At 73.2% G+C, this 225081-nt stretch carries 199 protein-coding genes and 8 pseudogenes (2 of these 207 only partly in view); 101 read left to right on the top strand and 106 right to left on the bottom strand.

Annotated features, from left to right (window positions below; translation table 11 throughout):
* On the top strand, positions 1 to 21 hold the 3' portion of the coding sequence (locus Srubr_RS03160) for an FUSC family protein (protein WP_189993448.1). Its footprint begins 1473 nt before the window's first position; only the last 21 of its 1494 coding nucleotides appear in the window; its start codon lies beyond the left edge, outside the window; the stop codon is at positions 19 to 21.
* 149 nt (positions 22 to 170) lie between these two features.
* The gene (locus Srubr_RS03155) at positions 171 to 1208 is read left to right on the top strand and encodes a lactonase family protein (protein WP_189993446.1); all 1038 of its coding nucleotides are present in this window, start codon (positions 171 to 173) and stop codon (positions 1206 to 1208) included.
* Positions 1209 to 1332: 124 nt separating this feature from the next.
* On the opposite strand, the gene Srubr_RS03150 is transcribed toward Srubr_RS03155, so the two are convergent.
* The 4 genes from Srubr_RS03150 to Srubr_RS03135 form a co-directional block, all read right to left on the bottom strand.
* Positions 1333 to 2259, bottom strand: coding sequence for a sirohydrochlorin chelatase (locus tag Srubr_RS03150; RefSeq protein ID WP_189993444.1), 927 nt, complete (start codon positions 2257 to 2259; stop codon positions 1333 to 1335).
* A gap of 165 nt (positions 2260 to 2424) precedes the next feature.
* Positions 2425 to 3399 (bottom strand): N-acetylglucosamine kinase, encoded by a 975-nt coding sequence (locus Srubr_RS03145; RefSeq protein WP_189993443.1) that lies wholly within the window; start codon positions 3397 to 3399, stop codon positions 2425 to 2427.
* Positions 3396 to 4073, bottom strand: coding sequence for a uracil-DNA glycosylase (locus tag Srubr_RS03140; RefSeq protein ID WP_189993441.1), 678 nt, complete (start codon positions 4071 to 4073; stop codon positions 3396 to 3398). The genes Srubr_RS03145 and Srubr_RS03140 overlap by 4 nt, the downstream gene beginning before the upstream one ends.
* Before the next feature lie 144 nt (positions 4074 to 4217).
* Positions 4218 to 5306 carry a WD40/YVTN/BNR-like repeat-containing protein gene (locus Srubr_RS03135; protein ID WP_189993439.1) on the bottom strand — a complete coding sequence of 363 codons (1089 nt, stop codon included), beginning with the start codon at positions 5304 to 5306 and terminating at the stop codon, positions 4218 to 4220.
* Between the two features lie 279 nt (positions 5307 to 5585).
* Here Srubr_RS03135 and Srubr_RS03130 point away from each other — a divergent pair, with 279 nt between their 5' ends.
* Positions 5586 to 6179 (top strand): Rv1733c family protein, encoded by a 594-nt coding sequence (locus Srubr_RS03130; RefSeq protein ID WP_189993437.1) that lies wholly within the window; start codon positions 5586 to 5588, stop codon positions 6177 to 6179.
* A 336-nt stretch (positions 6180 to 6515) separates the two neighbouring features.
* Here Srubr_RS03130 and Srubr_RS03125 read toward each other — a convergent pair whose 3' ends face one another.
* On the bottom strand, positions 6516 to 8183 hold the full coding sequence (locus tag Srubr_RS03125; RefSeq protein WP_189993435.1) for a DNA alkylation response protein: 1668 nt from the start codon (positions 8181 to 8183) through the stop codon (positions 6516 to 6518).
* Between the two features lie 71 nt (positions 8184 to 8254).
* Between Srubr_RS03125 and Srubr_RS03120 the strand changes: the two genes are divergently transcribed.
* Complete coding sequence (locus tag Srubr_RS03120; protein WP_189993433.1) at positions 8255 to 9022, top strand: PaaX family transcriptional regulator C-terminal domain-containing protein; 768 nt, start codon at positions 8255 to 8257, stop codon at positions 9020 to 9022.
* Between the two features lie 252 nt (positions 9023 to 9274).
* Positions 9275 to 10072 carry an SAM-dependent methyltransferase gene (locus Srubr_RS03115; RefSeq protein ID WP_189993431.1) on the top strand — a complete coding sequence of 266 codons (798 nt, stop codon included), beginning with the start codon at positions 9275 to 9277 and terminating at the stop codon, positions 10070 to 10072.
* A gap of 239 nt (positions 10073 to 10311) precedes the next feature.
* On the opposite strand, the gene Srubr_RS03110 is transcribed toward Srubr_RS03115, so the two are convergent.
* On the bottom strand, positions 10312 to 11100 hold the full coding sequence (locus Srubr_RS03110) for a pectate lyase (protein ID WP_189993429.1): 789 nt from the start codon (positions 11098 to 11100) through the stop codon (positions 10312 to 10314).
* 868 nt (positions 11101 to 11968) lie between these two features.
* Here Srubr_RS03110 and Srubr_RS03105 point away from each other — a divergent pair.
* Complete coding sequence (locus Srubr_RS03105) at positions 11969 to 12508, top strand: hypothetical protein (protein WP_189993427.1); 540 nt, start codon at positions 11969 to 11971, stop codon at positions 12506 to 12508.
* A gap of 6 nt (positions 12509 to 12514) precedes the next feature.
* The gene (locus Srubr_RS03100; protein ID WP_189993425.1) at positions 12515 to 16822 is read left to right on the top strand and encodes a cation-translocating P-type ATPase; all 4308 of its coding nucleotides are present in this window, start codon (positions 12515 to 12517) and stop codon (positions 16820 to 16822) included.
* A 53-nt stretch (positions 16823 to 16875) separates the two neighbouring features.
* Here Srubr_RS03100 and Srubr_RS03095 read toward each other — a convergent pair whose 3' ends face one another.
* On the bottom strand, positions 16876 to 17637 hold the full coding sequence (locus Srubr_RS03095) for a metallophosphoesterase family protein (RefSeq protein WP_189993424.1): 762 nt from the start codon (positions 17635 to 17637) through the stop codon (positions 16876 to 16878).
* A 209-nt stretch (positions 17638 to 17846) separates the two neighbouring features.
* Positions 17847 to 18926: an NADH:flavin oxidoreductase/NADH oxidase gene (locus tag Srubr_RS03090; RefSeq protein WP_189993422.1), complete on the bottom strand. Its 1080-nt coding sequence runs from the start codon at positions 18924 to 18926 to the stop codon at positions 17847 to 17849.
* 147 nt (positions 18927 to 19073) lie between these two features.
* On the opposite strand from Srubr_RS03090, the gene Srubr_RS03085 reads away from it, so the two are divergent.
* Positions 19074 to 19448 (top strand): ArsR/SmtB family transcription factor, encoded by a 375-nt coding sequence (locus tag Srubr_RS03085; RefSeq protein WP_189993420.1) that lies wholly within the window; start codon positions 19074 to 19076, stop codon positions 19446 to 19448.
* Here the strand turns inward: Srubr_RS03085 and Srubr_RS03080 are convergent.
* The 5 genes from Srubr_RS03080 to Srubr_RS03060 all read right to left on the bottom strand — a co-directional run bounded on the left by Srubr_RS03080 (position 19347) and on the right by Srubr_RS03060 (position 25195).
* Positions 19347 to 20756 carry a nucleobase:cation symporter-2 family protein gene (locus tag Srubr_RS03080; RefSeq protein ID WP_189993418.1) on the bottom strand — a complete coding sequence of 470 codons (1410 nt, stop codon included), beginning with the start codon at positions 20754 to 20756 and terminating at the stop codon, positions 19347 to 19349. The genes Srubr_RS03085 and Srubr_RS03080 overlap by 102 nt on opposite strands.
* A 225-nt stretch (positions 20757 to 20981) precedes the next feature.
* Positions 20982 to 22316, bottom strand: a complete 1335-nt coding sequence (locus Srubr_RS03075; RefSeq protein ID WP_189993416.1) for an FAD-dependent oxidoreductase — start codon at positions 22314 to 22316, stop codon at positions 20982 to 20984.
* Positions 22317 to 22621: 305 nt separating this feature from the next.
* The gene (locus Srubr_RS03070; protein ID WP_189993414.1) at positions 22622 to 23299 is read right to left on the bottom strand and encodes a TetR/AcrR family transcriptional regulator; all 678 of its coding nucleotides are present in this window, start codon (positions 23297 to 23299) and stop codon (positions 22622 to 22624) included.
* 286 nt (positions 23300 to 23585) lie between these two features.
* The gene (locus tag Srubr_RS03065; protein WP_189993412.1) at positions 23586 to 24338 is read right to left on the bottom strand and encodes a phosphatase PAP2 family protein; all 753 of its coding nucleotides are present in this window, start codon (positions 24336 to 24338) and stop codon (positions 23586 to 23588) included.
* A gap of 305 nt (positions 24339 to 24643) precedes the next feature.
* The gene (locus tag Srubr_RS03060) at positions 24644 to 25195 is read right to left on the bottom strand and encodes a DUF5134 domain-containing protein (protein WP_189993411.1); all 552 of its coding nucleotides are present in this window, start codon (positions 25193 to 25195) and stop codon (positions 24644 to 24646) included.
* Positions 25196 to 25381: 186 nt separating this feature from the next.
* On the opposite strand from Srubr_RS03060, the gene Srubr_RS03055 reads away from it, so the two are divergent.
* Positions 25382 to 27082 (top strand): FUSC family protein, encoded by a 1701-nt coding sequence (locus Srubr_RS03055; RefSeq protein WP_189993409.1) that lies wholly within the window; start codon positions 25382 to 25384, stop codon positions 27080 to 27082.
* Positions 27079 to 27666, top strand: a complete 588-nt coding sequence (locus Srubr_RS03050) for a MarR family winged helix-turn-helix transcriptional regulator (RefSeq protein WP_189993407.1) — start codon at positions 27079 to 27081, stop codon at positions 27664 to 27666. Before Srubr_RS03055 ends, Srubr_RS03050 begins: the two co-directional genes overlap by 4 nt.
* 12 nt (positions 27667 to 27678) lie before the next feature.
* Here Srubr_RS03050 and Srubr_RS03045 read toward each other — a convergent pair whose 3' ends face one another.
* Positions 27679 to 28731: an aldo/keto reductase gene (locus Srubr_RS03045; protein WP_189993405.1), complete on the bottom strand. Its 1053-nt coding sequence runs from the start codon at positions 28729 to 28731 to the stop codon at positions 27679 to 27681.
* A 222-nt stretch (positions 28732 to 28953) separates the two neighbouring features.
* Positions 28954 to 29346 (bottom strand): VOC family protein, encoded by a 393-nt coding sequence (locus tag Srubr_RS03040; protein ID WP_030775439.1) that lies wholly within the window; start codon positions 29344 to 29346, stop codon positions 28954 to 28956.
* A gap of 57 nt (positions 29347 to 29403) precedes the next feature.
* Here Srubr_RS03040 and Srubr_RS03035 point away from each other — a divergent pair, with 57 nt between their 5' ends.
* On the top strand, positions 29404 to 29943 hold the full coding sequence (locus Srubr_RS03035) for a GNAT family N-acetyltransferase (protein WP_189993403.1): 540 nt from the start codon (positions 29404 to 29406) through the stop codon (positions 29941 to 29943).
* A 36-nt stretch (positions 29944 to 29979) separates the two neighbouring features.
* Here Srubr_RS03035 and Srubr_RS03030 read toward each other — a convergent pair whose 3' ends face one another.
* Positions 29980 to 30663 (bottom strand): glycerophosphodiester phosphodiesterase, encoded by a 684-nt coding sequence (locus Srubr_RS03030; RefSeq protein WP_030604187.1) that lies wholly within the window; start codon positions 30661 to 30663, stop codon positions 29980 to 29982.
* 405 nt (positions 30664 to 31068) lie between these two features.
* On the opposite strand from Srubr_RS03030, the gene Srubr_RS03025 reads away from it, so the two are divergent.
* The 4 genes from Srubr_RS03025 (at position 31069) to Srubr_RS03010 (ending at position 34991) form a co-directional block, all read left to right on the top strand.
* Positions 31069 to 32466 (top strand): DUF6421 family protein, encoded by a 1398-nt coding sequence (locus tag Srubr_RS03025; RefSeq protein WP_189993401.1) that lies wholly within the window; start codon positions 31069 to 31071, stop codon positions 32464 to 32466.
* Positions 32463 to 33254 carry an SDR family NAD(P)-dependent oxidoreductase gene (locus Srubr_RS03020; protein ID WP_189993399.1) on the top strand — a complete coding sequence of 264 codons (792 nt, stop codon included), beginning with the start codon at positions 32463 to 32465 and terminating at the stop codon, positions 33252 to 33254. Before Srubr_RS03025 ends, Srubr_RS03020 begins: the two co-directional genes overlap by 4 nt.
* Entirely contained in the window at positions 33251 to 34321 is a 1071-nt protein-coding gene (locus Srubr_RS03015; protein ID WP_189993397.1) for a threonine aldolase family protein, read from the top strand. Before Srubr_RS03020 ends, Srubr_RS03015 begins: the two co-directional genes overlap by 4 nt.
* Before the next feature lie 79 nt (positions 34322 to 34400).
* Positions 34401 to 34991, top strand: a complete 591-nt coding sequence (locus Srubr_RS03010) for a transglutaminase-like domain-containing protein (protein ID WP_189993395.1) — start codon at positions 34401 to 34403, stop codon at positions 34989 to 34991.
* Positions 34992 to 35142: 151 nt separating this feature from the next.
* Here Srubr_RS03010 and Srubr_RS03005 read toward each other — a convergent pair whose 3' ends face one another.
* On the bottom strand, positions 35143 to 35868 hold the full coding sequence (locus Srubr_RS03005; protein WP_189993393.1) for a lysophospholipid acyltransferase family protein: 726 nt from the start codon (positions 35866 to 35868) through the stop codon (positions 35143 to 35145).
* Positions 35869 to 36185: 317 nt separating this feature from the next.
* On the opposite strand from Srubr_RS03005, the gene Srubr_RS03000 reads away from it, so the two are divergent.
* The 4 genes from Srubr_RS03000 to Srubr_RS02985 all read left to right on the top strand — a co-directional run bounded on the left by Srubr_RS03000 (position 36186) and on the right by Srubr_RS02985 (position 39252).
* Positions 36186 to 36518: a thioredoxin family protein gene (locus Srubr_RS03000; RefSeq protein WP_189993391.1), complete on the top strand. Its 333-nt coding sequence runs from the start codon at positions 36186 to 36188 to the stop codon at positions 36516 to 36518.
* 208 nt (positions 36519 to 36726) lie between these two features.
* A complete protein-coding gene (locus Srubr_RS02995) occupies positions 36727 to 37236 on the top strand; it encodes a flavin reductase family protein (RefSeq protein WP_189993390.1) in 510 nt (169 codons plus the stop codon).
* Between the two features lie 216 nt (positions 37237 to 37452).
* The gene (locus Srubr_RS02990) at positions 37453 to 38238 is read left to right on the top strand and encodes an electron transfer flavoprotein subunit beta/FixA family protein (RefSeq protein WP_189993388.1); all 786 of its coding nucleotides are present in this window, start codon (positions 37453 to 37455) and stop codon (positions 38236 to 38238) included.
* A gap of 51 nt (positions 38239 to 38289) precedes the next feature.
* A complete protein-coding gene (locus Srubr_RS02985; protein ID WP_189993386.1) occupies positions 38290 to 39252 on the top strand; it encodes an electron transfer flavoprotein subunit alpha/FixB family protein in 963 nt (320 codons plus the stop codon).
* A 59-nt stretch (positions 39253 to 39311) separates the two neighbouring features.
* Here Srubr_RS02985 and Srubr_RS02980 read toward each other — a convergent pair whose 3' ends face one another.
* Positions 39312 to 40217: an endonuclease/exonuclease/phosphatase family protein gene (locus tag Srubr_RS02980; protein WP_189993385.1), complete on the bottom strand. Its 906-nt coding sequence runs from the start codon at positions 40215 to 40217 to the stop codon at positions 39312 to 39314.
* A gap of 215 nt (positions 40218 to 40432) precedes the next feature.
* Here Srubr_RS02980 and Srubr_RS02975 point away from each other — a divergent pair, with 215 nt between their 5' ends.
* A complete protein-coding gene (locus Srubr_RS02975) occupies positions 40433 to 41731 on the top strand; it encodes a DUF6986 family protein (RefSeq protein WP_189993383.1) in 1299 nt (432 codons plus the stop codon).
* A gap of 507 nt (positions 41732 to 42238) precedes the next feature.
* On the opposite strand, the gene Srubr_RS02970 is transcribed toward Srubr_RS02975, so the two are convergent.
* Positions 42239 to 43288, bottom strand: coding sequence for a LacI family DNA-binding transcriptional regulator (locus Srubr_RS02970; RefSeq protein WP_189993381.1), 1050 nt, complete (start codon positions 43286 to 43288; stop codon positions 42239 to 42241).
* Positions 43289 to 43505: 217 nt separating this feature from the next.
* Here Srubr_RS02970 and Srubr_RS02965 point away from each other — a divergent pair, with 217 nt between their 5' ends.
* A complete protein-coding gene (locus Srubr_RS02965; RefSeq protein ID WP_189993379.1) occupies positions 43506 to 44459 on the top strand; it encodes an ROK family protein in 954 nt (317 codons plus the stop codon).
* A gap of 186 nt (positions 44460 to 44645) precedes the next feature.
* Here the strand turns inward: Srubr_RS02965 and Srubr_RS40190 are convergent.
* Positions 44646 to 44795, bottom strand: a pseudogene (locus Srubr_RS40190) (ABC transporter permease); the annotation flags it as partial.
* A 5-nt stretch (positions 44796 to 44800) separates the two neighbouring features.
* On the opposite strand from Srubr_RS40190, the pseudogene Srubr_RS02960 reads away from it, so the two are divergent.
* The 3 genes and pseudogenes from Srubr_RS02960 to Srubr_RS02950 all read left to right on the top strand — a co-directional run.
* A pseudogene (locus tag Srubr_RS02960) lies at positions 44801 to 46319 on the top strand (RHS repeat-associated core domain-containing protein); the annotation flags it as partial.
* A gap of 49 nt (positions 46320 to 46368) precedes the next feature.
* The gene (locus Srubr_RS02955; RefSeq protein ID WP_189993377.1) at positions 46369 to 46605 is read left to right on the top strand and encodes a hypothetical protein; all 237 of its coding nucleotides are present in this window, start codon (positions 46369 to 46371) and stop codon (positions 46603 to 46605) included.
* A 312-nt stretch (positions 46606 to 46917) separates the two neighbouring features.
* Entirely contained in the window at positions 46918 to 47487 is a 570-nt protein-coding gene (locus Srubr_RS02950; protein WP_373313449.1) for an alpha/beta hydrolase, read from the top strand.
* Positions 47488 to 47507: 20 nt separating this feature from the next.
* Here Srubr_RS02950 and Srubr_RS02945 read toward each other — a convergent pair whose 3' ends face one another.
* From Srubr_RS02945 to Srubr_RS02930, 4 genes are all read right to left on the bottom strand, one after another.
* Positions 47508 to 48155, bottom strand: coding sequence for a LuxR C-terminal-related transcriptional regulator (locus Srubr_RS02945; RefSeq protein WP_189993375.1), 648 nt, complete (start codon positions 48153 to 48155; stop codon positions 47508 to 47510).
* A complete protein-coding gene (locus tag Srubr_RS02940) occupies positions 48143 to 49381 on the bottom strand; it encodes a sensor histidine kinase (protein ID WP_189993373.1) in 1239 nt (412 codons plus the stop codon). The genes Srubr_RS02945 and Srubr_RS02940 overlap by 13 nt, the downstream gene beginning before the upstream one ends.
* Positions 49382 to 49450: 69 nt before the next feature.
* Complete coding sequence (locus Srubr_RS02935) at positions 49451 to 51967, bottom strand: FtsX-like permease family protein (RefSeq protein ID WP_189993371.1); 2517 nt, start codon at positions 51965 to 51967, stop codon at positions 49451 to 49453.
* Complete coding sequence (locus Srubr_RS02930) at positions 51964 to 52710, bottom strand: ABC transporter ATP-binding protein (RefSeq protein ID WP_189993369.1); 747 nt, start codon at positions 52708 to 52710, stop codon at positions 51964 to 51966. The genes Srubr_RS02935 and Srubr_RS02930 overlap by 4 nt, the downstream gene beginning before the upstream one ends.
* Positions 52711 to 52824: 114 nt before the next feature.
* Between Srubr_RS02930 and Srubr_RS02925 the strand changes: the two genes are divergently transcribed.
* Together Srubr_RS02925 and Srubr_RS40185 are read left to right on the top strand one after the other, a co-directional pair.
* Complete coding sequence (locus Srubr_RS02925; RefSeq protein WP_229926600.1) at positions 52825 to 53151, top strand: Ku family protein; 327 nt, start codon at positions 52825 to 52827, stop codon at positions 53149 to 53151.
* 116 nt (positions 53152 to 53267) lie between these two features.
* Positions 53268 to 53783 (top strand): hypothetical protein, encoded by a 516-nt coding sequence (locus Srubr_RS40185; protein WP_229926599.1) that lies wholly within the window; start codon positions 53268 to 53270, stop codon positions 53781 to 53783.
* 208 nt (positions 53784 to 53991) lie between these two features.
* On the opposite strand, the gene Srubr_RS02915 is transcribed toward Srubr_RS40185, so the two are convergent.
* From Srubr_RS02915 to Srubr_RS02895, 5 genes and pseudogenes are all read right to left on the bottom strand, one after another.
* A complete protein-coding gene (locus Srubr_RS02915; protein WP_189993367.1) occupies positions 53992 to 55281 on the bottom strand; it encodes an MFS transporter in 1290 nt (429 codons plus the stop codon).
* 16 nt (positions 55282 to 55297) lie between these two features.
* Positions 55298 to 55915 (bottom strand): GNAT family N-acetyltransferase, encoded by a 618-nt coding sequence (locus Srubr_RS02910; RefSeq protein WP_189993365.1) that lies wholly within the window; start codon positions 55913 to 55915, stop codon positions 55298 to 55300.
* A gap of 42 nt (positions 55916 to 55957) precedes the next feature.
* Positions 55958 to 56209 carry a hypothetical protein gene (locus Srubr_RS02905; RefSeq protein ID WP_189993363.1) on the bottom strand — a complete coding sequence of 84 codons (252 nt, stop codon included), beginning with the start codon at positions 56207 to 56209 and terminating at the stop codon, positions 55958 to 55960.
* Between the two features lie 205 nt (positions 56210 to 56414).
* Positions 56415 to 56751 (bottom strand): annotated as a pseudogene (locus Srubr_RS41565) (ATP-binding cassette domain-containing protein); the annotation flags it as partial.
* Between the two features lie 173 nt (positions 56752 to 56924).
* On the bottom strand, positions 56925 to 58958 hold the full coding sequence (locus Srubr_RS02895; RefSeq protein ID WP_189993361.1) for an NPCBM/NEW2 domain-containing protein: 2034 nt from the start codon (positions 58956 to 58958) through the stop codon (positions 56925 to 56927).
* A gap of 219 nt (positions 58959 to 59177) precedes the next feature.
* Here Srubr_RS02895 and Srubr_RS02890 point away from each other — a divergent pair, with 219 nt between their 5' ends.
* On the top strand, positions 59178 to 59360 hold the full coding sequence (locus tag Srubr_RS02890; RefSeq protein ID WP_189993359.1) for a hypothetical protein: 183 nt from the start codon (positions 59178 to 59180) through the stop codon (positions 59358 to 59360).
* A 153-nt stretch (positions 59361 to 59513) separates the two neighbouring features.
* Positions 59514 to 60557, top strand: a complete 1044-nt coding sequence (locus Srubr_RS02885; protein WP_189993357.1) for an NUDIX hydrolase — start codon at positions 59514 to 59516, stop codon at positions 60555 to 60557.
* 13 nt (positions 60558 to 60570) lie between these two features.
* Here the strand turns inward: Srubr_RS02885 and Srubr_RS02880 are convergent, their stop codons facing one another.
* Entirely contained in the window at positions 60571 to 61266 is a 696-nt protein-coding gene (locus Srubr_RS02880; protein ID WP_189993355.1) for an MBL fold metallo-hydrolase, read from the bottom strand.
* Positions 61267 to 61327: 61 nt separating this feature from the next.
* Positions 61328 to 62683 carry a dipeptidase gene (locus Srubr_RS02875; RefSeq protein ID WP_189993353.1) on the bottom strand — a complete coding sequence of 452 codons (1356 nt, stop codon included), beginning with the start codon at positions 62681 to 62683 and terminating at the stop codon, positions 61328 to 61330.
* A gap of 131 nt (positions 62684 to 62814) precedes the next feature.
* On the opposite strand from Srubr_RS02875, the gene Srubr_RS02870 reads away from it, so the two are divergent.
* The gene (locus Srubr_RS02870) at positions 62815 to 64068 is read left to right on the top strand and encodes a geranylgeranyl reductase family protein (protein ID WP_189993351.1); all 1254 of its coding nucleotides are present in this window, start codon (positions 62815 to 62817) and stop codon (positions 64066 to 64068) included.
* Positions 64069 to 64325: 257 nt separating this feature from the next.
* Here the strand turns inward: Srubr_RS02870 and Srubr_RS02865 are convergent, their stop codons facing one another.
* On the bottom strand, positions 64326 to 64601 hold the full coding sequence (locus Srubr_RS02865; RefSeq protein ID WP_189993349.1) for a DUF6332 family protein: 276 nt from the start codon (positions 64599 to 64601) through the stop codon (positions 64326 to 64328).
* A 72-nt stretch (positions 64602 to 64673) separates the two neighbouring features.
* On the bottom strand, positions 64674 to 66164 hold the full coding sequence (locus Srubr_RS02860) for an MFS transporter (protein WP_189993347.1): 1491 nt from the start codon (positions 66162 to 66164) through the stop codon (positions 64674 to 64676).
* Between the two features lie 85 nt (positions 66165 to 66249).
* On the opposite strand from Srubr_RS02860, the gene Srubr_RS02855 reads away from it, so the two are divergent.
* The gene (locus Srubr_RS02855) at positions 66250 to 66648 is read left to right on the top strand and encodes a MarR family winged helix-turn-helix transcriptional regulator (RefSeq protein ID WP_189993345.1); all 399 of its coding nucleotides are present in this window, start codon (positions 66250 to 66252) and stop codon (positions 66646 to 66648) included.
* 36 nt (positions 66649 to 66684) lie between these two features.
* Here the strand turns inward: Srubr_RS02855 and Srubr_RS02850 are convergent.
* Together Srubr_RS02850 and Srubr_RS02845 are read right to left on the bottom strand one after the other, a co-directional pair.
* Positions 66685 to 67420 (bottom strand): annotated as a pseudogene (locus tag Srubr_RS02850) (maleylpyruvate isomerase family mycothiol-dependent enzyme).
* Positions 67421 to 67436: 16 nt separating this feature from the next.
* A complete protein-coding gene (locus tag Srubr_RS02845; protein WP_189993344.1) occupies positions 67437 to 67829 on the bottom strand; it encodes a hypothetical protein in 393 nt (130 codons plus the stop codon).
* Between the two features lie 154 nt (positions 67830 to 67983).
* Between Srubr_RS02845 and Srubr_RS02840 the strand changes: the two genes are divergently transcribed.
* Positions 67984 to 68448: a hypothetical protein gene (locus Srubr_RS02840; protein WP_189993342.1), complete on the top strand. Its 465-nt coding sequence runs from the start codon at positions 67984 to 67986 to the stop codon at positions 68446 to 68448.
* Here the strand turns inward: Srubr_RS02840 and Srubr_RS02835 are convergent.
* Positions 68411 to 69595, bottom strand: coding sequence for an MFS transporter (locus Srubr_RS02835; protein ID WP_373313455.1), 1185 nt, complete (start codon positions 69593 to 69595; stop codon positions 68411 to 68413). The genes Srubr_RS02840 and Srubr_RS02835 overlap by 38 nt on opposite strands.
* A 433-nt stretch (positions 69596 to 70028) precedes the next feature.
* Here Srubr_RS02835 and Srubr_RS02830 point away from each other — a divergent pair, with 433 nt between their 5' ends.
* Positions 70029 to 70424, top strand: a complete 396-nt coding sequence (locus Srubr_RS02830; protein WP_189993338.1) for a luciferase domain-containing protein — start codon at positions 70029 to 70031, stop codon at positions 70422 to 70424.
* A gap of 285 nt (positions 70425 to 70709) precedes the next feature.
* Here Srubr_RS02830 and Srubr_RS02825 read toward each other — a convergent pair whose 3' ends face one another.
* On the bottom strand, positions 70710 to 71489 hold the full coding sequence (locus Srubr_RS02825; protein ID WP_189993336.1) for a DeoR/GlpR family DNA-binding transcription regulator: 780 nt from the start codon (positions 71487 to 71489) through the stop codon (positions 70710 to 70712).
* 135 nt (positions 71490 to 71624) lie between these two features.
* Between Srubr_RS02825 and Srubr_RS02820 the strand changes: the two genes are divergently transcribed.
* Together Srubr_RS02820 and Srubr_RS02815 are read left to right on the top strand one after the other, a co-directional pair.
* A complete protein-coding gene (locus Srubr_RS02820; protein ID WP_189993334.1) occupies positions 71625 to 72506 on the top strand; it encodes an SIS domain-containing protein in 882 nt (293 codons plus the stop codon).
* 33 nt (positions 72507 to 72539) lie between these two features.
* Positions 72540 to 73403, top strand: coding sequence for a class II fructose-bisphosphate aldolase (locus Srubr_RS02815; protein ID WP_189993332.1), 864 nt, complete (start codon positions 72540 to 72542; stop codon positions 73401 to 73403).
* A gap of 63 nt (positions 73404 to 73466) precedes the next feature.
* Here the strand turns inward: Srubr_RS02815 and Srubr_RS02810 are convergent, their stop codons facing one another.
* On the bottom strand, positions 73467 to 74600 hold the full coding sequence (locus tag Srubr_RS02810) for a methyltransferase (RefSeq protein WP_189993330.1): 1134 nt from the start codon (positions 74598 to 74600) through the stop codon (positions 73467 to 73469).
* Positions 74601 to 74667: 67 nt separating this feature from the next.
* On the opposite strand from Srubr_RS02810, the gene Srubr_RS02805 reads away from it, so the two are divergent.
* Entirely contained in the window at positions 74668 to 75318 is a 651-nt protein-coding gene (locus tag Srubr_RS02805; protein WP_189993329.1) for an alpha-ketoglutarate-dependent dioxygenase AlkB family protein, read from the top strand.
* Positions 75319 to 75366: 48 nt separating this feature from the next.
* Positions 75367 to 76617, top strand: coding sequence for an ROK family protein (locus Srubr_RS02800; RefSeq protein ID WP_189993327.1), 1251 nt, complete (start codon positions 75367 to 75369; stop codon positions 76615 to 76617).
* Between the two features lie 56 nt (positions 76618 to 76673).
* Here Srubr_RS02800 and Srubr_RS02795 read toward each other — a convergent pair whose 3' ends face one another.
* The 7 genes from Srubr_RS02795 to Srubr_RS02765 form a co-directional block, all read right to left on the bottom strand.
* Positions 76674 to 77720, bottom strand: coding sequence for a S66 family peptidase (locus Srubr_RS02795; RefSeq protein WP_189993325.1), 1047 nt, complete (start codon positions 77718 to 77720; stop codon positions 76674 to 76676).
* A 61-nt stretch (positions 77721 to 77781) separates the two neighbouring features.
* Complete coding sequence (locus tag Srubr_RS02790; protein WP_189993323.1) at positions 77782 to 78693, bottom strand: phosphotriesterase family protein; 912 nt, start codon at positions 78691 to 78693, stop codon at positions 77782 to 77784.
* Positions 78690 to 79274: a DUF4865 family protein gene (locus tag Srubr_RS02785; RefSeq protein WP_189993321.1), complete on the bottom strand. Its 585-nt coding sequence runs from the start codon at positions 79272 to 79274 to the stop codon at positions 78690 to 78692. The genes Srubr_RS02790 and Srubr_RS02785 overlap by 4 nt, the downstream gene beginning before the upstream one ends.
* Before the next feature lie 15 nt (positions 79275 to 79289).
* Complete coding sequence (locus Srubr_RS02780; RefSeq protein WP_189993319.1) at positions 79290 to 79679, bottom strand: (R)-mandelonitrile lyase; 390 nt, start codon at positions 79677 to 79679, stop codon at positions 79290 to 79292.
* A 149-nt stretch (positions 79680 to 79828) separates the two neighbouring features.
* A complete protein-coding gene (locus tag Srubr_RS02775; protein ID WP_189993317.1) occupies positions 79829 to 80401 on the bottom strand; it encodes a TetR/AcrR family transcriptional regulator in 573 nt (190 codons plus the stop codon).
* Between the two features lie 148 nt (positions 80402 to 80549).
* Entirely contained in the window at positions 80550 to 81218 is a 669-nt protein-coding gene (locus tag Srubr_RS02770) for an ATP-binding protein (protein ID WP_229926598.1), read from the bottom strand.
* Positions 81219 to 81469: 251 nt separating this feature from the next.
* Positions 81470 to 81793, bottom strand: coding sequence for a hypothetical protein (locus tag Srubr_RS02765; RefSeq protein ID WP_189993315.1), 324 nt, complete (start codon positions 81791 to 81793; stop codon positions 81470 to 81472).
* 327 nt (positions 81794 to 82120) lie between these two features.
* On the opposite strand from Srubr_RS02765, the gene cds1 reads away from it, so the two are divergent.
* Positions 82121 to 83245: an L-cysteine desulfhydrase Cds1 gene (gene cds1, locus Srubr_RS02760; RefSeq protein ID WP_189993313.1), complete on the top strand. Its 1125-nt coding sequence runs from the start codon at positions 82121 to 82123 to the stop codon at positions 83243 to 83245.
* 27 nt (positions 83246 to 83272) lie between these two features.
* Here the strand turns inward: cds1 and Srubr_RS02755 are convergent, their stop codons facing one another.
* Positions 83273 to 83746 carry an SRPBCC family protein gene (locus Srubr_RS02755; RefSeq protein WP_189993311.1) on the bottom strand — a complete coding sequence of 158 codons (474 nt, stop codon included), beginning with the start codon at positions 83744 to 83746 and terminating at the stop codon, positions 83273 to 83275.
* 173 nt (positions 83747 to 83919) lie between these two features.
* A complete protein-coding gene (locus Srubr_RS02750) occupies positions 83920 to 84750 on the bottom strand; it encodes a DeoR/GlpR family DNA-binding transcription regulator (protein WP_189993309.1) in 831 nt (276 codons plus the stop codon).
* A 258-nt stretch (positions 84751 to 85008) separates the two neighbouring features.
* On the opposite strand from Srubr_RS02750, the gene Srubr_RS02745 reads away from it, so the two are divergent.
* Both Srubr_RS02745 and Srubr_RS02740 read left to right on the top strand, forming a co-directional pair.
* Positions 85009 to 87522: a hypothetical protein gene (locus Srubr_RS02745; RefSeq protein WP_189993307.1), complete on the top strand. Its 2514-nt coding sequence runs from the start codon at positions 85009 to 85011 to the stop codon at positions 87520 to 87522.
* A gap of 110 nt (positions 87523 to 87632) precedes the next feature.
* A complete protein-coding gene (locus Srubr_RS02740) occupies positions 87633 to 88061 on the top strand; it encodes a nuclear transport factor 2 family protein (RefSeq protein WP_189993305.1) in 429 nt (142 codons plus the stop codon).
* 26 nt (positions 88062 to 88087) lie between these two features.
* Here the strand turns inward: Srubr_RS02740 and Srubr_RS02735 are convergent, their stop codons facing one another.
* From Srubr_RS02735 to Srubr_RS02720, 4 genes are all read right to left on the bottom strand, one after another.
* The gene (locus Srubr_RS02735; RefSeq protein ID WP_189993303.1) at positions 88088 to 90526 is read right to left on the bottom strand and encodes a right-handed parallel beta-helix repeat-containing protein; all 2439 of its coding nucleotides are present in this window, start codon (positions 90524 to 90526) and stop codon (positions 88088 to 88090) included.
* A 221-nt stretch (positions 90527 to 90747) separates the two neighbouring features.
* On the bottom strand, positions 90748 to 91353 hold the full coding sequence (locus Srubr_RS02730) for an Rv1733c family protein (RefSeq protein ID WP_189993301.1): 606 nt from the start codon (positions 91351 to 91353) through the stop codon (positions 90748 to 90750).
* Between the two features lie 161 nt (positions 91354 to 91514).
* A complete protein-coding gene (locus Srubr_RS02725; protein WP_189993299.1) occupies positions 91515 to 92375 on the bottom strand; it encodes an MOSC domain-containing protein in 861 nt (286 codons plus the stop codon).
* A gap of 41 nt (positions 92376 to 92416) precedes the next feature.
* Positions 92417 to 92860, bottom strand: coding sequence for a DUF6643 family protein (locus tag Srubr_RS02720; protein ID WP_189993297.1), 444 nt, complete (start codon positions 92858 to 92860; stop codon positions 92417 to 92419).
* Between the two features lie 313 nt (positions 92861 to 93173).
* Between Srubr_RS02720 and Srubr_RS02715 the strand changes: the two genes are divergently transcribed.
* Positions 93174 to 94448 (top strand): TerD family protein, encoded by a 1275-nt coding sequence (locus Srubr_RS02715; RefSeq protein WP_189993688.1) that lies wholly within the window; start codon positions 93174 to 93176, stop codon positions 94446 to 94448.
* Positions 94449 to 94515: 67 nt separating this feature from the next.
* Here the strand turns inward: Srubr_RS02715 and Srubr_RS02710 are convergent, their stop codons facing one another.
* Complete coding sequence (locus Srubr_RS02710) at positions 94516 to 95709, bottom strand: glycosyltransferase (RefSeq protein WP_229926597.1); 1194 nt, start codon at positions 95707 to 95709, stop codon at positions 94516 to 94518.
* A gap of 40 nt (positions 95710 to 95749) precedes the next feature.
* On the opposite strand from Srubr_RS02710, the gene Srubr_RS02705 reads away from it, so the two are divergent.
* A complete protein-coding gene (locus tag Srubr_RS02705; protein ID WP_189993293.1) occupies positions 95750 to 96535 on the top strand; it encodes a glutamate racemase in 786 nt (261 codons plus the stop codon).
* Positions 96536 to 96639: 104 nt separating this feature from the next.
* Positions 96640 to 97182 (top strand): phage holin family protein, encoded by a 543-nt coding sequence (locus Srubr_RS02700; RefSeq protein WP_189993291.1) that lies wholly within the window; start codon positions 96640 to 96642, stop codon positions 97180 to 97182.
* Positions 97183 to 97419: 237 nt separating this feature from the next.
* Here the strand turns inward: Srubr_RS02700 and Srubr_RS02695 are convergent, their stop codons facing one another.
* Positions 97420 to 98397, bottom strand: coding sequence for an O-antigen ligase family protein (locus tag Srubr_RS02695; protein ID WP_189993289.1), 978 nt, complete (start codon positions 98395 to 98397; stop codon positions 97420 to 97422).
* 404 nt (positions 98398 to 98801) lie between these two features.
* On the opposite strand from Srubr_RS02695, the gene lnt reads away from it, so the two are divergent.
* From lnt to Srubr_RS02675, 4 genes are all read left to right on the top strand, one after another.
* The gene (lnt, locus tag Srubr_RS02690) at positions 98802 to 100421 is read left to right on the top strand and encodes an apolipoprotein N-acyltransferase (RefSeq protein ID WP_189993287.1); all 1620 of its coding nucleotides are present in this window, start codon (positions 98802 to 98804) and stop codon (positions 100419 to 100421) included.
* Between the two features lie 92 nt (positions 100422 to 100513).
* Positions 100514 to 100993 carry an NUDIX hydrolase gene (locus tag Srubr_RS02685; protein ID WP_189993285.1) on the top strand — a complete coding sequence of 160 codons (480 nt, stop codon included), beginning with the start codon at positions 100514 to 100516 and terminating at the stop codon, positions 100991 to 100993.
* A 54-nt stretch (positions 100994 to 101047) separates the two neighbouring features.
* Positions 101048 to 101869, top strand: coding sequence for a 3-hydroxybutyrate dehydrogenase (locus tag Srubr_RS02680; protein ID WP_189993282.1), 822 nt, complete (start codon positions 101048 to 101050; stop codon positions 101867 to 101869).
* 75 nt (positions 101870 to 101944) lie between these two features.
* Entirely contained in the window at positions 101945 to 103864 is a 1920-nt protein-coding gene (locus Srubr_RS02675) for a helix-turn-helix domain-containing protein (protein WP_189993280.1), read from the top strand.
* 50 nt (positions 103865 to 103914) lie between these two features.
* Here Srubr_RS02675 and Srubr_RS02670 read toward each other — a convergent pair whose 3' ends face one another.
* Entirely contained in the window at positions 103915 to 105291 is a 1377-nt protein-coding gene (locus Srubr_RS02670) for an MFS transporter (protein ID WP_189993278.1), read from the bottom strand.
* A 502-nt stretch (positions 105292 to 105793) separates the two neighbouring features.
* Between Srubr_RS02670 and Srubr_RS02665 the strand changes: the two genes are divergently transcribed.
* Positions 105794 to 110299, top strand: a complete 4506-nt coding sequence (locus Srubr_RS02665; RefSeq protein WP_189993276.1) for a hypothetical protein — start codon at positions 105794 to 105796, stop codon at positions 110297 to 110299.
* A gap of 399 nt (positions 110300 to 110698) precedes the next feature.
* Here Srubr_RS02665 and Srubr_RS02660 read toward each other — a convergent pair whose 3' ends face one another.
* The 6 genes from Srubr_RS02660 to Srubr_RS41295 all read right to left on the bottom strand — a co-directional run bounded on the left by Srubr_RS02660 (position 110699) and on the right by Srubr_RS41295 (position 113468).
* The gene (locus Srubr_RS02660) at positions 110699 to 110992 is read right to left on the bottom strand and encodes a hypothetical protein (RefSeq protein ID WP_189993274.1); all 294 of its coding nucleotides are present in this window, start codon (positions 110990 to 110992) and stop codon (positions 110699 to 110701) included.
* Between the two features lie 46 nt (positions 110993 to 111038).
* The gene (locus Srubr_RS02655) at positions 111039 to 111197 is read right to left on the bottom strand and encodes a hypothetical protein (protein ID WP_189993272.1); all 159 of its coding nucleotides are present in this window, start codon (positions 111195 to 111197) and stop codon (positions 111039 to 111041) included.
* Positions 111198 to 111487: 290 nt separating this feature from the next.
* Positions 111488 to 111724, bottom strand: a complete 237-nt coding sequence (locus Srubr_RS02650) for a helix-turn-helix domain-containing protein (RefSeq protein ID WP_078992515.1) — start codon at positions 111722 to 111724, stop codon at positions 111488 to 111490.
* A gap of 35 nt (positions 111725 to 111759) precedes the next feature.
* Positions 111760 to 112527, bottom strand: a complete 768-nt coding sequence (locus Srubr_RS02645; protein WP_189993270.1) for a hypothetical protein — start codon at positions 112525 to 112527, stop codon at positions 111760 to 111762.
* A gap of 304 nt (positions 112528 to 112831) precedes the next feature.
* Positions 112832 to 112990 (bottom strand): hypothetical protein, encoded by a 159-nt coding sequence (locus Srubr_RS02640; protein WP_189993268.1) that lies wholly within the window; start codon positions 112988 to 112990, stop codon positions 112832 to 112834.
* Between the two features lie 346 nt (positions 112991 to 113336).
* A complete protein-coding gene (locus tag Srubr_RS41295) occupies positions 113337 to 113468 on the bottom strand; it encodes a hypothetical protein (RefSeq protein WP_268257574.1) in 132 nt (43 codons plus the stop codon).
* A 72-nt stretch (positions 113469 to 113540) separates the two neighbouring features.
* Here Srubr_RS41295 and Srubr_RS02635 point away from each other — a divergent pair, with 72 nt between their 5' ends.
* Entirely contained in the window at positions 113541 to 115994 is a 2454-nt protein-coding gene (locus Srubr_RS02635; RefSeq protein ID WP_189993266.1) for a tetratricopeptide repeat protein, read from the top strand.
* 30 nt (positions 115995 to 116024) lie between these two features.
* On the opposite strand, the gene Srubr_RS02630 is transcribed toward Srubr_RS02635, so the two are convergent.
* On the bottom strand, positions 116025 to 116927 hold the full coding sequence (locus tag Srubr_RS02630) for a serine/threonine protein kinase (RefSeq protein ID WP_189993264.1): 903 nt from the start codon (positions 116925 to 116927) through the stop codon (positions 116025 to 116027).
* Positions 116928 to 117257: 330 nt separating this feature from the next.
* Here Srubr_RS02630 and Srubr_RS02625 point away from each other — a divergent pair, with 330 nt between their 5' ends.
* The 5 genes and pseudogenes from Srubr_RS02625 to Srubr_RS02605 all read left to right on the top strand — a co-directional run.
* Positions 117258 to 118529, top strand: a complete 1272-nt coding sequence (locus Srubr_RS02625; protein WP_229926595.1) for a PD-(D/E)XK nuclease family protein — start codon at positions 117258 to 117260, stop codon at positions 118527 to 118529.
* Entirely contained in the window at positions 118526 to 119671 is a 1146-nt protein-coding gene (locus tag Srubr_RS02620) for a pPIWI_RE_Y domain-containing protein (RefSeq protein WP_189993261.1), read from the top strand. Before Srubr_RS02625 ends, Srubr_RS02620 begins: the two co-directional genes overlap by 4 nt.
* Positions 119664 to 123173: a pPIWI_RE_Z domain-containing protein gene (locus Srubr_RS02615; protein WP_189993259.1), complete on the top strand. Its 3510-nt coding sequence runs from the start codon at positions 119664 to 119666 to the stop codon at positions 123171 to 123173. Before Srubr_RS02620 ends, Srubr_RS02615 begins: the two co-directional genes overlap by 8 nt.
* A 31-nt stretch (positions 123174 to 123204) precedes the next feature.
* Positions 123205 to 125946, top strand: coding sequence for a pPIWI_RE module domain-containing protein (locus tag Srubr_RS02610; RefSeq protein ID WP_189993257.1), 2742 nt, complete (start codon positions 123205 to 123207; stop codon positions 125944 to 125946).
* Positions 125947 to 126288: 342 nt separating this feature from the next.
* Positions 126289 to 126613, top strand: a pseudogene (locus Srubr_RS02605) (transposase); the annotation flags it as partial.
* 60 nt (positions 126614 to 126673) lie between these two features.
* On the opposite strand, the gene Srubr_RS02600 reads toward Srubr_RS02605, so the two are convergent.
* The 4 genes and pseudogenes from Srubr_RS02600 to Srubr_RS02585 all read right to left on the bottom strand — a co-directional run bounded on the left by Srubr_RS02600 (position 126674) and on the right by Srubr_RS02585 (position 131138).
* On the bottom strand, positions 126674 to 127216 hold the full coding sequence (locus Srubr_RS02600) for a hypothetical protein (RefSeq protein ID WP_189993255.1): 543 nt from the start codon (positions 127214 to 127216) through the stop codon (positions 126674 to 126676).
* Positions 127217 to 127492: 276 nt separating this feature from the next.
* Positions 127493 to 129139 (bottom strand): hypothetical protein, encoded by a 1647-nt coding sequence (locus tag Srubr_RS02595; protein WP_189993253.1) that lies wholly within the window; start codon positions 129137 to 129139, stop codon positions 127493 to 127495.
* 536 nt (positions 129140 to 129675) lie between these two features.
* Positions 129676 to 130572 (bottom strand): SCO6745 family protein, encoded by an 897-nt coding sequence (locus Srubr_RS02590; RefSeq protein WP_189993251.1) that lies wholly within the window; start codon positions 130570 to 130572, stop codon positions 129676 to 129678.
* A 33-nt stretch (positions 130573 to 130605) separates the two neighbouring features.
* Positions 130606 to 131138, bottom strand: a pseudogene (locus tag Srubr_RS02585) (YbhB/YbcL family Raf kinase inhibitor-like protein).
* Positions 131139 to 131236: 98 nt separating this feature from the next.
* On the opposite strand from Srubr_RS02585, the gene Srubr_RS02580 reads away from it, so the two are divergent.
* Entirely contained in the window at positions 131237 to 131929 is a 693-nt protein-coding gene (locus Srubr_RS02580) for a GntR family transcriptional regulator (RefSeq protein ID WP_189993250.1), read from the top strand.
* A 2-nt stretch (positions 131930 to 131931) separates the two neighbouring features.
* Here Srubr_RS02580 and Srubr_RS02575 read toward each other — a convergent pair whose 3' ends face one another.
* Positions 131932 to 132369, bottom strand: a complete 438-nt coding sequence (locus Srubr_RS02575) for a Tn3 family transposase (RefSeq protein ID WP_268257576.1) — start codon at positions 132367 to 132369, stop codon at positions 131932 to 131934.
* Positions 132323 to 132562, bottom strand: a pseudogene (locus tag Srubr_RS02570) (inositol monophosphatase family protein); the annotation flags it as partial. The gene Srubr_RS02575 and the pseudogene Srubr_RS02570, both read right to left, overlap by 47 nt.
* Before the next feature lie 615 nt (positions 132563 to 133177).
* Here Srubr_RS02570 and Srubr_RS02565 point away from each other — a divergent pair.
* Positions 133178 to 135283 (top strand): eCIS core domain-containing protein, encoded by a 2106-nt coding sequence (locus Srubr_RS02565; RefSeq protein WP_189993248.1) that lies wholly within the window; start codon positions 133178 to 133180, stop codon positions 135281 to 135283.
* Between the two features lie 300 nt (positions 135284 to 135583).
* Here the strand turns inward: Srubr_RS02565 and Srubr_RS02560 are convergent, their stop codons facing one another.
* From Srubr_RS02560 to Srubr_RS02550, 3 genes are all read right to left on the bottom strand, one after another.
* The gene (locus Srubr_RS02560; RefSeq protein WP_189993246.1) at positions 135584 to 135778 is read right to left on the bottom strand and encodes a VOC family protein; all 195 of its coding nucleotides are present in this window, start codon (positions 135776 to 135778) and stop codon (positions 135584 to 135586) included.
* Positions 135779 to 136229: 451 nt separating this feature from the next.
* Positions 136230 to 137822: an MFS transporter gene (locus tag Srubr_RS02555; RefSeq protein WP_229926593.1), complete on the bottom strand. Its 1593-nt coding sequence runs from the start codon at positions 137820 to 137822 to the stop codon at positions 136230 to 136232.
* Between the two features lie 206 nt (positions 137823 to 138028).
* A complete protein-coding gene (locus Srubr_RS02550; RefSeq protein WP_189993244.1) occupies positions 138029 to 138502 on the bottom strand; it encodes a MarR family winged helix-turn-helix transcriptional regulator in 474 nt (157 codons plus the stop codon).
* A gap of 344 nt (positions 138503 to 138846) precedes the next feature.
* On the opposite strand from Srubr_RS02550, the gene Srubr_RS02545 reads away from it, so the two are divergent.
* Complete coding sequence (locus tag Srubr_RS02545) at positions 138847 to 139032, top strand: hypothetical protein (protein ID WP_189993242.1); 186 nt, start codon at positions 138847 to 138849, stop codon at positions 139030 to 139032.
* A gap of 168 nt (positions 139033 to 139200) precedes the next feature.
* On the opposite strand, the gene Srubr_RS02540 is transcribed toward Srubr_RS02545, so the two are convergent.
* Positions 139201 to 139917, bottom strand: coding sequence for an MIP family channel protein (locus Srubr_RS02540; RefSeq protein WP_189993683.1), 717 nt, complete (start codon positions 139915 to 139917; stop codon positions 139201 to 139203).
* A 635-nt stretch (positions 139918 to 140552) separates the two neighbouring features.
* Positions 140553 to 141050 (bottom strand): carboxymuconolactone decarboxylase family protein, encoded by a 498-nt coding sequence (locus tag Srubr_RS02535; protein WP_189993240.1) that lies wholly within the window; start codon positions 141048 to 141050, stop codon positions 140553 to 140555.
* A gap of 95 nt (positions 141051 to 141145) precedes the next feature.
* Between Srubr_RS02535 and Srubr_RS02530 the strand changes: the two genes are divergently transcribed.
* The 7 genes from Srubr_RS02530 (at position 141146) to Srubr_RS02500 (ending at position 150752) form a co-directional block, all read left to right on the top strand.
* Positions 141146 to 142141, top strand: a complete 996-nt coding sequence (locus tag Srubr_RS02530) for a pirin family protein (protein ID WP_189993238.1) — start codon at positions 141146 to 141148, stop codon at positions 142139 to 142141.
* Positions 142138 to 142485 carry a GNAT family N-acetyltransferase gene (locus Srubr_RS02525; RefSeq protein ID WP_189993236.1) on the top strand — a complete coding sequence of 116 codons (348 nt, stop codon included), beginning with the start codon at positions 142138 to 142140 and terminating at the stop codon, positions 142483 to 142485. Before Srubr_RS02530 ends, Srubr_RS02525 begins: the two co-directional genes overlap by 4 nt.
* A 271-nt stretch (positions 142486 to 142756) precedes the next feature.
* Positions 142757 to 143947: a carboxylate-amine ligase gene (locus tag Srubr_RS02520; protein WP_189993234.1), complete on the top strand. Its 1191-nt coding sequence runs from the start codon at positions 142757 to 142759 to the stop codon at positions 143945 to 143947.
* Positions 143948 to 144122: 175 nt separating this feature from the next.
* Positions 144123 to 145904, top strand: a complete 1782-nt coding sequence (locus tag Srubr_RS02515; protein ID WP_189993232.1) for an N-acetylglutaminylglutamine amidotransferase — start codon at positions 144123 to 144125, stop codon at positions 145902 to 145904.
* Entirely contained in the window at positions 145880 to 148276 is a 2397-nt protein-coding gene (locus Srubr_RS02510; RefSeq protein ID WP_229926592.1) for a prolyl oligopeptidase family serine peptidase, read from the top strand. Before Srubr_RS02515 ends, Srubr_RS02510 begins: the two co-directional genes overlap by 25 nt.
* Before the next feature lie 77 nt (positions 148277 to 148353).
* Complete coding sequence (locus Srubr_RS02505) at positions 148354 to 150114, top strand: RecQ family ATP-dependent DNA helicase (protein ID WP_189993230.1); 1761 nt, start codon at positions 148354 to 148356, stop codon at positions 150112 to 150114.
* Positions 150115 to 150206: 92 nt separating this feature from the next.
* Entirely contained in the window at positions 150207 to 150752 is a 546-nt protein-coding gene (locus Srubr_RS02500; RefSeq protein ID WP_189993228.1) for a hypothetical protein, read from the top strand.
* 127 nt (positions 150753 to 150879) lie between these two features.
* On the opposite strand, the gene Srubr_RS40175 is transcribed toward Srubr_RS02500, so the two are convergent.
* The 4 genes and pseudogenes from Srubr_RS40175 to Srubr_RS41290 all read right to left on the bottom strand — a co-directional run bounded on the left by Srubr_RS40175 (position 150880) and on the right by Srubr_RS41290 (position 152912).
* Complete coding sequence (locus tag Srubr_RS40175; protein ID WP_229926591.1) at positions 150880 to 151338, bottom strand: COX15/CtaA family protein; 459 nt, start codon at positions 151336 to 151338, stop codon at positions 150880 to 150882.
* Positions 151339 to 151429: 91 nt separating this feature from the next.
* A pseudogene (locus Srubr_RS40170) lies at positions 151430 to 151762 on the bottom strand (COX15/CtaA family protein); the annotation flags it as partial.
* Positions 151763 to 152043: 281 nt separating this feature from the next.
* A complete protein-coding gene (locus Srubr_RS02490) occupies positions 152044 to 152781 on the bottom strand; it encodes a restriction endonuclease (protein WP_189993226.1) in 738 nt (245 codons plus the stop codon).
* Complete coding sequence (locus Srubr_RS41290) at positions 152778 to 152912, bottom strand: hypothetical protein (protein WP_268257573.1); 135 nt, start codon at positions 152910 to 152912, stop codon at positions 152778 to 152780. The genes Srubr_RS02490 and Srubr_RS41290 overlap by 4 nt, the downstream gene beginning before the upstream one ends.
* A gap of 330 nt (positions 152913 to 153242) precedes the next feature.
* On the opposite strand from Srubr_RS41290, the gene Srubr_RS02485 reads away from it, so the two are divergent.
* The 4 genes from Srubr_RS02485 to Srubr_RS02470 all read left to right on the top strand — a co-directional run bounded on the left by Srubr_RS02485 (position 153243) and on the right by Srubr_RS02470 (position 156498).
* A complete protein-coding gene (locus Srubr_RS02485) occupies positions 153243 to 154313 on the top strand; it encodes an aromatic ring-hydroxylating dioxygenase subunit alpha (RefSeq protein ID WP_189993224.1) in 1071 nt (356 codons plus the stop codon).
* The gene (locus Srubr_RS02480; RefSeq protein ID WP_189993222.1) at positions 154310 to 154543 is read left to right on the top strand and encodes a hypothetical protein; all 234 of its coding nucleotides are present in this window, start codon (positions 154310 to 154312) and stop codon (positions 154541 to 154543) included. The genes Srubr_RS02485 and Srubr_RS02480 overlap by 4 nt, the downstream gene beginning before the upstream one ends.
* A 75-nt stretch (positions 154544 to 154618) precedes the next feature.
* Positions 154619 to 155590, top strand: coding sequence for a PDR/VanB family oxidoreductase (locus Srubr_RS02475; protein WP_189993220.1), 972 nt, complete (start codon positions 154619 to 154621; stop codon positions 155588 to 155590).
* Positions 155591 to 155721: 131 nt separating this feature from the next.
* Positions 155722 to 156498, top strand: coding sequence for an IclR family transcriptional regulator (locus Srubr_RS02470; RefSeq protein ID WP_189993218.1), 777 nt, complete (start codon positions 155722 to 155724; stop codon positions 156496 to 156498).
* A 139-nt stretch (positions 156499 to 156637) separates the two neighbouring features.
* Here Srubr_RS02470 and Srubr_RS02465 read toward each other — a convergent pair whose 3' ends face one another.
* On the bottom strand, positions 156638 to 157324 hold the full coding sequence (locus Srubr_RS02465; protein ID WP_189993216.1) for an adenosylcobinamide amidohydrolase: 687 nt from the start codon (positions 157322 to 157324) through the stop codon (positions 156638 to 156640).
* A 246-nt stretch (positions 157325 to 157570) separates the two neighbouring features.
* Here Srubr_RS02465 and Srubr_RS02460 point away from each other — a divergent pair, with 246 nt between their 5' ends.
* From Srubr_RS02460 to Srubr_RS02450, 3 genes are read left to right on the top strand one after another with little or no spacing between them, the layout of a single operon-like run.
* Positions 157571 to 158995 (top strand): glutamate decarboxylase, encoded by a 1425-nt coding sequence (locus Srubr_RS02460; protein ID WP_189993213.1) that lies wholly within the window; start codon positions 157571 to 157573, stop codon positions 158993 to 158995.
* Between the two features lie 57 nt (positions 158996 to 159052).
* Positions 159053 to 159922: a class II glutamine amidotransferase gene (locus tag Srubr_RS02455; protein ID WP_189993211.1), complete on the top strand. Its 870-nt coding sequence runs from the start codon at positions 159053 to 159055 to the stop codon at positions 159920 to 159922.
* Positions 159923 to 159969: 47 nt separating this feature from the next.
* Positions 159970 to 160878 (top strand): NAD-dependent protein deacetylase, encoded by a 909-nt coding sequence (locus tag Srubr_RS02450; RefSeq protein ID WP_189993210.1) that lies wholly within the window; start codon positions 159970 to 159972, stop codon positions 160876 to 160878.
* A gap of 33 nt (positions 160879 to 160911) precedes the next feature.
* Here Srubr_RS02450 and Srubr_RS02445 read toward each other — a convergent pair whose 3' ends face one another.
* The 4 genes from Srubr_RS02445 to Srubr_RS02430 all read right to left on the bottom strand — a co-directional run bounded on the left by Srubr_RS02445 (position 160912) and on the right by Srubr_RS02430 (position 164638).
* A complete protein-coding gene (locus Srubr_RS02445; RefSeq protein ID WP_189993207.1) occupies positions 160912 to 161196 on the bottom strand; it encodes a GlsB/YeaQ/YmgE family stress response membrane protein in 285 nt (94 codons plus the stop codon).
* 125 nt (positions 161197 to 161321) lie between these two features.
* Entirely contained in the window at positions 161322 to 161858 is a 537-nt protein-coding gene (locus Srubr_RS02440) for a hypothetical protein (protein ID WP_189993205.1), read from the bottom strand.
* Between the two features lie 360 nt (positions 161859 to 162218).
* Positions 162219 to 163433 (bottom strand): MalY/PatB family protein, encoded by a 1215-nt coding sequence (locus tag Srubr_RS02435; protein ID WP_203854908.1) that lies wholly within the window; start codon positions 163431 to 163433, stop codon positions 162219 to 162221.
* Positions 163434 to 163447: 14 nt separating this feature from the next.
* Positions 163448 to 164638, bottom strand: a complete 1191-nt coding sequence (locus Srubr_RS02430) for a phosphoribosylaminoimidazolecarboxamide formyltransferase (protein WP_189993203.1) — start codon at positions 164636 to 164638, stop codon at positions 163448 to 163450.
* A 464-nt stretch (positions 164639 to 165102) separates the two neighbouring features.
* Here Srubr_RS02430 and Srubr_RS02425 point away from each other — a divergent pair, with 464 nt between their 5' ends.
* The 13 genes from Srubr_RS02425 (at position 165103) to Srubr_RS02365 (ending at position 180702) form a co-directional block, all read left to right on the top strand.
* A complete protein-coding gene (locus Srubr_RS02425; protein ID WP_189993201.1) occupies positions 165103 to 166347 on the top strand; it encodes an MFS transporter in 1245 nt (414 codons plus the stop codon).
* 350 nt (positions 166348 to 166697) lie between these two features.
* Positions 166698 to 167978, top strand: coding sequence for an acyl-CoA dehydrogenase family protein (locus tag Srubr_RS02420; RefSeq protein WP_189993199.1), 1281 nt, complete (start codon positions 166698 to 166700; stop codon positions 167976 to 167978).
* 273 nt (positions 167979 to 168251) lie between these two features.
* Positions 168252 to 170456 carry an acetolactate synthase gene (locus tag Srubr_RS02415; RefSeq protein WP_308439895.1) on the top strand — a complete coding sequence of 735 codons (2205 nt, stop codon included), beginning with the start codon at positions 168252 to 168254 and terminating at the stop codon, positions 170454 to 170456.
* Between the two features lie 5 nt (positions 170457 to 170461).
* Positions 170462 to 171502 (top strand): LLM class flavin-dependent oxidoreductase, encoded by a 1041-nt coding sequence (locus tag Srubr_RS02410; protein WP_189993197.1) that lies wholly within the window; start codon positions 170462 to 170464, stop codon positions 171500 to 171502.
* A gap of 45 nt (positions 171503 to 171547) precedes the next feature.
* Entirely contained in the window at positions 171548 to 171736 is a 189-nt protein-coding gene (locus Srubr_RS02405) for a hypothetical protein (RefSeq protein ID WP_189993196.1), read from the top strand.
* Complete coding sequence (locus Srubr_RS02400; RefSeq protein WP_189993194.1) at positions 171736 to 172731, top strand: carbohydrate kinase family protein; 996 nt, start codon at positions 171736 to 171738, stop codon at positions 172729 to 172731. The genes Srubr_RS02405 and Srubr_RS02400 overlap by 1 nt, the downstream gene beginning before the upstream one ends.
* A 171-nt stretch (positions 172732 to 172902) precedes the next feature.
* Complete coding sequence (locus Srubr_RS02395; protein WP_189993192.1) at positions 172903 to 173814, top strand: ABC transporter substrate-binding protein; 912 nt, start codon at positions 172903 to 172905, stop codon at positions 173812 to 173814.
* Between the two features lie 19 nt (positions 173815 to 173833).
* Entirely contained in the window at positions 173834 to 174889 is a 1056-nt protein-coding gene (locus Srubr_RS02390; RefSeq protein WP_189993190.1) for a beta-ribofuranosylaminobenzene 5'-phosphate synthase family protein, read from the top strand.
* Between the two features lie 34 nt (positions 174890 to 174923).
* A complete protein-coding gene (locus Srubr_RS02385) occupies positions 174924 to 175928 on the top strand; it encodes a phosphoribosylaminoimidazolesuccinocarboxamide synthase (protein WP_189993188.1) in 1005 nt (334 codons plus the stop codon).
* 367 nt (positions 175929 to 176295) lie between these two features.
* On the top strand, positions 176296 to 177549 hold the full coding sequence (locus tag Srubr_RS02380; RefSeq protein ID WP_189993185.1) for an amidohydrolase family protein: 1254 nt from the start codon (positions 176296 to 176298) through the stop codon (positions 177547 to 177549).
* A gap of 57 nt (positions 177550 to 177606) precedes the next feature.
* Positions 177607 to 178701 carry an LLM class flavin-dependent oxidoreductase gene (locus Srubr_RS02375; RefSeq protein ID WP_189993183.1) on the top strand — a complete coding sequence of 365 codons (1095 nt, stop codon included), beginning with the start codon at positions 177607 to 177609 and terminating at the stop codon, positions 178699 to 178701.
* Complete coding sequence (locus Srubr_RS02370; RefSeq protein WP_189993181.1) at positions 178701 to 179444, top strand: acetoacetate decarboxylase family protein; 744 nt, start codon at positions 178701 to 178703, stop codon at positions 179442 to 179444. The genes Srubr_RS02375 and Srubr_RS02370 overlap by 1 nt, the downstream gene beginning before the upstream one ends.
* On the top strand, positions 179431 to 180702 hold the full coding sequence (locus Srubr_RS02365; protein WP_203854906.1) for a CaiB/BaiF CoA transferase family protein: 1272 nt from the start codon (positions 179431 to 179433) through the stop codon (positions 180700 to 180702). Before Srubr_RS02370 ends, Srubr_RS02365 begins: the two co-directional genes overlap by 14 nt.
* Before the next feature lie 29 nt (positions 180703 to 180731).
* Here Srubr_RS02365 and Srubr_RS02360 read toward each other — a convergent pair whose 3' ends face one another.
* From Srubr_RS02360 to Srubr_RS02340, 5 genes are read right to left on the bottom strand one after another with little or no spacing between them, the layout of a single operon-like run.
* Positions 180732 to 181289 (bottom strand): TIGR03086 family metal-binding protein, encoded by a 558-nt coding sequence (locus tag Srubr_RS02360; RefSeq protein ID WP_189993179.1) that lies wholly within the window; start codon positions 181287 to 181289, stop codon positions 180732 to 180734.
* A gap of 49 nt (positions 181290 to 181338) precedes the next feature.
* Entirely contained in the window at positions 181339 to 181923 is a 585-nt protein-coding gene (locus Srubr_RS02355) for a hypothetical protein (protein ID WP_189993177.1), read from the bottom strand.
* A gap of 36 nt (positions 181924 to 181959) precedes the next feature.
* Positions 181960 to 182514, bottom strand: a complete 555-nt coding sequence (locus Srubr_RS02350; RefSeq protein WP_189993175.1) for an NUDIX hydrolase — start codon at positions 182512 to 182514, stop codon at positions 181960 to 181962.
* A 55-nt stretch (positions 182515 to 182569) separates the two neighbouring features.
* Complete coding sequence (locus tag Srubr_RS02345; RefSeq protein WP_189993173.1) at positions 182570 to 183847, bottom strand: acyl-CoA dehydrogenase family protein; 1278 nt, start codon at positions 183845 to 183847, stop codon at positions 182570 to 182572.
* Between the two features lie 19 nt (positions 183848 to 183866).
* On the bottom strand, positions 183867 to 184985 hold the full coding sequence (locus tag Srubr_RS02340; RefSeq protein WP_189993171.1) for an acyl-CoA dehydrogenase family protein: 1119 nt from the start codon (positions 184983 to 184985) through the stop codon (positions 183867 to 183869).
* 321 nt (positions 184986 to 185306) lie between these two features.
* Here Srubr_RS02340 and Srubr_RS02335 point away from each other — a divergent pair, with 321 nt between their 5' ends.
* From Srubr_RS02335 to Srubr_RS02310, 6 genes are all read left to right on the top strand, one after another.
* Positions 185307 to 186179: an isopenicillin N synthase family oxygenase gene (locus tag Srubr_RS02335; RefSeq protein WP_189993169.1), complete on the top strand. Its 873-nt coding sequence runs from the start codon at positions 185307 to 185309 to the stop codon at positions 186177 to 186179.
* A 67-nt stretch (positions 186180 to 186246) separates the two neighbouring features.
* Positions 186247 to 186984, top strand: a complete 738-nt coding sequence (locus tag Srubr_RS02330) for a phosphoribosylaminoimidazolesuccinocarboxamide synthase (RefSeq protein ID WP_189993167.1) — start codon at positions 186247 to 186249, stop codon at positions 186982 to 186984.
* Positions 186974 to 187681 (top strand): SDR family oxidoreductase, encoded by a 708-nt coding sequence (locus Srubr_RS02325; RefSeq protein ID WP_189993165.1) that lies wholly within the window; start codon positions 186974 to 186976, stop codon positions 187679 to 187681. The genes Srubr_RS02330 and Srubr_RS02325 overlap by 11 nt, the downstream gene beginning before the upstream one ends.
* Before the next feature lie 110 nt (positions 187682 to 187791).
* Positions 187792 to 188679: an ATP phosphoribosyltransferase gene (gene hisG, locus Srubr_RS02320; RefSeq protein WP_189993164.1), complete on the top strand. Its 888-nt coding sequence runs from the start codon at positions 187792 to 187794 to the stop codon at positions 188677 to 188679.
* 132 nt (positions 188680 to 188811) lie between these two features.
* Positions 188812 to 190323: a glycoside hydrolase family 43 protein gene (locus Srubr_RS02315; RefSeq protein WP_189993162.1), complete on the top strand. Its 1512-nt coding sequence runs from the start codon at positions 188812 to 188814 to the stop codon at positions 190321 to 190323.
* Between the two features lie 138 nt (positions 190324 to 190461).
* On the top strand, positions 190462 to 190893 hold the full coding sequence (locus Srubr_RS02310; protein WP_189993160.1) for a tetratricopeptide repeat protein: 432 nt from the start codon (positions 190462 to 190464) through the stop codon (positions 190891 to 190893).
* A gap of 64 nt (positions 190894 to 190957) precedes the next feature.
* Here Srubr_RS02310 and Srubr_RS02305 read toward each other — a convergent pair whose 3' ends face one another.
* Both Srubr_RS02305 and Srubr_RS02300 read right to left on the bottom strand, forming a co-directional pair.
* Positions 190958 to 192013, bottom strand: a complete 1056-nt coding sequence (locus Srubr_RS02305) for a class I mannose-6-phosphate isomerase (RefSeq protein ID WP_189993158.1) — start codon at positions 192011 to 192013, stop codon at positions 190958 to 190960.
* A gap of 274 nt (positions 192014 to 192287) precedes the next feature.
* Positions 192288 to 192857, bottom strand: coding sequence for a TetR family transcriptional regulator (locus tag Srubr_RS02300; protein ID WP_189993157.1), 570 nt, complete (start codon positions 192855 to 192857; stop codon positions 192288 to 192290).
* Positions 192858 to 193453: 596 nt separating this feature from the next.
* On the opposite strand from Srubr_RS02300, the gene Srubr_RS02295 reads away from it, so the two are divergent.
* On the top strand, positions 193454 to 195535 hold the full coding sequence (locus Srubr_RS02295) for a SpoIIE family protein phosphatase (protein ID WP_189993154.1): 2082 nt from the start codon (positions 193454 to 193456) through the stop codon (positions 195533 to 195535).
* A 30-nt stretch (positions 195536 to 195565) separates the two neighbouring features.
* Here Srubr_RS02295 and Srubr_RS02290 read toward each other — a convergent pair whose 3' ends face one another.
* From Srubr_RS02290 to Srubr_RS02265, 6 genes are all read right to left on the bottom strand, one after another.
* Positions 195566 to 196828, bottom strand: coding sequence for an MFS transporter (locus Srubr_RS02290; protein WP_189993152.1), 1263 nt, complete (start codon positions 196826 to 196828; stop codon positions 195566 to 195568).
* 131 nt (positions 196829 to 196959) lie between these two features.
* Positions 196960 to 198558: a benzoylformate decarboxylase gene (gene mdlC / locus Srubr_RS02285; protein WP_189993150.1), complete on the bottom strand. Its 1599-nt coding sequence runs from the start codon at positions 198556 to 198558 to the stop codon at positions 196960 to 196962.
* Positions 198559 to 198723: 165 nt separating this feature from the next.
* The gene (locus tag Srubr_RS02280) at positions 198724 to 199968 is read right to left on the bottom strand and encodes a cytochrome P450 family protein (RefSeq protein ID WP_189993148.1); all 1245 of its coding nucleotides are present in this window, start codon (positions 199966 to 199968) and stop codon (positions 198724 to 198726) included.
* Positions 199965 to 201062 carry an amidohydrolase family protein gene (locus Srubr_RS02275; protein ID WP_189993146.1) on the bottom strand — a complete coding sequence of 366 codons (1098 nt, stop codon included), beginning with the start codon at positions 201060 to 201062 and terminating at the stop codon, positions 199965 to 199967. Before Srubr_RS02275 ends, Srubr_RS02280 begins: the two co-directional genes overlap by 4 nt.
* Positions 201059 to 201946: an NAD(P)-dependent oxidoreductase gene (locus Srubr_RS02270; protein ID WP_189993145.1), complete on the bottom strand. Its 888-nt coding sequence runs from the start codon at positions 201944 to 201946 to the stop codon at positions 201059 to 201061. Before Srubr_RS02270 ends, Srubr_RS02275 begins: the two co-directional genes overlap by 4 nt.
* Complete coding sequence (locus Srubr_RS02265) at positions 201943 to 202281, bottom strand: antibiotic biosynthesis monooxygenase family protein (protein ID WP_189993143.1); 339 nt, start codon at positions 202279 to 202281, stop codon at positions 201943 to 201945. The genes Srubr_RS02270 and Srubr_RS02265 overlap by 4 nt, the downstream gene beginning before the upstream one ends.
* A gap of 297 nt (positions 202282 to 202578) precedes the next feature.
* On the opposite strand from Srubr_RS02265, the gene Srubr_RS02260 reads away from it, so the two are divergent.
* Together Srubr_RS02260 and Srubr_RS02255 are read left to right on the top strand one after the other, a co-directional pair.
* On the top strand, positions 202579 to 203316 hold the full coding sequence (locus tag Srubr_RS02260; RefSeq protein ID WP_189993142.1) for an SAM-dependent methyltransferase: 738 nt from the start codon (positions 202579 to 202581) through the stop codon (positions 203314 to 203316).
* A 200-nt stretch (positions 203317 to 203516) separates the two neighbouring features.
* On the top strand, positions 203517 to 204614 hold the full coding sequence (locus tag Srubr_RS02255; protein ID WP_189993139.1) for an enoyl-CoA hydratase/isomerase family protein: 1098 nt from the start codon (positions 203517 to 203519) through the stop codon (positions 204612 to 204614).
* A gap of 224 nt (positions 204615 to 204838) precedes the next feature.
* Here the strand turns inward: Srubr_RS02255 and Srubr_RS02250 are convergent, their stop codons facing one another.
* From Srubr_RS02250 to Srubr_RS02240, 3 genes are read right to left on the bottom strand one after another with little or no spacing between them, the layout of a single operon-like run.
* Positions 204839 to 205807 (bottom strand): threo-3-hydroxy-L-aspartate ammonia-lyase, encoded by a 969-nt coding sequence (locus Srubr_RS02250; protein WP_189993138.1) that lies wholly within the window; start codon positions 205805 to 205807, stop codon positions 204839 to 204841.
* A gap of 47 nt (positions 205808 to 205854) precedes the next feature.
* Positions 205855 to 207024 carry a DSD1 family PLP-dependent enzyme gene (locus Srubr_RS02245; protein ID WP_189993136.1) on the bottom strand — a complete coding sequence of 390 codons (1170 nt, stop codon included), beginning with the start codon at positions 207022 to 207024 and terminating at the stop codon, positions 205855 to 205857.
* Complete coding sequence (locus Srubr_RS02240; RefSeq protein WP_189993134.1) at positions 207021 to 207692, bottom strand: helix-turn-helix transcriptional regulator; 672 nt, start codon at positions 207690 to 207692, stop codon at positions 207021 to 207023. Before Srubr_RS02240 ends, Srubr_RS02245 begins: the two co-directional genes overlap by 4 nt.
* Before the next feature lie 163 nt (positions 207693 to 207855).
* Here Srubr_RS02240 and Srubr_RS02235 point away from each other — a divergent pair, with 163 nt between their 5' ends.
* Complete coding sequence (locus tag Srubr_RS02235) at positions 207856 to 208635, top strand: thioesterase II family protein (RefSeq protein WP_189993132.1); 780 nt, start codon at positions 207856 to 207858, stop codon at positions 208633 to 208635.
* Between the two features lie 60 nt (positions 208636 to 208695).
* Here Srubr_RS02235 and Srubr_RS02230 read toward each other — a convergent pair whose 3' ends face one another.
* The 3 genes from Srubr_RS02230 to Srubr_RS02220 form a co-directional block, all read right to left on the bottom strand.
* Entirely contained in the window at positions 208696 to 209196 is a 501-nt protein-coding gene (locus Srubr_RS02230; protein ID WP_189993130.1) for a peptidylprolyl isomerase, read from the bottom strand.
* A 206-nt stretch (positions 209197 to 209402) separates the two neighbouring features.
* The gene (locus Srubr_RS02225; RefSeq protein WP_189993128.1) at positions 209403 to 210476 is read right to left on the bottom strand and encodes an NAD(+)/NADH kinase; all 1074 of its coding nucleotides are present in this window, start codon (positions 210474 to 210476) and stop codon (positions 209403 to 209405) included.
* Between the two features lie 165 nt (positions 210477 to 210641).
* A complete protein-coding gene (locus Srubr_RS02220) occupies positions 210642 to 211508 on the bottom strand; it encodes an alpha/beta fold hydrolase (protein ID WP_189993125.1) in 867 nt (288 codons plus the stop codon).
* Between the two features lie 106 nt (positions 211509 to 211614).
* On the opposite strand from Srubr_RS02220, the gene Srubr_RS02215 reads away from it, so the two are divergent.
* Both Srubr_RS02215 and Srubr_RS02210 read left to right on the top strand, forming a co-directional pair.
* Positions 211615 to 212022, top strand: a complete 408-nt coding sequence (locus tag Srubr_RS02215; protein WP_189993123.1) for a winged helix-turn-helix transcriptional regulator — start codon at positions 211615 to 211617, stop codon at positions 212020 to 212022.
* 197 nt (positions 212023 to 212219) lie between these two features.
* Positions 212220 to 214043: a sigma-70 family RNA polymerase sigma factor gene (locus tag Srubr_RS02210; protein WP_189993121.1), complete on the top strand. Its 1824-nt coding sequence runs from the start codon at positions 212220 to 212222 to the stop codon at positions 214041 to 214043.
* Positions 214044 to 214107: 64 nt separating this feature from the next.
* On the opposite strand, the gene Srubr_RS02205 is transcribed toward Srubr_RS02210, so the two are convergent.
* Positions 214108 to 215034, bottom strand: a complete 927-nt coding sequence (locus tag Srubr_RS02205) for a CAP domain-containing protein (RefSeq protein ID WP_189993119.1) — start codon at positions 215032 to 215034, stop codon at positions 214108 to 214110.
* Positions 215035 to 215488: 454 nt separating this feature from the next.
* Here Srubr_RS02205 and Srubr_RS02200 point away from each other — a divergent pair, with 454 nt between their 5' ends.
* Positions 215489 to 217210 carry a purine-cytosine permease family protein gene (locus Srubr_RS02200; protein ID WP_189993116.1) on the top strand — a complete coding sequence of 574 codons (1722 nt, stop codon included), beginning with the start codon at positions 215489 to 215491 and terminating at the stop codon, positions 217208 to 217210.
* Positions 217211 to 217324: 114 nt separating this feature from the next.
* Here Srubr_RS02200 and Srubr_RS02195 read toward each other — a convergent pair whose 3' ends face one another.
* Positions 217325 to 217519, bottom strand: coding sequence for a DUF2795 domain-containing protein (locus Srubr_RS02195; RefSeq protein ID WP_189993114.1), 195 nt, complete (start codon positions 217517 to 217519; stop codon positions 217325 to 217327).
* Positions 217520 to 217694: 175 nt separating this feature from the next.
* Here Srubr_RS02195 and Srubr_RS02190 point away from each other — a divergent pair, with 175 nt between their 5' ends.
* A complete protein-coding gene (locus Srubr_RS02190) occupies positions 217695 to 217838 on the top strand; it encodes a hypothetical protein (protein ID WP_189993113.1) in 144 nt (47 codons plus the stop codon).
* 9 nt (positions 217839 to 217847) lie between these two features.
* Positions 217848 to 218171 carry a DUF2795 domain-containing protein gene (locus tag Srubr_RS02185; protein ID WP_189993111.1) on the top strand — a complete coding sequence of 108 codons (324 nt, stop codon included), beginning with the start codon at positions 217848 to 217850 and terminating at the stop codon, positions 218169 to 218171.
* Between the two features lie 103 nt (positions 218172 to 218274).
* Here Srubr_RS02185 and Srubr_RS02180 read toward each other — a convergent pair whose 3' ends face one another.
* Positions 218275 to 219033: an alpha/beta fold hydrolase gene (locus tag Srubr_RS02180; RefSeq protein WP_189993109.1), complete on the bottom strand. Its 759-nt coding sequence runs from the start codon at positions 219031 to 219033 to the stop codon at positions 218275 to 218277.
* A gap of 204 nt (positions 219034 to 219237) precedes the next feature.
* Between Srubr_RS02180 and Srubr_RS02175 the strand changes: the two genes are divergently transcribed.
* The 3 genes from Srubr_RS02175 to Srubr_RS02165 all read left to right on the top strand — a co-directional run bounded on the left by Srubr_RS02175 (position 219238) and on the right by Srubr_RS02165 (position 222281).
* Positions 219238 to 220095 (top strand): helix-turn-helix domain-containing protein, encoded by an 858-nt coding sequence (locus tag Srubr_RS02175; protein ID WP_308445499.1) that lies wholly within the window; start codon positions 219238 to 219240, stop codon positions 220093 to 220095.
* A 61-nt stretch (positions 220096 to 220156) separates the two neighbouring features.
* Positions 220157 to 221662 (top strand): purine-cytosine permease family protein, encoded by a 1506-nt coding sequence (locus tag Srubr_RS02170; RefSeq protein ID WP_229926589.1) that lies wholly within the window; start codon positions 220157 to 220159, stop codon positions 221660 to 221662.
* A gap of 220 nt (positions 221663 to 221882) precedes the next feature.
* A complete protein-coding gene (locus tag Srubr_RS02165; RefSeq protein ID WP_189993104.1) occupies positions 221883 to 222281 on the top strand; it encodes an SseB family protein in 399 nt (132 codons plus the stop codon).
* A gap of 80 nt (positions 222282 to 222361) precedes the next feature.
* Here the strand turns inward: Srubr_RS02165 and Srubr_RS02160 are convergent, their stop codons facing one another.
* The 3 genes from Srubr_RS02160 to Srubr_RS02150 form a co-directional block, all read right to left on the bottom strand.
* Positions 222362 to 222760 carry a MarR family winged helix-turn-helix transcriptional regulator gene (locus Srubr_RS02160; RefSeq protein WP_189993102.1) on the bottom strand — a complete coding sequence of 133 codons (399 nt, stop codon included), beginning with the start codon at positions 222758 to 222760 and terminating at the stop codon, positions 222362 to 222364.
* Positions 222761 to 222833: 73 nt separating this feature from the next.
* Positions 222834 to 223184: a VOC family protein gene (locus tag Srubr_RS02155; protein WP_189993100.1), complete on the bottom strand. Its 351-nt coding sequence runs from the start codon at positions 223182 to 223184 to the stop codon at positions 222834 to 222836.
* Between the two features lie 183 nt (positions 223185 to 223367).
* On the bottom strand, positions 223368 to 225081 hold the 3' portion of the coding sequence (locus Srubr_RS02150; RefSeq protein WP_189993098.1) for an ABC transporter permease. The gene runs 596 nt beyond the window's last position; only the last 1714 of its 2310 coding nucleotides appear in the window; the start codon falls outside the window, past its right edge; it ends in the stop codon at positions 223368 to 223370.

The following is a 225081-nucleotide window of genomic DNA, read 5'->3' as shown; positions in this document are numbered from 1 at the left end:
TCCAGGCTGGCCGAAGCCTGAGCGTCACCCCGCTCCCGGCCGGCCGAAGCCTGAGCGCCCCGGCACGGCACGAACCGCCCGGTCCCCGCCCCTTGGTCTAGACCGCGCGGCGGGGACTGCTACCGTCGGCCCCGGACCGGCTCGACGGGCTCGACCGAGAGGGGACAGCGGTGGCAGGGGACGGCAGGGCGGGCAGGCGCCGGGCGTTCATCGGATCGTTCACGGCGGCGGGCGGCCCCGGACTGGTGACCGCCGAGGTCACGCCGGGCGGCGGGGCCCTCACTCTGCTGTCCGCCGTCAAGGACGTGCCCGACCCCTCCTACCTCGCCCTCGCACCGGACGGGCACACCCTCTACGCGGTCAGCGAGACCTCCGAGGGGGCCGTCGCCGCCTACCGTGTCACCGGGGACCGGCCGGAACCCGCGGGCGCCCCGGTGCCGGTGGGCGACAGCGGCCCCACCCACCTCGGCCTGTACGCCGGGCACGTGCTGACCGCCAACTACGGCTGCGGCAGCGTCACCGCCGTACCCCTGCGCCCGGACGGCTCGCTCGCCGGCGCGCCCTCCGGACGGCTCCAGCACACCGGTTCCGGGCCGCACGACCGGCGGCAGCGCGGCCCGCACGCCCACCAGGTGCAGCCCGACCCCAGCGGCCGGTGGGCCGTCAGCGTCGACCTCGGGACGGACTCGGTCCGGGTGTGCACCCTGGTGGACGGCAGCCCCGTCGTCCACCGCGAATTCGCCCTGCGCCCCGGCTCCGGACCGCGCCACCTCGCCTTCCACCCGGACGGCGGCCACGCCTACGTGGTCAACGAACTGACCCCCACGGTCACGGTGTGCCGCTGGGACGCCGAGCGCGGCACGCTCAGGCCCCTGACCGAGGTCCCCGTGCTGCGCGACGCGCCGGCCGGCGACGCCTACCCTTCCGGCATCGTCGTCTCTCCCGACGGCCGCTTCGTGTGGACCGCGACCCGCGGCGAGGACGTCCTGTCGGTCCTCGCCGTCGAGGCGGACGGGCTCCGGCTGACCGGCACGGTGCCCTGCGGCGGGCACTGGCCGCGCGCGCTGGCCGAACACGGCGGCTTCCTCTACGCGGCCAACGAGCGCTCCGGCGACGTCTCCTGGTTCGCCGTGGACCCGACCACGGGGATCCCCCGCTACGACGGCTCGGTGCGGGTCGCCGCCGCCTCCTGCGTCGTCTTCGGCTGAGAACGGGAGCGGCCCGCCCGGGAGGCGCCGCGCCGCCCGGGTACGGCGACGGGCCCGCTCCGGGAAGGAGCGGGCCCGGTGTCGTACGCGAGCCCTGAGCCCTGTGGCGCCGGTGACCGGCGGATCAGCGGACCGGGACGCCCTGCGGTTGCTGCGGGGCGATGCCCAGCGCCGTCGTGTACTTGGCGAGCGCGAGCTTGCCGACCGCCGGGTACGCGCCCAGCGCCTCGGCCGTCGCGCAGCCCGCCTCCTCGGCCGCCGCGGTGAGCAGCTCCGGGTCGATCTCCGGGCCGATCAGGTACGGCGCCAGGGCCAGCGCCTGCGAACCCGCGGAACGCAGCTGCTCGGCCACGGACGCGATGGAGCCCTCCTGGTCCAGGGCCGCCGCCATCACCGGCACGGCCAGGCGTGCGGCGAGCAGCATGCCGGTGATCCCGGCCGCCTGCACGGCCTCCTCGCCGCCCACGGACGCCAGGATGATGCCGTCGGCGGCGGTGGCCACGGTGAACAGCCGGGCACGGTCGGCACGGGCCAGACCCGCCTCGGACAGCCGCACGTGCAGCGCCTCGGCGAGCAGCGGGTGCGGGCCGAGGACATCGGTCAGCTCGGCGGCGACCCGGCTGTCCATCACGGCCTGCCGGATCCGCCGCAGCAGCGCGCTGTCCGGACCGGCCAGCAGCGGGACGACGACGGCGGCCGGCCCCTCGGGCTCCGTGACCCCCTCGACCCCGGCGGCGACCGCCTGCTCGTACCGCGCGGTGCGCTCCTCGGCGGTGCGCGCCAGCACGGAACGGAGCGCGGGGAACTCGGTGTCGTCCCCGTCCACGTACCCGATCCGGGCATCCAGGCCGGGCAGTTCGGAGCGGGCGATGCTCACGACCTCCTCGGCGAGGCCGCGCGTGCCGGCGCTGGGCGCGCCGGGCACCGCGAGGACGAGCGCGGGCGCGCCCTCGGGAGCCACCAGCGGTTCCGGGCGGCGGTGCCGTCCGGGCTGGCGGGGGCGCGGCATTCGTACGGGCAGGCCGGACGCGGGTCCAGTGGGGGAGCTCATGGCGCCGCATGTTACTGGTTTCGTGAGCTCCTCCGTTCGGGGAGGGTGCAGGTGAGCGGTATCCGTCCGGTTTTGTCTGATGAGTTACGCACCGGATACCACCCGGACCGGGCACATGCCGGACGCATGACCCGGCACCGGGGCGGAACCGCCCGGACGGGACCCTCAGCCGTTCCCGTCGCGGACCACGCACAGCAGCGCCGGATCCCCCGGCAGGGTGAGCCGGTCCGTCGCCAGATCCGTCGCGATCCGCACCGCTCCGTGCAGCGGGTCCCCCTCGGCCGGCACCTGCCGGGCATGCGGCAGCCGACGCGCCAGCTCCTCGCGCAGCGGCACGAGCAGCGGGTCACCCATCTTGAACAGCCCGCCGGTCAGCGCCACTTCGGGGACGCCGTCGGACGGGCACACGGCGGCGGCGGAGCCGGCCATGTGCCGGGCCGCCGCGCGCAGGACCTCCGCGGCGACCGGGTCGTGCCCGGCGCACGCGGCCACCTCGGGCGCGAACGAGGCCAGTACGGCGGCCCGGTCGGCCCGGGGATACAGCAGGCCGGGCAGGCCGCGCACCGGGCCGAACCGCTCCTCTGCGCGGGCCAGCAGCGGTGCGGAACCGCCGTCGCGGCCGTCGTGGGCGCGCAGCGCGGCCTCCAGACCGGCCCGCCCGATCCAGGCGCCGCCCCCGCAGTCGCCCAGCAGGTGCCCCCAGCCGTCGGCCCGCCGCCAGCCCGTCAGGTCCGTGCCGACGGCGATCAGTCCGGTGCCCGCGGCCAGCACCGCGCCCGGTCGCGGCCCGAGGGCGCCGACGTACGCGGTGACGGCGTCCGCGGCCAGCGCCACGGCACGCACGCCCAGGTCCCGGGCGAGGGCGCCGGGCAGTTCGGCGCGCAGGGCGTCGCCCAGGCTGGCGAACCCGGCCGCCCCGACGACGGCCGTGGGCAGGGCGTCGAGTCCCGCCTCGGCGGCCAGCGAGCGGGCCACCGGGACGAGTTGGGCCATCAGGTGGGCGGGGTCGATGCCCCGGGCACCGGTACGGACCGGCTCCCGGGTCTCGCCCCGCGCCGAGGGCTCCCGCCCGGGCACACCGACGGCGACCCGGAGGCCGGAACCGCCGGAGTCCACGGCGAGATACCCGGAAGCCGTCACGGCAGACGCCAGTCCACCGGCTGTCCGCCCTGCTGCATCAGCAGGTCGTTGGCCCGGCTGAACGGGCGCGAGCCGAAGAAGCCGCGGTCGGCCGACATCGGCGAGGGGTGCGCGGACTCCACCGCCGGCAGACTGCCGAGCAGCGGACGCAGGTTGCGGGCGTCGCGGCCCCACAGGATGGACACCAGTGGCTTCCCGCGTGCCGCCAGCGCCCGGATCGCCTGCTCGGTGACCTCCTCCCAGCCCTTGCCCCGGTGCGCCCCCGGGCTGCGCGGCGCGGTGGTCAGCGCCCTGTTGAGCAGCAGGACGCCCTGCTGTGTCCACGGGGTGAGATCCCCGGTGGACGGCTGCGGCAGCCCGAGGTCGCTGTGCAGCTCGCGGAAGATGTTGATCAGGCTGGGCGGCAGCGGGCGTACCTCCGGGGCCACGGAGAACGACAGCCCCACCGCGTGCCCGGGGGTGGGGTACGGGTCCTGACCGACGATCAGGACGCGTACCTCGTCGAAGGGCTGCTGGAAGGCCCGCAGGACGTTCGGTCCGGACGGGAGGTACGTGCGTCCCGCGGCGATCTCCGCGCGCAGGAAGTCGCCCATTTCGGCGATCCTCCCCGCGACGGGTTCGAGGGCCTTCGCCCAGCCCGGTTCGACGATTTCATGCAACGGTCGTGGTGCCACGGGCGTCACCCTACTGCCGTACACCCGTCGCCGATCAACCGACGGCCGGAGCACGACCGGGTCCGGCCACCCGCACCGGCCCGCCCGGCCGCCCCGCCGCCGGTGCGCGCGGGGGCGGTGCGGCCGGGTCCGTCCGCGGGCCGGTCAGCCGATCACCGCCGCTCGTACGCACAGGACGTCCGGCAGGTGGGCGGCCAGCCGGTGCCAGCTGTCGCCGTCGTCGGCGGAGGCGAACACCTCGCCGTTGCGGTTGCCGAAGTACACCCCGGCGGGGTCGTGGTCGTCCGTGCACAGGGCGTCCCGCAGCACCGTGCCGTAGTGGTCCGCTTCCGGCAGGCCCTTGGCCAGCGGTTCCCAGGAGCGGCCCGCGTCGGCCGTGCGGAACACCCGGCAGCGGTGCCCGGCGGGCACCCGGTCGACGTCGGCGTCGATCGGGAAGACGTACGCCGTGTCCCCCCGGTGCGGGTGGGCGGCCACCGCGAAGCCGAACGTGGACGGCAGGCCCGCGCCGATGTCGGTCCACCGCGCGCCCCCGTCGTCGCTGCGGTACACCCCCCAGTGGTTCTGGAGATACAGCCGGTCCGGGGTGCGCGCGTCCCTGGCGACCTTGTGCACGCACTGGCCGAACTCCGGATACGGGTCCGGCAGGAACACCGCCGACACCCCGGAGTTGGCCGGCGCCCAGCTCGCGCCGCCGTCCGTCGTGCGGAACACCCCCGCCGCCGAGACGGCCACCGTCACCGACCGCGGATCGCGGGCGTCGGTGAGCACCGTGTGCAGGCCCTCACCGCCCAGGCCCGGTACCCACCGGGACCGGGACGGGTGCTCCCACAGCGGCCGGACCAGGACGAAGCTCTCGCCGCGGTCCTCCGAGCGGTACAGCGCGGCCGGTTCCGTGCCCGCGTACACCACGTCCGGCTCGGCAGCGGACGGGTGCAGCTGCCAGACGCGCTCCAGCGAGGCGCCGGTGTCCTTCGGGAACTTCACGGCGGGCCGGGCCGGTTCGGTCCAGGTGCGGCCGAGGTCGTCGGAGTGGAACACCGACGGCCCCCAGTGTGTGCTGGAGCCGCCCGCCAGCAGCCGGGGCCGGGACGCCCGGGTGTCGATCGCGACCGAGTACACGGCCTGCGCGTTGAAGTACGGACGTTCGTCGAACGCCCAGGGGCCGCCGCTCCGTCGCCGCCCGATGAACAAGCCCTTTCGGGTTCCCACCGCGAGCAGTACCTCGGCCATGGCCGATCACCTCCGGGACACCGTTGTCCGCGTAGTCGTCAGATGTCGGCCAGTGTGCACCCCACCACTGACAATCCCCCCGCCATGGGTATCCCCGCTGCTCACGGCTCATGTCATCGGTCAGTGGCGAAGATCGGCCGGTTCCGTTCCGGCATGCGCCTGCGCGAGTGGGGTGTCTCGTGCGACCGTCGGGGTGACGGCTCGTCGTGAGCAGCGGAGCGATCCCTTCCGTACGGGAGGGGGCGGTCCGGCCGGTCGGTGCGCTCGTGAGGAGGATGGATGCCCTTGAAGGCGTTCCGTGGTCCGAAGGTGTGGTTGTGGCGCTGGCGGCGGAACCCGCTCAGGCGCCGGGCCGACGTGGTGGAGGCATGGGTGGTGCTCGGCGCCTTCCTGCTGACCGTCCTGGCGGGAGTGCTGGCGGGCCTGACGGCGGCCGGCGCGGTGGAGCACGGGCTCGCGCGCGAACGGGCCCTGCGGCGGCCCACCGTGGCCCGGGTGGTGACGCCGGTCCCGGCGAAGTCCGCCGCGCGGGAGGACCGTGCCTCGGCGGGGGAGCGGGACCTGACCGAGGTCCGCTGGACGGCGGCCGACGGCTCCTCCCACACCGGCCGGATCCGGGTGCGCTCCGGCAGCGGGCCCGGCACGCCGGTCACCGTCTGGACCGACCAGCGGGGCCGGCTCGTCGACCGCCCCGTCGGCGCCTCCGAGGCCGCCTTACGGGCCACCCTGATCGGCCTCCTGGTCGGTGTGAGCGCCGCCGCCGTGCCCTGCGTCGCGGGCCTGGCCGTACGGGGCCGCCTGGAGCGCCGCCGCATGCGGGCGTGGGACACGGAATGGGCCCGCCTCGGCCCGCAGTGGGGACGCATGGTCTGACCATCGGTCACCGGTCCTCGGTTCCCAGCCCGGAAACAGGGTGCCCGCCTCGCCCGACGGCGGCCCGTGGCGCCCTCACCGGCCCCCCGCACAAGCGGCTCAGCCCCTTGGTGTCGTGTCCGGCCACCCCGCCGTACGCCGTTCTCCCACGCGGGCGTGCGCGCCACGGCACCGACGACGCCGGCAGTCGATTGTCATGGGCACGCGCACGCGCGCCGGGTGTGGCTCCGCCGTCCCGGCCGGGGGCCGGTCCGCGCGGGCACGCGCGGCGCGGACCGGCGTCACGGAGGTGGCAGGGCGATGGCCGGCGCGGGCACGCGCACGCGCGCGATGTGGTCAGTCCCGGCCGGGCAGGGCGCGCTCCAGGATGGCGTCGAGGCCGGTCCCGGAGGGCAGGGTGCCGAACGCGTGCCCCCAGTCGCCGCCCAGCCGGGACGCGCAGAAGGCGTCCGCGACGGGGTGCGGGGCGTGCCGTACCAGCAGGGAGGCCTGGAGCGCGAGCGCCATCCGCTCGACCAGCCGGCGGGCGCCCACCTGATCGGTTCCGGCCAGTTCGTCCTTGAGCGCGGCCACGGTCGTATCCAGGCGGGCGTCGGCCCCGCGTGCCAGGGCGAGTTCGGCGAACAGGGCCTCGGCGGTTTCCGGTTCCCGGCCGAGGGCGCGCAGCACGTCGAGCGCGTTGACGTTCCCGGAGCCCTCCCAGATCGACAGCAGTGGGGCCTCCCGGTAGTGCCGGGGCATGCCGGAGTCCTCGACGTACCCGTTGCCGCCCAGGCACTCCAGGGCCTCGGCGGTGAAGGCCGGGCCCCGCTTGGTGACCCAGTACTTGCCGACGGCGGTGGCGATGCGCCGGAAGGCCCGCTCCCCGGCGTCCCCGCGCACCGCGCGGTCCGCCGCGCCGGCGAGGCGCAGCGTGAGCGTCGTCGCGGCCTCCGACTCCAGCGCGAGATCGGCGAGGACGTTGCGCATCAGCGGCTGGTCGGCCAGCCGGGCGCCGAACGCGCTGCGGTGCCGGGCGTGGTGGCCCGCCTCGACCAGCGTCTTGCGCATCAGGGTCGCCGAGGCCATCACACAGTCCAGCCGGGTGCAGTTGACCATCTCGATGATGGTCTTCACGCCCCGCCCCTCCGGCCCCACCAGCCAGGCCACGGTCCGGTCGAACTCCGGTTCGGAGGAGGCGTTGGAGCGGTTGCCCAGCTTGTCCTTCAGCCGCTGGATGCGGAAGGTGTTGCGGCTGCCGTCCGGCAGGACGCGCGGTACCAGGAAGCACGACAACCCGCCCGGGGCCTGCGCGAGCACCAGGAAGACGTCGCACATCGGCGCCGACGTGAACCACTTGTGCCCGCGCAGCGTGTACACGCCCGGCTCCCCGGTGGGCGTGGCGGCGGTGGTGTTCGTGCGGACGTCGGAGCCGCCCTGCTTCTCCGTCATGCCCATCCCGGCGAGCAGCCCGGGCTTGTCGGTGGGCACCCGCAGCTCGGGGTCGTACTCCCGGCTGGTGAGCAGCGGTTCGTACACCTTGGCCAGTTCCGGCTGGGCGCGCAGGGCGGGTACGGCCGCGTACGTCATCGAGGTGGGGCAGCCGTGTCCGGCCTCGGTGTGCCCCCACACCAGGCCGCCCGCGGTCCGGGCCACGTGCGCGCCCGGCCGGTCGTCGGCCCACGGGGCGCCGGCCAGGCCCTCGGCGACCGCCGTCCGCATCAGGTGGTGCCAGGTGGGGTGGAAGTCGACCTCGTCGACGCGGTGGCCGTAGCGGTCGTGGGTGCGCAGCACCGGCTCGTACCGGTTCGCCAGCTCGCCCCACTCCTGCGCCTGCGCGCTCCCGGCGCGCGCCCCCAGCCGCCGGAGGTTCTCCTCGGCCCATCCGGCGCCCTCCCGGCGCAGCCCCTCCAGCAGGGCCGGGTCGTCCGAGGCGTCGTACGGGGCGAGCGGCGGGGGCTGGTTGGTGACGTCGTGGGTGCCGGACCGGGGCGGAGGCGGCGACTGCGCGGGAATCGAGACCATACGAGCATGTTGTATCTTCCGTGCGGTCGTAGCAATGCTGCAATAAGCCGGCGCACGTACAGTACGGGTCCATGTGCGTGAACGTCCCGGCGGAGCCCGACCGGCCGGTGCCGGACCCGGGGGCCCTGCGACCGCTGTCCGCCCGGTCGGTGGTGCTGAGCCTGCTCCTCGGCGCGCACCCGCCGGAGCTGCCGGTGCGGGACCTGGTCCGGCTCGTGGAGCCGTTCGGGATCGGCGGCTCCACACTGCGGGCCGCGCTGAGCCGGATGGTGACCGCCGGAGACCTGCGGCGCACGGACGCCGTCTACCGGCTCAGCGACCGGCTGCTGGAGCGGCAGCGGCGCCAGGACGACGCCGTACGGCCGCGCACGCGCGCGTGGCACGGCGACTGGGAGATGGTGGTGATCACGGCGAGCGGGCGCGGCCCCGCCGAACGCGCCGACCTGCGCGCCCGGCTGACCGCCCTGCGCCTGGCCGAACTGCGCGAGGGCGTGTGGCTGCGCCCGGCCAACCTCGACCGGCCGCTGCCCGCCGAGGTGCACCGGGTGGCGCTGACGTACACGGCCCGTCCCGACGGGCCGGCGGGGGCGCTGGCCGCCCGGTTGTGGCCGCTGGGCGAATGGGCGGCCACCGCGCGCTTCCTGCTCGCCCGCGCGGCCCGGGCGGACCACCCGGCCGACCGGTTCACCGCCTACGCGGCGGCCGTCCGCCATCTGCTCACCGACCCCGTCCTGCCGCCCGCCCTGCTGCCCGCCGACTGGCCGGGCGAGGAACTGCGAAAGGCGTACGCCGGTTATCGACGGGACCTCGGCGCGGGGCTCGGGACGCGCGGGGCGTAGCGGGGGCGCATGCGCCGTGCCTGCACCGGAAGAGGGTCGCGGCCGGGTCACCCCCTGCGGGGGCCGGGACGAGAAGGTGTACATGTACGGGGTCGATGTGCCGTAGATCCCCGGCCACGTGGTTCGTGGAGGAAGGCTGTCCGGAAGCGCCGAAGTGGCAAGTAGGCTCCAGGAAATGACGGCGTGTCACGTGCTCGTGGACCACGCCTGCGTCATCGCCCCGCACCCTGATGAGTCGAAGGAAGTACCGGCATGACCGAGCCCACTCGTCCATCGCCCCGGATCGACACGTCCGTTCCTCACAGCGCTCGCGTCTGGAATTACTGGCTGGGCGGGAAAGACCACTACCCGGCAGACCGGGCGGCCGGCGACGCCTACAGCAGCAAATACCCCGACATCGTGCCGTTCGCGGGCGAATCGCGGGACTTTCTGCGGCGCACCATCACGTTCCTGGCCCGGGACGCCGGTATCCGTCAGTTCATCGACCTCGGGGCCGGGTTGCCCACGCGCGACAACACCCACGAAGTCGCACAGCGGATCGCGCGCGACTCGCGAGTGGTGTACGTGGATCACGACCCCATCGTGCTGCTCCACGTCCATGCGCTGCTCACCAGCACTCCCGAGGGCGCTACCGCCTACGTGCAGAGCGACATGCGCGACACTGACGCTGTCCTGGACGGCGCGGCCGAGACGCTGGACATGAACAAGCCGATCGCCCTGGTCATCAACGATGTTCTGGGCCACATCGTGGACTGGGACGAGGCGCGCGGGCTCGTACGCAGGCTGGTGGACCGGCTCCCTTCGGGAAGTTATCTCTCCCTGAGCCACTCGACCGCGTCCGACCCGGAGCACCAAGTGGTGCAGGACGAATACAACCGGTCCGGGGCGATCCCGTACGTTTTCCGTGAGCCGTCGGTGGCCGTGGAACTCTTCGAAGGCACGGAACTCATCGAGCCCGGCTTCACGAGCTGGCCTCGCTGGCGCCCCGACGCGAACACCGGCCGCCTCACCGACCGCGCCGGCTGGGGCGGGGTGGCGCGCATCGCATGACCGCGGGCAGGCCGGAGCCCGCGTCCGCCTTCCGTGAGAAGGCGACGCCGCACGGGTGGTCCGGCGGCCCACCCGTGCGGCGGCCCACGCCGACGCCAGGCCGATCGCCGAGGCGGCTGCCCTGTCCGGCGGTTGGGTCCGGACGCGAAGGTGAGCGGCCTCGCCGCCGCGGAGGTCCGGGTTCTGGCCGAGGAGACCGACCGGCCGGGCCGCCGTCGTCGGCGGCCCGGCCGCGGGGCTCACTTGTAGGTGATGTCCGAGCTGGAGTACTTGCAGTAGGTGCCGTCCGGGCCCGAGCCGTTGGTGGTCGGTTCGGCGCCGGTGTTGTTGCCGATGTACTTCTGGCAGGGAACGATCTTCTTGCCGGTGTCGCCGACGATCGTGATGGTCCGCAGGGTCGCGCTGTCGCCGTAGTTGGTGTTGATGCCGACGAGCCTGCTGCCCTTGTAGGTCGCCTCGATGCCGCTGAGGTTGATCGTCCGCTTGTACTGCGTCTTGCAGTTGCCGCAGGACCGGACGAACGTGCCGAAGTTCTTCACCGCGAAGCCCGAGACGTTCAGCGTGCCGGCGCCGTTGAACTGGAACACCTTGTCGCTCGCCTCCTTCGCCCCGCCGCCGCTGACGGTGTAGACGTTGGACGACGAGGAGCCGAGGAAGGTGGCCGCGTCCTCGCCGACGTCCTCCCACCACACGTTCTGCAGCGTGCAGCTGCCCAGGCAGTGGACGCCGTCGGCGGCGGGGGCGCCGATGACGACGTTCTTGAGGACCGCGCCGGGAGCCAGTTCCAGCAGGGGCCCCTGGTCCTCGTCCTGGCCGTCGCTGCCGAGGTCGCCGCTGCCGTACAGCCGCTTCATCCCGTAGTCCTTGGTGCCGGACACCGAGATGGTGGAGGAGACCGCCTGGCTGCCGTTCGGGGTCGGCCAGGTGGCCGCGTCCGCCGGCGCTCCGGAGGTCATGAGCATGCCAAGCGTGAGTCCGAGGGTGGCGAGTCCGCCGAGCAGACCGCGCGAGGTCGCTGATGAGGTCATGTCCCGAAATGCCTTCTTCCGTGGGGTGCTGCTCTGTGGGGGTTATGTACGTGAACCGTGTACTCCATGGAGAACTCGATTGCGGAGAGCGTGCGGCCGGAACGGCTTCCTTGCGTGCCGTGCGGTCACGCTGATGAACGGACCGTAGGATGCAAGCGCTTTCTAGTCAACGGTCGCGCAGCGCTTTTCCGGGTCGGGAGAAGTGAGGTGGGAGCGCTTCCATAACCCCCGTGCCCATGCCACGATGCCGGGTGGCCCTCCCGCGCCCCCCGCACGCAGCACGCCCCTGTGCGACACGCAGCACGCCCCCTCCGCATGGCCCGCAATCAGAAGGGACAGGTGACGTGCCCCCACACCGCACCAGCCGAGAACCGGCCCGCGTACCGCACTCGTCTCCCTGCTGGGCGTCCTGCCGCCGCTCCTCGCGGTCCTCGGCCGCGCCGCGTCCCCGGCCGAGGCACGGACCGGGGCCGTCCAGGCGGCCACCCTCACCGAGGTCACCGGATTCGGCCCGACCGCGTTCAGCCTCAACGGGAGCGTGGGCACGGTGGGTTGATCACTTGCGGAGGCGCACCGCCCGGCAGGAGGGCGCACCGGTACGGCAGGAGGACGTACCCGTCCGGCCGGAGGCGGCCGGCCGTGCGTGCCGCGCCCGGAGATCGCCGCCCCCCCCGCATGACACCCCGGCGCGGGGCGCGAGCCTCCCGCGCACCGCTCGACGCCCGGCCGTGCCGGCGGGCGGGGGTGGCGTCGCGCGGGGCCGAGAGGTTTCCTGGTAGCAGTGGGTGTCCCCCGGGTAAGGGGGATGACCAGCGCGGTCGCGGGCACTCGGTGGGCACGTAAGGCGATCTCACCCCCGAGGAGAGTCATGGCTGAGCAGAAGTCGTCGTCGGTCCTCACGGCGCCCCTGCACGGCGCCGCCTCGGTCCTGCGCAGGGTGCCCGGCGCCGGAACGGTGGGCAGGGCCGCCGAGGAGACACTCGACAAGATCGGCGCGGTCTCGCCCCGCGGCCGGCGCATGGCGGTGTACGCGGGCGCCGGGGTGCTCGGCGTGGCGGGCGTGGTGGAGTGGCCCGTGGCGCTCACCGGCGCGGCGGTGGCCTGGCTCACCCAGCCCCGGCCCGACCGGCCGGCGCGGGCCGGGGACACCGGGCAGCGCCCGGAGCCCGCGCACGACCTCGGGACCGCGGCCCTCAGGTCCGGCGCCGGACACGGCCAGGCGGTCGAGGGCGCGCCGGGTGGCAGCGGGAGCCATGCGGCCGACCACGCCCCCGGGCGCGCCAAAGGTCCGGGACACACCGAGGCGCCCGGGCCGCCCGCGGCCGGCCACGCCCCCGGGACGTCCGCGACCAGGACGTCCTCAGGCCCGCTCGGACCGACCGCCCGGCCCGACCGCACCACGTTCTAGGAGGTCATGGTGGCCGGACTGCTGACGGCGCCCACAGCCGCCGTACGGCTGCTGCCCGCGGCACCACGCCTGCTCGCGCGGGCGGCGGCACCGGCGGTCGGCATGGCCGCCGGTGCCGCCGCGAGTACCGCGCGCGCCGGTGTGCGCGGCGCGGACACCGCCGCACGGGTCGCCCGGGTGGCCCGCAACGCGCTGCCCGGCGCCGGTACTCACTGGCGCTCCGGTGCCCGCGCCCATCTGGCCGTACGCCCCTTGGAGCGGGACCAGGCGCGGCGCGCCGGCGGCACCGCGCACCTGGCGCGCCGGGTGGCCGAGGCGCTTCAGGAGCATCCCGAGGTGCTCGTCGCCTACTGGGACCAGGGCCTCGCCCGCCTGGTGGTGACCGCGACCGGCGAACAGGCCGCCGACCGGGTCCTCGCGCACGCCGCGGACCTGGCCGAACGGCACGGCCTGGCGCTGGCCGGCGGGGACGTCGCCGAGACCACGCACCCCGCCGACCCGGCCGGGGTGCGCGCCGCCGCGGCCACGCTCGCCGCCGACGCCGTCGGCATCGCCGTGGCCCTGACCGCCTACACGCTGCGGCTGCCGCCATCCCCCCGGATGGTGACCGCCGTCGTGACCCTGCTGCGGGAGAACCCGCGCTTCCGTGACCGGCTGCGCGCCCGGCTCGGCGACTCCGGCATGGACCTCGCGCTGGCCTGTGCCAACGCGGCCGTGCACGGCGCCGGGCAGAGCCCCACCTCGCTGATACTCGACGGCGCCCTGCGCGCCTGCCAGGTGGCCGAGACGGTGGCCCGCTCGGCAGCCTTCGACGCGGTGCACGACCGGCTGTGCGCTCCGCAGCGGGTCAGCCTCGCCCCGGACGGCCCGGCCCGTCCCCCGTTGCGCGTCTCCCCGGCCCAGGAGTACGCCGCCCACGCCTCCACCGGCAGTCTGCTGGGCGCGGCGGCCACCCTGCTGGTCAAGCACGACGCCACCGAGGCGGCGGAGGCGGTGCTGGCCGGCTCCCCGAAGGCCGCCCGCTACGGCCCGGCCGCCTTCCACGCCGTACTCTCCGGCGCGCTGTCCCGCACCGGCGTACTGGTCCGCGCCCCGGAGCGGCTGCGCCAGCTGGAGATGGCCGGCACCGTCGTACTGCACCCCGGCGCGCTGCGTACCGAGGACGGCGAGCCCGATCCGTGGGCCGAACCGGTGCTGGACGCGGCCCGCCGGGCCGGACTGCGGGTCGTCCTTGTGGACGATCCGGCCCTGGAGGACTTCACCGGCCTCGCCGACCAGGTCGTCGACCCCCGCCGGCCGCTGGACGACGTGGTGCACGAGGCGCGCGGCGAGGAGGGCGCCGTCCTGGTGGTCGCGCGGGTGCGCGCGGCCGGCGAGCACGACGTCCTGGCCGCCCTGCGCGCCGCCGACATCGCCCTCGCCCTGACCGACCGGGACGGCGCGGTCGTCTGGGGCGCCGACCTGCTCGCCCTGCACGGCCTGCCCGACGTGTGGCGGGTCCTGACCGCGGTCCCGGCCGCCCGCCGGGTCGGCCGCCGGGCCCAGACGCTGGCCCGCTCCGGCGCCGCGCTGTCCGGGCTGCTCGTCGCCGTCGGCGAGGCCGGCGGCGGCAGGGGCCGCCGGGCGGTGCTGCCGGGGCTGCGGCACGCGCCGGTCGACGCGGGCGCCGCCACCGCGCTGCTGTCCGGGGTGCGCGCCGCGCTCGGCGTGGCGACGGCCCGCGCCCCGCACCCACGGCCCCGGGTGCACTGGCACGAGCTGGACGCGGAGGAGGCCCGGAACCGGCTGGCCCGGGAACCGGCCGCCGACACCGGGGCCGCCGCGCCGGCCGCACGGGTGCGCAAGGCGGCGAAGGGCGTCGTCGCGCATCCGGCCGCCGCGCCCCTCCGCTGGTCCTACCGGCTCGGCCGGGCCGTGCGGAGCGAACTCCAGGACCCGCTCACCCCCGTGCTGGCCGTCGGCTCGGCGGCGTCCGCGATCCTCGGCTCCGTCGTGGACGCGCTGCTCGTCGTCGGCGCCCTCGACCTGAACGCCCTGGTCGGCGGCCTCCAGCGGCTCAGGGCCGAACGGGCGCTGTCCGGACTCGTCGCGGAACAGAAGCAGAAGGCCCGCCTGGTACCGCCGCAGGCCGAGGCCCCGGCCGGCGGCACCCGCACCGTGGACGCGGGCCGGCTGCGGCCCGGCCACGTCATCCAGCTCAAGGCGGACGACGTGGTGCCCGCCGACGCCCGGCTGCTGTGGCAGGAGGGCCTAGAGGTGGACGAGTCCGCGCTCACCGGCGAGTCGCTGCCGGTGGAGAAGCAGACCGACCCCACCCCGCACGCCGCCGTCGCCGACCGGCGCTGCATGGTCTTCGAAGGGACGACGGTGGTGGCGGGCGAGGCCCGGGCCGTCGTGGTCGACACCGGCGACCGCACCGAGGCCGCCCGCGCCGTCCACCTCGCCGCGCGCACGCCCCCGGCCGGTGGCGTGCAGGCCCGGCTCCAGGAACTGAGCCGCAAGGCGCTGCCGCTGACCCTGGGGGGCGGCGCCGCGGTGACGGGCCTGGCGCTGCTGCGCGGCACCCCGATCCGCGAGGCGGTCAGCGGCGGGGTGTCGGTGGCCGTGGCGGCCGTACCGGAAGGGCTGCCGCTGGTGGCGACGGTCGCCCAGCTGGCCGCGGCCCGCCGGCTGAGCCGGGGCGGTGTCCTGGTGCGCACCCCGCGCACGCTGGAGGCGCTGGGCCGGATGGACACCATCTGCTTCGACAAGACCGGCACGCTCACCGAGAACCGGCTGCGTCTGGTGCGCACCGCCGACACCGCCGGCGAGGTCCACGCCGTGGACGACGCCGGCGCCGAGAACACCGTACGGGCCGCCGCGCGGGCCTGTCCGCAGCTCGACGGCGGCTCCGACCGGCCGGTGCACGCCACCGACGAGGCCGTGCTCGCCGCGGCCCCGCCCGACCCGGACTGGTCCCGGAGCGCCGACCTGCCGTTCGAGGCCGCGCGTGGATACGCCGCCGCCGTCGGCCGCGCCGGGGACGGCCCGCCCGTGCTGGTGGTCAAGGGCGCCCCCGAGACCGTACTGCCCGCCTGCGCCGGGCTGCCGGAGCACGCCGCCGACACCGCCCACGCGCTGGCCGGGGACGGGCTGCGGGTGCTCGCGGTGGCCGAACGACGGCTCGATACGGGCGAACAGGAGGACGAGGCCCTCGAACGGCCCCTGGAGAACCTGGAGTTCATCGGCCTGCTGGCGCTGTCCGACGTACCGCGCGAGACCTCCACGGCACTGGTGGAGGCGCTCAACGGGGCGGGCGTACGACCGGTGATGCTCACCGGCGACCATCCGCAGACCGCGCGGGCCATCGCCGCCGACCTGGGCTGGCCCGCGGACACCGTGGTGGTCACCGGCGACGAACTGGCCGCCGCCGACCGCGCGTCCCGGGCCCGGATGCTGCGCGACGCGGGCGTGGTGGCCCGGGTGGCGCCCGAGCAGAAGCTCCAGGTGGTGGAGGCGCTGCGGGACGCGGGCCGGGTGGTCGGCATGGTCGGCGACGGCGCCAACGACGCCGCGGCGATCCGCGCGGCGGACATCGGCGTCGGCATCAGCGCCCGGGGCTCGGCGGCCGCCCGCAACGCGGCGGACATCGTGCTGACCGACGACGATCTGACGGTCCTGGTCGACGCGGTCGGCGAAGGCCGCGCCCTGTGGCACAGCGTGGCCGACGCCATCGCCATCCTGATCGGCGGCAACGCGGGCGAGGTCGGGTTCGGCATCATCGGGACCCTGCTGTCCGGGCGGGCGCCGCTGTCCACCCGGCAGATGCTGATGGTGAACCTGTTCACCGACCTCTTCCCGTCGATGGCGGTGGCGGTGACGGAGAAGGAGGACGGTCAGGGCACGGTCCGGGCGCGCGGCGGGTCGCCGGAGGACGCCTCCGCGGTGTTGGGCGCCCCGCTGCTGAGGCAGATCCGGCACCGGGCGCTGACCACCTGCCTGGGCGCGGTCACGGCCTGGCTGATCGGCCGTTTCACCCCGGGCACCGCCCGCCGCTCCAGCACCATGGCGCTGTGCGGGGTGGTCGGCACCCAGCTGGTGCAGACCCTGCTCGACCGGAGGGACAGCCGGCTGGTGCAGGTGACCGTGCTGGGCTCCGCGCTGGCGCTCGTCGCCGTGGTCCAGACCCCGGTCGTCAGCCGCGCGTTCGGCTGCACTCCGCTCGGCCCGTTCGCGTGGGCGGGCGTCGTGGCCGCGATCGCCCTGGCCCTGGCCGGCCAGCGGTCACTGCCCCGCTTGGAGCGGACGGTGGGACGGCTCCTGCCCACGAGCTGACGGCCGGGGCGGCCGCGGCCGGGGCCGACCGACACGCCGCCTACCGGTGAGTGTCACGGGCAGTGGTCGCGGCCGTCCCGTGGGGCGAAGGCCGTGTGGGCGTCGGTGTCGGTCGCGCGAGCATGGAGGAAGTAGTCGGCCCACTCGGCGATTCCGGGGTAGGAGGAGTCCCGGCCGAGCCGGGTGACGGCGGCCTCGATGTCGAAGTCGGTGGTGCGGAGTTCGACTCCCGGACCCAGGAGGGCCCAGTGCGCTCCGGTCCGTCCGTAGGGCATCCCGACGCTGCCGGGGTTGACCACCAGTCGGCCGTGGGCGAGGCGGACGAACGGCATGTGGGTGTGCCCGCAGACCACGGTCCGGATGTCGGGACCGAGTCCGTCGAAGACCTCCTGCCATCGGGCGAGTGAGGAGTCGACCAGGACGACCTCCTCGTCGTCCCGGGGGGTGGCATGGCAGAACAGCACCTTTCCCAGGCCGTTCACGGACAGGGAGAGGGACCGGGGCAACGAGGCGAGAAGGCCGAGATGGTCCTCGCGGAGTTGTGCGGCCGCCCAGGGAGCGATCGGATCGGGGATCGTGTCGCGTCGTCCCCGGCGGTATTCGAGGAGTTCGCGGTCGGCGTTGCCGCTGATCCAGCTGACGCGGTCGCCGAGGCCGGTCAGCAGGTCGAGGACCTGGGCCGGTTGCGGGCCGGCGGTGATGTCGCCGGTGAGCACGATGCGGTCGGCGGCGCGGACATCCGGTTCGGCGAGCACTGCCTCCAGAGCCGGCAGGACTCCGTGGATGTCGGACAGGACGGCTACGCGGTTCGGCATGATCACCACTGTGGGGTGGAGACAGCCGGGTGATGAGGCATTTCGCCCCGCGCGTAGTTCGAGGGCGGCCGGCGGGTCGGGACGCCGGGTGCGTAGTTCTTCCGGGAAGGGGTCGTACGGCCACCGGCACCGGCACCGGCACCGGACCCGGCACCGGGCGGACCGCTCCGTGCGGTCCGCCCGGTGCGGTCCGGCCGTGTGTACCGGCGTCAGACCGACCGGTGGTACTGGATCGGCACCCGGATCTCCGCGCCCAGTTCGCGGGCGGCGCGCCGGGCCCAGGACGGGTCGCGGAGCAGTTCGCGGCCGAGCAGGACCACGTCCGCCTCGCCGTTCGCCAGGATCTTCTCGGCCTGCCCGGCCTCGGTGATCAGCCCGACGGCGCCGGCCCGCAGCGGAGTCTCGGCCTTCACCCGGGCGGCGAACGGCACCTGGTAGTTGGGCCCGGTCGGGATGCTGACGCCGTTCGCGTTGCCGCCGGTGGAGACGTCGAGCAGGTCCACGCCGTGGGCGTGCAGGTCACGGGCGAAGCGGACCGTGTCGTCCGCGGTCCAGCCGCCCTCGTCGAGCCAGTCGGTGGCGGAGACGCGGAACAGCACCGGCTTCTCCGCGGGCCACACCTCGCGCACCGCGTCCACGATCTCCAGGGCGAACCGGGTGCGGTTCTCGTACGAGCCGCCGTAGGCGTCCGTGCGGTGGTTGGAGTGCGGGGAGAGGAACTCGTTGACCAGGTAGCCGTGGGCGCCGTGGATCTCCACGGTCTCGAAGCCGGCGGCCAGCGCCCGGCGCGCGGCGGTGGCGAACTTCCCGACGATCTCCTGGATCTGGTCCACCGTCAACTCGGTCGGCACCGGGTGCTGTTCGCCGAACGGCAGCGCGCTCGGGGCGACCGGCTGCCAGCCGTGCGCCTCCGGCCCGACGGGTCCGCCGCCCTTCCACGGACGGTCGGTCGACGCCTTCCGGCCGGCGTGACCGAGCTGGATGCCGGGCACGGTGCCCTGCTCGGTGAGGAACCGGGTGATCCGCCGGAAGCCCTCCACCTGGGTGTCGTTCCACAGGCCGAGGTCGTACGGGGAGATCCGGCCCTCGGGGGCGATCGCGGTGGCCTCCGTCAGGATCAGCCCGGTGCCCCCGGCGGCCCGCGCCGCGTAGTGCGCGAAGTGCCAGTCGTGCGGCACACCGGCGAGCGGACCCTCCGGCTCGGCCGAGTACTGGCACATCGGCGCCATCCACACCCGGTTCGGGACGGTCACTTCGCGCAGGGTGAGGGGCTCGAAGAGCGCGGGCATGACGGACTCCATTTCGTCGTGGACGGCTTGATCCTTTCGTACGTCATCCATCGTACTACGACGAACATGAAACTACGGCAGATATCGAACTATGAGAGATCTCGTACGATGGTCATCGAAGGAGTCCCGTGACGAAGGGCGGACGCCGTGACCGAGACAGCCGCCACCGGCCGCGCGCTGCCGCACCCGGATCGTGAGCACATCCGGCTGGAGTCCGTGCTGCACGCGCTGTCCGACCCGATGCGGTTGCAGATCGTGCGTGAACTGGCCGCGAAAGAAGCAGAGTTGACCTGTTCGCAGTTCGACCTGCCGGTGACCAAGTCCACCACCACACACCACTTCCGGGTGCTGCGGGAGAGCGGGGTCGTCCGGCAGGTCTACCGGGGCACGGCCAAGATGAACGGCCTGCGCCGGGACGATCTAGAGAGCCTCTTCCCGGGGCTGCTCGACAGCATCCTGGCCGCGGCCGACCGGCAGGCCGCCCGGCTCGGCGACGCCGCCCGCGTCCCGGTCGGCGGCTGAACCGCCCTTCCGCGGAAGGTGGTTGAAGAGCAGGTTCAGCACGATCGCGGACAGGCAGCCCGCGCTGATGCCGCTGTTCATCACCGTCTGGAACCAGTCCGGGAACTTCGCGTACAGCGTGGGCACGCCCACCGGCAGCATGCCGATCGCCACCGGGACGGCCACCACGGTCAGGTTGCCGTTGCCCCGGAAGTCGACCCGGCTCAGCGTCCGCAGCCCGCTCGCCGCGACCGTCCCGAACATCACCAGCCCGGCCCCGCCGAGCACCGGCGCCGGGATCGCCGCGACCACCGCGCCCAGCTTGGGCAGCAGACCGAGCAGCACCAGGATGCCGCCCGCCGCCGCGACCACCCAGCGGCTGCGCACCCGGGTCATGCCCACCAAGCCCACGTTCTGCGCGTACGCCGTGTACGGGAAGGTGTTGAACACCCCGCCCAGCACGGTCGACAGACCGTCCGCGCGCAGCCCGTCGGCCAGCGTGCGCGGTTCGGCCCGCCGCCCGGTCAGCTCGCCGACGGCGATCAGGTCCCCGGTGGTCTCGGTCATCGACACCAGGGCCACCACCAACATGGACGCGATGGCGGAGGCCCGGAACGCGGGCGCCCCGAAGTGGAACGGCGTGCTGATGCCCAGCCAGTCGGCGTCGGCGACCCCGCCGAAGTCGGTGAACCCCAGCGGCACGGCGACCGCGAGCCCGGCCGCGATGCCGACGAGCACGGCGATCCGGGAGAGGAAGACGGGCGCGAACCGCTGCACCCCGAGCACCACGGCCAGGACGAAGCCCGCCAGCGCCAGGTTCCGCGGCTCGCCGAAATCCTTCGAACCGGCGCCGCCCGCCGCCCAGTTGCCAGCGACCGGCAGCAGCGAGACCCCGATGATCAGGATCACCGTGCCGGTCACCAGCGGCGGGAAGAAGCGCAGCAGTCTGCCGAAGACCGGCGCCAGCAGCATGATCGCCAGTCCGGCGACGATCACGGAGCCGTAGATCGCGGGCAGTCCGCCGTCCGTCGTCCCGATGAGCACCATCGGCGACACGGCCGCGAACGTGCAGCCCTGCATGACCGGCAGCCGCACCCCGAACCACCGGAAGCCGACGCACTGGATCAGCGTGGCGATCCCGCACACCAGCAGGTCCGCGGTGATCAGATACGCCAGGTCGGCGGGTGACAGCCGCATCGCGCCGCCCACGATCAACGGCACCGCGACGGCGCCCGCGTACATGGCGAGCACGTGCTGGAGCCCGAAGGCGGCCAGTTGCCGGACGGGGGGAATCTCGTCGACGGGGTGCGCGACTGCGGTCGTGGCCATGAGGTCTCCATCTGCGGCGGACGGGGGCGGGACCCGGACGACCGGACACCCGGACGACCGGACATCCGGGCGACCGGAGAGCCGGACATCCGGGCTTCCAGGCATCGGCACCCGGATCCGGACAGCCGGACAGGAGGAGACCGTAAGGGCCTTGAACAGTTTGTTGATTTCAGGTCTGTTGCCGCTGTGTGTCCCGCCTCCCGGGCGTTCCCGCCGCTGCGCCGCCTACGGCACCCGTGCCGCCGCCAGCAGGGCGTCCCAGTCGGACAGCTTGACCACGCCCCGGCCCAGCCGCGCCCCCAGCTCGGCCTCGGCCCGCTCGATCGCCAGCCAGCCGTCCCAGGCCACGGGTTCGACGCCGGCCGCCCGGAGCGCGGCGACCGGATCCGCCGGCACGTCCGCGCGGGCGAGGGCGGGGGCGTCCGCGAGCAGCGAGGTCACCGTCTCCTTGGCGCAGGGCCGGTTGGTGCCGATGACCCCGGTCGGACCGCGCTTGATCCACCCGGCGACGTACTCGCCCGGCACGGGCACGCCGTCGCGCAGGACGCGCCCCTCGCGATGCGGGACCGTGCCGCCGGCGGCGTCGAACGGCAGCCCCTCCAGGGGCACTCCGCGATAGCCCACCGAGCGCAGCACCAACTGCGCGGGCAGGTCCTCGTACCGGCCCGTCCCGGTGACGCCGCCCCGGTCGTCCGGAGCCGTGCGCTCGAAGCGGACGGCGCCCACCCGGCCGCCGGCCTCGAGCAGTTCCACCGGGCGCAGGAAGAACCGCAGCCGGATCCGCCGGGCGGCGGTCTCGGCGGGCCGTGCCGCCCAGTCGCGCAGCACCTCCACATTGCGGCGCTGCCCGGCCGGCAGCGCGCCGGGGTCGGCCGGGTCGAGCGCCAGGTCGGCCTTGTCCACGGTCACGTCGGTGCCGGGCAGGGCGCCCAGCTCGCGCAGCTCCTTGGTGGTGAAGCGGGCCTGCGCCGGGCCGCGCCGGCCCACCATGTGCACCTCGGTGAGCCCGCTCGCCGTCAGCGCGTCCAGCGCGGCCTGCGGGATGTCCGTGCCGCGCAGCTCCGCGGCACCCCGGACGAGCATCCGGGTGACGTCCACCGCGACATTGCCCACCCCGATGACCACCGCCGACCGCACTCCGCCCAGGAAGCCGGCGTCGGCCGCGTCCGGGTGCGCGCTGTACCAGGAGACGAACTCGGTCGCCGAGAAGCTGCCCGGCAGGTCCTCGCCGGGGATCCCCAGCCGCCGGTCACTGGAGGCACCCACGCAGTACACCACCGCGTGGTACAGCCTCCTCAGCCGCTCCACCGGGAGACCGCCGGGGCCGCCCACCCGCACCCCGCCGAGGAACCGCACCCGCTCGTGCTCCAGCACCGTCCGCAGGCTGCCCTGGAGGGACTTGATCTTCTCGTGGTCGGGTGCGACGCCGTAGCGGACCAGGCCGTAGGGGCACGGCAGCCGGTCCAGGACGTCCACCAGGACCTCCGGATCACGCTGAACCAGGTTCTGGGCGGTGTAACACCCGCTCGGCCCGGACCCGACGACGGCGACACGCAGCACAGCGGTACTCCTTGCCCGAAGGAGGGGCGTGCGGACGCTTCCAGCATGGCACCGCGAGGCCCGGGCGGGCAGGGCCGGTGGAGTGATCCGGACGCGTACGCGCTCGTCAGGGGTGTGACCGTACGACCGCCCTGCGTGTCCACTCGCCCGATCGGCCGACAGCGGACGCCGTCCCACCCGACGACCGCCCTGCCCGACGTCCGCCCTCCCCCCTCAGCGGCCGTCGGTCCTCTCCAAGGCCGTCGACCCCGCCGAGGCGACCGGTCCAGCCAAGGCAACCGGCCCAGCCGATGTCACCGGCCCGCTCAGGCCCGCTCCCGCCGCTCCGGCCGTTCCTCCGTGGCGAAGAACCGGGACAGGTCCTCGCCCTCCGCCTTTGCGTCCGTCGTGCTCTCGGGGGGTACGCCCATCTCCCAGTCCAGCCCGTACCGCTGGAACAGCTCGGCCCGCAGCGCCGGTACCGGCATCGGCACGCCCGGCACCAGCGCCGCGTAGACCGCGCCCATCAACAGGGCCCGCAGCATCGGGTAGTCGGCCGATACCGTCTGCGAGCCGTAGCGGGCCACGGTCTCGCCGAGCAGCTCCGCCAGCCGGCGCTGCTCCGGGCACTGCACGAAGCCCTCGGCCTGGAGCAGGCCCGCCATGTGCTGGCGCATCAGCACCGGCCGGTCCCGGGCCAGGCCCAGGATCGCGTCGATGGCCCGGGCCAGCCGCTCCCGGCCGTCCTCGGTGCGCGGCTCCCGCTCCAGCGCCTCCTCCAGCGTGCGGTGCATCAGCCGGTGCACGGCGGACTGCACCAACTGGCGCTTGCCGGGGAAGTAGTACGACACCAGTCCACGCGCCGAACCGGCCCGGTCGGCGATGTCGCCCAGCGTCGTGGCGTCGAACCCACGCTCGCCCACCAGTTCGACGGCGGCCTGCAACAGCCGTTCCCTGGAACGCCGCCGCAATTCTTCATTGACCGAAGCGCTGCGCGGGGACATCCTGTAACTCCTGCGTTGACTGGCTGCCAGCCAACTATACTCAACGCATCGGGGCACCCGTGTGTTCGGGGCGCTCGGAGAAGCCGTCCGTCTGGGGCGACGCGGGGGATCGTCTCAGACGGGCGGCACACTGCGCCAGGTGTTTGCCGGGCAGGCACAAGTCGTCGTGTACGCAGCCCTGTTGAGGGCCACCGTGGCCGATCCCGCGCGCAGCTGGGACCCGGCGGGCCCGACGCGCAACAGTGTTCCGGAGCAGTCGGGCAACACCGCGGCCGCGCCCGCCACTTCACCCCCGTCGGCCCGCCGGGGCCTCCCGCCGCGTCCGCCGCCGCTCGTACACCAGCACCGCCAGCGCCACCAGCAGCGCGCCGATCAGCCATCCGCCGAGCACGTCCGAGGCCCAGTGGACGCCCAGCCAGACCCGGGTGACGCCCACTCCGGCCACCGAGACGACCGCCGCCGTCACCGCCGTGCGCCACAGGGCGCGGCCCGCGCCGCGGCGGCGCAGCAGCCACAGCAGCAGGCCGCAGACCACGGTCGCGGTCAGCGCGTGACCGGACGGGAAGGCCGCGTAGTGGGCGGAGTCGACGGGGTCCGGCCAGACCGGGCGGGGGCGGCCGACGGCGGCCTTCACCGACTGCTGCACGACCGTCGCCAGCGCGACGGCGCTCGCCAGCCACAGCGCCGTCCACCACGCCGCGCGGCGCCAGACCAGCCACCCGGCCGCCGCCGCGCACACCAGGCGCATGGTCACCGGGTCCCACACCCAGTCCGTCAGCACCCGGCACGCCTGCGTCACCGCCCGGTCGCGGACCGCCCGGCGGTGGGCGGCCGCGGCGATGTCGCCGTCCAGCGTGAGCAGCGGATGCCAGCGCACCGCGACGAGGACGAGCAGCAGGACCGAACAGACCCCGAGCACCAGGGCGGCCACCACGGCGGCCCGGGCCGCCGCGCGGTGCGGCGGGGAGCCGGACGAAGCCGGCGGCGGGGATGCGGAGGAGGGCGGCGGCGGAGGGGGAGCGGTGGGACGATCGCGCATGCCGCGATCTTTGTGGATACGGCGGTCACGGCCAAGTCCGCATGACCGGAAGCAGGCGGAGGCTCCCGGGCCGGTCGCGTACCTCCGCGCAGACCGGTGCCTCCGGCAACACCAGCACCGCCGCAGATCCGGGTTCCGTCGTGCGGGCAAGACGCCTGACCGGGACCCGGCCCGCGGAAATCCGCCCGCCGGTGCGGTCAAGCGGTGCGGCGGCCGGGCACGCCGAGCCCGCGCCCGCCCGACCCCCGCGGCCACCGGAGCTCCCCGGCGGGGCCCGGCCGCACCGGGAGGGCGCGGTGTCGTCCTCACATCGCCAGCAGCATCGCCACCATGCCGATCCCCATCGACAGCCGGCACGCCCGGGCCAGTTCCGGGCGGTCGCCCCAGCGGTCCGGCGCGGCCCCGGCCCGGGGAACGGCGGCGGGCACCAGCCGGGCGCCGGAGAGCAGCACATAGCCGGTGAAGTACAGCAGCAGGGCGCCGGTCAGCAGGGGGATGCCGGTGCCGCCGTGGCCGTGGTGGGCGGCGGGCGGGGCGCCGGCCATCGCCACCGCCATGTAGACCATCGCCGCGCTGCCCACCAGGTGGTGCAGATGGCCGGGATCGCCGCGCACGGCCCACAGCGCGCGCAGCGCCGCCGCGCCGAAGACGGCCGCGTACGCCGGCCACGCCCACCCCGGCGGTGTGAACACCGCCGCCGGCACGGCCATCGCGGCCATGCCGAAGCCCATCAGCGCCTCGCCGCCCGCGGCCCGGCGCTGCTCGGCCACGCCGCTGCGCATCCGCAGCAGGCAGTAGGCCCCGGTCGCCGCGCACAGCGCCACCAGCAGCCAGGCTGCCGACACCGGTCCGTGCATGCGCACCTCCCGCTCGACGGTCGCTCCGGAGAAGCTCCGGACCCGTTTCCAGGGACGCCATGCCCCGGGGCGGCGGAGCGCACGCGAGCGCAAGGGGGTACACGGGGAGCATCGGGGGGAGCACGCGCCGTCATGCCCTGGGCGCCAGGACTATTTTACGAGTAAAACACATGCTAAATTGATGGTATGAGCAGTGCGACCCCCCACCGTCTTCCCCTCGCCGGAGCGCTCCGCCTCGGCCGTCCCTCCGACATCTGGTTCAAGCCCGCCCTGAGCGTGGTCGTCTCGGTCGCCCCGCCCAACCTGACGCTGCTCGCCCTCGGCCGGCTCGATCTCGCCATGTACACGATGGCCGGTTCGCTGTGCGCGCTCTACGGCCACAACCGGCCCTACGCCGCCCGCGCCCGCACCCTGGCGTGGGTCGTGCTCGGCATGGTCGGCGGCCTCGCCGTGGCCCTTCTCGCCTCGGCACTGACCACCAACGCCGCGGTCCTCGTCACCGTCGGCGCCGTCCTGGCGGCGGTCCAGAAGACGGTCTGCGACGCCACCCGGGTCGGACCGCCGGCCCATGTGGTCCTCACCTTCATCAGCTCCGCCTCGCTCTTCGTCCCGCAGACCCCCGGCGGGCTGCCGGGGCACATCGGGCTGGCCCTGGCCGCCGGCGCCTGGGCCTGGCTGGTCTGCATGGCACCCGGGCTGCTGCGCCCGCACGGCCCCGAGCGCCGGGCCACCGCCCAGGCCCTGAACGCCGCGGCCGCGTACGCCGGCACCCGCGGCACCGGCGACGGCCACGCCCGGACCCGCGCCGCCTGCGCCGCCGCGATCCACGCCGCCTGGCAGTCGCTGCTCGCCGCCGGAGCCCGCCCCGACAGCACCCGGCGCGCCCTCGAACACCTCCTGGTCCGCGCCGAGGTCGCCCTCGCCGCGCCCGCCGACACCGACCCCGAGCGGCTGCGCGCCTGGGCCCGCGCCCTGCGCGGCACCGGCCGCGTCCCGCGCGTCGCGCCGACGGGCGGCGACGCCGACGAACTCCTCGGCGTGGCCGCCGAACAGTCCCTGCCGCCCCGCTCCCTGCGGCACCGCCTGGCCCCCCTCGCCCCGCTGGCCGTACGCACCGCGCTCGGCTGCGCCCTCGCCGGATACGCCGCCCTCGCCCTCGGCGTCGGCCGCCCCTACTGGGCGCTGGTCACCGCGGCCTCCCTCTACCAGGCCAACGTCACCCTCACCTGGCACCGGGCCGTCCAGCGGGTCGTCGGCAACCTCGTCGGCGTCCTCGTCTTCGCCGCCCTCGCCCCGCTCACCCATTTGCACCCCGCCGCCCTGGTGCTGGTATCGCTCGCCCTCAACTTCGGCGCCGAGGCGCTGATCGGCCGCAACTACTGGCTGGGCAGCGTCTGCGTCACCCCGATGGCGCTGCTCATCACCGAGTTCGCGCGCAGCCAGGACGCGGCCGGCCTGATCACCGACCGGCTCGTGGACACCCTCATCGGCGCGCTGGTCGGCTTCGCCGCCGCCGTCGCCGTCACCAACCGGCGCGCCGGCGCCCGCCTGGACCACGCGCTGACCGCCGCCGAACGCGCCCGCGAGCACGCCGCCCGCCTGCTCGCCGAGCCGCACCCGCAGCCCCGCGCCCTCGAATCCGCCCGCCGCGCCCTGGCCGCCGCCCTGGTCGAGCTGCGCGCCACGGCCGACGCCGCCGCCGGCGAGTGGTGGCAGCGCGCCCTGCCCGAGGACCGGGTCGTGCTCACCGAGCAGGCCGGACACCGTACGCTCGCGGCGACGGTACGGCGCCAGGGGCTCGTGCCGCAGGACCGGGACGAGGACCCGGGCCGGGCGCCGGGCGGCGACCGGGACCCGGACAGGACGAGGGAGGACATACGGCCATGACGGCGACGAACGGCGGACCGACGCTCGGAAGCGACGCGACCGGAGCCGGAGCCGGAGCCGGGGCCGGGTCCGGGCCCGCGCGCGGCGACACCGTCTCGGCCGTCGTCCGCCAGTGGCAGGCCGTCCATCCCGAGCTGGACACCGGGCCGATGGAGATCATCGGCCGGATCAACCGCTGCGCGGCCCTGCTCCAGCAGGCCGAGGACGCCCCGCTGCGCCGGGCCGGACTCAGCCGCGCCGAGTTCGACCTGCTCGGCGCGCTGCGCCGCACCGGCCACGAACTGACCCCGGGGGAGCTGGCCCGGGAGACCTTCTCCTCCGGGGCCGCCGTGACCAAGCGGCTCAAGCAGCTGACCGAGCGCGGCCTGGTCGAACGGCGCGGCGACACCCGCGACCGGCGGGTGGCCCACGTCCGGCTCACCGACACCGGCCGCGGCCTGGTCGACGGCATCCTGCCCGACCAACTCGCCTACGAGACGGCCGTACTGTCCGTCCTGCCCCCCGGGGACCAGGACCGACTGGCCGGGCTGTTGGCCGAGTTGCTCGGCCGCCTGGAGGGCCGGATGGGCGCGCTGCGGGCCTGAGGGACCGGACGGTCACAGGACGTCGTGCACGGTACGGCGGTACGTGGAGCGGCGGTCGACGATGTCCGGCCAGCGGTCGCCGTACACATTGCGGGTGACGGGCGCCTCCCGCAGGAAGTCGTGCGGGAAGCCCAGCGGGACCGCGCTCACCTCGTCCAGGCGGGCGCGCGCGTCCGCGTCGAGCCGGACCCCGGTGCACGCCAGGTTGTCCGCGAGCTGCTCCGGCCGGGTGGCCGACACGATCGGCACGACGTTCCCGGGCCGGCCCAGCAGCCAGGCCAGGGCCACCTGAGCAGGGCTCCAGCCGCCCGCCTCGGCGATCTCCACGACCGCGTCGACGACGTCCTGCTCCCACGCCTCGGGCCGCACGTCCAGGGTGTCCAGCCGCCCGGTCCCGCCGCGCCGGTACTTCCCGGTGAGCCGGCCCGCCGCCAGCGGCGCCCAGGCGAACACGGCGAGGTCGAAAGCCCGGGCCTGCGGCAGCAGTTCACGCTCCGGGGTGCGCTCCAGCAGGCTGTAGCGCAGCTGCGAGCCCGCGAAGCACGTCCAGCCGCGCAGCTCGGCCAGGGTGTTGGCCTGCGCGATCTCCCAGGCCGGCCAGTCCGAGACGCCCACGTAGAGCACCTTGCCCGCGCGGACCACGTCGTCCAGGGCGCGCATCACCTCCTCCACCGGCGTGAAGTTGTCCCGGGCGTGCACCCACAGCACGTCGAGCCGGTCGGTGCGCAGCCGGCGCAGGCTGTCCTCGACCGACCGGACGAGGTTCCCGCGGTGGTTGCCCGCCGCGTTGGGGTCACCGTCGCGGGTGCCGCAGGTGTACTTGCTCGCCAGCACGAACCGGTCGCGGCGCCCGGCGAGCAGCTCGCCGAGGATGCGCTCGGCGCTGCCGGAGGTGTAGTTGTTCGCGGTGTCCACGAAGTTGCCGCCCGCGTCGGCGTAGGCGTCGAGGATCCGGGCGCTGGTGTCCTTGTCGGCACCCCATCCCCAGTCCTCCCCGAAGGTCATGGTCCCCAGCGCCAGTTCGCTGACGCGCAGCCCGGTCCGCCCGAACAGCGTGTACCGCATGTGTGTCTCCCTCCTCACGGGTGGTGCGAGCGACCTCACAGGTGGTGCGGGCGATCTCGCAGTCGGTGCGAGCGACGCTAGGAGCTGGAGCGCTCTCGAAGTCAACCATCCGCCGGCCCGCCCGACGCACGGCCCGGGGCCCGCGAACATGCCCGGTGAGTCCCCGCGAACGTGCCCGGTGACGGACGCCGCCGTCCCCCGGGCACGTTCGCGGGGCGGACCTCAGATCCCGGGCCGGTACCGCAGGGGATGGTCCGCCGGGATCTCCACCAGGACGATCGGCGTGCCGTCCGGATCGTTGATCCACATCTCGACCAGGCCCCAGGGCTCCTTCACCGGGGGCCGTACGATCTCCACGCCCCGCGCCCGCAGCTCCTCGCACGCGGCCGTCGCGTCCTCGACCTGCAACCACAGCCGTACCGCGGGCGAGGGCGGGTCGTCGGACCGGCCGGACAGCTCAAGGAAACCTCCGCCGAGGAAGTAGACCGTGCCGCGCTCGGGGCCGGTCCCGAACTCGCGGTAGACGGACAGTCCGAGCTGCTCGCCGTAGAAGGCGCGGGAGCGTTCGGGGTCGGAGGGCCGGAGCAGGGTCCGGCTGCTGAGTACATGCACCATGCAGCAGGGTTACCCTCTTCCGTGCCCCGGCCACGCCCGAGATCGGAGACCACCGCCATGGACACCCCCGCCACCGGACTCACCTTCCGCGACGCCACCGACGCCGACGTGGACGCCCTCGTCGCGCTCGTGGAGTCGGCGTACCGGGGGGACAGCAGCCGGGCCGGGTGGACCACCGAGGCGGACCTCCTCGACGGGCAGCGGACCGACCCCGAGGGTGTGCTGGAGGTGATCAAGTCGCCCGACAGCCGACTGCTCACCGTGGAGCTGGACGGCCGGATCGTCGCCTGCTGCCAGCTGGAACACCGCGGCGACCACGCCTACTTCGGCATGTTCGCGGTGAGCCCCGCCCTGCAGGGCGGGGGCGTCGGCAAGGCCGTCCTGGCGGAGGCCGAGCGCCGGTGCCGGCAGGCGTGGGGCGTCGGCGAGATGCACATGACGGTGATCTCCGTGCGCGAGGACCTGATCGCCTGGTACGAACGCCGCGGCTACCGCCGTACGGGACGGACGTCCCCGTTCCCGTACGGCGACGAGCGCTTCGGCATCCCGCTCCGCGCCGACCTGGAGTTCGAGCTGCTGGTCAAGAAGCTCGGGTGAGGCGCGACCGCCGGTTCGCGGCCCGGCCGCCGGCGGCTACGCCGTGAACCGGCCCGTGCGCTTGATCTCCGGGTAGTCGGTCGTCGCCCCGTCCAGTTCCAGGGCGCGGACCAGGCGCAGGTGCTCCTGGGTGTTGACCACCCAGCCGAGGATCCGCAGCCCGGACGCGCGCGCGTGCTCGACGATCTCCAGGGTGAGCCGGCGGATGTTCAGGCACACGGTCGCGGCGCCCGCGGCGACGGCCCGGTCCACCACCTCGGTGCCGTAGCGGCTCGCGACCAGCGCCGTACGCACCCCCGGCACCAGCCGCGCGATCTCGGTGATCGCCTCGTCGTGGAACGAGGACACCTCCACCCGCGCGGTCAGGTCCCGCGCGCGCATCACCTCGGCCAGCGCCCGGGCCGCCGCCACGTCCTTGATCTCCGCCTGCAACGGCGCGCGCACCGCCTCCAGCACCTCCTCGAACACCGGCACCCGCTCCCCGCGGCCCGCGTCCAGGGCGCGCAGCTCCGCGAGGGTCTTCTCGGCGATCGGCCCGGAGCCGTCGGTGGTGCGGTCCACCTCCGCGTCGTGCATGACGACCAGGGCGCCGTCCTTGCTCAGGTGCAGATCGAGTTCGATCAGGTCCAGGCCGGCCCGCTGCGCGGCGACGAAGGAACGGAGGGTGTTCTCGGGCTCGACGCCCATGACCCCGCGATGACCGATGGTAAGGAAGTTCAAGGTTCAACTCGCTTCCGTCGACGGCGGCTCGGCGACGCGCGGACCGACGGACCCGTGCCGGACGTCGTCGTCCACGCGGCAAGGCCGCAGCCTAATGGCCGGGCCGTGCGATGGACCCGCGGCTGCGCCGGGCATTCGGGAGCCGGAACAGGCGGCAGTTGGCCGGTATCCGCCTTGGCCGTCACCCTCCGGTGGGCGCGTCCCCCGCACCCTTGACCACCGGCTGCGCCGTCGCGCCGGGGAGCGTGCGCCGTTGGCGAAAGTGAGCGCCGTCACGGTTTACGGCAGGAAAAACATCGGTGACCAAGGGAGTGGACAGAATAATTTCCGGCCCCTGCTCTTGCTGAGTGAAACGGGGTGCGCATACGGTATCCATACGCGAGGTTCTCCCGTGGAGGATGGGTCATGACGGAAATTCTTGTGCAGGCAGGCGCGGAGGAGCGGATTCCTTCGCCGACCAGGGTGGTCGAGCACCCGGCCTGGGCCGTGCTCAAGGATGCCGTGGAGCGGATCCGGCCATGGCAGTCGAAGGACGGGTCGATCGACTTCGCCGCCGAGGGCGCGCCGCGCCGGGCCGACGCCGTGGCGGCCGTCGAGCGCGTCGCCGACGCGGTCGGAGAGCTCTCCCCGCTGGTCCCGCACGACGCCGCCTACCACCAGGCTCTCGTCAAGGACCTGCGCCGCTGGGCCGAGGGCGGCTTCGAGGTCCCGGACTTCCTGGACTCGCTGCTGGCCTTCCAGCCCGCCGCCCACCGCGCGGACGGCCTCCAGCACCTGGTCGTCTTCCCGATGTACACCCAGAACGGCAACCCGGACCGCAATCTGGAGGCGGTCGTGCTGCGCATGGTCTGGCCGGACTGGCTGGCCGAGCTGGAGCGCACCCGGTACGACAACCCGCTCTTCTGCGGCATCACCTTCGAGGACTTCACCTCGGGCTACGACACCAACTCCGCCGTCCTCTTCCCGGAGACCATCGCCGTCCGGGAGGCGCCGGAACGTTTCTCCTGGGGTGGCATCTTCTGTGACCGCGAGGCCGCCCGGTTCCGCCGTGTCACCGACGCCGCCGTGGACATCCTGGGCCTGGAGCTGCCCGAGGACATCGCCGCCATGGTGCACGACCAGAAGCGCTGCGAAGAGGCCTTCGTGCTCTGGGACATGATCCACGACCGCACCCACAGCCACGGCGACCTGCCGTTCGACCCGTTCATGATCAAGCAGCGCCAGCCGTTCTGGATGTACGGCCTGGAGGAGCTGCGCTGCGACCTCACCGCCTTCAAGGAGGCCGTGAAGCTCCAGGCGGACGGCGTCCCGCAGGCCCGTGACGTGCAGTACGCGGTGCTCTTCGACCGTATGTTCCGCTTCCCCGTCACCGGTGACCGCAACCGCAACTACGACGGCCTCGGCGGCCAGCTGCTCTTCGCCTACCTGCACAAGCACGATGTCGTCCGGTGGACCGACAACAAGCTCTCCATCGACTGGGAGCGCGCCCCGCAGGTCACCAACCAGCTGTGCGCCGAGATCGAGAAGCTCTACCGGGACGGCATCGACCGCCCCAAGCTGGTGCACTGGTTCGCCGGCTACGAACTGGTCTCCGCCTACCTCGCCCCGCACCCCGGCTCCAAGTGGGCCAAGGGCCCGGACGCCCTGGACCTGACCCAGCCGCCGCGCAAGCTGGTGGACGACGTGCTGCCGGACGAGTTTCCGCTGAGCATGTTCTATGAGGCGCTGGCGAAGAAGCTGAAGAATGTGATCGCCTCCACCAAGGGCATCACGGCGGACGGCGCCGAGCGGATCGCCGCGTGAGCGACCGCGTCCACAACACTGTTCAAGAGGGGAAGAACGTGGCGAACAACGGGTCTCTCAGTGGTGCGGTGATCGCGGTGGCCGGCGCGGGCGGCCCCGCCGGGCACGCGGCGCTGGTCCGGCTCGCCGAGGCGGGCGCGGTCGTCGTGGGTGCCGACAACAACCCCGAACGCCTCGCGGAGGCCGTCGACGCGGCGCGTTACGCCCGCGGCGGCGCCACCGTCACCGGCGAGACCGTCGACCTGCTCGACCTGGCGGACACCCAGGCGTGGGCCGGGCGCATCGAGAAGGACCACGGCCGGATCGACGGCCTGGTCCACCTCGTCGGCGGCTGGCGCGGCAGCGCCACCTTCGCCGGCACCGACCTCGCCGACTGGGAGCTGCTGGAGAAGCTGCTCGTGCGCACCGTCCAGCACACCTCCCTCGCCTTCTTCGACGCCCTCCAGCGCAGCGACCGCGGCCGGTACCTGCTCATCAGCGCGGCCGGCGCCACCAAGCCGACGGCGGGCAACGCGGCGTACTCCGCGGCCAAGGCCGCCGCCGAGGCATGGACGCTCGCCATGGCCGACGGCTTCCGCAAGGCCGGGGGCGAGCAGGGCCCGCGTTCGGCGGCTGCCATCCTGGTGGTGAAGGCGCTGGTGCACGACGCGATGCGCGCCGAACGCCCCAACGCGAAGTTCGCGGGTTTCACGGACGTCAAGGACCTGGCCGAGGCCATCGAGGGCGTCTGGAGCAAGCCCGCCGCAGAAGTGAACGGAAACCGTCTGTGGCTGACCGAGAAGCCGTGAACCCACCCAAGACCGACGCGCGTCGCCATCACGACCCGCAGGTCCGCGGTTTCGCCAGTGACAACTACGCCGGAGCCCATCCCGAGGTGCTGGCCGCCCTGGCCCTGGCCAACGGCGGCCACCAGGTGGCGTACGGCGAGGACGACTACACCGAGCACCTCCAGCGGGTCGTGCGCGGCCACTTCGGCGCCACCGCGGAGGCCTTCCCGGTGTTCAACGGCACCGGCGCCAACGTGGTCGCGCTCCAGGCGGTCACCGACCGCTGGGGCGCGGTGATCTGCGCCGAGAGCGCGCACATCAACGTCGACGAGGGCGGCGCTCCCGAGCGCATGGGCGGGCTGAAGCTGCTCACCGTGCCCACGCCCGACGGCAAGCTCACCCCGGAGCTGATCGACCGGCAGGCCTGGGGCTTCGAGGACGAGCACCGGGCCATGCCGCAGGTCGTGTCGATCACCCAGTCCACCGAACTGGGCACCCTCTACACGCCCGAGGAGATCCGCGCGATCTGCGAGCACGCCCACGCGCACGGCCTGAAGGTGCACCTGGACGGCTCCCGGATAGCCAACGCCGCCGCCTCCCTGGACGTGCCCATGCGCACGTTCACCAACGCGGTCGGCGTGGACATCCTCTCGCTGGGCGGGACGAAGAACGGCGCGCTGTTCGGCGAGGCCGTCGTCGTCATCAACCAGGACGCGGTGCGCCAGATGAAGCACCTGCGGAAGATGTCCATGCAGCTGGCCTCCAAGATGCGGTTCGTCTCGGTGCAGTTGGAGGCACTGCTCGCCAAGGACCTGTGGCTGCGCAACGCCCGGCACGCCAACGAGATGGCCCAGCGGCTCGCCGAGGGCGTGCGCGCGGTGCACGGGGTGGAGATCCTCTACCCGGTGCAGGCCAACGGTGTCTTCGCCAGGCTCCCGCACGACGTGAGCGAGCGGCTGCAGAAGCGGTTCCGGTTCTACTTCTGGGACGAGGCCGCCGGAGTGGTGCGCTGGATGTGCTCCTTCGACACCACGGAGGACGATGTCGACACGTTCGTGGCCGCCCTGAAGGAGGAGATGGCCCGCTAACCCGCCAGTGCTGCATAGTTATGCGATCGCCCGAAAAGTCATTGACGCTCGGGTGATCGCGTTCCTATGCTCTGCGGGCATGGAGCTGATCCAGAACACGGCCGACCTGTCCGCGTACCTCGCCGCGGACGAGGTCATCGACCACCATCACCCGCTGGTCCGCAAGACCGCCGCCCGCCTCGCCGCCGACGCCGCCGACTCGTATGAATATGCGCGGGCCGCGTATGAGTTCGTACGCGACACCATCCCGCACTCCCAGGACTCCGGCGACCCGCGCGTCACCTGGCGCGCCTCCGACGTACTGGCCCAGGGCACCGGCATCTGTCACGCCAAGTCCCACGCCCTGGCCGCCCTGCTGCGGGCCGAGGACATCCCGACCGCCCTGTGCTACCAGCGCCTGGCCGACGACGCGGGCGGCCATCTGCTCCACGGCCTGGTCGCCGTACGCTTCCACGGCGCCTGGCACCGGCAGGACCCCCGCGGCAACAAGCCGGGCGTGGACGCGCGGTTCTCCCTGACCGGCGAACGGCTGGCCTGGACCCCGGACCCCGCGGCCGGAGAGACGGACTACCCGGGCCTGTACGCCACCCCGCACCCGGCGGTCCTCACCGCCCTGCGAACGGCCCCCGACCGCCCGGCCCTGTGGAAGACCCTCCCGGCGGCTCTCTGATACTCCGTGGCGTCCCGCAGGGGCGCGGGGAACTGCGCGACCGGCCACGGACGACCCGCACCCGGGAGGCGGCCGCACCTGGACGCCGGGTGGACCGCACAGCCGGGCCGAATGTACCCGAGGCCCGGAAAACGGCCGGGCGCCGCGGGCGTTACGCCTGGACCGTCCGCAACTGCTCCGCCGTGGGCGCCGTACCGCCGAGGTGCGCGGGCAGCCACCAGGAGTCCTCCGGGCCCTTGGGCCGGCCCGGATAGGCGCGCTGGGCGGCCTCCAGCAGTTCCTGGACGCGTTCGCGCAGCCGGCGGGTGATGGCGCCGGCGTACTGGTCGCGGGGGGCCTCCACCGCCTCGCCGACCCGGACGGTGACGGGCAGGTGGCTGCGCTTGAAGTTGCGCGGCTGCCCCTTCGTCCACAGTCGCTGCGTGCCCCACACCGCCATCGGGACCAGCGGCACGCCCGCCTCCTGGGCCAGCCGGGCCGCGCCCGACTTGAAGCTCTTCAGTGTGAAGGACTGCGAGATCGTCGCCTCCGGGAACAGCCCGATGACCTCGCCGGAGCGCAGCGCGTCCAGCGCGTGCGCGTACGCCTTCTCGCCCTGTCCGCGGTCCACCGGGATGTGCTTCATGCCGCGCATGAGGGGCCCGGAGATCCGGTGCCGGAAGACGGAGTCCTTCGCCATGAAGCGCACCAGCCGCTTCTGCGGCAGGGCGGCCAGGCCGTTGAAGATGAAGTCCAGATAGCTGATGTGATTGCTCACCAGCACGGCGCCGCCCGAGCGCGGGATGTTCTCCGACCCCCGGCAGTCGATCTTCAGATCCCAGACCTTGAACGCCGTCTTGGCGATACCGATGACGGGACGGTAGACCAGCTCTGCCATGGGCGGGGTGTGCCCTTTCTGCTCTGCTCGGGAAAGGGGGCTCCCGGCGGGAAGGTTACGCAGCCGTAGGTTTACGGCGTCTCGCAGATCGTGCCCGAAGAACGTACGGGTGGCCAGTTCTGGTGCCCCCCTAACGCGAGATCCTCGTCACGTCGGCCTACATCCCACCTCGGATCTTTAGACCCCCTTTACCGTCCCCGGGGGTGCCGCCGGGAATCTTCGCGGCCCCGGGACGGGTTGTGCTGATGACGACCGGACCGGCGGTGCGCCTCTGACGTGCCCGCCGCGACGAGCCGCGCCGGCGGCGGAACGGGAGAGTGCGGGTGGGCGGGCGCGACGACGGCAGGCGCATCGGTGCTGCCGAACTCGGCGCGGCGCTGGGGGAGCGGGCCACGCTGGTGCAGTTCTCCAGCGCCTTCTGCGCGCCCTGCCGGGCCACCCGGCGGGTCCTCGGCGAGATCGCCGGGCTGGTCCCGGGTGTGACCCACGTCGAGATCGACGCGGAGGCCCACCTGGACCTCGTACGGGCGCTGGATATCGCCAAGACGCCCACGGTCCTGGTCCTGGACGCCGGCGGACGGGTGGTGCGGCGCGCCACCGGACAGCCCCGCAAGGCGGACGTCATAGCGGCCCTGGGAGAAGCGGTATGAGCGGGGATCGGCACGTGGTGCGCCGTCTTCCGGATCGCGGAAGCCGCTTGACGGTACGCCCCGCCGGTCGCCAACCTGACCGCATGCCGACCGAACTCCTTCTCCACGGGCGGGTCCACATCGACCTGGCCCGCACCGCGAGCGCGGGGTGTCCGGGCCGTTGAGCACCCGCGGACCCGCTCGTGACCCCCGGCAGAAGGACGATTCCATGACGGCCACTCCCGAACTCGGCACCCCCCGGACCGCCTCCCCGGACCTGCTGCGCTCCGCCTTCCGCCGGCACGCCGCCGGTGTGGCGGTGATCACCGCGCGCGGTGCCTCCGGCCCGGTGGGCTTCACCGCGACCTCCCTCACCTCCGTCTCCGCCGAACCCCCGCTCGTCTCCTTCGGCATCGGCACGGGCGCCTCCAGCTGGCCCGCGATCGCCGAGACGGACCACGTCGGCGTGCACATACTCGCCGAGCACCAGAGCGACCTGGCCGCCACCTTCGCCCGCAGCGGCGCCGACCGCTTCGGCGCGCCCACCGCCTGGCGGGAGGGGCCGGAGGGGGTGCCGCTGCTGGACGACGTGCTGGCCTGGCTGGTGTGCCGGATCGTCGGGCGGGTCCCGGCCGGCGACCACCGGATCGTGCTCGCCGAGGTCGTGCGCGGCGATCCCTCGGGCGACGGCCGCCCGCTCCTCTATCACCAGGGACGCTTCAACGCCCTGCGGGATTGATCACGCCGGACTCCGCTGCGCGCTCGTCGGGTTCCGGTTACGCTGCGTTGCGAAGGTCACAGTTCAAAGCGCTTGCTTAGCGGGCATGAACTGGGTGTACTGACGAGTAATATCTCGTTCGGAGCGCGCGGACGCCCCGACCGGGATCGGCCGCTTGAGGCGCCTATGCTGCCTGCAAGAGGCAGCCCGAAATGACGATGCAGTAGGAGAGCCGGCGTGAGCTTGAGGATCGTTGTCACTGTGAAGTACGTGCCCGACGCCACTGGCGACCGGCACTTCGCCGATGACCTGACCGTCGACCGCGACGACGTGGACGGTCTGCTCTCCGAACTGGACGAGTACGCGGTCGAGCAGGCCCTCCAGATCAAGGAGGACGCGGACGACGCCGAGGTCACCGTGCTGACGGTGGGCCCCGAGGACGCCAAGGACGCGCTCCGCAAGGCCCTGTCCATGGGTGCGGACAAGGCCATCCACGTCGAGGACGACGACCTGCACGGCACCGACGCCATCGGCACCTCCCTGGTGCTGGCCAAGGCCGTCGAGAAGGCCGGTTACGACCTGGTCATCTCCGGCATGGCCTCCACCGACGGCACCATGGGCATCGTCCCGGCGCTGGTCGCCGAGCGCCTGGGCGTCCCGCAGGTCACCCTGCTGTCCGAGGTCTCCGTCGAGGACGGCACGGTCACCGGCCGCCGCGACGGCGACGCCGCCTCCGAGCAGCTCCAGGCGCAGCTCCCGGCCGTCGTCTCCGTGACCGACCAGTCCGGCGAGGCCCGCTACCCCTCCTTCAAGGGCATCATGGCGGCCAAGAAGAAGCCGGTGGAGTCCTGGGACCTGTCCGACCTCGACATCGAGGCCGAGGAGGTCGGCCTGGACGGCGCCTTCACCAAGGTCGAGTCCGCGACCGAGCGTCCGGCCCGTACGGCCGGCACCATCGTCAAGGACGAGGGCGAGGGCGGCAAGCAGCTCGCTGAGTTCCTCGCGGCCCAGAAGTTCATCTAAGGGCCCGCCCGCTGACCGCCCCTCAACTTCGTTACGCAGGAGAGCAATCCCATGGCTGAAGTCCTCGTCTACGTCGACCACGTGGACGGTGCCGTCCGCAAGCCCACCCTGGAGCTGCTGACCCTGGCCCGCCGCCTCGGCGAGCCCGTCGCCGTCGCGCTGGGCAACGGCGCCGCCGACACCGCCGCCACGCTCGCCGAGCACGGCGCGGTCAAGGTGCTCACCCACGACGCCGCCGAGTACGCCGAGTACCTGGTCGTGCCGAAGGTGGACGCCCTCCAGGCCGCCTACGAGGCCGTCTCCCCGGCCGCCGTGCTGGTCCCGTCCTCCGCCGAGGGCAAGGAGATCGCCGCCCGCCTGGCGCTGCGCATTGGCTCGGGCATCATCACCGACGCCGTCGACCTGGAGGCCGGCGACGAGGGCCCGGTGGCCACCCAGTCGGTGTTCGCCGCGTCTTTCACCACCAAGTCCCGTGTCGTCAAGGGCACCCCGGTCATCACCGTCAAGCCGAACAGTGCCGCCGTGGAGGCCGCCCCGGCCGCCGGCGCGGTCGAGGCCCTGTCGGTGACCTTCTCCGACCAGGCGACCGGCACGAAGATCACCGGCCGTACGCCGCGTGAGTCCACGGGCCGCCCGGACCTGACCGAGGCCGCGATCGTGGTCTCCGGTGGCCGCGGTGTCAACGGCGCGGAGAACTTCGCGATCATCGAGGCCCTCGCCGACCAGCTGGGCGCGGCCGTCGGCGCCTCGCGCGCCGCCGTCGACGCCGGCTGGTACCCGCACACCAACCAGGTCGGCCAGACCGGCAAGAGCGTGTCGCCGCAGCTGTACATCGCCAACGGCATCTCCGGCGCGATCCAGCACCGCGCCGGCATGCAGACCTCGAAGACGATCGTGGCCGTCAACAAGGACGAGGAGGCCCCGATCTTCGAGCTGGCCGACTACGGCGTGGTCGGCGACCTGTTCGACGTCGTGCCGCAGCTGACCGAGGAGATCAAGGCCCGCAAGGGCTGATCCCCGCATCCGCTGTACGAGGCCCCCGTGACCGTGCCGACGGTCCCGGGGGCCTCGCCTCATCCCAGCGTCAGCGTGGCCTGCACCGGCAGGTGGTCGCTCGGGTACTGCCCGTGCGCCGAGAAGGTGTTGATCCGGGCCTCGTGCGCCGTGACACCGGGGGAGGCCAGGATCCAGTCGATGCGGTCGCCGCCCGGCGTCAGCGGCCGGTAGCCGTGGAAGGTGCCGTACAGCTCGCTCCGCTCGGCCGCCGTGTCCCAGGTGTCGGCCAGGCCCGCGCCCAGCATCGTGTCGTAGACCGGGTTCTTGTGGGCGGCCACGTTGAAGTCGCCGGTGACGACGAGCGGGAGCGAGGTGCCGAGTCCGGCGATGCGCTGGGCGATCAGGGCGGCGGCACGCGCGCGTGCGTACTGGCTGTGGTTGTCGAGGTGGGTGTTCAGCAGGTGGAACTCCCGGCCACCGGTCAGCAGGTCCCGGAACCGGACCCGGGTCACCATGCGGATGGAGCCGCCGCCCCAGGTGTTGGAGCCGATCACGTCCGGTGTGTCGGAGAGCCAGAAGTGGTCGTACTCCTCGGGGGCGAGCCGGCGCGTGTCGTAGAAGACGGCCATGAACTCGTCGCGGCTGCCGCCCGCGCGTCCGGTGCCGATCCAGTCGTACGCGGTCCCGAGGTCGGCCTCGATGTCCCGCACCTGCTGGTAGAGGCCCTCCTGGGTGCCGATGACATGCGGGCGCTCGCGGTGCAGCAGGGCGCGCGTCACGGGGCGGCGGGCGGCCCAGCTGTTCGGCTCGGCGGTGCTCGCGTAGCGAAGGTTGAACGACATCACGCGCAAGGGGGCGCGGTGGTCCGTGCCCGCCCCGGCGGGGCCGGCGGACAGTGCTGTACTGGACAGGGACAGGGGGATCGCGGCGGCCAGCGCGGCCTTCAGTCCCCTGCGGCGCGTGACTCGGCTGTGGCTCGGCACGGGTGCTCCTCCTGCTGCGGCTTCCGGGCGACTCGTCGTCGGCGGGCGGTTGCGGTCGAAGGGGTGGGGCTCCGGCACGGTGCCAGAGGGAGGTGACCGTGTCGAGAGCGCGGAGTGGAGTGCACACGATGTGGTGTTGACCAGTGGGAAGGTTGCCAGATAGCTTCGCTATACGGATTGTTGATTCCATGAAGCGGAAAGCTGGAGGGTGTGGGATGGGTCAGCAGGAGAAGGTGGCGACGAGCCTCGCGGGCGCCGTCAGCGAGGAGATCAGCGCTTCCCTCGCACCGGTCGACGCGGAGCTGGAGCGCCGCTACCCCGGGGACCCGGGCACCCGGCAGCCCGTCCACACCGTGTACGTCCCCGGCGACGCCTTCGCCGCCGGCACCATCCGCTCCTGGGGCGACCAGGCGCTCGCGGCGCTCGACGAACACGCTCCGGACGCCGCCTCCTTCGCGGCCGTCCTCGGCCTGCCGGACGAGCTGGCCGAGCCGGTCTACTCCCGCGTGCGGGCCAAGCTGGAGCGCGAGCCCATCGAGGACCTGCGCGTCGACTTCGAGGACGGCTACGGCCCCCGCCCCGACGCGGAGGAGGACGCGACGGCCGCCCGCGCCGCCCGCCTGATCGCCGAGGCGTACCGGGACGGCACCGCCGCGCCCTACATGGGCATCCGCATGAAGTGCATGGAGGCCGCCGTACGGGACCGGGGCATCCGCACCCTCGACGTCTTCCTCACCGGCCTGATGGAGGCCGGCGGCCTGCCCGACGGCCTGGTCCTCACCCTGCCCAAGGTGACCTACCCCGAGCAGGTGAGCGCCTTCGCCCGGCTGCTGGAGGCCTTCGAGAAGGCGCACGGCCTGGACGCCGGGCGCCTGGGCTTCGAGATCCAGATCGAGACCAGCCAGTCCATCCTGGCCACCGACGGCACCGCCACGGTCGCCCGCATGATCCAGGCCGCCGAGGGCCGCGCCACCGGGTTGCACTACGGCACCTTCGACTACAGCGCCTGCCTCGGCGTCTCCGCCGCCCACCAGGCCAGCGACCACCCGGCCGCCGACCACGCCAAGGCGGTCATGCAGGTGGCCGCGGCCGGCACCGGCGTCCGCGTCTCGGACGGCTCCACCAACGTCCTGCCCGTCGGCCCGACGGCGAAGGTCCACGACGCCTGGCGCCTCCACTACGGCCTGACCCGGCGGGCGCTGTCCCGCGCCTACTACCAGGGCTGGGACATGCACCCGGGCCACATCCCCACCCGCTACGCCGCCGTCTTCGCCTTCTACCGCGAGGGCTTCGAGCAGGCCGCGGCCCGCCTCGCCCGCTACGCCAACCGGGCCGGCGGCGACGTGATGGACGAGCCCGCCACCGCCAAGGCGCTCAGCGGCTACCTGCTGCGCGGCCTGGACTGCGGCGCCCTCGACATCGCCGAGGTGGCCCGCCTCACCGGCCTCACCCGCGCCGACCTGGAATCCTTCGCGTCCCCCCGCCGCGGCGACCTGACGGCCTCGGCGAAGTAGCCCCGGCCCCTCGGCCTCCGGCGCCTGCGGGGCCGCAGACCGAGGCGGCCGCTGATACGGGCGGTACGAGCCCGCGCACCGGCGGACGAGCGGACACCCTGCGGTCCCGCCGGGCCGGCCCTGGTCACCGTGTCCGCCGTCGGCAAGGGCGGCGGCGGACACGGCCGGGGGCCCGGCGGGTCCGCGTCCGCTCCGGCCGGTGTTGGGCGTGGTACGTCCCCGGTGCCGGTCGGCCGGTACTCCCGTGGCCCGGCCGCCCCGGGACTGCTTCGCCCCCGGCCCGGCCGCACGGATGCGGCGCAGGCCGGCGCGATCTCGGCGCGGCCCCGTAGCCGGCGGGCCCGGCACGGCCGCATGGCCACGGCGTGGCAACCCTGCCCGGCCTCGCCGTGCGCGCGGCCCTGGAGACGGTGAGCACTGGCACGGCCGCATGGCGCTCCGGGGCGCGATCCCGCCCGGCCTCGCCGTGCGCGCGGTCCCGGAGCGGGCCGGCCCCGCTCGCCCCGTTCAGTCCGTCGGCGGCAGTTCGCCCGAGCCGCGCGTGATGAGGCGGGTCGGCAGTTGGATGCGCTCCGGGGCGACCAGGGTGCCGTCCAGCTGGCGGAAGAGGCGTTCGGCGGCCGTGCGGCCGAGGGCCGCCGAGTCCTGGGCGACGACCGTGACGCCCGGCTGGAGCAGATCGGCCAGCTCGAAGTCGTCGAAGCCGACCAGCGCGACCCGGCGCGCCCGCTCGGCCAGCACCCGGACGACGGTGACCGTCACCCGGTTGTTGCCGGCGAAGACCGCCGTCACCGGGTCGGGGCCGGCCAGCATCTCCTCCGCCGCCCGGCGCACCCGCTCCGGGTCGGTCGCGCCGAGGGACATCCAGCGCTCCGCCACGGATATCCCGGCGTCCTCCATGGCCGCCCGGTAGCCGCGCAGCCGCTCCGCGGCCGTGTGGATCCGGGGCATGTCGCCGATGAAGCCGATCCGCCGGTGGCCGTGCGCGATGAGGTGGGCGACGCCGTCGCGGGCACCGCCGTAGTTGTCGGACAGGACCACGTCGGCGTCGATCCGGCCGGCTGGGCGGTCCACGAACACGGTCGCCACACCGGCCCGGATCTCCGGCTCCAGATACCGGTGGTCGTCCCCGGCCGGGATCACCACCAGCCCGTCCACCCGGCGCGCGCACAGTGCCAGCGCCAGCTCCTGCTCGCGCTCGGGGTCCTCGGCGCTGGAGCCGTTGATCAGCAGCGCGCCGTGGGCGCGGGCCACCTCCTCGACGGCGCGGCTGAGCGGGCCGTAGAAGGGGTCCGCGAGGTCCTCCAGGATCAGCCCGATGCTCGCGGTCCGCCCTTTGCGCAGCACCCGCGCGCTGTCGTTCCGGCGGAAGCCGAGGGCCTCGATGGCCTCCTGCACCCGGCGCTCGGTGTCCGGGGTGACCCCGGGCTCGCCGTTGACCACGCGGGAGACCGTCTTCAGCCCGACCCCGGCGCGGGCCGCCACGTCCTTCATCGTGGGGCGGTTGCCGTACCGGCTCCCGGTGGGACGGTCTGCGCGGCGGGTGGTCTCGGGCACGTGCGCTGTCCTGTCTGTTGTCCGGCTGTCTTTTTCTCCGGCCCACGGGGGTGTGGCATCCGTGGGCTTGTATGAGGATGTGGCGTCGAGCATAGAGCCTGGACAACGTTGTCAGCTGCGAGAGAGACTGTCCACCGCTTTCTCCGGCCTGCGCCCCCACCGCTTGACCGGCCTGCGCTCTTTGGTACTCAAGCTTCAACGGGGAGATCTGACTCTCATGCACACCGACCTCGTGGCGGCCCTGGACATCGGCGGCACCAAGATCGCCGGCGCGCTGGTGGACGGCGGCGGACGCCTGCTGGTCCGCGCCCAGCGCCCCACGCCCGCCCGGCAGGACGGCGAAACGGTCATGCGGGCCGTGGCGGAGGTGCTCGGCGAGCTGTCCGCCTCGCCCCTGTGGGACCGGGCCGGCGCGGTCGGCATCGGCAGCGCCGGCCCGGTGGACGCCTCGGCGGGCACCGTGAGCCCGGTGAACGTGCCGGGCTGGCGAGACTTCCCGCTGGTCGACCGGGTGCGCACGGTCACCGAGGGGCTGCCGGTCGAGCTGATCGGCGACGGAGTCGCGATCACCGCCGCCGAGCACTGGCAGGGCGCCGCGCGGGGTCACGACAACGCGCTGTGCATGGTGGTCTCCACCGGCGTCGGCGGCGGCCTGGTCCTCGGCGGGCGGCTGCACCCGGGGCCCACCGGCAACGCCGGGCACATCGGCCACATCAGCGTCGACCTCGACGGCGACCCCTGCCCGTGCGGCGCGCGCGGCTGTGTGGAGCGCATCGCCAGTGGCCCCAACATCGCCCGCCGGGCGCTGGAGCGGGGCTGGCGCCCCGGCCCCGACGGCGACACCTCGGCCGCCGCGGTGGCCGCCGCGGCCCGCGCGGGCGACCCGGTCGCCGTCGCCTCCTTCGAGCGGGCGGCGCGGGCGCTGGCCGCCGGGATCGCGGCCACCGCGACCCTGGTCGAGATCGACATCGCGGTGATCGGCGGCGGGGTCGGCAAGGCGGGCGACGTCCTGTTCGCCCCGCTGCGCAAGGCCCTCACCGACTACGCGACCCTGTCCTTCGTGCGGCGGCTGACCGTCGTACCCGCCCGCATGGGCACCGACGCCGGCCTGGTCGGCGCGGCGGCAGCGGCCCTGACCCGCACTTCGGGCACGACCGCGGCGAGCCGCTAGCGCGGTGACCCCACGGCCGCGCCGGCGCGTCGGGCGGTGGCGTCCGTCGCGGTCGCCGGGGGTGCGGCCGGGCCGGGCGGGTCAGGGAACGGGCGCCGGCCCGTCGGCGCTGACCGACCCGCTGCATCCACTGGGCCTCGTCCACCACGAAGAGGGCCGGGTGCGGTCGCCGGCCCGTCGGCGCCAACCGACCCGCTGCATCGCCTTCCGGCGCCGTTCGGCCATCGTGGCCCCGGACTCGCGGCGGGCCATCCTGCGCAGGACGGACGGTGCGAGGAGCAGCCCGGCGACCGCCCAGGCACCCAGCACGCCCGCTGTCTCCAGGTGCCGCCAGGACGCTCGGCAACCTTGTCCAGCGCTCCGACGGCACGGGAACGGTGAAGTACGAGTTCGACCTGCTGCGGCGCGAGACGGTCCGCCATCTCCAGGACGGCTCCCAGACCCTGCTTGCCTACACGGCGGCGGGCAACGTCGACTACTACCAGGACCCGGCGGGCAAGACCGACTACACCTGGAACGAGGTCAACAAGCTTACCGAGCTGAAGGAGCCCCAGGGCCGGGTGACGACGTACCAGTACAACAACAACGACGTGCGTACTACGACCACCTACCCCGGCGGCACGGTCCAGAAGGTCGACCCGGACGACTCCAGCCGGCCGAAGAACATCAAGGTGACCTCCGACCAGGGAACCCTGGTCGACCTGGACTACACCTACGGCTACGGCACGAACAACGCCACCGACGGCAGCAAGATCCGCACCATGACGGACAACGTCACCGGCCGCAAGCGCACCTACACCTACGACGGCGCGGGCCGCTTCTCCTACGCCGGCGAGGTCAAGGCCGGAAGCGTCGTCGACTCCTGGCAGTACTGCTACGACCTCGCCGGCAACCTCACCTCCCAGGGCACTGACCAAGGCTGCCCCCGCACCACCACCTACACCTACAACGACGCCCAGCAACTCACGTCGAAGTCCGGCACCAGCGGCACCTGGTCCTACGACCCGGTCGGCAACGAGACCGCCGGCGCCTCCACCGACGGACTACCTGCGCACCGGCGAGACGTGGACCGACCACTCCCGGATGTCGTCCATTACCGTCAACGACAAGACCTACGCGGGCCAGTACGGTTCCACCGACCAGAGCGAACGCATCCGGCTCGGTGACACGTACTTCCACAACGGCCCGCTCGGCCTGTCGGCGAAGTCGACGGGCGGGGTCGACATGGGCTTCAACCGCGAGCCCGGGGGCACATTGAACTCCATGACGACCGGGGGCAGGAGCTACTACTACCTCACCGACGCGATCGGCTCGGTGATCGGTCTGGTGGACGTAGACGGCAACAAGGTCGACACCTACACCTACAGCCCCCGCGGCGTCCGTCTGCTGGCCCAGTCCAGCGAGCCGGTCGACCAGCCCTACCGGTTCGTCGGCAACTACCAGGACCCCACCGGCCTCTACCACCTCAAGGCCCGCTACTACGACGCCAACATCGGTCGCTTCACCCAGCCCGACCCCTCCGGCCAGGAGAAGAACCCTTACCTCTACGCCGAAGGCGACCCCGTCAACCGCATCGACCCCAACGGGCTCTACAGCCTGGCCGACGCTGTCGACGACGGCAAGGAGGCCTACGACGCCGTCTCCAGCGCCGCACAGGGCGACACGGACGCTCTGGTAGCCCAGGTTTCCGGTATCGCGGCCGGCATCGTGGTCGAGTCCGCCTGCCAGTTCGTGGCCGGCGTTGCCGGAGCACCCACCGCAGGCGCCGGAGCAGTGGCCGTCGAAGCAGGGTGCGGTTACGCGAGCACTGCCGTGGGCGACTGGACCTCGAACACAGTCGAGAACGAGTTGAAGTCATGAACGACGGGCGGCCACCACCGGGTGGCCGCCCGTCCGCCAAGGAGACACAGTGGGACGAACCTTCGAGAATTTGTACGGCAGCAGGCAGGCAATCCGCAGAAACGCCCTGATCGTCGCCCTCGCCTCCCTGGTCGCCTACGCCTTGTCCGTGCTCCTGTGGGCGAAAGGAGGGCTCGGTGCCGCGTATCCGCTGCTGATCGTGGTTGTCGTCGCCGATGCCGTCTGCCTGCTGGTCTACCTGTCATTCCGCAACAAGCGTCCCGGCGGTAAGGGAGAGGTCAGCTGATGGAATTCGCACGTACAGAGGTGACTCCCGGGGGAACGCTCGGTGTCCTCCTGTTCATCGTGGCCATCCTCTGCGTCGTCATACCGATCGTGATCAACCGACGCCGCAACCGGTAGGAGGTATGCCAGGGCCACCGGCCCGGTCACCGAGGACGCCTGTCGGGCCGACCTCGCCGCCGCAGGCTATCCCGACGGGGTGGCCGAAGATGGCGGGAGGAGGAGGTCGGCCAGGGCGGGGCCGGCCGCCCGGGGACAGGGGCGCCGGGCCCGCGTCGCGCTGCTGAAGCCGCTCGAACGGGGCTGAGCTGTGGCAATGAGGACTGACGTCCGCTTCCCGGCCAACGGCCCGCAGCTCGCCGGCCACCTCTACCTCCCCGACGGCGTCGACGGCCCGCTCGCCGCCATCGTCGTCGGCCACCCCACGACCGGAGTCAAGGAGCAGGCGCCGGCGACGTACGCGACACGCCTGGTCAAGGAAGGCTTCGCCGTCCTGACCTTCGACGCCGCCTTCCAGGGCGAATCCGAGGGCGTGCCCCGCGGCCTGGAGGACCCCTTCCAGCGCGCCGAGGACTTCCGCGCGGCGGTCACCTACCTCACCACCCGCCCCGAGATCGACCCAGACCGCATCGGCGTGATGGGCGTGTGCGGCTCCGGCGCCTATGCCCCCTACGCCGCCCAGACCGACCACCGGATGAAGGCTGTAGCCGGTGTGCCCGGGACCGACGTCCCCAGCTTCTTCCGCGGCGCCGACCCCGAGGGCCGGCAGCAGATGGTGGCAAACACCGGAAACCTCCGCAGCGCCGAAGCCGCACGGCCCGGAGTCGGCTCTCGCTACTGCGGCCGTCCCTGGTGCCCTGCTGGCTGGTTGCTGTGTGACCGGTGAGGACCCGGTTGGTGGGGTGTTCAGGTGTTGAGGTAGGTGAGGACGGCTTGGACGCGGCGGTGGGTGTTGCCGGTGGCGGGGAGGTCGAGTTTGGCGAGGAGGTTGCCGATGTGCTTCTCAACGGAGACCGGGGCGAGGACGAGGCGGTCGGCGATGGCGGAGTTGGACAGCCCCTGGGCCATGAGGGCGAGGACTTCGTGTTCCCGGGGGGTGAGGCGGGCGAGGCCGGTGTTCTGGCTGTTGCGGGCGAAGATCTGGGCGACGACTTCGGGGTCCAGGGCGGTGCCGCCGGCGGCGACGCGGTCGAGGGCGTCGAGGAAGGCGTCGATGTCGGTGACGCGGTCTTTGAGGAGGTAGCCGACGCCGCCGCGGCCGTCGGCCAGCAGTTCCGCGGCGTAGGTGCGTTCCACGTACTGGGACAGGATGATCACCGGGGTGGCCGGGGTATGGCGGGAGCGGACTTCGATCGCGGCGCGCAGTCCTTCGTCGCGGAAGCCGGGTGGCAGGCGGACGTCGACCAGGGCGAGGTCGGGGCGGTGAGTGGTGACGGCGTCGATGAGGTCGGGGCCGGTGTCGACGGCGGCCAGGACCTGGTGGCCGGTGGCGGTCAGCAGGCGGATGAGCCCGTCGCGCAACAAGAGCAGATCTTCGGCGATTACAAGGCGCATGGGAACTCCGCGTGCACGGTGGTGGGCCCACCGGGGGGACTGGTGAGGGTGAGGGTGCCGTCGAGTGCTTCGATGCGGCGGCGCAGGCCGGAGATGCCTGTGCCGTCGGGGTCGGCGCCGCCGTGTCCGTCGTCGGTGACGGTGACGGTGACGGTGCCGTCGGGATGGGTGCGGACCTTCACGGTGGCGCTGGTGGCCTGGGCGTGTTTCGCGGTGTTGGTGAGGGCTTCGGCGATGAGGAAGTAGGCGGCGGCGTCCAGGGCTGGGGCCAGGCGGCGGGGTAGTTGGATGTCGGCGGTGACGGGTAGGGGGTGGTCGGCGAAGAGCGCGGTGAGGGCTCCGTCCAAGCCGCGGTCGGTGAGGATGGGTGGGTGGATGCCGCGTACGAGGTGGCGCAGCTCGTCCAGCGCGGTGTTCACCTCGGCGCGGGCGGCGGCGAGATCGGCGCGGGCGGTGTCGGCGGCTGGGCCGAGGGCTTTGAGGCGCCGGTCGGCCAGGGCCAGTGTCATTCCGAGGGCGACGATGCGGGCCTGGGCGCCGTCGTGCAGGTCGCGTTCGATGCGGCGCAGTTCCGCGGCCTGAGCGTCGATGACGCGGCTGCGGGTGAGCGCGAGGCGGTCGGTGCGCTCGGTCAGGCGCTGGGTGCGTCCAGGGGCCAGAAGTGCGGCGGCCAGTCGGGCCTGCCCGGTGGACAGGGCTCGTACGAGCCAGGTGACGGGGGGCAGCAGGATCAGTGCGGCCAGGGCGGTCAGGGCCTGTCGGGCGGGGGTGGTCAGCGTGGCGAATCCCGGATCGCTGCGGCGTGCCGAGGGCAGGGCCCAGGCCCAGGCCGGTGAGGTGAAGGCCGCCAGGTCCAGCGCGAGGACCACGACGGCGATCACGGCACAGACCAGCGCCAGAGGGAAGAGACAGGCCAGCCAGGCCGCATCCCGCCAGGTGGCGGGGTGCGCGGCGAGCTGCCGGGCCCGCCCGGCCGCCGTGCCAGCCTCGATCGGGCCATAGGGGTCTGGGACGGGAACGGGAAGCACCAGCGCGGCGCGGCGTCGCTCCAGCGAAGCGAGCCGGCGGACGGTGGCGGTGGTGGCCAGGAATGCCGGGACGCCCAGATGGGTGATGGCCAGCACCAGGCATCCGGTGGTACCTGCCACCACGGTCACCAGCGCCCCGATGCCGGCGGGCACACCGAGCAGCAGGTGGCGCAGCGCCCGGATCGTACGATGGAACATATCCGGCACCCTACGAGCCGCACGCCTGATGACGGCGGCCCGCGAGATCTCGCGAGCAAGATGTCACGCTCATTCCTTCCTTCCAGCCTGGGGAGTATCCGCGGTGCGCAGGACCAGCCGGGTGGGCAGGGCGGCGGCGGCCAGGCCGAGCAGGACCGTGCCGGTCAGCATGCCCGCGTACCAGCCGGGGCTGACGATCACGCGCCACTGTCCGTCCTGGGCGGCGCTGAACGTGCCCACGACCGCGGCGGCGATCGCGACGCCGATGAACAGACCGGCACCCACGGTCAGCATGGCTTCCCGCGCCGCGATCGCCCGCACCTGACGGGCGGTGGCCCCCAGCAGCCGCAGTCCCGCGTACTCGCCGCGCCGGCTCAGGGCCGCCATGGCGAAGGTGTTGAGCACGGCGACGGCCGTGAACGCGACGGAGATCCCGGTCAGCAGCTGTAGCGCGGCTTCCTGGGAGGCGGCTTCCGCGTCCTCGCGTTCGGTCGCCCCGCCGGAGCCCCAGGCCAGTTGCGGGAACTGCGCCCGCGCCGCCGACAGGGAAGCCTTGCTGGGCGTCTGGCCGAGGTGAACGGCTGACAGCACGGGACGTGCGGTGTGCACGGCCGCCACCCGGCCGGGCAGCAGTATCTCGCCGAAGCCGGCCGAGCGGGCATAGAGCGCCACCACCGGCTTCGCGACACGGGTGCCGTCCGGCAGCCACAGGGACGCGGTGTCGCCCACCTGCCAGTGCTGCCCGGCAGCCAGATCGGTGCTGACCGCCACGCCTTCGCCGAGTTTGCTCAACGAACCCTGCGTTACCTCAAGGTCCAGCACTCCTCGGCCGGCGCGGTACAGGCCCTGGGCGGGGTAGTGCTGCGGTTTGCCGCCCTTGCGGACCATCACCTCCATCGGCAAGGTGGCGTCCACGTCCGTGATTCCCGGCATGCGGGCTGCGGCCCGGTAGGCGTCCAGCGGCAGGCCTGGACTGCCCGGGGCGGTCAGGGTCTGGCGCGCGGGGGCAACCCGGTCGGTGTGCGCCCGACTGGTGAGGTCGGCGAGCAGGGTGGAGTTGAGCAGCATCGTCGCGTTCAGCGCGAACATCAGCGCCAGCGGCAGCGCGGCTCCGGCAGCCCGCAGGGGGAAGCGGCGGGCGTTGGCGGCCGCCAGCCGACCGGCCGTGCCCGGCAGCAGCCCTGCCAGCACCGTGCACACCACGCGTACCACCCAGGGGCCCACGGCAGCGGCGCCGCAGATCAGCAGCGCACAGGCGATGAAGCCCATGCCCACACCGATCCCGCCGCGCATCGGAGTGAACACCAGCACGGCCACCGCGCCCGCCACCAGAATCGCCCCCAGCACCAGGCGTACCAGGCCGCCCCCGGCAGGTGCCGCGGCCGACTCGCGCATCGCCTCCGCCGGAGCGATCCGTGCCGCCCGCCGCCCGGCGAAGAACGCCGCCAGCCGTGCCACGACCAGACCTGCGCCAGCCGCGATCAGCAACGGCAGCACACCGCCACGTACCTCCAGCGAGGCGGGCACCGCACCCGTGTCCACGAACCCCTTACCCAGCCATCCGGCCGACCACAGCCCAAGAGGGGCACCGGCCACCGCAGCGGCCAGCCCGACCGCCCATGCCTCCAGACCCAGCAGCCTGCGCACCTGGCGCGGGGTGGCTCCCAGCGTCCGCAGCAGAGCCAGCTCGCGCAGCCGCTGGCGGGCAGCGAAAGCGATGGTCCCCGCGATGACGAACAACGCGGCGAAAACGGTGATGCCCGCCATGGAGCCGAACACCCCCACCGCGCCCGTGTAGCTGACCAGCACCGCCGGAGCGTCGGCCTGTACCCGCTCATCTCCGGTGAGGACCCGCAGGCGCGGCCCCGCGGCGGAGCGCACCGCGCCAAGCACCCGGCCGCTGTCGGCACCGGGCGTGAAGCGCAGGGCCAGCGCGGCGGAATCGCCCGGCCGGGCGAGCCGTGCCGCATCGCGGTGAGAGAAGAACACCGCACCCTGCGAGGCCAGCTGCGGCCCGTCCTGGGCGGTGGCGATCCCGGCGACCTGGAAGGCGGTCACCTTCTCGCTCAGGGCAAGGCGCACCTGGTCACCGGGGCGCACGGAAGCCTGCCGGGCGAGACCCTCATCAAGGACCACGTCACCCGTGCCGGGCGCGTGGCCGGCGGTGAGCCGGAAAGGAGTCAGCGCCGCCGAGGACCATGCGTGCCCCATCACCGGAGCGCCGCCCTCCCCGCCGACCGGATCTCCGTCGGCCGACAGAGGCTGGGCGTAGAAGGACACGTCCTTCGTCACCTGAGCCACCCCCGGCACGGACGCCAACCGGCCCTCCAGACCATCGGGAAGAGCTGGGGCTCCGGGCAGCGGGCGGGTCTTGCTCTTGTCCCCGTCGCGCACGGTCACCTGCCGTTGGGCACTGACCACCGCGTCGGCGGAGGCGTAGCGGTCCGCTCCGGCGGGGGCGGAAAGAGCGGAGAAAAGCAGCGTGCCACAGGCCGCGACCAATGCCACGGCGAGCGCCGTTCCGGCGAACGTACCCGCGAAAGCCCACCAGCGGTGACGCACGGTAACCAGGGCGAGACGGATCATCGGGCGCTCAGCTCAGTCATGACGGCGGCGACCTCGGCGGCCGAGGCACGCTCCAGATGCGAGTGGACCACGCCGTCGGCGAGGAAGAGCACCCGGTCCGCCCACGCGGCGGCCGCCGGGTCGTGCGTGACCATCACCACGGTCTGCCCCAACTGGTCCACGGCCTCCCTCAACAAGGTGAGCACCTCGTGCCCTGCGGACAGATCCAGAGCCCCGGTCGGCTCGTCGGCAAAAACCACCTCCGGTCGCCCCGCAAGCGCCCTGGCCACCGCCACTCGCTGCTGCTGACCGCCCGACAGCTGATCCGGACGTGCGTGCCGATGTCCTGCCAGCCCCACCCGCTCCAGGACCTCGCCCGCCCAGGCCCGGTCCGGCCGCATCCCGGCCAGCCGCTGCGGCAACAGCACGTTCTGCCACACCGACAATGCCGGAACCAGGTTGAACGACTGGAACACAAAACCCGCCCGGCGCCGCCGGGCACGGGTCAGCGCAGGCTCCCGCAGCGCGCCGATGTCCTCACCCGCCAGCCGTACCCGACCCGCACTGGGCCGCTCCAGACCGGCCGCACAGTTCAGCAACGTCGACTTCCCCGACCCTGACGGGCCCATCACCGCAGAGAACGAACCCGCCGCGAAACGCGCGCTCACTCCCCGCAACGCAGGCGTTCCCCCACCGCCCGGGTAGGTCTTCGATACGTCTTCCAGCTCCGCCGCGGCAACGGCCGGACCACTCGCAAGGTGCATACCCTCAAGCCTCGCGACAGCCGGCCCGCGCGCCCACACGGCCGACACGCAACTTCATGGTAGGGCTAGCCCTACCATGAACGTACGAGCGACGACGTCCTGGTCCTGCACGCCATGCGCTGGCCCGACGAGATCCGCGACCCCACCGAGCTCCTGCCCCCGCCCACCGAGGTCTCCGAGGACGAGATCGCCGGCGCGCTCGCCCTGATGGACACCATGACCGTGGACCGGCTGGAGGGCCCGGAGTTCACCGACCGCTACACCGAGGCACTCGTCGAGATCATCGAGGCGAGACGGGAGGACAAGCCCCTGCCTGCGGTGGAGGAGCCGGAGCAGCCGGCCCCGGTGCTGGACCTGATGGCCGCCTTGCAGGAGTCGGTGTCCAAGGTGAAGGCCTCCCGCGGCGACGCCGGGCCGGCCGACGTGCACGAGCTGCCGTAGCCGAAGAAGAAGACGGCCGCGAGGAAGCAGCCGGCCAAGCAGATCGGGGCGAAGAAGACGGCGGGCCGCCGACCGCGCAGCGCCTGACCCGACGACGCGGTCGACGGTGACGGTCGGTGCCGCACCGGTGGTGGATCGCTCCCGCCGCAGGCACGCCGCCGCGGGAGTCCAGCCGCTACGAGCGAGCCCGTCTCGCCAGCCTTGCCGTGCAGAACGCGATCCGCGACGCCCGCATCCGATCCGACACCGCCACCGCCAACGGGGCGACGACCTCGGCCGTCTCCGCACCCGCCGATCACCGCGACGTCGAGGGCGGGACGACGTCCGCTCCCCACACCGTCGACCACCCGGGCCGGGGCGCCGCCCTGACCCCGGCGCAGCGGGCCGCCGCCGTCCAGGCCCACCAGCAGGCCGCGATGCCCGAGGAGTACCTGGAGGGCCGCACGACCGACCCGGCGACGTGGCTGCGCACACCCGAGAACCTGGACCGGCTCGCCGCCTTCACCCGCACCGCCGACACCCGCCGCCGCGCCATGGAGGACCCAAAAGCCCCAGCCACCGACCGGGCCGGTCCGGTCGACCAGCACCGCCAGCAGCCCGACCCCTGCCAAGGCCAAGGCTGCCGGCCGTGAACGCCATGCCGCCCGCACGGCGGGACGGACGACGAAGTGCCCGCGCCAGGCGCCGAGACGCGATCGACCGCCCGCCCCCGAAGCAAGTTCTCGCCCCACGTGGCGCGATCGCAGGGGCGTGGCCGGGCGCGACCCTCGCCGGCACCGCTGCGGCGGGCGAGCCCCATGGCGGAGACGAGGCGTTCCCCGCGGCCGGTCGCCCGGCCTGTCAGCAGGCCCCCGCCGATGGACGTGGCGGGCCGTCGGGGTTCTCCACCGCAGTGTGGGCGGTCTCCTGGTGCGACGGTCTACCGGCGGCCCATGCGGACAGAGGCACGGTCGCGGCTCCGGCCAGCACGAACACTCCGGCCAGCAGCACCCACCCGGTCGCTCCGACGCCGACCACGAGCGGCACGACGACCAGGGGCGCCAGGACACTGGCGGCGGCCGTGCCGACGCTTGCCACCGACTGGTACTCGCCTGCGGCGTCCTCGGGCATCAGGGCGACCGACAGACCCCAGAAGGCCGCCACAAAGATCACCTCCTCCCCCGCGTGGACGCAGCCGGCGACCAGTGCGACCAGCACGGCCACGCGGCCGTGGACGACGCCGGTGAGCGCGAACAGGACGCAGGCGACGCCGAGGACGACGGCGGACGAGAGGACCTTGCGCGTGGCGGTCCGGCGGGAGTTGTCCGCGCGTGCCGCCCTGGCCTGTAGGAGGGCGACCAGGACACCGTTCAGTACGACGAGGGCGCCGGCCGTCCACGGCGGCACATCGGTGTGATGCGTCATCCACAGGGGCACTCCGGTGGACAGCAGCGACCAGCCCAGGGTCAGCACACCGCCGGCCACGGCGATGCTGACGAAGGGCACGTCCCTCAGGACACGTGTGCTCCGGTGCGCGCTGTCACGGGCCGGGGGCACGGTCGGGGGCAGGCGCAGCAGTATGACGGCGTAGAGGATGTTGGTGGTGAAGTTCGCCAGGATGAGGACGACGAAGGCGGGCAGCGAGCCCAAGGCGAGGACGACACCGCCCAGGGCACCGCCGAGGGTGAAGCCGACGGAGCGTGCCGCCTGCTGCTTGCCGAGTGCCGCGACACGTTCACGGCGGCCGGCCAGTCCCATGACGTAGACCTGGAAGACACCCACACGGGCCTTGTCGCAGGCGTTGGCCACCAGGGCCACGGGCAGGAACGTCCAGAAGTTCCTGACGCCGAGGAAGGCGGCCAGGGCGATACCGCTGACGAGGGTGAGAGCGACCAGGATGCGCCGGGGCCCGAGCCGGTCCGCCAGACGTCCCAGGGGGACGCCGATGAGAAGTGCCAGGGCGCCCCCAGCGGTCGCGCCGACGGCGAACTCGGAGGCGCTCAGCCCACCGAACCGGGTGAGGTAGATCGTCCACACCGTGAGCCAGGCGCCGTCACCGGCCGAGGTGATCGCCTGACCGGCCGCCAGGACACGCAGCGGCGACGTCGAGCCTCCACGGCGGTTCGGCGTCGCCGTCGGTCGTGTGCGCATCCGGGATATCTCCCGTTCACCTCCCGTCATGTGCGTCGGGCCTGGGCAGACCCGCGAGCAGGTCGTCCAAGTGCAACTCGTGTGCCCCCGTGATGCCGGAGCAGTCCCACGGCAGGTCCATACGGGGTGGCCTATCACGGTCGTAGAGGTAGGTGACGTGCAGTTCCCCCGCCGGATCGATGGTGATGGCGGGATGGTCATACAGGAAGTTGCGCACCTCCAAAGTGTCCTGACGTGGGATCAGCACCGGATGCTTGCGGGCGAAGTGGGTGCGCGGCACGACTATCCGCGGGCGGAACTTGCGCTTGAAGGCGTACAGGCCCTCGCTGATGAACGGCCGTGACCCCGACAGTTCTGCGTGGGCGATGCCCTCCTCGGTCGCCCACCGCATGACCAGGTGGTAGAGGACGAGCTGTGCCCCGTCCCGGTAATGCCCCGGATCGCCTTCGAGGACGCCGGCGAGCCGTATCACGAGCACGTCCCCTTCGAGACGGCACAGCACACCGGCGATTCGCTCGTCCGCCCTGCGGAGGAAGAACGGCATCCCGCGGCGAAACAGCGCGTGTTCCGCCACGTCACGCCGCTCGCTGCGCACCCAGCCGCCGTGCCGGGCGGCCATGGTGGGGACGTGCATCCGGTCGTACAAAAAGCCGAAGTCGTGTGCCCGCTCGGCCAGTTACAAGTTCCAGTCGTGTTTGCGGATGCCCCGCCGGATGTTCTCGCGGTCCTTCTTGCCGAACCGTGCGAGGAACTCCTCCGCGGTGGCCGGCAGGGGGATGAGGTAGTGGATCCGCAACGGCGCCACCAGGTGGGGGCCGAGGGAGCTGCGGGCGATCTGGTGGTCGTACAGGCCGAGCGTGAGCAGGTGGCCCCGCCGGGGCTGCCGTGCCCAGGTGAGCGGCTGGAGACGTCGGCCGCCCTGTCTCACGTGCCGCTCCTCCGGTGAGGTGCGGCGCCACATCTCCAGGGGTGTCAGTACGTGCTCAACGCCCTCGCGCAGGCCGGCGTAACTGAGGAAGGCCCGCTGACGCCGTGGCTGTCCCAGCCCACACCGGATCCGGGAAGGGCGTCGTACACGCGCCGCAGGCGCCGCGCGGCCGGAGTCGTCGCTTGCCCCACCAGTAGGCGCACCGGGCGGCGAGGAGTTCGCCGACGTCCCACGGCCGTCGTACCAGGGGGGAGTACGGCGCGTAGTACGAGCCGAGATGGGCCAGCAGTTCCCGCACCCGCCACTTGCCGTGGTCGCGCCAGGACTGCGGGACGATGCCGAGGCGCGCACGCCATCGTTCGTCCCGCGGGCCGGATCGGTGCCGAGGACGGTCACGTCACCGGCCGAGCGCATACGGAAGCCTTCCAGGATCTCGATGGTGGTCGTCTTGCCGGTGCCCTTCGGGCCGAGCAGCACGACGACTTCGCCCCGCCGGGCGGTGAAGTCCACTCCTTTCAGCACGTCCTGCCGCGGTAGCGCATCCGCAGCTCCCGCACGTCGATGACCGTGTCACCGTCCGGCGGCGGGCCGCTCCCGGCCCCGGACCGGACCTCAGCGGTCGTCATCGGTTGTTCTCCCCCGTCCGGCGACGGCGGTCGGACCCCCGCGGGACGAACACATCACCGAACGGCTCGGCTCCGGCCCCGCCGGGCGTTCAGCAGCTCAGGCGGGCGTCCGCCCAGTCCGCGTGGTCGGAGTCGGTGTTGTCGCCGCCGTCGGTGACGACGAGCCGGATCACCTGCGCGCCGGTGATGTCGGCGGTGAGCGACTGGGCGGGCATCGCGTTGGTGAGGACGCCGGAGGCGGCGGCCCGGGTGTTGTCCGCCAGGATCTCGAAGGTGACGCTGCCCTTGGTGCCCTTCTCGTCGTCCACGCCGACCGACGCGGTGACCTTCTCGCAGGCCCCGCCGGTGTAGAAGGCGATGTCGCCGCGCGCGTGCACGCCGAGCCCCTTGGCGTACACCGTGCCGCCGATGGTGAGCGGGCGGCCGTCACCCGCCGCGCTCTCGCCGTTGCTGGTGTCGCGCTCCACGGGCCCGAAGCCGTTGGCGGCCGACATCCACGGCAGGTCGCTGAGGTACGACGTCCCGGACGGCGGCGGTACGACCACGGACGCGGTCAGCGGCACCGTGCTGGTGACCGGCGTGCCGGACGGCGACCGGTAACTCGCGCGCAGGGTGAGGCCGTAAGAGCCGGTCGGGGTGCCGGCGGGGACGGTCAGCCGCCAGCCGGTGCGCAGCGTCCGACCGGTGCGGAGGGCGGCGGCCGAGGTCGCGGAGGTGGCCCGTATGTCCCAGCCGGCCGGGCCGGTCAGCGCCACGGACACGCGGCGCGCGGGCGTGCGCCCCAGGTCGGTGACGGTGCTGGTGAGGGTGACCGGGGTGCCGGCCGTCAGCAACAGGTCGCTGTCCAGGCCCACTTCGACGGCGGGCGGATACGCGGCCCAGTGCCGGTCGGCCGTGACGCGCAGCAGGACCGTGCCGTGGGCGGGAACGGTGGCGGCGAGGGTGCCGGCGGTGTTGTAGGTGCGGTGCTGCCACAGGTCGCGTACGGCGTAGCCGTCGGCGCGGGGCAGGCCGACCGCGTCGGCGCTGGTGGCGATCCGCTGGGCGGTGCCGGACTCGTTGAAGAGGGCCACCGCGCGGCTGCCGTCCGCCATCTGCTTGGCGACGACCCAGCGCCCGCCCGCGGAGGAGACGACCGTGCCCTGTTTGCCGAGCGGGTCCTGGTCGACGGCGATGACCTCGGTGTTGCCCAGGATGTCGTAGGTCGCCTGGGAGGCCTTGCGCAGGTCGGTGCCGATGAGCAGCGGCGCGGCCATGATCGACCAGAGGGAGAAGTGCGAGCGGTACTCGGTGTCCGTCATGCCGCCGTTGCCGACCTCCAGCATGTCGGGGTCGTTCCAGTGGCCGGGACCGGCGTACCGGGCGAGGGGGAGGTTCTGCTTCAGGATCGACAGCACCGAGGGCCAGTTGTCCTTGATGTCGCCGGTGGTCCGCCACAGGTGGCCGAGGTCCGCGGCCCACTCCCAGGGCTTGTTCTCGCCCCATTCGCAGATGCTGTAGACGATGGGCCGGCCGGTCGCCTTGAGCGCGTCGCGCATGGTCCGGTAGCGCTGCTTGGCGTCCAGGCCCTGGTTGTTGCAATTGTCGTACTTCAGGTAGTCCACGCCCCAGTCGGCGAACTGCCGTGCGTCCTCGTACTCGTGGCCCAGGGCGCCCGGAAGGCCCACGCTGTCACAGGTCTTGGTGCCGGCGCTGGTGTAGATGCCGAGTTTGAGGCCCCTGGCGTGGACGTAGTCCGCGACCGCCTTGATGCCGTTCGGGAAGCGCACCGGGTCGGGCACCAGCCGGCCGTTCGCGTCGCGCTGGGGCAGGGCCCAGCAGTCGTCCAGGTTGACGTACTGGTAGCCGGCCTTCTTCAGGCCCTTCTCCACGAAGAGGTCCGCGATGCCCTTGACCATGCCTTCGTTGAACTCCGCCCGGCAGTAGGTGGAGTTCCAGTTGTTGAAGCCCATCGGCGGGGTGAGGGCGAGGCCGTCGTCCAGGGACGCGGACGCGGTCGGCGCCGCCGGGGCCGTGGCGGGGGCCGCCAGGGCGGGGGCGGCGAGGCCCGTCGCGCACAGCACTCCTGCGCTGAGCGCTCCGGCCACTCTGAAACGGGTCGTTCGGCTGTGAGGGTGACGCATCGTCGACGTTCCTCCCACTCGCGAAACGCGGATGACGGCATGTGCGCGTCATGAATGCGCGCTCACGGTAGGACGTGTCGGACTGTGTCGGAAGGGTCGTTCAGGCCGGGCGTGGCGTTGTTCGGATGTGTTCGATCAGGAAACGGCGGTCCGAGGGGGCCGAGGGGAAGCTTTCGCGGCCGGCGTGACCCCCGGCCGCTCCACGCCGTTGATCAGCGCATGAAGAAGCGCAGCATGCTCGCCATCGCCACCCTCGCCGCCGGATTCGTCGTGGCCGCCGTCACCCCCTCCCACGCGGCGGTCGACCGGCCGCTCGACGTGACGGACACGGTGGACGAGGTCGGTGACCTCGTCAGCCACGACAGCCTGGACCTCGGCGACTCCGTCCTCGACCACGACTGACCCACGGCCCACGGCGCCCGTGCCGGTGCCCCCGTCACAGGGGACACCGGCACGTCCGTGTGTACGCGAGGGCAGGCGCCCTCAACGGCGGGGGGTTTCCATGGCAGGGTGGAGCGGGCAATCCTCAGGGGGCCAACAGAAGAGGGGGAGTCCGTGACCGTCGTCTGGATCAACGGCGCGTTCGGTGCGGGGAAGACCACGGCCGCACGGGAACTGATCGAACTGATCCCGAACAGCGCGCTCTTCGACCCCGAGATCATCGGCGGGGCACTGACGCACCTGCTGCCGCCCAAGCGTCTCGCCGAGGCAGGCGACTTCCAGGACCTGCCGATCTGGCGCCGGCTCGTGGTCGACACGGCCGCCGCCATGCTAGCCGAGCTGGGCGGCACCCTCGTGGTGCCGATGACCCTGCTCCGCCAGGAGTACCGCGACGAGATCTTCGGCGGGCTCGCCGCCCGCCGCATTCCGGTGCACCATCTGCTCCTCGCCCCCACCGAAACGATCCTGCGGGAGCGGATAGCCGGCCGGGAGATCCCGCCCGAGACACCCGACGGCGAGATACGCGTCCGGCAGTGGTCCTACGACCACCTCGAGCCCTACCGCGCCGCCCTCGCCTCCTGGCTCACCGCCGACGCCCACCCGCTCGACACCAGCGCCCTCACCCCGTACGAGACCGCCGTCCGCATCGCCGAGGCCGTCGGCAACGGCGCCGTACCCGCCTGCGACATCGTGCAGACCCCGGAGCCGACCGCCGAGACGCTCGCCGCCGGGGTGCTGCTCTTCGACGAGCACGACCGGGTGCTGCTCGTCGACCCCACCTACAAGCCCGGCTGGGAGTTCCCCGGCGGCGTGGTGGAACGCGGCGAGGCGCCGGCCCGCGCCGGGATGCGCGAGGTCGCCGAGGAGACCGGGATACAGCTGCGCGAGGTGCCCCGGCTGCTGGTCGTGGACTGGGAACGCCCCGCCCCGCCCGGCTACGGCGGGCTGCGGCTGCTCTTCGACGGCGGCCGGCTGGGACCCGGTGAGGTGTCCCGGGTGCTGCTGCCCGGACCCGAGCTGCGTGCCTGGCGGTTCGCCACCGAGCAGGAGGCCGCCGCGATGCTGCCCCCGGTCCGCTACGAGCGGCTGCGCTGGGCGCTGCGCGCCCGGGAACGGGGCAGCGCGCTCTACCTGGAGGCGGGGGTGCCGGTCGGCTGACCCCGCGGTGCGGCTAGCCGAGCGAGCGGAGCACGGCGGCGGCGCCGGACAGCACCGGGTCGCCGTGCCCGAAGCACGCGACCTGTGCGCCCAGGTCCGCCAACCGGCGTATGGACGCCAGGAGCTGCGCCCGGTCCAGGTTGAACACCCCGGGGATCGGCGTCCCGTCGTCCGGCGCCGCCGCCACCGTGTCCCCGGTGAACAGCACACCGTGCGCGGGCAGGAACACCGCGATGCTGCCGTCCGTGTGCCCGGGGACGTGCACCACCCGGGCGCCACCGCCGAAGTCCAGCACATCGCCGTCGGACAGCTCGGTGAGCGAGGCCGGCGGCACCAGAGGGCCCGGGGGCATCCGCGCGAGGGCCGCCGCGTGCAGGGGCCGCTCCCACTCCTCCATCCGCGGCGGCGGGCCCGGCCGTTCCCCGCGGACGAACGGGGCGTCCAGGTGGTGCGCCAGTACCTGGGCCCCGCTCAGCGCGGCGAACTCGCCCGCTCCGCCGACGTGATCCTCGTGGAAGTGGGTGAGCACGACGCGTCGTACATCCCCGGGGTCGTGCCCCAGCGCGGTGACCGCGTCGGCGATCGGCCGGCCGGCGCCGGCCGGGCCCGCGTCGATCAGGGTCAACTCCTCGTCGTCGCACCAGAGATAGGCCTGGCCGACGGGAAAGCGCAACAGGTGCAGCCGGGGCAGCAGTCGGATGACGTCCATGCGCCGACCGTAAAGAGGCCCCCGCCCGCGGGCGAGGGCCCTCTGCCGTGGGCAGAAGAGATCAGCCCGCCGCGTAATTGCGCAGGAACTGCGCCTCGGCCACGGACAGCCGCTCCAGCTCCTCGGGGCACACGCTCTCGTTGACCGCGTGGATCTGCGCCTCCGGCTCGCTCAGCCCGATGAGCAGGATCTCCGCCCGCGGGTACAACGCGGCGAGGGTGTTGCACAGCGGGATGGTGCCGCCCTGACCCGCGTACTGCATGGTCTCGCCGGGGTAGGCCACCGCCATCGCCTCGGCCATCGCCCGGTAGGCGGGGCTGGCGGTGTCGGCGCGGAACGGCTGCCCCTGGCCGATCGGCTCGGTGGTGACCCGGGCGCCCCACGGGGTGTGCGCCTCTATGTGCGCCTGGAGCAGCTTGGTGGCCTCCGCCGTGTCCGTGCCCGGCGGCACCCGCAGGTTGACCAGGGCACCGGCGCCGGCCTGCACCGACGGGGTGGCGCCGACCACCGGCGGGCAGTCGATGCCGAGCACGGTGACCGCCGGGCGGGCCCAGAGGCGGTCGGCGACCGAGCCGTCACCGATCAGCCCGACGCCGTCCAGCACCTTGGCGTCCGCGCGGAACTGCTCCTCGGTGTACTCCAGGCCGTCCCACCGCGCCGTGGCGTCCAGGCCGTCGATGGTGGTGGAGCCGTCCTCGCCGCGCAGCGAGTCCAGCGCCCGGATCAGCGCGCCCAGCGCGTCCGGGGCGGCGCCCCCGAACTGGCCCGAGTGCAGATTGCCGGCCAGGGTGTCGACGCGCACCCGGACCAGGATCGTGCCGCGCAGGGTGCTGGTCACGGTCGGCAGGCCGGCCCGGAAGTTGCCCGCGTCACCGATGACGATCGTGTCCGCCGCGAGGAGTTCCGGGTGCTGCTCGGCGTACCGCTCCAGGCCGCCCGTGCCCTGCTCCTCCGAGCCCTCCACGATCACCTTCACGTGCACCGGGACGCCGCCGTTCGCCTTCAGGGCGCGCAGGGCGAGCAGGTGCATGATGAACCCGCCCTTGCAGTCGGCGGTCCCGCGGCCGTACCAGCGGCCGTCGCGCTCGGTCAGCTCGAACGGCGGAGTGGCCCAGCCGGCCTCGTCCAGCGGGGGCTGCACGTCGTAGTGCGCGTAGAGCAGGACCGTCTTGGCGCCCTCCGGTCCCGGCAGGTAGCCGTACACCGACTGGGTGCCGTCGGGGGTGTCCAGCAGGGCCACGTCCGTGAATCCCTCGGCCCGCAGCGCGTCGGCGATCCAGCCGGCGGCGGCCTCGCTCTCGCTCCTCGGGAACTGTGAGAAGTCCGCCACCGACCTGAAGGCGACCAGTTCGGCCAGCTCCGCCTTCGCCCGGGGCAGCAGCGAGGCGACGGTCTCGGCGAGCGGATTCAACGGCATGGGCACGCTCCTCGTGGGTGCGACGTGGTACGGGGGTGGGTACAACGATCCTCCCACAGCGGATCGCGTGGACGGCCGCCGTAGGATGCGACAGACACTTGGCAGCGGCTTGAGCGGAGCGGTAGACCATCGTGAGCGGCGAGAACTCTTCAGCGGACGACGTGCGGCGCGTGTGGGACGTCGTCGTGGTGGGCGCGGGCCCGGCGGGCGCCTCGGCCGCCTACGCGGCGGCGGTCGCGGGACGGCGTGTGCTGTTGCTGGAGAAGGCCGAGCTGCCGCGGTACAAGACGTGCGGCGGCGGCATCATCGGCCCCTCGCGCGACGCGCTGCCGCCCGGCTTCGAACTGCCCTTCCGGGACCGGGTGCACGCCGTCACGTTCTCCCACAACGGCCGCTTCACCCGGACCCGCCGCTCCAAGCAGATGCTGTTCGGCCTGATCAACCGGCCGGAGTTCGACCAGCAGCTGGTCGAGCACGCCCAGAAGGCGGGCGCCGAGCTGCGTACGGGCGTCACGGTCCAGCGGGTCGAGCAGCACGGCTCGGCGGTGCCGGACCGGCGCACGGTCGCCGTCGTCCTCCAGGGCGGGGAGACGGTGCTGGCCCGCGCGGTCGTCGGCGCCGACGGCAGCGCCAGCCGGATAGGAGCCCACGTCGGTGTGAAGCTCGAACAGGTCGACCTCGGCCTGGAGGCGGAGATCCCGGTGCCGGAGACCGTCGCCGAGGACTGGAAGGGACGGGTCCTCATCGACTGGGGGCCGCTGCCGGGCAGTTACGGCTGGGTGTTCCCGAAGGGCGACACGCTGACCGTCGGCGTGATCTCCGCACGCGGTGAAGGAGCCGCCACCAAGCGGTACCTGGAGGATTTCATCGCCCGGCTGGGTCTCGCCGGGTTCGAGCCGTCCCTCTCCTCCGGGCATCTGACCCGCTGCCGCGCCGACGACTCGCCGCTGTCCCGGGGCCGGGTCCTGGTCTGCGGCGACGCGGCGGGCCTGCTGGAGCCCTGGACCCGCGAGGGCATCTCCTTCGCGCTGCGCTCGGGCCGGCTGGCGGGGGAGTGGGCGGTGCGCATCGCCGAGGCGCACGACGCGGTGGACACCCGGCGCCAGGCCCTGAACTACGCGTTCGCGATCAAGGCAGGGCTCGGTGTCGAGATGAGCGTCGGCAAGCGCCTGCTGTCCGTGTTCGAGCGGCGTCCGGGCCTGTTCCACGCGGCGCTCACCGGCTTCCGTCCGGCATGGCGGGCGTTCCGGGACATCACCACGGGCGCCACCTCCCTCGCCGAGATCGTCCGCTCCCGCCCGATCGCCCAGCGCGCCCTGACCGCGCTCGACCGCCGCCCGGCACCTCCGGCGGAGCCCGCCGCAAAGGAGCCGGTCGGTTCCTGACGGGGCGGGGGCAGAGAGCAGGGGCGCGGAGGCCGACCGCGGTGCCGGGCGTGCCGTACGGTACGCCGAGCGCGCGGCCCGGCCGGGGGCGCCTGGCTGAGCGTGCGGTGCGCACGAGTGTGCCGTCCGGGCGGGCACGCCGTCATCGGGCTCCGGCCGCGCGGTCGGCTGAATGCGCGGTCCGGCCGGGGATGCCGTCCGGGTGCGCGTGCGGTCGCAGCCGGGCGGCCGGGCCGGGCCCGACTCGTCGAGCGGGCCTACGAGTCCGGGCCGGGCCGGCCGGGCTGGGCCGACCGGTGGAAACGCAGCAGGACGCTGACCACCCGGGCCGTGAACACGAGCGGCGCGACCACCAGGCCCAGCCGGAGCAGCACCGTGGACAGCGGGCCGGGCAGGTCGAAGAGGAGCGCGGGCCCGGCCACGGCCCCGAACAGCACCGCCGCCGCGAACGCGGCGCTGACCAGCGCGTACCCGATCTCGACCGTCATCGCGTCCCGCTCCGCCTGGCTGCGGCGGCCCCCGTGCACGTCCATGCCGGTCAGCTTCGCAGAGGTGCGCCCGGCGGGCAACGAGCCCCCGCCGGGCGCACCTTGAGGCGGTCCCCCTTAGTCGCGGACCGGTACCCGGTCGGCGTCCGCCTCCCTCACGGTGGACCTGGCGACCACGACGGAGTGGGCCGGCCGGGACCGGCGCAGTCCGCTGAGCGACAGCAGCAGACCCACGACGGCGACGATCGTGACGACGATGAGACCGGGCCGGTAGCTGTCCAGGACGGCCTGCGGGGTGGCGTTCTCGGGGGCGTGCGCGGTGACCACCGCCGTCACCACGGCCAGGAAGATCGCGCCGCCCACCTGCACCGAGGTGTTCAGCAGACCGGAGACCATGCCCTGCTCGTCCTCGTCCACCCCGTTGGTGGCCTGGACGTTGAGGGACGGGTAGGACAGGGCGAAGCCCGCGCCGACCAGCAGCATGGTCGGCAGGATCACGGACGCGTAGACCGGGTTGAGGTCGATGCGCAGGAACAGCGCGTACCCGGCCGTCATCATGACGAAGCCCAGCACGATCAGCCGCCCCGTGCCGAACCGGTCGATGACGGTGCCGACCTTGGTCGCCGAGAGCGCCACCAGCGCACCCGCCGGCAGGAACGCCAGCGCCGTGTGCAGGGCGGACCAGCCCAGCACCTGCTGCATGTACAGCGTGACCAGGAACTGGAAGCCCGTGTAGCTGCCGACGAAGGTCAGCGCGCCGAGCTGGGCCCGGACCTGGGAGCCGGAGCGCAGCACCCCGAGCCGGATCAGCGGGCTGGGGCTGCGCCGCTCGACGAGGACGAACACGATCAGCATGACGGCCACGGCGGCGAAGGACAGGATCGTGCGGGCCGACGCCCACCCGGACTCGGGCGCCTGGACGACGGTGAAGACCAGCAGCAGCATCGAGGCGGTGCCGAGCACGGCGCCCGGGACGTCGTAGCCGCCGTGGCCGCGTTCCCGCTCGCTGCGCGGCAGCAGCCTCATGCCCACGAACAGGGCGATCAGCGCGACCGGCGCCGGGAGCAGCATGGTGAACCGCCAGCTGGCCTCGGTGAGCAGGCCGGAGAAGACGAGGCCCAGGGAGTAGCCGGTGGCGGCGCAGGTGGTGTAGATCGACAGGGCCCGGTTGCGCAGCGGTCCCTCCGGGAACGTGGTGGTGATGATCGACAGGCCGGCCGGTGCCGTGAAGGCCGCGCTGAGGCCCTTGACGAAGCGGCTCGCGATCAGCAGCGGGCCGGAGTCCACCAGCCCGCCGAGCAGCGAGGCCAGGGCGAAGACGGCGAGCGCCGTCAGGAACACCTGGCGCCGGCCGAGCAGGTCGGCGGTCCGGCCGCCGAGGAGGAGCAGGCCGCCGTAGCCCAGGATGTAGCCGCTGACGACCCATTGCAGGGTCGACGTGGACAGGTGGAGTTCCGAGCCTATGGACGGCAGTGCGACGCCGACCATCGACACGTCCAGCGCGTCCAGGAACATCGCGGCGCACAGCACCAGGAGGGTGCCCCACAGCCGGGGAGTCCAGCGCACGGCCGGGGACGGGGCCGCGGAGGTGGTGAGCGGAGAAGTCATGGCGACGAGATTACATGCACGCGCATTCAATGCAAGCTCATTTAATTACAGTGCAACAAACATGGTTTTCTGCTACCGTGCGGGCATGGCGGCGAAGAATGCCGAGCGAGGGCTTGTCGAGCAGTGGCGGGAGCTCCTGTCGTTGCACGCCCGCACCCAGTGCGAACTGGACCGGGCGCTGCACGGGCACGGGCTGTGCGCGAGCGACTTCGAGGTGCTGGACGTACTGGCCGAGGGCGCGGCCGCGGACGGCGGCTGTGCCTACCGCGTGCAGGAGATCGCCGAGCGGGTCCACCTCAGTCAGAGCGCGCTGTCCCGGCTGATCGCCCGGCTGGAGAAGGACGGCCTCGTGGAGCGGGGCATGTGCGCGGAGGACCGGCGCGCGGTGCGGGTCTCCCTCACGGAGCGGGGATCCGCGCTGCACGGTGAGGTACGGCCCGTGCAGCGCGAGGTGCTGTCCCGGATGCTGGCCCAGACCGACTGACCGGACCTCGGGTCCCGGACGCCGACCGGCCGGCCCTCAGATCCCGGACCGCTCCCGCCACAGGGACGCGAGCTCCGCGTCGCCGGTCACCCGCGGGATGGCCGTCCGGTTCCACAGCGCCAGGTACAACTGGCCCGCCGGCCCCGACAGTTCGGCCTCCGCCTCGCCCTCGGCCGCGCGCACGGTCATGGCGGGCCCGGCCGTGAGCCGTACGGTCCACACGGCGTCCGGTCCCGCGTCCACCGCGCGCACCCGCAGCACGCGCGGCCGCTCGCTGCGCAGTCGGCTGTGGTCGCGGGCGTGGAAGCCGCGCAGCAGTTCGTCGATGCCGTCCACCGCGAAGTCCCGGGCGACCGGGGACGGTTCCCGGCCGCGCGCGCTTTCGGCGTCATGACGGTGCACGGCCGTCTCGTGCGCCTGCCTGCGGGCCCAGAACGCCGGCGGCGACGGGTTGGGCGCGGGGTGGAAGGTCCAGCACTCCAGATCGGCGGGGGCGGCGGCCAGGGTGTCCACCACCAGGCGGTGACTGTCCCGGTACCAGCTCACCAGTTCGTCGTCGGCGGGCTCCGGCGGGTCGCCGAACGGCGGGCGCGCGGTGGCCCGGTCGGCGACGAGGGCGGCGGCCCAGCGGTGCACGGCGCCGAGGTGCCTGCAGATCGCGCACGTGCCACCCCGGGCACGGGGGCACGTCCGCGCCGGGCCCCGCGGCAGCGGCCGCCGCCGGCAACCGGCCCTCCCGGTCCAGGACTTCGAGGAAGTCGGCGACCCGCAACCGGGCCGGCCGGTCGTCAGAGATAGCAGGCGGAGACATAACCGACCACCCCCGTGCGTTTGTTCTGTACGAGTTGCCAGGCGGTCGTGCTGGAGCCGCCCGGGCACCGGACGCGGGGGCCGGAGTCGGTCTGGTACCAGTACGCGCAGTCCCCCTGGTTCGCGGTGCCGACGTAGTTGCCGCCCGGGGTACTGCGCATGTTGATGTTCGTGCCCTTGAAGTCGGTGTGCGGCCCGCCGGTCTCACAGGCGCGAACCGCGACGGCCGGGGGTACGGCGGCGGAGGCGGAAGAGAGGGCGGCGGCGGAGGCGGCGCTCGCGCTCGCCGAGGGACTCGCGAAGGCGCTCGCGAGCAGGGCCGTCCCCAGTACCGCGGCCAGTTTCAGAGCGGGTGTCTTTCGCTTGGTCATGAGGCGACGATGCACATGGCCGCGCCGTCTCATCCCGGTGACGGCGCCGGAACACCCGAACGTGGGACGGGCGGCCGGTGTCCCGCCGGGCGACGACGCCTACGCACGGACCGGCAGCGGACCGCCGACAGGTGCGGCACCGCCGGTGCCGGTCATGGAATCCGTCATCGCCAGCGCCGTAGCCGTCCTCGGCACCCTGCTCGGGTCGGCACTCACCCTCGCGTTCCAGCGGCGCACCACGGACAGAAGCCACCGGTTCACCCGGCGCGAGAGCCTCCGGCAGGAGCGGCCGGAGGCGTACTCGGCCTATGCGGGGGCGTTGGTCAACCACCGCCGCTGCCTGGTCCACTTGTGGTTCTGCGAGCACGAACAGCCACCGCCCGAGGACCCCGGCACGGTCCGCGTCCGTGCCTACGACCTGCGCTCCCGGGTCCAAGAGGCCCTGTTCCGGGCGCAGCTGCCGACGGACGACGAGGAGTTCGGCCGGGCCGCGGAAGACGTGCTCGTGGAGATCACGAAGCTGTCCAAGGCGAACAGCAGGGCCGAGTCGGACGAGTTGCGGGTGCGTACCCGGGACCTCGTCACCGGCTTCGTCGGCCGGGCGAAACGGTGTCTGTGAAGGCGCGCCGCGTCGCCAGGCCGAGGGCGGTGGCGACCGCGGCCAGCGCGGCCACGCTGGTGAGCGCGGTGGACAGGGAGGACCAGTCGGCCATGAACCCGATCGCCGGCGGGCCGAGGAGCATGCCGCCGTAACCCAGGGTGGAGGCCAGGGCGACGCCGGACGCGCCGGCCAGCGCACCCGCCTGGTCCACGGCGACCGGGAAGAGGTTGGCGAGCCCGAGCCCGGTCACCGCGAAACCGGCCAACGCGGCCCACACCGAGGGCGCCAGGGCACCGAGCAGCATGCCGGCCGCCGCGACGGTACCTCCGGCGACCACGGTCCGGGCCCGCCCGAACCGGGCCAGCAGCGCCGTCCCGGACAGCCGGCCGACGGTCATGGCGAGCGCGAAACACGCGTACCCGGCCGCGGCGACGCCGGCGGAGGCCTTGAGGTCCTGCTGGAGGTGGAGCGCGCCCCAGTCGGCCATCGCCCCCTCCCCGTACGCCGTGCACATCGCGACGAGCCCGAAGACGACCACGACCCCGCGCCGGTTCCGCCCGCCCGGTCGCGCCGCCTGCGCCGGTGTGCGCTCCGGCGGCTCCGGCGGCTCGCAGCGCAGCAGGGTGCGTCCGGCGACGGCCGTGACGAGCAACCCGACCACGGTGAGGCCCAGCAGATGACGGGTGGGGGAGAGGGCCTCGGCGACCAGCCCGCCGAGGCCCGCGCCGGCCATCCCGCCCAGGCTGAAGGCCGCGTGGAAACTCGGCATGATCGGCCTGCGCGACGCGGCGACCAGATCGACGGCGGCGCTGTTGAAGGCCACGTTCACCCCGCCGTAGGCCGCGCCGAACAGCAGCAGTACGGCCCCCAGCGCCGGCGCCGAGTGGGTGAGCGGGGGCAGCGCCACGCTCAGCGCGAGCACCACCATGCAGACCACGGTCACCGGATGGCTGCCGTAGCGACGGCACAGCCGCCCGGTGAACGTCATGGTGAGCACGGCACCGGCGGACACGCCGAGCAGGGCGAGCCCGAGGGCGCCGGTGGAGGCGTGCGTCTGGTGCTTGATGTCGGGGATGCGGACGACCCACCCCGCGAAGATGAAACCGTCCAGGGCGAAGAAGGCGGTGATCGCGGCGCGCAGTGCCGTGCGGCTCCGGCCCGGCACGTCGCTGTGCACTCGGGTTTTGTTTACTATCGGCACAAACTCAGCGTACGGGCGGCGCCGGGCGGGGGCAAGACGGTTACGGGCCCGTCCCGCGCGGCCCGCCGTCAACCGGTGTGTCCCCGGGCGTGGCGGTGACGAACCGGCATCCGATGCTTCGCCCTTTCGGGAACCCCGGCCCCGGACGGTCTCGCTCGCTCCACGGCCCCGGAGCGCGCGCGTGCCCGGGACGCGGGACCGGACCGGCAGTCCTGTCGTACGGGCCCACCTGCGGATTCCCCGCACTGGGCGGTGTGGGGCGAGGCAACGCCGTGCGCATGCGGGCCGGTTCGGCGACTGGGCAGGTGTACGAGTAGCTGAACACGTGGCGGATACGGGTCGGTTAATGCTCACTCACGAGCTGGTTGCGGGCGGGTGAGCGCGCCATGATGGGCCCATGACGTTGGCCTCGCGCGCGCTCGCGCAACTGGCGACCTGGCCGGATCTGACAGAGACCGTGCCGAGCTGCGGCCTGGGGCAGGCGGTGAGTTCCGCCCAGGGTGAGATCGTCCACTTCCACTCCGAGCGGGATGTCGACCTGCTGCTCACCGACCGGGCCGTCCGGCGGTTCGCCAAGGACCTCAAGGACTCGGGCGCGATCAGAATCGTGCGCGGCTCGCCGTGGGTGACGCTGCGCCTGGACGCCGCGAGCGACGTCGACCTGCTGCTGACGCTGGTGAGCGTGGCGCTCCAGGCCCCGCAGACATGGCCGGACCCGGCCGACCGGCCGCCGGCGGCCTGCAACGACCAGCGGGGCGCGGGATTCGTGAAGGCCGACCTCCGCGGCATGTGAGGCGGGCGCACACACGGCGCGGCAGCCGGTACGGCATCCGAGGCGAACGGTGCCCCGGCTGATGCGGTGTCGGAGGCGAACGGTGCCCGGATTGGTGGGGTATCGGAGGCGAACGGCGCCCGGATCGGCGCGGTGTCGGAGGTGAACGGCGCTCGCATGGGTGGGGCGTCCGAAGTGAGCGGCACTCCAGTCGCTGCCGCCCGCGGGGTGAACGGCGCTCCAGTGGTCGCGGTGCCCGAGCCGGGCCGGCTCCGTCGGCCCGCGTGGCACCAGGCACCCCCCGCCTCACACCGCCAGCACCCGCACGCCCGCCTCCTCGAACCGCCGTACCGTCTCCCGCTCCACCGCGGTGTCCGTGACGAGCGTGTCCACCAGCTCGGTTCCGCAGATCCGGGCGAACGCGCGGCGGCCCAGTTTGCTGGAGTCGGCGGCGACCACCACCCGCTCGGCGCGCTCGCACAGCAGGCGGTTGATGGCGGCCTCCGCCTCGTCGTGCGCTGCCGCCCCGTGCGCGATGTCGAATCCGACGACGCCGAGCACGGCCACGTCCAGGGTGATCTGACCCAGCACCCCGTCCGCGAGCGGACCGATGAGCTCGTACGACTGCGCGCGCGCCACCCCGCCCGTCACCACGATCTTGAACTGGGGGCGCACGGCGAGCTCGTTGGCGATGTTGAGCGCGTTGGTGACGACGGTCAGCGCGGGCGAGCCGGTGGCCAGATCGCCGCGCACGGCCAGCGCGCGGGCCACCTCCGTGGTGGTCGTGCCCCCGGTCAGCCCCACCGCCTCACCCGGCGCGACGAGTTCGGCCACCGCCTTGGCGATCCGCTGCTTCTCCGAGGCGCGCCGGGCCGTCTTGTAGCGCAACGGGAGTTCGTACGACACCCCGTGCACCACCGCGCCGCCCCGGGTGCGCACCAGCATCTGCTGCTCGGCGAGCTGGTCGAAGTCCCGGCGGATCGTCGCGGCCGACACCGCCAGCTCCGCCGCCGCCTCCTCGACCTCCAGCCGGCCGCGCTCGACGAGCAGTTCCAGCAGCGCCTTCCAGCGGGCGTCCCGGGACATCCGCGGCCTCCGTCTTCTTCCTCCGGACGATCTCCCGGCGACCCTAGCGCACCCGGCTTCCCCACCGAATGCTTGATTGTGCTCGAAAGATCGCTATACCTTGCAAGAACAATCAGCAAGGGGAGGGTGTGGGCCATGACCCATGTCGAGAACGAGCTGAACAGCCAGCCGGAGTGCTGGATACGGGCCGCCGAACAGGCGCCGGGACACCGCGAGGCGCTGCCGCGGGCGGGGGAGCGGGTCGCCGTCGTCGGGTGCGGGACCTCGTACTTCATGGCCCAGGCGGTGGCCGCGCTGCGCGAGGGGGCGGGGCAGGGCGAGACCGACGCGTTCGCCGCCTCGGAGTTCCCGCACGGGCGGTCCTACGACCGGGTCGTCGCCCTCACCCGGTCCGGCACCACCACCGAAGTACTGGAACTGCTGGGCGAGTTGGCCGGGCGGACCCGTACCACCGCGGTCACCGCCGACCCGGACACCCCGGTCGTGGACGCCGCGGACGACCTCGTGGTCCTGGACTTCGCCGACGAACGCTCCGTCGTCCAGACCCGGTTCGCCACCACCGCTCTCACCCTGCTGCGCGCCCACCTCGGCCTGCACACCGACGCCGTCGTGGCCGACGCGCGCACCGCCCTCGACGCCCCCCTGCCCGAAGGACTCGTGGAGTGCCGCCAGTTCACCTTCCTCGGGCGCGGCTGGACGGTCGGACTCGCCAGCGAGGCCGGGCTGAAGATGCGTGAGGCGTCGCTGTCCTGGACCGAGGCGTATCCGGCGATGGAGTACCGGCACGGCCCGATCAGCGTGACCGGCGAGGGCACCGCCACCTGGATGCTCGGCACGGCACCCGCCGGGCTCGCCGCGCAGGTCCGCGCCACCGGTGGGATGTGGATCGAGGGCGAGCTGGACCCGCTCGCCGAACTCGTCCGCGTCCAGCGGCTCGCGGTCGCGGTCGCCGCCGCCCGGGGACTCGACCCCGACCGGCCGCGCCACCTCACCCGCTCGGTCATCCTCGCGCCCTGACCCGCCGGCCCCGCCCAGGAAGGACACACCTCTGTGCCCCTCGTGCCCACCGGCGAGCTGGTCACCCGGGCCGCAGCGGCCCGCGCCGCCGTCGCCGCGTTCAACGTCATCACCCTGGAACACATCGAGGCCGTCATCACCGGCGCCGAGGCGGCCGGTTCACCCGTCGTCCTCCAAGTCAGCGAGAACGCCGTGAAGTTCCGCTACGGACGGCTCCTGCCGCTGGCCCGCGCCGCCGTCACCGCCGCCGAACGGGCCGCCGTACCCGTCGGGTTGCACCTGGACCACGTACAGAGCGACGACCTGCTCCGCCAGGCAGCGGACGCCGGGTTCGGCTCGGTCATGTACGACGCGGCCCGCCTGTCCTACGCCGACAACCTCGCCGCGACCCGGGCCGCCGCCGACTGGGCGCACGCCCAAGGGCTGTGGATCGAGGCCGAGTTGGGGGAGATCGGCGGAAAGGACGGCCGGCCCCCGCTGGACGCCCACGCGCCCGGCGCGCGCACCGACCCGGACCGGGCGCGGGACTTCGTCGCCGGCACCGGCGTCGACGCCCTGGCCGTCGCCATCGGCAGCGCGCACGCCATGACCAGCCGCACCGCCGTCCTCGACCACGCCCTGCTCACCCGGCTGTCCGCCGCGCTGGACGTGCCGCTCGTCCTGCACGGCTCCAGCGGCGTGCCGGACGGGCAACTGGTCGCGGCGGTCGGCGAAGGCATCGCCAAGGTCAACGTCGGCACCGCGCTCAACGTGGCCATGACCGGCGCGATCAGGGACTTCCTCGCCGCCCGCCCCGAGGCCGTCGACTCCCGCGCCTACCTCGGCGTGGGCCGGGAGGCGATGGCCCGCGAAGTGCGCCGCATCATCGGGGTCCTGTCCCGGACCGACGGCCACTGACCGGCACCGGCCGGGAACCGCGCCACCGGCCGGGCCGGGCGGCGTGGTCCCCGGCCGGACCGCCTAACCCTTCTTGACCGCCCGCAGCACCACGAACTTCGGGTCCGACGCCACCGTCTCGCTGTTGCCGAACAACCGCTTCAGCTTCAGGTGGTAGCCGAGGTGCCGGTTGCCGATCACCCACAGCTCACCGCCCGGCCGCAGGGCGCGCTTCGCCCCGGTGAACATCCGCCAGGCCGTCGCGTCCGTGGTCGCCTGATGGGAGTGGAACGGCGGGTTGTTCAGCACCAGGTCCACACTGCCCGAGGCGACCCCGGCCAGCCCGTCCCCGACCCGGAACTCGGCGTGCCCCGGCACCCCGTTCGCCTTGTACGTGGCCTCCGCCGAGGCCACCGCCTGGAAGGACTCGTCCACGAACAGCACCTCGGCCGTCGGATCGGCCAGCGCCACCGCCGTACCCACCACGCCGTTGCCGCAGCCGAGGTCCACCACCCGTCCCGCGCCGGGACCGGGCAGGTGCCGCAGGAAGAAGCGGGTGCCGATGTCCAGCCGGTCGGCACAGAAGACACCCGCGTGGTTGACCACCGGGCGCCCGGACACCGCACCGACACCGTCCGGCAGGGCGTAGGCGTACGGCCACGGGTTCGCGGGCCGCTCCAGCGCGGGATCGGGGGTGCAGAAGATCAGCCGGGCCTTCTGCCGGGCCAGCGAGGTCCGGGTCGGCCCGAGGATCCGCTCGAACAGCCGGAGCGTCGAGGTGTGGATCTCCTTCACCATGCCGGTGCCGATCACCACCGTGTCCGCGTGCACGGCCGGCGCCAGCCGCAGCAACTGGTCCTCCAGCAGCGCCAGGCTCTTGGGCACCCGCACCAGCAGCACGTCCACCCGCTCCGGAGGCGGGTCCTGCGTGGTGAGCAGCGCCACGGCGCCCGGCTCCACACCGGCCCGCGCCAGATTCGCCCGGGTCGCCTCCTGACCGAGGAAGGAGTCGGTGATCTGCGTCGGCCGGTGCCCGGCCAGCGCGGTGACCAGCGCGCCCCAGCGGTCCCCGACCACCACGACCGTGCCGGTGAGCGGCACCTCCTCCTCGGCGAGATGGCGCAGCAGGTACGCGTCGGAGGCGTCCCAGGCACGCAGCCGGTCGCGCGGATCCTCGGGGAAGCGGGTCAGCTCGACCTCGCCCCACGGTGTCGTCATACGGTCGCTCATCGTGCGTCCAGGCTAGCCGAGCCGCAGCTCAGGGCCCGTGGGGCAGGATGGGGGCATGGAGGACGAGCTCTTCCCGAGGGAGCGCGCACGGGTCGCGCCGGGCGCCGTGCACGTCCCGGACTGGCTGGCACCCGCACGGCAGCGCGCCCTGCTCGCCGCCTGCCGGGACTGGGCCCGGCCCCCCGCCGGGCTGCGCACGGTCCGCACCCCGGGCGGCGGCACGATGACCGCCCGCCAGGTCTGCCTGGGCTGGCACTGGTACCCGTACGCCTACGCCCGCACCGCCGTGGACGGCGACGGCGCCCCCGTCAAGCCGTTCCCGGACTGGCTCGGCGAGCTGGGCCGCCGCGCGGTGACCGACGCGCTCGGCCCGGACGCCGTACCGGCCGCGCCGTACGACATCGCGCTGATCAACTTCTACGACGCCGACGCCCGCATGGGCATGCACCGCGACGCCGACGAGCGGGCGGACGCGCCGGTGGTCTCCCTCAGCCTCGGCGACACCTGCGTGTTCCGCTTCGGCAACACCGCCACGCGCGGCCGGCCGTACACCGACGTGGAGCTGCGCGGCGGCGACCTGTTCGTCTTCGGCGGCCCCTCCCGGCTCGCCTACCACGGAGTGCCGCGCGTCCACCCGGGCACGGCCCCGGACTGGCTGGGCCTCTCCGGCCGGCTGAACATCACCTTGCGGGTGAGCGGCCGGTAGCCGACGGCACCGGTCACCCCGGCCGCGGATCATGGGAGACTCGCCCTCATGAACGGCAAGGCGGATCCCCGGACAGCGGGGGAGAGGACCACCTCGAGGGCGCGGCTGGACCGGGGGCGCGGCGCCCTCGGACCCGCGCTGGAGCTGGTGCACACCGGACGGGCGCCGACCCGGGCCGTGCTCACCGCCGAACTCGGCGTCACCCGGGCGACGGCCGGCGCGGTGGCCGCCGAACTGGAGGCGCTCGGCCTGATCCGGGTGGACGCCCGGCCCGGCTCCGCGGCCGGCTCGCAGGGCCGGCCCTCGCACCGGCTGGAGGTCGCCGAGGACGGGCCGGTGGCCCTCGCGGCACAGATCCACGCCGACGGCTTCCGGGCCGCGCTGGTCGGACTCGGCGGACGGATCGTGGCGACCGCGCCCGGCTGCGAGACCGTCGACGCCGACCCGGCCAAGGTGCTCGCCAGCGTCGTGGAGGCGGGCGCCGAACTGCTGCACCGGACCGGCCGGCGCTGTGTCGGCGCCGGACTCGCCGTGCCGTCCGCCGTCGCCGAACCCGACGGCCTGGCCCTCAACCCGCTGCACCTGGCCTGGCCCGTCGGCGCGCCCGTCCGGCGGATCTTCGCGGAGTGCGTGCGCGCCGCCGGCCTCGACGGGCCCGCCTTCACGGGCAACGACGTCAACCTGGTCGCGCTCGCCGAGCACCGGCACGGCGCCGGGCGGGGCGCGCGGGACCTGCTGTGCGTGGCGACCGGGCACCGCGGGGTCGGCGGCGCGCTCGTGCTGGACGGCCGGCTGCACACCGGCAGCTCGGGCCTCGCGCTGGAGGTCGGCCATCTCACGGTCAACCCGGAGGGCCGCCCCTGCCACTGCGGCGGCCGCGGCTGCCTGGACGTGGAGGCCGACCCGCTGGCCCTGCTGGTGGAGGCCGGCCGCGCACCCGGCCCCGAGCTGTCGCTGCTGCGGCAGGCCGACGACCTGCTGCGCACCCGGTACGACGACCCGGCCGTCCGCAGGGCGGCCGAAGCCCTCATCGACCGCCTCGGCCTCGGCCTGGCCGGCCTGGTCAACATCCTCAACCCGGACCGCATCGTCCTCGGCGGTCTGCACCGCACCCTGCTGGCGGCCGATCCGGACCGGCTGCGCGCGGTGGTCGCGGACCGCAGCCTGTGGGGCCAGAGCGGCGGCGTGCCCATCCTGCCGTGCACCCTGGACCACAGCAGCCTGGTCGGCGCCGCGGAACTGGCCTGGCAGCCGGTCCTGGACGACCCGTTGACGGCACTGGCCGGGACCACGGGCTGACCCCGGGCGAACCGGACCGTCAGTAGGTCACGCCGGACCGTCAGCAGGTCACACCGTCAGTACGTCACCGTGATCCGGCGCGCCGGGCCGTCCACACGGACGTGTCCGCCGCAGGGGATCACCAGTTGCGGATCGGTGTGCCCGAAGTCCACATCGAAGACGGCCATGGTGTGCGGGGCATATACGTCCAGGGCGCGGAGCACCGCCTCACGCTGCTCGGTGGCGTAACGCCGCCTGGCGTCCGCGTCGTTCGGCCGTTCGAAGGACCACGCCTTGGCGCGGGCCATCAGCAGCGCGGGGAAGCGTTCCAGCAGGCCGCGTTCCCCCATGTTGCGCAGGATGCGGAAGACTTCGGTGGCGCTCGGCAATTCCTCCGAGGTCTCCAGGAACAGCACGCCGCCGTCGTAGGCCGCCGGGTCGCGTTCGATCTCGCGGTCGGCCATCAGCAGCCACGACAGGATCTCCAGGTTGCCGCCCCAGGCGCGCCCCTCCACGAGCCGCTCGGGCCGGTGCCAGATCCAGCCGCCGGCCGGCTGGGAGTCCGGTTCGGCGTCGAACGTGGCCGGATCGGCCCAGTCGCGGTCGGTGTCGCGGTAGCGCCCGGCCGGGCGCAGTTCGTACGGGCCCGAGGTGAACAGGGCCGCGCGCAGCGAGTCGGCCGTCATCGGGTGCGGCGCGCACGGGCGGCCCAGCTCGGTCATCACACAGGCGCCGTGGTAGCCGACGATGCCCAGGTTGCGCAGAAACAGCAGCAGATTGGTGTTGTCGCTGAAGCCGAAGAACGGCTTGGGGTGGGCGCGGATCAGCTCACGGTCCAGGTGGGGCAGCACGGTGATCTGGTCGTCCCCGCCGATGGCGGCCATCACCGCCTTGACCGTCGGATCGGCGAACGCGGCGTGGATGTCGGCGGCGCGCTCCCGCGGGGAAGCGCCCATGGTGCGAGTGGTGGGGTACTCCACCGGTTCCAGGCCGAAGTCCTCCCGCAGCCGTTTCAGCCCCAGCTCGTACGGAAGCGGCAGGATGCCCGGCAGACCGGCGCCGGGCGAGAGGATCGCTATCCGGTCGCCGGGCACGGGCTTGGGCGGATACACGGGTGTGATCATGCCGGCCAGGTTAGGGACCCGCCGGGCCTTGATCACCCGGTTTTGCCCGCCGGGAACACGCTCATTTCCACTCGGCCCCGAACGCCTGACCCGGATGCTCCCCGAGCATCCGCTCCACCAGCCCCGCACCCACCTCCGCCGCCAGCCGCCGTCGCACCCGGCGCAGCAGATACGGCATCCCGGGCCCGCCGTCGACCGAGCGGGCCCCGGCCGTCACCGTGTCCCCGCCGAGCAGCAGCCGGTCCCCGAACCCCGCCTCCGCCAAGGACCGTACCGCCTCCGGCATCCGCCAGTCGGTGGCGTGGTGGGCGCGCGACGGCCCGTCGAAGGCCAGCCAGCAGCCCGACGCGGCCGCCTGCCGGTGCACCACCGGGTCGGGGGAGCGGTTCAGATGCCCCAGGATCACCCGCTCCCCGGGCACCCCCAACTTCCCGCACAGCAGGTCCAGTACGTCCAGCGCGCCGGTGCCCAGCTCCAGGTGCACGGCGATGGGCGCGCCGGTGGCGTGGTGCGCCTCGGCCGCCGCCGTCATGGTCCGGCGGGCGTGCGCGTCGAGCCCGTGGAAGCCGCCGGCCACCTTGATCAGCCCGGCCCGCACGCCGGTCGTGCCGATGCCCTCGGTCAGCTCGGTCACGAACAGTTCGGCGAGCCGGCCTCCGCTCAGCTCCTTGAGTACCTCCGGGGCGTAGTGCGCCGCCTGGTGCAGTCCGGTGGCGCAGATGATCCGCACCCCGGTCGCCCGGGACAGCGCCGGCAGGTCCGCCGCCCGCCGGCCCATGCCGTACGGCGTCCACTGCGCGACGGCCGCGCCGCCCGCCGCGCGGAAGGCCGCCAGCTCGGCCCGCGCGGCCGGGACGTCGTCCAGTTCCTGCCCGGACAACCGCGGGCTGCGCAGGAAGAGATGGTCGTGCGCGTCGCACACGCCCAGCTCGTCGGGGCGGAGGTCGCCGAGGACCGTACGGACGGCGGTCACCACTGCCGTCCGCGCGGGAGCCGGTCCCGTCCGGGCGCGGACAGGTGCAGCACCTCGAAGAGGTCCCCGTCCGCCTTGGGGCCGTCGTGCTCCCAGAGGGAGAAGTGCACGACCTCCCAGGCGCGCGTGTCCACGGCCGCCGCCGCGAGCACCGCGCCGTCCTCGGCCGCCAGCCTCCCCGTCTCGGCCACCGCGTCCGCCATGTACGACGCCAACTCCACGCCTTCGGGCACCGGTTGGCGCCGCCGCACGGCGTACGCCGGCGCGGAGGCGGTCGCGGTGCCCTCCTCGAAGGCCAGGCCGGTCCACTGCCGGATCGCCGGCCGGCCGAAGTCGTCGACCGGCCCCTGGAAGGCCCCGCCCCACAGGAACCTGTTCATGCCCTCCATGGTGTTCCACAGGTAGAACGGCCCGTACTGGTTCACCGGCGAGCCGTTCACCCCGCGCTCGCGCATCACATACGTCTTGATGCCCAGGCCGTCCCAGTCGTCCAGCACATGTCCGACGCGGGCGACCCGGGAGCGGACGAGCCCCGTGTCGTAGTCGGCGGGCAGGGTGAACTCGTACTGCATCGCGTGCACTTCGTGCTTCCCTTCTCAGGCGGGGTAGCCGGACACGTGCGCGTGCCACTCGGCCGTGGTGCCGTCCTCGGCGGCCTCCACGACCGCGAGATGGGTCATGAAGGTGCGGGGCCCGGCGCCGTGCCAGTGCCGCTCGCCCGGCTCGATCCACACGGTGTCGCCCGCGCGGATCTCCTCCACCTCGCCGCCCGTACGTCCCACCAGGCCCTCGCCCTCCAGGACGTGCAGCACCTGCCCGTGCGGATGTGTGTGCCAGGCCGTGTGCGCGCCCGGTGCGAAGTGGACGTTGAACATGCGCAGCCGGGACGGGGCGGCGGGGGCGGCTATCTCGTCCAGCCAGACCGCGCCGGTGAAGTTGTCCGCCGGGCCCTGCCGGGTGTCGGGCCGGCGCCTGGTGATGTGCACGTGACTCGGTTCTCCTGTCGGGGTGTTCGGGAAGGCGGGAAGTCCGGTGAGCCCGGAGAGTCCGGTGGCTTCGGGAAGCCGGGCGGGCTCGGGGATTCGGGGGGTTCGGCGGGCCCGGGGGTTCGGGGAGTCCGGCGGGCCCGGGAGTTTCAGTGGTTGCCGTGAGTCCGGGGCGCGAGCAGTGCGAGCAGGCCGCGCACGCCGGCGTCGAAGGCGGCGGGGGAGCCGGAGGCGCGGGCGAGCACATAGCCGCCCTGCACGGTCGCGAGCACGGCCGCGCCGATCTCCGCGCCGTCCAGCTCGGGCGCGAACTGCCCCTGCCGCTTGCCCTCTTCGACGAGTTCGGCGATCCGGTCCCGGATCGCGGCGATCGTCTCGTCCACCGGCGCGCGCAGTTCGTCGCTCGCGATCACGTCCGGATCCATGGTCAGCCGGCCGACCGGGCAGCCCCGCAGCACATCGCGCTCGCGCAGCAGGTACGCCTCGATCCGCTCGTACGGCGTGCCCGGCCCGCCGAGCAGGGCCTCGGCGGTGGCCCGCAGTTCGGCGGCGGTACGCCGGATCGCTGCCAGGGCGAGATCCGGCTTGCCCTTGAAGTGGTGGTACATGCTGCCCTGGCCCGCTCCCGAGCGCTCCAGGATCGCCTTGGGGCTCGTGCCCACGTACCCGCGCTCCCACAGCAGCTCACGGGTGGACTCGATCAGTCGTTCCGAGGTGCTCATGCGAGCACTTTACATACTAGTAGTTACAGTTCGCCAGTCCGTTCCCGGTCCGCCGATCCGTTCCCCGTCCGTCAGTCCGTTCCCTCAGGTGCCCGGCGGACGCGGCGGGAGCGCCCGGGCCCAAGGAGTCCGGGGCGCTCCCGCCGCATCACCGTCCGCCGTAGCCGGCCGCTCCGCCCGGCGCCGCGCCACCGTCGGCCCCCGCGCTCGCCACCGCGGCAGCCACGGGGGTGGCCACGGGGGCCGCGGCCGCCGCCACCTCCATCGGGACGGCGGGACCGCCTCCCGCCGCAGTCCCGACCCCCGGCGGAGCAGAGATCCCGCCCGCGACCGCCGCCGTGGCGGGTGCAGGGGCCGGCCGGGACGTTTCCTGGGGCGGTCGCGCGGGATGGCCGTGGGCCGCCGCCGTGGCCGGCAGCGTGAACCACACGACCTTGCCGTTCTCCCCGTCCGGCCGCGCGCCCCAGCTCTCGCTCACCGCGGCCACCATCGCCAGCCCCCGCCCGCAGGTGGCCAGCGGGATGGCGTCCGCCGGGTCCGTGGCGTCGGCCGGCACCGGAAGACGCGGGTCGTGGTCGCGCACCGAGACCGTGAGCCGGTCAGGCAGCAACTCCAGCTCCACGGTGCACGACTTGTCGGGCCTGGCGTGCCGGTGGACGTTGCTCAGCAGCTCTGTCACACCGAGCGCGGCCCGGTCGATCAACGGGTCGAGATGCCAGTAGCGCAACTGCGCAGATACGATTCTGCGGACCTGGCCGATCCGCGACGGCAGGGCTTGGAGCTCCACCGTGCAGTGCCTGCTTGGATGACTGGTCACGACTGCGACTCCCCGATGTGAGGTCCGGAGGAACCGGAAGAACACGGAGAACAACGGATCCAGCAGGGTGCTTGCGTCCAAACGTCCGCCTGCTGTCGTGGCCGGCGGGCTGGTTCGCAGCGTTATCGCCGGTAAACCCAGAGTGACGTGAGACCAGCGTGACGCAGCGCACGCACTCCCGCAACTCGCCGCGACCGCGCGCCGTGCCCGGCGCGCGGCCCGGCCCGCCCGGCCGCCGCGTCCCGCTCCGCTCAGCCGCCGCGCCCCGCGGCCCGGCGGACCGCCTCGATGAACCGCCGGGCGGCGGGCGGTCCCGGCCGGCCCGGCGCCGGGTCGCGCTCGCCCAGCGTCAGCAGGTACCGCGTGCCGTTCAGGTCGGCCAGCGCCCGGTCGTCCGGAACGAACCACGGCTTGGAGGCGCGCACCGCCTGCACCGGCGCGCTGTCTATCTCGCTGCCGTAGCTGGTGAGCAACTGGAGCCTGCCGTCGCTGATCCGGACCTGCCCGGCCCGGGTGAGCGAACGCAGGCCCTTGCCGATGCGCACGCCTGTGGCCCTGAATTCCGGCTCGGTCATGTCGGCCCCCCTCGCGCTCTTTCCTGGGTGCGTGAATCCCTGGGTTCGTCTCGTTTCTCGTGCGCCCCCGTCCAGGACGGACCGTCCCGTCGCGTGCAGTCTGCCCCGGCCGGGCGAGGAGCACCAGTGCGCGCGGGGGCGCGTGAACGAGTCACCCGGAGCACGCCCGCCCATGCGCCCCGGCCGGGTCGCACGCCTGTGCCCCAGCCTGCCTTGGAGCGGCCCAAAGATGCGTTTATGCAGGTGGGGACGGTGTTGAAAGGCGCCTATGCTCGATCTGCCGGCCCGCGCCAGGCGCCGTCGGCGACGAGTGCAAGGAGCCCCGCCGTGAGCATCCCGCCCCAGACCACCACCGGCGCCACCCTCGACGTCGACCGCACGGACCCGGCCTACCGTGACTGGCTCAAGGAAGCCGTCCGCAAGGTCCAGGCCGACGCCAACCGCTCGGCGGACACGCACCTGCTGCGCTTCCCGCTGCCCGAGCGGTGGGGGATCGACCTGTACCTGAAGGACGAGTCCACCCACCCCACCGGCAGCCTCAAGCACCGGCTGGCCCGCTCGCTGTTCCTCTACGGCCTGTGCAACGGCTGGATCCGCCCGGGCCGCCCGGTGATCGAGGCGTCCAGCGGTTCCACGGCGGTCTCGGAGGCCTACTTCGCGAAGCTGATCGGCGTGCCCTTCATCGCCGTCATGCCGCGCACGACCAGTGCCGAGAAGTGCCGGCTCATCGAGTTCCACGGCGGGCGGTGCCACTTCGTGGACGACTCCCGGAAGATGTACGAGGAGTCAGCCCGCCTGGCGGCGGAGACCGGCGGCCACTACATGGACCAGTTCACCTACGCCGAGCGGGCCACCGACTGGCGCGGCAACAACAACATCGCCGAGTCCATCTTCCGCCAGCTGCGCCTGGAGCGGTTCCCGGAGCCGGCCTGGATCGTGGCCACGGCGGGCACCGGCGGCACCTCCGCGACCCTGGCCCGCTACGTCCACTACATGCAGTACGACACCCGGATCTGTGTCGCCGACCCGGACAACTCCTGCTTCTTCGAGGGCTGGACCACCGGCGACCCGGACGTCACCTGCGACTGCGGCTCCCGGATCGAGGGCATCGGCAGGCCCCGAGTGGAGCCCAGCTTCGTGCCCGGCGCGATCGACCGGATGATGAAGGTCCCGGACGCGGCGAGCGTCGCCGCGGTACGGGCGCTGGAGGGTGCCATCGGCCGCAAGGCGGGCGGCTCCACGGGCACCGGGCTGTGGAGCGCGCTGAAGATCGTCGCGGAGATGGTGGCCGAGGGCCGTACCGGCAGTGTCGTCACCCTGCTGTGCGACCCGGGGGACCGGTACCTCGACAAGTACTACTCGGACGCGTGGCTCGCGGCCCAGGGCCTGGACATCGCGCCGTACACGGCGGCGATCGGCTCGTTCCTGGCGACGGGGGTGTGGCCGGACTGACGGCGCGCCTCCGCCGTCCGGTGAGGGTCAGCGCGTCGCCAGCCGCCGGTCCAAGGCCCGCACCGCGTCCCGGAAGGACCGCCCCAGGCCCGGCCGGGCGAGCCCGAGGAGGAGCCGGAACGGCGCGGGTCCGTCGGCGGCGAAGGTCCACCGCACACGGGTGCCGGTGCCATGGGGAGCCAGCCGCCATTCCTCGACCAGGGCCCGGGCGCCCGGCGCGTTGGTGACATCGACGCGGTAGGCGTACACCTCCGGTTCCCGCGCCACGAGCACCGTCTCCTCGAACCGCGTCCCGCCCCTGAGCCGGATCTGCCGTCCGGCGCCGCCGTCGGTGGCCCGGGCGGACGTCACCGCCGAGAACCACCGCGGCCAGCCGGAGACGTCCGCGGCGAGCGCGTGGAAGACCTGTTCCGGGGCGGCGGACATCTCCCGGTCGAAGACCAGCCGTACGGGCGCGGTCCCGACGAAGTCGACACCCACCGGACGCAGACGACGAGCCATGGGCACGAACCCCCTTGTGCCGCCCCGTGCGGCGGTCGACCGGCCAAGGCCAGCACACGATAGCCGAAGGCCCCCCGGATGGGGACCGTCGGGCAGGACCCGTAAGGCGGAACCAGTACGGGGAGACCCCTGAGGCAGGACCCCGTGAGGGAGAACCCGTAGGGCAGGGGATGTCAGGCCTCCACGGCCTCTTCCTCCGGCTCGCCCGCCACGATCACCCGCAGGTGCTCGGAGATCTCCGCGCGCGCCTCGGCGGGCAGGCCCGCGTCGGTCACCAGCGTGTCCACCTGGTCCAGCGTGGCGAAGGAACTCAGGCCCACCGTGCCCCACTTGGTGTGGTCGGCGACCACCACGACCCGGCGCGCGGAGTGCACCAGACGCCGGTTGGTCTCGGCCTCCGCGAGATTCGGCGTGGACAGCCCCGCTTCCAGCGATATGCCGTGCACACCGAGGAACAGCAGATCGAAGTGGAGCGCGGCGATCGCCTGGTCGGCCACCGGTCCCACCAGCGAGTCCGACGGGGTGCGCACCCCGCCGGTCAGCACCACCGTGGCCGCCCCCTGCCGCTGCCCCGAGGTGCGCTGCGCGACGTGGAAGACGTCCGCGACCCGCACCGAGTTCGTCACCACGGTCAGGTCGGGCACCTCCAGCAGCTGCCGGGCGAGCGCGTAGGTCGTCGTACCGCCGGACAGGGCGATCGCCGCCCCCGGGCCCACCAGCCGGGCCGCAGCCCGCGCGATGTCCTCCTTGGCGGTCGGCTCCAGCCCCGACTTCGCCTCGAACCCCGGCTCGTGCGTGCTGGCCTCGACCACCGGCACCGCGCCGCCGTGCACCTTCTCCAGCATCCCCTGGCGGGCGAGCGCGTCCAGGTCGCGGCGCACGGTCATGTCCGAGACGCCGAGCTTGCGGGTCAGCTCGTTGACCCGTACCCCGCCGCGACGCCGGACCTCGTCCAGGATCAGGGCGCGGCGCTGCTCCGCGAGGAGGTTCTGATTCTCGCTCACGTACGCTCCGGTCCTTTCGCCGCCAACCGTCCGACACGCCCGGCGCACCGGCTGCGACCTGGACTTCCGTCCCTTCGGGCAGTGCGCGGGCGTCCCATCTTTTCACGGGGCGGCTCCGGCCGCGCCACCACCTCCGGGGCGTCCGCGCGCCCCGGTTCGGGGAGATTCGGTGACGAGAGGTGTGTACGGCGGCCGGACCGGCCATCCTGGAGCGCGCACGACACAGACGTCAGGGCGTCACGGGGGATGTGCGAGACGATGGAACGCGCGCAGGACCGGTCCGCGGAGCAGACGGATGAGCGGTACGAGGGCCCGGCACCGGATCGGTACGACGACCGGACCCCAGGGGGACCTCCCTCAGGGGACTACGAGGACCGCGCGGCGCGACGGCCGGCGGAGCCGGAGACCGACCTGGAGCTGCTGGTGCACGGGGTCGGCGGGACCACGCCCGAGCAGATGCTCGGCGATCCGCGCACGGTCCGGGTCTCCGGCGACGACACGGCCGCCGTCTTCCGGCGCGCCGAGGACGTCGAGGACAGAGGGGAGGCGGGTTCCGCCCCGGCCGGCCGGGACCCGCGCGGCGAGCCGGTCCGGGAGGCGTACGTCTGGTGCAACCTCACCTCCGGCGACGGCAGCCGCGCCCTGTGGCTGTTGCTGCTGCCGTTCATGGTCGTCAACCTCGCCCACTGGATGCGCCCGGCCGCGACCGGCCGGCAACGCACCGTGCGGCTCTACGGCCTCCTGGTCCGGCTGACCGCCCTCACCCTGACGGTGCTCCTGGTCGCCGCCGTCTGCGAGGTCGCCCTGGACCTGGTGGCCTGGCAGTGCGCCAGCGCCCCCGCGTGTGTACGCCGCCACTCCTGGCTCGGCTTCCTGGCTCCCGCGGCCCCCGGGGCGCCCGCCGGGGCCGGCGGATGGTGGAGCGCGCCCGGCCGCAGGCTGGCCCTGGCCGCCGCGGTGCCGGCCGCGCTGACCGGCCTGCTGTGGTACCTCTCCCACCGCACCTGGAGCGCCTACGAGTCCCACCGGCCGTTGTCCCCGGACGACGAGCCGGACGCCGACGCCGCAGCGCCGCAAGCCGACGTCACCGAGCCGGACCCGCGGGGCAGCGCGCTGGCCCGGCCCGGCTTCTGGTACGGGCGCCGGCTGGTCGCCCGGCTGCGCGCGGCGCACACCGCGGCCGGTCTGCTCACGGTGACCGCGGCCGTCACCGTCCCGGCCGCCCGCTTCGACCGCCGGCCCGGCGGCCCCGGGGTCCTGGACATCCTCGGCTGGACCCTGATCGCCGCCCTGGCCGCGGGGGCGGTCACGGTGGCCGTGGTGGTCTGCCGCCGGGGCCGCAGCGAGCGCCGTCTCGACCGGCGTCTCGACCGGCATCTGGACCGCTGCCTGCCGCTCGGCGCGCTCGCCCTGCTGTTGCTCGCCCTGCTGTACGCCGGCTGGTCCCGGCCCGGCTGGCAGTCCACCGGGCGGCTGCCGGGAGCCTGGGCCTTCGGCGTCCTCATGCTGGCCCAGGGCCTGGTCATCGTCGCCCTCGCGGTCGTGGCCCGGGTCCTGTACCGGCGCCGGCCCGACCCGCGCACCGGGATGCGGGGCCTCGGCGGGCCCGCCGTCGCCCTGCTCGCCTGCGCACTGGGCGGAGTGATCTCCGGCGGGGTCGCCCAGCGCGTCGCCGACTGGCTGGACGGCACCCGTTCCCTGCTCGCCGGTCCGCCGGCACTGCTGACCTGGCAGGCCTCCGTCATCCCGCCGCTCCTCGCGGTGCTGCTGCTCCTGGCCGCCGCCCTCGCGGTGCGCACCGCGAGGCTCGCCCGCGCCGAACGCGCCCGCGTGCCCGGCGAGTATCCCGGCGAACCCGAGGACCCGCCCCGCACCCGTGCCATCGCGCACGCCCGTGCCATGGCCACCCTGACCGACAGCGTCCCGCTCGTCGTCGCCGTCCTCACCGCCGCCACCCTGCTGCTGGGCGCGGTGGCACTGGCCGGCGCCGCGGCCACCGGGAAGACACCCGACGGGGCGGCCCAGCGCACCCCGCACCTCCTCCAGGCCGTCGCCGAGACCTCCCAGGCGCTGGGCTCCTGGCTGGTCGGCCTCGGCTTCGTGCTCTTCGTGACCTGGGGCAGGCGCGCCTACAAGGACGCCTCGGCCCGGCGCACCATCGGCATCCTGTGGGACGTCGGCACGTTCTGGCCGCGCGCCGCCCACCCCTTCGCCCCGCCCTGCTACGCCGAGCGCGCCGTGCCCGACCTGACCTGGCGCATGGTCACCTGGACCCGGCGCACCGGCGGCCGGCTGGTGCTGTCCGGGCACTCCCAGGGCAGCGTCCTCGCCGCCGCGGCGGCCTGGCAGCTCCCGCCCTCGGTCCGCACCCGGGTCGCCCTGCTCACCTACGGCTCCCCGCTGGAGCGCCTCTACGGCCGCTGGTTCCCGGCCCACTTCGGCCCGCCGGCCCTCGCCGCGCTGCACCGCGACATCGCCTGCTGGCGCAACCTCTACCGCCGTACCGACCCCATCGGCGGCCCGGTCCGCGTTCCCGCCGGCACCTCCGGCACCGCCCCGGAAGTCGACCACGAGCCGCTGCCGGACCCCCGCGCCTACGGCCGCACCCTCGACCACCCGCTCCCGGCCCCGATCCTCGGCCACTCCGGCTACCCGTCGGACCCCGCCTTCACCCGCGAACGGGCGCGCCTGCTGACCCGCCTCCTGCCCGGCCTCCCGGCCCAGCGCCCGGACCCGGTCCGCCCGGACCCGGTCCGCCCGGACCCTTCCTGACCGACCTCACTAATCAAGTTTGATCACCGGCGTGGAGAGGTGTACTCTCCGTGCGTCTCGGCTAGTCAAACTTGATTAGCTGGCGTTCCGTCACCGTCGAAGGAGCCCGCATGACCTTCCTGCCTGACACCGGATACACCCCGACCGCCGAGGACCGCGCGAGCCTGGACGCCTGGTTCGCCGAGTACGACGCCGCGAGCGGCCGGCGCGACGTCGGGCGCATGGCGGACATGGCGGTGTTCCCGCTCAACCTCGTCAGCGACGACTCCAAGGGCGACGGCCGCTCGGCCCAGTGGGACCGGGACCGGTTCGTCGCCACCATGACCCAGGTGATGGGCGACGGAGACCAGGACATCACCTTCGAGTCCACCCGGACGCCGGTGTTCCTGTCCTCCTCGATGGCCGTCGTCTTCACGGACTCGACCATGACCGCCGACGGCCGCACCCAGCGCCTGAGGTACGCCGACATCCTGCTCAAGCGGGACGGGAGGTGGGCCTTCCAGACCATGATCCAGTCCGGCTGGGGAGACAACCTGTAGCCCGCGGGGGCGACCGGTACGGCCGCTCACGGCAGGTCGGGCAGATCCTCCGCGTACAGCAGGGTCAGGTCGTCGGTGGTCGGGTCGGGGAGCTGGGCCACCCGGCTCGCGTGCCGCTCCACCATCGCCTCGAACGTCTGCCGGGCGGTACGGCCGTTGCCGAACGCCGGGCCCTTCGGGATCGCCGCGAAGTACGTCAGCAGCGCCTCGGACGCGCCCGGCGCCAGCCGGTACTCGTGCTCGTCCGCCTGCTGCCGCACGATCCGCAGCAGTTCCTCGGGGCCGTAGTCGCCGAAGGTGATGGTCCGGGAGAAGCGGGAGGCGACGCCCGGGTTGACGGTGAGGAAGCGCTCCATCTCCGCGGTGTACCCGGCGACGATCACCACCACCTCCTCCCGGTGGTCCTCCATCAGCTTCACCAGGGTGTCGATGGCCTCCTTGCCGAAGTCCCGCCCGGCGTCCTCCGGGGACAGCGCGTACGCCTCGTCGATGAACAGCACACCGCCACGCGCCCGTTCGAAGGCCTCCTGGGTGCGGATCGCCGTGGAGCCGATGTGCTCGCCGACCAGGTCGACCCGGGACACCTCCACCAGGTGGCCCTTCTCCAGCACGCCCAGCGCGGCGAGGATCTCGCCGTACAGCCGGGCGACCGTCGTCTTGCCGGTGCCGGGGGAGCCGGTGAAGACCAGGTGCCGCTTGACCGAGGCCGCCTTCAGCCCCGCCCGCTGCCGGCGCCGGCCCACCTCGATCATGTCGGTCAGCGCCCGCACCTCGCGCTTGACGCTCTCCAGCCCCACCAGCGCGTCGAGTTCGCCGAGCACGTCCTGCGACGTCCGCCGCGGCCCGGCCGGCTCCACGGCGGGGCCGGCCGGCTCCTGCTCCGCCGCCCGCTGCCCGGGCAGGGAGCCCAGCAGGCCCGGGGTCTGCGTCACCGTCTGCACGGCCGGCTCCCGCACCGCGGGAGTCCGGGCGGCGGCGCTCTCGTCGCTGGCGCAGTCCTCCACGACCGGCCCCGTCCCCAGGGCCGCGTCCGGCCCGCCGTCGGCGAACTCGTAACCGCCGCGCGCGCAGCGTTCGGTACGGCACTTGCGCAGTGTCGTACGGCTGCCGTCGATCACATGGAAGCCGTAGCCCCCGCTGCCGGTGACCCGGCAGTTCAGGAAGCTGCCCCGGCCGCCCGCGGAGACGTAGAAACCCGCCTCGGCGGGGGAGCCGACCGTGCAGCGCTCGATGACCGGGTCGGCGCCCTTGGTGACGATCACCCCGGTCTGGGTGTCGTCCACGGTGCAGTTGTTCAGCGTGCCGCCGCTGCCGTGGTCGCGGAACCAGGCGCCGGTGGCCGCCTCCCGGATCCGGCAGTCGTCCAGCTGCGCGGTCGCCCCGTCGCTCACCGACACGGCCGTGTTGCGCACCTGGGACAGGTCGCTGTCGACGACGTCCGCGCGGGAGCCGCGGTCCAGGACGAACAGCGCGTCCGGCACGTCGTGCACCCGGCAGGAGTCGAGCACCGCGGTGGCGCCGTCGCTCACCCACACCGCCGGATAGTCGCCGGTGCTGTCGGAGATCTCGCACTGGTTGGCGTCCACCCGCGTGCCCGGGTCCCACACCGACAGGCCGTTGCGCCCGAACCGGCGCACCGTCGTCCGGGTCAGCGTGAGGACCGAGCGGGAGCGCAGGTCGACGGCGTTCTCCGGGATGTCGTGCAGCCGGCAGTCGGCGAGCGTGAGCACCGCGTCGGTGTCCAGGGTGATGCCGTCGGCGGTGGTGCGGTGCACCTCGCAGTCGGTCAGATGCGCGGTGGCCCGCTGGGTGACCTGCACGCCCGCCCCGCGCACCTCGTACATCTCGCAGCCCACCGCCTCCAGCGCGGTGTTCTCCCCGGTCACGGTGAGGCCGGTACCGGAGGCGTGGTGCACCCGGCAGCGCTCCAGCCGCGGCCGGGCCCCGCCGCGCACGGCCACGCCCGCCTGTCCGGCCGCGACGACCTCGCAGTCCTCGAACACCCCGCCGCCCGCGTCGAGTACGGCGATGCCGACGCCGGCCGGGTTGTCGACGGTGCACCGGCGCACGGTCGGGCGGGCGCCGCCGCGCACCTCGATGCCGACGGCGGACCGGGTGACGATCCGCACGTCCGCCAGCTCGGGGGTGCCCTCCTCGACCAGCAGCGCGGGCACCGCCGCGTCCTGGCCCTCCACATGCACGTCCCGCACCACCGCCGAGGCCCGCACGGTCAGCGGCACCCCGTCCGCGGGCGCGATCCGCACCGAACCGGCCGAGCCCTCGGACCCGCGCAGCGTCACCGCCCGGTGCACGACGAGGTTCTCCCGGTAGGTGCCGGGGGCGATGGTGAGGACGTCGCCGTCGGCGGCGGCCTCCAGGGCGGCGGCCAGCGACGCGTACTCACCCGTGCGGCGCCGCCACCGCGATGTACCGGTGTGCGTCACCTGGACCGTGCCCTGTGCCATGGCGTTGCTGTGCCCCCACCTCGTCGTCCTGATGGCCCGCCGCCCGTCGGGGCGCCGCCGCTGCCGGACCGCGATCGTGCCCGGCCCGCGGGCGTGAGCGCGTGCGCGCGACCGGGCCCCCCGCCCCGGGGGTCACGCACCCAGGGGCGTCGCCGGCAGCGCTTCGGCCGGTCCACCGTAGCGCGTGCGGATACGCCCGGTTGACCGGAGCCTCAAGGCCGTCAGCTGCTGGTGTCCGCCTTGCCCCAGTCCGGGCCGGCCCGCTCCCACGCCTGGTCCCAGCGCGCGTACCGCCGCTGGACCAGGCGCCATACGGTCACCCGCCGGCCGGTCTCGACCAGGGCCGCGGTCAGCAGGGCCGCGCCGAGCCCCGCGAGCGCGGCGTGCGTCGTCGCCGTGGCGGCATCCAGCGGGCGGGTCGTCATCCGGCCCCGCGAGTCGGTCCACAGCCTGAAGTGGTCGCCCCGGTGCGGGGACTTCAGGTCCGCGAGGACCGGACCGTGCCGCCGGGTGCCGTCCGGCGCCCGCCAGTACGCCAGGACCCGGCTGTGGCTCTCGCGCGCGGAGGACGACTCCGGGTCGGCCTCCGGCAGGGTGCCGCCCAACTCCCTCACCACGGTGGCCGTCACGAGATGGCGCGTGTGCTGTTGCTGCCGCGCCGACCGCTGGAGCGAGTCCTGGGCGGCCCTTCCGGTCAGCCAGCCCGTCACGGGCGCGGCCACGGCGATCAGCAGCAGTGCGACCAGAGCCAGCCACGCCTCGGCCAGATCGGTCGCGCGGCACAGCGGATTGTGCCGCCAGCGCCACAGCCCACCGAGTGCCCGCATGTCCCCCCTTCCGGTCTGTCACCACCCCCGGCGGCGGTGCCCGCCCGGAACCGGACCGGGCGGCATCACCAGCGCCGTGACCTCCGATGTACGCGGTCTCTCAGGAATTTCTCACGCCCCCTCAACGACCGGCGCACGGCCCCGGTTCCCGCGCCCGCGGATCATCGTCCCTCCCCCGCCCGGGCCCCGTCCGAGGCGCGCTCCAGCACCCGCACCGGGTCGCCGACGCCGACGGTGCCGGGCGTGACGGGCACGAGGTTCAGCCCGAACAGCACCTTCCCGCCCCTCCTGCGGTGGCGGGCCAGCGTGTACAGGGGCTCCCGGCCGCGTGCGGCGGTGTCCTGGTCGGTGGTGGTCACCACGCACCGCGCGCTCGGCTTGGCGGCCCGGAAGACCACGTCGCCGACGGAGATCCGGGCCCAGTCGTCCTCCGCCCAGGGCTCGGTGCCGGCGACGACGAGGTTGGGCCGGAACCGGTTCATCGGCAGCGGGCCCTCGTGGGCGTGCGGCCCCTCGGCCAGCAGGGAGTTCAGCGCCTCCAGCGAGGCCGCCGTGGTGACCAGCAGGGGGAAGCCGTCGGCGAAGCTCACCGTCTCGCCGGGCCGGGCGTACTTCGGGGCGACCGGGCGGCGGACGGCCGGATCGTCCATGTGGACCAGGCGGACCCCGGTCCCCAGATAGGCGCTGAACCAGTCGTGCGCCGCGGCGGCGGCCGGGACCGCCTCCACCTTCGTGCGGAACACGTCCACCAGGACGGTCCCGGAAGGCTCCGGCACCTCGACCGTCAGCGGCTGCCGGCCGGGCGCGGACAGACGAATGCCGCCGCCGGCCAGAGGCTCGGCGGCGGCCAGCGCCAGGCGCGGCGACTCGCGCTGCGTGACGACCGTTCCCCCGTCGTCGATCAACGTCCAGCGCCGGTCACCGGCCAGGCCCCAGGGCTCCACCACGGCCGTCCGGGGCGATACGCCCCGGAGCGCCTTGACCGGATGGACGTGGATCGACTGCACTACGGCGTTTCCCATGCCGTCCATCGTGCCAGGCGGCACTGACAGCCGGGCTGCCGTCAGTAACCGCGGTACTGCTGCTGGTTGTTGTACGGATCCTGGTAGGGAGCGGGCGCGGGGCGCGGCGCGGCGGGGCGCATCGCCTCGTACCCGTTGCCTCCCGCCATCGGCCGCTGCTGCTGCGGGGCCTGCGGGCCGGGATAGCCGCGCGGGGCGCTCGCCTGCTGCGGGATGTACGCCGTGGGTGCCTGCTGGAGCGGCGCGGGCTGCGGCGTCTGCGGATAGCCGTAGGCCGGGGGCTGCTGCGCGGACGGGGCCGCCGGGAGGGCGGGCAGGGCCGACGGCAGGGCGGGCAGGCTGCTGCCCGTGTCGTAGGCGGCGGGGACCCTGATCGGGGCGATCTGCGGAGTGCCACGCTCGGCGACGAGCGAGTCGTAGATCGGGGTCTCCTTGAAGGAGGCGGAGTAGTAGCCGCCACCATAAGTGGAGCGGGGGGAGGTCATGGCACATAAGTTAAGCCCACGATGTGCTGGTTGGGGAGACCGATAAGAGGGTTGTTTTCCGTGTCGTCGGGAGTCTGACATCCCCAATCCGAGCGAACATGGCAAAAAGGGGCGCCAATCGACGTTTGGATCGTGTAAAGGCCGAGTTCCTTCGGTGTTACCGGCGGTTGACCGGCGATCTTCCTGTGCCGTTCCTGGGCGTGCGCCGGAGCGCGGAATAGGTTGTGGGCGTAGGGATCACACGGTCCGAGAAGATCCGGAGCCGACGGGCGAAACCCGCCGAGCCGAACACACGATGGGGGCGGACATGACAATGCCGAAAGGATCGAACACACAGGTGCCCACGACGGCGCTCCGCGTCGAACTGGGCTGGCGCTCCGGCCACGGCGTGCCCGACGCCGACGCCTCGGCCCTGCTGCTCGTCTCCGGAAAAGTCCGCTCCGACGCCGACTTCGTCTTCTACAACCAGCCCGCCCACGCCTCCGGCGCCGTACGCCACGAGGGCAAGCGGACGGCCGGCGGCCGGGTCACCGACACCCTGCTGGCCGACCTCGCGCGCGTGGAGGGCGACATCGAGCGGATCGTCCTCGCCGCCTCCGCCGACGGCGGCACGTTCGGGCAGGTCCCGGACCTCTACATCGAGGTGACCGACGCCGCCTCCGGACAGGTCGTCGCCCGCTTCGACAACCCCGGCGCGACGGTGGAGACGGCCTTCGTGCTCGGCGAGTTCTACCGCCGCCAGGGCGGCTGGAAGTTCCGGGCCGTCGGCCAGGGCTACGACAGCGGACTCGAAGGACTGGCGACGGACTTCGGCATCACCGTGGACGAACCCCAGCACGCGGCACCACCCGCGACGCCGGCCCCGGTCGCCCCGCAGCCCCCCGCCACGCCTCCCACGGCGGCGCCGGCTCCGCCGCCCCCTCCCGCCGCGGCCCCCGCAGCGCCGCCCGCGGCCCAGCCGGTCCGACTCTCCAAAGTCACGCTCACCAAGGCGGCCCCGTCCGTCTCGCTCGCCAAACAGGGCGGCACCTCCGGCGCGATGCGGGTGAACCTCAACTGGAACCTGCTCAAGCAGTCCACGGGCTGGCTCGCCCGGCTGAGCGGCCAGGGCGGCATCGACCTCGACCTGTGCGCGCTGTACGAACTCGCCGACGGCAGCAAGGGAGTCGTCCAGGCCCTCGGCAACGCCTTCGGCGCGCTCCACCAGCCGCCGTACATCCACCTCGACGGCGACGACCGCACCGGAGCCGTGACCCGCGGCGAGAACCTCACCATCAACCTCGACCACACCCGCGACTTCCGGCGCATCCTCGTCTTCGTCACCATCTACGAGGGCGCCCGTTCGTTCGCCGACCTGCACGCCACCGTCACCCTCCAGCCGCAGCACGGCGCCCCTGTCGAGTTCTCGCTGGACGAGTGCACCGTCGCCTCCCCGGTGTGCGCACTCGCCCTGATCACCAACACCGGCGACGACCTGATCGTCCAGCGCGAGGTGCGGTACCTGGTGCCGGAGCGCGGAACGAGCCCGCAGCGCACCGTGGACCACGCCTACGGCTGGGGCATGAACTGGACACCCGGCCGCAAGTGACCCGGCCGGGCCGCGAGCCGGCGTGCCCCCGGTGAACCGGGCGCACCCGGCCACGCGCCGGCCGGGCTCAGCCCTCGTCGGGCACGGCGTCCGGGCGGGAGTAGGTACGGCCCTTCCAGGCGGCCCCGCGCCCGCGGTAGTGCTGCACGGCGGAGTCGACCGTCATCAGCAGGTACAGGAACGCGGTGAACGGCAGCAGTGGCGCGAGCCACAGCGGCTGCCCGTAGTAGCGCAGCATCGGCAGATACGTGCCCGCCATCACCGCCCACGCCGCCGCCCCGGCGAGCGCGGTCGCCGCGTCGCCGCCGGCCGCGCCCACGACCACGGAGGCCGGCGGCACCAGGTACACCAGCGCCAGCCCGGCGACCGTACCGACGAGCAGCAGGGGATTGTGCCGCAGCTGGGCGTACGCGCTGCGCGAGACCATCCGCCACAGGTCGCCCAGGTTCGGATAGGGCCGCACGCTGTCCACCCGGTCGGCCAGTCCCAGCCAGACACGGCCGCCCGCGCCCTTCACCGCGCGCGCCAGCGCCACGTCGTCGATCACGGCGTGCCGGATGGCGTCCGGGACGCGCGCCTTCTCCGCCGTCCCCGCGCGCAGCAGCACGCAGCCACCCGCCGCCGCGGCCGTACGCGAACCCGTCCGGCCGATCCACCGGAAGGGATACAGCTGCGCGAAGAAGTACACGAAGGCCGGCACCACCAGCCGCTCCCACAGGCTCGCCACCCGCAGCCGCGCCATCTGCGACACGACGTCGAAGCCGCCCGCCTCGGCCGCCGCCACCAGCTCGCGCAGGCTGTCCGGCGCGTGCGCGATGTCCGCGTCCGTCAGCAGCAGATACTCGGGGTCACGCGCGCGTGCCAGCCCGATGCCGTACCGCACCGCCCACAGCTTGCCCGTCCAGCCCGCCGGCGGTTCACCGGGCGAGTCCACCGTCAGCGGCAGCCCGCCGAGCCGCCGGGACAGCTCGCGGGCCAGCTCCCCGGTGCCGTCCGTGCTGCCGTCGTCCACCAGGAAGACCTCGGCCCGCCCCGGATAGTCCTGCGCCAGCAGTGATGGCAGGCTGTCCGGCAGCACGGCGGCCTCGTCCCGGGCCGGTACGACCACGCAGACCGACGGCCACGCGTCCGGTTCCCGGCGCGGCGGCAGCCGGACGTCCGTGCGCCAGAAGAAGCCCTGGCCGAGCAGCAGCCAGGCCCAGGCGGCCAGTGATACGACGGTGATCCACAAGTACGCGTCCACGGCGGCAGTCTGCCCCACCCGGCGGGGACCGTGAGGGGGCATCGTCTATCGTGGCCGGGTGAAGATCGCGCTCATGGACTCCGGAATCGGCCTGCTCCCCGCCGCCGCCGCGGTACGCCGGCTGCGGCCCGACGCGGATCTGGTGCTGTCCTGGGACCCGGACGGCATGCCCTGGGGACCGCGCACCCCCGAAGACATCACCGAGCGGGCCATCGCCGTGGCCGAGGCCGCCGCCGCGCACGAGCCCGACGTCCTGATCGTCGCGTGCAACACCGCCTCCGTGCACTCCCTGCCGGCGATGCGGGCGCGCTTCGAGCCGCGGCTGCCGATCATCGGCACCGTACCGGCGATCAAGCCGGCCGCCGCGGGCGGCGGGCCCGTCGCGATCTGGGCGACCCCGGCCACCACGGGCAGCGCCTACCAGCGCGGCCTGATCGAGCGGTTCGCCGACGGCGTGGCCGTCACCGAGGTGGCGTGCCCCGGCCTCGCCGACGCCGTGCACCACGCCGACGACGAGGCGATCGACGCCGCGATCGCCTCGGCCGCCGCCCGCACTCCGGACGACGTGACCACGCTCGTCCTGGGCTGCACCAACTACGAGCTGGTCGCGGAGCGGATCCGCGCGGCCGTCCAGCGGCCCGGCCGCCCGCCGCTGGTGCTGCACGGCACCGCCGGGGCGGTGGCCGCCCAGGCGCTGCGCCGGATCGGAGTGGAACCGGCGCCGCGGGCCGCCGCCGAGGCCACCCTCACCGTGCTGCTGAGCGGCCGGGAGGCGTCCCTTCCGGACACGGCACTGTCCTACGACGAAGGCCGCTTCCTGCGCGCCGTCAGTCCGGTCCGCTGACCGGCACGTCCGGGCACCGGTGACCGGCACGTCCGGGCACCGGCCGGCCGCCCGCCGCGCGCTACGCCCTCTCCGGGCGGCGAAATCCGGGTAACCTCGTAGACATGAGGGACCACCCCGACGCCGACGGAAAGCTTCCCCCGGTCTGGAAGGGACGCGCCACCAACCGGGTGCAGTGGCTGTTCGCGCTCGTCGGCGCCGCCTGCCTGGCGCTCGGCATCGCGCTGGCCGTGGACTCGGCCTGGACGTCCGGCATCGCCGCGCTGGTGATGTCCGTCGTCGGCTGCATCGCCGCCGGCCTGCTCGTGCTCTTCGGCACGCTCGCCTTCGTACACGTCGACCTCAAGCTCGACCGCGAGTGCCTGGAAGTGCGCTGCGGACACATGGGGCTGCCGCGCCGCCGCATCCCGCTCTCCCACGTGGCCGGCGCCGACTTCACCGCCCATGTCACCCCCCGGCAGTGGGGCGGCTGGGGCTACCGCTGGCGCCCCGAGAAGGGCACCGCCGTCGTCGTCCGCCGTGGCGAGGGCATCGTGCTGCGCCTGTGGGACGGCCACACGTTCACGATCACCGTGGACAACGCGGAATCCGCGGTCCGGCTCATCCGCGACCGTCTGGGCACGATCAGGCCGGGAACGGCCGGTTAGGTCCTGTCGTCAGGACTCCCGCCGTCCGCCCGGAGGCGGGCCGCGCGGCGTCGGTGCGTGCTCTCGGGGCCCTTTGGCCGGAGGAGGCCGGGGGCGTGCGGTACTGACCCTCGTACTGGGCGTACTCGGGTCTGGGCCCGGTGCGGCGACGAGTGGCGGCACCCTTGCCCGGAGAGCTCGGGGGAGCGCGCATGGCGTCGCGTGGCGGCCGGGAGCCCCGACGACGGGGTCGAGAGTTCAGCCGCTTCCGGTGGTCCCGGTGTGACCAGGCGCCGACCACGGCCGGGCCGTGGCCCAGCCCGCCAGGAGGCCGGCGCCCGCCGTCACCGGGGTGAAGCTCAGCGCGTTGCTCACCGAGGCGAGGGCGGCCAGCGCGGTCAGCGCCGCGCCCGCGGTCAGGGCGACCGGCGTGGGGCGCGCGCTGCGCCACAGCGCGTACAGCATCCAGCAGAACACGGCGGCCAGCAGCGACACCCCGACCAGGCCCTGTTCGGCCGCCTGCTGCAACGGCGCCGAGTGCGGTCTGCCGTCGGCCGGCAGCGTCCCGCCGATGTCGCCCAGCTCACCGAACCGGCCGGGTCCGACGCCCAGCCCGGGGTGGTCGTCCGCCAGCCGCAGGGCGTCCTGCCACTGCGGCACCCGCTGGGCGGGGAACCAGCCGCCCAGCGCCCCGGCGAGCCCGTCGGGCAGCGCGCCCGCCGCGACCGCCCAGAGCGCCGCCGTCACCAGGCCCGCCGCCACGGCCAGCCCCGCCAGCCACCTGCCCCGGCCGTGCGCCGAGCCCGCGGCCGGCGCGCACAGCAGGACGGCCCCGCCGGCCACGCACCCGGCCGCCGACCCCAGCGCCAGCCCGGCCGGCACGGTGGCACAGGCCAGCGCCGCGAGCCCGATCCGGAGCGCCGGTACGCGCGCGGCCCAGGCTGCACAGCACGCGGCCCCGGCGGCCAGTGCCAGCAGCGCGGCCGTAGCGCCGGCGGGCCCGAGCGGGCCGGCGTACCAGGGACCGGGGGAGAGGTCGGGCAGTGCCACCGTCAGCCCCAGCCCCGCCGCCGCGCCGACGCACGGCGCGGCCACCGGCAGCACCGCGCCGGAGATCCGGCCCGCGGCATACCCGGCGGCCAGGGCGAGCACCGCGAGCAGCATGCCCTCCGGCCGCCCGCCCCGGGCCGCCGCGCTGATCAGCGACCACGCCGCACAGGCCCCCAACAGGAGCATGCCCGTCCCGTCGGAAACGTTTCTTCGCATGCCGCAGGCATCCGCGCCGCACGTACCGGTCGCGGACCGCGTCCCCGTCGACCCCACCCCGTCGCCCCTCGTACCCGCTCCCCCGGCCTTGGCAGGCCCCGGCCGCGGGCCGGTGTCCGGCCGGGCCGCCGAGGCTGGGCACACCGTAACGGCTGCGGACCGCTTTGGGGACGGTACGCGGAGGAACGGCATGATTCCGCCGGTCCGGCGCCCGTCCGGCACGGCCCGGCAGGTGTGCGCCCGGCCGCGCCCACGCGGAGACCGGCGGCCGGGCGCCGACCCCCGCGAACGCCCCGTCACCAGCGCCGATCTCCGGTGAACCGGCGCCGGACCGCGCTGTCGGCGGTGGCGGCGACCGCCGTACACTCACCCGGGTGACCGTCACCGCAACCTCCGTGGACCAGCCGGACCAGCCGGACCAGCTGGAGCCGCGCCCGGCGTCCGCCGCGCGCCGTGGCCGATTGCTGCGCCTGGTCCCGGCCGCCGCCTCCGTGCTCTGCGGAGTGCTGCTCTACGTCAGCTTCCCGCCGCGGACCCTGTGGTGGCTGGCCCTGCCCGCGTTCGCCGGTTTCGCCTGGGTGCTGCGCGGCCGGGGCTGGAAGGCCGCGCTCGGCCTCGGCTACCTCTTCGGGCTGGGCTTCCTGCTGCCGCTGCTGGTGTGGACCAGCGTGGAGGTCGGCCCCCTGCCCTGGCTGGCCCTGGTCGCCGCCGAGGCGGTCTTCGTCGCCCTGGCCGGCGCCGGCATCGCCGCCGTCTCCAGGCTGCCCGCCTGGCCGGTGTGGGCCGCCGCCCTGTGGACGGCGGGCGAGGCGGCCCGCGCGCGCGTGCCCTTCGGCGGCTTTCCGTGGGGCAAGATCGCCTTCGGCCAGGCGGACGGTGTCTTCCTGCCGCTCGCCGCGGTGGGCGGCACCCCCGTGCTCGGCTTCGCGGTCGTCCTGTGCGGTTTCGGTCTGTACGAGGCCGGGCGGCTGCTCGCCGAGCGGCGGCGGACCCGGACCGTACGGCGGGCCGCCGCGACCGCCGCGCTGCTGAGCGTGGCCGTACCGGTGGCGGGCGCGGTCGCGGCCCGCGCGCTGGTGAGCGACGAGGCGGAGAACGGCACCGCCACCGTGGCGGTGATCCAGGGCAATGTGCCGCGCGCCGGGCTGGAGTTCAACGCCCAGCGGCGGGCCGTGCTCGACTACCACGCGCGCGAGACGCACAGGCTCGCCGCCGACGTCCGCGCGGGCAAGGCGGCCAAGCCCGACTTCGTCCTGTGGCCGGAGAACTCCTCCGACATCGACCCCTTCGAGTACCCCGACGCCGCCGCCGTCATCGAGCAGGCGGCCAAGGACATCGGCGTGCCCGTCTCCGTCGGCGGTGTGGTGGAGCGGGACGGCAAGCTGCTCAACGAGCAGATCCTGTGGGACCCGGTCAAGGGACCGACGCAGACCTACGACAAGCGGCAGATCCAGCCCTTCGGCGAGTTCCTGCCGCTGCGCTCACTGGTCGGCGCCATCAACAAGAGCTGGACCGAGATGGCCCGCCAGGACTTCAGCCGGGGCACCGAGCCGGGCGTGTTCGACATCGCCGGTACGAAGGTGGGCCTGGCCACCTGCTACGAGGCCGCGTTCGACCGGGCCGTGCGGGACACGGTGACGCACGGCGCGGAGATGATCTCCGTGCCGAGCAACAACGCCACCTTCGACCGCAGCGAGATGACCTACCAGCAGCTCGCCATGTCCCGGATCCGTGCCGTCGAGCACAGCCGTACCGTGACCGTGCCGGTGACCAGCGGGGTCAGCGCGATCATCCTGCCCGACGGCCGGATCACCCAGCGGACCGGCATGTTCGTGCCCGCCCACCTCGTCCAGAAGGTGCCGCTGCGCACGTCCACCACTCCCGCCACCGAACTGGGCGTCCTCCCGGAGATCGCCCTGGTGCTGGTCGCCGCGGGCGGGATCGGCTGGGCGGTGGGTTCCGGACTGCGCGCCCGGCGCGCCGGTGACGCGTAGCCGTACGACTGGCTGTACGGCCCCCCCGTACGAGCGCTGTACGATCCCTCGACGGGCCGGGGCGAGGCGCTCCGGCCCGCTAGGGTCACGGCATGGCTATTCCCGAATTCCTCCGTACGCTCAGGGCCTCCGCCGGCCGGCAGCTGCTGTGGCTCCCCGGTGTCACCGCGATCGTCTTCGACGACGAGGGCAGGGTGCTGCTCGGCAGACGGACCGACACGCGCAAGTGGTCGGTGATCGGCGGCATCCCGGACCCGGGCGAGCAGCCCGCGGCCTGCGCCGTGCGGGAGGTCTACGAGGAGACGGCGGTGCACTGCGTCGCCGAGCGGATCGTCCTGGTCCAGGCCGTGGAGCCGGTGACCTACCCCAACGGTGACATCTGCCAGTACATGGACATCACCATCCGCTGCCGGGCCGTGGGCGGCGAGGCCCGGGTCAACGACGACGAGTCGCTGGAAGTCGGCTGGTTCGCGGTGGACGCGCTGCCCGGACTGGACGAGTTCGCACTCTTCCGGATCAAGCAGGCCATGTCCGAGGCACCCACATGGTTTGACCCTATGACCGCCGGCTGAAGTATGGGTCATCACCACATGTGGTGACCACCGGGCTCCGCTTAGGCTCGGCCCATGACCTCGCCCACCCCGCTGCCCGGGCCCGAACCCCGACCCCATGACCTCGCCCTCGACCTCGGCGGCCGCACCGCGCTCGTCACCGGTGCCGCCGGCGGCATCGGCCGCGCCTGCGCGCTGCGGCTGGCCGCCGCCGGGGCCGAGGTGCGCGCCGTCGACCGGGACGCGGCCGGTCTGGACGGGCTGGCCCGGGAGGCGGAGCGGGCCGGCGGCCTCGCGGGCACCGTCGTACCGCACGTCGTGGACCTCACCGACCTGGACGCCGCCGAACGCGCCGCCGCCGGCACCGACGTGCTGGTCAACAACGCCGGGCTGCAACTGGTACGGCCCATCGAGGAGTTCCCGCCCGACGTGTTCCACACGGTGCTGACCGTGATGCTGGAGGCACCCTTCCGCCTCATCCGCGGCGCCCTCCCGCACATGTACGCGCAAGGCTGGGGCCGGATCGTGAACGTGTCCTCCGTCCATGGTCTGCGCGCCTCTGCCTTCAAGGCCGCCTATGTGGCCGCCAAACATGGTCTCGAAGGACTGTCCAAGACGGCCGCGCTGGAGGGCGCCGCCCATGGTGTGACCTCGAACTGTGTGAATCCCGCCTATGTGCGCACCCCACTGGTCGAGAAGCAGATCGCCGACCAGGCACGGGCGCACGGCATCCCCGAGGACCGGGTGGTGTCCGAGGTGCTGCTGAAGGACAGCGTCCTGCGGCGGCTCATCGAGCCGGAGGAGGTAGCCGAGGCCGTGGCCTACCTGTGCAGCCCGCAGGCGTCCTTCGTCACCGGCACCTCGCTCGTCCTGGACGGCGGGTGGACGGCCCACTGACCCGCCCGGCACCACCGGCTCCGGGAGTTTTCCACAGGCCTGCCGGACCGGTGGCGGATACGGAATCCTGTGACCATGTCCCGCGATCACCTCCAGCCGGCACCCACCGGCAGCGCCGAGGCGCCGTACCTCGACCTGCTCGCCCGCGACGCCTCCGTGGAGGCCTTCGAGCAGCCCGTCCTGCGCGCCCGCGCCGCCGCCGAGCCGGCCTGCCGGATCGCCGCACTGGAAGAGGCCCGGCTGCTCGCCCTGCGCGTGCGCGCCGAACTGGAGGGCCGCAGGCGGCGCGAGGCGGAGCTCTCGGCGCTCTTCGAGACCGCCCACGACCTCGCCGGACTGCGCGACGTGGACGCCGTCCTCCAGGCGATCGTGCAACGCGCCCGCTCCCTGCTCGGCACGGACGTCGCCTACCTCAGCCTCAACGACCCGCCGCGCGGCGACACCTACATGAGGGTCACCGAGGGCTCCGTCTCCGCCCGCTTCCAGCAACTGCGCCTCGGCATGGGGGAGGGGCTCGGCGGCCTCGTCGCCCAGACCGCGCGGCCGTACGTCACCGACGACTACTTCGAGGACGCCCGCTTCCGGCACACCCACGCCATCGACGCCGGCGTCCGCGACGAGGGCCTGGTCGCCATCCTCGGCGTGCCCCTGATGCTCGGCCCGCACGTGATCGGCGTCCTGTTCGCCGCGGACCGGCGGGCGAGGGTCTTCGAACGCGAGCAGATCGCCCTGCTCGGCTCCTTCGCCGCGCTCGCGGCGGCGGCCATCGACACCGCCAACCTGCTCACCGAGACCCGCTCCGCCCTGGCCGGCCTGGAGCGCGCCAACGAGATCATCCGGGACCGCAGCGCCGTCATCGAGCGGGCGTCGGAGGTCCACGACCGGCTCGCCGAACTCGTCCTGCGCGGCGGCGGGGTGCACGACGTGGCCGCCGCCGTCTCCCAGGTCCTCGACGGCACCGTGACGTTCACCGAGGCCGACGCGGCACCGGCCGAGGCGCTGGAGGCGTCCCGTGCCGAGGGACACGCCGTGCGGCACGGCAAGGACTGGATCGCCGCCGTGGCCGCGGGCGGCGAACTCCTCGGCGCCCTGGTCCTGCGCGGCCACCCCGGCCTGGACCCGGTCGACCAGCGCACCCTGGAGCGCGCGGCGATGGTCACGTCCCTGCTGCTGCTCGCCCGCCGCTCCGCCGCCGAGGCCGAACAGCGGGTGCGCGGCGAGCTGCTGGACGACCTGCTCGACGCGCGCGACCGGGACCCGCGGCTGCTGCGCGAGCGCGCCGGGCGCCTCCAGGCGGACCTGGACACCACCCATGTCGTCCTCGCCGCCCGCCTCGACGGCCCGGCGGCCGACGCCGACGAGGAGGCGACGGCCCGCCGCCGGCTGTGGTCCGCCGCCTCCCACCTCGCCGCGACCCGGCGGGGGCTGGCCGCGGCCCGCGACGGCGGCACCGTCCTGCTGCTGCCGCTCGGCGCCGGCGACACCGCCACCGAAGTGGCCCGCCGCACCGCCCGCCACCTGGGCACCGCCGTCCGCCAGCCGGTCACGGTCGGTGCCTCCGCACCCGTCACCGGCCTCGCCCGGCACCCCGAGACCGTGGCCGCCGCCTATGCCGAGGGCCGCCGCTGCCTGGACGCGCTGCGCCTGCTGGGCCGGGCCGGGGACGGCGCGGCGGCCGAGGACTTCGGCTTCCTCGGCCTGCTCCTCGCGGGCGACCGGGACATCGCCGGCTTCGTCGAGCGGACCATCGGCCCGGTGGTGTCGTACGACGAGCGGCGCGGCACGGAACTGGTGCGCACCCTCGACGCCTACTTCGAGGGCGGGATGAGCCCGGCACGTACGAAGGACGCGCTGCACGTCCATGTGAACACGGTGGCCCAGCGGCTGGAGCGCGTGGGCCGCCTGCTGGGCCCGGACTGGCAGACCCCCGCCCGCGCCCTGGAGATCCAACTTGCCCTCAGACTGCACCGGTTGGCGACACCGCCCCGGCACTGACCGGCCCCCGCGCGAAGCCCGGACGGTGCGTGCGCGGGCCCCGGCGCCGGTCAGCGCGCCCGGGCCTCGGCGGCCGGACCGGCGCCCGACGGCTCGCCGTCCTCGTCCGCGATCCGGCCGAGGTCCCGGTGCCGTGTCTCGCGCGCGAACGCCACGGCCACCAGGGTCAGCACGGCGGCGGCGATCACGTACAGCGCGATCGGGGTGGAGCTGTCGTAGTCGGAGAGCAGCGCGGTGGCGATGAGCGGGGCGGGCGCGCCGGCCGCCACGGAGGCGAACTGGGCACCGATCGAGGCGCCCGAGTACCGCATCCGGGTCGCGAACATCTCGGCGAAGAACGCGGCCTGCGGTGCGTACATGGCGCCGTGCAGCACCAGCCCGACGGTCACGGCCAGGATCAGGTACCCGAACGACCCGGTGTCCACGAGCGCGAAGAACGGGAACATCCACAGCCCGACACCGGCCGCGCCCAGCAGGTACACCGGTCGCCGTCCGAGCCGGTCGGACAGCGCGCCCCAGGCCGGGATGACCGCGAAGTGCACGGCGGAGCCGATGAGTACGGCGTTGAGCGCGGTCTGCTTGGAGACGCCGGCCGAGGTGGTGGCGTAGACGAGGATGAACGCGGTGATGACGTAGTAGCTGATGTTCTCCGCCATCCGGGCGCCCATCGCCACCAGCACGTCCCGCCAGTGGTGGCGCAGCACGGAGACCAGCGGAGGCTGCTCGTCCGCCTGGGCCCGCCGTGTCCGGGACCGCTCCAACGCCTCCTTGAAGACGGGCGATTCGTCGACGGACAGCCGGATCCACAGGCCGACCAGCACGAGCACCCCGGAGAGCAGGAACGGGATCCGCCAGCCCCAGGTGCCGAAGGCGTCGTCGGAGAGTACGGCGGTGAGCAGCGACAGCACACCGGTCGCGAGCAACTGCCCGGCGGGGGCGCCGGTCTGCGGCCACGAGGCCCAGAAGCCGCGCCGCCGCGCGTCGCCGTGCTCCGACACCAGCAGCACGGCGCCGCCCCACTCGCCGCCGAGCGCGAACCCCTGCACCAGCCGCAGCGCGGTGAGCAGCAGCGGCGCGGCGGAACCGACGGTGGCGTGGGTGGGCAGCAGCCCGATGGCGAACGTCGCCCCGCCCATCAGCAGCAGGCTCAGCACCAGCAGCTTCTTGCGCCCGAGCCGGTCACCGTAGTGCCCGAACACCAGCGCCCCCAGCGGGCGTGCGGCGAACCCGACGGCGTACGTCAGGAACGACAACAACGTCCCGACGAGCGGGTCGGAGTCGGGGAAGAACAGCTCGTTGAACACCAGCGCGGCGGCGGAGCCGTAGAGGAAGAAGTCGTACCACTCGATGGTGGTCCCGATGAGGCTGGCGGCGACGATCCTCGGGAGGCTCGCGGGGGGCGGGGGAGCGGTGTTTCCGGATGCCATGTGCGCCACTTCCTCGTGTGCGGTGGGGACGGTTCGTGTCGGCACACGGTAGGAAGGTGCAGGTCAGGGGCACATGTGGTGGGGCACCATAGTTCGGGGGGCGGGTATGCGTGCGGCCACCATGCCGGGGTGGGGGAGGGGCGGTCCGGGGGCTTGGGAGTGGTCGAGACCGGTGCTGTCCGGTGCGCGTAGTTGGGGGTGATCTGGCCGTGCGGTGCTGACTCCCGTGCTGATTCGGTGCTGACTGAAAGCCCACCTCATCACCCGTCTTCACCCCTCCCGTGCTGACTTGGTGCTGACTACGGTGCGTTGGATCGGTGTCGACCCTCCAGTCGCCCGTCGGCAGCCTGAGGGAGACGGTGCATCGGTCCGGGAGCCACGGCCCAACCGTGATCCTGTGCGCTGCCTCCGTCGTCACCGCTCAGCTTGGTCGCGCGTTCGTGCGCTTGGTCGGCAGAGGGAGACCGGGGCGACTGTCAGTGGGAGTTGACACAATGCGGGCATGGCAGGTTATGTGTTCGGCTTTCATGTCCCTCGGGTGTGCAGGGTACGGGGTGAGCGAGTCGCCGCCGAAGATCTGATCGTGCAGGCCGCCGAAGCGTTCCGACCGGACGATGACGACGTGGTCGTGGACGCGGGGCGGCTTCGCCAAGGAGTCCTGGCGCTTCCCGCCGTGGTCGCGGCGGCAGGAGCCATGGTCGTGCTGGGAGAGCCGGGCGCCGGTAAGACTTCCGTGCTGAAGCAGCTCACCACAGAGTTGCCCCGTGTCTACGACACCTGGAGCGGAGACTCCGACGCGTGCCTGTGGGTGACGGGCGGGGATCTCACCGAGTACTCCTATCAGGAGGAGCTCGGCTGCCATCTCGTCTCCTTGCCTTCACAAGGAGACGCTGCGGGGACCGTCGGAGTGCTGACGGTGGTCCTGGACCAGGCCGACGAGAGTCCGCTGCTGCCGCGTCTGTCGAGATGGCTGAGAAGGTCGCTGAGCGGCCGGGACACCAGTCGGGTCCGGTTTCTCATGGCCTGCCGCACGGCCGACTATCCGGCGGCGCTGACCTCTGTGCTGGCCGAGGCTTTCGGCGCGTGCCGATGCGTCGATCTGGCTCCGTTGAGTCGCACGGAGGCCGTGTCTTTGGCCGACAGCGCCGGTGTGCCGGGAGAAGAGCTGGTGGAGGCGGCTGAGGCGGCCGGCGCCGCTGTGCTGGCCGGCGTACCGCTGACCTTGGAATTGTTGGTGTTGACCTATCGGGCTGATGGCCGACTGCACGGGCGGCCGGAGGAGTTGTTCGCCTGCGGAGTGGCGCGCCTTGCTGAAGACCCCGACCCGCACCGTCTCAAGAAGGCGTTGATCACCACGGCCCCTCAGCGCCTGATGGTGGCGGGACGCATTGCCGCGTGGATGTTGCTGTCCGGTCACCGGACCGTTTGGCACGGCGGTACCTTCGAGGCCGGCGCCTACGATCTGCCGGGCGACGCACTGGTGGGGGGAACGGAGCGGACCGCCGCCGGTGCGTTCCAGGTCACGCCCCAAGTGGTCGAAGAATGCCTGGCGACCGCGCTGTTCACAGCGCCGGACGACGGCAGGGCGGCATTCCGCCACTCTTCCGTGGCGGCCTACCTCGCGGCCCGGTACCTGACCGACCGGAAGACCACGCCGAGGCAACTGGAAAATCTGTTCCTGATCGGCGCACCGGACGGGGAGACGGCGACCATTCCAGCACCGCTGCGGGAGACCGCGGCCTGGCTGGTGGCCATGGATCCCTCGGCCAGCGGCTGGCTGGCCGGCGCCGATCCCGAGAGCCTGGCGGTGCACAGCGCACTCGTGCGTTCCGACGAGGTCCGCCGGCTCACCGTGAGCAGACTGCTGGAACGCGCGGCACAGGTCGAACTGGGAGACACGAGATGGCAGCTCTCCCGCTGGGACCTGAGCCATCCCGCGCTCGCTGACCAGCTCGCCGACGTCGTGGAGTCCAGTTCCGCCGAAGGCGGGGCCGAGTGGCAGTCCACGGCGCGAGTCCGTCTGGCGATCCAGCTGGCCCAAGAGGCCGGCACCGCTCATTCCAGGCTGGCCAACGCGCTGCTGAGGTTGGTGAGCAACGACGCGTGGCACCAAACGGAACGTCGATTGGCGGCGCGCGCCGCGTTCGCCTGCGACCCAGGCCGTGCCGTGCCCGTCCTCGTGGAGGTGCTCGACTCGCTGTCCGATCCGTCCCGCGCCGAGCGGGTGGATCCCGACCATGAGCTACGAGGCACGCTACTGAACCTGCTGTGGCCGCACCATCTGGACGCGGCGACGATGCTCGGTGCCCTTCGCCCTCCGTCCCCTGATCTGTACGGCAACTACGCCCACTTCTTGAGGACCATGCCGGCGGAGTGCGGGGACGAGGACCTGCCGCGTCTTCTGGCTTGGGTATCCGAAGCAGTGTCCCGGCCGGACAGCGGCTTCGTCTTCTCGTCCGACCGCTTCGAGATCTCGCTGATCAACGGGGTGATCGACCGCGCTCTCAAGGCTCCGGACGCGGCTCGGCACGCGGGCACCTTGGCGAAGATCATTTTTAGCTTCCTGCACGACCACCGCAAGGTCCGGGTGCCGGACTGCCTGCAACCGGATGAGCGCGGACACGAGGCGCCCGGGACACGGTCACTACGGAGGCTTCTGGCACAAGCCCTGGTCACGGAGGCTCTGCGAACAGGGGCCGCCCCGCGCTTGGCGGCCTGTCAGATCGCGTACGACTGGGAACGGCGCTCACCGATGCGGCTCGGCACATCCACGGTGCCCGAGCCTCCGACCCGTGACCAGCTCATCGACCGCGAGGACTTCCCGTGGGTCCTGGAGCAGGCCGCCGAGGCGGCGGCGACCGGCGACGACGCGGCCGTCCAGGTGTACGGCGAGCTGGCTTCCTGTACGTTTCCCCCGGACGACCCCCACGCACTCGAACTGGCCTACGACGATGCGCACCCGGCCTGGCCGTATCTGCGCTCCTTCTACGAGGCCATCCCCATCGACAGTCCGCTTGCCCGGAGGTTGCGCCGCAGCCACAGCGCCGGCAAGAGGCACTGGCCGGAAGCAGCAGAGTTCATGGCCGATCTGGCGCGGCTCCTCGCCGAAGCCAGGGCGGGCGACAACGACGCTCTGTGGCAATTCCTGTGGGGCCTGGGCGTGGACCCACAGACGGGGAGCTTCGCGCAGGATGTGCGGGGCGCCATCGCCACCTGGCCCGCCGCTGTAGCTCTCGGCGACGATCTGCCCGACGCGCCCGAGCTCGCTCTCCGCTACCTCACCGCCGAGCACGACCACGCCGATTCCTGGCTCCCGCACGCCAGCGGCAACAAACGCTCGTGGGCCGGATACGCCCTGCTCACCGAGCTGCACCGGGCAGGCCGCCTGCCCGAACTCCCCGCGCGGACATGGAGTTCCTGGACCGCCGCGATACTCACCGAGTATCTGGGCATGGCCACGAGCTACACGGAACCCGTGCGGGTGGACCTACTGCGCCTGGCAGCCCGACACGCACCTGAGTCGTTGGCCCATCGCGTTGCCCAGGCAGCACGAGCAGCGCTCAGGGCAGGCCGACAGCCCATCGAGCTCAATGCAGTCGATCCCCGCTGGTCCGCGGAACTGCGTACATGCATGGAGCACCTCGCCATAGAGCTCTCCACCTGTCTCGGACTCGTACCCGAGGCGGCGGACAAGGTCCTGGCAGGCTCGCCAGCGATCGAAGACCATTCCATGTGCTTGCCCGAGAGCGATGAGGCGCGTGACGCGGCACTGCGCACCTGGCACAGCACCCTGGCCGCTCTTCTCACCACCGACAGCCACACCGCGCACGGCATCCTTGACGCCAGTATCGACGGGCCCCGGGAAACCCCGCTTGCCGCACGAGCCGCCGTCCTCGCCGCCCAGGCCCTGCTGGCCGCAGATGCCGAGGCGCACTGGGCACGAGTCAAGACGTTCGCAACCGATCCGGAACTCGGCCGTGAGCTGGCCGAGGCTTGCGCTAGGACCGCGGCGGAACGTATCCACAGCAACCTCGGCGAGGCTCTCGTCGCCGACCTGTATCTGTGGCTCAGCGGTTTGTACGACCCTGAGGAGGACCAGCCTCTTCGCGGCGTTCGCTGGGTCACCGCCGACGAGGAAGCCCGGAGATGGAGAGACCGCCTGCTCCCTGAGCTGAGCCGACGAGGCACCGCAGAGGCGGTTCGGCAACTGCGCCGCCTCGCGGCCCTGTACCCCAGTCGACTGTCTGTCGCGGCAGCACTCGTAGCCGCGACCAAGCAACACGCCGCCGCGAGTTGGAGCCAGGTGCGCGCAGAGGACGTCATACGGCTGCTGCAGGAACCGGCGCGGCGGGTCATCCGCACCAGCACAGACCTCTTGGACGTGGTTCATGAGGCCCTGGAGGAGGTGGGCCGGGCACTTCCCTCACACTGCGAACTGCTGTGGGACCGCACACCGGGCAAGAGCCCTCGAAAGCCGTCCGCGGAGAACCCGGTCGTCCCTGACGTCTGGCGCCCCAAACCCGAAGCGGCCCTGTGTGCTTACCTCGCACACGAGCTGACTCTGCGGCTGGCCGGCCACCGTGTCGCGGTCAACCGGGAAGTGCTGATCCATCCGACCGACCCGTACGGTGCGGGCGACCGCACCGACCTACTCGTCGAGGCGATGCCCGCACCGGGCGACCACCCCGACATCGCTTCAAGCGAGTCGGTCAAGCTGGTCATCGAGGTGAAGGGCTCCTGGAACGTCGAGGTTCCGACGGCTCAGGCGGAACAGCTGGCGGGTCGCTATCTGCCGGAAGCAGGAACGGATGCAGGCATCTACATCGTCGGCTGGTATCCGATCGACCTCTGGGACGCCACGGGCGACAGCCGTAAGACCCAGGCAAAAAAGCTCCAGCTCGACACACTCCTCGTCGAGCTACAGGACCAGGCGGCGAGCCTCTCCCGAGCGGGCGCACGTCACCTCCGCCCCATGGTGATCAACGTTCCACGGCCGTACAGGCAGTAGGTGATCGGCAGAGTCCGGTACGGTGCCCATGCAACTGCATGCTGCGAGCGGTCGTAGCCTTCTGAGACGCAACATCGAGGCACCGTGTCTTCCATGTCCGTGCCCCTCGCGCGCCCCCCCGTGCGCACTGAGCCGGTCCTCTCGCCTCCAACAAGCTGTGTCTGCGGTATCCACCGTCCACGTCCACAGCTTGCAGGGGCGACAAGGTGCCGGAGGAAGGATACGGGCTCTCGTGGCGGACTTTGGATCCGCGTGCAGGGAGCGTCTGCGGGTCAGCGACACGGAGGCGTCCATCAGCCTGCCGGTGGCGAAGCTGGTGGAAACATGCGGGGCGCGCTGGAAGCTGAGTCCTCGCCTTCATCCTGAGTATCTCTTGCCCGGGGCCCGGGTGCGTCCCAACTACGCGGTGGAGACATCGGGGCGCATCACCGGCTTCCTGGAACTGACGGCGCCAGGGCACGACGTCACGCCCGACGGCTTCACGAAGCGGGATCGGGAGCAGCGGGAGCTGATGCGCGGACCGGGGTGGCCCGGTACCAGTCCGGTTCCTGTGGGCACAACTCGGGCGCGCAGGTGCGCCCGGACGAGGGCTCGTGCGGCGGTGACGCGGTCGGGGTTCTCGTCGGTGGCCTCGGCAGCGTCGAAGGGCGGGATGCCGCCCAGCCCGTGCTCCGCGTCGTCGAAGTTGTCCAACCTGGTCTTCGGTGCGGGAGACGCCGTGTAGGCGTCGCTTCCCGAGTCATGCCGGTCGTAGAGGATTGGGTGGGTGCCAGTCCTTCGTGCCCACGACGACGAGGACGTTCGGGGTCATCCCCTCGAAGGCGGTCGTGGCGAGCGGTGCGTAGGGCTGGGCCGCCGGTCCGTTCAGATCCGCGCCCCGGCCGGGCGCTGCGATCATGACGCGGGCGCCGAAGCGTGCGTCGACGGCTCACCGGCAGGTTCAGGGTCGATGGGCGTGCTCGCCGTAGCTCGGGTCGGTGATCGTCGGCGGGTTCACGAACTGGCCGACGCGCGCGGGCTGTCGGCCGCCGAACCGCTCGGCGAAGAAGGAGGGCATCCCTTCGCCCTCCGATTGCCGAGCAGCTGTGGAGAACCGCGCGGCGCACGTCGGCGACGAACGGCCCGTCGTTAGGAGGCAGGGCCGTGCGGCTCCGTGGCCGATGCCACGGAGCCGCACGGTGGTTACCGTCAGAAGCCGACGCTCGGATCGTCCGTGTCCTCTTCCGGGTCCACGCTGTACAGCGGGCGGTCCTCGATCCCCAGGGCGCGCATCAGCTCGTTGGTCGGAATCCTGTACCTACGTCCGATGCGGAGGACGGGGCAGGGGAACTCGTGCTCGCGGATCAGCCGGTACGCGGTCGTCGAGCCGATTCCGAGTGCTCGGGCCGCCGTGCGCAGGTCCACTGCGACGGGCAGGTCGAACATCTCCGTGAAACTGAGGCGGCCCTCTGCCGGATCCTTCACCCTCGCCTCCCCGCAGGCCGGACCGGCCGGGTGTCCGCGCGGCGCCCGGCCCGTCGCCTCTTCCCGGGGCTGTGACCCGCCGACCGGTCCTGCGACCCGTCGTCGGTGTCGATGAAGATTCCCTGTCGGCGCAGATGCTCCGGGCGCACCCGGAAACGCAGCGGTGCGCACAGCCCGTCCGGGCCGTCCGGACGGTCGACCCGTACGTCCAGGCTCTCCGCCGCCGGAGCGTCCGCCTCCTCGCCGGACGCAGTGAGAGCGTGCTCCTCGGTGATGCGTTCGATCTGGGTGGACGGAAGCTCCCGCAGCCCTTCCCGGGCGAGATGCCACGCCCTGGCGCGCGCCGCGTGCAGCAGGGAGGAGTCGGTGAGACAGCTCGCGCCGTCCCGATCCGCCAGCTTCTCCAGGAGAGCCAGGACCATCTCGGCCTCCACGTCCGACCGGTCGGCCCGCAGGCGCGTGCAGACCCGGTGGACCGTCCCCGTCAACCGGGGCAAGGCCAGCCAGATCGCCAGGAGTTTCCCCGTGCTGTCTGGAGTCAGGTCGCTCTGCGCCGTGCGGATGACCTCCTTCCAGACCGCGTTGGCGAACTGAGGGTCGGAGCCGGAGCCGTACAAGGCCTCGTGCGTCTCGGCGGCGGTCAGCCGGACCGGATCAGCCTCGTCGGCGTCCGTGGGGACGAGCACGAAGACCGCGTCACTGGTCCGGGGATCGTCGAAGTGCCGCCTCACCGAGGCGAACGCACTGCTGTGCGGTGGATACATCAGGAAATGTCCTCTCTTCGGACTACGGAAACCTGAGTCCTGAGGTGCTGGAGATACCGAGATGCTGGATGAGGTGTGTCCTGTGGTGGGGACATACCGCCTCATATCCGCGTCAAGCGGAAAAGAGTCCCACCAGCCTCACTTTGATGCGTGAGCATGCGGTAGTGGTCTTCTCGACCAGGTAACGCCGCCTTTGACCACGAGCGTGTAGCAAGCGCGGCAGCCAGGCCGCGAGCTCGCCGGTGACGAAGTTCGCGAGGCTGGTGGGTGCCCGTACAGAACGGGCACCCACGAACTGTTGCGCTCAGGCGGTCTCGGAGGACGAGGTGTCCGGCGCCTCGGTGGGCGGGGTCGACGGGGTGGTGTCCTCGGTCCGGACGGCCGTACGCCGGCGGCGGCTCGGCGGCCAGTCGGGGGACTGGCGCAGACGGGCTGCCCGGCGGTTGCGCTGACGGCTGTTCATCGGGTTCGTGGTTCCTCTCTGATGAGTCGTTGGATGACTAAGCCGCCGTTTCGTGCTTCTGCGAGCGGCTGGTGCCATCGTGCCCGGGGGTGAAGCGGGGCCGCAGAGCCAAAACTGAGGGATAACTGAGTCCTCGGGGGCGTGAAGAAGCAAGCGCGTGTGAAGCGGCACAGCGCGGCGCACAGATGAAGGGGCGCCGGCGAGGGGCCGGATCACTGACTGCGGCGCGGTGAGGGGGAGGTCGATGGAGGGGTACGTGCTGGGTCCGGTGCGAGCGGAAGGGGACGGCGGCAGAAGGGTGGTCGAAGGGTCGAAGGTGGCGGCTCTGTTCGCCCTCCTGGTGACCTCACCAGGCTGCCGGTGTACCAGGAAGGAGATAGCCGAGGTCCTCTGGGAGGGCGACGAGGATGTCGGCGTCCGGGTTGACCGTGTCGTCGCCGACCTGCGGAAGCGGCTGGGCCAGGAGTCCGTGCCCCATAGCGGCAAGTCGGGTTACTGCACGCTCCGCGTCCCGGTGGGAGACGTCGACCTGCTTCGTTTTCGCGAAAAGGTGAAGCAGGCTGAGGGGCTGACCTGTAAAGCGCAGTTCGAGCTGCTCGGCGCGGCCTTGGAGGAGTGGAACGGCGAGGACGAACCGCTGCACGGACTGTCCGAGACCGGCTTCCACTTGCGTCGGGAGGAGCTACGGGCCGAGTTGATGGCCGCCGTGTACGCGCGGCTGGACGCAGCCTACAGGTCCTGGGAGGTCAAATGGCTGCGCGAGGAGACGGAGAAATGGTTCGAGCGCGCGCCGGAATTGCCGCAGATCTTCCGGTTCTACTTGCTCGCCCACGCAGACCTGCCGGAGTCCCGACGTGAGCGGCTCATCAAGAAGTGGGAGAAGCGCAACGGAAAAGCGGATGTCGATGTACAGAGCGCCATCGACCAGGTCCGGGGAGAGAGCCGTCGGCCGGGCGGGGTGCTCCTGCCCCCCGTTCCCGACCAGTTGCCCGGCGGCAGGCGCAAGCCGATCGGGCAGGACGAGCTGATCGGTGACCTCTTCGAGGCCGTGTGCGAGGAACAGGACGCCGGCAATCTGGCGCTGGTCCTGATCAGCGGCATGGCGGGCGTCGGGAAGACCACGGTGGCCGAGACCCTCGCCGGTCGGCTGCGGGAGCGGTTTCCCGACGGGGTGCTGCGCGGCGAACTGAACGGATTCGCCGACGGGGATGTGCGGCCCGCCGAACCGGACGAGATCCTGGACGGCTTTCTGGCCGCGCTGCCGCCTTACACCACGGTGACCGGAACGGAGAGCAAGAGCAACGCGCTGCGGTCGGCGCTGGCCCACCGGTCGGTGCTCATCGTCCTCGACGACGCGCTCAGCGCCCAGCAGGTGCTGCCGCTGCTTCCCGGAGACGGTACCTGTGCCGTGATCGTCACCAGTCGTAACGACCTCTTTCGGCTGCAGTCCGAGAGAAAGGTGCTGTTCCGCAAGATGGAGCCGCTGCACGAGGCGGACGCCCTGGAGGTACTCCAGGAGAAAGTGTCGGCCGAGGACCGGGCCAAGCACGCCGTGCCCTTCAGCAAGCTGGTCCACCTCTGCGGTCGGCTGCCGTTGGCCCTCGTGGTGGTGGCCCGGCTCTTGGAGGTCGGTGCGCGTCCGCTGCACACCCTCCCTGCCCTGGTGCGGGAGATGGAGAAGGAGCTGGAGCGGGCGAAGCTGGACACCCTGGACCTGCCCGAGCACGAACTGTCGGTCCGCGCCGCGCTCAACTGCTCCGTGCGCGTGCTGAATGAGGAAGCCCGGCTGCTGCTGTGGCAGCTCGCCGTCCATCCCGGGCCCAGCGCTTCCTGGGAGGCGGTGATGGATCTGGGACGGGCAGTGGACGAAGGGACGCGTACCGACCGGGCCCTGGTGGACCTCGTGGCGGCGAACCTGGTGGAACGTCACGGCGACCGCTACGGGCTGCACGACCTCGTGCGGGCCTTCGCCCTTCGGCACGTGCGGCCGGTGCCGGACGGAGAGAACGCGGAGATCGAGCGGGCGACCGTACGGCAGGTGCTGGAACACCAGTTGCACAACGTCCGAGCCTGCGACCGGGTGCTCGACCGGGAACGCACCCTGCCCATCGGTGAGCCCGGAGCGGTCAGGGTCACCGACCCCGCGGACCTCGCGGAGGCGATGGCGTTCCTGGACGAGGAGTACCCCGCCGTCCAGCGAGGCATTCACTTGGCGATCAATCGGCGTATCGACCAGTACGTGTGGCTGCTTCCGATGGCCCTGGTCATCTACCAGTGGCGCCGCCGCCTGCTCGATGATGCGCGACAGAACCTCCGGTACGCCGCCGAGGCGGCGGAGACCGTCGCCGGCCCGGTCGATCGCGCCATGGTCTACCGGTCGCTGGCAGGGACCCACTGGCGGCTCGGTGAGTACGACTTGGCTGTGGGCAACCTGCGCAGGGCCGTCCGGCTCAGCGAGGAGGACCGCAGCGCGGAAGGCCGGCTGAGTCTGGCCCGTACGCTGCACCGGCTCGGACTCACCCTGCGCAAGCAGGGCGACCGGATGGGAGCGGAGGAAGCGCTCGGCCGCGCACTGGAGTTGTGCCGGGAGGTGTCCGACCGGGTCGGGGAGGCGGCTGTTCTGAACGTCCTCGGTGCGATCGACCTCGACCGGGGCGAGCTCGAGCAGGCGCTCCGTCGGTGCGCCGACGCCCTGGGCGTGGTGGGGCGCACGACGGAGCGCAGCGGCCTGGCCGATGTGCTGTTCACCCTGGCCAAGGTGCACCTGGCCCGTTCCGAACGGGACGAGGCCATCACCCTGTACCGGCAGGCCTCCGACATCTACCGCGAACAGGAGAACTGGCCCAACGAGGACAAGGTAAGGATGCTCTTCGCTGATGTCCTGGTGTCCGCCGGTGACACCGACGCGGCGGTGCGGGAGCTGGAGAGAGTCATCGTGCTGCGTGAGCTGATGGACGGTGAGGGGGTGCGGGAGGTCCGAGAGCGGCTGGAAGGGCTGAGGTGACCCGCCCGATCGGCGACCGTCGGCTCACCGTCAGAGCCGGGGCGGATGCGTGCGGTAGTACTCGGTCGGGTCCGGGCGCAGGGGCTTCGATGGCCGTTGCGAGCAAAGCTGGGGTAGGTAGCAGCGGAGCCGATCGAACACTTCACGGACATCCGTGGGGCGCTCCGTCGCCTTCCACCGGACCATCCACAGCGCCAGGGAGGCGAACTCCGGGGGTAGTTTGGCGAGCCGATCGGCAGGCAGCACCGGGGTGCCCTCTTCCGCCCGCTCGTCCTGTCCACCGTAGGGCAGGCGCATCACGGTCATCTCCAGCAGGATGCAGCCGAGTGCGAAGATGTCCGCTTGCCGCGTCAGACCTGACGGGCACGCGTCGGACTGCTCGGGGGAGGCCCAGCCGCGCGTGCCGCGTGCGTATTCCGTCTCCTGACCCGCCACGACCGCGTGTCCCATGTCAATGAGCCGGAGACGGCCGTCCGGCTGCACGATGACGTTCTCGGGCTTGAGATCGCAGTGCACCAGATTCCGGTCGTGGACTTCTGCCAGAATTTCGCACAGTTGGCCGATGACGGCCGCAACGGTCCCAGGATCCCTAACGGGCAGGGCCGCCGACAGGACCTTCTGCAGTTGGTGCCCTTCGACAAATTCCATGACCAGGCACCGGCGTCGCCGGTGTGTCCCCGTGGCGATGACTTCGGGAATCGCCTGGATTCCCGTCAGCATCATCATGCGTGATCCCTCTTTGAGGAGTTCATTGCCGGCCCAGTGGAAATCGCTCTCGGGTCCGAGGTCCCGGGCCTTCTGAAGCTTCAACGCCACCTTCTGCCCGCTGATGCGGTCACGCCCGAGGAAAAGGTCGCCTTGGCCGCCGTCGCCGACCATGTCCAGCACTTCGTAGCGCCTCTCCACATCGCCGACCTCCTCGATCTCCCTCACGGCCATCCACCTTTCCTCCGTACGGAAATGGAGCATGAAATGTCACAGCCATGGCTGCCCCCCGACGGGGTGACCCGCACGTCCGATGTCATCACGGTATCCGCCGGGATGTTCAAGGGGGGAGAGTTCCGATGCCCTGCCGCTGACGCTCTCAAGACCCACGGCTACCACACCACCGACCCCGTACCGCGGCGCCGTGAGCGGTTGGAGCACTTCGCTCTGGGCCCCTTCATGGCTGCCTGCGACATCCGTTCGGGGCCTGCCGGCCACCCGCCCCGGACACGTACCGGGCCCTTGCACGACGGCCTGCGGACCTGGTCGGAGCACGGCGTGACGTTGTACGAGGCGGCCTTCCCCCTCGACCCGGAACGCCCCCTGCACGAGGTGCCCGAGCCGTGGACGTACCGCTACCGGCCGTCCGGTCCCGACCCGCGCGACGCCCAGGAGTACCGCCTCACCGTGTGGGGCCGCTGCCTGGCCTCCCCCGACGGTGCCTACCGCGAGCTTCGTCTGCCCGTGCACCGCCTGCGGGACCTGCCGCCCCACGGGTTCACCGCGGCCGTCGCCCTGGTGCTGGCCGAGGGCGCCCCCGGACCACCGCCGGAGCACGTACGGATCGTGGAGTTCGCGCTCTTCGACGGCCGTACGCGGGAACTCTTCGCGGGAAGCCGGGAAGAGGCGCGCGCCCGGTACCGCGAACACGGCCCCGCTGCCCTGGCCGGCGTACTGGACGGACGGGAATACCGCCCGGGGTCCGCCTGTGGCGGATGCCCCTACCTGTCGGTGTGCCCGGCCCTGCGCACAGCGCCCGGACTGCTGGGCATCGAGGCGCACGACCGGCCCCGCCGCACCTGGTCGGTCACCAACGGGCGGGCCTACCGAGCCTGCCCGGCGCGTGACCATATGCGCCGGCTGCACCTGCCCACGGCGGATTCCGTCGAACGCGAGGTGACGGCCGAGCGCGGCCGGGCGCTGCACGCCTACCTCGCCGAACGGCACGCCCACGGATCGCCTCGGCCCTGCACGGTCGAGGTTCCCGAGGAGTGGGTACCGGAGGGATTCGACCTGCCCGCACACGAACGCGCACTCGGCGCCCTGCTGTTGCGGCGACACGCCGCGGTCTGTCCGCTGCGGTACGTCAGGGACGGTACGGATGTGCGGACCGAGCCCCGGGTGGTGCGGCACGACACAGCCGCCGACGTGGTGGTCCTGGCCGCGCCCGACCTGCTCTACCGGGATGCCGGGTCATGGGTGTGGCGCGAGACCAAGACCTCCGTCACCGATCGGCGGTCCGACCGCCCCCTGCTGGAGCGTTATCCGCAGTTGGCCCTGGCCGTCGTGCTGATCGCCCGCGGTGACCTGGGCGGTGATCCGTTCCGCGCGCGGGTCGAGCTGGAGGTGCTGCGCCCCGGCGGCGCCGACCTGGAGATCATCGATCCCTTCGCCCCGGCCAATCGGGTCACCGCCGAGAAGGTACTGCGGGCGATGGTGGCCGACTGGCACGGGGACGACCAGTACGCGGCCCGGCCCGGACGCTCCTGCGAGCGGTGCGAAGTGGCCCGCTGGTGTACGGCGTCGTCCGTCAGCGAGGCCGCGGCATGAGGGCGGCCTCGGCCGGCCGGGCCGATCGGCCGGACGCCGGCGAGGCGCCCGAGGGCGTGGGCAGCGACCTCTTCGGCGAACTCGCCCGCATGGTGGCGGCTCTCTCCGAGGTCCAAGGGCTGCGCTCCTTCACCCTGCCCTATCCCGACCTCGCCCAGCGGGCGCTGGATCACACGGTGATGCGCTGCCTCGACGCGGGGGAGGCGCCGCCGAGGAGTCTTCCGGAGCTGTGGGAGTGGTGCCAGACCAGGCCGTCCGACGACCCACTCTTCGCGGTCCCCTCCTCCCTGGTCTCGCCGGGCACCACGCTGGTGCACCGGGTCGGCCGGATGCCGACCCGGTCGTGTCTCGAGGTGGCCTCGCACGGACCGGACGGAGGCGTGGCGGCCCGCGCCCGCGCGCTCCTCGGGGACCTGCACGCGCGGAGTGGAACGGAGGAGAGCTACCGGCAGTGCCGGGCGTTCCTGGCGCGTCACCCGGTCGTCCACCAGCAGGACCGCTTCGCGCCGGGTTGGAACAGGGCCGTCTGGAGCCGGGTCAAGAGCCTCTACGGTCCGTTGCCCGAGTTCCTGCTCGTCGACGGAGACTTCCTGTACTGCCCCTCGTGCAGGCTCCCTGCGCTGCCCCGGGACAGTACCGTGCCCGTACCCGGACCGTCCGGCACCGGCGCGGAAGTCTGGTGCGAGGGGGAGGACTGCCCGTGCGATGCCCCTCCGCGGCTCATCCGTGAGCCGGACCAGGCGTGGATCCTGCAGCGCTCGCTGCGGTGGTACCTCGTACTGCCGCACCGCACCGACGAAGCCGCTCGGGAGGCACTGGAGCGCGCCGAAGTCGCGTACGAGCCCCTGCCCGGTCCTCTGCCCGCCTACCGGCTCAGGGACACCGGCCCCCGCATCGTGGACATCCAGGTGTACGACCGCCTGCAGCCGGCGCTCCTCGCAGCCCATCTCACCGACAACACACCCCTCGCGGACCGCACCCTCGTCGTGGTCCCCGACGCGCTCGCCGGACGGGACGGCTACCGGCAGGCCTTCACCGATGCGCTTCCCGCGCTCCTGCGGGACCGGCTGGTGCTCACCACCCCCATGGACCTCGTGCCCGACCTGGGACAGCCCCGGCGAGAGGAGAAGGACGATGCGTAGTATCACCCCGCCCTTGACCGACGTGTTCAACGCGCTCAAGGCATTTCTGGGGTCCTCCGTGCCCCAGCCCGCGCTGGAAGCCCTCTGCCAGGTCGAACTCGGCCTGTACCTCCAGCAGAAGATGATGCCGGGCAGCCCCGCGGGCAGCGCCTGGGTGCTGTTCAGTGGGTACGGGTTCGCCGAGGCGCACCGGGCACCGCTGCCATCCGATGCGGCGAAGACCCTGCGTATCGCCAGGTACTCGCTGTGGACGCTGCGCCGGAGCCGTACCTGGCTCGAGGCGCTGGACACCTACCAGAGGTTCGACCCCAGGGTGCGCGCCTACGACGTACCGGACGCCGAGACACCCGCTGCCCGCCGCGGCCTCTCCGTCGCCGGTGACCGCTTCTCCGTCTACGAGCAACTGCTGCGTGCCGCACCGCCGCTGGCGGGCAGGCGCCTGCCGGTCGCGGGTCAGGGCCCGCACGCCTTCCCCGTCAGTCGCACCATGGCCGTCGTCGACCTGCCGCCGGTTCCCCGTATCCCCCTCGTCGCCCACGACATGGACCTGGAACCGGCCGGTGGCGGCGAGCCCTTGAGCTTCACCAGGGAGAACCTGGAGCGCACGGCGGCGGAGATGGACGCCCAACACGCTCGCTCCGGCAAGGGCCGGGCACCACGGTGGCTGGAGCGGCTTCGGTCGTTCGACCTGTCCACCAAGGAGAACGGAACCTTCCACAAGGCGAGGAAGGACGAGGACTTCACCTTCACGGTCGATGGCATCCAGCACCTGCTCGGCATCGTCGGCGCAGGCAAGAGCACACTGCGCGACATCATCGCCGTCCATCTCGCCAAGCTAGGCAAGCGCACCACCATCGTCGTCACCGATGTCGCGGAGGTGCTGAAGCTCGTCCGGCTCTACGACCTCTACACCGACGGCGCCGCCGCACCCGTGCTCGGCTCCTCGGGCCGTGAGCGGCACGCCCAGCGGTTGCACCGTCGGCTGGCGGGCCGGGGCGAGCACCGACTGCTCGCCCACGACGACCCCGCCTTCGCCTACCTCGGCACGTCCTGCCTGCTCAACGTCAGACGGCAGGGCGCCACGTCGACGACCGAACCACTCGCCTACGGTGAGGCACCCTGCTCCCGGCTCCGACCCCCCTCGGCCCCGCGGCGTGACCCGAGCGACGGACGGCACTTCGCGTGGCAGAAGAGGGTGACGAGCTGCCCGTACTGGTCCGCCTGTCCCCGTCACCACGGAGCTCGGACCCTGGTCGGCGCCCTGATCTGGGTGGCCACGCCGGCCGGGTTGATCGACGCCTCGCCGCCCCGCTCGCAGAACGGCGAGCGCATCCGCTTCCTCGAACTCGCCTGCCGCCGTAGTGACCTCGTGATCATCGACGAGGCCGACCGTGTCCAGATGGAGCTCGACCGCACTTTCGCACCCGCCGTGGTCCTCGCCAGCGACGAGGACAAGGGCCTCATCGACCAGCTGAGCCGGCACAAGATCCGGGAACTCGCGGCCGGCGGACGCACCCAGCTCTCCGAACGGGACGTCGAGACCTTCGCCGCCGCCCTCAACACCGCAGGCGCGGCCACCGACCGGCTGTACGCGATGCTCGTCGCCGGGTACGAGCTGCGCAAGTGGGTGCGGACGGGCTACTTCAGCGCCTGGACGCTCCAGCTGGGGCTCCTCGACGAACGCTACGAACTCCCCGACGACAGCGGTCCGGACCACCCCCATCACGCCCCCCGCGAGGCTCTCGGGAAACTGCTCGACGCGTTCCGGGACAACCCCTTCGGTGACCGTCACCGCAGGACGGAGGAGGACTTCAGCCGGCTGACCGCCCTCCTCAACGAACTGCTCCACACCGGAAACCCGGAGAACACCCGGCGCCGCCTCACCGAGGTCATGGACGAGGTCTTCGCCATCGACCCGAAATACATGGCTGCCCGGCAGCGGAAGTACCAAGAGGCGTACGACGAGTGGCGGCGCGAGGAGGAGGAACAGAAGAAGAAGCGCGGGCGCCGCAGGAAGCCCAAGCCTCCGCCCCAGACTCCCGAGGAATGGCGGCAGCAACTCGCGGAGCGCTTCGAGTTCACACTGTTGCTCAGCGCCCTGGAACCACGGCTCGCCATGATCAACGCCATGTGGCCCCGTGTCGAGGCCGCCCTCAGCCTGGGCTTCAACACGATGTACCGCCGGCCGCTCGACTACGGCCCGATGGTGCCCGAGGCCCCGATGGGCAATGTGCTCGGCTTCCAGTTCCGGGTTCCGGGTGAGGACAAGGGCGGAGTCCGCAGCGGCGAACTGACTTTCTTCCGGTGCAGCGGCGTCGGACGTGAACTGCTTCGCGCCATCCCCGATCTCACCTCCGTAGACGGCAGGCCCGGTGCCCACTTGCTGCTCATGTCGGGCAGCAGCTGGGCGGGCGCGTCCAGCCGCTACCACGTCTGCGTCCCGGTCGGTGTGGTCATCGAACCGCCGGCCGAGGTGACCGAACGCATCGCCAACGAGAGCTCTATGCGCTTCGAGTTCATCGACGACGGCGACGAGAAACTGCGCATGTCGGGAACCCACCCGGACGACCGCCCGGAGAAGCTGCGCCGCATCGCGTGCCATCTGGGTGAGGGCGGAGACGAGTACGAGGTCACTGGCGGTGGTCCGCTCCAGCAGGAGTTGCTCTCTCTTCCTCCAGGGCGCGACCAGATCCTGCTGCTGGTCGGCAGCTATGCCGAGGCACGTGTGGTGGCCGACACACTGCACAACCTCAACGTCCGCTGGCGCAACAAGGTGCTGTGCCTGGTGTCGGACGACGAGGAGATCACCGCGGAGGACGAGGCGCCGTCCGCCTATCACGCCCGATCACTGCGCCGGGGCGACGTCGAGCGCCTGAAGGACCTCAAGGCGGACATCCTGGTGGCGCCCCTACTCGCGCTGGAACGCGGCCACAACATCCTCAACAAGGACGACGAGGCGGCCATCGGCACGGTCTACTTCCTGGCACGGCCCCATCCGCACCCAGAGGACCTCCACCTGGCCGTCAACGCCGTCAACGACTGGGTCGTCCGCGCCGTCACCGGTGGTGACTTCGCCACCCTGGTGCAGGGAAAACCCACCGTCGAGGAAGGAGCGGAGGAGTTCCGTCGCCTCGCCCGTTCGTACTGGTACCGGGTACTCGCCCGTTCCATGGCGTGGAGCCGTCTCGACGACGACGTACGGGAGCAGGTCACCTGGGACATGCTGGTCCTGTTGTGGCAGGTGATCGGGCGACTGGTACGCGGTGGCGTACCGGCCCGGGTGGTCTTCGTCGACGCCGCCTTCGCCCCCAACCGCGGCGCCGTACCGGCGCGGCCCGACACCCCTAAATCCAGTCTGCTGCACAGCGTCCTCGCCGTCCTGGACCCGTATTTCGACGGCGGCACGACGACCGCGGAGGAGCAGTTCATCGTCCGCGCCCTGTACGCGCCACTGCGCAGCATGCTCACCCGCCTGCTCGCCGCCGTACCCGCCCACCCGTAAGGGCCGAACCCCTGTCCCAGGAGGTAATTCCGTGTACCACCACATTCGCGTCGCGGCCTACGAACCCGATCCGCTCCACGGACCCTGGCGGGAGGAGATGAAAGTGCTGCGGCTCGGCGAGGACCTGCACGCCGAGCTCACCGGGATGCATGCCGAGGCGGACAAGAACTCCGTCCACCCCCACCGGCTCCCCGTGCGCAGGCTCAACTCCCTGCTCCAGGCGATGGCGCCAGGCGTCATCGCGACCGGCCGCAACGCCGGGACGGACGGCCGTCTGCCGTGGCTCTACGCGCGGGAAGCCGTCCCGCCGGACGTGCTGGCCCCGGTGGTTGGAGCTTGGGCGGCGGGCATGCACCGGGAGGACGACGACTCGGAGGGCGCCGATCTCGAAGAGAGGCTCCGCTCCGGTGACCCGGCCGAGACGGTACGTCTGCCCCACTGGGAGACGGAACCGGTCGACCTCGCCGAGAGTGTGCTCTCGGCGGGCGGAACCGCCGAACCCGCCGCGCGGCTCTACAGCCTGCTGCCCGAGTGGATCGCCTTCCGGCTGGCCGCCCGGACGTTCCGCACGGGCGGCACCACACTCCACTTCCGCGTCGAGAGCTCGGGTGACGGCGCGCGACTCGTCTCCTGGCCGCCTCAGCGATACGAGCGCCGTCGGCAGACCTGGTACTACTCGGCCTGCCTCACCATCACCGTCCACACCGTGCCGTTCGCCCCGCGGTTCCGCGTCCATGTGTCCACCCAGGTACGCCGGTGGGCCACCCGACTGGACGTACGCCCCCACCAGCTCGGCGGTACGACCGTCCTGCTCGACGCTCCACTGCCATGGCCGGAAGGGCCGGACCGGGGCCACCGGCTGATGGTGAACACGCTGGGCTACGACCGGCGGACGAAGGAACTGGCCTGGCGTTGGCACAGCCCCGCACCGCTCGTGCCCGAGCTGGACATCGTGCGCAACTATCCCCGGCCCGAAGCGCTCTTCTCCGACCCCGAACGCTGGATCAACGGTTCCGGGGACGTGGCCGCCGGCATCGTCTACCACCCGTCGATCGGCCCGCACGAGGTCGGACCCGGGCTGATGCCACGGGAGCGGGCGGACCTGGACGCCTGGGTCGAGGAAGGGCTGCGCCCCCTGCTGACCCGGGTCCCCGACCTCACGCGCGTCTCCCGGAGCAACACACCCTCCCTGCTCCCCCGTTCCGGCGCCGGACGCGTCCCGGGCGTCCGCGACGCCCAGCTGGCTCTGCAACGGCGGGCGGCGCTGACACGCGCACTGAACGGCCGCCCCCTGGAGATCGATGTCTTCTGGCAATCCCCGGAAACCCGTGCGGCGCTGCTCGCCGAGCTGCCCAAGCTCATTGGTCTTCCTGCCGGGCAGCAAGTGCCGTCGGCCGACGGGGAGACCTGGCAGTGGCAGTGCGAGGGGGTCGACATCCGCGTCCGGGCCCGGCCCGCGGGCCCCTTGGCCGACGCCCTGCCGGCCACCCGAGCCCGCGGGCGCCTCAGGGCCGTCCGGCTGGCCGAGGCCATCGAAGGGCGCTGCGGGCTCGTGGCGGACCGGGCGGACCCGCTCCTCGGCGGGGCCGGAGTCGTGATCACGGAGATCGCCGGCAAGGAGCGCTTCGCCGCCGTCCCGGACTCCGACCCCAAGCACGCGCTGCGCATCGCCTGGGCACGGCAGGGACGGCTGACCCAGTTCGTGACCTCGCCCGACGACACCGACAGCGCTCTGGAACACCGGGCCAGGTGGACCTGGCTGGACGCCTTCCGGCAGCTGGGCGCGATCAGCCCGCCCGCCCATCGGGTGGGAGCCGGCATTCCGGGCGACCTTCAGTACGCGGCGCTCTGGCTCGTACGCCACACCAGGAAGGGGCCCACGCGATGCCCCGCCCACCGGCTGGTGGCGGTGCGGGTGCGCCCCGGGGACGGACCGGGCGTCATCGAAGGGTGGGACGTAGAACGAGCCGAATGGGTGCCGTATCCGAAGCTGTTGCTGCTGCTCTCCCAGGCACGGGAACCGGCGGCGAGCGGCGGGAAGGAGACCGGCACGGGGAAGCTCGTCGATGACTCGGCAGCCCCGGGAGGATCCCGGCCCACTGCCCGCCCGGGCGTGGAGCAGGGCAGGCAGCGGGAGACCGAGCGGCAGATCCGGGCACTGCTCTTCCAGCTCCGCGACCGCCCGACGCTGCTGCTGGCGGACGCCGGAAATCTGCGCCAGTGCTGGCCTGGCCTGCGCAACGGTGCACTGGACCGCGACATGCTCGGCTTCGGGGCCGAACCCGCCCAGCGGCACACGCTCTACGGCCACGACCTGCGGGTGCTGCTCGTACGGGACGCCAACGCCCGGGGTGAAGTGGCGGAGTGGTACGCCCACGACACCGAGGACGGGGTCGGCTTCGCCGAGGGTGTGTGGGGGACGGCGGATACGGAGGGCCGTGTCTTCGCGAGTACGGCCTCGAAGCCGCACACGGTGGCGAAACTGCCGAAGGGGCTCATGAAGCTGGTGCCCACGGCACAGGGCCGGACAGCGCCCGGGAAGACCGCGTGGAACCCCGGGCAACTGGAGATCACCGTGCTCGGCTGTCTGTCGGAGAAGGCGCTGACGGACTCGGGGCGTGCGGGTGACCCGCCCGACCGGCCGGCGGAGTGGGCGACGCTCGCGCACCAGCTGCGTTACCACGACGACTACCCGCCGCTCGCCCGGCCTCTCCCGCTGCACTTGGCGCGTCTCGCCGGTGAGTACGTGCTTCCGGTGGCCGGAACGAAGTAAGCGGGGAGTACGTCATCCGCTTCCTGAGCGAGGTGCCGCCTGAATGGGGCGTCCCAAACGATCGACGCTGATATGGATCAATGCTTCCCTCGTGTGAGCGCCGAAGCCTGAACCTGACCGCGGGGACGGCGTCTGGTGCACTCCTTGCTGGGATCACTGGGCGTCCGCCGTGACGCCGGGTGGACTCAGAGAAAACCGCAGGTCAGGTGTGCGTCGCGATCCTCGGACCGGCCGCGAAGGGGTCCTGACCTGTGGTTTTGCCGGTGCGCGCATTATGTGCGGTGTGGTCATTATTTACGCTGAAATGACGCTCGTGACGCTCACTTCTTTCAGGCTCGTGCCGGTGGCTACCGCCAGCACCTCGTCGAGTACGCCGCGCAGCCTCGGAATCGACATGCACATCGTCCAACGCACACCCGGAACCAGGGGATTCACTCCGCTGCCGAAGCGCTGGACCGTGGAGCGGACCTATGGGTGGCTGATGCTCCACCGCCGCCTGGCCCGCGACCACGAGACTCTGCCCGCCCGCTCCGAAACCATGAACCACCTTGCCATGACCGACCTCATGGCCCGCCGCCTCACCGGTTCGAGCCCCCGCACGGCGACAGTGAGGAGACCACCGGGCCCGGTTCCTTCTCAGCCGCTGTCGGCGCCGGGCCACCAGTGAGCGGACTCGCTGGTGCCCGGCGGCTGCGAGAACGCGCCCGTCAGGCGCGTACGGCGGTGTTCAGCGGGGCCAGGCGCAGTGCACGTGCCTGCTGTGCCCGGCGTTGCCCGGGCCGAGGACTTCCGTGGCACCCAGCTTGCGGCAGGCGGCCATCAGCGCCTTGTGCGGGGCGCCCGCCCCGACGTGCTTCCCGTTGATGTGGCTGATGTCGATCGCCTTGCCCACGTAGTGGCGGGACCTGGCGCTGTGTTTGCCTCCGACGATCTCCGACACGGTGATGCGGTACTTGTACTGGGTGTTCAGCTTCAGCAGCCCGTTGAGCAGGCCGGGGTCCAGGGCCACGCGACGGTTCGGCGTGTGCCCCCATGGACTCGTAAGGGCGCCCTTGCCGTTGGCGGTGTCGGTGATGTTCGCCTTGGCAGTGGAGCCCGCGTGGGTGCCTCCCGGGTGAGCGGTGGCTAAGGAGATGCCACTGGTGCGCAGGATCTGCCGGGCCGTGGCGGCACGGGTGTCCGCGGCCGCGGTGGCGTGGACCGCGGAGCCGCTCAGGGCTGCCGCGGCGACCGCCACCGCGATCACGCGGGCCAAACGGTGTGTTGACATGGCGAGTTGTCCCTTCAGGTGGTGGACCGCGGAGGTTGGTGGTTGGTTGCCGGTCCGGGACAACAGATACAGACGCCGACGGCCTGAGGCAGGACGATCTACGGCGATTCACTACCGTGAGTGATATCTGTGACCACAAGGTGCCGAACTGCTCGCCGGACAGCGCAGCCCGTGTCGGCAAGCGAGGTGGGGCACCGGCTCGCCTGCCGCGGCAACCGCGCACGGAACTCACACGCTCGCCGTCCTGCGGCAAGCGCTCGGAGGCCGGCCACAGGATCAGGAGCCGAAGTCGGCGACCACCTCGCCCATGTCGTAGCTGTACACCTCTCGTTCACAGAGCCCGCAGGCGCTCGGTGCGTGTTCGCTCAGCGACCACAGCCGGGAAGCCTTGCCGTCGCCGCGCCCGTGGGCCAGGTACAGGTCCTCCGGCCCGAAGGAGCTCTGGAGTGCCTTCTCGGTGCCGGTCAGCCGATCTGTGCCGTCGACCGTGCGCACGGTGGCCTGGAGCAGGCGACCGTTGTCATAGGCGTTGCTGCGGTGGAAGTACCACTTGCCCTCGTACCGCAGGGCCCCCTGGATCTTGTGCCACAGCGGCTCGCCGCCGAACGATCCGCCCGTCGGCAGGCCGTAGGCCAGGTCGGCGTCCGCGACCGTGCCGGGCGCGCCCTCCACGGCCGCGGTGAGTGCCGTCATGGGGTAGGTGCCCACCCGGCCCGGGCTCGTGCCGCCGCCGTTGAGGTTGCAGTACTCGCCCAGCACCAGGTGATCCGTGCCCGTGCGGTCCAGGGAGACGTACGAGGCTTTGGGCCGGCCGGTGGTGTAGCACTGGTTCTTGCTGGTGTCGCCGGTGTTCCTCGCCGTCGTGAACGTCAGCGTCGCGACCTGCGGCATGACGTAGCGGTAGCCGTAGCCGTACCAGACATTGCTCTGCCGGCCGACGCGCTTCTTGTCCTGTACGTCACTGACCAGGCCGTCGGGTGTGGGGTCGTTGGTTGCCGGGTCACCGTCCGGGTTGAGGTCCATGATCCGGCGCAGGTCGAACACGCGCAGACCGTTGGCCGTGTCCGCGACGTACAGGTGGTTGCCGTACCAGACCATGCCGCCCGCGTGGATGCCGTTCTGTGCCTTGCAGCTCGCGGTGACCGGGCCGGTGCACTTGCCCTCCCGGGCGTGCAGCGCGTCGAAGGAGATGTGTTCCTTGGAGTTGACGTACGGCCACACCAGCAGGACGTGCCGGTACTTCTTGGTGGCCTGGTTGAAGAAGGTGACGCGGACTCCCTTCTCGTTGCAGGCGTCGGACGCGCTCGCCTCCAGGCAGTCCTCCCGGCCCGAGACCTGATCGCTGCGGCCGGGATTTCGCGCGTCGTACCAGCCGACCGCGATCGGCTCGGCGTTCGAGGTGCCCCAGTCCTCGTCCTCCTGCGCGTCGGAGACACCGGTGATCGCCTGCGGGACCCACTCCGTGGAGGTGGCGTCGTCGTTCTCCCAGCACACCCGGTCGGTGACCAGCAGATCAGGGCCGTAGATACCGGTGGCGCCGCAGTCGCCGTCCCGGCCGGCGGACCGGTTGGCCTGCTCCAGCAGCTCGGTCAGTCCCTGCTTGGGCAGCGCGGCGTCCAGCCGGTTCACCAGGCCCGTGAGGTCGGAGCCGCCGGCGAGCCGGAAGTCGCCCGGCCGCCCGGGCACCGGATCGGCCGGCTCGGAAGCAGTGACCGACGGGGTGCCGCCGGAGCCGACCGTGTCGTCCTGCTCACCCCCGTGCTCATCGGCGAAGCCGTCGTCGGGCATGCCCTCGTGCACCGGGACGGGATCGTCCGCGACCACCGCCGCAGCCGTGCCCCCGAGGGGGAGGAGTGCGGACATCAACGCGCCGGCCAGCGCGGTGCCGGTGGCCAGGCGTGCGCGTGATGACAGTCGGCTCATGCGACGCCCTTCCCTCGAAGGTGTTGGTACGGGCAGCCACCGGACGGCGCAGGGCCTGCCGTGGAGTCCCGCGGCAGAGCAGCCCGAGGTGGCCGGTGAGAAAGGTAGGTCTTGCGGTGATGAATCCGCCAGGCCCCCGGATTCGGCTGATTGTCCAGGGGCTCTCACTATGTCGTACCGCACGCCCGATCGGTCTTCGGCCCTGGAGGCCGATGGCGGGCTCGGAGCCGGTCAGCCGCGGTGGACCCTGCGGCAGATGCGAGCGTGGTGATCCGGTTCTCCCGGAGCTACGGCGAAGTGACAAGTAGCTTCCGTGTGATCAGAGTGGCGCTCGGCCAGGGACAGCGAGGCGGGTTCCGGGACTTCGCCGGCCGGGAGGGCCGAGCAGCTGGCGTAACCGATGCGGATGTCCGCGCTCGGCCGGTTCGGTACGACCGGCGCCGGAGGCGAGGTGCCCGGCCGCCACGGACGGCCCGGCCCGCGGTCGGCCGGGGGAGGCTGCTGAGGGGTCGTCATGAGCCCGGGTGAAGGACCGTTCAGGTGAGATCGGAGTGTCCGCGAACGGCCTGGAACGTTCCCGCGGCGGTGAACGCGTCGGTGATCGGCGCGATGAGCGAGGCGAGACGGCGGGCGCCCGCGTTGCCGATCGGCGCCCATAGTGCGGCGCAGTGCTCGTCCGTTTCCACTTCGATGCGCTCGCGTGCCGCGGTGCCGGCGTCGGTGATCACGCCATGGGAGTCGAGCCAGCCGCGCGCGACGAGGCGTGCCGTCGCCGCGCTCCACTCCTCGTCGTCCCACTGGCGGGTCGCTCGCGCCAGAGCTGCCGGGAGGCTGCCGGTCGCGGTGTGCAGAACGAGACAGTCGCACGGCCCGAGGCCGTTGTCGGCGAGTACGACGAGATGGGCGTCGCCGCGCCACTCGCGCGCCACCGTGATCTGCTGCCAGAGCGCGACGAGAGGATCGGGGGGAAGTGCGACCGAGGCGTTCGCGGCGGCCAGCACCTTGCCGGCGTAGTCGGCACCGGTGACGACCGGGTCGATCAGCGCGCGGGCCTCGGCAAGGTGGTCGTCGGTGAGATGTACGCCGACGCGCCGCATCGCCCGGCCGACGGCCGAGAAGCGGGCGGCCTGCCACCGCTCGGGCGGCGCGACGTCCCATACGCCCGCCATGGCCCGCACTGCCCGCGGGCTGAAGTTGTAGAAGGCCGCGAGCGTGACCGGCCACGGAACTGCGCCCATCGCGGCCGACCGGAAGGCCAGATACGCCGGCCCGCGGTCGGTCACGCCGAGCTCGGCCGCCTCCTCGGCGGTCTCGGGGACGAGGTATACGAACAGGTGGGCGTCACTGATGGCGCGGCTGACGCCACGGACGGCGTTCAGGTCCATCGGGCCGTCACCGGGGCGGGCGGAGTCGGGAAGGGCGTCGAGGTGCATGGCGGTGGTGTCTCCGGGGGTCGGGTGGCGCTGTCAGGCGGGTGTCGCGGCGGTGGCGGTCCAACACCGTGCGTCCAAGGGTGCGACCGGCCATGGTGAAGCCGAGGACGGCCGGTGTGGCGTCGGCCGGGACGCCTGTCGAGGGGATGTGGGGGGCGCGCACGACGAGGCAGTGACGGTGCGGGCCGTGTCCGGCCGGCGGGGCGGCGCCGGTGTGGTGGGCCACGCGGGCGTCGTTGGGGAACTGGTAGGCAGCTGCGGGTAGTTGTGAGCCGGTGTCATCGTCGGCGACCTCGGGCGGCTCGGTGGCCGTGGCGGGGATGTCGGCGACCGCCCGGTGCCGGAACCCGGACCCGGTGGGGGCGCCGGGGTCGTAGACGGTGACGGCATGGCTCCTGGTGCCGTCCGGGGTGCCGCTCCAGGACAGCTGTGGGGAGTGTCCTCCCGCCGGGCAGGCCGGGGGAGTGCTGCTCGGGCGGCCATGCGGCGCCGTCGGTGACGGTGGTGCTGGTGACGGTGGACGAGGCCGCCTCGGGGAGGCGGGCGAAGGGGTCGTGGGCAGGCACAGCGGTCGGTCCTTTCCGGACGAGCGTGTCCTGATCTACTGGAGAATCGACGGTAACACAGATAATCGATTATCCAAGGGATCGTCTAGGGTGGGCTCATGACGCAGACGGCGCACTCCTCGACCCCGCCGGGGAAGCAGATGCTCTCCGAGCAGGTGTACGCACACCTTCGAGACGCGATCATGCGCGGGGACCACCCCCCTGGCGCCCCTCTCAAGCCGCAGGACCTGGCCAAGGAACAGGGCGTGAGCCTGGCCGTGGTGCGCGAGGCGCTCGTACGGGTGGTCGGCGAGGGGCTCGCCGACCGGCTGCCCAACCGCGGTTTCGCCGTACCATCCTTCTCCGACCGCCGCTGGCAGGAGATCGCGGAAGCCCGCCGGACCGTCGAACCGGTGGTGCTGCGCATGTCCATCGAGCGCGGCGACGTCGAATGGGAGGCCCGCGTGCGGGCCGCCCACCATCGTCTGGCACGCACTCCGGCGTACGCGCCGGAGGAGGGCGAGTACTACACCGCCGCGTGGGCCGAAGCGCACAGAGTCTTCCACCGCACGCTGCTGGAGGGGTGTGGCAACCGCGCACTGCTGGAAACCTTCGACCGGTTGTGGACCGCGAGTGAGCTGGCCCGCCGCTGGTCGGCGCACCGCAACCCCGGCCGGGACGGCGCCCAGGAACACCGCAGGCTGGAGGAGGCGGTGCTGGCCCGCGACGCCGACACCGCGGCCGCGGTCCTGGTCCGGCACCTCACCTTGACCGCGGCCGCTCTGACCGACGATTCAGGCCAGGCCACCTAGGCTTACGTCATGTCCAGCTCGAACCGGCCGTAGGGGTTCACGTGGGCCCAGAACGGCGGGGGCAGGGCCCGCGGGCCGGCATCGGCGAGGCAGTCGCACATGAACGCCGTACGCACCGCCCGCCCACGTTCCTCGATTGCGCGGTAGGTGGGGTGCTCGGGCCCGCCGCGGGTGAAGCGGCGCAGGAATTGCTCGGCCTCGGCGGTGCCCAAGCGCAGGGCGGTGGTGTACTTCACGATGTGGTCGTACTGCTGGCGGAACAGATCCCAGTCGATCGTCTTGGCCGACAGCACCGGCGCCAGGTACGGCCCCTTCTCGTCCTCTGGGGCGGCAGGCCCCCTCCAAGCCGCAGCCTGACCCAGCCGGCGAACCCCATGGGGTCGCAGCACCAACCTCGGCTGCGCCCTGCTGCCCTCCTTCCTCGCCGAGCACCGCGTCATCCGGCCGTGCGGCACGGATGACACCGAGGATCATCTGCTCGGCCTCCACATCGGCGGCGGTGGCAAAGTCCCCGGCCCCCTTGTCGACGCGGCTGAGCCGCTGGCCGTACATGTCGCGGACCACGTGCGCGCCGGCTCGCGCCCCGGCTATCGCGACTGCCGCATCGTCGGACCTCGCGTACGAGTCGTCCATGCCGTGCAGATTATCGAGGCGAACCTGCCGCCCGGCGAACCAACCCGGTCAAAGCACTACTGGCCAGGGGGGCCGTTGTCATTCACGTCGATCTGCTGGGACGGCAGAGACCACAGAAGGCTCGGCAGCCGGCCCTGCTGTCGCTCGGCCTCCCGGCGGGCGACGGGATGACGTCCGCGACGGTGAAGCAGGCGACGGGGGAGTCGTGTTCACGGGCGTGTGCCGCACCTCTCCCACACGGAGCCGTAACGGCAGCAGGGGATCTAGGCGACCCGTGCGGCGCGTGCAGCAGTTCGGTTACGGCTGGGTGTGCGGATTCGTCGTACTGCGGGCCGCCGTGCCGGCAGACGACGTACCGGTGCCATGTGCATCTCTGTGCGCATAAGGGTTTGCAGGGCCGCACCCCTCACGCTCGTCATGCCTGCCGCGAAGGGCGGCGCGGCTGCCCTTCGCGGCAGAGTTCCTTGCATGGACGAGGTGTGGAAAGTGCAACGCGGCAGGTGAGCGGCCTGAGGTGGGGCGCCTCCGGCGCGGGAGTCGTCAGGCGGCGGGTTTTGGACGCGATCCAATTGTGTTGACGTTTCAGTACGCCGGTCCTCAGCCAAGGAGCGTCACATGCGTCTTCATCAGGGGAAGCGACCTGCCTCGTCGGGCGGCCAGGACAGGAACTTACGCGCTGCCGCTCCAGGCGGGTTGCTGGGGCTGCAGGCCGGCATCGGTAACCAGGCCGTACTGCGGATGATGCGCCGGGACCGCGGCGAGGAAGAGAGTGCGGACAGCGGTGAGCGCGGGCATGAGGATGCCGTTCAGCGCACCCCTGACCGCTCCGATGTAGAGGCTGGTCTGCGTGCGCCCGGCCGTCCACTTGACCCGTCGACGCTGGCCCGTAAAGAGGAGCAGTTCCAGGCCGACCTCTCCGGCGTCCGGTTGCACAGCGGTGCGGCCGCGGAGCGGGCTGCCGCCGCCGTCCAGGCACGAGCGTTCACGGTCAACCAGGACATCGTGATCGGCAGAGGGGGCTGGGACAGCAAGACGCTGGACCATGAACTCACTCACGCGGTGCGCAACCAGCAGAAGCCCTCGGTCGGGCATCCGACGGGCGGTGGGTTCTCCATGACGCACACGGGCGACGCGGAGGAACGTGAAGCGGACGCGAACTCTGAGCGGATGAGTTCGGGCGGCCCCAGCAGCGTCCAGGGAGAGGGCGCGGGCGTGCGGCACGGTACCACCGCCGGCGTAGCGTCCGAACCCCGCCTGCAGCGCTATGCGAACGATCCGGACAACCCGGCCGCGCCCCAGTACGACGAGGCTTCCGGCGATCAGCTTCCGGCCTTCGCCGTGAATCAACCCGTGGTCACCGTGCGGCTCGATGAACAGGGCGAGTTCCAGGGCGGCCTCAGCCGGTACGGAGCGGCGGCAGAACCGGTAACCCTGTCCTGGTCCAACGATCAGACAGTGGCCATGAACTCTCAGTTCGGCGCCAAGGAGTTCTACGCCACCGCTGCCGTCCTCGACGCGGCCAACAAGGCTCTCGCGGAAGCGGGCAGCTATGTCCGCCTGGCCAAGGGCGGTCATTCCCTGACCAGTTCGAACGGGAACCGGCTCAGCGTGGTGCGGCCCCGGGCCGCAGGGGACCGGGACGAAGTAGTCCTCACCAAGTTCATGCACCTGGTGCAGAACGAGTGCGTCGAGGTCGCGGAGAAACTGACCAGCGGACGCCTGCTCGATCAGGGGATCTTCCGCGGCCCCGACGGGAAGGGCGTCACCGCGCCCATCGGCACCCGCGGCGCCTCACTGCCACGACTCGCCGACGCGTTGACCTCCTCCAAGCCGCCGATGACTCCCGAGCAGGCAGCACGCGCCGTCCAGACAGGCGACCCGACCGTAGCCCCCGGCGAGGCCTACGGCACCAGCCTCCGCAACCAGCGGCTCCGGCAACAAGAGCATGCCATCGGTATCAACGAACACGCCCGAGGCCAGGTCGGCGAGGCACTGACCACACAGACCATCGGTTCCCGGACCAGCCCCGGAGAGAAAGACACATTCGACTACTCCCGCAACCGGGTCCACACCGGACGAATCTGGTCCTACCACTACGCCACGCTGGTGGCGCAGAGCAGTGATGGCGCCGACCAGATCACCATGGAGAACTTCAACCGCTCAGCGCTGATGGAAGAACTCCTGCAGGAGGCGGCCAAGCAGACGGCCCAGGCCTACGTAGAGGCAAACCCGGGCAAGGTCATGCCGGCCGAAGAAGCCAGGCAGGTAGCCCGGAGGCTGCTGGAGCAGGAAACCAAGTCCGCGATGGGCGACATGTGGTACTTCAGAATGTACGAGCCGGGAGGCGAACGCAGTTTCCACGCGAAGAACCGCGACGACGCCCTCAACCCGATGACCGTCGCCACCACCAGCATCCCTCACCTGCGCTTCGAGGAACACTCGGACACTCTGACGTCGCTCAGCAAGAGCCAGCTGCAACGGACAGCCGAGATGTGGCGGCAGTCGTCAGCGCCGATCGTCGTCGAAGGACACGCCCGCGGCGGTACCTTCGCGCTCAGGAACCTGGCCGAGAAGCGCGCCGAAGCCGTCGTCACCGAACTGGTGCGCCAGGGCATAGCCCGCGACCGCATCACCGTGAAAACCAACTCGCGAAGTGACCAAGCATTCGCAGCTGTCTATCCCGCTGACCGACCGGAGCACTACGTGCCCGGCCCCCGCTGACCCAGTGCAGCACCTGCTGACCCGGCAACGCGGGCCCTCGACCGAGGCCGAGGTGCGCGCCTACCCGCACGGCCGCCAACCCGGGCTCTGCAACAGGAACGAGGGCACGTGGTACCGCGGGGCCGTCCGCGCCCCCGCGCCGCTCTCCCGGCGCCGGCGCCGACTCCGCGGGCTGACGCCGGCCGGAACCAGCGGCTCCGCCTGGCCGCCTGTTTTCAGCGCGAACGGTGGGCCTCGGCGGGTTTCGGCAGTGTGATCAGTCGTGCGGCCGGTCCGGCACGGTCATCGCCGGACGGGTGGTCAGCGCCGGCGGTTGTTGCTGGTGTGGTCGACAGCGAACTCCAGTATCAGTCCGTTGGGGTCCGTGATGTACAGCGAGACGCAGTACCCGTGGTCGACCACGTGGGCGTTCGTCTCCGCATGGCCGGCCGCCGTGACGCGCTCGCGTATGGCTTCCTGGGCCGCCGCCTCGACCTTGAAGGCGATGTGGCGCACGCGCTGCCGTCGGGGCCGGCTGCCAACTGGCCTGCGCCTGCGATCTGCGGATCGCCGCGGACGGCGCGCTCCTGGCATGCCCGTCGCCCGCTGGGGCATCTTTGTCCGTCGAGTTTCGCCGGCCGTCTCGCCCTGTTGACCGGTCCGGCGCGGGCGCGCGAACTGCTCTGCACAGGGCGTTCGGTGACGGGAGCGGAGGCGCTCGGCATGGGACCGGTCTCGGTGAGTGTCTTTGCCCTGGCATTGGAGGCGGCCACGGCAGAGGTGACCGACGCGATCACGGCCCATCCTCCTGAGGCGCCCGGCACGCCGGCCCTGGTGGCAGTCAGGTGCGCGACGCTTCTCGACGTCGCGCACCGCGGGTCGGCCGACCTCCGCACCCCAGCGGCACCTCTTGAGGACCGAGCAAGCGGGCACGCGCCGGCCGTCGGCCCGCCGGGGCTCGCAGGACTCAGTGACGGGCCGTCTCCGGGCTGCGCCGTACGCCCACGACAGCGAGCAGGGCGCCGACCACACACAGGACGCCGGAGACCAGCACGGCGCTGTGGACGCCGTTCATGAACGCCTGGTGGCTGCCCTCGACGACCGCCGACTTGAACGAGGCGGGCATGTCGCCGGAGACCGGGGCGACACCCATGGCCACCGCGTCGCTCGCCTCCGACAGTTCACCGGCCGCACCGGCGGGCACGCCGGAGGAGACCAGCTCCCCGTTCAGGGTCGAGCCGACCCGGCCGCTGATGAGGGAGACCAGGACGGACGTGCCGAGCGCGCCGCCGACCTGCAGGGCGGTGGCCTGCAGACCACCCGCGACCCCGCCGTCCTTGACCGGAGCGTTGCCGACGATGGCGTCGGACGAGGACGCCATCACCATGCCGACGCCGAGGCCGAGCGCGATGAACGGCGGCCACATCACGGCGTACGAGGAGTGCGCGCCCCAGCCGAGCATCGTGAAGCAGGCGACGGCCTGGAGGGCCATGCCGAGCGGCATCGTCAGGCGCGGGCCGAACCGCTCGGTGAGCGCGGCGCCCAGCGGAGAGGCGACCACGGAGGCCAGGCTGAGCGGCAGGGTGCGCACGCCGGCCTCGACGGGCGTGAAGCCCCGCACGTTCTGCAGGTACAGCATCACGAAGAAGATCACGCCGAGCAGGATGAAGAAGTTCAGCGCGGTGATGACGGTACCGATGGTCAGCGCCGGGTTGCGGAAGAGACGCATGGGCAGCAGCGGGTGCGCCACGCGGGTCTCGTACCAGCCGAAGAACAGCAGGATCGCGGCGCCCGCGCCGATGGCGCCCAGGGTGCCTGCCGAGGTCCAGCCCCACGTCTCGCCCTTGACGACACCGAAGACGACGGCGAGCAGGCCGAGCGCGAGCAGCACGACGCCGGGGATGTCGAACTTCTCCCGCGCCGCCGCGGTGTTCTTGGTCTGCGGCAGGACCGCCATGCTGAAGGCAAGCGCGATGACGCCGATGGGGGCGTTGATGTAGAAGACCGACTCCCAGTCGACGTGCTCGACGAGCAGACCGCCCACGATCGGACCGAGCGCCGTCGAGACCGACGACACCATGGCCCAGATGCCCACGGCCATGCCGAACTTCTTCGGCGGGAAGACGGCGCGCAGCATGCCGAGGGTGTTGGGCATCAGCAGCGCCCCGAAGAAGCCCTGGAAGGCGCGGAAGACGATGACGCCTTCGATGGACCCGGCCACGCCGATGGCGACGGAGGCGAGGGTGAAGCCGGCGACGCCGATCAAGTAGAAGGTGCGGCGGCCGAAGCGGTCACCGAGCTTGCCGCCCAGGATGAGGGCGGCGGCGAGGGCGAGCAGGTAGGCGTTGGTGACCCACTGCAGGTCGGCGGTGGAGGCGTTCAGGTCCCGGCCGATCTCCGGGTTGGCGATCGAGACGACCGAGCCGTCCAGGCCGACCATGAACAGGCCGAAGGCGACGGCGACGAGGGTCAGCCACGGGTTGGCCCGGCGGCCGCTCGGTTCTGTCGTGCGCGCCGAACGATCGTGCGGGGCAGTGGAGTTCAGTACTTCGGGGGGCATGCGCGGGTGATTCCTCGATCAGACAGGGGGAGGTGAAGGGACGGACTGCGGCGTACGCCTGTGCGCGTCCGCGCAGGATGACCGGCCGTGTCCGGCGCGGGTGCGACCGGACACGGCCGGGAGAGAGAGTGAGAGAAGGTGTGGAAGGCGGAAAAGGCGTAGACGGGCACCCGCCGGTGCCGCGTACGGGCCGGGCCCGTACGCGGTCAGCCGATGGCCGGGTGAAGGCGCTCGTTCAGCTCCTGCAGGGAGGACAGCGCCGAGCCGAGGGCGTCGAGCTCGCCGTCGGTCATCGTGTGCAGCACCCGGGCGACCTGTTCGCCCATGAGGCGCTGGACCTCCGCCAGCTGCTGCCGGGAGGCTGCGGTGAGGTGCAGATGCGCGATGCGCTTGTCCTCGGGGTCCTGCCGGCGCTCCAGCAGGCCCTGCTCGGTCAGCTGGGTGACCAGGGCGCTGACGTTGTTGGGCTTCATCAGCAGAGCCTCTGCCGCCCTGCGGACGGTGACGCCGTCATGGGACGCGACATGACGCAGCAGTGCGAGCTGCGCCTCCGGCGGCTTCGGATGCGGAAACTCCGGGCCGATCCGCCGCTCCATGGCCCGGGCCAGCGCGGGCAGACACGCCACGAGCCCGGCGGCTACGCGGTCGATGTCCTGGGCGGACGCACTGGTCTCGAGCATGAGAGCATCGTAGGTCCATGGTTATAGCTATGTCAAGATACCTATATGACCCCCGAACGCCCTCCGTGGGCCGGGCCGGAGCGGCGTTCGGCGTCCAGCGGGCCGGTCCTGCAGTCCCCCACGGCGGGTCTGTCTCCCGGAACGGCGAGGATGGGTCGCAGGTCGGATGCTGTGCGGTGTGCGTCGTTCCCGGCGCGCCATGAGCGCTCACCCCGCGTAAGTCTGCCTTCGGGGCTCGGTCGGGCAACGCCGCAACGGCCCGTCCGCCGTGGACAGTCATGAGCATGCAACCCGTATGCTGCGACCGTCCGGCCAGCCGTCCACTGAAGGGAAACCGTCCCACTGTGTTCCAGGAGACTCCCGTCTACGACCGCCTCGTCGCCGAACGCGGCGACATCCCCGTCCAGGTCCGCGGTGAAGCCGACCGCATACGTCGCGACCTGGCGCAGGTACTGCCCCGGATGTCGGCCTCCCCGCTGGGTGCACCGCAGAACGTCTTCGAGCCCAGGCAGCTTCCCACCGCCCGGTGAGAACCGGGCGGCCGCTCCATGCCCCGCCGCATCGCCCGGCATTTCGCCACGGTGGTCCTGATCAGAGCCGCGGACGCGGAGGCGATGCAGCGGGTCGAGGGATGACCGAGCCGGGCTCCACTCCGCCCGCCCCGGAAGGGAGAGCGGAGCTGCCCGGCTGACGGGGCCTCAGGCCGCCGCCACCTCGTCGGCGATCGTCCGCTCCTCGCCCGCCGGGTGCGTCAGGCGGTGGACGAGCGCCGCGAGCAGGCCGCCGACCAGCGGCGCGACGATGAACAGCCACAGCTGCGACAGCGCGGCACCACCGGCGAACAGGGCCGGGCCGAGGCTGCGCGCCGGATTGACCGACGTACCGGTCAGCGGGATGCCGATGAGGTGGATGACGGCGAGGGCGATGCCGATCGGCAGGCCGTCGAAGCCGACGACCGCGACCCGGTGCGTCACCCCGAGCACCACGAACACGAGGAGGAAGGTCAGGACGACCTCGGCGAGGAACGCGCCGCCGGTGTTGATGCGCACATCGGACCGGTCCCCGTAGCCGTTGCTGCCGAAGGCACCGGCGGCTTGGAAGCCGGGCACCTGCTTGGCGAGCAGGAAGAGCAGGGCCGCCCCGGCGATGCCGCCGACGAACTGCGCGATCCAGTAGCCGATTGCGGTGGCCACGTCGATGCGGCGGGCGCACAGCATGCCCAGGGTCACCGCCGGGTTGACGTGGCACCCTGAGATCGGTCCGAGCGCGTAGGCGAGGGCGAGCAGCACGAAGCCGAAGGCCAGCGCGACCCCCTGGGTGCCGATGAACCTGACCGCCAGAACCGCGCAGCCCACGGCGAAGAAGACCAGAAGCAGAGTCCCGAGGAACTCCGACACCAACGCCCGCGTACGCATCGCCATCGCCACCACCCTCACCTACGTCGATTTCAGTCGCGTCGTAAGGAAGCCTGGGCCGTACGGGGTACGCGCGCCCGTCGGAGGGCCGTGACACGGGGCCGAACGAGTGACGGACGGACCTCGCCGGCCCTTCCTCGGTCACCTCGCGACGGCAGCGCGTGCGGCTTCGGCGGGCCGACCCGTCCAGCGGCGCGGGCGGCTCCGCGGCGGGGCCGCCGGTGTGCCCGGGGCGTCGTGGAGGTGGGGGCACCGACGAGAGCCGTCCCCCGGCGGTCACCTCGTGCCCTCCGGAGACGGGCCGGCCGGGAACCACGGCTCCGATGCAGCCGGGGGCGGCAGGGCCGCGCCCAGGCCGTGCGCCGCGTGGCCCGCGATCGCCGTGATGTCCGAGACCTCGACCAGAACGAACCGGAACAGGCTCACCGGTGGCACCGGCTGCAGACGGCCTCCGGACTCCGCGGAGGCGGCCGGGGACGCCGTGCGTGTCGTTCCCCTCGCGGACGACGCCCGCTCGCAAGACACGGTCGCGTCAAAGGTGGTGCGGGAGCACGTCGAGGAAAGCGCGCAGCGGGCGCGTCGCCGAGGCGACCACGTCGAACGTCCAGGAGAGACGGGCCGCGGTCGTGCGCGGATCACCGCACGGGAACCGCCGGGCTCTCACGGACCGGGTGCTTGCTCATGACCGACACCCGGTTGAACGCGTTCATGGTGATCGCGACCCAGATCACCGCGGAGATCTCGTCGTCGGAGAGCGTGGCGCGGGCTTCCGCGTAGGCCGTGGTCTGGGCGTCGGCGTCGGCGGGGCGGGTGGTGGCCTCGGCCAGGGCGAGGGCGGCGCGTTCCCGGGGGGTGAACAGCTCGGTGTCGCGCCAGGCCGCCAGGACGCCCAGCCGCTGGGTGGTCTCGCCCGCTCGCAGGGCGGCGCGGGTATGCAGATCGAGGCAGTAGGCGCAGGCGTTGAGCTGGGACACGCGCAGGTTGACCAGTTCCACGAGGGTCCGGTCGAGCCCGGCCGCGGCCGCCGCGTCCTTCGCGGCCTGCGCCGTCGCGGCGAGCGCGCGGTAGGCGTCGGGGTGCTGCTTGTCGATGAAGACCCGGTTGCCGGTTCCCGCCGCCGCCGTCTCGGTCATGTCGTCTCCTTCGTCGAGCGATCATTCGCCGCCCGCTCTATGATCGACGCATAGTTGTTGAAACTCAAACATTCTTTGGGGAGAGGGCCGGAACCGTGAGCAACACCGAAACGCAACCCGCCGAGTTGAAATGCGGCGGACCGGCCGGCGACGGGCCGTCCCCGGCCGTCGAGGTACTCACCGCCCGGCAGGTCCCGCTCGGCGGCCCGCGGGCCATGCCGGTGCGGCGCACCCTGCCCCAGCGCGCCCGCACGCTGATCGGAGCGTGGTGCTTCGCCGACCACTACGGCCCCGACGACGTGTCCGCGACGGGCGGCATGGACGTCGCACCGCACCCGCACACGGGTCTGCAGACGGTCAGCTGGCTCTTCAGCGGGGAGATCGAACACCGTGACAGCCTCGGCAGTCACGCCTTGGTCAGGCCCGGTGAGCTGAACCTCATGACCGGCGGGTTCGGGATCAGCCACACGGAGGTGTCCACCCCGCGCACGACGATCCTGCACGGCGTCCAGCTGTGGGTGGCGCTGCCCGGCGAACACCGTCACGCCGCCCGGGACTTCCAGCACTACGTACCCGGCCCGGTGCGGCTCGACGGCGGCACGGCCCGGGTCTTCCTCGGCACACTCGCCGGCGACACCTCACCGGTGCGCACCTTCACGCCCCTGCTCGGTGCGGAACTGTCCGTGGACCCGGGCGCCACGGTGACCCTCGGCGTCGACCCGGAGTTTGAGCACGGCCTCTTGGTGGACAGCGGTGACGTCCGTCTGGACGGCACGGCCCTGAAGCCGGCCGAACTCGGCTACGCCGCCCCCGGACGTGCCGAGCTCACCGTCGTGAACGAGGGACCCGGCACCGCACGGCTGGTACTGCTGGGCGGACCCCCCTTCGGCGAGGAGATCGTGATGTGGTGGAACTTCGTCGGCCGCACCCACGACGACATCGTCCGGGCACGCGAGGACTGGGAGAACGCCTCCGACCGCTTCGGCGGGGTCGAGGGATATCCGGGAGACCGTCTGCCCGCCCCGGCGCTGCCCAACGCCACCCTCACCCCGCGCCGGAACCCCGCTCCGGCCACGAAGGACGCGCGATGACAGAGCAGGCGTCCTCCGCCGTTCCCACCGTCCGCCACGTGCCGGACCGGTTCCGCTACGAGATAGCGGCCGACGGCCGAACCGCCGGCTTCACGGCCTACCGGGACCGCGGTGAACGGCAGCGGGTCTTCTACCACACCAAGATCTTCGAGGAGTTCTCCGGCCGGGGACTGGCGTCCCGGCTCGTCCGCGAGGCCCTGGGTGACGTGCGGGAAACGGGCAGACGGGTGGTCCCCGTCTGCCCGTACGTCAAGGCGTTCCTGGAGCGGCACGAGGAGTTCGCGGACATCACCGACCCCGTGACACCGGACGTGACGCGGTGGATCGAGGCGCAGCCGAGGTGACGCACCGCCCGCGGAGGGCCGGGTGACGACAGCGGTCGCCGCTCGGCGGTGTGCCTCCTCGTGTGCGGCGGGGAGGGGCACGTGTCGGCACACGTACCTGTGCGCCCACTGTAGCGCTCATCTGTGAGGTCACCCCGCTCCGAGGAGCGGTCCTGCTTAGCAATGGGTCTGGTGGGAAGTCGGAGGTGCACAGCCTCGCTCCGGCGGACCGGCGGGGCGGGTCGATCACCGGCCGAGGCAGTCAGCGTCTGCCCGTCACCTGAGGAGTGCCGTGACCGTTCGCATCGGAGTGGAAGAGGAATTCCACATCGTCGAGGTGGAGACGGGCCTGCTCGCACCCCGAGCCGACACCGTGCTGGAAACGCTCCCCGCAGAGACCTTCACGACCGAACTGCAGCAGGCGGCCGTCGAGACGAACAGCGGTGTGCACGCGTCCCTCGCCGGCCTGTACGACGACGTGATCAGCGCCAGACGCAGGCTCGACGGCGCGGCGAGCGCCCACGGGCTGGCCGTGGTGGCCGCCGGTACCGTGCCGCTCGCCCGCACGCAGGACACCCGCCCGACCGCCGGGCCCCGCTACCGCCACATGGTCGACGAATACCGCATGGTCGCCGACGAGCAGCTGATCTGCGGAACCCACGTCCACGTCGACGTACCCGACCGCGACCTGGCCGTGCGCCTCATGTGCGAGGTGTCCCCCTGGCTGCACGTCCTGCTGGCCCTGTCGGCCAGTTCCCCCTTCTGGCTGGGCGCCGACACCGGCTACGACAGCTGGCGGACCATGGTGTGGCAGCGGTGGCCCACCGCGGGCCCGCCGGGCTGCTACGCGGACGCCGCCGAGTACGACGCGGCCGTGCGGTGCCTGATCGACTCGGGTGTCATCAGCGACGCGGGCATGATCTACCACGACATCCGGCCGTCCGCCCACCAGCAGACCCTCGAACTGCGCATCTGCGACGCCTGCCCCCGGCCGGAGACGGTCGTCCTGGTCGCCGGGCTCTACCGCGCCCTGGTGACCGAGGCCCGCGCGCGGCTGGAGGCGGCGGACGCCCCCGGCTGCGCCGGACGGCACGAGTGGTTGCGCGCCGCCGCCTGGCGGGCCGCGCGGTCGGGCCTGGAAGGCGCCCTGATCGATCCCGAGACCCGGCACGAGGCACCCGCGGCGCAGGTCGTACGGCGCCTGCTGGCACGGGTGCGCCCGGCGCTGGAGGCCGCCGGGGACTGGACCACGGTCCGGGACCTCGCGGAACGGGCCCTCGCGACCGGCAGCGCCGCCCACCGCATGCGCCGCACCGCCGCGGAGGAGGACCTGCTCGCCTGCACCGATCTGGTGATCGCGGAGACCCGGGGCGACGACCAGCCGCGCCGCCGGCCCACCGCTCCCGCCCGGAACCTCGCCCCCCACGGGCGGCCCCTCGCCCGCCCCTCCGGGGCCGGCCGGGCCGGAATCGCCGGCCGCTGAGCACTCGCGGCACCCCCGTGTCCGCGCACTCGTGTCCACGCACGCGCCCCCTCCCGTACCCACTCTCGTCACGAAGGAGAAGCACCACCGTGTCGATCAGTCCCGGCCACATAACGGCGGGCGGCCCGCCGCCCGTCCCGTGCGACCCGTACCCGCGGTGGGGAGGTCGTTGCCGATGTGCGGCCTGAGCGGAGAGATGCGCTTCGACGGCACGCGCCCCGACCCGGCGGCCGTCGAGCGGATGAACGACCGGCTCGCCGCCCGCGGACCCGACGGGGAGGGGGTGTGGTCACGGGACGCCGTCGCGCTGGGGCACCGCCGTCTGAAGATCATCGACCTCTCCGAGCGCGGGGCGCAGCCCCTGACCGACACCGGGCAGCAGATCACCGGCGTCTTCAACGGGTGCATCTACAACTACCAGGAGCTGCGCGCGGAACTGACGGCCCTCGGCCACCGGTTCAGGTCCACCTCCGACACCGAGGTCCTCCTCGCGGCCTACCGGCAGTGGGGCACCGCCTGCGTCGACCGCTTCTACGGCATGTTCGCCTTCGCCCTCGTCGAGCACCGGACCGGCCGCCTGGTCCTGGGCCGCGACCGGCTCGGCATCAAACCCCTGTACCTCGCACAGACCCCGGGGCGGCTGCGCTTCGCCTCCTCGCTGCCCGCCCTGCTCGCGGCCGGCGGCGTGGACACCTCCCTCGACCCGGCCGCCGTACACCAGTACCTCAGCTGGCACGCGACCGTGGCCGCCCCCCGGACCGTGCTGGCGGGGGTGCGCAAGCTCCCCCCGGCCACCGTGCGGGTCGTCGAGCCGGACGGCACCTACCAGGAACACCGCTACTGGCAGCCGTCGTACACCCGCCGCCCCGAGCACGCCGGCATGGGCGCCGCCGAGTGGCGGGACGCGGTACTGGACGCGCTGCGCACCGCCGTACGCCGCCGGATGGTCGCCGACGTCCCGGTCGGTGTTCTGCTGTCCGGGGGACTGGACTCCAGCCTGATCGTGGCCCTGCTGGCCGACGAGGGGCAGCGGGACCTGGCCACGTTCAGCGTGGGCTTCGAGGCGGAGGGCGGCGACGAAGGGGACGAGTTCCGCTACTCCGACCTGGTGGCCAGGGAGTTCGCCACCGACCACCACCGGTTCGTGGTGCCCTCGCGGCGCGTGTCGACGGCCCTGGACGCGGCGGTCGCGGCGATGAGCGAGCCCATGATGAGCCACGATGTGGTCGCCTTCCACCTGCTGTCCGAGCAGGTGTCCAAGAACGTCAAGGTGGTCCAGAGCGGACAGGGTGCCGACGAGATCTTCGCCGGTTACCACTGGTACCCGCGACTGGCGTCCGCGGCCCGCGAAGAGGAGCCGCAGAGGTACGCCGAGACGTACTTCGACCGGTCGCACGCCGACCTCGCCACCATGCTGCGCCCGGACATGCTGCCGCGGGACGACGTCTCCGGCCGGTTCGTCCGGGAGCACATGGCGGCGCCGGGGGCCGAGACGGCCCTCGACGCCGCCCTGCGCCTCGACACCCACGTCATGCTGGTCGACGACCCGGTCAAGCGGGTCGACAACATGACGATGGACTGGGGCCTGGAGGCCCGCGTGCCCTTCCTGGACCACGAACTGGTCGAGCTGGCCGCCGCCTGCCCGCCGGAGCTGAAGCTGGCCGACGGCGGCAAGGGCGTCCTGAAGGAGGCCGGCCGCAAACTGCTGCCCCGCGAGGTGGTCGACCGGCCCAAGGGCTACTTCCCGGTCCCGGCGATCACGCACATGGCCGGACCCGTCCTCCAGAGGGTGCGCGAGGCGCTGACCGCCCCCGAGGCCAGGCGCCGCGGCGTCTTCCAGGACTCCTACGTCGCCGGACTGCTGGCGGCCCCCGACCGACACCGCACCAGGCGCGGAGCGAACGCGTTGTGGCAAGTGGCTTTGCTGGAGATATGGCTGCAGACGCACGGAATCTGACCGGGGAGCCCTTCGTGGCACGCTCGCCCGACGCCGGCCCCGCCGGCGCCGGGCGGCCCGCGACCGCCCACCCGAAGCGGACCGTCCCCCCGCCCCCGCCGGACCCGGGCGGCCCTGCCCCCGCCTTCGCCGCACCCGCCCGCGTCCCGTTGCCGGACGCCTCCGGGCCGCGCGAGGCGACGACGCGGCTCATCGCGCACGGCTGCTGGTACCCCTCGCCCGACCCGTCCGGCACCCGCGTCGCCTTCATCTGCGACCGGGGCGGCGTGCCCCAGCTCTGGACCGGGCCCGTCGACGGCGAGGACGTGCACCTGCTCGACGACGGACCGGACCCCGTGACCGAGGTGTCCTGGTCGCCCGACGGCCGCTGGATCGCCTACACCACGGCTCCCGGCGGCGGTGAGCACACCCGGGTACTGTGCGTCCGCCCCGACGGCGGCGACCGGCACATCCTCGCCGGGGCCGAGCCCGGCAGCTCCGCCCACTTGGGCTGCTGGGCGTACGACGGGTCGGCGGTCGCGGTCACCGTCGCGGTGCCCACCGCCGTACCCGGCCCGGACGCCACGGCGGAGGCCGGTGCGCCCGGCCCCGGCGCGGCCGACGGCCTCCTGCCGGCCCACTGGCGGGACCGGGCGGGCGACACCCGGCTCCTCGGTCCGGCACCCCACACGGCCCCCGGCCCCGGACTGCCGTCACCCGTGCTCACGGTGCCGACGGCGGCGATCGGCGCACCGGGCGGCAGGACCGCCCCGGCCGCCGGATTCGGCGACGGACTGTCGGCGTACCTCGTCGACCCCGACGGTGTCGCCGCCCCCGTCCTGCTCGCCGTCGAACAGGACGCGGCGACGCTCCGCGTGTGCGACCTCAGCCGGGACGGCGCGTTCGCGCTGCTGCGCCGGGGGCCCCGCGGCCGGCGCGAGGCCGTCGTACTGCGCACCGCCGACCTGGAGACGACCTGTGTGATGCCGGTGGCCGACGGGGACCCGTGGATCGGCGGCTTCTCACCCCGCGCGGACACCCTCTGGCTGCGCAGCAACGCCCACCGGGAGTTCGCGGTCCTGCTCGCCGCCGGGCTCGACCCGGAAGGACGCCCGCGCGGCTGGTCGGCCGCCGCCTCGCGGGAGAACAGCGACCTGGAACTGCTGCGGTGTGCCCGTGACGGCGGTTCTGTCGTGCTCGCCTGGAACGTCCGGGGCGTGAGCGAGCTGGAGGTCCTGGACACGAGCGGGGCCGGCGGGCCGGGGTCGTACGCGAGCGGGGGCGGCGGGCCGGGGTCGAATGCGGGCGGGGACGGTGGCCCGGGGCCGGGCGCGGGCGCGCCTGCCCGGTCCGGGCGGAACGGGGACGCGCCCGCCCGGCACGGGCGGAGCGGGGACGCGGTCGCCCGGCCCGGGCCGGAGCCGGTCCCGCCCCGGCCCGTGCCCCTGCCGCACGAAGTGGTCACCCGCATCACGGCGGCCGGCCCCCGGCTGCTGCTGGCCCTGTCCGGGTCCCGCCGCCGCCCCGGTATCTGGTGGCTGCCCGACGGGGCGAGTCCGGTGCGCACCCCGTGGTCGTCACGCGACGAGGACGCCGTCCCGCCGGGCCGCCCGCCCGTGCGGCCGGTCCCGCTGCGCCCCACCGCCCGGGACGGGCTGCCGCTGAACGGCTGGTACTACCGCGCGCCGGGCCGTGCCCCCGGCGAACCGGCACCCTGCGTCATCCATCTGCACGGCGGTCCCGAGGACCAGGAACGCCCCGTGCTCGACCCGCTCTACCACGAGATCCTCGGACGGGGAGTCGACGTCTTCGCACCCGATGTCCGCGGGTCGTCCGGATACGGCCGGTCGTTCGTCGACGCGGACCTGGGCAGGGGACGGTTCGCCGCGATCGACGACGTGGCGGACTGCGCCGCCCACGCCGTGCTGTCCGGCCTGGCCGACCCCGCGCGGCTGGCGGTGATGGGACGTTCCTACGGCGGCTACCTCACCTTCGCCTCCCTGGTCTGGCACCCGGACCTCTTCCGCACCGGGATCGCGGTGTGCGGCATGTCGGACCTCGCGACGTTCTTCGAGGGCACCGAACCCTGGATCGCCCAGTCGGCGGCCCACAAGTACGGCCATCCCGAACGCGACCGCGAACTGCTGCGGGCGCTGTCACCGATGAGCCGCGTCGACGCACTGCGGGCACCGGTGCTCGCCGTGCACGGGGAGCACGACACCAATGTGCCGCCGGGGGAGTCGGAGCAGTTCGTACGGGCGGCACGCGAACGCGGTGTCACCGCCGAACTGCTCACCCTGCCCGACGAAGGACACGAGTTCCTCCGCGCCGACAACCGCCGCCTCTTCCGCCGCGCCGCCGCCGACTGGCTGCAGCGGCAGCTGGGCACCTGACCGTGCGGGCACCCGCGCGTCGCCGGACCGGCCCGGGGTACCCGGAAACGGCCCTGCCACCGAGCGAGGAGCACGCCATGACCGGGAAAGGACCACCGGCCCGCGCTGGCCGGGGTGCCGACGGTGCGGGCGGCGCCGGCGATGCCCGCGGTGCCGCCGGTCGGCGGGCCGGACGGCTCCGGGAGACGGCCGCCGAGGTGTTCGGCTGGAAGGAGCTGCGTCCCGGACAGCTCACCGCCATGGAGTGGGTGCTGGAGGGACGGGACTGTCTCGTCGTCATGCCGACCGGATCGGGCAAGTCCGCCGTGTACCAGGTCCCCGCCCTGCTGCTGGCCGGGCCGGTCGTCGTCGTGTCTCCGCTGCTGGCCCTGCAACGGGACCAGATCGCGGGACTGCCCGGCGGCGAGCGCGGCCCGGGCGCCGTCGCCGTCAACTCCGACCTCGGCGCGGCCGGGACCGAGGACGCCTGGGCGGCGGTGCGCGAAGGGTCGGTGCGGTACGTCTACCTGTCCCCGGAGCAACTGGCCAAGGACGACGTCGTACAGCGGCTGGCCGAGGCGCGCCCGGCCCTCTTCGTGGTGGACGAGGCCCAGTGCGTGTCTTCCTGGGGCCACGACTTCCGGCCCGACTACCTGCGCCTGGCCCAGGCCGTACGCGGGCTGGGCCGTCCGCCCGTCCTCGCGCTCACGGCGACCGCCGCGCCTCCGGTACGGCAGGACATCGTCGAACGGCTCGGCATGGACCGGCCGCGGCAGCTCGTCACCGGGTTCGACCGGCCCAACATCAGGCTCGACGTGCGCCGTCACCTGGACGACGACGAACGGCGCTCCCGCGTCGTCGAGGACGCCGCGGCCGCTCCCAAGCCCGGCATCGTCTACGCGGCGACGCGCAAGGACAGCGAGTCGTACGCCGCTCAGCTGGCCTCCCTCGGTTTCGCGGCCGGCGCCTACCACGCGGGCCTGCGCGCCGCCGAACGCCGCCGGACCCACGAGGCGTTCCTCTCCGGCGACCTGGATGTCGTGGCGGCCACCTCGGCCTTCGGGATGGGCATCGACAAGGAGAACGTGCGGTTCGTGCTGCACGCGTCGCTGCCGGGCTCCCTGGACGCCTACTACCAGGAGATCGGGCGCTGCGGCCGCGACGGACGGCCCGCCCTCGCCGTACTGCACTACCGCGCCGAGGACACGGGGATGCAGGCGTACTTCACCAGCCGCACGCCCCGCCCGGAGGCCGTGGACGCGGTCGTACGGGCGGTCCACGCCCACCGCGACGCGCCACCGGACGTCGCCGGACTGCGCCGGGACACCGACCTGTCGCGCGCCAGGGTCACCGCGGCCGTGAACCTGCTGGAGGAGGCCGGTGCCCTGGTCACGGACGCCTCGGGTGCCATCCGGCCGGTCCGGGGCACGACACCGTCACGCGCGGTGCGCCGCGCCGTGGACACCGCCGAGGCCCACAAGCGCATGGACCGTTCACGCGTGGACATGGCACGGGCGTACGCCGAGACCACCGGCTGCCGGCGGCGCTTCCTCCTGGGCTACTTCGGGGAGGAGTACGAGGCCCCCTGCGGCAACTGCGACACGTGCGACCAGCCGGAGAGCGGCGATGGCGACGCGACCGGCACCCAGCGGCATCCGGACGCCGGCGCCTATCCGCCGGGAGCCGCGGTACGGCACGGGGAGTGGGGCGGCGGCACCGTACTGAGCGAGGAGGGCGACCGCATCACCGTACTCTTCGACGAGGTCGGCTACCGCACGCTCTCCCTGGACGCCCTGGCCGCACGGGACGACCTGCTCACCGTGGTGAGCGGCCCGGACGGGAGCGAGGCCGAGCCGTGAGCCGACGGTGCTCGCGAACGCCCGGCCCCACGGTGATCCGATCCGCCGCGCGCGTGCGGAATCCGCCACCGCGACAGAAGGAGGCAGCACAGATGAACGCCCTCGCGTACTCCGGCGCCGACCAGCGCCGCCCCACCGGACGAGGTGCCGACATGAGGCTGCTCGGCATCTACCTCAACGACCACCTGGCCGGCGCCACCGCCGGTACCGACCGTGCCGCCCGCCTGGCGCGCACCGCCCGCGGTTCCGCGCTCGGTCGCGCCATCGAGCCCGTGGCGGCCGAGATCGCCGAGGACCGGACCGCGCTGCTGGACATCATGAGGGACCTCGGCGTCCCCGTCCGCCGTTACAAGGTGTGCGCGGGCTGGGCGGCCGAGAAACTGGGACGGCTCAAGCCCAACGGCCACCTGGTGCGTCCCTCACCCCTCGGCACCGTCCTGGACCTGGAGGCCCTGCGGCTGGGGGTCGAGGGGAAAACGGCCTGCTGGCAGGTCCTGTCCCGCCTCGGCACCACCGACGAGCGCCTGGACCCCGCCCGGCTCGCCACCCTGCTGGAACGAGCCCGGCGGCAACAGGAAACGATCGAGGCCTGGCGCGCCCGCCAGGCCGAGGAGGCCCTGGCGGGAAGAAGGAGCTGAGCGGCACCTTCTCGCATCCGCGGCGCTGTGCGGGTTCTCGCCGTCGGACCGCGGTTGACCACGAGCACGCGTACGTGCCGAGCGTGACGGCGAGTCCGGGCGGCCCGGCCCCGGGGCCGCTCACTCTTCACGTGTCGGCGACCGCCGTGGGCCGCGCGAGCCGCGGGGAGGGCCCCTCGGCGACCGGCACGGTTGTGCGGTGCTGATGCACCGCCAGGGCGACACGGACCGCTCCGGCCCAGACCAGGGCGGACCCGCACAGATGCAGGATGACCGCCACCGAGGGCAAGGAGGCCAGCGACTGGAACACCCCGACAGCCCCCTGCGCCACGAAGACGGCCAAGAACACACCGGCACGCCCGCGGGCCGGGGAACCGCCGGGCAGCGCGGCGAACAGCAGGCCGCCCACGACGAGGCACCCCGCGGCGAGCACACCGTGCACGACGGTGACGCCCGCCCAGTCGAACGGCATCCGGTCCACGTCGGAGGAGTCGCCGGCGTGGGGCCCGGAACCGGTGACCGCGGTGCCCGCGACGAGCAGTACGGCTGTCCCGGCGAGCAGCAGTCGGCTCAAAGGTGACGGCACGCCGCGACGGAACCACCGGCGCGGGCACCTCGTGATCCAGCCGCCGCACGCGTACCCAGGTGACCGTCGCCGTGGCCAGCAACAGCGCGGCGGCGAGGAAGTGAGCGGCGACGATGTACGGGCTGAGCCGCAGCCACACCGTGACGCCGCCGACGACGGCGTTGAGGACGACGACCCAGAACTGGGCCCATGCCCCGCGCAGTACCGGGCGCGAGGGATCACGTTGCAGCCGTGCGGCGATGATGAGCCAGCCGACCACCGCGCACAGCGCACCGGTCAGCAGCCTGTTGCCGAACTCGATCGCACCGTGCACTCCCATCTCGGCCGTGGGCGCCAGGCTCTGGCCGGTGCACGAGGGCCACTCCGGGCAGCCGAGCCCCGACCCCGTGACCCGTACGACACCCCCGGTGACGATGATCAACACGGCTGCCACCACGGACGTCACCGCGGCCGTGCGCAGACTGCGCGGCCCCCAGGTGTGGCGACGGGCTAACCAGGACAGCGGTGTCCGCACGACGACTCCTTGCCGACGATGTGCCGTATCCCCCTCGGCCACCCTAGCCGGGCCTCTGGGAGGGCGGTTCCGATGGTGTGGGGTGCGAGTGGGATCCGACGGCGAGGCGTTGGGGACGAGGACGCCAGGGCTCGCCGGCCGGGGGCGACACCTTCACCAAAGGGGCGAACAGGCAGGCAGCGGGCCGCGCTTCAGGAGCGGGTCGTCGGCTTGCGGGGCGGTGGGACGGCGCGCAGCAGTTCCCACAGCGGGCGTGAGCCGGACGCCCAGACTCCGAGGGTACGGCGGTCGACCACGTGGAGGCGCTGCTGCTCGGCGAAGTCGACGGCGGGTGCGGTGACGCGTCCGTTGGTGACGATGACCGCGATGTCGGCGCCGTGGACCTGGCGCGCCGTGCCGTTGAGGACCTGGAGGTCCGGTGTGCCCACGGCGGAGCCGGCGAGGCCGTCGCGGCGGTGTTTGCACTGGATCACCCAGCGCCTGCCGTAGGGGTCGGTGGCCTTGACGTCGGCGCCCAGGTCGCCGCCGCCCCCGACGCGCACCGCGTCCTGGCAGCCGTCGCGACGCATCAAGTCGCGTACCGCGTACTCGAACCGGGTGTGGTGCAGGGCGTCCAGCTGGGCGAGTCCGTAGCGCAGGCCTTGTGCGCGGACCGCCGCCCACCGCGCCCTCTGCCGCCTGTGGTACAGCCAGCCACCGCCGGCCGGCACCGCGAGCCCGCCGGCAACGGCCAGGACCCACCAGTGGACGAGCAGCCAGTTGACGACGGTCACCGCCAGGGCGACGGCGAAGACCACGGCCACCAGAAGGCCGATCAGCCGGTCCTCGGCGCGCTGCCGCCCCCGCCCCCGGCCCGGCCCGCGGGAACGCCGCCGGGCCGACGGGCGCCCGGCCTTCGCCGCCCGGACTCGGCGGGTGCGCGGACTCACCGGCCGGCCCGCGTGACGCCGCTCGCGAGCTTTTCGAGGAGGACGCCCCGAGCCGCCGGAGCCGGGGCGATCAGGACGCCCGACGGCAGGACGACGTCCGCGAGCAGCACCGCCACGTCGATGGTCAGCAACCGTCCAGACCTCCCCGCCGTCCGGCCATCCTTACGGCGAGACGGCGGAAACGCCGTCCCAGCGTTCTTGTGTAGCGGCGCCCGCATGACGTTGGCGGCCGGTTGCCGACGAATGGCACAAACCCATCGGACCTGGCCGGATACCGTGCGTCGGATCAGCCGGGGACGCGTCGCCGTTCAGTACGGGACGAGGGTCTTCCGGCCAGCGGAAGGCGCCCTGTGCACAGGCCCGTGTCCGCAGCACTCTGGAGAACCCGCGGCGCCCGCTCCGGCCTCCCGGGTCATGGGGCAGTGGCGTCCGAAATCCCTGAATCCCCGGAGGAGATGACGATGACGACGACGTCATTCGCGCGCGACCAGTGGTACGTGGCCGCCTACGGCAGCGAGATCGGGAGGGAGTTGTTCACCCGGACCGTGTGCGGCGAGCCGATCCTCTTCTGGCGTACGGAGGCAGGCGAGGTCACCGCCATGGCCGAACGCTGCGTACACCGCCGTTTCCCGCTCTCCGAGAAGCCGAGCCGGCTGGACGGCGACACGGTCGTCTGCGGCTACCACGGCTTCACCTACGGAGCCGACGGCGTGTGCGTGCGGGTGCCCGGCCAGAGGCGTGTGCCGCGCACCGCCCGGCTCGCCTCCTACCCCGTCAAGGAGCAGGACTCCTTCGTGTGGGTGTGGATCGGTGACAAGGAAAAGGCCGACGAGGCGCTCATCCCCCGCGCCCCCTGGCTGGACTCGCCCGGCTACACCACCATCAGCGGCATGGAACCGCTGGCGGCCCGTTACGGCCTCCTCGTCGACAACCTGCTCGACCTGTCCCACGAGACGTACCTGCACGGCGGCTACATCGGCACCCCCGAGGTCGCCGAGACCCCCATCACCACCGAGGTCGACGAGAAGGCCGGCGTCGTCCGGGTCAGCCGCCACATGGACGACGCGGACTGCCCGCCGTTCTACGCCAGGTCCACCGGCATCGACGGCCGCATCACGCGCTGGCAGGACATCGAGTACCACGCCCCCTGCCTGTACCTGCTGCACTCGCGCGTCGCCCCCGTCGGCACACCCGGCCCGGGCGTGGACGGCAGCGACCCGGGCGCCTTCCACGTCGAGGTCGTCTACGCCATCACGCCCGAAACCGGGACCACCACCCACGACTTCTGGGCCGTGGCCCGCGACTTCGCCCTGGACGACCAGGCGGTCACCGACTTCCTGTACGAGAACAACCGGACCGTGGTCCTCCAGGACGTCGTCGCCCTGAACAGGCTGGAGCAGGTCATCGCCTCCGAACCGGCCGGGACGCAGGAGCTCAGCATCAACATCGACACCGGTGGCCTGGCCGCTCGCCGCCTCCTCGAACGACTCGTCGCGGCCGGCGCGACCGACTCCGCGGCGGCCGTCCGATGAGCCCGCGGCCCACGCCCGTGCTCGACGGGGACACGGTGTACCGGGTCGTGTGGATCCCCGGCACGGACCGGCTCGGCGGCTGGTGCTGGTGCGGCGAGTCCCGGGATTGCGAGGACCCGGTGGAACTGTGGGAGTGGCTGCTCGCCCACCCCGCCGGGCACCCGGGACCGGGGCCCGCCCCCGCCCCGGCCCCCTCCGCGCCAGGTCCCGGCCACGTCGTCGGCGCCTGACCCCGCGTACCCCTCCATGTGCACGTGCTCCCGCCCCTGCGGGAGTTCGCGTACTCGCGTACTCAAGGAACCCTGATGCCCGGAAACACCACCACGCCACCCGAGGCCGGACTCGACCTCGTCGTGGCCCGACGCACGGACGAGGCCGCCGGTGTGGTCTCGCTCGACCTGCGGCGGGCCGACGGCGCTCCGCTGCCCGCCTGGACGCCCGGCGCGCACATCGACCTCGTGCTCGCCCCGGATCTCGTACGGCAGTACTCGCTGTGCTCCTCGCCTCAGGACGCCCGCGTATGGCGTGTCGCCGTCCTGCGGGAGAAGGAAGGCCGCGGCGGTTCCCTGCACGTGCACGACAAGCTGTCCGAGGGCGATCCGGTCCGGGTGCGCGGCCCGCGCAACCACTTCGCCCTGGAGGACGCCGATGCGTACCTCTTCATCGCCGGCGGCATCGGCATCACCCCGATCGTCTCCATGCTGGAGCGGGCCGAACGGCTGGGCAGCGCATGGGAGTTGGTTTACGGAGGACGGACGCTCGCGTCGATGGCCTTCCATGACGTGCTCGGCACGCGGTACGGGGAGCGGGTGCGAATCCGGCCCGAGGACGTGTACGGGCTCCTCGACCTCGACGCGCTCCTGGGGACACCGCGCCCCGGCACACTCGTCTACTGCTGCGGGCCCGAACCGCTGCTCAAGGCCGTCGAGGAGCGGTGCGCCGACTGGCCGGCCGACGCCCTCCACGTCGAGCGGTTCACACCGGGGGAGCCTCGGGTGCCCCTGCGGGACGGGGCGTTCGAGGTCGAGCTGGCGCGGAGCGGCATCACGGTGACCGTCCCGCCGGACAGGTCCGTGCTGCGGGCGGTCGAGGAGGCCGGGGTGCGGGTCCTCTCCTCCTGCCGTGCGGGCACGTGCGGCACCTGTGAGACGACCGTGCTCGAAGGTACGGTCGACCACCGCGACTCCCTCCTCACCCCCGCCGAACGGGAGGCGCACGACACGATGATGATCTGCGTCTCCCGGGCGGCGGGCCCGAGGCTGGTCCTGGATCTGTGACGGCCGATCAGCGACCCGCTGCCCCGAATACTCACCACCGTGTTGACGGCCGCCAAGACCCTGCCTAGCTTTTCGGGACGACGTGCCTGCGTCCGCTGTGGAGCAGCGCGCACCTGAACAAGGAGGTCCGCATGCGGCGCCGAGCCCCGGCCGACAGCTGCTCGGTGACGGCCAGGGCGCTGCGAGTGCTGGAAGCCTTCGCTCCGGACCGGCCCGTCCTGCGGCTCGCCGAGATCTCCCGCCACACCGGCCTGCCCCTCACCACCACGCACCGGCTGGTGAAGGAACTGACCGGCTGGGGCGCGCTCGAACGCGAGGCGGACGGCGGCTACCGCATCGGGCTGCGGCTGTGGGAGATCGCCTCGCTCGCCCCGCGCGGCCTGGGCCTGCGCGAGGCCGCCCTGCCGTACCTCTCCGACCTCGCGCACATCACCCGCGAGAACGTGCAGCTCGCCGTCCGCGAGGAATTGTCCGTCGTCTACGTGGAACGACTCGCCGGCCGTGACGCGGTCCGGGTCCTCACCCGCGTCGGCGGGCGATTCGACCTCGCGTCCACCGGCGTCGGCCTCGTCCTGCTCGCCCACGCACCCCGGGAGGTGCAGGAACGGGTGCTCTCCCAACCGTTCGCACGGCACACGGAGAGGACGCTGTGCACCCCGGACGAGGTGCGCCGCGCTCTCGCCGAGGTGCGCCGTACCGGGGTCGCCATCAGTGACCGGCAGGTGACGATGGACGCCGTGTCGGTCGCCGCCCCCGTGTGCGGGCCGGACCGTACCGCCGTCGCGGCCGTCTCGGTCGTCGCCCACGTCGACGCCGTGAACCCGCACGCCCTCGTCCCGCTGGTGCAGGTCGCGGCGCGCGGGATCGCACGGACTCTCGGGGCCCGGCTCGGTACCTCGGCCGTCTGACGGACGCGGTGGGGCCGACGGCTGGTGGGGGCGTCGGCGCCCCTCCGCATGACGCGGACGAGCAACCTGCCGGCCGGTCTCCCTCACTGGGCGATCGACCCGATGCGCCGGGCAGGGGCGCGTGTTCAGGAGTCCGCGGTCACGGATGACCGGCCCGGGCGGCGGTGCCCACGGCCTCGTGGACGGCGCGGGCCAGCCGCGCGCCCCACAGGGAGCGGGGGCCGGCGAACGCGTGGACCTCGGTGTCGGCGCGCGGGGACCGGGCGGCCACGCACACGGCGTCCGTGGGGGTGCCGGAGCAGTCGTAGCCGGCCGCCAGCAACGCCTGCACCTTGGCCTCGGTGGCGGTCGCCACGGCGTTGACCAGTGCCGCGTCGGTCAGCGCCACCGGCAGCGCGACGACGATGTTGATCGTGCCGGGCCGTGCCGCCACGGCCGTGCCCTCGGCCGGGGAGGCGGCCCAGCCGCGTACCCCGAGCCCGGCGGTGGCGACCGCCTCCGCACCGCCGTCGGAGGCGTGCCCGTACGCCCGGACGTCGGCGGCGGTCATCAGTCCGACCCCCGGCCCGTGGGCGCCCGCGGCGCGGGCCAGCTCGGCGAGGTGGCGGTCCGGGTCGGTGCGCCGGTAGCCGTGGGACACCTGCGCGTTGAGCACCCAGGAGCGCTCCCCGATCCCTCCGCCGAGCACGGCGCTGCTGATCATCCGCCAGCCGGCGCCCGCCCGCCACAACAGGCTGTGCAGCCGCTCGTCGTCCTCGGCCCGGGTGTGCTGCCGCACCTGGAGCAACCCGGTCGCGGGGCGGGGCGGCGGAATGACGGCGGACATCGGGCGGGGTACTCCTTGCGCGGCGGGAACCGGTTGATCGTACGCCGCGCCGGTCCGGGGCGGGTCGTACCGTGGTCCGTCACGCCGCCGACGGCGCGCTGACCTGCACGGACGAGGCTCCCGCCGCGCGCTGCCGAGGTGAGGACGACTCCTGAGCGCGGTTCCGGTTCGTCCGGGTTCGCCGGTGCGGGGGAGGGGAACCCCGGAGAGTGCCCCGCCGGTCAGGGCAGAGAGGACCGAGCGCTTATGACGGTGCAGCGTGACAACCGCGGCGAGAGCCGGGACCTGGAGATCAATCCGATCTTCAGCCGGGAGCCCGTCCGAGTGCCCCGGTACGCGATGCCGGACCAGGGGATGGAACCGGACACCGCCTATCAGGTGGTCCACGACGAGCTGATGCTCGACGGCAACGCCCGGCAGAACCTGGCGACGTTCGTGTCCACCTGGGCCGAGCCGCAGGCCCGGCTCCTGATGGCGGAGTGCGCCGAGAAGAACATGATCGACAAGGACGAGTATCCGCAGACCGCGGAACTCGAGAACCGGTGCGTCCACATGCTGGCCCGGCTCTGGCACGCCGAGGACCCGCGCCGCGCGACGGGCTGCTCGACCACCGGTTCCAGCGAGGCGGCGATGCTGGGCGGGCTGGCACTCAAACGGCGCTGGCAGCACAAGCGGCGCGCCGAGGGCGGGCCCGCCGGCCGGCCCAACCTCGTGATGGGCATCAACGTGCAGATCTGCTGGGAGAAGTTCGCCGACTACTTCGAGGTCGAACCGCGCTACGTCCCCATGGAGGGCGACCGCTACCACCTCACGCCGGACAAGGCGGTCGAGCTGTGCGACGAGAACACCATCGGTGTCGTCGCCGTGCTCGGCTCCACCTTCGACGGCAGCTACGAACCCGTCTCCGGCATCGCCGCGGCCCTGGACGACCTGGAAAGCCGCACCGGACTCGACATCCCCGTCCACGTCGACGGCGCGTCCGGCGGGATGATCGCGCCCTTCCTCGACCCGGACCTCACCTGGGACTTCCGGCTGCCCCGGGTCGCCTCCATCAACACCTCCGGCCACAAGTACGGCCTGGTCATGCCCGGCGTCGGCTGGGCGCTGTGGCGCGAGAAGGACGCACTCCCCGACGACCTCGTCTTCCACGTCAATTACCTCGGCGGCGACATGCCGACCTTCGCGCTCAACTTCTCCCGGCCCGGCGCCCAGGTCGTCGCCCAGTACTACAACTTCCTGCGCCTCGGCTTCGACGGCTACCGGCGGGTCCAGCGGACCTGCCGCGACATCGCCACCCGGCTGGCCGCCGAGATCGCCGCGCTGGGCCCGTTCGAGCTGATCACCGACGGTGGCGAACTCCCCGTCTTCGCTTTCCGCGTGCGCGACGGAACCGACACCTTCAGCGTCTTCGACGTCTCCGCCGCGCTGCGCGAACGCGGCTGGCTGGTGCCCGCCTACGCCTTCCCCGAGCACCGCACCGACCTGGCCGTCCTGCGTGTCGTGGTCCGCAACGGCTTCAGCCACGACCTGGCCGACCTGCTCCTGGAGGACCTGCGCCGCGCTCTGCCCCGCCTTCGGAAGCAGCACGGGCCGCACCGCGACGCCGACGACGCGGGCGGCTTCGCCCACGGCGCGGAGACCAAGAACCCGCGGCGCCCGGGCCGCCACTGACCACGCACCACCGCCGGCGCCGGCGGACGGCGTGTCCGGCGAGCGAGGAGAGCGATCATGTGCCGCCTGTTCGGCCTCAGCAGTGCGCCCCGGCGCACCCACGCCACGTTCTGGCTGCTGGACGCCCCCGACAGTCTCAGCCGGCAGAGCCGTCACGACCCCGACGGCACCGGCCTCGGCTACTTCGCGGCGGACGGCACCCCACACGTGGACAAGGCGCCGATCGCCGCCTACGAGGACCGGGCCTTCGCCGAGGAGGCCCGCCGGGTGGAGTCGGCCGCCTTCGTCGCCCACGTGCGCTACGCCTCCACCGGCAGCCTGGACGCCCGCAACACCCATCCCTTCGCACAGGACGGGCGGCTGTTCGCGCACAACGGGGTCATCGAGGGCCTCGACCGGCTCGACGACCACCTGGGCGAGGACCGGTCACTGGTCGGGGGCGACACGGACTCCGAGCGCTTCTTCGCCCTGATCACCCGGGAGACCAGGAACAACGGCGGCGACCTTGACGCCGGCATCCGGCACGCCGCCCGGTGGGTCGCCCGGCACCTGCCCGTCTACGCCCTCAACCTCGTCCTCGTCACCCCCGGCCGGCTGTGGGCCCTGCGCTACCCCGGCACCCACGAGCTGTACGTCCTGGAGCGCCCGGCGGGCGGCCGGCACGGCGCCCGGCACCTGGACCACAGCGGCAGCCACGGCCGGATGCGCGTCCGCTCCGCGACCCTGGCCGACCACCCGGCCGTGATCATCGCCAGCGAACGCATGGACGACCACCCCGGCTGGCGCCTGATGGAACCGGGCGAGCTGCTGCACGCCGGAACCGGCCCGCACACCACCCGAGAGGTGATCCTGCCGGAGTCCCCGGCGCACCCGCTGACCCTGGCGGACCTGCGCCCCGACGCGGCCGCCTCCCAGCAGGCGCCGTGACCCGCTCGGCGGCCTGCACGAGCACCGCCGTTCCGTACGCTGGCCGTATGCGTATGCGCCCGACTCTGAACTGGACGCCCGAGGACCCGCTGCCGGGCAGCACGGACCTGGAACCGGTCGTGGAGGCGCTGAGCACCGGCGGTGTGCTGGTGCTCAGCGGCGCGGGCATCTCCACGGAGTCGGGCATCCCCGACTACCGGGGCGAGGGCGGCAGCCTGAGCCGGCACACCCCGATGACCTATCAGGAGTTCACCGCGAGCGCCCGGGCCCGGCGCCGGTACTGGGCACGCAGTCACCTGGGCTGGCGCACCTTCGGGCGCGCCGAGCCGAACGCCGGGCACCGGGCCGTGGCCGCGTTCGGGCGGCACGGGCTGCTCTCGGGGGTGATCACCCAGAACGTCGACGGCCTGCACCAGGCCGCCGGCAGCGAGGACGTGGTGGAACTCCACGGTGGTCTGGACCGGGTCGTCTGCCTGTCCTGTGGCGCCCGCAGCGCGCGCCGGGAACTCGCCCGGCGGCTGGAAGAGGTCAACGCGGGCTTCGAGCCGGTGGCCGTCGGCATCAACCCGGACGGCGACGCCGATCTCACCGACGAACAGGTCGGGGACTTCCGCGTGCTGCCCTGCGCGCTCTGCGGCGGCGTCCTCAAGCCGGACGTGGTGTTCTTCGGCGAAGCGGTGCCGCCGCGGCGGGTCGAGCGCTGTCGCGAGCTGGTCCGGGAGGCGACCTCGGTGCTGGTCCTGGGCTCCTCGCTGACGGTGATGTCCGGGCTGCGGTTCGTCCGCCAGGCGGCCCAGGAGGGCAAGCCGGTGCTGATCGTGAATCGGGACCCGACCCGGGGCGACCGGCACGCGGTCACCCGGGTCGGGCTCCCTCTGGGATCGTCTCTGACCAGCGTGGCCGGTCGGCTGGGCCTTCCCGCCGACGACGGGCGGCCGGCCTGCGCCGGACCGTGACGCCGCCGGCGCCTCGCGGCCGGCGTCGACGGGTCAGGCGTGCCGGTGCGAGTGGGAGTGCCGGCCGCCGGTGAAGAGGCGGTAGAGGGCGAGCAGGATGAGGGAGCCGACGATGGCGGCGATCCAGGTGGAGAGCTCGAAGAAGCCGTCGACGGAGTCGACGCCGAACACCACCTTGCCGAGCCAGCCGCCGAGCAGACCGCCGGCCACGCCGATGAGCATGGTGACGATGATGCCGCCGGGGTCCTTGCCCGGCATGAGGGCCTTGGCGATCGCGCCGGCGAGCAGTCCCAGGATGATCCACGCGATGATGCCCATAGTGGCCTCCGTTTCGTCGTTCGTCGGGTACAGCCTGTTAGCTCATCGTGTGTACCGTCTGCGCTCGCACAAACGTCCCTTTTTGCACGCGCCACCGCCGCGGGGGCGGTGATGTCCCGCGGGTCTCAGGCGCCTTCCACGTTGGACAGGGCGTTGCTGATGAGGCGGGTGGCGAACTCGCGGTCGTCGGTGAGGCGGTTGATGTGCTCGGCGAGCAGGAACGCGGTGGCCTCCAGGGGGTTCATCTCCTCCTTGGTCCACTTGCCGTACTGCTTGCGCCACAGGCTGGGGCTCAGACCCATGCCCGCGGAGACGACCAGGCCGGCCATGGTGGGGATGGCCTCCGGGCGGATGCTCTTGGGCATCATGCGCATCGAGGCCACCAGGCTCGGCACCACGTACTCCATGACGTCCTTGTCGTGGTCCTCGTACGCCATCCGCAGCCAGGTCATGAACATGTAGATGATGGTGCAGGCGCCGTCCAGCAGGTCGTGCGCCCCTCTCGGACCCAGGGACGCGGTGAACTGCTCGACCAACTGCCGCTGTTCGGGGTCGACCTCGGTCGCGCCGTCGTAGATGGACTTGAGCCGGGAGTCGATCACCATGAGCGCTCCGCTCACGTCACCGGCGGGGGCGTACTGGGGGTCGCATACCGATGCCAAAAGGGGTCCCTCCTCATGCGGGCCGCGGCACACCGCGCGGCATGTGCGTACCGTAGACGTCCGATCACCCAGCGTCCGGAGAATGCCGGGGCCGGACCCGATGGAGGGGCCGCGGGACCGGTCGGCCTCACCCGTCCGGGTGGCACCCGGGCCCGATCGGGTGGCGACACGGCTCGACGAGGGACCCGTCGGCCGCCCGCATCGACCCCGGCCGGGGAGAGCGGGCCGCCCAGCCGAACAGCGCTGCGGGCACTCGGCGAGATGACGCGAGGATCGGCTGCCGTGTCGTTCGCCGGGCGCGGCCCGACCGGGTCGCGGCCGGGCCCGTCACCGGCGCGTCCCGGTCCTCGGCCCGGGGCGTCATGGTGCCAGCGCCTCGACCAGGGCGGTGGTGACGCGTTCGAGGATCCGGCGCGACGTGGCGAAGTTGAGGCGTACGAACCCCCGCCCGGCCGCACCGAAGAAGGCCCCGTCGCTCAGGCAGACGCGGGCCTCGCGCAGCAGGAAGCCGGCCGGGTCGTCCAGGCCGGCGAAGGAGCAGTCCAGCCACGCCAGATAGGTCGCCTCCGGCATCGAGTAGCGCGCCTGCGGGAGCCGTTCGCCGAGCACCCGTGCCAGGAAGCGGCGGTTGCCGTCCAGATAGCGCACCGCCTCGCGGCGCCACGGGTCGCCCGCCCGGTAGGCGGCGATGTTCGCCGCGATGCCCAGGGTGCTGGCCCCGTGCCGGGAGTGGAACGGCAGGGCCCGCCACCGCCGGACGTCGCGGTCGCTGGTCAGCACGGCCTGCGCGCACTTCAGCCCGGCTATGTTCCAGCCCTTGGCGGCGGACACCAGGGTCAGTGTGTGACCGGCGGCCTCCGGCGAGACGGAGGCGTACGGGACGTGGGGGTGCCCGGGGTAGGTGAGCGGGGCGTGGATCTCGTCGGCGACGACCCGCGCGCCGTGCGCGGCCACGCAGCGGCCCAGCGCGCGGAGTTCGGGCCGGGTGAACACCCTGCCCAGCGGGTTGTGCGGGTTGCACAGCAGCACGGTTCCCGCGCCCCCGGCCAGCGCGGCGCCGATGGCGTCGAGGTCCAGGACGCGCCGTGCGCCGTCCGGGACGAGGGGCACCTCGACGGCGCGCCGGCCCAGCGCCGACACGACCTCCAGGAACGGCGGATAGGCGGGGGTGGGGACCACCACGGCGCTGTCCGGGCGGCTGTAGGCGCTGATGCCGAGGCCGACCCCCGTCAGCACGTCGGGGATCAGGAAGATCCGCTCGGCCGGTACCGTCCAGCCGCAGGTACGGGCCAGCCAGTCGGCGCAGGCGGACGGCAGCCCGGTGCGGATGTCACGCAGCGGATAGCCGGTCTCGCCGCGCTCCACCGCCTCGTGCACGGCCTCGCGCACGGCGGGGGCCACGGGGAAGTCCATCTCCGCGACCCAGGCGCCCAGCACCTCCCCGCCGTGCCGTCCCCACTTGAGCGTCCGGCGCGCCAGCAGCGCCTCGATGGTGATGTCGTCGAATCCGGGCGCCACGGGGTGGTCCGCCGCCGGCGCGGCGAGCCGTGTGCCGTCCGGTGCCTCCGCTTCCACAGCGCCTCCGCGGTTCAGTGGCAGAACAGCCGCAGTCCGGTACGGACCAGGGTGATGGAGTGCTCCTCGCAGGCCGCCGCGACCTCCTGGCCGCGCGCCGACCCGCCGCCCTCGACGATGCAGCGCACCCCGTGCGCGGCCGCGACGTCCACGTTGTCCCGGAAGGGCAGGTAGGCGTCGGAGACGAGGGTGCAGGGTGTGTGCCCGGCCAGCCAGGCGCTCTTCTCGGCGGGATCCAGCGGCTTGGCGGGCAGACCGGCGATCTGACGGTCCGCTTGATCCGCGCCGGACCAGGAGCCGGGCTCCCCCTCGATCAGCCGCATCACGCTGTTCACGCGGTCCTGGACCGTCATCGAGCCGGGGAACCGGGCCCCGGCCGGCAGCGGGTGACGCCGCAGCCGCCAGCGGTCGGCCTTCTCCCCGGCCAGCCGCACACAGTCCACCCGTGACTGCTGGCCCGCTCCGATGCCGATCGTGCGCCCGTCGTGGACGTACGCCACCGAGTTGGACTGGGTGTACCGCACGGTGATCAGCCCGAGCACGGCGTCCCGCACCTGCTGCCGGGTCGGCGGCGTGCCGCCCGCGGTGCCCTCGGCCAGCGTGCCGGGGCCGATCACCAGCGGGTCGGCTTCCTGCGTGATCCGGACCCCGAACACGTCCCTGACCTGACGGGCGGGCGGCTCGTAGGCGGGGTCCACCCGCAGGACGAGGAAGGCGCCGCGCTTCTTCCGGGCCAGCACCTCCAGCACGCCCGGCTCGAAGTCCGGTGCGATGACGCCGTCCGAGACGACCCGGGCCAGGAGGGCCGCGGTGTCCCGGTCGACGGGATGCGACAGGGCCACCAGGTCGCCGTAGGAGGAGCGCGGGTCGCAGTCCCGGGCCCGGGCGTAGGCCGACGCGGGGCCGGACACCTCGGCGTCGCCCAGCCGGAAGGTGGCCCGGGCGACCGGGTCGACCTCGCCGGCGACGGCCGCGCCGGCGGGGGAGACGTGCTTCATGGACGCCGCCGCGGGCAGGTCCAGCGCCCGGCTCGCCTCCCGTACCAGCTGCCAGCCCTGCAAGGCGTCCAGCAGGTTCACGACGGAGGGCGTGCCGCACAGGACGGACAAGGGCAGGGGGCCGCCGTCGGACGGCTGGGCCACCGCGTCGCGCTGCTGGGGATTGAGACCGTACTTCAGACGCCAACGCGCAGGGTCACCGACCATGACCGCCTCTCCGGAGGAAATACCGACGCCGGTCGCGCGGCGTCTTTCGCGTGAGCTGTGCGGGGAGTTCGAGAAGAAGGCCGCGGAGCCGTTCCGCTCCTTTTCGCCGAGCGGTATCGCCAGGACGTTCCGCGGGCCCCGGTCGTGCCCGCGTTCCAGGAAACCGGGCCCTCACACAGCCGTCAACCCCGCCCGTCGGCCGGGCATTTCGTGGAGCCGACCGGAATGCGGCCGCGACGGGCGTATGTCCCGCCGCCGGTCCGCGGGCGTACGACCGCGCCCGCCCGGCGGACCGCGCATTCCGATGACCGTTGTCCGCTTCTTCGCGGTCGGGGGGAATTCCAGGTGCCTGACAGTGTGTCAACTCCCTGCCTGAAGGGCACTCGTATGGCGCCTTGCCGCCCGGCAGTGCCCCGGATAGGCTCCGGGTTCCGTGTATCCCCGACCCGTCAGGTGACCGGCCCGTGAAGAGCGACGCAGACGACGCTGTCCGGACCGGGCAGCCGGAGGCCGCCGAATTCCCAGGACCCTCGGCGTACTGGGCGCGGTTCGCGCTGCTGTACGGCTGCGGGATACTGGCGGCCACCGGGCTCGGCAAGATCGCCCCGATCGCGGTGGACCTGCGCGCCGCGCTGACCCTCTCCCTCGACCAGGTTTCGCTGGTCACCTCCTCCATCACGGCGGTCGCCGCCGTGCTCGGGCTGCCGGTCGGCTATCTCGTCGCCCGCACGGCACCCCGCAGGGCCCTGCCGGCCGGCTGCGTCGTCATGGCGGCGGCGGGGCTGCTGGAGGCACGGGCCGGCCACTTCTGGCCACTGCTGGGCGCGCGCCTGGTGGAAGGGATCGGGTACGTCGCCGTCGTCGTGGCCGCCCCGGCGCTCATCATCGCCATGGGCGGCGGGCCCCGGCGGATGACCGCGCTCGCCGTGTGGGGGACGTACTTCCCGGTGGGCCTGGCGCTGGGGCTGTTCCTCGGCGGGGTGCTGTCGGCGTTCCTCGGCTGGCGCACCTGGCTGGTCGCCCAGGCGTGCGCCCTGCTCGTCGCCGGGGCCGCCGCCGTCCTCGCGCGCGGCGGGCGGACCGCGTCCGCCGGGGAGCCGGCCCCAAGAGCAGCCGCGCCGTCCCTCGACCGGCGCGCGGTGCGCCGCCTGTCGCGGCCCTTCCTGCTGTCCCTGGGCTTCGCCACCGCCAGCGGCACCATCGTCGCGGTGGTGTCCCTGCTCCCCACCTACCTGCACGAGGTCCTCCACGTGCCCACGTCCGTGGCGGGCACCCTCACCGGGGCCGTCTCGCTGACCGGCACCGTCGGCGGCTTCCTCAGCGGCTGGCTGCTGCGGCGCGGGGTGCCGGTGCGCCGGCTGTTCACCGGCGCGCTGCTGATGCCGCTGGGCACGGCCGTCGCCTTCCTGCACTGGGGCGGCACCGGCCTCGCCGCCGCCGGCGCGGTCCTCGTGGCACTGGCCAACGAACTCGTCGTCGCCGCCGCGTTCGCGATGATCCCCGCCGTCGTCGCGGACTCCGCCGACATCGATCTCGCCAACGGGCTCCTGGCCCAGGTCGGCAGCCTCGGCTCGCTGCTCGGCCCGCCCCTGGTCAGCTTCGCGGTGCTGGCGGCCGACGGCTGGTGGGCCGTCGCGCCCACCGTGCTCGCCGTCTGCCTGCCCGGGACGCTCCTGCTGCGCGCCTCGGTGCGGCGCGCGGCGGTATGAGCGCGGCACCGGCCGGGAACGCATCCCGTCCGCCCTGGCGGAAAAGGCCCCTCGCTGACGGAAAAAGGCCCCGCGTGGACGGGACATCGCCCCACTGAACGATATGAGCCAAAAAAGACGATCAATTGGATTCCGTATCGGCCTGGGCCCGGCCCGACCCTAGACTGGCTGTACCGGGCAACCAGTGATCCTCTTTCACCCCGGCCCGGGTTTCACCGTTTCGCACACCCGATACACGTGCACGAGGGTCCTGTCGTCCGAGGGCCCGGATTCCCACATCAGATCATGGGGTTTCCGTGGTGCGGCAGACGGCGGACAGGGCGACCGAAGTCCTCGGAGGGGTCCGGCAGGTGACAGGGAATCGGGAATCCGGGCAGACAGCGGAACTACGGCAGGAGATACGCAACTGGCTCCGGGAGAACTGGAGCGAGGAACTCGCGGTCGGCGACTGGTGGAGATCGCTCGCCGAGGCCGGATACGCCTTTCCCACCTGGCCCTTCGGAATGGGCGGCCGCGGCCTGGACCGCGCGGCGGCCCGGGCGATAACCGAGGAGATCGGAAAAGCCGGCGCGATCGGCCCGCCCGGTGGTGTCGGACAGATGGTGGGCGGCCCGGTCCTGCTGGAACACGGCACGCCCGGGCAGCAGCGCCGCTGGGTCCCCGCGCTGGCCGCCGGTACGGAGTCCTGGTGCCAGTTGTTCAGCGAGCCCGGCGCCGGGTCGGACCTGGCGAGCCTGCAACTGCGGGCCCACCGCGACGGCGACCGCTGGATCCTGAACGGCCAGAAGGTGTGGTCCCGGGAGGCCGAGCACGCCGACCGCGGCCTGGCCCTGGCCCGCACGGACTCCTCCGTCCCCAAACGCAAGGGCATCAGCCTGTTCGTCGTCGACCTGGACCAGCCCGGCGTCGACATCCGGCCGATCCGGCAGATGAACGGCCGCGCCACCTTCAACGAGGTCTTCCTCACCGACGTGGTGGTGCCCGCCGGGCACGTCATCGGCGCCGTCGGCCAGGGCTGGCCGCTGGCCGTGGCCAGCCTGGCCCACGAACGCGAGGAAGTGGGCGGCGGGGGCGTCCTGAGGCCCGCGCGCATCGCCCGGCCCGGCCGGCGGGCCGGGATGCTCCACCGCCCCATCGCCGAACTCGCCGAGGAACACCGCCGGGCGGAACGGGCCGCCGGGGTCCGCCGGGGAGTACGCACCCCCGAGGCGCTGATCGCCCTCGCCCGCGAACTCGGCCGGTCCGAGGACCCCGTCGTCCGCCAGCGGCTCGCGGCCCTGTACGTGACGGCGCGGACCAACCGCATGCGCAACCAGCGGGCCCGCGCCGCGCGCCGCCCCGGGCCCGAGGCGTCCCTGGGCAAGCTCGTCGGCTCCGCCACCGGACGGCAGGCCCGCGACACCGCCCTGTCCCTGCTGGGCGCCGAGGGCATGCTGACCGGCCCCGAGACCACCGGCGAGGGGGCGTTCCAGCAGATGGCCCTGTCGGTGCAGTCGCTGTCCATCGCGGGCGGCACCGACGAGATCCAGCGCAACCTCATCGGGGAGCGCGTGCTCGGACTGCCCCGGGAGCCGGAGGCCGACCGTGACGTGCCCTTCCGCGAGCTGCGGGTGGGGACGCAGCGCGAGTAGCCCGACGACCGCAGCAGCCGACCAAGGGGGCAGGCGTGGACCCGAACGGTTACCGGAACCCTCGGCATGAGACCGTGCCGAGGCCGGACCGCGAAACGCTCCGGTGGACCCGGCCGCGCGCGGAGGTGAGCCCGGCCCCGGACGCCCCGGGACCGCGGGACAGCCCACCGCGCGAGCCCGCCGTCCGCCCGCCGGACCTCGTACCCGAGGCACCCGCGTGCCTGCGGCAGACCACGAGACACCGCCGCGCCAGGACCCCCGGACACCTCCGCCATGTCGCCTGCTGACCCCGGCGCGAGCGGCTGTCGCACCGACACGCCGGCCGAGGGGCAAGGGGATGGAGAGGTGGCCTCGGCTGGGTCTGGGCGGGCCCACGGGGAGGCGGCTTCGGGCGGACCCGGTCGGGTTGACGGGGAGGTGGGCCTGACGGGACCTGAGGGGGGCGATGGGGAGGCGGCTTCGGGCAGGCCCGTGCGGGGCCATGGGCAGGTGGCCTCGGGCGGGCCCGGGCGGGTCGGTGGGGAGACGGCTCTGACGGGGCCTGCGCGGGGTGACGGGGAGACGGCCTCGGCCGGGCCCGTGCGGGGCGATGGGGAAGTGGTCTCGGCCGGGCCCGTGCGGGGCGATGGGGAGGTGGCTTCGGGCAGGCCCGTGCGGGGCGATGGGGAGGCGGCCTCGGGCAGGCCCGTGCGGGGCCATGGGGAGGTGGCCTCGGGCGGGCCCGTGCGGGGCGATGGCGAGGTGGCCCTGACGGGGCCTGGGCGGGGCGAGCGCGAGATGGCCCCGGCCGGCCCCCGGCGGGGCGATGGCGGCGTGGCTCCGGCCGGAAGCCGGCGGGCAGACAGGGACGCCCCGGCCGGGCCCCGGTGGGTCGAGGGTGAGGGTGGGGAGCTCGCTGTCGCCGCCCTGCGGGCGCACGGCGTGGATACCCTGTTCACCCTGTCGGGCGGTCACATCTTCTCCGTCCTGCACGCCGCGGCCCGCGCCGGGATGCGCATCGTCGACGTCCGCCACGAACAGACCGCGGTGTTCGCCGCGGAAGGCTGCGCCAGGCTCGGGCGCCGCCCGGCGGTGGCGCTGCTCACCGCCGGGCCCGGCGTCACCAACGGCATCAGCGGGCTGGCGACCGCCCAGGCCAACGGCGCGCCCGTCGTGGTGCTGGCCGGGCGGGCCGCACGGAAACGCTGGGGCTCCGGTGCCTTGCAGGAGTTCGACCACATCCCCCTGGTCACGCCGGTGACCAAGGACGCCCGGACCGTCACCCGCACCGATGCCGTCCCCGGTGAGCTGCGGGCGCTCACGGCCACCGCCGCCACCCCGCACCGCGGCCCGGTGTTCCTCGACATCCCCCTCGACGTGATGCACCGCAGGGCGAGCGCCATCCTGAACCCTCCGCTCCCCGTCGTCCCGCCGGCCCCCGACCCGGACGAGGTCGCCAAGGCCGCGGAACTCCTGGCCACCGCGAGCCGCCCGGTCCTGGTGGCCGGCGGCGACGTCTGGTGGGGCGGGGCCTGGGAGGCGCTGCGCCACTGCGCCGAGTCGCTGCGCGTGCCGACGTTCGCCAACGGGCAGGGCCGCGGCTGTCTGCCCGCCCGGCACGAACTGGCGTTCAGCCGGTCACGGGACGCGCTGAAGGAGGCCGACGTCGTCGTGGTGGCCGGCACGCCCCTGGACTTCCGGCTCTCCTTCGGCCGGTTCGGCGACGCGCGCGTCGTCCACGCCGTGGACCATCCCGCGCTGCGCGCCACGCACGTGCCCACGGCCGCCGCCCCGGCCGGCGACCTGCGGCACGTCCTCGACGGCATGGCGGCCTGGTCCGGGCCCCGGGCGGACCACGAGGAGTGGATACGGCGGCTGCGCGCGCGCGAACGCGCCCTGCGCGCGGCCGAACGGCCGGAACTGGAACACCCCGGTGAGCCCATCCACCCCGCCCGCGTCCTCGGGGAACTGATCGCCCAGCTCGACCACGACGCCGTAGTCATCGGGGACGGCGGCGACTTCGTGTCGTACGCGGGCCGGCTCCTGGACTCCCACCTGCCTGGCCACTGGCTCGACCCGGGCCCGTTCGGCTGCCTCGGCAACGGCATCGGCTACGCGATCGCCGCCCGGCTGCGCCACCCGGACCGGCAGGTGGTGCTCCTCCTCGGGGACGGCGCCTTCGGCTTCTCGGCCGGCGACGTCGACACCCTGGTGAGGCACCGGCTGCCGGTGGTGATGGTCGTCGGCAACAACGGCGGCTGGGGGCTGGAGAAGCACCCCATGCGCGCGCTCTACGGCACGGACGTCGCGGCCGACCTGAGGCCGGACAGCCGCTACGACCAGGTGGTCCGGGCGCTCGGCGGGGCGGGCGAGACCGTCACCGACCCGCGGCGGATCGCCCCGGCGCTGCGCCGGGCCTTCGCGGCGGGGGAGCCGTACCTCGTCAACGTACTCACCGACCCCGAGGTGGCCTACCGGCGCTCGGCGAAACTGGGGTGACTGGCATGACGACAGCGGACCACGGACGGCTCGGCTTCGGCGTACTGCAGTTCTTCTCCTGGCCCGGCCGCCGGATACCACCGGAGGCCGTCTACAGCCGCGCGCTGGAACGGATCGACATCATGGAGCGGTCGGGGGTCTACGACGCGGTGTGGCTCGCCGAACACCACTTCACCACCTACTCGGTCTCCCCGTCGGTGAGCATGATGGGCGCGCTGGTCGCGGCCCGCACCGAACGGCTGCGCATCGGCACCGCCGTCTCGCTGGCCGCGATGCACCACCCGCTGCGGCTCGCCGAGGAGATCGCGCTGCTGGACGTGGTGTCCGGCGGGCGGGTCAACTGGGGCGCGGGCCGCGGCAACGACCCCACCGAGTTCCGGGTGTTCGGGCTCGACCTCGAACGCAGCTACGCGCTGTTCCGCGAGAACGTGGAGGTCGTCCTCGGGGCCTGGCGGCAGGAACGCCTCACCCACCGGGGCCGGTTCCACTCCTTCGAGGACATCGAGGTGCTGCCCAAACCCTTGCAACGGCCGCACCCGCCGGTGTGGCTGGCCGCCTCCTCACCGGAGGCGGTCGCCTGGGCGGCCGGTGCCGGCTACTCGATCCTGATGGACCCGCACTCCACCCACGCCGCCATCGGGTCCAAGTACCGGGCCTACCGGCAGGGCCTGGCCGACGCCGGTCATCCGGTCGACGGCCGGGTCATCCCCATGGCCCGGCTGATCGCGGTCGCCCCGACCGACGAGGAGGCCCGGGAGATCGCGCTGCGCGGCGCGCGCTGGACCCTCGGCTCGTTGAGCGACCCCTCCCGGCGCGACTACTCCCGCAGCATCCGCCCGGCCGGGGCGCGAGCGGCGGGACACGACAGCCGGGACCGGGCCGAGCGGTACGCGGACGACGTGGTGATCCACGGCAGCCCCGCCCGGGTCGCCGAACACATCAGGGCCCTCAAGGAGGAGATCGGCCTGCACTACCTGCTGTGCGCGCCGTTGAGCCACGCCTCTTTCCTGCTGCTGACCCGGGAGGTCATCCCGAAACTGCTGTAATGGGAAGCACCCGAGACTTTCGAACGAGGCGGCCGGGAGATCCTCTTGAGAATCGATCACTTTCTTCTCGCGGACGGGGACGCCCCCTTACGGGAGAACACCATCTGCTCCGAGCGGAAGATCGAGGAATTCCTCGGCCTGCCCGGTCATGAATCGCTCGCACCGGCCAAGGGCGACCACGAGGAGCGGGCGGCGCCGGTGGACCGCCTCACCGGCCTGGCGGAGCGCTGCTGATGGCGCCCGCGAGTCTCGTCGCGCTCGGGGACGCCCTCGCGGACCTGGTGGTCGCCGTCCCGCCGGAGGTGTGCGCCCGGCTCGGTGTCGAACCGGGCACCGCGGACTTCTTGGAGTTCGACGCGCTGGCGGAGGTCGTCGCCCGGCTGGAGTGGGAGGGCGCGCGGGCCGTGGTGTCGGCGGGCGGCAGCGCCGCCAACACCTGCGTCGCCTTCGTGGCCGACGGCGGCCGGGCGGCGCTCGCCACGGCGTGCATGGACGACCCGCTCGCCCAGGCCGTCCGGGACGACCTGGCCGGGCGCGGAGTGTCGGTGCCGGTCCGCACGCCCGGCCGGGGCCGCACCGGGCGCTGCCTGGTGCTGCTGCTCCCCGACGGCGAACGGGCCTTCCTCATCTGGCAGGGCGAGCGCCGGCGGCTGCGGATGCTGCCGGACGCGGTGGAGGCGTGCCTGGCCGACACCGGCTCCTGCCACGGGATGCTGGTCGAGGGGTACCTGCTGGCCTCCGAGGAGGGCTGTGCGGCGGCCCGCGACGCCCTGCGGCGCGCCGTCGCGCTCGGCGCCCGGCGCATGCTCGCCCTCTCCGACCCCGCACTCGTCCGCACCCGCCGCCGGCGCTTCGCCGAGCTGCTGGCCGCCGGAGTCGACGTCGTCCTCGGCAACGAGGCCGAGGCCACCGCGCTCACCGGCACCGACGACGCCGAGGCGGCGGCCGCGGTGCTGGCCCGGCACGGCATGCTCGGCGTGGTCACGCTCGGCGCCCGCGGCGCGCTCGTCCACGGGCCGGGCGGCCGGCACCGCGTCGCCGCGCCCGGCACGCCGGTCACCAGCGCGGTCGGCGCCGGCGACGCCTTCGCCGGCGGCTTCCTGGCCGGGCTGCTGTCGGACCTGAGCCCTCCGGAGTGTCTCGCGCTCGGCGTGGCCAGGGCGCGGGCGGTCCTCACGGTGGAGCAGGCGCGGGCTCCCGTGCCTCCCGAGCCCGCCCGAAGACCCTGAATTACCCGTACGAGATATTCGACCATGGTTTCCTGGACGGGAAATCAGGGGAACGGCGCCGCGATTTTCCCTGCCCCAATCCGGCGGAAAACAGACGGGGTTGGCAGTCCGCCCCCGGTGTGATACTCCTTCAGTCGGGCGGAATACGGTTTCGGAGAGGGGTCGTTTTTCATGACGGTTACCGTGCGCACCGAAGGTGTCGGCCCGTCCGCCGTCTTCGCGCTGCCCTGGCTGGTCGCCGACGAACTCGGCTATTTCGCCGAGGAAAACGTCGCGGTGGAATTCGTCCAGAACCGCGCGGAGCAGAAGCTGACCGAACCGGTGGCGGACCACGAGCTGGTCGACTCCATCCGCAACCACGTGCCCTTCGAGGAGGGGCAGGTCGACCTGTACCGCGCCTGCGAGTGGGGGCAGATCCGGCGGGCCCACGACAGCCGCCGGGGAGCGAGGATCATCGGGAAACGCTCGTCGGTCGCGGTGATGGCCCTCATGGCGGCGCCCGGTTCGAAGTACATCTATCCCCAGACCCTGGCGAACGCGCCCGTGGCGGTCAGCTTCCACAACGGCAACCACTACGCGGCGATCCAGATGCTGGAGGGCTTCCTGGAGGCCGACGAGATCAAGACGGTGGGCTACCACACCCTGGACGGCTACCGCGCCGTCCAGTCCGGTGAGGCCGCGGCCGTCGCCCTGTCGGAACCGTGGATCACCCTGGCCGAGAAGCAGGGCTTCCAGAAGGTCATCGAGACCCACTACGCGGGACTGGAGCTGGTGGCACCGGACTTCGACCGCGCCGTCTACGCGGCCTGCAACCGGGCGGTCAACCGCGCGGTCGCCGCGCTCGGCCGGGACAAGCGCCCCTACCTGCACTACCTGATCGACTCGCTGCCCGAGGTCTTCGCGGGCGAGGTCACACCCGACGACTTCCACCTGCCGCGGCTGCGCTACGTACCCCCGGAGCCGTACACCCGCCTGGAGTTCGAGAAGGCCTACGCCTGGATGCGGCGCTGGGGCCTGATCGAGCCGGGGGCCCGGTACGAGGACCTGGTGGTCGAGGACGCGCAGACCGACGCGGTCCACTGAGGAGACTGGGGGAGACGCCATGTCCGAGGCCCCGTCGCAGGAATGGGGCGTGCGCGTCCGCACCGGATGCCGCGTCAGCTTCACACTGATCGACCTGAACGGCGAGACCGGCCGCCGCAACGGCATGGCCTCCATGGCGCTGCGCTCGCCCGGCCTGGAGGCCGTCGTCCTGCCGCACCACGAGAACGCGGTCGAGGCGGACGAGAACGGCTCGGCCCACCTGGAGGCCGTCGGTACCCTGCTGGACCGCCTGCGCGAGGCGTGGGGCGGCCCGCCCGCCAAGGTGGTGATCCGCAAGGGCCTCCCGCCGCACACCGGCTTCGGCTCCGGCACCACCACGGCCGTCGCCGTGGGCCGCGCCTACGCCCAGTTCGCCGGACTCCCGCTCGGCACCGCGGAGATAGCCCGGACCGCCGGCCGGGCCGGCACCTCGGGCGCCAGCCCCAACCTCATAGAAAGAGGCGGCTTCCTGGTCGACGGCGGCCACCTCAACCCCGACGACTTCGCCGAGGACCCGAAGCGCTACCTGGTCCCGACCCGGTTCGCGGGCGGCGGGAAACGGCCCCCCGTGCTGATCTCGGCGCCCTTCCCCACCTGGCCGGTCCTCGTGATCATCCCCAACGGCCACCAGATGCACGGCGAGACCGAACGGCAGTTCTTCGCCCGGACGCTGCCCATCCCCGCCGAGGAGGCCCGCCGCACCGCCCACGCGGTCCTGATGAACCTGGCCACCTCGGTCCTGGAGGCCGACTACCCGGCCTTCTGCCGCGCGGTGAACTTCCTGACCTACGAGAGCCACTTCAAGCAGAAGCAGATCGACATGCAGTCCTCCCAGGTCAAGTACCTGCTGGAGGAGGCGCGCCGGGGGCAGGAGATCGACGCCGTCGCGATGAGCTCCGAGGGACCGATGTGCTACGCCTTCACCCGGCGCCCCGGGGCCGCCGTCCGGTGGCTGTCCGGGCTGCGGGAAGCGGGCGTCGTCCGCGAGTTCTGGTTCAGCGGCGCCCGCAACGTCCCCGCCGACGTCGACTGGATCCCGGTGCTCGACGACGACGGCCGGACAGTCGTCGACTGAACCCCGCCGGGCACGAGCACGCGAGGAGGCAGCAGTGCCGAAGAGGTTCTCGACCAAGGATCTCGACGTCCGGCGGGCACCGGCCGACGGGCGCACCGGAGTGGGCAGTTTCCGGTTCACCGACGACTACTCGGTCTTCCACTACGGAAAGATGCCCGACTCCGTCCCGGGCAAGGGCGAGGCGTGCTGCCGCATCGCGGCGTTCAACTTCGGCCTGCTGGCCGAGGCGGGCGTGCCCAGCCACTTCCGCGCCTTCCACCCGCCCGACCGGCTGGAGTTCGACCTGCTGAGGGTCGTCGACCCGAGGGAACGGCCGCTCGGGCCGGGAGACGTCAACCACCTCGTCCCGCTCCAGGTCATCTTCCGCACCATGCTCCCCGAAGGCTCCTCGGTGCTGCGCCGCCTGAGACTGGGCCGGCTGGAACCGGCCGACATCGGCCTCACCCATGCCCCCGCCCCCGGCACCGTACTGGAGCGCCCGGTCATCGAGTACACCACCAAGCTGGAGGAGATCGACCGCTTCGTGCGCCGGGACGAAGCCGCGGCGATCGGCGGGCTGGACGCGGAGCAGCAGACCGAACTGGAGGACCGTACCCGGCTGGTGGCCGAGGTGGTGGCCGCGCACGCCCGCCGCGTCGGGCTGGTGCTCGCCGACGGCAAGGTCGAGTACGGCCGGGACGCGCGGGGCCGGCTGATCCTGGTCGACCACGCGGGCACCCCCGACGAGGCCCGGCTGCTGCTGGACGGCGCCCACGCCGACAAGCAGGTGCTGCGCGACCACTACGCGGCCACCGGCCTGCAGTCCCGGGTGGAGGAGTGGGTGCGGGAGGGCCGCCCCCGCTCGGCCTGGCCCGCCCCCGACCCCCTCCCGCGCGAGGTGGTGGAACTCGTCGGCGAGATGTACCGGTCGCTGTGCGAGCTGTGGACCGGCACCCGGGTGTGGGGCGCCCAGGACCTGGACCGGGTACTGGACCGGCTGGCGGCCCTCGCACCCGGCACCCGCCGCACCGAGCCCGGGGCGGGTGCGGCATGGACCTGATACCACCGTGTGCCGGGCGGGCGACGCCCGCGCACCGCTGCGCGGCCGCCGTCCCGGGGGCGCCCCGCGCCGATGAGCTCACCGCGACCAACGGCGTGAGTGGGCGGCGCGAGCGACCGTCGGACCGTACTGCCACGCCACACCCGCGACCCGGCCCGCTCATGGCCTCCGGCCCCGTGCACCCGGGGCACCTCGCCCGCTGCGAGACGGACTTCGCCGACCCACCACCGCGGAGGCCCGTGCGTGGCCCGGAAACCCGGCCGTCCGCGCTCGGCCCCCGCCGTGTGCGCCCACCGAGTGACCCCGGCCGGGCCGGCCGGCGGGTGGTGGGCCCGTACGGCCGCGTACCCGGCGAGGAGGAGGCAGCGTGAACGCGCGGGAACGTACCGGGCGTTGGCTGATCACGGCCGACCGGGTCTGGGACGGGGCCGCCGCCGCACCCGTCCCGTACGGGTTCGTGCTCCTCGACGGCGACCGCATCGCCGCCGTCGGCCGCCAGGCGGACCTCGGTGACGGCGACACCACGGCCGCCGCCCGGCTGGACCTGCCCGGCGCCACCCTCATGCCGGGGCTCATCGACGCCCATGTGCACCTGACCTTCAGCGGCTCGGACGTGCCCGTCCGCGACTACCTGCGGGAGGCCCGGGCCGGCGCCGCCGCCCTCGCCGTACGGGCCGTGGTCAACCTGCGGGCCGCCGTGGAGGCCGGCGTGACCACCGTCCGCGACCTGGGCACCCCGAACGAGGTCGCCTTCCCGCTGCGCGCCGCGGTGGCCGACGGCCGGATTCCCGGACCGCGGGTGCTGACCAGCGGCCGGCCGATCACCGTCACCGGCGGCCACTGCCACTGGTTCAGCCACGAGTGCGACTCGCCCACCGAGATCCGGGTGGCCGTGCGGACCCAGGTACGCGACGGCGCGGACTGGATCAAACTCATGGTCGGCGGCGGCAACCTGACGCCCCGGACCAACCCGGTGCGGCCCCAGTTCACCGAGGAAGAAGTCCGGGCCTGCGTGGAGGAGAGCGACCGGCTGGGCCGCCCGGTCGCCACCCACGCCTACGACCCGCTCAGCATCCGCCGGTCCGCCGCCGCGGGCGCGCGCACCATCGAGCACTGCCTCTTCGAGACGGCCGACGGCATCGCCTACGACCCGGCCACCGCCGATCTGATGGCCGCCCGCTCCATCGCCTTCGTCCCCACCATCAGCGGCGCCCTGCACCGGATGCGCGACGGCACCGAGCTGATCGCCCCCCGGTTCCGCGACCGGCACCAGCACGTCCGCGAGGTCTTCCGACTGCTGCTCGCCGCCGGGGTGCCCATGGTCGCGGGCTCGGACGCGGGCGTCCCGCACCGCGCCTTCGACGGCTTCCCGGCGGACCTGGCGGCCCTGGCCGGGGCGGACGGCATCGGACTGACCCGGCACCAGGCGCTGGTCGCCGCCACCTCCGGCGCCGCGGCCGGACTCGGCATCGACGACGCGGGCACGCTGACGCCCGGCCACCGCGCCGACCTGCTCGCGGTGGACGGCGACCCGCTGCGCGACCTCGGGGCCCTGCTGCGCCCACGGCTGGTCGTCGCCGCCGGACGCCGGGTGCGCGGCCCGGACACAGGAACCGGCTGACGCACCCGGCGGCCACCGCACGCAGCCGGCCTCCGGACGAGCCTGACGGGAGCACGCATGAAATTCGGCATCTTCTTCGAACTGTCGGTACCGCAGCCGTTGGGCCACGCCGACGAGGTACAGGCATACCGGGACGCCCTGGAACAGAGCAGGCTCGCCGACGAGCTGGGGTTCACCACGGCCTGGGCGGTCGAGCACCACTTCCTCCAGGAGTACTCGCACTGCTCGGCCCCCGAGGTCTTCCTCACCGCCGTCGCCATGTCGACATCGCGGCTGCGCGTCGGCCACGGGGGAGTGGTGTGCGTGCCCCAGATCAACCATCCGGTGCGCGTCGCCGAACGGGCCGCCGCCCTCGACATCCTCTCCGGGGGCCGGCTGGACGTCGGCACCGCACGCGCCTCGACCATCACCGAGCTGGGCGGCTTCATGGCCGACCCGGACAGCACCAAGATGTCCTGGGACGAGTACATCGACGTACTGCCCCGCATGTGGACCGAGGAACGCGTCCGCTACGACGGCACCACCTTCACCCTGCCCGAGCGTCCCGTGGTGCCCAAGCCGGTGCAGGACCCCCACCCGCCGCTGTGGGTGACGGTGACCTCGCCCGGCACCGAACGCGACGCGGCCGACCGGGGCATCGGCTGTCTCGGGGTCGCCGCGGCGAGCTTCAAGGAACAGGAACGGCGCACCGGCGAGTACCGCAAACGCATCCAGCAGTGCGACCCGGCCGGCCGCGCCGTCAACGACCAGGTGGCCACCATGAACTACCTCTTCTGCCACGAGGACGACGCCACCGCGAGCCGGATCGGCGGCACCATGTTCAACGCCTTCGGCATGCTCAACAGCCAGCTGCTGTGGGCGCGGGAGGTCTACCCCACCCCGGCGTACCGGTCGCTCGGCAACCTCGCGCCGGGCGGCGTCGACCGGGTCCGCGACACCGACCCGGCGGCCCGGCGGCCCGTTCCCGAGGGCGTCGCCATCGGCGACCCGGACCGCATCGTCAAGGCCATCAAGATCTGGGAGAGCATGGGCGTGGACGCGATCAACTTCCTGCTGAACACGGCGAACCTGGTGCCCCAGGACCAAGTGCTGGCCAGCATGCGGCTGTTCGCCGCCGAGGTCATGCCGCACTTCGCGGAGGGCGGCGACTGATGCTCAGCGGAACCGCCGACCCCGAGGCGATGGCCGCGTCCGCCCCCTACGTCGCCGCCCCCGCCACCGAACCGCTGGTCTGCCACGGCGCGGAACTCCTCCAACTCGTCTACCAGGTGGACGCCCACACCCGGCAGGAGGTCCTGCCCCCGGCCCTGCACCCGGTCAACCCCCCGGTGATCACCGTGTCCGTGCTGCGGGCCGCCGAGAGCGACGCCGGACCGTTCACCCTGGCCGAGACCCGCGTCGTGTGCCGCAGCGGCGCGCGCGGCAGGGGCTTCCACGTGTCCGGGTTCATCGACGGCGAGGAGGCCGCCCGGCTGCTCGCCCAGCGCTGGGGATACCGCACCCGCCCGGCCGCCGTGGAGCTGCGGCTGCGCCACCACGGCGCCACCGCCGAGGTCCGCGAGGCCGGCCGCGCGCTGCTCGACGCGCGCCTGCTCGACCCGGTCCCGCTGGCCCCCGCCGACATCCAGTTCACCGACTCCATGCACCTGGCCCGCACCCCGCGCGGCAACCGGCTCATCCAGGTCGAGCGCGCCTACGACATCACGGCCGCCCGGCGCGGCCGGCCGGTGCTGGCCGCCTTCGAGGCCGCCGGCTGGGGCGAGCCCCGGCTGCGCCCCTCACACCCGATATCGGCCGTCGCGCTCACCGGTGACGTGGTGTTCCGGCCGGTCCGCTACCTGTGCCGCGCCGATGTCAGCGCCTCGGAAGGGACGGAACGCATTGACCACGCCTAGCCCCGACGAGGCGCCGGACGACCGGAGCGCCCACCTCACCGGCCACGAGCGCGCCGCACCGATGCGGCCCGGTCCCACCGGACCGCTCCGGGGCGTCCGGGTGGTCGACCTCACCCGCGCCGTGTCGGGCCCGTTCTGCACGATGATCCTGGGCGACCTCGGCGCCGAGGTCATCAAGGTCGAACCGCCCGCCGGGGACCTGCCCCGGTTCGCCGGCCCGTTCACCAAGGACGACACCGGCCGGTACTACGGCGGGCTGTTCGCCAGCATCAACCGCAACAAGCTGGGCATCGTCCTGGACCTCGGCGCACCCGCCGACCGGGAGCGGCTGCTGAAGCTCGTGGACGGCGCGGACGTGCTGGTGGAGAACTACCGGTCGGGCGTGATGGAGCGCTGGGGACTGGAGTACGAGGCGCTGCACGCCCGCAACCCCCGGCTGGTGTACGCGGCGATCCGCGGCTTCGGCGACCCGCGCACCGGCACCAGCCCCTACGTGGACTGGCCCGCCTACGACATCGTCGCGCAGGCCATGGGCGGGCTGGTCAGCATGACCGGTCCGGCCGGGCACGAGGGCGTCCGCGTCGGCCCGACCATCGGCGACCTGTACCCCGCCGCGCTCGCGGCCGTCGGCGTCCTCTCCGCCCTGCACCACGCGCGGGCCACGGGGGAGGGCCAGATGGTCGACGTGGCCATGGTCGACTCGATCGTGTCCCTGTGCGAGACCGCCGTCTACCGCTACTCCTACACCGGCGTGGTCAGCGCCCCCACCGGCAACAGCCATCCGCAGCTGGTGCCGTTCGACATCTTCCCCACCAAGGACGGCCAGTGCGCCATCGCCGCCCCGACGGACAACCACTGGAAGGTGCTGTGCGAGACGATCGGGCGCCCCGACCTCGTAGCCGACGAGCGGACCCGCACCAACGGTGACCGGGTCGCCAACGCCGTACTCGTGCACCACGCGATCGCCGGCTGGACGCTGGAGCGGACCACCGCCGAGATCACCGCGGAACTCGGCGGCCGGGTCCCGCTGGGACCGGTGAACGACGCCGCCGACCTGTTCACCGACCCCCACGTCCACGCCCGGGACATGCTCGTCGCCGTGGAACAGCCGGGCGGCGCCCGCCCGGTGGTGTTCCCCGGCTGCCCGATCCGCTTCACCGCGACCCCCTCCGGGGTGTACCGGCGGCCGCCGGTGCTCGGCGAGCACACCCGGGAGGTCCTGGCGGCGCTGGACGAGGACGGTCCGGCGCCGGGGTAGCCGACGGCAGGGTGCCCGCCCCGGGCGGGTCAGGGGCGGCGGCCGGCGCGGGCGAGCAGCCGGGTCTGCGGGTCCGCGCCCGGCTCCACCGCCACCTCGGCGAACCCCCACTGGGCGAACATCCGCGGGCGGCTGTCGAAGAGTTCCAGGCAGGCGTCGACCAGAGCGGCCGGCAGCCGCGGGTCCGGCTCCAGCGCGCGGCCGATGTCCCAGCCGTGGATCAGCACGTCCACGAACCGCTGCCTGGCGTACACCCGGCCCGGCCGCTCGCCGTAGGACAGCGGCCACAGGCGGTCCATGGCGTCCCCGGCCGCGAACGCCTCGGTCGCCGCCGCGACGGAGGCCGCGTGCGCGGCGGCCGGGTCGTCCCCCAGCAGATCGCCGTCGAGTTCCGTGCCGACGTCCTCGATCGTCCGGCCGCCGCCCAGCTCGCGCACCCACAGGTTCCCGGCGACGAGGTGGTTCACGACCTGCCGTACGTTCCACCGCTCGCACGGGGTGGGTGCCTCCCACCGGCCGGCGCCGACGGCGGCGACGAACCGGTCCGTCGTGAGCAGGGCTTGCGCGTGCAGGGCCCGGATGTCCATGGGGGAAGACCACCGTCCTCGATGTCGTGGGCCAAGGGGCTGGGCGGGCTCAGGTCCGGGGCTGCCCCGCTCCGGTCTCCGCGAGCCGGGCGAGGAACCGGTGGATCGACCGGTCGTACGCCTCCGTACGCGCGAACGCCTTCACGGCCAGCCGGCGCCGGAAGCCGGGGTCGGTGGCGCCGGCCCGGCCGCCGGCGGCGGTCAGGGCGGCGAGGACGGCGCCGTAGTCCGCCGGGTCCACGACGGGGAGCACGTCGGCGTGGTTCTTGGCGGCGGCCCGCACCATGGCGGGGCCGCCCACGTCGATGGAGTCCAGCACGCCCTCGGAGGTGTCGTCCGGCGGCAGGTCGCGGAAGTTGCACACCAGTACGTCGATGCGGGGCACCCCGTGACGGCGGACGTCCGCCTCGTCGGCCGGATGCCCCCGGCGGTACAGCAGCCCGCCGAAGACGGACGGGTGAAACGCCCGGACCCGGCCGCCCATCAGCTCCGGCACCCCGGACAGGTCGCCGATCACCGTGGCGTCCAGCCCGGCCTCCCGCAGCAGCCCGGCGGTGCCGGCGGTGGCCGCCAGCCGCAGGCCCAGACGGCCCAGACCGGCCCCCAGTTCCGTGATGCCCGTCTTGTCCGTCACTGACAGTACCGCGTACATCTGGGGCCCTCCGGCCGGTCAGCCCGCGAGCAGTGGCTCCACGCGGGACAGGGTCTCCTGGATGTTCTCCTCGGTGATCACCCGGCGTGCCTCCCGCGGCGTCAGCCAGCGCAGCGGCGCCTGCGGGTTCTCCGGGCGGACCGCCTCGGGGGTGCGGGTGGCCAGGACGAAGCGGATGTCGGCGTGTTCGTGCGCCGCCTCCCGGGAGTTGGCCGGCACCGGCACGATCACCAGGTGCCGGACCCCGGCGTCCGGCCAGGGCACGAGGTCGGCCAGTCCCGTCTCCTCCCGCCCCTCCCGCAGGGCGATGGCGAGCGGGTCGTCCTCCTCCGGGTCGGCGTGGCCGCCGACCAGCAGCCAGGACTCGTGGCGCTGGTGCCAGCGCAGCAGGACCCGGCCGCTGTCCTGGTGCACGATCAGCGCGGACCCGGTGACGTGCAGCGGGGTGGACCGCCGCCACGGGTCGCCCGACGCGACGAGGGCGCGCACCCGCTCCACGTCCGCGCGTTCGGCGGTGCTCTTCGGTTCGTAGCGGTCAAGGAGATCGAGGACCGCGTGAGGGGCTGTGGCCATGCGCGGCATCCTAGTGACGGGGCGTGGGCCGGGCCGTGTGTCCGGGCCGGACCGATCACCTTCGGCCAGCCGGGACTTCGCCGCCGGGCCCGGCGGGGGAGCGCTCCTTCGGCAGCCCCAGGAGGCGTTCGGCGATGATGTCCCGCAGGACCTCGCCGGTACCGTCGCCGATCGTGTCCCCCCGGCCGGCCAGGAACAGCCGCCGCAGGCGGACCGCCGGGTCGTCGGCCCCTTCCCCGGGACCCGCGCCGAGCAGGCCGGACGCGCCGGTCACCGCGAGGGCGATCTCACCGAACCGGCGGCGGTACTCGGCCCGCATCAGCCCGGCCACGGCCGCCCCGGCACCCGGTCCGCCGGACGCCGGCGGATCGGCCACCACCCGGCGCAGCAGCGTCAGCCGCGTGTACGCCTCCGCCAACTGGCCCCTGACCAGCGGGTCCCGGGTTCTCCCTGCCTTCTGCGCCTGCCTGAGGAGGTCCCGGAACGCGGCCTCGTAACCGGTGAGTTCCGCCGCCGCGCGGCCGGCCCGCTGGTGTGCCAGGGCGGTCATCACCACCGGCCATCCGCCGCCCGGCCCGCCGATCACATCACGCAACGCAGCGCGGGCCCCGGCGAACTCCACCTCGCACAGGTCCGCCGACCCGTCCGCCGACCGGACCGGACGCACCCGGACGCCGTTGCCCTCGTCGAGCCGCACCACCACGCACGACAGGCCCCGGTGCCGGTCCGCGGCCGGATCCGTCCGGCACAGCACCAGTGCCGTACTGCTTCGGCGGGCACCGCGCACCCACGCCTTGCGGCCACGGAGCAGGATCTCGTCGCCGGTCACCGTGCCCCGGGTCTCCACGGAGGCGAGGTCGGAGCCGTGGGACGGCTCGGAGTACGCCTGGCAGTACGTGTCCCGGCCGGACCGGATGCCGGGCAGCAGCCGGGCCCGCTGCTCCTCGGTGCCGTGGGCCAACAGGACGGGCCCGACGACCAGTTCACCGGTCCCCCGGCCGATCCTCGGCACACCGGCGCGCGCACACTCCTCCTCCAGCATCAGCACCTCGGGCACACCGAGCCCGGCCCCGCCGTACCGCCGCGGCCAGGCGGGACACACCAGGCCCGCGCCGAGCAGCCTGCGCTCCCACTCCGCGTACGCCGCCGCGCCGATCTCGCCGTGCGCGGCCCGTGCGCCCGGGGCCTCCTCGGTGTCGCCGTATGCCGACGGGTGGCCGTCCGCCGTGAGGCCGGGCGGGACGCTGGCCGATATCCAGGCCCGCACCCGGCGGCGGAACGACCCGGTGCGGGGCGGGTGCGGGAACGCGGGCGTGCCCGGGGCTGCTTCCAACGTCTCCTCCGGTCGGTGCTCAGACTCCGATCCGCCGAGCCAGCAGCTCGCGGTGGTGGGCGGCGTCACCGAAGAGCAGTTCGCTGCTCTTGGCCCGCCGGAAGTAGAGATGGGCCGGGTGCTCCCAGGTGTAGCCGATGCCCCCGTGGATCTGGATGTTCTCCGCCGCGGCGTGGAAGTACGCCTCGGAACAGCAGGACTTGGCCAGGCTCGCCAGGACGGGCACCTCGTCGTCGTCCTCGGCCACCGCCCAGCCGGCGTGGTAGGCCGCCGCCCGCGCCGACTCCACCTCCAGCAGCAGGTCGGCGCACTTGTGCTTGATGGCCTGGAAACTGCCGATGGGCCGCCCGAACTGCACCCTGAGCCGGGCGTACGCGACGGCCATCTCCAGCACCCGCTGCGCCCCGCCGGTCTGTTCGGCCGCCAGCGCCACGGCGGCCAGGTCCAGCATCCGGGCCACCGCGGGCCAGCCCTCGCCGTCGGCGCCGACCGGGCGGGCCCGGACCCGGTCGAAGGAGAGCCGGGCGAGCTTGCGGGTCGGGTCCAGGGTGGCGACCGGGGTGGCGGTGAGGCCGGTGGCGTCCTTCCCCACGGCGAACAGCGACACGCCCGCCCTCGTCCTGGCCACTACGAGCACCAGGTCGGCGACATGACCGTCCAGGACGTAGTGCTTCTCTCCCGACAGCCGCCACATCCCGTCCGGCGTGCGGGTGGCCTCCAGCGTGATGCCGCTCTCGCCCCAGTCCCCCTGCCGTTCGGCGAGCGCGACCGTGGCGATGGTACGGCCGCTCGCGATGCCGGGCAGATACTCCTCCTTGGCCGGCTCGTCGCGCGAGGTGAGCAGCAGATTGGCCGCCAGCGCCACGGTCGCGAAGTACGGCGCGCACAGCAGCGCCCGGCCCATCTCGTCCAGCACCACGCTCAATTCGGCATACGAATGACCGGCCCCGCCGTATTCTCCCGGAATGATCAGAGCCATCAGTTCCAGTTGTTCCGCCATCTGCCGCCACACGGCCCGGTCGAAGCCCTCCGTCTGCTCCATCAGACGCCGGACCTCGGTTTCCGGAGATTTATCGGCGAGAAAACGGCGTACCGCTGCGCGCAACTGCTCGTGATCGTCACTGAACGGGTGGGTCACGGCAACCACTCCCGCCGTCCGCGGCAATTCGTGCCAGCAACGTAATCGATGGCCGGACGAGGCGGAAGTACGCCGCCGCATCAGGCCGGTTGTCGCTGCCCGGAAGGCCCGCCGACGGTGCCGATCCGGCCAACGGCGAACAGGCGGTGATCACCGGAAGACGACTCCTTGACGGGTGCACCGGCCCCGGTAGACTGTTTTTCCCTGTGCGAGGCCATCGGAGTGTTCCGCAAACGCTCGTCTGGAGTGCCAGTGGGTGTTTCTCCCATGAAGCTCAGCGGCCGTATCCCTTCGATAAGCACCGGAAATACGGAAGCGGACATGCGGTCCGCGGCCGGGGAAATCAGAACCCAGCTCACCGACTGGGGTTTCATGGCCGTCGAGGTACCGGGCATCGGCGCCCGCGTCGAAGAGCTGACCCGCGGTTTCTCCGAAGCCTGCGACTCGGCCGCACCCCGCCTGTCCGACTACGCCTACGAGCGGGTGCCCCAGATCTCCAGCGGCGGCACCCACGGGTTCTTCCCCTACCTGTCGGAGGTGCCGCGCCTGGCGGCCGGCGTTGCCGATCCGAAGGAGTTCATCCATGTGAGCGGCGCCATGATCGCCGACCGTCCGCCGGGCGCCGCGGCGGTGCTGCGCGCCTTCCCCGGGTTCGGTGAGGCGGCCACCGGTGTCTTCGACACCGCCTTCACCCTGGTCCGGCTGTTCGCCGAGGTGATCCACGGCATGCTGCCGCCGAACGCGCCCCCGCTCGAACTGTCGCGGGACGCGGCCAACCTCCGGGTCATCCGCTACCGGGACACCGGCGGGCGCGAGGTCCTCGCCCACGAGCACTCGGGCATCCAGCTGCTGGGCCTGCAACTGCCGCCGAACGACCAGGGGTTGCAGTACGTCCTGCACGACGGCACCTGGGTCGAACCGGTGATCGCGCACACGGACGTCGTGCTGTGCAACGTCGGCAGGATGCTCGCCACGGCCTCCGACGGCCGCTTCCGCCCCTCCACCCACCGGGTGCACCGCCCGGACACCCGGCCGGGCTACGAACGGCTGTCGGCCGTGCTGTTCGCCTACCCGCCGCACGACGCCCGCCAGTGGCGGATCACCACCGACGGGCACCTGACCGTCCTGGACTCCACCTGGGCCGACTTCATCGCCGACAGGTTCGCGGGGCTGGGCAGCACCACCAACCCCTGACCGCCCGCACAGCGCACCGGCGCCGCCCGGCACCCTTCGAACAGACCCGTGAGCGGGAGGCAACGACATGAGCACCGGCCCCCTCGGCCCGTACGACACCGAGCAGTTGACGCGACTGGCGGAGACGAAGCCGCCCGACATCACCGGCCGCAGCAAGCGCCTGTGGCTGCTGCCCGACGACCTCTGCCTGGTCGAACTCATCCCGAGCCTGCGCAGCTTCACCTACGCGCGGGACGAAATCGTCGACGAGACCGGGCCGTTGCGCCTGGACTTCTACGAACGTGCCGCCGCCCGGCTCACCGAGGCCGGCGTGCGCTGCGCCTTCCGCGCCCGGGTCGGCGGGACCCGGTACCTGGCGGAGTACCGCCCCGCGCCGCCGTTCGAGGTCATCGTCAAGAACGTGGCGAACGGCTCCACCACCCGCAAGTACCCCGGACTGTTCCCGGACGGCCGGCCCCTGCCCCGCCCGGTCGTGAAGTTCGACTACCGGGTGGACCCGGAGGACCAGCCCATCGGCGAGGACTACCTGCGGGCGCTCAACCTGCCGGTCGAGGCCATGCGGGACCAGGCGCTCGTCGTCAACGACGTGCTGCGCGACTGGCTCGCCCCCTTGCGGGTGTGGGACTTCTGCCTCATCTTCGGCACCGGCGCCGACGGTGAGCTGTGCCTGATCTCGGAGGTCTCCCAGGACTGCATGCGGCTGCGGCACGCGGACGGCACGCCCCTCGACAAGGACCTGTTCCGGGCCGGCGTGCCGGGCGCCGAGATCGTGCACCAGTGGAAGCGGGCCTTCGATGCCCTCTGAGGCGGAGCGTCCCGTGGCGCTGGTGACCGGCAGCAACCGGGGCACCGGCAGGGCCGTCGCCGCCGCCCTGCACGGGCGCGGTTACCGCATCCGGTCGCTGAACCGCACGCCGAGCGGCGAGGACTGGCTCGGCGAGCTGCGCTGCGACCTGGCCGACCCGCGGCGGATCGCCGAGTGCGTCACCGAGGCGGTCGCCGGCGCCGGGCGGCTGGACGTGTGTGTCGCCAACGCCGTCGACCGGGCCTTCGCCCCGCTGGCCGGCCTGCCCGCGGAGGACTGGGACCGGCTCGTCGCGATCAACCTGACGTCGGTGTTCCACCTGATCCGGCACACCCTGCCGGCGCTGCGCGCGAGCGGCGGGCTGTTCGTCGCGATGGGCAGCCACGCGGCGACCCGTTTCTTCGAGGGCGGGGCCGCCTACAGCGCGACCAAGGCGGCCCTGAAGGCGCTGGTGGAGACCCTGCTGCTGGAGGAGCGCGGGAACGGCGTCCGCGCCTGCCTGATCTCCCCCGGCGCCATCGCCAATCTCGACGGGGACGAAGCGCCGTACAAGATGAGCACGGAGTCGGTCGGCGACTGCGTCGCGGCCGTGATCGACGGCTGGCCGCGCGACGTGGTCGTCGGAGAGCTGGAGATCCGCCCGGCCAGGCTCCCCGCGCCCCCGGTGACCGGCATCGACCGGCTGCTGCACGTCTGAGGCCGACGGCACCCGCCCATCCCGCACCCGGCCGACGGCGCGGACGCTAACGCACCGCCCTGTTCCCGGAACGCACGCCCGCAGACCGCTTACACGCCCGGGGTGAAGACATGGTCTCTCTCGCGCTCCCCACCGGTTCCCTGGAAGCGCCGACGCTGGAACTCCTCGCCGCCGCCGACCTGCCCGTGAGCAGACACGCGCCGCGCGCCTACCGGGCGACCGTCGGCCACCCGGCCGTCGACCGGGTGGTCTTCTACAAGCCGCGGGAGATCCCCGGGGTGGTGGCGGGCGGCACCTGCGACATCGGGCTCACCGGCGCCGACTGGGTCGCCGAGACGGGCGCGAAGGTCGAGGTGGTGGACACCCTCGACTACTCCAAGTCCACCCGCTCGGGGTGGCGGGTGGTGCTGGCGGTGCCCGAGGACCACCCGGCGCGAACGGTGGCCGACCTGGCGGACGGGGTGCGGGTGGCGACGGAGTACCCGGCCCTGGCCCGGGAGTACTTCCGGCGCTCGGGCGTACGGGCCGCGGTCCTGCACTCGCACGGGACCACGGAGGCCAAGATCCCCGACCTCGCCGACGCGGTGGTGGAGGTGGTGGAGACCGGCTCCTCGCTGCGGCAGAACAACCTCCGGGTGCTGGACACGGTCAGACGGTGCGGGGTGAACCTCGTCGCCAACCCCTCCGCCTGGGCCGACCGGACCACCCGGGCGACGATCCGCACCCTCGCCACCCTGCTGCGCGCCGCGTACGCCGGCCCCCTGCACCGGCTGCTGACCATCGTCCTGCCGGTGGACCGCTGGGCCCACGCCGAGCCCCTGCTGCCGCCGCGCTGGTGGCGCCTCGACACCGGCGCCGCCTCAGGGCTGGTGGTCCTCCAGGGAGTCTGCGCCGCCCCCGAGGTCGCCGGTGTGGTGAGCTCCCTGGTCGAGCGGGCCGGCGCGATCGAGATCGTGGAGACCCCGATCCGCAAACTGATCCGCGACCACCCGGCGTGAGGCGCCACCGCGCCGGGACACATCCGTTGACCATTCCCGCCGCTGTCGTTAGCCTCGCCAGGAATTATTCGAACCTCAGAGCGAAACTTTCGCTCACATCGCGGGTGCGGGTCATCCCGGAAAGGACTCGATGTGCCGAGCGCGCCCGAGAGCGGCCTCAGCCTCAGCAACCCCGTGATCCCGGGATTCCACCCCGATCCGAGTGTCTGCCGGGCCGGGGAGGACTACTACCTCGCCTGCTCCAGCTTCGAGTACTACCCCGGCATCCCCGTCTTCCACAGCCGCGACCTGGTGCACTGGACCCAGATCGGCAACGCCCTGGACCGGCCGGAGCAGCTGCGGCTGCCGCCCGGCACCCCCTCCTCCGGCGGCCTCTACGCCCCCACGCTGCGCCACCACGACGGCCGCTTCTGGCTGATCGTGACGAACGTCAGCGGCGACGGAAACCTCCTGTTCACCGCCACCGACCCGGCCGGCCCCTGGTCCGATCCGGTCCGGCTGCCCGGCGTACGGGGCATCGACCCGGACCTCGCCTGGGACGACGAGGGCACCTGCTGGTGCACCGTGGCGGGGGTCAGCCAGGTCCGCATCGACCCGCGCACGGGGGAGACCCTCGGCGAGCCGCGGCGCGTGTGGTCCGGGACGCCCGGCGCCAAGGCCCCGGAGGCGCCGCGCCTGTACCACATCGGCGAGTACTGGTACCTGCTCATCGCCGAGGGCGGCACCGAGCGGTGCCACGCCGTCTCGGTCGCCCGTGGCCGCACCCCCGGCGGGCCCTTCGAGCCGTGCCCGGCCAACCCCGTCCTGACCCATCGCGGCACCGACCACCCCGTCCAGAACACCGGCCACGGAGACCTGGTCCAAGGGCCCGACGGTTCGTGGTGGATGGTGTTCCTCGGCGTCCGGCCGCACGGCGGGTCCCCCGGCTGGCACGTGCTGGGCCGGGAGACGTTCCTGGCCCCGGTGACCTGGGTCGACGGCTGGCCGGTCGTCGGCGGGGTGTCACTCGCCCCGGCCCCGCCGCCGTGGCCGCTCCAGCGGCCCGCCGTCGTGCCGGTCCGGGACGACTTCGACGGCGGCGGCCTCGCCCCCGGCTGGATCTCGCCGCGCTTCCGGAACGAGGAGGACTGCACCACCGAGGAACGCGCCGGCTGGCTGACCCTGCGCGCCCGCGGGGCCTCGCTGGACGACACCGACGTCACCTTCGCCGGCCGCCGCCAGCAGCACCCGGCCTGCCGGGCGGCGACCCTGGTCGACCCGGTCGGGGGCAGCGGCGGTCTGGCCGTCCGCCTGGACGAGCGGCACCACTACGGGATCGAGGCCACGGCGGACGAGGTGCGGGTGACCGCCCGGATCGGCCCGCTGCGGTCGGTGGTGGCCTCCCGCCCCCGGGCCGGCGGCCCGGTGGTGCTCGGCGTGGAGACGGTCCCCGCGCGGGAGGTCACCGACCCGCGCGAGGGCCCCGACACCGTCGCGCTGGGCGTGCGGGAAGCGGACGGCACGTTCACCGAACTCGCCAGGCTCGACGGCCGGTACCTGTCCACCGAGGTCGCCGGCGGCTTCACCGGCCGCGTGATCGGCCTGTACGCCGCCACCGGAACCGTCCACTTCGACTGGTTCGACTACGAGCCGTACGAGGACTGAAGCGAGGCGGGCCGGCCCGTACAGCGGGCCGGGCCGGCCGGTCGGCCGCGCCCGGGAATACCCGCCGGCCCGCACCGGTTCGGGCAGGAGTTGGTTGATGTATCAATCAACAGGCCGCTCAGTACCGAGGGAGGACCGATGAGCGACACCTTCCACGACTACCCGGCGACCGGCGGGGTCGCGCCGGACCGCTGGGCGAGCGCCCTGCACCTGTTCGACGACGGCCCCGGCGTGCCGCACGAGGAGACCACGGCCGAGCGCTGGGAACGCGCCCGGCTGCTCTTCGACGCGAAGGACTACACCGGGGCGGCCAGGCTGCTCACCGCCGTGGTCGAGGAGGCCCCCGGGCAGACCGGGCCCCGGCTGCTGCTGGCCCGCGCCTACTACCACTCGGCACAGCTGCGGCGGGCCGAGGAGCAGCTGCGGCGGATCATCGACCGGGATCCGGTGGAGCACTACGCCCATCTGATGCTGGGCCGCACCCTGGAGCGGCAGGGCCGGCACGAGGAGGCCACGCCGTGGCTGCGCATGGCCGCGGCCTTCGCCGGCGAGCTTCCCGCGGACGACTGACGGGCGTCGGGCGGAGCGGCGGGGCGGGTGGCCCGTCACAGGGCCGACGGTTCTTTCACGTCTCTCACGCGCCGAGCGCGGTGATCGCGGCCGGGCCGTGGCCCGCGGCGAGCAGGGGAGCGCGGATGTCGGTGTCCAGGTCGGGGAGGTAGCCGAGCAGGACGTCGGCCGGGCCCTCGATCCGCAGGCGGCCCAGCGCCGCCGGCAGCAGCAGGCTCGCCGCCCGGCCCAGCCGCTCCCGTCCACCCGGGGTGGTCACGGTGACCGGCGCCCCGGCGTTGCTCAGGACCATCGCCGTGGAGAACTCGTGCACCAGCGGCGCCGCGGTGCCGGCCCGCCACCGCTCCAGCGCGAAGTAGCGCCCGGCACACAGCACGGTCCGTTCCACACCGTCGGCCACCGGCACGCTCAGGCCGGAGCGGAAGTCGGGGCGGGGCTCGGGCCGCCACTCCTCCAGGAGCCGTTCGAGGGCGGCGTGCCACTCCCGGTCGGGGATCGGGGCGCCGTCCTCCATCCGGTGGCGCATGGCGTGCTGCTGGATGTCGGAGGTCTGCTCGATCTCGTAGACGAGCGTGCCCGGGCCGAAGCTGTGCAGGGTGCCGCCGGGGACGTAGAGGGTCTGCCCGGCGCGTACCGGCAGGCGGCGCAGGACGGCGTCGAAGTCCTGGGCCAGCAGCGCACGGTGCAGCCGCTCGCGGTCGACCCCGCGCCGGACGCCGGCCAGCGCGGTGGCCCCGGGGGCCGCTTCCAGGATGTGCCACGCCTCGGTCTTGCCGTTGGGCTCGCCCTCGATGCGGCGGGCGGTCTCGTCATCGGCGTGCAGATGGACCGGCAGCGGACCGGTGGCGTCGATGAACTTCGTCAGCACGGGGAAGCGTTCACCGTGCGGGCCGCGCCCGAGCAGGTCCTCGGGGTGCTCCCGTACCAGATCGCGCAAGGAGCGCCCGGCCAGCGGACCGGCGGTCACCACCGCGCCCTCGCCGTCCACGTCGCTGACCTCCCAGGTCTCGGCGACCGGGCCGTCCGGCAGCCCGGCACGGCCCCACCGGCCGGCCAGCACCCGCCCGCCGAAGACGTGCTGCTTGACCGGCGCGGTCAGGCGCAACGGGTACCAGTCCATACGCTGCGCCTCCCACGTCGGCCGGGCGCTCTCCGCTCCGGGGGTTCCCGCCGCCCCCAGGCGCAAACCGGGACGAAGCGCCGGTGAACGGGGCCTCGGCAGCCGGACGGGCGCCGACCCGCCGGTCTGCCGTCACCGGCGCACGACACGGCCGGCTCGACGAGGAAACGCTTGGTCTCAAGGGACGTACGCGGCTCTCCGGCGGGGCCCACCGGTGCCTCGGCAGTGGGGAACACGGTGCTGGATGCCGGGGGCACGCGGTGCGCCGGGGGTGTCACCGCTCGGGTGGTCGCGGTTCGGCGAGACGGCGGGCGGTCTCCACCACGGCCGCGCGGTGCCGGGCCAGCCGCTCCGGCGACTGGGGGCGGCCGCCCTCGTCCGCCCAGAACCAGGCCTGGGCCGCGGCCAGGACCATGGTCAGCAGATCGGCGGGCGCCAACGCACGGGAGAGCTCGCCGCGCTCCTGCGCGTCGGCCACCTCGGCGATCCGGCGCCGGAAGCCCTCCGTCGCGGAGCCGGGGCCCGCGGGGCGCTCCAGCAGCTGCCACAGCCGCAGCCGCAGGAGGTCCGGCCGGGCCACCAGGTGGTCGAAGACCGCGCCGGCGTATCCGGGCAGGTCGTCCGGGTCGAACGGCACGGACTCGGCGCCCGCCTCCGCCGCCCGGCGCAGCACCTCGTCGAACAACTGGTCCTTGCTGCCGAAGTGGGCGTAGATCAGCCGCTTGTTCGCGCCGGCGGCCGAGGCGATCCGCTCCACCCGGGCGCCGGCGATGCCGTGGGCGGCGAATTCGGCGAAGGCGGCGTCGAGCAGCCGGGCTCTGGTCGCGTTCGAATCCCGAGGCATGCCCGCCACCCTAACCAGACGATCAGTTTGTTGACCCGTACACCGACCTGGACCGGCCGACCGTCCGACGCTCCCGCGGACGGCCTGACCGGGCCGGCCGGTCGCGTCTCGGGGCGGGACCGGCGGGCAAGAGGGAAGCGAGACCCGGCCCCGCCGAGATGCCGTCCCCGTCCCGCTGCCGCAGCCGTCTCCGGCTTGTGGCCGTGGCCGCCCGGCCTGCCGGCGTGGTCGTCTCCAGCCCGTGTCCGTGGCCGTCCCGCCCGCCGTCGTGGCCGCTTCCGGTCTGCTGCCGCAGCCGTCTCCGGCCTTGGCCGTGGTCTTGCCCGGCCTGCTGACGTGGGTCTTCCCGGCTCGCAGCCGTAGTCGCCCCCGGCCTGTCGCCGTGGTCGTTTCGGCCCACCGCCGAAGTGGCCCCCCGACCCGCCGCCGGGCCGCCCCGGCCCCGCCGCCATGGCCGTCCCCGGCGGTGTGTCGCATCGTGGAGAGGGCCGGCGGTCTGCGCGGCAGGCCGTCTCGTCCGGCCCGTGGGGCGAGCCGGACGTACCGGTGGTGACCCGTGGTGCCGGCGGTGCGGCCGAGGGAAGGAGCGCGTTTCCATGAGACGAGAGAAGCCGCGCCCGGAGCCGGCCGATCCGCTGGCGGGCGCCGCGGCCGACCCCAGCGGGCTGCTCGACCTGCTGGGCGTCGCCGCGGTGCTGCTGGAGGCCGACGGAAAGATCGACATGTGGAGCCCCCAGGCCGAGGAACTGTTCGGTTACACCCGCGGCGAGGCGGTCGGGCAGTACGCGGCACCGCTGCTCCTGCACCCCGAACACCAGAACGCGGCGGTCACCCTGTTCGCCGACGTGATGGAGACCGGCCGGCGCTGGGCGGGGGCCTTCCCCGTCCGGCACAAGGACGGCAGCACCCGGATGATCGAGTTCCGCAACGTCCGGCTGACGGACAACCTCGGCGACCACTACGCCCTCGGGCTGGCCGTCGACCGCGTCGCCCTGCGGCAGATGGAACGCAAGCTGGCCCTGTCCAACCGGCTGGTCAGCCAGGCGCCGATCGGGCTGGCCGTCATGGACACCGAACTGCGCTATCTCGCCGTCAACCCCGCCCTCGCGGCCATGCACGGCGTCACCGAGGCCGACCACGTCGGCCGCGGATTCCGCGAGGTCCTCTCCGACCCGGCCTTCGAGGACGCCGAGAACCTGATGCGGCGGGTCCTGGAGACCGGCACCCCCGTGGTGGAGCAGCAGGTGGTGGGACGTACGCCCGCCGACCGGGAGCAGGACCACGCCTGGGCGGTGTCCGTCTACCGGCTGGAGGACCACCGCGGCCGGGTCCTCGGCATCGCCAACGTGGTGATCGACGTCACCGACCGGTACCGGGCGGCGCGCAAGGCCGACCAGGCCCAGCGGCGGCTGCGGCTGATCGCCGACGGCTCGGCCCGGATCGGCACCACCCTGGAGGTGGAGCGCACCGCGCGGGAACTGGCCGACGTCCTGGTGCCCGGTCTGGCCGACATGGTCACCGTGGACCTCCTCGACTCGGTCCTGCAGACCGGCCGTACCGCCCTCGGCGACGGACCGGCGCTGTTCCGCGTCGTGGCGGTGAAGACCGCCTACCCCACCGACGCCGGCCGCGCCATGGTGCCGCCCGGCCGCCTCACCACCTACCACGCCGACCATCCCGCGTCGCACTGCATCCGCAGCCGCCGTCCCCTGCTGATCACCCACCTGAGCGGGGGCGACCACTCCCGCATCGCCGCCGACTCCGAGGCCGCCGCGCTGTTCGCCCGGGCCGGCGTCCACACCGACATGACCGTCCCGCTCATCGCCCGCGAGAAGATCCTCGGCGTCATGGGCCTGGCCCGGGCCCGCAACCCGCTGCCGTTCGACGAGGACGACCTCACCCTCGCCTGCGAGCTGGCCTCCTCCGCCGCGCTGAGCATCGACAACGCCGTGCTGCACCAGCACATCCGCAGCGCCGTCGAGACCCTCCAGCGCAGCCTCCTGCCACAGCCCCCGCCCCGGCGCCCCGGCCTGGAGGTCGCCGTCCGCTACCGCCCCGCCCAGGCCCGCGACGAGGTCGGCGGCGACTGGTACGACGTGATCCCGCTCGACGGCGACCGCACGGCGCTGGCCGTGGGCGACGTCATGGGCAGCGGCATCCAGGCCGCCACCGCCATGGGCCGGCTGCGCACCGCGACCGCCACGCTGGCCGACCTCGACCTCGACCCGGCACGGATCCTCACCCACCTCGACAAGACCACCCGCGAGCTGGACCCGTACATCGCCACCTGCGTGTACGCGGTCTACGACCCCCACCGGGCCCGGCTGCACGTGGCGTCCGCCGGCCACCTGCCCCCGGCCCTGGTGCGCACCGGCGAGCAGCCGCGGCTGCTGGACCTGCCCACCGGCACGCCGCTCGGGGTGGGCGGCGTCCCCTTCGAGAGCACCACCGTCGAGCTGAAGCCCGGCGACCGCCTCGTGCTCTACACCGACGGGCTGGTGGAGACCCGCGACGACCCCATCGACGAGCGGCTGGAGGCCCTGCTGCGTCTCCTGGCACCGCCGGACCGGTCCGCGGAGGAGACCTGCGACCGGCTCCTGCGTCTGCTGCGGCACCCGGCCGACCACGACGACGTCGCCCTCCTCATCGCCTGCGCGCAACCCCTCGCGCCCGCCTGAACGCCCCGGCGCCGCCCGGCCGGCAAGCCGTCAGACTCCCGCACCGTCCTCGGCCCCCGGGCCCTGGGGACGGCCCGGCAGGGTGAGGACGGCCAGGACGGCGCAGCCGGCCACGGCGGCGAAGAACCAGAAACCCCAGGGATGGCCGATCCCGGCGGTCACCAGGGCGCCCGTGACCGACGGCCCGACGAGGGAGCCGACGCGGCCGATGCCGGACGCCGAGCCGAGGGCGGTGCCCCGGACGGCGGCCGGGTAGAAAAGGGTGACGTACGCGTAGACGAGCACCTGCGCGGAGAAGACGAACATGCCGGTGAGGAAGACGACCGTGTCGAGCAGCAGGTCGCTGCGCATCCTGACGCCGAGGCAGGCCAGCAGCACCGCCGAACCGGCGAACCAGCCCAGCGTGGTCGGCTTGATGCCGCGCCGGTCGGCCACGAAGCCGCCCAGCACCAGCCCGGCCACCCCGCCCGCGTTGAGCACCAGCAGCTGGGTCACGGCCGTCGGCACGGGATACCCGGCGTCGTTCATCAGCTTGGGCAGCCAGGTGTTCAGACCGTAGACCAGCAGCAGCCCCATGAACGAGGCCATCCAGACCCCGATGCCCGCGCGCAGGCAGGCGGGCCTGAGCAGCTCGGTGAAGGGCACCCGCGACGACCCGGACGCCTCCCTGGCGCGCAGGAACGCCGCCGACTCCGGCAGCCGGAACCACTGGACCACCGCGACGGCAAGTCCGGCGGCGCCGAGGACGTAGAACAGCACCCGCCAGTCGTCGGCCATCCGCAGGGCCAGCAGCGAGGTGATCACGGCGCCGGTGTGGTAGCCGGTCATGGTCAGCGTGCCGGCGCGCGCCCGCCGCTCGGCCGGCAGCCGCTCGGCCATCATGGTCAGCGACACGGGCATGCACGCGCCGAGGCCCACCCCGGCCGCGAGGCGCAGCGTGGCGAACACGGCCACCGAGCCGGCCAGCGGCACCAGCAGGGTGAACACCGAGAACTCCACCACCGAGGCGATGAGCAGCAGCCGTCGGCCGAGCCGGTCCGCCAGCGGGCCGACCAGCAGCGCGCCGATGGCCACGCCGACGAGCGACAGCGTGGCGACGGTGGTGGCGTCCCCCGCCGTCATGCCGAGGTGACGGGTCTTCAGCAGGGTCGGGATGATGGCACCGAGGACGACGAGGTCGTAGCCCTCCAGCAGGACGGTGGTCCAGCACAGGATCACCGTCCAGACGGCCCGCCCGGAGCCGCCGGCCCCCGCCGGGGCGCCGGACACGCTGGACGAGGCGGCGGACGACATGACGACGGACCCCCTGAGCGGCTGCGGGACGACGGGACGGGTGGCCGGGGCCGGTGGCCGCGGGCGACGGGACAGGTCGCCGGGGCCGGTGGCCGCGGGACGGGACGGGTGGCCGGGCCGGTGGCGGGTGGCTAGGCGGGAGTGGTGAGCGCGGTGTCGACCTGGAGCAGCCTGGGCCCGTCGACGGGTTCGGACAGCGCGGCCCGCAGCTCCTCCACGCCGCCGGCCTGCCGGGCGGGCACCCCGTAGCCCTCGGCGATACGGGTGAAGTCCAGGCCCGGGATGTCCAGTCCCGGCGCGTCCGGCACCCCGAGCAGACCCCCGAACCAGCGCAGGGCCCCGTACGTCCCGTTGCGCAGCAACACGACGGTGAGCGGGACGTGGAGCCGGGCGGCCGTCCACAGGGCGGTGATGCCGTAGTTCGCCGAGCCGTCCCCGATCACGCCCACGACCGGCCGGCCGGGCTGGGCCAGGGCCACGCCGACCGCGCCGGGCAGCCCGAAGCCGAGCCCGCCGGCCGCCGGGAAGTAGTACGAGCCGGGCCGGCGCAGATCCATCTGACGCCACCAGGAGGAATTGGTCGAGGTCGACTCCACGACGTACGCGGTGTCGGCGGGCTGTGCCTCCCGCAGGGCCGCGAAGACCTCCTCCGGATGCAGCCGTGGCCCCCGCGTACCGGCCGGCGCCGGCACGGGTTGGTAGTCGCCCACGGGCCGGTGGTCGCCCACGGGCGGGTCCGGTGCGCCGAGGGCCGTCAGCAGCAGGCGGGTCACCTCGGCGGGGTCGGCGACCAGCGCCTCGCCGACCGGTGCCCGCGCGGCGGCGGACACGTCCTCGGTGACCTGGACCAGCCGGGTGCCCTCCGGCAGGTACCGGCCGGGCAGATGCTCGTGGTACCGGAACACCGGCGCGCCGAGCACCAGGACGAGGTCGTGGCCGCTCAGCGCCCGGCAGACGGGCTCGATGCCGGCGGGCAGCACCCCGCGGAACAGCGGATGGCGGTTGGGGAACGGCAGCCGGAAGACCGAGGGCGCCGCCCACACCGGGCAGCCGAGCCGCTCGGCCAGCCGTACCGCGTCGTGGAAGAGCCCGTCCGCGTCGATGTCACCGCCCAGCACCAGGGCGGGCCGCCGGGCCGCGGCCACCGCCTCGGCCAGCCGGCGCCCCTGCTCCGCGCCGGGCGCCCCGGCCCGCTCGACCCGGCGCTCCAGCACGGCCGGCGCGTTCTCGTCGGCGTCGGCCGCCCAGTCGTCGTACGGCACGGACAGGAAGGCCGGCCCGCGCCGCAACCGCGCCTCGAAGACGGCCTGGGCGAGCGCGCGGGGCACGTCCCGCGCGCACGCCGGCTCGGCGGCCCAGCGGACGAGCGGCCGCATCAGGGCCGGGGCGTCCACGTTGGTGAGGTGGGCCTCCGGCCCGATCGCCGGCCGTACCTGCTGACCGGCCAGGACGACCAGCGGGGTGCGCGAGGCCACCGCGTTCGTCAGCGCGCCCAGCGCGTTGCCGGACCCCGCGGCCGAGTGCAGGCTGACCAGCGCCGGACGGCCGGACGCCTGCGCGTAGCCGTCGGCCGTGCCCACGACCGCGCCCTCGTGCAGACCCAGGACGTAGCGGAACCCGTCGGGCAGTCCGGCAAGAAGGGGCAGTTCGTTGGAGCCCGGGTTGCCGAAGACGGTGGTGAGCCCTTGGCGTTCCAGGAACTCGTGGGCGATGCGGCGCACGGATGGCACGGGCGGCCCCTTCCGGCCGGACGGTCCCTTTCTGGGCGAGGCGCCACACAGTGACCGGCACGCACATGGTGCCGCGCCACATGGTGACGCGGCACACAGTAGGGAGCGCGCGCTCCGGCCGCCATACGCCGGTCGCCCCTGGTTCCCGGCGCGTGCGCGCCGCGCCTACCCGGCGGGGTCCAGGACGACCGGCAGCTCCGCCAGGCCGCGGAAGGCGGGGAAGGGCACCTGAAGCCACCGTGGCCCGGCGGCCGGGTCGGCCAGGGCCATCCGGGGGAACCGGTCGAACAGCAGCGTCAGGGCCAGCTGGGTCTCCAGCCGGGCCAGCGGGGCGCCCAGGCAGTAGTGGCTGCCGTGCCCGAAACCGAGGTGGGCGTCCTGCGCGTTGCCGGGCCGCCGCACGTCCAGCGCGTCGGGGGAGTCGAACTTGGCGGGGTCGCGGTTGGCCGAGCTGAGCGCGATCTGGACCAGGGCCCCCTTGGGGATGAGGGTCCCGCCGTACTCCACGTCCTCGGTCGCGTAGCGGAACGTCGCGGTCTCCACCGAGCCGTCGTAGCGCACCAGTTCCTCGACCGCCGCGCGGATCAGCTCCGGGCTCTCCCGTACGGCGCTCAACTGCTCGGGGTGACACAGCAGATGGTGCACGGCGTTGCCGATGAGGTACGCGGTCGTCTTGTGCCCCGCGAACATCAACAGGAAGGCCGTGGAGACCAGTTCGTTCTGGGTGAGCGAGCCGTCCGCGCCGTCCCGCACCGCGATGAGCGCGCTCAGCAGGTCGTCGCCCGGGCGGTCCCGCTTCGCGTCGATCAGCTCGGTGAAGTACCCGTGCAGGTCCTCCTCCGCCCGCTGCTGGGCCCGCTTGAACTCCTCGCCGAAGCCGGTCTGCGCCACCGTGGTGGACAGCCGCTGCATCCGGGTCCGGTCCTCGGCCGGCACGCCGAGCAGATCGCAGATCACGATGATCGGCAGCGGGAACGCGAACGCGGGCAGCAGGTCGACGGGTTCCCGGGGCGGGCACGCGTCGAGCAGCTCGCGGACGATCTGCTCGATGCGCGGCCGCAGTGCCTGCACCCGCCGCGGGGTGAAAGCCGAGTTGACCAGCCTGCGCAGCCGGGTGTGCTTGGGCGCGTCGGAGTTGAGCATGTTGTCGTCCAGCGCGATGGACGAGTCCCCGAAGATCCTCCGGTAGGCGTCCATGGCGCCGTACATGTCCTTGCTCAGGCGCGGGTCGGACAGCGCGGCCCGCGCGTCCTCGTACCGGGTGATCAGGTACGTCTCGTTGCCGTGCGGTGGTCGCATGGGGCAGACCGGCGCCTCGGCGCGCAGCCGGGCGTACACGGCGTGGGGGTCGCGGCGGAACTCGGGGGTGCACCGCTCGGCCGCGGCGACGGCCTCCTGCGTGGTGGTCACGGACGGCTCCTCAGGTCGAAGAGGGCTTGGGCGTTGCCGCCGAGGATGAGCTGCTGGGACGCCTTGTCGAGCGGCAGCTTCTCGACCATGTGGACGAAGTCCTCCAGCGGCGCGGCCATCGGCGGCGAGTCGGTGCCGAACAGCATCCGTTCCGGCCCCAGCACCTCCGCGTTCAGGCTCAGGTGCGCCGCGCTGAACGGACTGGTGTCGACGTACATGCGCCGCAGGGCGGCGGCGGGGTCGGGGGACGGGGTGAGAGCACCGGGAACACCTGACGCGCCGTGGGCACCTGACGCGCCGTGGGCACCTGACGCGCCGTGGGCACCTGAAGCACCGTGGGCACCGGGAGCACCGGTTGCATCGGGGGCCCCGGGCGTTCCGGGGGCCTTGGGTGTTCCGGGCCGGCCGGCGCCGGGGGCGCCCCCGGCCCAGTGCCGGGGGCGCGCCGCGGTCTGCAGGCGCTCGGGCAGCAGCGCCAGCGCGCCGCCGCCGGTCGCGCCGATCAGCCGCAGACCGGGGTACTTGTCCAGCCACCCGGCGAACGCGATCATCGCCATGCCCAGGGTGACGTCGCCGAAGCGGCCGATCTGCTCCACGAACGGTGTCTGCCCGACCCGTTCGGTGCCGGCCGGTTCCGCCGGGGCGTGCACCAGCACCGGCACCCCCGCCTCCGCGGCCAGCGCGAAGAACGGGTCCGCGCGGGGCGAGCCGAGCAGCTCCCCGTGGACGCTGGAGGTGGTGATCAGGCCGACGAACGCGGGGTCCGCCAGGGTCTCCCGGACCCCTTCCAGGTGATCGTCGTCCCCGAACGGGTTGGCGTACACGTAGCCGCGCAACTGGTCCGGGAACCGGCGGATCAGGCCCGACATCCAGGCGTGGAAGGCGCGCAGCCGGTCACGTGGCTGCGCGTAGTTGTCCACGCCCGGCACCCGCGCCATCGCCCCGGCCCCGACGGGGCTGCCGATGATGGTCAGGTCGATGCCGGCCTCGGCGCGGGCGGCGAGCATGCCGTCGACGTCGGTCAGGGCCGGGGGCATGGGGAAGCGCTCGGCGGCTTCCGGTGGGGACAGGTGCCCGTGGATGTCGATGATCACGTGTCGGTTCCCGGTTTCGGTCTCAGTGCGCGGGTGATCGCGGCACAGTCCTGGTCGCCCAGTCCTTGCTCGGTGGCGCGGACGTGGGTCTCCGCCGCGGCGGTCGCCAGCGGCAGGCTCAGGCCGGCGGCTGCCGCCTGCTTGGTAGCGAGCATGAGGTCTTTCGCCATCAGCCGCAGCCGGAAGTCCGGCTCGTCGAAGCGGCCCGCCGCCAGCCGCCGCGACTTGAACGCCATGACCGGCGAGGCGAAACCGCTGCCCGCGACGGTCTTCAGGACCAGCTGCCGGTCCAGTCCGCTGGCCTCCGCCAGTTCGGTGGCCTCGGCCAGCGCCTGCACCTCGATGCCCATCAGCAGGTTCAGGAGCAGTTTCATCCGCATGCCGGACCCGAGTGCGCCCAGATGGACGACGTCCTTGCCGAGCGCCCGCAGCAGCGGCCCGGCCGCGGCGAACGCCTCCGGTGTGCCGCCGACGAACAGCCGCAGCTCGCCGTCGCGGGCGTGGTCGCGGTTGCCGAGCATGCCCACGTCCAGGGCCGCGGGCAGGTCCCCGGCGATCTGGACGATCTCCTCGGGGGCGACGGTGCTGGCGCACAGCAGCGTGCCCGGGTAGGGGCCGTTCGCCAGCACGCCGTCCGGGCCGCGCAGCACGGTGCCGAGGGCCTGGCCGTCGGCCACGACGCAGATGGCGGCGCTCGTCCCCGCGACCGCCTCGGCGGGGTGGGCGGCGACGTGCGCGCCGGCCTGGGCGAGCGGCGCGGTGCGGTCCGGGGTACGGTTCCAGACCCGGACCGGTATGCCCTGGTCGAGCAGGCGATGGGCCAGCCCGGCGCCCATCGCGCCGAGGCCGAGCACGGCGACGGGGCCGTGGGCGGTGCGTGTCACGACTCCACCCCCCGCGTCTCCTTGATGACCCGGTAGCGCAGCGACTGCCGCTGGTCGACGAACTCGCGCAGCGGCGCGACGAGTTCGCGGTGCTCCTCGCTCTGCTGCCAGGCGAAGAACTGCTCGGCCGACTTCCACTCGCTGGTGATCACCCACTGACGGGAGTCGTCGGCGGGCTGGCCGAGCCTCTCCACGATGTGACCGGGAGTGCCGGCCACGGACTTCCGGAGCTGCTCGTACAGGTCCAGAAAGCCTTGCTCACGGCCCTCGATGACGCGGACCGCGAAGACGACGCCCAGCTTGTCGGCCGATCGGCCCTGGTGGTTGGTGCCCATGTCTCCTCCTGGGTGAGATCCGGTAGGACACGACTCCCACGGACTCACGTCGCCCGTACGGCCGCAACTCCGAACGGGTCAGGCCCCAATGGGCACAAGGGGTGCACGCTGCGTCATTAGTCGTTTCGGGTGAGCGGGGGCCCGGCCGGGGGCCCGGCCGCGGCGCTGCCGGGACGGGTCCGGGCGGGTGGCGGCGCGTGCCTCTTTCGAGTGGCGGCGCGTTTCGGCCCGCCCCCTGCGCGCCGCCCGGCGGAAATCCGGGTGCGCGGGTGCCGCAGGGCGTGTCAGGCTCCGCCGATGGACCGTGAGGAGATCTCCAGGCGCGCCCACGCGGATCACCCGATAGCCGCGCCGCTCGACGACGACGCGGTGCGCGGGCTGCTGGAACGGGCCCTGCCGCACGACGGCGGACGCGTGCTCGACCTCGGCTGCGGCGGCGGGGAGTGGCTGCTGCGGGCCCTGACCGCGCGTCCCGGACCGAGTGCCGAGGGCGTCGACCTCTCCGAGCGCGCGCTGGCGGACGCCCGGCGGGCCGCGCGCCGGCTCGGTGTCGAGGACCGCCTGGTCCTCCACCACGAGGACGCCGCCCGGTTCACCGCCCCGCACGCCTTCGACCTGGTGCTGTGCGTAGGGGCCACACACGCCTTCGGCGGCCTGCTCCCGGCCCTGGCGGCGGCACGCGGGCACCTCGCGCCCGGCGGACGCGTCCTGGTCGGCGAGGGGTACTGGGACCGCGAGCCCTCCGCCGAGGCCGTCGCGCTGCTCGGCGACCTCGACGACCTGCCGGTCACGCTGGACCGGGTCGTCGCGGACGGCTGGACACCGGTCCACGGGCACGTCAGCACCCCCCGGGAGCTGGACGACTACGAGTGGGCGTGGACGGGGACGCTCGCCTCCTGGGCGCTGGACCACCCCGGCCACCCGGACAGCGCCGAGGCGCTCGCGGCGGCCACGGCCCACCGTGACGAGTGGCTGCGCGTCTACCGGGACGTCTTCGGCTTCGTCTGCCTCGTGCTGCGGCCGACGGCGGACTGAACGCCGGGGCGCCGCGGACACCGGGTCACGCCGACGTTGTTTCGGGCGCCCCGGGGCGCCTCATCGGCGAGGAGAGGGGCCGCCGCCACCCCGCCGCACGGCACTGAGAAGATCGTTCGCGACCGTGGGTGCACCCGACCGGAAGGAAGCGACGAGATCATGCGTGTCATCGTGGCCGGTGGCCTGATGGAGGCGTCCGGATGACCGGCAGCGCGCGGACCGACGCGCCTCGCACCGCCGAACCCGTCCTGCTGCGCCAGGAGGGACGGGCCGCGTACCTCACGCTCAACCGGCCCGAGGCGCTCAACGCCCTGAACCATGTCATGGTCCGCCGGATCGGCGAGGCCCTGACCGCCTGGGAACGCGACCCGGCCGTGGAGACCGTCGTCATCACCGGCGCGGGGGAGCGCGGCCTGTGCGCGGGCGGCGACATCCGCGCCGTCCACGACGACGCCCGCGACGGCGACGGCACCGCATCCGCCGCGTTCTGGCGCGACGAGTACCACCTCAACGCCCGCATCGCCCGCTACCCCAAGCCGTACGTCGCCGTCATGGACGGCATCGTCATGGGCGGCGGGGTCGGTGTCTCCGCGCACGGCGACGTCCGCGTCGTCACGGAACGCTCGCGGATCGCCATGCCCGAGACCGGCATCGGTTTCGTCCCCGACGTCGGCGGCACCCACCTGCTCGGCCGCGCCCCCGGCGAGCTGGGCACCCACCTCGCGCTGACGGGCGCCCGGATCGGCGCCGGGGACGCCCTGCTCTGCGGGCTCGCCGACCACTACCTGCCGTCCGAGTCCCTCCCCTCCTTCCTGGCGGACCTCGCCGCCCGCCCCGTGGCCGAGGCCCTGGCCCGCCACGAACAGCGGCCGCCGCGAGGGACGTTGACCGATCAGCGCGCCTGGATCGACGCCTGCTACGCCGCCGGCACGGTCGAGGAGATCGTCGCGCGGCTGTTCGCCCACGGTGGCCCGGAGGCGAAGGAGGCGGCCGAGACCCTGCTCGCCAAGTCGCCCACCTCGCTCAAGGTCACCCTGGCCGCGATCCGCCGTGCCCGGCGCCTCGGCTCGCTGGAGCGGGTCCTCGACCAGGAGTACCGCGTCTCCTGCGCCGCCCTGGGCAGCCCCGACCTGGTCGAGGGCGTCCGGGCGCAGATCATCGACAAGGACCGCCGTCCACGCTGGTCCCCCGCGACCCTCGCCGAGGTCACCGACGCTGACGTGGAACGCTTCTTCGCCCCGCTCGGCGACCGCGAGCTGGGGCTCGGGGACGGCGAGGCCACAGCCGGCCCGCGCTGAGCACACCGGCGTCCCGGCCGCGCCCGGCGGGCGGGCGACCGGACGCGGCCCGCCCGGCTCCCCTGCGGCGGCGCGCGGAACCGGCGGAACGGGTGAGGGCGCGGGGAGCGGGGAGCGGGCTCTCGTCTCCGCGCCGGGGCGGGCGGCCTGGGCACCGAGTACTACACACGCGTCGGCCTCACCGACGGCGCGTACCCGGTGCGACGGCCCGGCCGGCGGGACCCTCAGCCGCCGACGAGGGCGGTGAAGCGGGCGGTGTCGATGTTGCCGCCGGAGGCGATGAGGCCGACCCGCCGCGGGAGGCGGTCGACGCGCCCGGCCAGCAGCGCGGCCAGCGGCGTGGCACCGCTCGGTTCCAGGACGATCTTCAGGCGCTCGAAGGCGAACCGCATCGCGGTGACGATCTCGGCGTCGGTGACCAGCGCGATGGCGTCCACCAGGCGCTGGTTGACGGGGAAGGTGAGTTCACCGGGAGTGGCCAGCGCCTGCCCGTCGGCGATGGTGCGGGGCACCGGGACGGTGACGCGCGCGCCGGCCGCCAGGGAACGCCTGGTGTCGTCGCCCGCCTCCGGTTCGACGCCGACGATCCGGATACCGGGGTGCAGTGCGGTGGCGGCGGTGGCGCTGCCGGCGATGAGGCCGCCGCCCCCCACCGGCACCACCAGGGCGTCCAACGGGCCGGTCTCCTGGAGCAGTTCGAGGGCCGCGGTGCCCTGGCCGGCCATGACGTGCGGGTGGTCGTAGGGCGGGATCAGGGCCAGACCGCGGTCCTCGGCCAGGGCGTGGCCGAGCGCGGTGCGGTCCTCGGTGTAGCGGTCGTAGGTGACGACCTCCGCCCCGTACCCGATGGTCGCCTCCCGCTTGGAACGGGGAGCGTCCTCGGGCATCAGGATGACCGCGTGGGTGCCCAGTTCGCGGGCGGCCAGCGCGGTGGCCTGGGCGTGGTTGCCGGACGAGTAGGCCGCCACGCCCTTCGCCAGCTGCTCCGGGGGGAGTTGGGCGATGGCGTTGTAGGCGCCGCGGAACTTGAAGGCGCCGATCCGCTGGAAGTTCTCGGCCTTGATGAACACCTCCGCCCCGACCAGGGAGTCGAGGGTGCGGGAGGTGAGGACGGGGGTGCGGTGGGCGACGCCCTCGAGGCGGGCGGCGGCGTCGCGGACGTCGGCGAACGTGAGGGGCGGTGCGGCGGCCATGGACGGGTCCTTCGGGCTACGGGACGGGGAACGGGAGAGCGGGGCGGTCACCAGCCGGAGACGCGGGGCCAGTACGCCTCGATCGCGGGGGACGCCGACGTGCCGCGGGCGGTGTCGACGACGTGGTAGCCGTGGTGCTGGGCGGCCGTGGCACAGGCGTGGTTGGGCAGGACGCGCAGCCGGGTGCCGATGGGCAGCTCGGGCAGGGCCGCGCCGTCCCGCGCGGTGAGGGTGCCGTGTTCCTGGCTGGCGGCGGTCATGACCAGGCCCGGGATCAGGGTGCCGGACAGGTCGGTGACCAGGCCGTAGCCCTGGTCCTGCGGCTGGCCGGCGGTGCCGCGGTCGCGGGACAGGGCCATCCAGCCGCCGTCGGTGACGATCCACCCGTATTCCGGGCGGTGCCCGATGACGGTGACCACCACCGACAGGGCGATGTCGGCCGGCGCGCAGACGCCGAGACCGGCCATCACCAGGTCGAAGAACACGTAGTTCCCGGCGCGCAGTTCGGTGACCCCGGTGAGGTCGTCGGCGGCGTGCGCGGTGGGGGTGGAGCCCACGCTGACGGTGCGCACGGGCAGACCGGCCGCGCGCAGCCGCCGCGCCGCCGTGACCGCCGCGTCGCGTTCGTTCCGCGCCGCCGCGCGCCGCTCCTCGGCGGTGAAGGCGGAGTACGACTCGCCCGCGTGCGTCAGGACGCCGTCCAGGCAGCCCGCGTCGTGCAGCATCCGGCCGATCCCGGGGAGCCCCGGCGCGTCGGGCTTGAGGCCGCCGCGGTGGCCGTCGCAGTCGATCTCGATCAGTGCGGGCAGGGCGACCCCCGCCTCCCGTGCCGCCGCGGCGACGAACTCCGCCTGCTCGGTGCTGTCCAGCAGGACGCGCAGGGTGACACCGCGCCGCACCAGGGCGGTCACGCGCGGGAGTTTGCGCGGTTCGATGCCGACGGCGTAGGTCAGGTCGCGGTACCCCGCGTCGGCGAACGCCTCGGCCTCGGCGAGGGTGGAGACGGTGACCGGGCCGGGCGTGCCGTCGTGCAGGAGGGCGGCGGCGTCCAGGCTCTTGGCCGTCTTCACATGCGGGCGCAGGGAGACCCCGAGGCGGTCCGCCCGGGCCCGCAGACGGGCGATGTTGCGCCGCGTCCGGTGCGCGTCCACGACGGCGAACGGCGTGTCGGGATCGGCCAGCGTCCGGACGGCGGCGGGGGAGACGGTGGTGCTCATGGGCGGGTGACCCCTCGTTTCGCGTAGTTGTAGACCGTCGCCCGGGACACGCCGAGCAGGTCCGCGATGGTCTGCGCGGCGTCGCGCGAGTCGAAGTAGCCGTCGCGCTGCAACTGCCGTACGAGCGCCTTCTTCTCCTCCCGGCTCAGCGAGCGCGGGGTGGCGGCGCGCTCGGCGGCGCGGGCCTCCACCGCCTCGCGCAGCTCCCGCGCGGTGCGGTCGCGCAGGGTCTCCAGGGGCCGCTCGCGGTGCTCGGAGTCCGTCGCCACGAGGTTGGAAAGGGCGAGGGTGACGGGGGAGAGCACGGACACGTCCAGGTTCAGGCACAGGGCGGCGACGTACTCGCCCGCCGCGTTCTTGATGCCGATGGACGTGCTCTTGGCCGGGCGGCCGTCGGGGAACCGGTTCGGGTAGTTCTGCACGACACCGGGGTAGTCCGGGTCGGCGATGCGGGCCAGGCCCAACTCCGTCGCCGGATCGCCGACCTGACGGCCCGACAGGTTGTTCTCGATGGCGCGGATCGCGTGCTCCGGGTCGCGCAGGTCGTGCAGCACGACCTCGCACAGACCGGGGAACATGCGGCCCAGCGCGACCGCGATCTTCTCCGCCTCCTTCAGGAGGTGCTCGTCCGCGCCGTCCTCGTTCGTGGCATCCACCGGGTGGTCCATGGGCCTCTCCCCGATGGCCTCGATATGCGGTCTACTTCTGGACGGGGAGTCTAAGTTGTGTGGTGTCCGCTGTCCAGGGCATCCGGATCACACCGCCGCCGGACGTCAACTACCCTCCGTACCGGCAGGTTTCGCACACGGCACGTACCGTCGAGGGGGACGCATGGCAGACCGGTCCGGCGCGGGGCACCCGAAGTGGCTGCGCCGCTTCCACCAGTCGGAGCCGGGCGCGCCGCGCCTGCTGTGCCTGCCGCACGCCGGCGGCTCCGCGAGCTTCTACTTCCCCGTCTCGAAGGCGTTGTCGCCCGCGGTCGACGTGTGCGCGGCGCAGTACCCCGGCCGCCAGGACCGCGCCGGGGAACCCTTCGCGGACTCCGTGCAGGAGCTCGCCCAAGGGGTGTACGACGAGCTGGACGAGCGGGACCGGACGCCGACGGCACTGTTCGGACACAGCATGGGCGCGCTGGTCGCCTTCGAACTGGCCCGGCTGCTGGAGAACGCCGGCCGCCCGCCCGCGGTGCTCTTCCTCTCCGGCCGCAGGGGCCCGTCCGCCGGGCGGGCCGAGAGCCTGTACCAGGGCGACGACGCAAAGCTCATCGAGGAGGTCGTCCGGCTCGACGGCACCGACGCGGCCGTCTTCGAGGACGAGGAAATGCGCCGGCTGGTCCTGCCCCCGCTGCGGGCCGACTACCGCGTCGTGGACACCTACCGGCCCACCCCCGGACCACGGCTGGGCTGCCCCATCGTCGTCCTGACGGGTGACGCCGACCCCAGGGTCACCCCCGACGAGGCCCGCGCCTGGGCCCGGGAGACGGACGGCCCGTTCGAGTGCCACGTCCACCCCGGGGGCCACTTCTACCTGGTCGCGCGGCAGCAGGCCGTCCTGGCCGGGATCGAGGCCGCGCTACGGCGGTTCGCACCCGGCGCCGGGGCGGCCCTCTGAGCGCGCCGGGCACACCGGACGGGCGGCACCGGCCGAGCCGGTGCCGCCCGCCGGAGTGTGTCAGCCCAGGATCTTGGCGGACTCGATGACCACCGGCTCGGTGGGGACGTCCTGGTGGCCCTGGCGGCTGCCCGTCTTCACGCCCTTGATGGCGTCCACGACGTCCTGGCCCTCGGTGACCCGGCCGAACACGGCGTAGCCCCAGCCGTTCGGGGTCTTCGAGGTGTGGTTCAGGAACGCGTTGTCCTTGACGTTGATGAAGAACTGGGCCGTCGCGGAGTGCGGGTCGCCCGTCCGCGCCATCGCCACGGTGTAGTTGTCGTTCTTCAGCCCGTTGTCGGCCTCGTTCTGGATCGGCGCAAGGGTGGACTTCTGCTTCATGTCCGGCGTGAAGCCACCGCCCTGGATCATGAAGTCGCTGATGACCCGGTGGAAAATCGTGCCGTCGTAGTGGCCGCTGCGCACATACGCCAGGAAGTTCTCGACCGTCTTGGGCGCCTCGGCGTCGTTCAGCTCCAGCACGATCCGGCCGGCGCTGGTGTTCAGCTCGACTGTCGACATTGAAAAATCTCCTCATTCCGGTGGGACTCGCCCACGCTACAGGTACGGCCCGGCCGGCCGTTCTCCGGTGCGACCGGGAAGCTGCCGATCGACAGCCCGAGCGCACCATGGAATATACGACCACAGGTCACGCGTACGGTGCTGCGGCGCCCCGGGCCCCGAACGGCCATCCGGGTCAGGGCGAGGTTCCCGGACGGCCCCGGGCGTCAGGACGGCCGGGGCGCGTCGCCGGGCGCCGGGGGCAGCGCCAGATGGGCGAGATCGTCCGGCGGCGGCGTGGTCACCGGCCACAGCGGGGCGGCCTCCCCGTCGGCGAGCGCGGCCGGCGCGTCGGTGAGGTTCATCCGCTCCCGCAGCCGGCCGTAGAAGTCCATCGGACCGAGCCGCACCGCCTTCAGCCGGCGCGGAGCGGCGTACACCCCGATCCAGTCCCCGGGACCGAGCACCCCGCGCAACTGGCCGTCGATGCTGACCGCGGCCCGCCCCGACCCCTGGAGCACCCGCAGCGCGACGGGCTCGTCCGGCGCGGCCACCACCGACCGGTTGAACACCATGTGCGGCGCGACCGGCGTGAACACCAGGCCCTCCGCGCGGGGCGAGACCACCGGGCCGCCCGCGGCGAAGCTGTACGCCGTGGACCCCGTGGGCGTGGCCACCAGCAGCGCGTCCGCCGAGTACGAGGCCAGCAGCCGGCCCGCCAGATACACCCCGACCGACACCTGCCGGTCCCGGGAGAGCTTCTCCAGGACCACGTCGTTCAGCGCGGTCACGTCCAGCGCGACCCCCCAGTCCCCGCCCGCCTCGCACTCCGTGCGCACCGGCGGCGGGGGCAGCAGCGGCCCGCGCCCGTAGCCCAGCAGCGCCTCCATCTGCGCGGGCACCTCCAGCCGGCAGGACGCGCGCAGGGTGAGCAGCATCCGGTTCTCCACGTGGATCCGGCCCTCCCGCACGGCGTCCAGCGCGGCTCGGACCGCCGGGGCGGGCACCTCGGTCAGGAAGCCGACCCGGCCCAGGTCGACACCGAGCACCAGGGCGTCGTTCTCGGCCGCCAGCCGGGCACCGCGCAGGAACGTGCCGTCGCCGCCCAGGGTGACGATCAGGTCGGGATCGCCCGCGCTGTCCAGTTCCTCACGGGCACTGTGCCGCCCGCCCGCTCGCCACACGTCGATGTCCGCGCAGCCCACCCCCTGCCCGGAGCACCACGCGCGCACCTCGCGCGCGGCGGCCACCGCCTCGGCGCGCCCGCCGTGCACGACCAGGCCGACACGGTTCACCGTCATATCCGCACACCCGCCTCCCAGCCGGTTTCCTGCCCGGCGTCATCCTCGCCGCGCACGGCACCGGGCCGGCGCGCGCCACGCCGCCGGGCGGCACTGTCCCCCGAGGAGTGCCGCCGTCCCGGGGGAGTGCGGTACGAGAGCCGCCGTCGGTGCCGGCGGGGACGCTCACCCCCGGTCGTCGTCCGCAGCGAGGAACGGCTCCAGCACGGCCAGCAGCGCCTCCGGGCGGTCCAGCGGGATGATGTGGCCGCAGTCCGGGATCACCTGGCCGGTCAACCGGTCGGCGTAGGGCCGCAGTTGCCGTTCCAGCGACCGGCCCACCGGGTGGGCGCCGAGGGTGAGCGCGGGCACGGTGAGACGGGTCCTGGACACCGCCTCCCGGATCTGCCGGGCACCGACCGCGAGCGCCCGGTAGGGGCCGAACGCCGTGCGCAGCGCCCCGGTGCCGGTGTAGGCGCGGACGAACTCGGCGCGGACGTCCGGCCGTACGCCCCGGCCCAGCGTGCCGCGCTGGAGGAACCAGTCGATGTACTCCTCCTCGTGCCCCGCCAGTACCGACTCGGCCAGTCCCGGTGCCGCGTGGAACCCGAACCACCAGGGCGGTCCGGCCGCGAGGAACTCCTCGGCGCCCGGCAGGTCGCCCAGCAGGGACTCCATCAGCACCAGCCGCCGTACCAGGCCGGGCCGCCGCATGGCCAGCAGGAACGCGGGCGGGGTGCCGAGGTCGATGCCGACCACGGCGGCCGGACCCGCGTCGAGCGCCTCCAGCAGGCCGGCGGCGTCGGCGGCGAGGGTCCCGGGGTCGTAGCCGTCCGCCGGCCGGTCGCTGTCGCCGAACCCGCGCAGGTCCGGCGCGATCACCCGGTACCGGCGGGCCAGCGGCCCGATGACCTCGGTCCACAGCCGCCAGGTGTGCGGGAAGCCGTGCAGCAGCAACACGGCCGGACCCGAGCCGGCCGTGGCGACGTTGAGTCCGGTCCCGTCGACGGTGACCCGGCGCAGCCGCACACCGGGCAGGGAGGTGACAGTCATGAGTGATCCCGTTGAGTGCGTAAGTAACCAATAGTGACAAGGCAACGGTAGGTAACTAGGCTCGGGGGCGACAGACCGCACTTTCCCGTCAGTTGGTGAGCTTCAGGTGACTTCCCAGGCCAAGGACGCCCCCGCCGTGCGCGGTGACCTGTTCGACCCCGCGTGCCCGACCCGCCGGCTGCTCGACCGGATCGGGACGAAGTGGACGTCGATGGCGGTGAAGGTGCTGGCCCGGGCCGCACCGGGAGAGGTGCGCTTCGCCGAACTGCTGCGCCGGATGCCGGGCGTCTCGCAGAAGATGCTCTCGGCGACCCTGCGCAGCCTGGTCCGCGACGGCCTGGCCGAACGCCGGGTGGAACCCTCTGTACCGCCCGCCGTGTACTACCGGCTCACCCCGCTCGGCCTGTCGCTCGACACCGTGCTCGCCGCCGTACGGGACTGGGCCGAGGAGCACATGGCCGAGGTCGACCGGGCCAACTCGCTGCACGACCGGCTGGAGCGATCCGTCGAGTGACCGGCAGGAGAAGCGGGCGACGACGCTCCGGTCCGCCCGTGTGACCTCCCTCCTTGCGGCCGCCGCACCGCCCTGTGAGCCTCCCCTCGAACGATTCTCCGAAGAACTGTCCTGCGAAGAACTGTTATCGGCACCGCGCCGGACGGTCTCCCAGGTGACGCACAGCATCGTTCGGCGCCGAGGACAGGGAAGCTTTGATGAGGACACAGCACACGGTGGACACGGCGGCACTGGTCGACGCCGCCCGGGCGGGGGACCCCGCGGCCCAGGACGCCTTGGTCGGCGCGTACCTCCCCTTGGTGTACAACATCGTGGGGCGGGCCCTGAACGGTTCGGTCGACGTGGACGACGTGGTCCAGGAGACCATGCTCCGGGCCCTCGGCTCGCTCGGCGACCTGCGCACCCCGGAGAACTTCCGCTCCTGGCTCGTGGCCATCGCGATGAACCGGGTCCGGGCGCACTGGCGGGACCGCCAACTCGCCCCGGCCACCGTGGAGGAGGCCGCCGGCGTCGCCGACCCGGGCGCCGACTTCGTCGACCTGGCCATCGTCCGGCTCCAGTTGTCCGGCCAGCGCCAGGAGACCGCGCGTGCCACCCGCTGGCTGGAGCCGGAGGACCGGGAGGTGCTCTCGCTGTGGTGGCTGGAGTGCGCCGGCGAGCTGACCCGCGCCGAGGTCGCCACGGCCCTCGGGGTGACACCGCAGCACACCGCGGTCCGGGTGCAGCGGATGAAGGCGCGCCTGGAGTCGGCCCGCGTGGTGGTACGGGCGCTCGACACCCGGCCCGCCTGCGCGGAACTGGGTGGCGTGCTGGCCTCCTGGGACGGCCTGCCCTCCGCCCTCTGGCGCAAGCGGATAGCCCGGCACGCCCGCGAGTGCGCGCGCTGCGGCGGCCTGTGGAGCGGTCTGCTCCCGGCGGAGGGGCTGCTCGCCGGGCTCGCGCTCGTCGCGGTGTCCTCGGCGCTGACGGCGGCGACACGGTCCGCCGTGGCGGCCGGCCTCCGCCCGATCGCGTACGCCGGCAGCGCCGCGCCGGATGCGGGGGGCACCGGGCCGGATGCCGCGCGTACCGGGTCCGAGCAGGCGGGCGACGGCTTTCCGCACCCTCGGTCCGAGCAGGCGGGCGACGGGCTTTCGGGTACCCGGACCGAGCAGGCGGGGGAAGGGCTGACGCGTACCCGGACCGAGCAGGCGGGCGAGGACTTCCCGCACGCCCGGACCGAGCAGGCGGGTCCCGTCGGCGTGCGTGCCTCCCGGCGTCGTACGAGCGCCCGCGGCGAGGCCCGGCGACGGCGGCGGATCCGGCGCCGGGCCGTCGGCGGTGCCGTCGTGGCGGCCTGCGTGGCGGGCGGCGGCCTGTGGTACTTCGGCACCGGCACCGGACCGGACACCAGGGAGGCGACCCCCGCACCCACCGCCGACGCCTTCGTGGCGGATCTGCCGGCACCCAGCCCCGTCCGGACATCGGCGCCGCCCTCGGCCTCCCCGTCGCCGTCCCCCTCGCGGTCGAAGGAGCCGGGCCCCGCCGAGAGCCCCCGCCCCGCACGCACGACCGGCACTCCGAAGGCCCGGCCGTCCGCGTCCGCGCCCGCCACGCCCAGCCCCTCCCGGACGGCCCCGCGGACGCGTCCGGCGCCCGCCGGCACCGTGGCACAGGTGGTCGCGCTGGTGAACGAGGAGCGGGCGGCCGCCGGATGCGGCCCGGTCACCGAGGACCCGCGGCTGGAGCGGGCCGCCCAGGGACACTCCGACGACATGGCCGCGCGCGGCTTCTTCGACCACACGAACCCGGACGGCGCCGGCCCCGGCGAACGCGTCACCGCCGCGGGCTACCGCTGGTCCACGTACGGCGAGAACATCGCCCGGGGCCAGCGGACCCCGCGGGCGGTGATGGACTCCTGGATGCACAGCCCCGGCCACCGCGCCAACATCCTCAACTGCTCGTTCAAGAACATCGGCGTGGGCGTCCACAACGGCTCGGGCGGCCCCTGGTGGACCCAGAACTTCGGCGCGAAACTCTGAACGGTGGTCAATTCCGCGTGCGCGCTGGCACGTTCGGGGCCGCTGTTCGGCCGGCCGGCCCGGCTCAGCGGGCCGTGCCGAAGTCCTGCGTCCAGTAGCTGCCGGGCTGCGCCAGGCCGACGCCGATCTCCTGGAACCCGCAGTTGAGGATGTTGGCCCGGTGCCCGGGGCTGGCCATCCAGCCCGCCATGACCTGCTCCGCCGTGGTGTAGCCGTAGGCGACGTTCTCGCCGTAGCTGCTCCAGGTGTAGCCGGCGCGCGTGATGCGCAGGCTCGGGTCGGAGCCGTCCGATCCGGTGTGCGACATGTTCTGGTGGGCGGCCATGTCCGCGCTGTGCTCCTGCGCGGCCTTGGTGAGCGCCGGGTCGAGGGTCAGCGGCCGGCAACCGACCTTGTTCCGCTCGGTGTTCACCAGCCGCAGGACCTCGGCAGTCACTCCGGAGGCCGTGGCGGCGGGCTCCGGAGCGGTGGGCGCGGTGGCCGCCGGGGCCGTGGGGGCGGTGGTGGTCGTGGGGGTCGTGGCGGTGGCCTCGGGGGTGCCGGGCGTGGCGGTGGGCCGGGGCCGCTGGGCGGTGGGCCGGGACACCGCCGGACGCGCCTCGGGCCGTACGGCCGGGCGCGTGTGCGCGGGCCGCGCCTTGGCAGGGGACGTGTCCGGCGTCGACGGGGACGGCGCGGATGACGCCGAACCGGACGGGACCGGAGTGGACGCCGACGGTGTGGACGGGGACGGCGTGGTGGTGACCGGCTCCGCGGCGCGCGGTGCGCTGGTCCGCCTTGCGGCCGCCTCCACGCCGTTGCGTTGGTGATGCCTGTGAAGGTGCTGCTCCTGCGTCACGGGCGTGCTCGTCGCGTCGGCCCGCGGCCGCGGGTCCGTGCCGTACGGCCAGTCGGTACAGGCCAGGGCGACGGACGGCACGCCCACGGCGCCGACGGCGACGGCGGCGATGACTATGCGCCGGTGGTGCTTGGTCTTGCGGTGCTGTCCCATACGTCAACCTCACTCGGTGATCGCGGAGCGCCCATTCTTGGGACGGCCTCACACGGGACGCAAAGGCACCGGCTACTACCCCGCCTCGTAGGCTCTCCCGGACCTTGCCAGTCACGCCGGGAGGTGCAGAAGATTGCGACCGCGACGTTTGCGCGGTGCTGTCGGTTCCTCAGGAACCGGGCTTGAACGGGGGATACGGCGAACTGCCCGCGGGCCGTCCCGGCGTCACGCCGACCACGCCCCACGCCCATGGCAAGACGGACAAATCCCATATGTCGTGGGAGTGGCGTCTACTATCCGGCACCCTTAGTCGCCGACAGCCCTGTGACGGTTGTCACCTTGGGCGGGGACGCTGTTCTTAAAGACGGGGAAACCGCGGGGCAACACGACGGCACCAGCCTTCCCTGCAACCGGCCCGGCGCGTCCGGGCGCAGCGCAGGACGAGGGGAGCGCCGTGACGGACATCGTCGACAGCCAAGCGCCACCGGCCCCGCCCGGCAGCCGTACGTACAACGGCTGGACGCGGAACGACACGCTGGAGGACTACTCGCTGCGCTACGCGCCCAAGTCCTTCCGCCGCTGGACGCCGTACGTCGTGGCCACCACCGCCCTCGGCGGCATCGCCTACCTCGCGGACTTCGCCATCGGCGGCTCGATCGCCGTCGCGCACGGCTTCTCCAGCGCCCTGGTGGCGATCCTGGCCGCCGCGGTGGTCATCTTCCTGACCGGCATCCCGATCTCGTACTACTCGGCGAAGTACTCCATCGACATGGACCTGCTGACCCGGGGCGCGGGGTTCGGATACCTGGGCTCGACGCTCACCTCGGTGATCTACGCGAGCTTCACCTTCATCTTCTTCGCCCTCGAAGGCTCCATCATGGCGCAGGCGCTGGAGCTCGGCCTGCGCATCCCGCTCGCCGTCGGGTACGTCGTCTGCTCGCTGGTCATCCTGCCGCTCGTGGTCTACGGCATGACCGCGCTGTCGAGGATGCAGGTGTGGACGCAGCCGGTCTGGCTGGTGCTGATGGTCGCCCCGTTCGTGTCCATCGCGATCCAGGACCCCGGGAAATACGCGGAGTTCACCCACTTCGCGGGTGACTCACCCACGGGCTCCACGCTCAGCGCGCTCGGGGTGGGCGCGGGCGCGGGCGTCGCGCTGTCGCTCATCGCGCAGATCGGCGAGCAGGTCGACTACCTGCGGTTCATGCCCGACAAGACCCCGCAGAACGGCAGGCGTTGGTGGGCCGCCGTGCTGGGTGCCGGACCGGGCTGGGTGGTCCTCGGGGCGCTGAAGCAGATCGGCGGCGCCTTCCTGGCCTTCTGCATCGCCGGCGGTGCGGGGCTCGGCAAGGCCGACGAGCCGATCCGGCAGTACGTCCACGGGTTCGGCACGTTCGCGGCGCCGGTCGCCCTGGGCCTGGCGACCTTCTTCGTCATCCTCTCCCAGGTGAAGATCAACTCGACCAACGCGTACTCCGGTTCGCTGTCCTGGTCGAACTTCTTCTCCCGTCTGACGCACCGTCACCCGGGCCGCGTCGTCTACATCTTCCTCAATGTCGGCATAGCGCTCGCGTTGATGGAGGGCGGCGTCTTCGGCTTCCTCAACACCGTGCTCGGCTTCTACTCCAACGTGGCCATCGCCTGGATCGGCGCGGTCGTCGCAGACCTGATCGTCAACAAGCCGCTCGGGCTCAGCCCGTCGTACATCGAGTTCAAACGGGCCCACCTGTACCACTTCAACCCGGTGGGCTTCGGTTCGATGCTGCTCGCCTCCGGGGTCTCCGTCGCCGCCTACTTCGAGGCGTTCGGCGCCTACGGCAAGGCGTTCTCGCCGTTCATCGCGCTGTTCCTGGCCATGGCGCTCTCGCCGCTGTTCGCGGTGCTCACCAAGGGCCGCTACTACCTCGCCCGCCCCGACGGCCTGGACGAGCCGCTGCTCGGCGCGGACGGGCTGCCCTCGGCCGCCGTACTGACCTGCGCCGTCTGCGCGACCGGCTTCGAACGGCCCGACATGGCCGGCTGCCCCTTCCACCAGGGCCCGGTGTGTTCGCTGTGCTGCAGCCTGGAGAAGGACTGTCACGACTCCTGCAAGCGCGGAGCCGGAGCGCCGGGGCCGGTCGCCCTCGGCCTGCCGGCCGTCCGGACCGGTGGCGGCCCCGCTCGCGGGGGCGGGTGACCGAGTGACCCCGGTGACCGGTTCACCTGGTGACCGTGTGACGACGGGCGCGGCGGCCGGACCTGCTCGGCCGGCCACCGCGCACTCGTCTCCCACACCGTCGGCCGTGCGCCGTCACTTGTCCCGGAAGACGGCCTTGCTGACCTCGGCGGGGTTCTCGAACTTCTTCTTCCCGAGGTGGGAGATCCGCTCCGTGATCTCCTTCGGCGCGTGGTTCTTCTCGGCCGCCTTCCGAAGGTCGTCGGTACCGGCCGGGTACTCCACGCCGTGCAGCGCTTTCTGCAGATCAGGTGGGGTGATGCCCGCCATGGCTCCTCCTGGCAGTGAGTCGGTGATCGGCCGGCGCGGATGGTGCGCCGGGACTGCTCAGGTACCCACCCCACGGAAGCGGATTCAGAGATTCCGGGTGGTGATGGGCAGGGCTCCGCGCGGGTACCCGACGGTTTTCGGAAAGCAGGCACGGGAGTGCGGATGAGAGGACCCGATGAGCGAGAACACCCCATCGCAGGCCGAGGGCGAGCGCGAGACGGACGCCCCGGACACGGAGCAGCCGGCCCGCACCACCCCCTCCCAGGCGGAGGGGGAGAACACCGCTGAGGAGACCCCGGACGAGGAGGACGAGGCGTAGGGAGGCGTCATGAGCACGGCACACACCAGCGTCCCGGAGGTGCTGGACGCGCTGAAGGACGTGACCTACCCGGCCGGCAAGGAAGAGCTGATCTCGGCAGCCCGGCAGGCCGGGGCCACGGAGGAGGTCGTCAAGGCACTGCGCGGCATGCCCGCCGAGGAATACGGCGGCCGCGCCCAGGTCGCGAGGTCGGTCCGGGTGGACCCGGACTCCGATCTCGGACTCGACGCCGGCCGGCGGGCCGCACAGGCGCGGCGCGGCGGCAAGCCGGGCCTCTCCCAGCACCTGCGGGAAGAGCCGAAGACACCCATCCAGGAGGAGTTCGACCGCTGAGCCGGCCCGGGGACGGCCGTACGGGACGTGCGGCCGTCCTCAGCCGACCGGCAGGGGGCCTGCGGCCGTCCTCAGCCGACCGGCAGGGGGCCTGCGGCCGTCCTCAGCCGCGCAGGCCCGCGAGGAAGTCACCCAGGGCCCCGGCGACCGCCTCCGGAGCCTCCAGCGGCAGCAGATGCCCGCCCGGAACAGTGGTCAGCGTCGCGTGCGGCACGTAGGGCAGCAGGCACGCGCGCAGTACGGCGGGCGGCTCCACCCTGTCCTGCCCGCCCGCCAGCACGGCCACCGGGACCCCGATGCGCCGGGCCTGCGCGGAGATGTCCCGGGCGATGCCCCGCAGCGGCCACTCCGCGCGGGCCCCGTCCGACGCCGCCAGGCTGTCCCGTACGACCGCCTCCCGCACCGGTCCGGGCAGGGGCCCGGCCGTCAGGACCTGGTCCAGGGCCCGGCCGACGGACTCGGGTGAGTCGTAGGCGTGGGACAGGGCCTGCCGGTACGCCTCCGTGACGGCCGCCGGTGGCCGTGGGGGAGCGGGCGCGACCAGGAACACACCGGCCAGCCCCGCCGGACGCCGGGCCGCGACCAGCTGGCCGACCTTCCCGCCCATCGAGTGGCCCACGAGGACGAACGGACCGGCGACGCACTCCTCGGCCACCCGCGCGAGATCGTCGGCGAGCCGGTCCAGGTGGTACGGCCCCGGCAGCTTTCGCGAGGTGCCCCAGCCACGCTGGTCGAACCGGACCGTCGCCCGCCCGGGCGGCAGCCGCCGGACCACCTCGTCCCAGGTACCGGCGGAACCGCCCCAGTAGTGCGCGAACACCAGCGCGGGCCCTCCGCCTCCGCCCCCGGTCCGAACCCTCATGGATCCGCCCTCGACCGCCACGGTCCTTGTACTTTCCGGCACTTCCACGTCTCCTTCGTATCGCGGCGGGCACCGGCGACCCCGTGGCACACTCGCCGGGTCATGCCGTCCACCCGCCTCCGGCACGAAAAACACGCTAGGCCGGTGGCACGCTCCGACCTCGTGGAAAGAGACCGACCTCTTGTGGAAAACGGACACCCTGCCGTGCGGCAACTGCGCTACCTCCCCCCGGTCGGAGCCGCCTACGGCGTGGAGGTGCTCAGCTTCGCCGCGCTGCGCGAGACCGACACCGAACGGCGCCGCACCCGGCTGCAACGGCCCGACTTCCACGTCCTCGCCCTGATCACCGGGGGAAGCGGCGCGCACGAAGCGGACTTCCGCCACCACGAACTGCACGAGGGCAGCGTCGTGTGGATCAGGCCGGGCACGGTGCACCGCTGGAGCGACGTCGAGCACCTGGACGGCCCCCTGGTCCTCTTCCAGCCCGGCTTCCTGCCCGACCCCGCCCTCGAAGCCCGCGCGGTCACCTCACCCACCTGCCGGCGCCTGCCGCCCGAGATCCTCCGGCTCGCTGCGCCGGCCGCCGACCACCTCGGCCAAGAGCACCGGGCGGCGGTGCGCTGCCCGCGCCTGGCCTCCTCCGCGGTGCTCTCCCATCTGCTGGCGGCCCTGCTCCTGCGCGTCCTTCCCGGGACATCCGCGCCGCCCGCCCCCGGCGCGCCCGCCGGCCGGCAACAGGAGATCTTCCACGCCTACCGGGCCGAGGTCGAGGAACACTTCCCCCACCGGCACCGCGTGGCCGACTACGCGCGGGCACTCGGCTACGACGTGCGGACCCTGACCCGCGCCACCCGCGCCGCCACCGGACACGGCGCCAAGACCTTCCTCGACCAGCGCATCCTGCTCGAAGCGAAGCGGCTGCTCGCCCACAGCGGGCTGCCGGTCGGCACCTGCGCACACCGCCTCGGCTTCGCCGACGCCGGCAACTTCACCACCTTCTTCCGGTGCCGGACCGGCCTCGCCCCCACCGCCTGGGCCGCGGCGCTCCACCAGACGCCTTGACCGCCCTCCGCACCCGACCTAGCGTGACGCGCACATCAGGACAGGCAGGGCAGGAGGCTCGGTGACGGCCCATCCGCACGACATCCCGGACGGGGCGTCCGCCGGCCACCCGCTACGGGTGGAGACGCACGGCCTCGACGTGATCGAGGACCCGGAACGCAAGGGCAGCCCGCGCACCCTGTTCTGGCCCTGGTTCGGGGCCAACGTCTCCGTCCTCGGCCTCGGCTACGGCGCGTTCGCGTTCGGCTTCGGCATCTCCTTCCCGCAGGCCCTCGCCGCCGGCGCGCTCGGCATCGTCGTCTCGTTCCTGCTCTGCGGCTTCGTCGCGGTCGCCGGCAAGCGCGGCTCGGCACCGACCATGGTGCTCAGCCGGGCCGCGTACGGCGTGCGCGGCAACCGGCTGCCGGCCGTCGTGTCCTGGGTGCTCACCGTCGGCTGGGAGACCGTCCTCGCCTCGCTCGCCACGATGGCCACCGGCACCGTCCTCGGTGCCCTCGGCTGGGACGGCGGCACCGGGACCAAGGCCGCCGCCCTGCTGGTGGTGGCCGCGCTGACCGTCGTCGGCGGAGTCATGGGCTTCGACCTGATCATGCGGCTGCAGACCTGGATCACCCTGGTCACGGGCGTCCTCACGATCGTCTACGTCATCCTCGTCGCCGACCGGATCCACTGGAGCACGGTCGACGCCCTCCCGGCCGGTTCCGCCCAGCGGTTCATCGGCGCGCTGGTGTTCATGATGACCGGCTTCGGCCTCGGCTGGGTCAACGCCGCCGCCGACTACTCCCGCTATCTGCCCCGGGACTCCTCCAGCCGGGCGGTCATCGGCTGGACCACGTTCGGCGCCTGTCTGGCCCCGCTGGTGCTGCTGGTCTTCGGCCTGCTGCTGGCCGGATCCGCCCCGGAGCTGAGCCAGGCGATCGCGGCCGACCCGATCGGCGCGCTGGCCACCCTCCTGCCGTCCTGGTTCCTGGTGCCGTTCGCCGTGGTCGCCGTCCTCGGCCTGGTCGGCGGCGCCGTCCTGGACATCTACTCCTCCGGCCTGGCCCTGCTCTCGGCCGGGCTGCGGGCACCGCGCTACCTGGCCGCCCTTCTCGACGGCGTTCTGATGATCGCCGGCTCGGTCTACATCGTGTTCTTCGCCGACGACTTCCTCGGCCAGTTCATGGGTTTCCTCACCACACTCGGCGTGCCCGTCGCGGCCTGGGCCGGCGTCATGCTCGCCGACCTGGCACTGCGCCGCCGCGACTACGACGAAGCCGACCTGTACCGCCCGCAGGGCCGCTACGGCGACGTGCCCCTCCTCCCGCTGTGTGTCACCCTCGCCGCCACCGCCGTCGGCTGGGGACTGGTCACCAACACCGCCGCGCACTGGCTGAGCTGGCAGGGCTACCTGCTGACGCCGCTCGGCCTGGGCGGCCGGACCGGCCCCTGGGCGTACGCCAACCTGGGCGTCCTCGTCGCCCTGGTCCTCGCCTTCCTCGGCACGCTGTCGACGGGCAGGGCCCGGATACGGCACCAGGAGGCGCGAACACCCGGCCCGGCCCGCGAGGAAGCGCGGCGCCCGTGAGTCCCCTGGATCCGCCGACCGACGACTCTCACCTGACAAGACGGACTGTGCCCGGCAATCCATGTGCGAGGGACCCACCATTCCGGCAATCCATGTGCCAGGGATCCACATGTGCCGCGTACGCATGCCCCGCACCCCACCGGGTACGCGAGGCGGGAGCACGCCCGGGGCGCCGAGCCGTCCCGGCAGCCCGTACGACCGCCGAACCTGGGGACCAGCCATGGAGACACCCGCACACGCCGACTCGCCGACGCCGGCCCAGCAGGCACTGGACGCGCTGACCGTGAACGCCGAGGACCAGGCCGCCCTGGACACCCTCGCCCACAGCGACGTACTCGTCCCGGTGCCGGACGACGCGCTGGACGGAGAGGGCGCCGATGCCACCACCGTGGCCCTGCCCGTCCTGGAACAGCCCGGCGGCGACGCGGTCGTCCCGGTGTTCACCACGGAGGGCGAGATGACCGATCTGCTGCCCTTCGTCTCGCGCTACCGTCTGATCCCGCTCGGCGCGCTCGCCGCGCAGTGGCCCGACGAGAACCTGTCCCTCGCCATCGACGGCAGTTCCTCCCACGCCCTGACGCTCACGTCACAGGGGGTCCGCACACTGCTGGTCCGCTGAGCGCGTATCCGCAGACCACCACCACCTTGCGCGGGCGCTGCCGGGGCACCGCCCCCGGCGGCGCCCGCGGTCGTGTCGCCCTAAAGTTCCTGCCCGGCCAGCATGCGCCGCAGCACCGCCCGGTGGAGCGGCAGTACCTCGGCGTGCAGGGCGCGACCCTTGGGGGTGAGCGCGACCCACACCCCGCGCCGGTCCTCCGCGCACACCGAGCGTTCCACCAGGCCGTCCTTCTCCAGCCGGCCGATCAGCCGGGACAGCGCGCTCTGGCTGAGGTGGACCCGGCCGACCAGGTTCTGCACCCGGCACTGCTCACCCTGCCCGGGCGGCTCCGTGGCCAGCAGATCCAGCACCTCGAAGTCGCTGGCGCCGAGCCCGTACGGGTGCAGGACGCGGTCGATCTCGCACATCGTGCGCGCGTGCACGGCGAGGATGTCCCGCCAGCGTTCCTCCAGCCGGGTCTCGGCCGTTTCGACTGCCATAACCGCACCGTAGCACCGTCCCGGCCACTCGTTGAGCGTGCAACCAGCGCCGGGGCGGGCGGTCCCTCCGGGCTCAGGCCGACGGGTCCTGGAGCAGCCCCAGGTGGTTGCCGTCGGGGTCCTTCACGAACGCGATCAGCCGGCCGCCGCCGACGTCCTGCGCGTCCTGGAGCAGCTCGGCGCCCGCCGCCAGCAGCGCCGTGAGCCGCTCCCGCAGATCCGTCACGTGCCAGTACGGCACCGGCCCGGTCATGCCCTTGGCGTGCCCGCTCGGATCCAGCCCGACGTCCTGGCCGGCGGCCTTGTAGCCCACGTAGAACGGCTCGTCCGCGTACGGCTCCACGCCCAGCAGCGCGCCGAACAGGGCCTTGGCGCGGTCCAGGTCCTTCACCGGGTAGATGATCGTCTGCAGGCCTGCGGCCATGATGCCCACTCCTTCACACAGCGGTGCCCGGCCGCACGGGGCCGGGGCACCGACGGATTTCTCGTCGGTGCCCCCACGCTAGGCCGGGCGAGCCCACCACGGCTTCTCCGATCCTGACCGGTTGCCGTACCCGGCCGCCGGCCCGCGCAGTGCGGTGGTGCCTGCCCCGGCCGGTCGCGGCGTTCACTCGTTGCGCAGCACCTCGGCCACGGTGAGCCGGGCCGCCCGGCGCGCGGGCACCAGCGCCCCCACGACGGCGATCATCACCCCGGCGAGCCCGAGGACGGCCAGGAGAGGCGGATGCCAGACAGCCATCATGGAATCCGGCAACGTGATGTCCAGCCCGGCCCCCATGCGCGGCACCACCACCCGGTGGGCGGCGATGCCCAGCGGGACCCCCAGGAGCGACCCCAGCACGCCGAGCACCGCCATCGACGTCACCGTCATCACCGTCACCTGGCGCGGGGTCATCCCGATCGACTTCAGCATGCCGAGGTCACGGCGCCGGTCGTGGGTGTTGAGCACGGCGGTGTTGAAGACACCGAGGGAGGCGACCAGGGCCAGCATCAGGGTCAGCGCGGTCGCGGAGCCGACAATGGTGCCGGTGACGCTGTTCGCCCCGCTCAACTGGACGGACAGCCCCCGATCGGCGGCCCGGACCGCACGGGCGTACGCCTCCTGGTCCACGCCCTCGCCGAGCTTCACGTGGTACGCGATGGGCCGCACCGCCGGCATCAGCGCGGTCACCGTCGGCCAGTCGCCGATGACCAGCCGGTCGTCGGTGTCCAGCGTCTCGCCCACGACGGTCACCTGCTCCTCGCGGCCGTCCTTGCGCAGCCGCAACCGGTCCCCGAGCCGCACCTCGTTGCGGCGCAGGAACGGCGACCCGGCCACCACCTCCCCCGGCCGGCTCATCCAACGGCCCTTCACGAGCATGGTGTCCAGGGACCGGCCGCCGCGCCGCCCCTCGAACATCACCACGTTCGTACTGCCCACGAGGAGCACCTCGTCGTCCGACCGCGCCGTGACATGACGCGCGCCCGGCAACGACCCCAGCAGCGCCTGGAGTTCACGGTCGCCGTGGACCGGCCGTACCTCCTTGCCGTGCCGGTGCTCCCCTACGTAGACGGTGACGTCATAGGTGCGCTCACCGCCGTTCCCGTAACTGTTCAGCGTCGCCGCCAGGCCGGTCGCGAAGGTCACCGTCGTCACCCCGAGGACCACGGCGGCCAGCGTGAGCCCGCTGCGCGCGGGCCGGGCGAACGGGAGCCCGGCGCCGAGGCTCACCGAGCGGGGCAGCCGGACCCCCGCCAGACGCCGCTGAAGACCGAGCGCCCGTCCGGCCCGGGGCGCGCTGCCCGCGCTGATGGCCCGCGCCGCCGGCAGCCGCCGCGCCCGCACCGACGGGCCGAGCGCGGCGAGCACACAGACCAGGGGCATGCCGAGCAGGGCCATCAGGTTCACCCAGAGCGGGATTCCCAGGGTGTCGTGCAGCACTCCCGAGGCCGGCCCGGAGAACACGAAGTCCAGGAACGGCTCCGCCAGCAGATTGCCGGCCACCGTGCCCAGGCCACAGCCCAGGACCGCAGGCACGGAGATCATCGTCAGATAGACGCCCAGGACCTGCCCCGGGGTGAAGCCCAGTGCCTTCAGGATGCCGATGTGCCGGAACCCGGAGACCACGGCCCCGCCGACCACGTTCGCGACGATCAGCACCGCCACCAGGACGCCGAGCACCCCGAACGCCATCAGATACGGCGCGTACGCGCGCGCGTTGCCGCCGATCCGGTGCTTGAGCGCCAGGTACGTCTGCGACCCGGCGAGCGAGCCCGGCGGCAACTCCCGCGTCACCTCGGCCAGTCCCGCGCGCAGTTCCTGCTCCGTCACCGCGTCCCGG

The organism is Streptomyces rubradiris, assembly GCF_016860525.1.
Lineage (GTDB): Bacteria > Actinomycetota > Actinomycetes > Streptomycetales > Streptomycetaceae > Streptomyces > Streptomyces rubradiris.
Note: the sequence above shows the minus strand (reverse complement) of the source record. Positions and strands in the feature narration are given on the sequence as shown.

What these genes read in the sequence shown, in the direction of transcription:
- Srubr_RS03150 (WP_189993444.1), bottom strand. Translation starts at nt 2,259, where the DNA reads ATGAGCTCCCCCACTGGACCCGCGTCCGGCCTGCCCGTACGAATGCCG.
- Srubr_RS03135 (WP_189993439.1), bottom strand. Translation starts at nt 5,306, where the DNA reads ATGGCCGAGGTACTGCTCGCGGTGGGAACCCGAAAGGGCTTGTTCATC.
- Srubr_RS03130 (WP_189993437.1), top strand. Translation starts at nt 5,586, where the DNA reads ATGCCCTTGAAGGCGTTCCGTGGTCCGAAGGTGTGGTTGTGGCGCTGG.
- Srubr_RS03125 (WP_189993435.1), bottom strand. Translation starts at nt 8,183, where the DNA reads ATGGTCTCGATTCCCGCGCAGTCGCCGCCTCCGCCCCGGTCCGGCACC.
- Srubr_RS03120 (WP_189993433.1), top strand. Translation starts at nt 8,255, where the DNA reads ATGTGCGTGAACGTCCCGGCGGAGCCCGACCGGCCGGTGCCGGACCCG.
- Srubr_RS03115 (WP_189993431.1), top strand. Translation starts at nt 9,275, where the DNA reads ATGACCGAGCCCACTCGTCCATCGCCCCGGATCGACACGTCCGTTCCT.
- Srubr_RS03110 (WP_189993429.1), bottom strand. Translation starts at nt 11,100, where the DNA reads ATGACCTCATCAGCGACCTCGCGCGGTCTGCTCGGCGGACTCGCCACC.
- Srubr_RS03105 (WP_189993427.1), top strand. Translation starts at nt 11,969, where the DNA reads ATGGCTGAGCAGAAGTCGTCGTCGGTCCTCACGGCGCCCCTGCACGGC.
- Srubr_RS03100 (WP_189993425.1), top strand. Translation starts at nt 12,515, where the DNA reads ATGGTGGCCGGACTGCTGACGGCGCCCACAGCCGCCGTACGGCTGCTG.
- Srubr_RS03095 (WP_189993424.1), bottom strand. Translation starts at nt 17,637, where the DNA reads ATGCCGAACCGCGTAGCCGTCCTGTCCGACATCCACGGAGTCCTGCCG.
- Srubr_RS03090 (WP_189993422.1), bottom strand. Translation starts at nt 18,926, where the DNA reads ATGCCCGCGCTCTTCGAGCCCCTCACCCTGCGCGAAGTGACCGTCCCG.
- Srubr_RS03080 (WP_189993418.1), bottom strand. Translation starts at nt 20,756, where the DNA reads ATGGCCACGACCGCAGTCGCGCACCCCGTCGACGAGATTCCCCCCGTC.
- Srubr_RS03070 (WP_189993414.1), bottom strand. Translation starts at nt 23,299, where the DNA reads ATGTCCCCGCGCAGCGCTTCGGTCAATGAAGAATTGCGGCGGCGTTCC.
- Srubr_RS03065 (WP_189993412.1), bottom strand. Translation starts at nt 24,338, where the DNA reads ATGCGCGATCGTCCCACCGCTCCCCCTCCGCCGCCGCCCTCCTCCGCA.
- Srubr_RS03060 (WP_189993411.1), bottom strand. Translation starts at nt 25,195, where the DNA reads ATGCACGGACCGGTGTCGGCAGCCTGGCTGCTGGTGGCGCTGTGCGCG.
- Srubr_RS03055 (WP_189993409.1), top strand. Translation starts at nt 25,382, where the DNA reads ATGAGCAGTGCGACCCCCCACCGTCTTCCCCTCGCCGGAGCGCTCCGC.
- Srubr_RS03050 (WP_189993407.1), top strand. Translation starts at nt 27,079, where the DNA reads ATGACGGCGACGAACGGCGGACCGACGCTCGGAAGCGACGCGACCGGA.
- Srubr_RS03045 (WP_189993405.1), bottom strand. Translation starts at nt 28,731, where the DNA reads ATGCGGTACACGCTGTTCGGGCGGACCGGGCTGCGCGTCAGCGAACTG.
- Srubr_RS03040 (WP_030775439.1), bottom strand. Translation starts at nt 29,346, where the DNA reads ATGGTGCATGTACTCAGCAGCCGGACCCTGCTCCGGCCCTCCGACCCC.
- Srubr_RS03035 (WP_189993403.1), top strand. Translation starts at nt 29,404, where the DNA reads ATGGACACCCCCGCCACCGGACTCACCTTCCGCGACGCCACCGACGCC.
- Srubr_RS03025 (WP_189993401.1), top strand. Translation starts at nt 31,069, where the DNA reads ATGACGGAAATTCTTGTGCAGGCAGGCGCGGAGGAGCGGATTCCTTCG.
- Srubr_RS03010 (WP_189993395.1), top strand. Translation starts at nt 34,401, where the DNA reads ATGGAGCTGATCCAGAACACGGCCGACCTGTCCGCGTACCTCGCCGCG.
- Srubr_RS03005 (WP_189993393.1), bottom strand. Translation starts at nt 35,868, where the DNA reads ATGGCAGAGCTGGTCTACCGTCCCGTCATCGGTATCGCCAAGACGGCG.
- Srubr_RS02995 (WP_189993390.1), top strand. Translation starts at nt 36,727, where the DNA reads ATGACGGCCACTCCCGAACTCGGCACCCCCCGGACCGCCTCCCCGGAC.
- Srubr_RS02985 (WP_189993386.1), top strand. Translation starts at nt 38,290, where the DNA reads ATGGCTGAAGTCCTCGTCTACGTCGACCACGTGGACGGTGCCGTCCGC.
- Srubr_RS02975 (WP_189993383.1), top strand. Translation starts at nt 40,433, where the DNA reads ATGGGTCAGCAGGAGAAGGTGGCGACGAGCCTCGCGGGCGCCGTCAGC.
- Srubr_RS02965 (WP_189993379.1), top strand. Translation starts at nt 43,506, where the DNA reads ATGCACACCGACCTCGTGGCGGCCCTGGACATCGGCGGCACCAAGATC.
- Srubr_RS02950 (WP_373313449.1), top strand. Translation starts at nt 46,918, where the DNA reads ATGAGGACTGACGTCCGCTTCCCGGCCAACGGCCCGCAGCTCGCCGGC.
- Srubr_RS02945 (WP_189993375.1), bottom strand. Translation starts at nt 48,155, where the DNA reads ATGCGCCTTGTAATCGCCGAAGATCTGCTCTTGTTGCGCGACGGGCTC.
- Srubr_RS02940 (WP_189993373.1), bottom strand. Translation starts at nt 49,381, where the DNA reads ATGTTCCATCGTACGATCCGGGCGCTGCGCCACCTGCTGCTCGGTGTG.
- Srubr_RS02935 (WP_189993371.1), bottom strand. Translation starts at nt 51,967, where the DNA reads ATGATCCGTCTCGCCCTGGTTACCGTGCGTCACCGCTGGTGGGCTTTC.
- Srubr_RS02930 (WP_189993369.1), bottom strand. Translation starts at nt 52,710, where the DNA reads ATGCACCTTGCGAGTGGTCCGGCCGTTGCCGCGGCGGAGCTGGAAGAC.
- Srubr_RS02925 (WP_229926600.1), top strand. Translation starts at nt 52,825, where the DNA reads ATGCGCTGGCCCGACGAGATCCGCGACCCCACCGAGCTCCTGCCCCCG.
- Srubr_RS02915 (WP_189993367.1), bottom strand. Translation starts at nt 55,281, where the DNA reads ATGCGCACACGACCGACGGCGACGCCGAACCGCCGTGGAGGCTCGACG.
- Srubr_RS02910 (WP_189993365.1), bottom strand. Translation starts at nt 55,915, where the DNA reads ATGCACGTCCCCACCATGGCCGCCCGGCACGGCGGCTGGGTGCGCAGC.
- Srubr_RS02895 (WP_189993361.1), bottom strand. Translation starts at nt 58,958, where the DNA reads ATGCGTCACCCTCACAGCCGAACGACCCGTTTCAGAGTGGCCGGAGCG.
- Srubr_RS02890 (WP_189993359.1), top strand. Translation starts at nt 59,178, where the DNA reads ATGAAGAAGCGCAGCATGCTCGCCATCGCCACCCTCGCCGCCGGATTC.
- Srubr_RS02880 (WP_189993355.1), bottom strand. Translation starts at nt 61,266, where the DNA reads ATGGACGTCATCCGACTGCTGCCCCGGCTGCACCTGTTGCGCTTTCCC.
- Srubr_RS02875 (WP_189993353.1), bottom strand. Translation starts at nt 62,683, where the DNA reads ATGCCGTTGAATCCGCTCGCCGAGACCGTCGCCTCGCTGCTGCCCCGG.
- Srubr_RS02865 (WP_189993349.1), bottom strand. Translation starts at nt 64,601, where the DNA reads ATGGACGTGCACGGGGGCCGCCGCAGCCAGGCGGAGCGGGACGCGATG.
- Srubr_RS02860 (WP_189993347.1), bottom strand. Translation starts at nt 66,164, where the DNA reads ATGACTTCTCCGCTCACCACCTCCGCGGCCCCGTCCCCGGCCGTGCGC.
- Srubr_RS02855 (WP_189993345.1), top strand. Translation starts at nt 66,250, where the DNA reads ATGGCGGCGAAGAATGCCGAGCGAGGGCTTGTCGAGCAGTGGCGGGAG.
- Srubr_RS02845 (WP_189993344.1), bottom strand. Translation starts at nt 67,829, where the DNA reads ATGACCAAGCGAAAGACACCCGCTCTGAAACTGGCCGCGGTACTGGGG.
- Srubr_RS02840 (WP_189993342.1), top strand. Translation starts at nt 67,984, where the DNA reads ATGGAATCCGTCATCGCCAGCGCCGTAGCCGTCCTCGGCACCCTGCTC.
- Srubr_RS02830 (WP_189993338.1), top strand. Translation starts at nt 70,029, where the DNA reads ATGACGTTGGCCTCGCGCGCGCTCGCGCAACTGGCGACCTGGCCGGAT.
- Srubr_RS02825 (WP_189993336.1), bottom strand. Translation starts at nt 71,489, where the DNA reads ATGTCCCGGGACGCCCGCTGGAAGGCGCTGCTGGAACTGCTCGTCGAG.
- Srubr_RS02820 (WP_189993334.1), top strand. Translation starts at nt 71,625, where the DNA reads ATGACCCATGTCGAGAACGAGCTGAACAGCCAGCCGGAGTGCTGGATA.
- Srubr_RS02810 (WP_189993330.1), bottom strand. Translation starts at nt 74,600, where the DNA reads ATGACGACACCGTGGGGCGAGGTCGAGCTGACCCGCTTCCCCGAGGAT.
- Srubr_RS02805 (WP_189993329.1), top strand. Translation starts at nt 74,668, where the DNA reads ATGGAGGACGAGCTCTTCCCGAGGGAGCGCGCACGGGTCGCGCCGGGC.
- Srubr_RS02800 (WP_189993327.1), top strand. Translation starts at nt 75,367, where the DNA reads ATGAACGGCAAGGCGGATCCCCGGACAGCGGGGGAGAGGACCACCTCG.
- Srubr_RS02795 (WP_189993325.1), bottom strand. Translation starts at nt 77,720, where the DNA reads ATGATCACACCCGTGTATCCGCCCAAGCCCGTGCCCGGCGACCGGATA.
- Srubr_RS02775 (WP_189993317.1), bottom strand. Translation starts at nt 80,401, where the DNA reads ATGAGCACCTCGGAACGACTGATCGAGTCCACCCGTGAGCTGCTGTGG.
- Srubr_RS02765 (WP_189993315.1), bottom strand. Translation starts at nt 81,793, where the DNA reads ATGACCGAGCCGGAATTCAGGGCCACAGGCGTGCGCATCGGCAAGGGC.
- Srubr_RS02755 (WP_189993311.1), bottom strand. Translation starts at nt 83,746, where the DNA reads ATGGCTCGTCGTCTGCGTCCGGTGGGTGTCGACTTCGTCGGGACCGCG.
- Srubr_RS02745 (WP_189993307.1), top strand. Translation starts at nt 85,009, where the DNA reads ATGGAACGCGCGCAGGACCGGTCCGCGGAGCAGACGGATGAGCGGTAC.
- Srubr_RS02740 (WP_189993305.1), top strand. Translation starts at nt 87,633, where the DNA reads ATGACCTTCCTGCCTGACACCGGATACACCCCGACCGCCGAGGACCGC.
- Srubr_RS02735 (WP_189993303.1), bottom strand. Translation starts at nt 90,526, where the DNA reads ATGGCACAGGGCACGGTCCAGGTGACGCACACCGGTACATCGCGGTGG.
- Srubr_RS02730 (WP_189993301.1), bottom strand. Translation starts at nt 91,353, where the DNA reads ATGCGGGCACTCGGTGGGCTGTGGCGCTGGCGGCACAATCCGCTGTGC.
- Srubr_RS02725 (WP_189993299.1), bottom strand. Translation starts at nt 92,375, where the DNA reads ATGGGAAACGCCGTAGTGCAGTCGATCCACGTCCATCCGGTCAAGGCG.
- Srubr_RS02720 (WP_189993297.1), bottom strand. Translation starts at nt 92,860, where the DNA reads ATGACCTCCCCCCGCTCCACTTATGGTGGCGGCTACTACTCCGCCTCC.
- Srubr_RS02715 (WP_189993688.1), top strand. Translation starts at nt 93,174, where the DNA reads ATGCCGAAAGGATCGAACACACAGGTGCCCACGACGGCGCTCCGCGTC.
- Srubr_RS02700 (WP_189993291.1), top strand. Translation starts at nt 96,640, where the DNA reads ATGAGGGACCACCCCGACGCCGACGGAAAGCTTCCCCCGGTCTGGAAG.
- Srubr_RS02695 (WP_189993289.1), bottom strand. Translation starts at nt 98,397, where the DNA reads ATGCTCCTGTTGGGGGCCTGTGCGGCGTGGTCGCTGATCAGCGCGGCG.
- Srubr_RS02685 (WP_189993285.1), top strand. Translation starts at nt 100,514, where the DNA reads ATGGCTATTCCCGAATTCCTCCGTACGCTCAGGGCCTCCGCCGGCCGG.
- Srubr_RS02680 (WP_189993282.1), top strand. Translation starts at nt 101,048, where the DNA reads ATGACCTCGCCCACCCCGCTGCCCGGGCCCGAACCCCGACCCCATGAC.
- Srubr_RS02675 (WP_189993280.1), top strand. Translation starts at nt 101,945, where the DNA reads ATGTCCCGCGATCACCTCCAGCCGGCACCCACCGGCAGCGCCGAGGCG.
- Srubr_RS02670 (WP_189993278.1), bottom strand. Translation starts at nt 105,291, where the DNA reads ATGGCATCCGGAAACACCGCTCCCCCGCCCCCCGCGAGCCTCCCGAGG.
- Srubr_RS02665 (WP_189993276.1), top strand. Translation starts at nt 105,794, where the DNA reads ATGGCAGGTTATGTGTTCGGCTTTCATGTCCCTCGGGTGTGCAGGGTA.
- Srubr_RS02655 (WP_189993272.1), bottom strand. Translation starts at nt 111,197, where the DNA reads ATGATCGCAGCGCCCGGCCGGGGCGCGGATCTGAACGGACCGGCGGCC.
- Srubr_RS02650 (WP_078992515.1), bottom strand. Translation starts at nt 111,724, where the DNA reads ATGTTCGACCTGCCCGTCGCAGTGGACCTGCGCACGGCGGCCCGAGCA.
- Srubr_RS02645 (WP_189993270.1), bottom strand. Translation starts at nt 112,527, where the DNA reads ATGTATCCACCGCACAGCAGTGCGTTCGCCTCGGTGAGGCGGCACTTC.
- Srubr_RS02640 (WP_189993268.1), bottom strand. Translation starts at nt 112,990, where the DNA reads ATGAACAGCCGTCAGCGCAACCGCCGGGCAGCCCGTCTGCGCCAGTCC.
- Srubr_RS41295 (WP_268257574.1), bottom strand. Translation starts at nt 113,468, where the DNA reads ATGGGGCACGGACTCCTGGCCCAGCCGCTTCCGCAGGTCGGCGACGAC.
- Srubr_RS02620 (WP_189993261.1), top strand. Translation starts at nt 118,526, where the DNA reads ATGAGGGCGGCCTCGGCCGGCCGGGCCGATCGGCCGGACGCCGGCGAG.
- Srubr_RS02615 (WP_189993259.1), top strand. Translation starts at nt 119,664, where the DNA reads ATGCGTAGTATCACCCCGCCCTTGACCGACGTGTTCAACGCGCTCAAG.
- Srubr_RS02600 (WP_189993255.1), bottom strand. Translation starts at nt 127,216, where the DNA reads ATGTCAACACACCGTTTGGCCCGCGTGATCGCGGTGGCGGTCGCCGCG.
- Srubr_RS02595 (WP_189993253.1), bottom strand. Translation starts at nt 129,139, where the DNA reads ATGAGCCGACTGTCATCACGCGCACGCCTGGCCACCGGCACCGCGCTG.
- Srubr_RS02590 (WP_189993251.1), bottom strand. Translation starts at nt 130,572, where the DNA reads ATGCACCTCGACGCCCTTCCCGACTCCGCCCGCCCCGGTGACGGCCCG.
- Srubr_RS02580 (WP_189993250.1), top strand. Translation starts at nt 131,237, where the DNA reads ATGACGCAGACGGCGCACTCCTCGACCCCGCCGGGGAAGCAGATGCTC.
- Srubr_RS02575 (WP_268257576.1), bottom strand. Translation starts at nt 132,369, where the DNA reads ATGACGCGGTGCTCGGCGAGGAAGGAGGGCAGCAGGGCGCAGCCGAGG.
- Srubr_RS02565 (WP_189993248.1), top strand. Translation starts at nt 133,178, where the DNA reads ATGCGTCTTCATCAGGGGAAGCGACCTGCCTCGTCGGGCGGCCAGGAC.
- Srubr_RS02555 (WP_229926593.1), bottom strand. Translation starts at nt 137,822, where the DNA reads ATGCCCCCCGAAGTACTGAACTCCACTGCCCCGCACGATCGTTCGGCG.
- Srubr_RS02550 (WP_189993244.1), bottom strand. Translation starts at nt 138,502, where the DNA reads ATGCTCGAGACCAGTGCGTCCGCCCAGGACATCGACCGCGTAGCCGCC.
- Srubr_RS02540 (WP_189993683.1), bottom strand. Translation starts at nt 139,917, where the DNA reads ATGCGTACGCGGGCGTTGGTGTCGGAGTTCCTCGGGACTCTGCTTCTG.
- Srubr_RS02535 (WP_189993240.1), bottom strand. Translation starts at nt 141,050, where the DNA reads ATGACCGAGACGGCGGCGGCGGGAACCGGCAACCGGGTCTTCATCGAC.
- Srubr_RS02525 (WP_189993236.1), top strand. Translation starts at nt 142,138, where the DNA reads ATGACAGAGCAGGCGTCCTCCGCCGTTCCCACCGTCCGCCACGTGCCG.
- Srubr_RS02515 (WP_189993232.1), top strand. Translation starts at nt 144,123, where the DNA reads ATGTGCGGCCTGAGCGGAGAGATGCGCTTCGACGGCACGCGCCCCGAC.
- Srubr_RS02510 (WP_229926592.1), top strand. Translation starts at nt 145,880, where the DNA reads ATGGCTGCAGACGCACGGAATCTGACCGGGGAGCCCTTCGTGGCACGC.
- Srubr_RS02505 (WP_189993230.1), top strand. Translation starts at nt 148,354, where the DNA reads ATGACCGGGAAAGGACCACCGGCCCGCGCTGGCCGGGGTGCCGACGGT.
- Srubr_RS02500 (WP_189993228.1), top strand. Translation starts at nt 150,207, where the DNA reads ATGAACGCCCTCGCGTACTCCGGCGCCGACCAGCGCCGCCCCACCGGA.
- Srubr_RS02485 (WP_189993224.1), top strand. Translation starts at nt 153,243, where the DNA reads ATGACGACGACGTCATTCGCGCGCGACCAGTGGTACGTGGCCGCCTAC.
- Srubr_RS02480 (WP_189993222.1), top strand. Translation starts at nt 154,310, where the DNA reads ATGAGCCCGCGGCCCACGCCCGTGCTCGACGGGGACACGGTGTACCGG.
- Srubr_RS02475 (WP_189993220.1), top strand. Translation starts at nt 154,619, where the DNA reads ATGCCCGGAAACACCACCACGCCACCCGAGGCCGGACTCGACCTCGTC.
- Srubr_RS02470 (WP_189993218.1), top strand. Translation starts at nt 155,722, where the DNA reads ATGCGGCGCCGAGCCCCGGCCGACAGCTGCTCGGTGACGGCCAGGGCG.
- Srubr_RS02465 (WP_189993216.1), bottom strand. Translation starts at nt 157,324, where the DNA reads ATGTCCGCCGTCATTCCGCCGCCCCGCCCCGCGACCGGGTTGCTCCAG.
- Srubr_RS02460 (WP_189993213.1), top strand. Translation starts at nt 157,571, where the DNA reads ATGACGGTGCAGCGTGACAACCGCGGCGAGAGCCGGGACCTGGAGATC.
- Srubr_RS02455 (WP_189993211.1), top strand. Translation starts at nt 159,053, where the DNA reads ATGTGCCGCCTGTTCGGCCTCAGCAGTGCGCCCCGGCGCACCCACGCC.
- Srubr_RS02450 (WP_189993210.1), top strand. Translation starts at nt 159,970, where the DNA reads ATGCGTATGCGCCCGACTCTGAACTGGACGCCCGAGGACCCGCTGCCG.
- Srubr_RS02445 (WP_189993207.1), bottom strand. Translation starts at nt 161,196, where the DNA reads ATGGGCATCATCGCGTGGATCATCCTGGGACTGCTCGCCGGCGCGATC.
- Srubr_RS02430 (WP_189993203.1), bottom strand. Translation starts at nt 164,638, where the DNA reads ATGGTCGGTGACCCTGCGCGTTGGCGTCTGAAGTACGGTCTCAATCCC.
- Srubr_RS02415 (WP_308439895.1), top strand. Translation starts at nt 168,252, where the DNA reads ATGTCGCCTGCTGACCCCGGCGCGAGCGGCTGTCGCACCGACACGCCG.
- Srubr_RS02410 (WP_189993197.1), top strand. Translation starts at nt 170,462, where the DNA reads ATGACGACAGCGGACCACGGACGGCTCGGCTTCGGCGTACTGCAGTTC.
- Srubr_RS02400 (WP_189993194.1), top strand. Translation starts at nt 171,736, where the DNA reads ATGGCGCCCGCGAGTCTCGTCGCGCTCGGGGACGCCCTCGCGGACCTG.
- Srubr_RS02395 (WP_189993192.1), top strand. Translation starts at nt 172,903, where the DNA reads ATGACGGTTACCGTGCGCACCGAAGGTGTCGGCCCGTCCGCCGTCTTC.
- Srubr_RS02390 (WP_189993190.1), top strand. Translation starts at nt 173,834, where the DNA reads ATGTCCGAGGCCCCGTCGCAGGAATGGGGCGTGCGCGTCCGCACCGGA.
- Srubr_RS02375 (WP_189993183.1), top strand. Translation starts at nt 177,607, where the DNA reads ATGAAATTCGGCATCTTCTTCGAACTGTCGGTACCGCAGCCGTTGGGC.
- Srubr_RS02370 (WP_189993181.1), top strand. Translation starts at nt 178,701, where the DNA reads ATGCTCAGCGGAACCGCCGACCCCGAGGCGATGGCCGCGTCCGCCCCC.
- Srubr_RS02360 (WP_189993179.1), bottom strand. Translation starts at nt 181,289, where the DNA reads ATGGACATCCGGGCCCTGCACGCGCAAGCCCTGCTCACGACGGACCGG.
- Srubr_RS02350 (WP_189993175.1), bottom strand. Translation starts at nt 182,514, where the DNA reads ATGGCCACAGCCCCTCACGCGGTCCTCGATCTCCTTGACCGCTACGAA.
- Srubr_RS02335 (WP_189993169.1), top strand. Translation starts at nt 185,307, where the DNA reads ATGCGGTCCGCGGCCGGGGAAATCAGAACCCAGCTCACCGACTGGGGT.
- Srubr_RS02330 (WP_189993167.1), top strand. Translation starts at nt 186,247, where the DNA reads ATGAGCACCGGCCCCCTCGGCCCGTACGACACCGAGCAGTTGACGCGA.
- Srubr_RS02325 (WP_189993165.1), top strand. Translation starts at nt 186,974, where the DNA reads ATGCCCTCTGAGGCGGAGCGTCCCGTGGCGCTGGTGACCGGCAGCAAC.
- hisG (WP_189993164.1), top strand. Translation starts at nt 187,792, where the DNA reads ATGGTCTCTCTCGCGCTCCCCACCGGTTCCCTGGAAGCGCCGACGCTG.
- Srubr_RS02310 (WP_189993160.1), top strand. Translation starts at nt 190,462, where the DNA reads ATGAGCGACACCTTCCACGACTACCCGGCGACCGGCGGGGTCGCGCCG.
- Srubr_RS02305 (WP_189993158.1), bottom strand. Translation starts at nt 192,013, where the DNA reads ATGGACTGGTACCCGTTGCGCCTGACCGCGCCGGTCAAGCAGCACGTC.
- Srubr_RS02300 (WP_189993157.1), bottom strand. Translation starts at nt 192,857, where the DNA reads ATGCCTCGGGATTCGAACGCGACCAGAGCCCGGCTGCTCGACGCCGCC.
- Srubr_RS02295 (WP_189993154.1), top strand. Translation starts at nt 193,454, where the DNA reads ATGAGACGAGAGAAGCCGCGCCCGGAGCCGGCCGATCCGCTGGCGGGC.
- Srubr_RS02290 (WP_189993152.1), bottom strand. Translation starts at nt 196,828, where the DNA reads ATGTCGTCCGCCGCCTCGTCCAGCGTGTCCGGCGCCCCGGCGGGGGCC.
- Srubr_RS02265 (WP_189993143.1), bottom strand. Translation starts at nt 202,281, where the DNA reads ATGGGCACCAACCACCAGGGCCGATCGGCCGACAAGCTGGGCGTCGTC.
- Srubr_RS02260 (WP_189993142.1), top strand. Translation starts at nt 202,579, where the DNA reads ATGGACCGTGAGGAGATCTCCAGGCGCGCCCACGCGGATCACCCGATA.
- Srubr_RS02255 (WP_189993139.1), top strand. Translation starts at nt 203,517, where the DNA reads ATGACCGGCAGCGCGCGGACCGACGCGCCTCGCACCGCCGAACCCGTC.
- Srubr_RS02250 (WP_189993138.1), bottom strand. Translation starts at nt 205,807, where the DNA reads ATGGCCGCCGCACCGCCCCTCACGTTCGCCGACGTCCGCGACGCCGCC.
- Srubr_RS02245 (WP_189993136.1), bottom strand. Translation starts at nt 207,024, where the DNA reads ATGAGCACCACCGTCTCCCCCGCCGCCGTCCGGACGCTGGCCGATCCC.
- Srubr_RS02240 (WP_189993134.1), bottom strand. Translation starts at nt 207,692, where the DNA reads ATGGACCACCCGGTGGATGCCACGAACGAGGACGGCGCGGACGAGCAC.
- Srubr_RS02235 (WP_189993132.1), top strand. Translation starts at nt 207,856, where the DNA reads ATGGCAGACCGGTCCGGCGCGGGGCACCCGAAGTGGCTGCGCCGCTTC.
- Srubr_RS02230 (WP_189993130.1), bottom strand. Translation starts at nt 209,196, where the DNA reads ATGTCGACAGTCGAGCTGAACACCAGCGCCGGCCGGATCGTGCTGGAG.
- Srubr_RS02225 (WP_189993128.1), bottom strand. Translation starts at nt 210,476, where the DNA reads ATGACGGTGAACCGTGTCGGCCTGGTCGTGCACGGCGGGCGCGCCGAG.
- Srubr_RS02220 (WP_189993125.1), bottom strand. Translation starts at nt 211,508, where the DNA reads ATGACTGTCACCTCCCTGCCCGGTGTGCGGCTGCGCCGGGTCACCGTC.
- Srubr_RS02210 (WP_189993121.1), top strand. Translation starts at nt 212,220, where the DNA reads ATGAGGACACAGCACACGGTGGACACGGCGGCACTGGTCGACGCCGCC.
- Srubr_RS02205 (WP_189993119.1), bottom strand. Translation starts at nt 215,034, where the DNA reads ATGGGACAGCACCGCAAGACCAAGCACCACCGGCGCATAGTCATCGCC.
- Srubr_RS02195 (WP_189993114.1), bottom strand. Translation starts at nt 217,519, where the DNA reads ATGGCGGGCATCACCCCACCTGATCTGCAGAAAGCGCTGCACGGCGTG.
- Srubr_RS02190 (WP_189993113.1), top strand. Translation starts at nt 217,695, where the DNA reads ATGAGCGAGAACACCCCATCGCAGGCCGAGGGCGAGCGCGAGACGGAC.
- Srubr_RS02185 (WP_189993111.1), top strand. Translation starts at nt 217,848, where the DNA reads ATGAGCACGGCACACACCAGCGTCCCGGAGGTGCTGGACGCGCTGAAG.
- Srubr_RS02180 (WP_189993109.1), bottom strand. Translation starts at nt 219,033, where the DNA reads ATGAGGGTTCGGACCGGGGGCGGAGGCGGAGGGCCCGCGCTGGTGTTC.
- Srubr_RS02165 (WP_189993104.1), top strand. Translation starts at nt 221,883, where the DNA reads ATGGAGACACCCGCACACGCCGACTCGCCGACGCCGGCCCAGCAGGCA.
- Srubr_RS02160 (WP_189993102.1), bottom strand. Translation starts at nt 222,760, where the DNA reads ATGGCAGTCGAAACGGCCGAGACCCGGCTGGAGGAACGCTGGCGGGAC.
- Srubr_RS02155 (WP_189993100.1), bottom strand. Translation starts at nt 223,184, where the DNA reads ATGGCCGCAGGCCTGCAGACGATCATCTACCCGGTGAAGGACCTGGAC.